The 223,693-nt window shown below is 73.4% G+C and carries 207 protein-coding genes and 11 pseudogenes (1 of these 218 cut by a window edge); 92 read left to right on the plus strand and 126 right to left on the minus strand.

What is annotated here, in order from left to right:
• Positions 1-252 precede the first annotated feature (252 nt).
• Positions 253-927: a hypothetical protein gene (locus BOQ63_RS07475; RefSeq protein ID WP_072653899.1), complete on the minus strand. Its 675-nt coding sequence runs from the start codon at positions 925-927 to the stop codon at positions 253-255.
• 103 nt (positions 928-1,030) lie between these two features.
• Positions 1,031-1,417: a DoxX family protein gene (locus BOQ63_RS07480; RefSeq protein WP_030291254.1), complete on the minus strand. Its 387-nt coding sequence runs from the start codon at positions 1,415-1,417 to the stop codon at positions 1,031-1,033.
• Between the two features lie 196 nt (positions 1,418-1,613).
• Between BOQ63_RS07480 and sigJ the strand changes: the two genes are divergently transcribed.
• Positions 1,614-2,576 carry an RNA polymerase sigma factor SigJ gene (gene sigJ, locus BOQ63_RS07485; RefSeq protein WP_072653900.1) on the plus strand — a complete coding sequence of 321 codons (963 nt, stop codon included), beginning with the start codon at positions 1,614-1,616 and terminating at the stop codon, positions 2,574-2,576.
• Between the two features lie 458 nt (positions 2,577-3,034).
• Positions 3,035-3,718 carry a hypothetical protein gene (locus BOQ63_RS07490; RefSeq protein WP_072653901.1) on the plus strand — a complete coding sequence of 228 codons (684 nt, stop codon included), beginning with the start codon at positions 3,035-3,037 and terminating at the stop codon, positions 3,716-3,718.
• 31 nt (positions 3,719-3,749) lie between these two features.
• On the opposite strand, the gene BOQ63_RS07495 is transcribed toward BOQ63_RS07490, so the two are convergent.
• From BOQ63_RS07495 to BOQ63_RS07505, 3 genes are all read right to left on the minus strand, one after another.
• Entirely contained in the window at positions 3,750-4,160 is a 411-nt protein-coding gene (locus BOQ63_RS07495; RefSeq protein WP_030290542.1) for a PPOX class F420-dependent oxidoreductase, read from the minus strand.
• A 96-nt stretch (positions 4,161-4,256) separates the two neighbouring features.
• Entirely contained in the window at positions 4,257-4,985 is a 729-nt protein-coding gene (locus BOQ63_RS07500; RefSeq protein WP_072653902.1) for a dienelactone hydrolase family protein, read from the minus strand.
• An 87-nt stretch (positions 4,986-5,072) separates the two neighbouring features.
• Complete coding sequence (locus tag BOQ63_RS07505) at positions 5,073-5,354, minus strand: hypothetical protein (protein WP_050366321.1); 282 nt, start codon at positions 5,352-5,354, stop codon at positions 5,073-5,075.
• 197 nt (positions 5,355-5,551) lie between these two features.
• Here BOQ63_RS07505 and BOQ63_RS07510 point away from each other — a divergent pair, with 197 nt between their 5' ends.
• The 4 genes from BOQ63_RS07510 (at position 5,552) to BOQ63_RS07525 (ending at position 9,040) form a co-directional block, all read left to right on the plus strand.
• Positions 5,552-6,292 (plus strand): terpene synthase family protein, encoded by a 741-nt coding sequence (locus tag BOQ63_RS07510; RefSeq protein ID WP_223885862.1) that lies wholly within the window; start codon positions 5,552-5,554, stop codon positions 6,290-6,292.
• Between the two features lie 155 nt (positions 6,293-6,447).
• A complete protein-coding gene (locus tag BOQ63_RS07515) occupies positions 6,448-7,047 on the plus strand; it encodes a hypothetical protein (RefSeq protein WP_072653904.1) in 600 nt (199 codons plus the stop codon).
• Positions 7,048-7,084: 37 nt separating this feature from the next.
• Complete coding sequence (locus BOQ63_RS07520) at positions 7,085-7,630, plus strand: EF-hand domain-containing protein (protein ID WP_223885863.1); 546 nt, start codon at positions 7,085-7,087, stop codon at positions 7,628-7,630.
• 624 nt (positions 7,631-8,254) lie between these two features.
• Positions 8,255-9,040 (plus strand): NAD-dependent epimerase/dehydratase family protein, encoded by a 786-nt coding sequence (locus BOQ63_RS07525; RefSeq protein WP_435820435.1) that lies wholly within the window; start codon positions 8,255-8,257, stop codon positions 9,038-9,040.
• Positions 9,041-9,582: 542 nt separating this feature from the next.
• Here the strand turns inward: BOQ63_RS07525 and BOQ63_RS07530 are convergent.
• On the minus strand, positions 9,583-10,155 hold the full coding sequence (locus tag BOQ63_RS07530; protein ID WP_030552856.1) for a TetR family transcriptional regulator: 573 nt from the start codon (positions 10,153-10,155) through the stop codon (positions 9,583-9,585).
• Positions 10,156-10,235: 80 nt separating this feature from the next.
• Here BOQ63_RS07530 and BOQ63_RS07535 point away from each other — a divergent pair, with 80 nt between their 5' ends.
• On the plus strand, positions 10,236-11,207 hold the full coding sequence (locus tag BOQ63_RS07535) for an SDR family NAD(P)-dependent oxidoreductase (RefSeq protein WP_072653905.1): 972 nt from the start codon (positions 10,236-10,238) through the stop codon (positions 11,205-11,207).
• 40 nt (positions 11,208-11,247) lie between these two features.
• Here BOQ63_RS07535 and BOQ63_RS07540 read toward each other — a convergent pair whose 3' ends face one another.
• Complete coding sequence (locus BOQ63_RS07540) at positions 11,248-11,814, minus strand: dihydrofolate reductase family protein (RefSeq protein ID WP_030290533.1); 567 nt, start codon at positions 11,812-11,814, stop codon at positions 11,248-11,250.
• A 739-nt stretch (positions 11,815-12,553) separates the two neighbouring features.
• On the opposite strand from BOQ63_RS07540, the gene BOQ63_RS07545 reads away from it, so the two are divergent.
• Positions 12,554-13,849 (plus strand): esterase/lipase family protein, encoded by a 1,296-nt coding sequence (locus tag BOQ63_RS07545; RefSeq protein WP_050366323.1) that lies wholly within the window; start codon positions 12,554-12,556, stop codon positions 13,847-13,849.
• A gap of 105 nt (positions 13,850-13,954) precedes the next feature.
• Here BOQ63_RS07545 and ypfJ read toward each other — a convergent pair whose 3' ends face one another.
• The 3 genes and pseudogenes from ypfJ to BOQ63_RS07560 all read right to left on the minus strand — a co-directional run bounded on the left by ypfJ (position 13,955) and on the right by BOQ63_RS07560 (position 15,699).
• On the minus strand, positions 13,955-14,851 hold the full coding sequence (ypfJ, locus tag BOQ63_RS07550; RefSeq protein WP_030290531.1) for a KPN_02809 family neutral zinc metallopeptidase: 897 nt from the start codon (positions 14,849-14,851) through the stop codon (positions 13,955-13,957).
• 183 nt (positions 14,852-15,034) lie between these two features.
• A pseudogene (locus tag BOQ63_RS07555) lies at positions 15,035-15,429 on the minus strand (MmyB family transcriptional regulator).
• Between the two features lie 60 nt (positions 15,430-15,489).
• Positions 15,490-15,699, minus strand: a complete 210-nt coding sequence (locus BOQ63_RS07560) for a helix-turn-helix domain-containing protein (protein ID WP_050366324.1) — start codon at positions 15,697-15,699, stop codon at positions 15,490-15,492.
• Between the two features lie 424 nt (positions 15,700-16,123).
• Here BOQ63_RS07560 and BOQ63_RS07565 point away from each other — a divergent pair, with 424 nt between their 5' ends.
• Entirely contained in the window at positions 16,124-16,714 is a 591-nt protein-coding gene (locus tag BOQ63_RS07565; protein WP_223885864.1) for a class I SAM-dependent methyltransferase, read from the plus strand.
• 114 nt (positions 16,715-16,828) lie between these two features.
• Here the strand turns inward: BOQ63_RS07565 and BOQ63_RS07570 are convergent.
• From BOQ63_RS07570 to BOQ63_RS07580, 3 genes and pseudogenes are all read right to left on the minus strand, one after another.
• Positions 16,829-17,006: pseudogene (locus BOQ63_RS07570) on the minus strand (IS701 family transposase); the annotation flags it as partial.
• A gap of 43 nt (positions 17,007-17,049) precedes the next feature.
• Positions 17,050-17,220, minus strand: a pseudogene (locus BOQ63_RS07575) (transposase); the annotation flags it as partial.
• A 150-nt stretch (positions 17,221-17,370) separates the two neighbouring features.
• Complete coding sequence (locus BOQ63_RS07580; protein WP_191093526.1) at positions 17,371-17,661, minus strand: fasciclin domain-containing protein; 291 nt, start codon at positions 17,659-17,661, stop codon at positions 17,371-17,373.
• Between BOQ63_RS07580 and BOQ63_RS07585 the strand changes: the two genes are divergently transcribed.
• The 4 genes from BOQ63_RS07585 (at position 17,660) to BOQ63_RS07600 (ending at position 20,805) form a co-directional block, all read left to right on the plus strand.
• On the plus strand, positions 17,660-18,286 hold the full coding sequence (locus BOQ63_RS07585; RefSeq protein WP_050366325.1) for a hypothetical protein: 627 nt from the start codon (positions 17,660-17,662) through the stop codon (positions 18,284-18,286). The genes BOQ63_RS07580 and BOQ63_RS07585 overlap by 2 nt on opposite strands.
• Positions 18,287-18,358: 72 nt before the next feature.
• On the plus strand, positions 18,359-19,369 hold the full coding sequence (locus BOQ63_RS07590) for a DUF1996 domain-containing protein (RefSeq protein WP_072656174.1): 1,011 nt from the start codon (positions 18,359-18,361) through the stop codon (positions 19,367-19,369).
• A 57-nt stretch (positions 19,370-19,426) separates the two neighbouring features.
• Entirely contained in the window at positions 19,427-19,987 is a 561-nt protein-coding gene (locus BOQ63_RS07595) for a sigma-70 family RNA polymerase sigma factor (RefSeq protein WP_030290526.1), read from the plus strand.
• On the plus strand, positions 19,984-20,805 hold the full coding sequence (locus tag BOQ63_RS07600; RefSeq protein ID WP_223885865.1) for an anti-sigma factor family protein: 822 nt from the start codon (positions 19,984-19,986) through the stop codon (positions 20,803-20,805). Before BOQ63_RS07595 ends, BOQ63_RS07600 begins: the two co-directional genes overlap by 4 nt.
• 96 nt (positions 20,806-20,901) lie before the next feature.
• Here BOQ63_RS07600 and BOQ63_RS07605 read toward each other — a convergent pair whose 3' ends face one another.
• The 5 genes from BOQ63_RS07605 to BOQ63_RS07625 all read right to left on the minus strand — a co-directional run bounded on the left by BOQ63_RS07605 (position 20,902) and on the right by BOQ63_RS07625 (position 26,306).
• Positions 20,902-21,666 (minus strand): D-Ala-D-Ala carboxypeptidase family metallohydrolase, encoded by a 765-nt coding sequence (locus BOQ63_RS07605; RefSeq protein ID WP_150475720.1) that lies wholly within the window; start codon positions 21,664-21,666, stop codon positions 20,902-20,904.
• Complete coding sequence (locus tag BOQ63_RS07610; RefSeq protein WP_072653908.1) at positions 21,663-22,004, minus strand: LysR family transcriptional regulator; 342 nt, start codon at positions 22,002-22,004, stop codon at positions 21,663-21,665. Before BOQ63_RS07610 ends, BOQ63_RS07605 begins: the two co-directional genes overlap by 4 nt.
• 239 nt (positions 22,005-22,243) lie before the next feature.
• Positions 22,244-24,382 (minus strand): elongation factor G, encoded by a 2,139-nt coding sequence (gene fusA / locus BOQ63_RS07615; RefSeq protein ID WP_072653909.1) that lies wholly within the window; start codon positions 24,380-24,382, stop codon positions 22,244-22,246.
• Between the two features lie 395 nt (positions 24,383-24,777).
• Entirely contained in the window at positions 24,778-25,299 is a 522-nt protein-coding gene (locus tag BOQ63_RS07620) for a hemerythrin domain-containing protein (RefSeq protein WP_063756691.1), read from the minus strand.
• An 80-nt stretch (positions 25,300-25,379) separates the two neighbouring features.
• Positions 25,380-26,306 carry a DMT family transporter gene (locus tag BOQ63_RS07625; protein ID WP_030552874.1) on the minus strand — a complete coding sequence of 309 codons (927 nt, stop codon included), beginning with the start codon at positions 26,304-26,306 and terminating at the stop codon, positions 25,380-25,382.
• A gap of 48 nt (positions 26,307-26,354) precedes the next feature.
• On the opposite strand from BOQ63_RS07625, the gene BOQ63_RS07630 reads away from it, so the two are divergent.
• Both BOQ63_RS07630 and BOQ63_RS07635 read left to right on the plus strand, forming a co-directional pair.
• Complete coding sequence (locus tag BOQ63_RS07630; protein WP_030552876.1) at positions 26,355-26,894, plus strand: MarR family winged helix-turn-helix transcriptional regulator; 540 nt, start codon at positions 26,355-26,357, stop codon at positions 26,892-26,894.
• A 358-nt stretch (positions 26,895-27,252) separates the two neighbouring features.
• Positions 27,253-27,858 carry an AAA family ATPase gene (locus BOQ63_RS07635; RefSeq protein ID WP_037831530.1) on the plus strand — a complete coding sequence of 202 codons (606 nt, stop codon included), beginning with the start codon at positions 27,253-27,255 and terminating at the stop codon, positions 27,856-27,858.
• Positions 27,859-27,915: 57 nt separating this feature from the next.
• On the opposite strand, the gene BOQ63_RS07640 is transcribed toward BOQ63_RS07635, so the two are convergent.
• On the minus strand, positions 27,916-28,311 hold the full coding sequence (locus BOQ63_RS07640; protein ID WP_072656175.1) for a hypothetical protein: 396 nt from the start codon (positions 28,309-28,311) through the stop codon (positions 27,916-27,918).
• A gap of 151 nt (positions 28,312-28,462) precedes the next feature.
• Here BOQ63_RS07640 and BOQ63_RS07645 point away from each other — a divergent pair, with 151 nt between their 5' ends.
• Positions 28,463-28,987 (plus strand): P-loop nucleotide/nucleoside kinase family protein, encoded by a 525-nt coding sequence (locus BOQ63_RS07645; RefSeq protein WP_030552879.1) that lies wholly within the window; start codon positions 28,463-28,465, stop codon positions 28,985-28,987.
• 219 nt (positions 28,988-29,206) lie between these two features.
• On the opposite strand, the gene BOQ63_RS07650 is transcribed toward BOQ63_RS07645, so the two are convergent.
• The 3 genes from BOQ63_RS07650 to BOQ63_RS07660 all read right to left on the minus strand — a co-directional run bounded on the left by BOQ63_RS07650 (position 29,207) and on the right by BOQ63_RS07660 (position 31,966).
• On the minus strand, positions 29,207-29,827 hold the full coding sequence (locus BOQ63_RS07650) for an AMP-binding protein (RefSeq protein ID WP_191093527.1): 621 nt from the start codon (positions 29,825-29,827) through the stop codon (positions 29,207-29,209).
• A gap of 254 nt (positions 29,828-30,081) precedes the next feature.
• Positions 30,082-30,810, minus strand: coding sequence for an HAD family hydrolase (locus BOQ63_RS07655; RefSeq protein WP_030552883.1), 729 nt, complete (start codon positions 30,808-30,810; stop codon positions 30,082-30,084).
• A gap of 91 nt (positions 30,811-30,901) precedes the next feature.
• Positions 30,902-31,966 carry a helix-turn-helix transcriptional regulator gene (locus BOQ63_RS07660; protein WP_030284820.1) on the minus strand — a complete coding sequence of 355 codons (1,065 nt, stop codon included), beginning with the start codon at positions 31,964-31,966 and terminating at the stop codon, positions 30,902-30,904.
• Between the two features lie 96 nt (positions 31,967-32,062).
• Between BOQ63_RS07660 and BOQ63_RS07665 the strand changes: the two genes are divergently transcribed.
• Positions 32,063-32,473, plus strand: a complete 411-nt coding sequence (locus BOQ63_RS07665) for a VOC family protein (RefSeq protein ID WP_030284817.1) — start codon at positions 32,063-32,065, stop codon at positions 32,471-32,473.
• Between the two features lie 255 nt (positions 32,474-32,728).
• On the opposite strand, the gene pgm is transcribed toward BOQ63_RS07665, so the two are convergent.
• The 3 genes from pgm to BOQ63_RS07680 form a co-directional block, all read right to left on the minus strand.
• Entirely contained in the window at positions 32,729-34,369 is a 1,641-nt protein-coding gene (gene pgm / locus BOQ63_RS07670; RefSeq protein WP_030284814.1) for a phosphoglucomutase (alpha-D-glucose-1,6-bisphosphate-dependent), read from the minus strand.
• A 312-nt stretch (positions 34,370-34,681) separates the two neighbouring features.
• Positions 34,682-34,981, minus strand: coding sequence for a YciI family protein (locus BOQ63_RS07675; RefSeq protein WP_030284811.1), 300 nt, complete (start codon positions 34,979-34,981; stop codon positions 34,682-34,684).
• Positions 34,982-34,985: 4 nt separating this feature from the next.
• Positions 34,986-35,813 carry a GNAT family N-acetyltransferase gene (locus BOQ63_RS07680; protein WP_223885866.1) on the minus strand — a complete coding sequence of 276 codons (828 nt, stop codon included), beginning with the start codon at positions 35,811-35,813 and terminating at the stop codon, positions 34,986-34,988.
• Positions 35,814-36,201: 388 nt separating this feature from the next.
• On the opposite strand from BOQ63_RS07680, the gene BOQ63_RS07685 reads away from it, so the two are divergent.
• Positions 36,202-36,543: a hypothetical protein gene (locus tag BOQ63_RS07685; RefSeq protein ID WP_050366329.1), complete on the plus strand. Its 342-nt coding sequence runs from the start codon at positions 36,202-36,204 to the stop codon at positions 36,541-36,543.
• A 128-nt stretch (positions 36,544-36,671) separates the two neighbouring features.
• Positions 36,672-38,162 carry an FAD-binding protein gene (locus BOQ63_RS07690; RefSeq protein ID WP_072653915.1) on the plus strand — a complete coding sequence of 497 codons (1,491 nt, stop codon included), beginning with the start codon at positions 36,672-36,674 and terminating at the stop codon, positions 38,160-38,162.
• A 68-nt stretch (positions 38,163-38,230) separates the two neighbouring features.
• On the opposite strand, the gene BOQ63_RS07695 is transcribed toward BOQ63_RS07690, so the two are convergent.
• The 5 genes from BOQ63_RS07695 to BOQ63_RS07715 all read right to left on the minus strand — a co-directional run bounded on the left by BOQ63_RS07695 (position 38,231) and on the right by BOQ63_RS07715 (position 42,213).
• Positions 38,231-39,187, minus strand: a complete 957-nt coding sequence (locus BOQ63_RS07695) for a helix-turn-helix transcriptional regulator (protein WP_072653916.1) — start codon at positions 39,185-39,187, stop codon at positions 38,231-38,233.
• Positions 39,188-39,363: 176 nt separating this feature from the next.
• Positions 39,364-39,894 carry a pyridoxamine 5'-phosphate oxidase family protein gene (locus BOQ63_RS07700; protein ID WP_030284800.1) on the minus strand — a complete coding sequence of 177 codons (531 nt, stop codon included), beginning with the start codon at positions 39,892-39,894 and terminating at the stop codon, positions 39,364-39,366.
• A 132-nt stretch (positions 39,895-40,026) separates the two neighbouring features.
• A complete protein-coding gene (locus BOQ63_RS07705; protein ID WP_072653917.1) occupies positions 40,027-40,890 on the minus strand; it encodes an ABC transporter permease in 864 nt (287 codons plus the stop codon).
• Complete coding sequence (locus BOQ63_RS07710; RefSeq protein ID WP_030284797.1) at positions 40,850-41,731, minus strand: ATP-binding cassette domain-containing protein; 882 nt, start codon at positions 41,729-41,731, stop codon at positions 40,850-40,852. Before BOQ63_RS07710 ends, BOQ63_RS07705 begins: the two co-directional genes overlap by 41 nt.
• Positions 41,731-42,213 carry a MarR family winged helix-turn-helix transcriptional regulator gene (locus tag BOQ63_RS07715; protein ID WP_072653918.1) on the minus strand — a complete coding sequence of 161 codons (483 nt, stop codon included), beginning with the start codon at positions 42,211-42,213 and terminating at the stop codon, positions 41,731-41,733. Before BOQ63_RS07715 ends, BOQ63_RS07710 begins: the two co-directional genes overlap by 1 nt.
• 139 nt (positions 42,214-42,352) lie before the next feature.
• Here BOQ63_RS07715 and BOQ63_RS07720 point away from each other — a divergent pair, with 139 nt between their 5' ends.
• On the plus strand, positions 42,353-42,745 hold the full coding sequence (locus BOQ63_RS07720; protein WP_072653919.1) for a hypothetical protein: 393 nt from the start codon (positions 42,353-42,355) through the stop codon (positions 42,743-42,745).
• Positions 42,746-42,941: 196 nt separating this feature from the next.
• Here the strand turns inward: BOQ63_RS07720 and BOQ63_RS07725 are convergent, their stop codons facing one another.
• The gene (locus BOQ63_RS07725) at positions 42,942-44,150 is read right to left on the minus strand and encodes an FAD-dependent oxidoreductase (protein WP_150475726.1); all 1,209 of its coding nucleotides are present in this window, start codon (positions 44,148-44,150) and stop codon (positions 42,942-42,944) included.
• A gap of 133 nt (positions 44,151-44,283) precedes the next feature.
• On the opposite strand from BOQ63_RS07725, the gene BOQ63_RS07730 reads away from it, so the two are divergent.
• Positions 44,284-44,877, plus strand: coding sequence for a TetR/AcrR family transcriptional regulator (locus BOQ63_RS07730; RefSeq protein ID WP_030284788.1), 594 nt, complete (start codon positions 44,284-44,286; stop codon positions 44,875-44,877).
• Positions 44,878-45,292: 415 nt separating this feature from the next.
• Positions 45,293-45,640 (plus strand): ArsR/SmtB family transcription factor, encoded by a 348-nt coding sequence (locus BOQ63_RS07735; protein ID WP_030552897.1) that lies wholly within the window; start codon positions 45,293-45,295, stop codon positions 45,638-45,640.
• Between the two features lie 45 nt (positions 45,641-45,685).
• Here the strand turns inward: BOQ63_RS07735 and BOQ63_RS07740 are convergent, their stop codons facing one another.
• A complete protein-coding gene (locus BOQ63_RS07740; protein ID WP_072653920.1) occupies positions 45,686-46,681 on the minus strand; it encodes a zinc-dependent alcohol dehydrogenase family protein in 996 nt (331 codons plus the stop codon).
• A 218-nt stretch (positions 46,682-46,899) separates the two neighbouring features.
• Here BOQ63_RS07740 and BOQ63_RS07745 point away from each other — a divergent pair, with 218 nt between their 5' ends.
• Positions 46,900-47,919: a phosphotransferase family protein gene (locus BOQ63_RS07745; RefSeq protein WP_072653921.1), complete on the plus strand. Its 1,020-nt coding sequence runs from the start codon at positions 46,900-46,902 to the stop codon at positions 47,917-47,919.
• A gap of 199 nt (positions 47,920-48,118) precedes the next feature.
• Entirely contained in the window at positions 48,119-48,565 is a 447-nt protein-coding gene (locus BOQ63_RS07750) for an ASCH domain-containing protein (protein ID WP_046385805.1), read from the plus strand.
• Between the two features lie 577 nt (positions 48,566-49,142).
• Here BOQ63_RS07750 and BOQ63_RS07755 read toward each other — a convergent pair.
• Together BOQ63_RS07755 and BOQ63_RS07760 are read right to left on the minus strand one after the other, a co-directional pair.
• A pseudogene (locus BOQ63_RS07755) lies at positions 49,143-49,286 on the minus strand (IS5/IS1182 family transposase); the annotation flags it as partial.
• Between the two features lie 45 nt (positions 49,287-49,331).
• Entirely contained in the window at positions 49,332-49,793 is a 462-nt protein-coding gene (locus BOQ63_RS07760) for a TetR family transcriptional regulator C-terminal domain-containing protein (RefSeq protein WP_072653922.1), read from the minus strand.
• Between BOQ63_RS07760 and BOQ63_RS07765 the strand changes: the two genes are divergently transcribed.
• The 3 genes and pseudogenes from BOQ63_RS07765 to BOQ63_RS07775 all read left to right on the plus strand — a co-directional run.
• On the plus strand, positions 49,763-50,611 hold the full coding sequence (locus BOQ63_RS07765; protein ID WP_030284777.1) for an MBL fold metallo-hydrolase: 849 nt from the start codon (positions 49,763-49,765) through the stop codon (positions 50,609-50,611). The two genes, BOQ63_RS07760 and BOQ63_RS07765, sit on opposite strands and share 31 nt — an antisense overlap.
• Positions 50,612-50,894: 283 nt before the next feature.
• Positions 50,895-51,131 carry a hypothetical protein gene (locus tag BOQ63_RS07770; protein WP_030284775.1) on the plus strand — a complete coding sequence of 79 codons (237 nt, stop codon included), beginning with the start codon at positions 50,895-50,897 and terminating at the stop codon, positions 51,129-51,131.
• A 76-nt stretch (positions 51,132-51,207) separates the two neighbouring features.
• A pseudogene (locus BOQ63_RS07775) lies at positions 51,208-51,346 on the plus strand (IS5/IS1182 family transposase); the annotation flags it as partial.
• A gap of 506 nt (positions 51,347-51,852) precedes the next feature.
• On the opposite strand, the gene BOQ63_RS07780 reads toward BOQ63_RS07775, so the two are convergent.
• The gene (locus tag BOQ63_RS07780; protein WP_072653923.1) at positions 51,853-52,482 is read right to left on the minus strand and encodes a hypothetical protein; all 630 of its coding nucleotides are present in this window, start codon (positions 52,480-52,482) and stop codon (positions 51,853-51,855) included.
• A gap of 441 nt (positions 52,483-52,923) precedes the next feature.
• On the opposite strand from BOQ63_RS07780, the gene BOQ63_RS07785 reads away from it, so the two are divergent.
• Positions 52,924-53,253 (plus strand): hypothetical protein, encoded by a 330-nt coding sequence (locus tag BOQ63_RS07785; protein ID WP_030552911.1) that lies wholly within the window; start codon positions 52,924-52,926, stop codon positions 53,251-53,253.
• Between the two features lie 364 nt (positions 53,254-53,617).
• On the opposite strand, the gene BOQ63_RS07790 is transcribed toward BOQ63_RS07785, so the two are convergent.
• Entirely contained in the window at positions 53,618-54,262 is a 645-nt protein-coding gene (locus tag BOQ63_RS07790; protein WP_030284771.1) for a hypothetical protein, read from the minus strand.
• A 256-nt stretch (positions 54,263-54,518) separates the two neighbouring features.
• Here BOQ63_RS07790 and tpx point away from each other — a divergent pair, with 256 nt between their 5' ends.
• Positions 54,519-55,019 (plus strand): thiol peroxidase, encoded by a 501-nt coding sequence (gene tpx, locus BOQ63_RS07795; RefSeq protein ID WP_030284770.1) that lies wholly within the window; start codon positions 54,519-54,521, stop codon positions 55,017-55,019.
• A 176-nt stretch (positions 55,020-55,195) separates the two neighbouring features.
• Here tpx and BOQ63_RS07800 read toward each other — a convergent pair whose 3' ends face one another.
• Positions 55,196-55,918, minus strand: a complete 723-nt coding sequence (locus BOQ63_RS07800) for a polysaccharide deacetylase family protein (protein ID WP_030284769.1) — start codon at positions 55,916-55,918, stop codon at positions 55,196-55,198.
• Positions 55,919-56,117: 199 nt separating this feature from the next.
• On the minus strand, positions 56,118-56,717 hold the full coding sequence (locus BOQ63_RS07805) for an anthrone oxygenase family protein (protein WP_079183511.1): 600 nt from the start codon (positions 56,715-56,717) through the stop codon (positions 56,118-56,120).
• Positions 56,718-57,111: 394 nt separating this feature from the next.
• Here BOQ63_RS07805 and BOQ63_RS07810 point away from each other — a divergent pair, with 394 nt between their 5' ends.
• The 3 genes from BOQ63_RS07810 to BOQ63_RS07820 all read left to right on the plus strand — a co-directional run bounded on the left by BOQ63_RS07810 (position 57,112) and on the right by BOQ63_RS07820 (position 61,263).
• Complete coding sequence (locus BOQ63_RS07810; RefSeq protein ID WP_072653925.1) at positions 57,112-58,530, plus strand: hypothetical protein; 1,419 nt, start codon at positions 57,112-57,114, stop codon at positions 58,528-58,530.
• An 88-nt stretch (positions 58,531-58,618) separates the two neighbouring features.
• On the plus strand, positions 58,619-59,866 hold the full coding sequence (locus BOQ63_RS07815; RefSeq protein WP_030284763.1) for an AAA family ATPase: 1,248 nt from the start codon (positions 58,619-58,621) through the stop codon (positions 59,864-59,866).
• 188 nt (positions 59,867-60,054) lie between these two features.
• Positions 60,055-61,263, plus strand: coding sequence for a vWA domain-containing protein (locus BOQ63_RS07820; RefSeq protein ID WP_030552921.1), 1,209 nt, complete (start codon positions 60,055-60,057; stop codon positions 61,261-61,263).
• A gap of 91 nt (positions 61,264-61,354) precedes the next feature.
• Here the strand turns inward: BOQ63_RS07820 and BOQ63_RS07825 are convergent, their stop codons facing one another.
• The 9 genes from BOQ63_RS07825 to BOQ63_RS07865 all read right to left on the minus strand — a co-directional run bounded on the left by BOQ63_RS07825 (position 61,355) and on the right by BOQ63_RS07865 (position 77,460).
• Positions 61,355-64,201 (minus strand): condensation domain-containing protein, encoded by a 2,847-nt coding sequence (locus BOQ63_RS07825; RefSeq protein WP_150475728.1) that lies wholly within the window; start codon positions 64,199-64,201, stop codon positions 61,355-61,357.
• Positions 64,198-65,994, minus strand: coding sequence for a non-ribosomal peptide synthetase (locus BOQ63_RS07830; RefSeq protein ID WP_150475730.1), 1,797 nt, complete (start codon positions 65,992-65,994; stop codon positions 64,198-64,200). The genes BOQ63_RS07825 and BOQ63_RS07830 overlap by 4 nt, the downstream gene beginning before the upstream one ends.
• A gap of 65 nt (positions 65,995-66,059) precedes the next feature.
• A complete protein-coding gene (locus BOQ63_RS07835; protein WP_223885867.1) occupies positions 66,060-67,835 on the minus strand; it encodes an amino acid adenylation domain-containing protein in 1,776 nt (591 codons plus the stop codon).
• 41 nt (positions 67,836-67,876) lie between these two features.
• The gene (locus BOQ63_RS07840) at positions 67,877-69,052 is read right to left on the minus strand and encodes an acyl-CoA dehydrogenase family protein (RefSeq protein ID WP_030284753.1); all 1,176 of its coding nucleotides are present in this window, start codon (positions 69,050-69,052) and stop codon (positions 67,877-67,879) included.
• 73 nt (positions 69,053-69,125) lie between these two features.
• Positions 69,126-72,212 (minus strand): non-ribosomal peptide synthetase, encoded by a 3,087-nt coding sequence (locus BOQ63_RS07845; protein WP_150475732.1) that lies wholly within the window; start codon positions 72,210-72,212, stop codon positions 69,126-69,128.
• A 207-nt stretch (positions 72,213-72,419) separates the two neighbouring features.
• Positions 72,420-73,679, minus strand: coding sequence for an amino acid adenylation domain-containing protein (locus BOQ63_RS07850; protein WP_150475734.1), 1,260 nt, complete (start codon positions 73,677-73,679; stop codon positions 72,420-72,422).
• A 41-nt stretch (positions 73,680-73,720) separates the two neighbouring features.
• Positions 73,721-75,142, minus strand: a complete 1,422-nt coding sequence (locus BOQ63_RS07855; protein WP_150475736.1) for an MFS transporter — start codon at positions 75,140-75,142, stop codon at positions 73,721-73,723.
• A gap of 372 nt (positions 75,143-75,514) precedes the next feature.
• On the minus strand, positions 75,515-76,666 hold the full coding sequence (locus BOQ63_RS07860; protein WP_072653931.1) for a PP2C family protein-serine/threonine phosphatase: 1,152 nt from the start codon (positions 76,664-76,666) through the stop codon (positions 75,515-75,517).
• Positions 76,667-76,812: 146 nt separating this feature from the next.
• Positions 76,813-77,460 (minus strand): maleylpyruvate isomerase family mycothiol-dependent enzyme, encoded by a 648-nt coding sequence (locus BOQ63_RS07865; RefSeq protein ID WP_051746907.1) that lies wholly within the window; start codon positions 77,458-77,460, stop codon positions 76,813-76,815.
• A gap of 71 nt (positions 77,461-77,531) precedes the next feature.
• Between BOQ63_RS07865 and BOQ63_RS07870 the strand changes: the two genes are divergently transcribed.
• Entirely contained in the window at positions 77,532-78,485 is a 954-nt protein-coding gene (locus tag BOQ63_RS07870) for a LysR family transcriptional regulator (RefSeq protein WP_030284741.1), read from the plus strand.
• Positions 78,486-78,551: 66 nt separating this feature from the next.
• On the opposite strand, the gene BOQ63_RS07875 is transcribed toward BOQ63_RS07870, so the two are convergent.
• A complete protein-coding gene (locus BOQ63_RS07875) occupies positions 78,552-79,730 on the minus strand; it encodes an erythromycin esterase family protein (protein ID WP_072653933.1) in 1,179 nt (392 codons plus the stop codon).
• 95 nt (positions 79,731-79,825) lie between these two features.
• Between BOQ63_RS07875 and BOQ63_RS07880 the strand changes: the two genes are divergently transcribed.
• Both BOQ63_RS07880 and BOQ63_RS07885 read left to right on the plus strand, forming a co-directional pair.
• Positions 79,826-80,587 carry a TioE family transcriptional regulator gene (locus BOQ63_RS07880; protein ID WP_030284737.1) on the plus strand — a complete coding sequence of 254 codons (762 nt, stop codon included), beginning with the start codon at positions 79,826-79,828 and terminating at the stop codon, positions 80,585-80,587.
• Positions 80,588-80,821: 234 nt separating this feature from the next.
• Positions 80,822-80,962: a hypothetical protein gene (locus tag BOQ63_RS07885; RefSeq protein ID WP_167395713.1), complete on the plus strand. Its 141-nt coding sequence runs from the start codon at positions 80,822-80,824 to the stop codon at positions 80,960-80,962.
• Positions 80,963-80,993: 31 nt separating this feature from the next.
• Here BOQ63_RS07885 and BOQ63_RS07890 read toward each other — a convergent pair whose 3' ends face one another.
• The 3 genes from BOQ63_RS07890 to BOQ63_RS07900 form a co-directional block, all read right to left on the minus strand.
• Positions 80,994-81,467, minus strand: coding sequence for a hypothetical protein (locus tag BOQ63_RS07890; RefSeq protein WP_072653934.1), 474 nt, complete (start codon positions 81,465-81,467; stop codon positions 80,994-80,996).
• A 93-nt stretch (positions 81,468-81,560) separates the two neighbouring features.
• Positions 81,561-83,000, minus strand: a complete 1,440-nt coding sequence (locus tag BOQ63_RS07895; RefSeq protein ID WP_030284731.1) for an MFS transporter — start codon at positions 82,998-83,000, stop codon at positions 81,561-81,563.
• A complete protein-coding gene (locus BOQ63_RS07900; protein WP_078656737.1) occupies positions 82,997-83,515 on the minus strand; it encodes a MarR family winged helix-turn-helix transcriptional regulator in 519 nt (172 codons plus the stop codon). The genes BOQ63_RS07895 and BOQ63_RS07900 overlap by 4 nt, the downstream gene beginning before the upstream one ends.
• Before the next feature lie 97 nt (positions 83,516-83,612).
• Here BOQ63_RS07900 and BOQ63_RS07905 point away from each other — a divergent pair, with 97 nt between their 5' ends.
• Positions 83,613-84,278, plus strand: a complete 666-nt coding sequence (locus tag BOQ63_RS07905; protein WP_030284727.1) for a response regulator transcription factor — start codon at positions 83,613-83,615, stop codon at positions 84,276-84,278.
• A gap of 100 nt (positions 84,279-84,378) precedes the next feature.
• Here BOQ63_RS07905 and BOQ63_RS07910 read toward each other — a convergent pair whose 3' ends face one another.
• From BOQ63_RS07910 to BOQ63_RS07920, 3 genes are all read right to left on the minus strand, one after another.
• Complete coding sequence (locus BOQ63_RS07910) at positions 84,379-85,767, minus strand: sensor histidine kinase (protein WP_223885868.1); 1,389 nt, start codon at positions 85,765-85,767, stop codon at positions 84,379-84,381.
• Between the two features lie 131 nt (positions 85,768-85,898).
• A complete protein-coding gene (locus BOQ63_RS07915; RefSeq protein ID WP_150475738.1) occupies positions 85,899-87,290 on the minus strand; it encodes an FtsX-like permease family protein in 1,392 nt (463 codons plus the stop codon).
• Positions 87,291-87,295: 5 nt separating this feature from the next.
• On the minus strand, positions 87,296-88,069 hold the full coding sequence (locus tag BOQ63_RS07920; RefSeq protein WP_454129648.1) for an ABC transporter ATP-binding protein: 774 nt from the start codon (positions 88,067-88,069) through the stop codon (positions 87,296-87,298).
• 761 nt (positions 88,070-88,830) lie between these two features.
• Here BOQ63_RS07920 and BOQ63_RS07925 point away from each other — a divergent pair.
• From BOQ63_RS07925 to BOQ63_RS07945, 5 genes are all read left to right on the plus strand, one after another.
• Entirely contained in the window at positions 88,831-90,147 is a 1,317-nt protein-coding gene (locus BOQ63_RS07925) for a hypothetical protein (protein ID WP_078938784.1), read from the plus strand.
• Between the two features lie 104 nt (positions 90,148-90,251).
• Positions 90,252-91,124 (plus strand): ketopantoate reductase family protein, encoded by an 873-nt coding sequence (locus BOQ63_RS07930; protein WP_072653936.1) that lies wholly within the window; start codon positions 90,252-90,254, stop codon positions 91,122-91,124.
• A 161-nt stretch (positions 91,125-91,285) separates the two neighbouring features.
• Complete coding sequence (locus tag BOQ63_RS07935) at positions 91,286-91,861, plus strand: DUF6817 domain-containing protein (RefSeq protein ID WP_072653937.1); 576 nt, start codon at positions 91,286-91,288, stop codon at positions 91,859-91,861.
• A gap of 109 nt (positions 91,862-91,970) precedes the next feature.
• Positions 91,971-92,369 (plus strand): hypothetical protein, encoded by a 399-nt coding sequence (locus BOQ63_RS07940; RefSeq protein WP_050366334.1) that lies wholly within the window; start codon positions 91,971-91,973, stop codon positions 92,367-92,369.
• Positions 92,370-92,450: 81 nt separating this feature from the next.
• Positions 92,451-93,137, plus strand: coding sequence for a thiaminase II/PqqC family protein (locus BOQ63_RS07945; RefSeq protein ID WP_191093528.1), 687 nt, complete (start codon positions 92,451-92,453; stop codon positions 93,135-93,137).
• Between the two features lies 1 nt (position 93,138).
• Here BOQ63_RS07945 and BOQ63_RS07950 read toward each other — a convergent pair whose 3' ends face one another.
• Positions 93,139-93,666 carry a hypothetical protein gene (locus BOQ63_RS07950; RefSeq protein ID WP_150475740.1) on the minus strand — a complete coding sequence of 176 codons (528 nt, stop codon included), beginning with the start codon at positions 93,664-93,666 and terminating at the stop codon, positions 93,139-93,141.
• Positions 93,667-93,989: 323 nt separating this feature from the next.
• On the opposite strand from BOQ63_RS07950, the gene BOQ63_RS07955 reads away from it, so the two are divergent.
• Entirely contained in the window at positions 93,990-95,177 is a 1,188-nt protein-coding gene (locus BOQ63_RS07955; protein WP_150475742.1) for a S1 family peptidase, read from the plus strand.
• Between the two features lie 7 nt (positions 95,178-95,184).
• On the opposite strand, the gene BOQ63_RS07960 is transcribed toward BOQ63_RS07955, so the two are convergent.
• From BOQ63_RS07960 to BOQ63_RS07970, 3 genes are all read right to left on the minus strand, one after another.
• Entirely contained in the window at positions 95,185-96,435 is a 1,251-nt protein-coding gene (locus BOQ63_RS07960; protein WP_072653940.1) for an ROK family transcriptional regulator, read from the minus strand.
• A 630-nt stretch (positions 96,436-97,065) separates the two neighbouring features.
• Positions 97,066-98,280 carry a trans-sulfuration enzyme family protein gene (locus BOQ63_RS07965; protein ID WP_072653941.1) on the minus strand — a complete coding sequence of 405 codons (1,215 nt, stop codon included), beginning with the start codon at positions 98,278-98,280 and terminating at the stop codon, positions 97,066-97,068.
• A 116-nt stretch (positions 98,281-98,396) separates the two neighbouring features.
• The gene (locus tag BOQ63_RS07970) at positions 98,397-98,768 is read right to left on the minus strand and encodes a hypothetical protein (RefSeq protein WP_050366336.1); all 372 of its coding nucleotides are present in this window, start codon (positions 98,766-98,768) and stop codon (positions 98,397-98,399) included.
• 243 nt (positions 98,769-99,011) lie between these two features.
• On the opposite strand from BOQ63_RS07970, the gene BOQ63_RS07975 reads away from it, so the two are divergent.
• The gene (locus BOQ63_RS07975) at positions 99,012-100,667 is read left to right on the plus strand and encodes an LCP family protein (RefSeq protein WP_078968640.1); all 1,656 of its coding nucleotides are present in this window, start codon (positions 99,012-99,014) and stop codon (positions 100,665-100,667) included.
• 109 nt (positions 100,668-100,776) lie between these two features.
• On the opposite strand, the gene BOQ63_RS07980 is transcribed toward BOQ63_RS07975, so the two are convergent.
• The 4 genes from BOQ63_RS07980 to BOQ63_RS07995 form a co-directional block, all read right to left on the minus strand.
• On the minus strand, positions 100,777-101,436 hold the full coding sequence (locus tag BOQ63_RS07980; protein ID WP_030284699.1) for a double zinc ribbon domain-containing protein: 660 nt from the start codon (positions 101,434-101,436) through the stop codon (positions 100,777-100,779).
• Between the two features lie 171 nt (positions 101,437-101,607).
• Complete coding sequence (gene lepB, locus BOQ63_RS07985; protein ID WP_078867338.1) at positions 101,608-102,564, minus strand: signal peptidase I; 957 nt, start codon at positions 102,562-102,564, stop codon at positions 101,608-101,610.
• Positions 102,565-102,629: 65 nt separating this feature from the next.
• The gene (locus BOQ63_RS07990) at positions 102,630-103,226 is read right to left on the minus strand and encodes a helix-turn-helix domain-containing protein (protein ID WP_030284695.1); all 597 of its coding nucleotides are present in this window, start codon (positions 103,224-103,226) and stop codon (positions 102,630-102,632) included.
• A 290-nt stretch (positions 103,227-103,516) separates the two neighbouring features.
• Positions 103,517-105,073 carry a GlnX family signal transduction membrane protein gene (locus tag BOQ63_RS07995; protein WP_030552965.1) on the minus strand — a complete coding sequence of 519 codons (1,557 nt, stop codon included), beginning with the start codon at positions 105,071-105,073 and terminating at the stop codon, positions 103,517-103,519.
• Positions 105,074-105,368: 295 nt separating this feature from the next.
• Here BOQ63_RS07995 and BOQ63_RS08000 point away from each other — a divergent pair, with 295 nt between their 5' ends.
• Both BOQ63_RS08000 and BOQ63_RS08005 read left to right on the plus strand, forming a co-directional pair.
• Entirely contained in the window at positions 105,369-106,790 is a 1,422-nt protein-coding gene (locus BOQ63_RS08000; protein WP_030284691.1) for an NAD(P)/FAD-dependent oxidoreductase, read from the plus strand.
• Between the two features lie 208 nt (positions 106,791-106,998).
• On the plus strand, positions 106,999-108,600 hold the full coding sequence (locus BOQ63_RS08005; RefSeq protein WP_191093529.1) for an ABC-F family ATP-binding cassette domain-containing protein: 1,602 nt from the start codon (positions 106,999-107,001) through the stop codon (positions 108,598-108,600).
• Between the two features lie 200 nt (positions 108,601-108,800).
• Here the strand turns inward: BOQ63_RS08005 and BOQ63_RS08010 are convergent, their stop codons facing one another.
• The 6 genes and pseudogenes from BOQ63_RS08010 to BOQ63_RS08035 all read right to left on the minus strand — a co-directional run.
• The gene (locus tag BOQ63_RS08010) at positions 108,801-109,250 is read right to left on the minus strand and encodes a hypothetical protein (RefSeq protein ID WP_030284687.1); all 450 of its coding nucleotides are present in this window, start codon (positions 109,248-109,250) and stop codon (positions 108,801-108,803) included.
• Between the two features lie 233 nt (positions 109,251-109,483).
• On the minus strand, positions 109,484-110,086 hold the full coding sequence (locus tag BOQ63_RS08015; protein WP_143174673.1) for a hypothetical protein: 603 nt from the start codon (positions 110,084-110,086) through the stop codon (positions 109,484-109,486).
• 332 nt (positions 110,087-110,418) lie between these two features.
• Positions 110,419-110,550, minus strand: a pseudogene (locus BOQ63_RS08020) (IS630 family transposase); the annotation flags it as partial.
• A 147-nt stretch (positions 110,551-110,697) separates the two neighbouring features.
• Positions 110,698-111,840: an ABC transporter substrate-binding protein gene (locus BOQ63_RS08025; RefSeq protein WP_030284683.1), complete on the minus strand. Its 1,143-nt coding sequence runs from the start codon at positions 111,838-111,840 to the stop codon at positions 110,698-110,700.
• Positions 111,837-114,497, minus strand: coding sequence for a SpoIIE family protein phosphatase (locus BOQ63_RS08030; RefSeq protein WP_454129661.1), 2,661 nt, complete (start codon positions 114,495-114,497; stop codon positions 111,837-111,839). Before BOQ63_RS08030 ends, BOQ63_RS08025 begins: the two co-directional genes overlap by 4 nt.
• Before the next feature lie 450 nt (positions 114,498-114,947).
• Positions 114,948-115,299: pseudogene (locus tag BOQ63_RS08035) on the minus strand (SDR family NAD(P)-dependent oxidoreductase); the annotation flags it as partial.
• A gap of 445 nt (positions 115,300-115,744) precedes the next feature.
• On the opposite strand from BOQ63_RS08035, the gene BOQ63_RS08040 reads away from it, so the two are divergent.
• Positions 115,745-115,957, plus strand: coding sequence for a hypothetical protein (locus tag BOQ63_RS08040; protein ID WP_191093690.1), 213 nt, complete (start codon positions 115,745-115,747; stop codon positions 115,955-115,957).
• A 109-nt stretch (positions 115,958-116,066) separates the two neighbouring features.
• Positions 116,067-117,917 (plus strand): ABC transporter ATP-binding protein, encoded by a 1,851-nt coding sequence (locus BOQ63_RS08045; protein ID WP_079183519.1) that lies wholly within the window; start codon positions 116,067-116,069, stop codon positions 117,915-117,917.
• A 738-nt stretch (positions 117,918-118,655) separates the two neighbouring features.
• Here BOQ63_RS08045 and BOQ63_RS08050 read toward each other — a convergent pair.
• Positions 118,656-118,955, minus strand: coding sequence for a hypothetical protein (locus tag BOQ63_RS08050; RefSeq protein WP_072653945.1), 300 nt, complete (start codon positions 118,953-118,955; stop codon positions 118,656-118,658).
• A 575-nt stretch (positions 118,956-119,530) separates the two neighbouring features.
• Between BOQ63_RS08050 and BOQ63_RS08055 the strand changes: the two genes are divergently transcribed.
• From BOQ63_RS08055 to BOQ63_RS08080, 6 genes are all read left to right on the plus strand, one after another.
• Positions 119,531-119,827 carry a cupredoxin domain-containing protein gene (locus tag BOQ63_RS08055; RefSeq protein ID WP_030284671.1) on the plus strand — a complete coding sequence of 99 codons (297 nt, stop codon included), beginning with the start codon at positions 119,531-119,533 and terminating at the stop codon, positions 119,825-119,827.
• Positions 119,824-120,777, plus strand: a complete 954-nt coding sequence (locus tag BOQ63_RS08060; protein ID WP_072653946.1) for a metallophosphoesterase family protein — start codon at positions 119,824-119,826, stop codon at positions 120,775-120,777. The genes BOQ63_RS08055 and BOQ63_RS08060 overlap by 4 nt, the downstream gene beginning before the upstream one ends.
• On the plus strand, positions 120,774-121,751 hold the full coding sequence (locus BOQ63_RS08065; RefSeq protein ID WP_223885869.1) for a DUF6529 family protein: 978 nt from the start codon (positions 120,774-120,776) through the stop codon (positions 121,749-121,751). Before BOQ63_RS08060 ends, BOQ63_RS08065 begins: the two co-directional genes overlap by 4 nt.
• The gene (locus BOQ63_RS08070; protein WP_167395714.1) at positions 121,748-121,888 is read left to right on the plus strand and encodes a hypothetical protein; all 141 of its coding nucleotides are present in this window, start codon (positions 121,748-121,750) and stop codon (positions 121,886-121,888) included. Before BOQ63_RS08065 ends, BOQ63_RS08070 begins: the two co-directional genes overlap by 4 nt.
• A 1,361-nt stretch (positions 121,889-123,249) precedes the next feature.
• Positions 123,250-123,927, plus strand: a complete 678-nt coding sequence (locus tag BOQ63_RS08075) for a DedA family protein (RefSeq protein WP_046386102.1) — start codon at positions 123,250-123,252, stop codon at positions 123,925-123,927.
• Positions 123,928-124,109: 182 nt separating this feature from the next.
• Positions 124,110-124,433, plus strand: coding sequence for a hypothetical protein (locus BOQ63_RS08080; protein WP_143174674.1), 324 nt, complete (start codon positions 124,110-124,112; stop codon positions 124,431-124,433).
• Between the two features lie 577 nt (positions 124,434-125,010).
• On the opposite strand, the pseudogene BOQ63_RS08085 reads toward BOQ63_RS08080, so the two are convergent.
• Positions 125,011-125,430, minus strand: a pseudogene (locus BOQ63_RS08085) (cation transporting ATPase C-terminal domain-containing protein); the annotation flags it as partial.
• Between the two features lie 251 nt (positions 125,431-125,681).
• Here BOQ63_RS08085 and BOQ63_RS08090 point away from each other — a divergent pair.
• Genes BOQ63_RS08090 through BOQ63_RS08100 form a run of 3 tightly spaced genes read left to right on the plus strand, consistent with a single transcriptional unit; the run spans position 125,682 to position 126,804 of the window.
• Positions 125,682-126,053, plus strand: a complete 372-nt coding sequence (locus BOQ63_RS08090) for a phage holin family protein (protein WP_072656184.1) — start codon at positions 125,682-125,684, stop codon at positions 126,051-126,053.
• Positions 126,050-126,532, plus strand: a complete 483-nt coding sequence (locus BOQ63_RS08095; RefSeq protein ID WP_046386103.1) for a DUF3618 domain-containing protein — start codon at positions 126,050-126,052, stop codon at positions 126,530-126,532. The genes BOQ63_RS08090 and BOQ63_RS08095 overlap by 4 nt, the downstream gene beginning before the upstream one ends.
• A 5-nt stretch (positions 126,533-126,537) precedes the next feature.
• Positions 126,538-126,804, plus strand: coding sequence for a DUF4235 domain-containing protein (locus BOQ63_RS08100; protein ID WP_030284659.1), 267 nt, complete (start codon positions 126,538-126,540; stop codon positions 126,802-126,804).
• A 245-nt stretch (positions 126,805-127,049) separates the two neighbouring features.
• Here BOQ63_RS08100 and BOQ63_RS08105 read toward each other — a convergent pair whose 3' ends face one another.
• The 3 genes from BOQ63_RS08105 to BOQ63_RS08115 form a co-directional block, all read right to left on the minus strand.
• Positions 127,050-127,721: a CBS domain-containing protein gene (locus BOQ63_RS08105; protein ID WP_072653948.1), complete on the minus strand. Its 672-nt coding sequence runs from the start codon at positions 127,719-127,721 to the stop codon at positions 127,050-127,052.
• 124 nt (positions 127,722-127,845) lie between these two features.
• A complete protein-coding gene (locus BOQ63_RS08110; protein ID WP_030284654.1) occupies positions 127,846-128,277 on the minus strand; it encodes a universal stress protein in 432 nt (143 codons plus the stop codon).
• Positions 128,278-128,551: 274 nt separating this feature from the next.
• On the minus strand, positions 128,552-128,689 hold the full coding sequence (locus BOQ63_RS08115) for a hypothetical protein (RefSeq protein ID WP_167395715.1): 138 nt from the start codon (positions 128,687-128,689) through the stop codon (positions 128,552-128,554).
• 227 nt (positions 128,690-128,916) lie between these two features.
• On the opposite strand from BOQ63_RS08115, the gene BOQ63_RS08120 reads away from it, so the two are divergent.
• On the plus strand, positions 128,917-130,485 hold the full coding sequence (locus BOQ63_RS08120; protein WP_072653949.1) for an oleate hydratase: 1,569 nt from the start codon (positions 128,917-128,919) through the stop codon (positions 130,483-130,485).
• 284 nt (positions 130,486-130,769) lie between these two features.
• On the opposite strand, the gene pflA is transcribed toward BOQ63_RS08120, so the two are convergent.
• From pflA to BOQ63_RS08150, 6 genes are all read right to left on the minus strand, one after another.
• Entirely contained in the window at positions 130,770-131,582 is an 813-nt protein-coding gene (gene pflA / locus BOQ63_RS08125) for a pyruvate formate-lyase-activating protein (protein WP_072653950.1), read from the minus strand.
• Between the two features lie 85 nt (positions 131,583-131,667).
• A complete protein-coding gene (gene pflB / locus BOQ63_RS08130) occupies positions 131,668-133,935 on the minus strand; it encodes a formate C-acetyltransferase (protein WP_072653951.1) in 2,268 nt (755 codons plus the stop codon).
• A gap of 98 nt (positions 133,936-134,033) precedes the next feature.
• A complete protein-coding gene (adhE, locus tag BOQ63_RS08135; protein WP_072653952.1) occupies positions 134,034-136,697 on the minus strand; it encodes a bifunctional acetaldehyde-CoA/alcohol dehydrogenase in 2,664 nt (887 codons plus the stop codon).
• 231 nt (positions 136,698-136,928) lie between these two features.
• On the minus strand, positions 136,929-137,789 hold the full coding sequence (locus BOQ63_RS08140) for a universal stress protein (RefSeq protein ID WP_030284643.1): 861 nt from the start codon (positions 137,787-137,789) through the stop codon (positions 136,929-136,931).
• A gap of 15 nt (positions 137,790-137,804) precedes the next feature.
• On the minus strand, positions 137,805-138,323 hold the full coding sequence (locus BOQ63_RS08145; RefSeq protein ID WP_051746900.1) for a universal stress protein: 519 nt from the start codon (positions 138,321-138,323) through the stop codon (positions 137,805-137,807).
• A gap of 39 nt (positions 138,324-138,362) precedes the next feature.
• Positions 138,363-140,747 carry a phosphoketolase family protein gene (locus BOQ63_RS08150; protein ID WP_072653953.1) on the minus strand — a complete coding sequence of 795 codons (2,385 nt, stop codon included), beginning with the start codon at positions 140,745-140,747 and terminating at the stop codon, positions 138,363-138,365.
• Between the two features lie 311 nt (positions 140,748-141,058).
• On the opposite strand from BOQ63_RS08150, the gene BOQ63_RS08155 reads away from it, so the two are divergent.
• Positions 141,059-141,229 (plus strand): oleate hydratase, encoded by a 171-nt coding sequence (locus BOQ63_RS08155; protein WP_223885871.1) that lies wholly within the window; start codon positions 141,059-141,061, stop codon positions 141,227-141,229.
• A gap of 115 nt (positions 141,230-141,344) precedes the next feature.
• Here the strand turns inward: BOQ63_RS08155 and BOQ63_RS08160 are convergent.
• The 7 genes and pseudogenes from BOQ63_RS08160 to BOQ63_RS08190 form a co-directional block, all read right to left on the minus strand.
• A pseudogene (locus BOQ63_RS08160) lies at positions 141,345-141,491 on the minus strand (SDR family oxidoreductase); the annotation flags it as partial.
• The gene (locus tag BOQ63_RS08165) at positions 141,473-141,805 is read right to left on the minus strand and encodes an SDR family oxidoreductase (RefSeq protein WP_072653954.1); all 333 of its coding nucleotides are present in this window, start codon (positions 141,803-141,805) and stop codon (positions 141,473-141,475) included. The gene BOQ63_RS08165 and the pseudogene BOQ63_RS08160, both read right to left, overlap by 19 nt.
• 153 nt (positions 141,806-141,958) lie before the next feature.
• Positions 141,959-142,732 (minus strand): ribosome hibernation promotion factor, encoded by a 774-nt coding sequence (locus tag BOQ63_RS08170; protein ID WP_030284637.1) that lies wholly within the window; start codon positions 142,730-142,732, stop codon positions 141,959-141,961.
• A gap of 24 nt (positions 142,733-142,756) precedes the next feature.
• Positions 142,757-143,752: a carbamate kinase gene (locus BOQ63_RS08175; protein ID WP_072653955.1), complete on the minus strand. Its 996-nt coding sequence runs from the start codon at positions 143,750-143,752 to the stop codon at positions 142,757-142,759.
• Positions 143,753-143,754: 2 nt separating this feature from the next.
• A complete protein-coding gene (gene argF / locus BOQ63_RS08180; protein ID WP_030284633.1) occupies positions 143,755-144,759 on the minus strand; it encodes an ornithine carbamoyltransferase in 1,005 nt (334 codons plus the stop codon).
• A gap of 19 nt (positions 144,760-144,778) precedes the next feature.
• Entirely contained in the window at positions 144,779-146,002 is a 1,224-nt protein-coding gene (locus BOQ63_RS08185) for an arginine deiminase (RefSeq protein ID WP_030553001.1), read from the minus strand.
• 20 nt (positions 146,003-146,022) lie between these two features.
• Entirely contained in the window at positions 146,023-147,543 is a 1,521-nt protein-coding gene (locus tag BOQ63_RS08190) for an amino acid permease (RefSeq protein WP_107488476.1), read from the minus strand.
• Between the two features lie 349 nt (positions 147,544-147,892).
• Between BOQ63_RS08190 and BOQ63_RS08195 the strand changes: the two are divergent.
• The 3 genes and pseudogenes from BOQ63_RS08195 to BOQ63_RS08205 form a co-directional block, all read left to right on the plus strand.
• A pseudogene (locus tag BOQ63_RS08195) lies at positions 147,893-148,027 on the plus strand (universal stress protein); the annotation flags it as partial.
• 132 nt (positions 148,028-148,159) lie between these two features.
• On the plus strand, positions 148,160-148,858 hold the full coding sequence (locus BOQ63_RS08200; RefSeq protein WP_072656185.1) for a response regulator: 699 nt from the start codon (positions 148,160-148,162) through the stop codon (positions 148,856-148,858).
• Between the two features lie 115 nt (positions 148,859-148,973).
• A complete protein-coding gene (locus tag BOQ63_RS08205; RefSeq protein ID WP_072653956.1) occupies positions 148,974-149,390 on the plus strand; it encodes a pyridoxamine 5'-phosphate oxidase family protein in 417 nt (138 codons plus the stop codon).
• Between the two features lie 26 nt (positions 149,391-149,416).
• On the opposite strand, the gene BOQ63_RS08210 is transcribed toward BOQ63_RS08205, so the two are convergent.
• The 5 genes and pseudogenes from BOQ63_RS08210 to BOQ63_RS08230 all read right to left on the minus strand — a co-directional run bounded on the left by BOQ63_RS08210 (position 149,417) and on the right by BOQ63_RS08230 (position 155,237).
• A complete protein-coding gene (locus BOQ63_RS08210) occupies positions 149,417-151,099 on the minus strand; it encodes a GAF domain-containing sensor histidine kinase (RefSeq protein WP_072653957.1) in 1,683 nt (560 codons plus the stop codon).
• A gap of 1,009 nt (positions 151,100-152,108) precedes the next feature.
• Positions 152,109-153,068 (minus strand): ketopantoate reductase family protein, encoded by a 960-nt coding sequence (locus BOQ63_RS08215; protein ID WP_046386613.1) that lies wholly within the window; start codon positions 153,066-153,068, stop codon positions 152,109-152,111.
• A gap of 14 nt (positions 153,069-153,082) precedes the next feature.
• On the minus strand, positions 153,083-153,442 hold the full coding sequence (locus tag BOQ63_RS08220; RefSeq protein ID WP_191093530.1) for a hypothetical protein: 360 nt from the start codon (positions 153,440-153,442) through the stop codon (positions 153,083-153,085).
• A pseudogene (locus BOQ63_RS08225) lies at positions 153,381-153,751 on the minus strand (RidA family protein). The gene BOQ63_RS08220 and the pseudogene BOQ63_RS08225 overlap by 62 nt, the downstream one beginning before the upstream one ends.
• A 253-nt stretch (positions 153,752-154,004) precedes the next feature.
• Positions 154,005-155,237, minus strand: coding sequence for an MFS transporter (locus tag BOQ63_RS08230; protein WP_072653958.1), 1,233 nt, complete (start codon positions 155,235-155,237; stop codon positions 154,005-154,007).
• A gap of 47 nt (positions 155,238-155,284) precedes the next feature.
• Here BOQ63_RS08230 and pdxR point away from each other — a divergent pair, with 47 nt between their 5' ends.
• On the plus strand, positions 155,285-156,694 hold the full coding sequence (gene pdxR, locus BOQ63_RS08235) for a MocR-like pyridoxine biosynthesis transcription factor PdxR (RefSeq protein WP_030553008.1): 1,410 nt from the start codon (positions 155,285-155,287) through the stop codon (positions 156,692-156,694).
• 124 nt (positions 156,695-156,818) lie between these two features.
• On the opposite strand, the gene BOQ63_RS08240 is transcribed toward pdxR, so the two are convergent.
• Positions 156,819-157,385, minus strand: coding sequence for a hypothetical protein (locus tag BOQ63_RS08240; RefSeq protein WP_030553009.1), 567 nt, complete (start codon positions 157,383-157,385; stop codon positions 156,819-156,821).
• Positions 157,386-157,598: 213 nt separating this feature from the next.
• Between BOQ63_RS08240 and BOQ63_RS08245 the strand changes: the two genes are divergently transcribed.
• The 3 genes from BOQ63_RS08245 to BOQ63_RS08255 all read left to right on the plus strand — a co-directional run bounded on the left by BOQ63_RS08245 (position 157,599) and on the right by BOQ63_RS08255 (position 159,750).
• Positions 157,599-158,372 carry a class I SAM-dependent methyltransferase gene (locus tag BOQ63_RS08245; protein WP_030284610.1) on the plus strand — a complete coding sequence of 258 codons (774 nt, stop codon included), beginning with the start codon at positions 157,599-157,601 and terminating at the stop codon, positions 158,370-158,372.
• A 101-nt stretch (positions 158,373-158,473) separates the two neighbouring features.
• A complete protein-coding gene (locus BOQ63_RS08250; protein ID WP_030284607.1) occupies positions 158,474-159,115 on the plus strand; it encodes a TetR/AcrR family transcriptional regulator in 642 nt (213 codons plus the stop codon).
• The gene (locus tag BOQ63_RS08255) at positions 159,112-159,750 is read left to right on the plus strand and encodes a VC0807 family protein (protein ID WP_072653959.1); all 639 of its coding nucleotides are present in this window, start codon (positions 159,112-159,114) and stop codon (positions 159,748-159,750) included. The genes BOQ63_RS08250 and BOQ63_RS08255 overlap by 4 nt, the downstream gene beginning before the upstream one ends.
• Positions 159,751-159,941: 191 nt before the next feature.
• Here the strand turns inward: BOQ63_RS08255 and BOQ63_RS08260 are convergent, their stop codons facing one another.
• Positions 159,942-162,635 (minus strand): hypothetical protein, encoded by a 2,694-nt coding sequence (locus BOQ63_RS08260; RefSeq protein ID WP_030284604.1) that lies wholly within the window; start codon positions 162,633-162,635, stop codon positions 159,942-159,944.
• 183 nt (positions 162,636-162,818) lie between these two features.
• Positions 162,819-163,571 (minus strand): rhomboid-like protein, encoded by a 753-nt coding sequence (locus BOQ63_RS08265; protein ID WP_046386610.1) that lies wholly within the window; start codon positions 163,569-163,571, stop codon positions 162,819-162,821.
• 264 nt (positions 163,572-163,835) lie between these two features.
• On the opposite strand from BOQ63_RS08265, the gene BOQ63_RS08270 reads away from it, so the two are divergent.
• The 3 genes from BOQ63_RS08270 to BOQ63_RS08280 all read left to right on the plus strand — a co-directional run bounded on the left by BOQ63_RS08270 (position 163,836) and on the right by BOQ63_RS08280 (position 167,213).
• Positions 163,836-164,639 carry a rhomboid-like protein gene (locus BOQ63_RS08270; protein WP_079183522.1) on the plus strand — a complete coding sequence of 268 codons (804 nt, stop codon included), beginning with the start codon at positions 163,836-163,838 and terminating at the stop codon, positions 164,637-164,639.
• 316 nt (positions 164,640-164,955) lie between these two features.
• Positions 164,956-166,368, plus strand: coding sequence for an argininosuccinate synthase (argG, locus tag BOQ63_RS08275; protein ID WP_030284597.1), 1,413 nt, complete (start codon positions 164,956-164,958; stop codon positions 166,366-166,368).
• Positions 166,369-166,544: 176 nt separating this feature from the next.
• On the plus strand, positions 166,545-167,213 hold the full coding sequence (locus tag BOQ63_RS08280; RefSeq protein WP_030284595.1) for a GAP family protein: 669 nt from the start codon (positions 166,545-166,547) through the stop codon (positions 167,211-167,213).
• A gap of 38 nt (positions 167,214-167,251) precedes the next feature.
• Here the strand turns inward: BOQ63_RS08280 and BOQ63_RS08285 are convergent, their stop codons facing one another.
• The 3 genes from BOQ63_RS08285 to BOQ63_RS08295 form a co-directional block, all read right to left on the minus strand.
• Positions 167,252-167,950 (minus strand): hypothetical protein, encoded by a 699-nt coding sequence (locus tag BOQ63_RS08285; RefSeq protein WP_150475746.1) that lies wholly within the window; start codon positions 167,948-167,950, stop codon positions 167,252-167,254.
• Positions 167,947-168,519, minus strand: coding sequence for an RNA polymerase sigma factor (locus BOQ63_RS08290; protein WP_050366341.1), 573 nt, complete (start codon positions 168,517-168,519; stop codon positions 167,947-167,949). The genes BOQ63_RS08285 and BOQ63_RS08290 overlap by 4 nt, the downstream gene beginning before the upstream one ends.
• A 285-nt stretch (positions 168,520-168,804) precedes the next feature.
• On the minus strand, positions 168,805-169,278 hold the full coding sequence (locus BOQ63_RS08295; protein ID WP_072653961.1) for a MarR family winged helix-turn-helix transcriptional regulator: 474 nt from the start codon (positions 169,276-169,278) through the stop codon (positions 168,805-168,807).
• 184 nt (positions 169,279-169,462) lie between these two features.
• On the opposite strand from BOQ63_RS08295, the gene BOQ63_RS08300 reads away from it, so the two are divergent.
• Positions 169,463-169,873, plus strand: a complete 411-nt coding sequence (locus BOQ63_RS08300; RefSeq protein WP_030284587.1) for an organic hydroperoxide resistance protein — start codon at positions 169,463-169,465, stop codon at positions 169,871-169,873.
• Between the two features lie 92 nt (positions 169,874-169,965).
• On the opposite strand, the gene BOQ63_RS08305 is transcribed toward BOQ63_RS08300, so the two are convergent.
• On the minus strand, positions 169,966-170,361 hold the full coding sequence (locus tag BOQ63_RS08305; RefSeq protein WP_072653962.1) for an SHOCT domain-containing protein: 396 nt from the start codon (positions 170,359-170,361) through the stop codon (positions 169,966-169,968).
• Positions 170,362-170,585: 224 nt separating this feature from the next.
• Between BOQ63_RS08305 and BOQ63_RS08310 the strand changes: the two genes are divergently transcribed.
• Positions 170,586-170,957 (plus strand): hypothetical protein, encoded by a 372-nt coding sequence (locus BOQ63_RS08310; RefSeq protein ID WP_072653963.1) that lies wholly within the window; start codon positions 170,586-170,588, stop codon positions 170,955-170,957.
• Between the two features lie 33 nt (positions 170,958-170,990).
• Here BOQ63_RS08310 and BOQ63_RS08315 read toward each other — a convergent pair whose 3' ends face one another.
• Positions 170,991-171,641 (minus strand): LamG domain-containing protein, encoded by a 651-nt coding sequence (locus tag BOQ63_RS08315; protein WP_030553024.1) that lies wholly within the window; start codon positions 171,639-171,641, stop codon positions 170,991-170,993.
• 203 nt (positions 171,642-171,844) lie between these two features.
• Positions 171,845-172,474, minus strand: a complete 630-nt coding sequence (locus BOQ63_RS08320; RefSeq protein ID WP_030284578.1) for a CBS domain-containing protein — start codon at positions 172,472-172,474, stop codon at positions 171,845-171,847.
• Positions 172,475-172,784: 310 nt separating this feature from the next.
• Between BOQ63_RS08320 and BOQ63_RS08325 the strand changes: the two genes are divergently transcribed.
• Positions 172,785-173,375, plus strand: a complete 591-nt coding sequence (locus BOQ63_RS08325; RefSeq protein WP_141763739.1) for a hypothetical protein — start codon at positions 172,785-172,787, stop codon at positions 173,373-173,375.
• Here BOQ63_RS08325 and BOQ63_RS08330 read toward each other — a convergent pair.
• Positions 173,359-174,570 (minus strand): FAD-dependent monooxygenase, encoded by a 1,212-nt coding sequence (locus tag BOQ63_RS08330; RefSeq protein WP_072653964.1) that lies wholly within the window; start codon positions 174,568-174,570, stop codon positions 173,359-173,361. The two genes, BOQ63_RS08325 and BOQ63_RS08330, sit on opposite strands and share 17 nt — an antisense overlap.
• 112 nt (positions 174,571-174,682) lie before the next feature.
• Here BOQ63_RS08330 and BOQ63_RS08335 point away from each other — a divergent pair, with 112 nt between their 5' ends.
• Positions 174,683-175,408: a TetR/AcrR family transcriptional regulator gene (locus tag BOQ63_RS08335; RefSeq protein ID WP_072653965.1), complete on the plus strand. Its 726-nt coding sequence runs from the start codon at positions 174,683-174,685 to the stop codon at positions 175,406-175,408.
• Between the two features lie 50 nt (positions 175,409-175,458).
• Positions 175,459-176,259, plus strand: a complete 801-nt coding sequence (locus BOQ63_RS08340; protein WP_191093531.1) for a HEAT repeat domain-containing protein — start codon at positions 175,459-175,461, stop codon at positions 176,257-176,259.
• A 56-nt stretch (positions 176,260-176,315) separates the two neighbouring features.
• Here the strand turns inward: BOQ63_RS08340 and BOQ63_RS08345 are convergent, their stop codons facing one another.
• A complete protein-coding gene (locus tag BOQ63_RS08345; protein WP_072653966.1) occupies positions 176,316-176,681 on the minus strand; it encodes a hypothetical protein in 366 nt (121 codons plus the stop codon).
• 265 nt (positions 176,682-176,946) lie between these two features.
• On the opposite strand from BOQ63_RS08345, the gene BOQ63_RS08350 reads away from it, so the two are divergent.
• Positions 176,947-177,216, plus strand: coding sequence for a GlsB/YeaQ/YmgE family stress response membrane protein (locus BOQ63_RS08350; protein ID WP_030284570.1), 270 nt, complete (start codon positions 176,947-176,949; stop codon positions 177,214-177,216).
• A 25-nt stretch (positions 177,217-177,241) separates the two neighbouring features.
• Here BOQ63_RS08350 and BOQ63_RS08355 read toward each other — a convergent pair whose 3' ends face one another.
• A complete protein-coding gene (locus BOQ63_RS08355; RefSeq protein ID WP_094742930.1) occupies positions 177,242-179,143 on the minus strand; it encodes an APC family permease in 1,902 nt (633 codons plus the stop codon).
• A 367-nt stretch (positions 179,144-179,510) separates the two neighbouring features.
• On the opposite strand from BOQ63_RS08355, the gene BOQ63_RS08360 reads away from it, so the two are divergent.
• The 3 genes from BOQ63_RS08360 (at position 179,511) to BOQ63_RS08370 (ending at position 183,286) form a co-directional block, all read left to right on the plus strand.
• Positions 179,511-181,088, plus strand: a complete 1,578-nt coding sequence (locus tag BOQ63_RS08360; protein WP_454132078.1) for a N,N-dimethylformamidase beta subunit family domain-containing protein — start codon at positions 179,511-179,513, stop codon at positions 181,086-181,088.
• Positions 181,089-181,240: 152 nt separating this feature from the next.
• Complete coding sequence (locus BOQ63_RS08365; protein ID WP_072653967.1) at positions 181,241-181,975, plus strand: polyprenol monophosphomannose synthase; 735 nt, start codon at positions 181,241-181,243, stop codon at positions 181,973-181,975.
• Positions 181,976-182,035: 60 nt separating this feature from the next.
• The gene (locus BOQ63_RS08370) at positions 182,036-183,286 is read left to right on the plus strand and encodes an FUSC family protein (protein WP_030284565.1); all 1,251 of its coding nucleotides are present in this window, start codon (positions 182,036-182,038) and stop codon (positions 183,284-183,286) included.
• A gap of 120 nt (positions 183,287-183,406) precedes the next feature.
• Here the strand turns inward: BOQ63_RS08370 and BOQ63_RS08375 are convergent, their stop codons facing one another.
• From BOQ63_RS08375 to BOQ63_RS08400, 6 genes are all read right to left on the minus strand, one after another.
• Complete coding sequence (locus BOQ63_RS08375) at positions 183,407-183,856, minus strand: SRPBCC family protein (RefSeq protein ID WP_037829697.1); 450 nt, start codon at positions 183,854-183,856, stop codon at positions 183,407-183,409.
• A gap of 4 nt (positions 183,857-183,860) precedes the next feature.
• A complete protein-coding gene (locus BOQ63_RS08380; RefSeq protein ID WP_072653968.1) occupies positions 183,861-184,334 on the minus strand; it encodes a VOC family protein in 474 nt (157 codons plus the stop codon).
• Positions 184,335-184,423: 89 nt separating this feature from the next.
• Positions 184,424-186,409 (minus strand): phosphocholine-specific phospholipase C, encoded by a 1,986-nt coding sequence (locus BOQ63_RS08385; protein ID WP_072653969.1) that lies wholly within the window; start codon positions 186,407-186,409, stop codon positions 184,424-184,426.
• A gap of 14 nt (positions 186,410-186,423) precedes the next feature.
• Positions 186,424-187,860: an endonuclease/exonuclease/phosphatase family protein gene (locus BOQ63_RS08390; RefSeq protein ID WP_030553042.1), complete on the minus strand. Its 1,437-nt coding sequence runs from the start codon at positions 187,858-187,860 to the stop codon at positions 186,424-186,426.
• 358 nt (positions 187,861-188,218) lie between these two features.
• A complete protein-coding gene (locus BOQ63_RS08395; RefSeq protein WP_030553044.1) occupies positions 188,219-188,485 on the minus strand; it encodes a metal-sensitive transcriptional regulator in 267 nt (88 codons plus the stop codon).
• A 96-nt stretch (positions 188,486-188,581) separates the two neighbouring features.
• Positions 188,582-188,926 (minus strand): PRC-barrel domain-containing protein, encoded by a 345-nt coding sequence (locus BOQ63_RS08400; RefSeq protein WP_030553046.1) that lies wholly within the window; start codon positions 188,924-188,926, stop codon positions 188,582-188,584.
• Positions 188,927-189,245: 319 nt separating this feature from the next.
• Between BOQ63_RS08400 and BOQ63_RS08405 the strand changes: the two genes are divergently transcribed.
• The gene (locus tag BOQ63_RS08405) at positions 189,246-189,998 is read left to right on the plus strand and encodes a DUF4097 family beta strand repeat-containing protein (RefSeq protein ID WP_046386807.1); all 753 of its coding nucleotides are present in this window, start codon (positions 189,246-189,248) and stop codon (positions 189,996-189,998) included.
• 128 nt (positions 189,999-190,126) lie between these two features.
• Here the strand turns inward: BOQ63_RS08405 and BOQ63_RS08410 are convergent, their stop codons facing one another.
• The 4 genes from BOQ63_RS08410 to BOQ63_RS08425 all read right to left on the minus strand — a co-directional run bounded on the left by BOQ63_RS08410 (position 190,127) and on the right by BOQ63_RS08425 (position 195,447).
• A complete protein-coding gene (locus tag BOQ63_RS08410; RefSeq protein ID WP_223885872.1) occupies positions 190,127-190,774 on the minus strand; it encodes a hypothetical protein in 648 nt (215 codons plus the stop codon).
• A 171-nt stretch (positions 190,775-190,945) separates the two neighbouring features.
• Complete coding sequence (locus tag BOQ63_RS08415; RefSeq protein WP_150475748.1) at positions 190,946-191,620, minus strand: response regulator transcription factor; 675 nt, start codon at positions 191,618-191,620, stop codon at positions 190,946-190,948.
• Positions 191,617-193,047 (minus strand): sensor histidine kinase, encoded by a 1,431-nt coding sequence (locus tag BOQ63_RS08420; protein ID WP_150475750.1) that lies wholly within the window; start codon positions 193,045-193,047, stop codon positions 191,617-191,619. The genes BOQ63_RS08415 and BOQ63_RS08420 overlap by 4 nt, the downstream gene beginning before the upstream one ends.
• A 183-nt stretch (positions 193,048-193,230) precedes the next feature.
• Positions 193,231-195,447, minus strand: a complete 2,217-nt coding sequence (locus tag BOQ63_RS08425) for an MMPL family transporter (protein WP_030553052.1) — start codon at positions 195,445-195,447, stop codon at positions 193,231-193,233.
• Positions 195,448-195,840: 393 nt separating this feature from the next.
• Between BOQ63_RS08425 and BOQ63_RS08430 the strand changes: the two genes are divergently transcribed.
• The 3 genes from BOQ63_RS08430 to BOQ63_RS08440 are packed head-to-tail and all read left to right on the plus strand — an operon-like array spanning position 195,841 to position 199,042.
• Positions 195,841-196,965: a DegT/DnrJ/EryC1/StrS family aminotransferase gene (locus BOQ63_RS08430; RefSeq protein WP_030553053.1), complete on the plus strand. Its 1,125-nt coding sequence runs from the start codon at positions 195,841-195,843 to the stop codon at positions 196,963-196,965.
• Positions 196,966-197,001: 36 nt separating this feature from the next.
• Positions 197,002-197,949, plus strand: coding sequence for an NAD-dependent epimerase/dehydratase family protein (locus BOQ63_RS08435; protein ID WP_072653971.1), 948 nt, complete (start codon positions 197,002-197,004; stop codon positions 197,947-197,949).
• Between the two features lie 13 nt (positions 197,950-197,962).
• The gene (locus tag BOQ63_RS08440; protein WP_030284537.1) at positions 197,963-199,042 is read left to right on the plus strand and encodes an MGDG synthase family glycosyltransferase; all 1,080 of its coding nucleotides are present in this window, start codon (positions 197,963-197,965) and stop codon (positions 199,040-199,042) included.
• 10 nt (positions 199,043-199,052) lie between these two features.
• Here BOQ63_RS08440 and BOQ63_RS08445 read toward each other — a convergent pair whose 3' ends face one another.
• The 5 genes from BOQ63_RS08445 to BOQ63_RS08465 all read right to left on the minus strand — a co-directional run bounded on the left by BOQ63_RS08445 (position 199,053) and on the right by BOQ63_RS08465 (position 203,253).
• A complete protein-coding gene (locus BOQ63_RS08445; RefSeq protein WP_079184020.1) occupies positions 199,053-199,538 on the minus strand; it encodes an SgcJ/EcaC family oxidoreductase in 486 nt (161 codons plus the stop codon).
• Positions 199,539-199,556: 18 nt separating this feature from the next.
• Entirely contained in the window at positions 199,557-200,339 is a 783-nt protein-coding gene (locus BOQ63_RS08450; RefSeq protein WP_051746895.1) for a polysaccharide deacetylase family protein, read from the minus strand.
• Positions 200,336-201,124: an SDR family NAD(P)-dependent oxidoreductase gene (locus BOQ63_RS08455; RefSeq protein ID WP_050367098.1), complete on the minus strand. Its 789-nt coding sequence runs from the start codon at positions 201,122-201,124 to the stop codon at positions 200,336-200,338. Before BOQ63_RS08455 ends, BOQ63_RS08450 begins: the two co-directional genes overlap by 4 nt.
• A 69-nt stretch (positions 201,125-201,193) precedes the next feature.
• The gene (locus BOQ63_RS08460) at positions 201,194-202,120 is read right to left on the minus strand and encodes a hypothetical protein (RefSeq protein WP_052405397.1); all 927 of its coding nucleotides are present in this window, start codon (positions 202,118-202,120) and stop codon (positions 201,194-201,196) included.
• A gap of 329 nt (positions 202,121-202,449) precedes the next feature.
• Positions 202,450-203,253: an SAM-dependent methyltransferase gene (locus BOQ63_RS08465; protein ID WP_072653973.1), complete on the minus strand. Its 804-nt coding sequence runs from the start codon at positions 203,251-203,253 to the stop codon at positions 202,450-202,452.
• 234 nt (positions 203,254-203,487) lie between these two features.
• Between BOQ63_RS08465 and BOQ63_RS08470 the strand changes: the two genes are divergently transcribed.
• Positions 203,488-204,123, plus strand: a complete 636-nt coding sequence (locus tag BOQ63_RS08470; protein ID WP_078867330.1) for an RNA polymerase sigma factor — start codon at positions 203,488-203,490, stop codon at positions 204,121-204,123.
• Positions 204,120-204,869, plus strand: a complete 750-nt coding sequence (locus BOQ63_RS08475) for a hypothetical protein (RefSeq protein WP_050366344.1) — start codon at positions 204,120-204,122, stop codon at positions 204,867-204,869. Before BOQ63_RS08470 ends, BOQ63_RS08475 begins: the two co-directional genes overlap by 4 nt.
• A 76-nt stretch (positions 204,870-204,945) precedes the next feature.
• Here BOQ63_RS08475 and BOQ63_RS08480 read toward each other — a convergent pair whose 3' ends face one another.
• Positions 204,946-205,602 carry a condensation domain-containing protein gene (locus tag BOQ63_RS08480; protein ID WP_072653974.1) on the minus strand — a complete coding sequence of 219 codons (657 nt, stop codon included), beginning with the start codon at positions 205,600-205,602 and terminating at the stop codon, positions 204,946-204,948.
• A gap of 648 nt (positions 205,603-206,250) precedes the next feature.
• Here BOQ63_RS08480 and BOQ63_RS08485 point away from each other — a divergent pair.
• The 4 genes from BOQ63_RS08485 (at position 206,251) to BOQ63_RS08500 (ending at position 210,877) form a co-directional block, all read left to right on the plus strand.
• The gene (locus tag BOQ63_RS08485) at positions 206,251-208,629 is read left to right on the plus strand and encodes an ABC transporter ATP-binding protein/permease (protein WP_030284520.1); all 2,379 of its coding nucleotides are present in this window, start codon (positions 206,251-206,253) and stop codon (positions 208,627-208,629) included.
• Between the two features lie 149 nt (positions 208,630-208,778).
• A complete protein-coding gene (locus tag BOQ63_RS08490; protein ID WP_051746892.1) occupies positions 208,779-209,477 on the plus strand; it encodes a hypothetical protein in 699 nt (232 codons plus the stop codon).
• Positions 209,474-210,487: a serine/threonine-protein kinase gene (locus tag BOQ63_RS08495; protein WP_037829691.1), complete on the plus strand. Its 1,014-nt coding sequence runs from the start codon at positions 209,474-209,476 to the stop codon at positions 210,485-210,487. Before BOQ63_RS08490 ends, BOQ63_RS08495 begins: the two co-directional genes overlap by 4 nt.
• Positions 210,488-210,502: 15 nt before the next feature.
• Positions 210,503-210,877: a DUF1304 domain-containing protein gene (locus BOQ63_RS08500; RefSeq protein WP_030284513.1), complete on the plus strand. Its 375-nt coding sequence runs from the start codon at positions 210,503-210,505 to the stop codon at positions 210,875-210,877.
• 66 nt (positions 210,878-210,943) lie between these two features.
• Here the strand turns inward: BOQ63_RS08500 and BOQ63_RS08505 are convergent, their stop codons facing one another.
• Positions 210,944-212,284, minus strand: a complete 1,341-nt coding sequence (locus BOQ63_RS08505) for a streptophobe family protein (RefSeq protein ID WP_072653977.1) — start codon at positions 212,282-212,284, stop codon at positions 210,944-210,946.
• Positions 212,285-212,707: 423 nt separating this feature from the next.
• On the opposite strand from BOQ63_RS08505, the gene BOQ63_RS08510 reads away from it, so the two are divergent.
• The 3 genes from BOQ63_RS08510 (at position 212,708) to BOQ63_RS08520 (ending at position 215,343) form a co-directional block, all read left to right on the plus strand.
• On the plus strand, positions 212,708-213,910 hold the full coding sequence (locus BOQ63_RS08510; RefSeq protein WP_143174677.1) for a DUF6777 domain-containing protein: 1,203 nt from the start codon (positions 212,708-212,710) through the stop codon (positions 213,908-213,910).
• Between the two features lie 258 nt (positions 213,911-214,168).
• Positions 214,169-214,975 (plus strand): nucleotidyltransferase family protein, encoded by an 807-nt coding sequence (locus tag BOQ63_RS08515; protein WP_030284505.1) that lies wholly within the window; start codon positions 214,169-214,171, stop codon positions 214,973-214,975.
• A complete protein-coding gene (locus tag BOQ63_RS08520) occupies positions 214,972-215,343 on the plus strand; it encodes a hypothetical protein (protein ID WP_072653979.1) in 372 nt (123 codons plus the stop codon). Before BOQ63_RS08515 ends, BOQ63_RS08520 begins: the two co-directional genes overlap by 4 nt.
• A 16-nt stretch (positions 215,344-215,359) precedes the next feature.
• Here the strand turns inward: BOQ63_RS08520 and BOQ63_RS08525 are convergent, their stop codons facing one another.
• On the minus strand, positions 215,360-216,973 hold the full coding sequence (locus tag BOQ63_RS08525) for an LCP family protein (protein ID WP_094742931.1): 1,614 nt from the start codon (positions 216,971-216,973) through the stop codon (positions 215,360-215,362).
• Complete coding sequence (locus BOQ63_RS08530) at positions 216,966-217,538, minus strand: DUF6542 domain-containing protein (protein ID WP_050366345.1); 573 nt, start codon at positions 217,536-217,538, stop codon at positions 216,966-216,968. The genes BOQ63_RS08525 and BOQ63_RS08530 overlap by 8 nt, the downstream gene beginning before the upstream one ends.
• A gap of 258 nt (positions 217,539-217,796) precedes the next feature.
• Here BOQ63_RS08530 and BOQ63_RS08535 point away from each other — a divergent pair, with 258 nt between their 5' ends.
• Positions 217,797-218,003 carry an antitoxin gene (locus BOQ63_RS08535; protein WP_030553075.1) on the plus strand — a complete coding sequence of 69 codons (207 nt, stop codon included), beginning with the start codon at positions 217,797-217,799 and terminating at the stop codon, positions 218,001-218,003.
• An 83-nt stretch (positions 218,004-218,086) separates the two neighbouring features.
• Positions 218,087-218,776: a lytic transglycosylase domain-containing protein gene (locus BOQ63_RS08540; protein ID WP_191093532.1), complete on the plus strand. Its 690-nt coding sequence runs from the start codon at positions 218,087-218,089 to the stop codon at positions 218,774-218,776.
• A 13-nt stretch (positions 218,777-218,789) separates the two neighbouring features.
• On the opposite strand, the gene galE is transcribed toward BOQ63_RS08540, so the two are convergent.
• The 4 genes from galE to BOQ63_RS08560 all read right to left on the minus strand — a co-directional run.
• Complete coding sequence (galE, locus tag BOQ63_RS08545; protein WP_046386987.1) at positions 218,790-219,806, minus strand: UDP-glucose 4-epimerase GalE; 1,017 nt, start codon at positions 219,804-219,806, stop codon at positions 218,790-218,792.
• Positions 219,807-219,979: 173 nt separating this feature from the next.
• Entirely contained in the window at positions 219,980-220,600 is a 621-nt protein-coding gene (locus BOQ63_RS08550; protein ID WP_150475752.1) for a hypothetical protein, read from the minus strand.
• A gap of 122 nt (positions 220,601-220,722) precedes the next feature.
• Complete coding sequence (locus tag BOQ63_RS08555) at positions 220,723-222,915, minus strand: RICIN domain-containing protein (RefSeq protein WP_223885873.1); 2,193 nt, start codon at positions 222,913-222,915, stop codon at positions 220,723-220,725.
• 458 nt (positions 222,916-223,373) lie between these two features.
• Positions 223,374-223,693, minus strand: the 3' portion of a protein-coding gene (locus BOQ63_RS08560) for a hypothetical protein (RefSeq protein WP_141763754.1). The gene runs 130 nt beyond the window's last position; only the last 320 of its 450 coding nucleotides appear in the window; the start codon falls outside the window, past its right edge; it ends in the stop codon at positions 223,374-223,376.

Genomic DNA, 223,693 nt, shown 5'->3' on the forward strand with positions numbered 1-223,693 from the left:
CCCAAACAACCCCCACCACCCACCCCCAGCGCCACCACCACCCACAGCGCCAGGGCCTGTCTTCAAACTCCCGTCGTCCGCCCGCAGGGCGGGCGGGGCGGCGTTGGGGTGCGCGCATCGCAAGGCGGAGGAGGGAGCCACTGCGGTGGGGGCACCTCCCGCCCGAAGGCTGGGGGCCATCGGGCGAGCGACGACAACGCGGCGAGGTGCGTGCCCCAACGCCGCCCCGCAGACGCGAGTTGAAAACAGGCCCTAGCGGCCCCCTTGGGCCGGGCGGCAGCCGCCGCCCGCGGAGGGGCACAGCCGGGCCCGGGGCGAACCGGACGGCGAGCCGGACGGCGCGAGCGGGCCGGGAAAGGCGTACTGGACGAAGGTGGCCCTGCGGCCGGCGCCGAAGTCCGCCACCCGCTGGTGCACCGGCCCGTAGAGGTGGTCGTCGTCGTCCTCCATCACCACCGTCCCCGCGTCGCCGGGGAAGACGGCGAAGAAGGACCGCCCCATCCAGGCCGACCAGTGCCCGCGGGTGAGGTCGCCGAGCGGTCCGGAGGAGACGGTCGACCCGCCGCCGTCCGCGCCGTGGCTGATCCCGGCCAGGCACACCTGCAGGCCGTCCCCCAGCCAGACCACGGCCGCGCGGGTGCGGTGGCGGTCGTCGCTGTCGAGCACGATCATGTCGGTGCGGGTGGGGACCGGACAACTGCTCTGGTACGCACCGGGTTCGGACAGCTCGTCCACGATCCACTGCGCCGAGGGCGGGGCGGGCTCGGACAGCACCGCCCCGTTCACCGTCGACACCGGCCGCGGCCGGCTCCCGGTGACCGTCGCGTCCGCACCGCCGCCCTGCCCCGTGCAGGCCGCCGCCCCCAGCGCCAGCACCACCACCACCGCCGCCGCCGTGCCGCCCGCGCGCCGTGCCGTCCGCCCCATCACGCCTCCCCGCCTCCACGTCCCCCCGCATGATGCCCACCGGGGCGGGCCGGGAGTGCAACAGCCTTGTACCGAAGAGGCGTCGGGGGCCGGGTGGCCGGTGTCAGTGCAGGTAGGACTGCGGGCCCAGGCGCCCCCACAGCACGAAGGCGGCCAGCAGCACGTAGAGCGCGTCGACCGCCACCAGTGCGTACTCCCGGCGCCGCACGCGCACCGCCGCGGCGCCGCCCATCAGCAGCACCAGGCCGAGCGCGGCCAGCGGCACGAGGACCCGCGCGATGCCGAGTACGGCGGGCAGGACGAGACCGGCGGCGGCCAGCACCTCGAGGGCGCCGATCGCCTTCACCCCGCCGGCACCGAAGTCCTCGACCCAGCGCCCGCTGCGGCCGGCGGCGGCGATCCGCTCCTTGGGCACCAGCACCTTGAAGGCGCCGCCGAGCAGGTAGGCGGCGGCCAGTAGGGCGGTGACGATCCACAGTGCGAGGTCCACGGCGTTTCTCCTTACGGGCAAGGGGGTTTGCGCGGGCGGGGTCCGAAGGACGAGGGCCGGGCACGCCCGCCCCGCGTCCTCCTCGGTACCTTGTCTGCTGCTGCCCTCTGAGACAGGGCAGCCCGCCTGCCTGTGACAGGCGGGCCGGTGTGACGCGCGCCACCCGCTGGGGCGGCGCCGGAAGGGACGGGGCTCCATGGCGGGATCGGCGGGATCGGCGGACGTGGCGCAGGCAGCCGGGTACCGGCCGCTGCTGTTCTCCATCGCCTACGGCATGACGGGTTCGGTCGGCGACGCCGAGGACCTCGTCCAGGACACCTTCCTCAACCTGGCCCGCGCCGAGCAGGCGGGCACCACCGTCACCAACCTGAAGGCCTACCTGACCACTTCGGTCACCCGCCTGGGCATCAACCACCTCGGCTCGGCGCGGGTGCGGCGCGAGACCTACGTCGGCGAGTGGCTACCCGAACCGGTCGTCGCCTTCGCCGAGCGCCCCGGCGACACCCCCGCCGAACACGCCGAGCTCGCCGACTCGCTGTCCATGGCGTTCCTGGTGATGCTGGAGGCCCTCTCCCCCGTGGAACGCGCGGTGTTCCTGCTACGCGAGGCCTTCGGCTACGGCTACCCCCAGCTCGCGCAGCTGACCGGCAAGTCCGAGGCGAACTGCCGTCAGATCCTCACCCGCGCCAGGAAACACCTCGCGGCGACCACCGGCGACACCCCGCCACCACCCCCGGCCCGACGCGCGCAGGGCGACGAACTGGCCCGCCGCTTCTTCGAAGTGGCCGCCGGCGGCGACCCGCAGGAACTGCTCGGCATGCTCGCCCCCGACGTCGTCCTGCACGGCGACGGCGGCGGCAAGGCCCGCGCGATCGGCCGCCGCGTCACCACCCCCCTGCCGGTCGCCAAGCTCATCGTCAGCGCCGTACGCCGCACCACCGAACTCGGCGCCCGCCTGGTGCCCGCCCGCGTCAACGGCCACCCGGGCATGGTCGCCTACGACGCCCAGGGCCGGGTACTCAACGTACTCGCGCTCGACATCACCCAGGACGGCACCGTGCGCGAGATCCACGCCGTAGCCAACCCGGACAAACTCGCCCACCTGGGCGAGGTCTCCGACCTCGGCCTACGCACACCCCGAAAGCGGCGGCAGCGATAGGCGCACGCATCCCGAACCGGTGAACCGGCCGGCCCCGCGGCCCGGGGACGGCCCCGGACAGGGACAGGCCGTCACCGACACCAGGCCAGGTGATGCCGCCCCCGCTCGAACCGGGGACGGCACCACCACGAGCCACGAAGACGCGGCGCCCGGCCCACCCACCCTTACCGCCGGTGACGCGTCCCCCGCCGTCACAAAAACCCCCTCATACGTCCGCCCCGCCCCCCGCGCCCTCCTCGCCACCACCGCCGACACCCTCGCCCCGCCCCTCGCCAACCTCCCGACAACCCCGCCAACCCCCCGCCAGACGGCACCGCCGAACCCGACCCGCACCACACACATCACCGGCTTCCCAGCCCCGGACCAGCCCCGCGGCCCGCAACCCCCAGAGCAGGCACAGGGCGTACTCCCCTAGACTCCCCGTCTTGATCAACCGCATGCCGAACGGAGAGTCCAGCATGAGCGTCCGTCATCTCCACGCCGCCGCAAGCGTCATAGGGCGCCGCAACGCCCTGCGCTACCTGGCGATCGGCGCCGGGTCCGCCCTGGTCGCCGCCTGCTCCAGCAGCACCGCCACGAAGAGCGCGGGCAGCGCGGGCGGCGCCGACGGCGGCCAGGCCGCTCCCCCGACCGCCACCGCCACCACCACGGCCACCAGCGCGGCCACCACGGCCGCCACGGGCGCCCCCACCGGGGCGGCGAAGCCCACCGTCGCCGACCGCGCCTTCGACGCCTTCGTGCGCGGCAGCTGGAACCTGCGCTCCACCAACTCGCGCGGCGAGCCCATGGCCGGCAAGGTCGACGTCCAGACCGACGGCGGCGGCAACGGCGGCTGGACGATCACCTGGGACGGTGCGAGCGGCAAGGCGGCCACCTGGCGCGGTTCCTTCCTGCTGCGCGGCGGCCACCTGTCGCTGACCCTGGCCGACGGCCCCGAGAAGCTGACCCACGAGCGCGCCCCCGAGGCCCTCGACGTCCCCGCGACGGTGGGCGCCGGCCTCCAACTCACCCTGCCCTGGCAGCCGCCCGGCTCCTCCGACAGCAGGAGCGAGAACCTCGCGGTCACCTACGACGGCACCACGCTGACCGTCGTCCACACCGCCGGCAGCAGCAGGACCACCCACACCTGCACCCGCGCCTGAGCCCCCCCCCCCCCCCGGCGCCGCCCCCACGTCACCCGACGGTACGGGAGGCGCTGCCCAGGGCCTCCAGGTTCCAGGTGATGACCCGCCGGGGGTGGACGCGGATGATGTCGTTGCTGAAGCGCCCGGGCGCCACCGGCGGCACATCGACGCTCAGCACCTCGGCCCGCCCCCTGATCTCCACGCCGCGCCCCCACCCGGGCGCGACCGGGTCGTCGGCGGGGGCCATGTCGTCCACCAGCACGCAGACGCCGGGACGGGCCTGGGCGTTGCGGTACTTCTGGCTGCGGGCCATCGCGGGCCCGCCGATGTCGATGGTGCCGTCGTCGTTGAGCCGGAAACCCACCGGGCGGACCTGCGGAGCGCCGTCGGGACCGGTGGTGGCCAGCCGGGCCAGCAGCTGCGCGGCGAGGTACCGGCGTTCTTTGTCGGTGAAGATCACGCACCCGACGCTACGAGCTCAAGTGGCCTTGAGGTCAAGCCCGCTGTCGCCATGGCGGCCCTCGCCCGCTCCGGGGCCGGCAACCGCAACCGGCCGTCACCCTGCGGCCACGGGCAGGCATTCGGCGAGCAGGGCGAGGACGTCGTGCCAGGCGCGCCGGGCGTGCCGCGGGTGGTGGGCGACACCGGGCACGACGCTCTGGTCGACGGGCGGGTGGTGGAAGGCGTGCCGGGCGCCCCCGTAGACGGTCAGGCGCCAGTCGACGCCGGCGTCCTGCAGTTCGGCGGTGAAGGCGTCCCGCTGGGCGGCGGACATGATCGGGTCCTCGGACCCGACGCCCGCCCACACCGGGCAGCGAATGTTCGCCGCCTCGCCGGGACGGCCGGTGGTCAGGGCGTTGACCGTGCCGATCGCCTTCAGGTCCGCCGCGGCGCGGCCGAGTTCGAGGACGACGGCGCCGCCGGTGCCGTAGCCGATGGCGGCGATACGCCCGGGATCGGTGCGCGGCTGGGCGCGCAGGACCTCGAGTGCGGCGTGGCCGATGCCGCGCAGCCGCTCGGGATCGGCGATCAGCGGCAGGCAGCGCTCCAGCATCTCCTGGGGGTCGGTGAACCAGCGCCCGCCGTGGAGGTCGAAGGCCAGTGCGACGTAGCCGAGTTCGGCGAGGGCGTCGGCCCGGCGGCGCTGGAAGTCGTTCAGGCCGGTGCCCTCGGGCCCGATCAGGACGGCGGGCCGGCGGCCGGTGCCGGCGGGCAGGGCGAGGTGCCCGACCATGGTGAGGCCGTCGACGGGGTACTCGACCGTACGGGTGGTGACGGTTTCCATGGCTTCGGACCGTAGTGGCGGGCGGGAGCGGCGGGGGGCGGTCTTCGCCGTCGGCAGAGCGGCGCGGGTTCGGGAACACCCGCCGGATCAGAAGACGAAGTAGCTGGCCCCGAAGGTCCTGGCGGACTGGCCGGGTTCCACCTCCGCGGTCACCGGGCCCTGGCAGTTCGCGGCGGCGTGCACCAGGACCATGGTGTTCGTGTGGTTGTGGATGGTGACCGGCGAGGAGGCCGGGTAGCAGCCGCGCGGGGGGTTGTGGCGGGGGACGCCGTTGACCACCAGCAGTCCGCTCGCCGCCCCGGCGGGTGCGGCGAGCGCGAACGTCCCGGCGGCGGCCAGCATGAAGGCACCGATGATCTGACGGCGCATGGCTTCCCTCCCTCTTCGGCGCGGCACCGCCACGGACGCGGCCGTGCCTGTGCGCAGGATCGTGTCGGCGCCGGGGCGGATACCGCAATCCCTCGAACTGGCGACGGCAGAAGATGAGTTGAGCGCCGCCGCCAGGACGGGGAACCCGGTGGCCGCCCGGCCGCTGGCACGGATACGTTCGATGGCACGGCCCACCAGTGCTTCACGCATCCGCGGCTCGCCGCGCTCTACAAGCCGCTCGGCCGCAGGACCCCCATGGAGTAGTCCTCCCGGGCGGGCCCGCGGCGGCGCGGGAAGTCGGCCGGGCCGACTTCCCGCGCTCTCGCGCGCCAGGGCAGACGGCGGCTCGTTTCCCGGCTCCCCGTCGATCGTTGAGCGTTGCACAAACGAATGCGCGGAGCCTCCACGGAAAGCCACCGTTCCTTCCCGGCGCGCGGCGACGGCCACAGCCGCCCCCGCGTCCCTGCTCCTGCCCCTCGCGCCGGCCACCGCGAGCCCTGCAGTTCACCACCGTCCTCATGGAGCACGCCGTGGGCGAGCTGCACCCGGACGTGCTGCGCAGCAGGGAGTTCCGCACCGCCGTCGACGCGTTCGTGGACGCCGTCAGCCTGCACAACGACATCGTGTCCTACGACCGGGAGGTCGAGGGGGGCACCACCGGCAACAACGGCGTGGAGGTCGCCCGCCGGGCCCTCGGCGTGAGCCGGCGCGAGGCCACCGCCCTGATCGACGGCCTGCTCACCGCCCGGGTCGACACCCTCGCCCACGCCCCGGCCGCCGTGCCGCCCGGGGCGGCCGGGTTCACCCGGTCGCTGCAGGAGGCGCTCGCGGGCTCCTACCTGTGGCACGAAGTGACCGGCCGCTTCGGCCCTTGCGGGGCCGCGGCCGTCGGGAAGCCCCGGGGCCTGGGCACGTCCGCGGGCTACGCCTTCTGCTGATGCCGGGGCGTTGCGGGAGCGGCCTCGACGCCGACGGCTCTTTCCCGCCGCTTCTGGCGGGTCGTCAGACCGCCGGGGGCGCCGCGCTCGATCATGGGCGCACCGGCGCGGCCGCGGGGCCCGCGCACAACCGGCCCTTCCTTGGAGCACACGATATGAAGATCTCCGTCCGTGGTGGCTCGCTGGCCGCCGCGACCTCGCTGCTGGCCGTCGTCCCGCTGCTGACCGGCGCCTGGGCTCCGGCCCGAGCGGGCCTGGCCGCGCCCGTCAGCTCCACCGCGCCCGTCAGCTCCGCCGCGCCGGTCACCGACGCCACGTGCGTGCTGAACGCCCACGGCGTGTTCGCCAACGCCGTCGGCGCCGGCGGTATCGACCTGCCCCTGCCCGACACCCTGGCCATGACCGGCACCCTCTCGTGCGTGGACGCCTTCGGCGCGCCCCTGGCCAGCGGCACGTTCGAGCGCACGGTCACCATGCCGGCCGCCGAGTGCACCGGCGACGAACACGGCGACACCTCCACGACCACCGTCCACTGGGCCGACCTGAGCACCTCCACCCTCCGGTTCACGAGGACGGACGTGGTGAAGGTCAACGGCACCGCCTCGCTGGTCGTCTCCGGCGCCGTCACCGCCGACAGCGCGCGCTTCGCGGGCGACGCCCTCAGCGCGGTGGGCACCAGCTCCGGCGCCGGCTGCGGCACCCCGGCCGGCGAGACGACGCTGGACTCCACCCTCGTGCTGCGCCTGACCCACTGACCGGCACGAACCCCTCCCCCGTTAAGGAAGACCCGAGATGCCACAGCCGCGCACCGCACCGCAGCCGGCCCCGGCCGACACCGCCACCACCGCCACCGCCCCGAAGGCCCGTATCTACGCGATGCTCGACACCGACGGCGACGGCGTCGCCTCCCGCCACGACTACTTCGTGCGCATCGAGCGGGCACGCCAGGCCACCGGGCGCAGCCACGACGACCCCCTGGTGGTCGCCGCCCTCACCGCGGGAGAGCGGGCCTGGGCGGCGATGGACGCCAACGGCGACGGCGTGATGACCTACGAGGAGTACGCGGCCTGGGTGGACGCCGACAAGTTCGACAACGTGTGCCGCTACGCCCTGGGGGCCCTGTTCGACCTCGCCGACGCCGATCAGGACGGCGCGCTGGACCGTTCGCAGTTCACGGCGCTGCGCCAGGCCCTGGGCAACCGGGCCGGCAACGCCGACGCGGCGTTCGACGCCCTGGACGGCGACGACGACGGGCGCGTCGGCCGCGTCGAGTACCTGGCCTCGATCCGCGCGTTCGTCACGGGCGACGGCTCGCCCATGGGCGAGGCCCTGTACTGATCTGTGCCGGTTCCCCTGCCGGACCAGCCGCGCGTGCGGGCCGTCACCCTGCTACCAGGTGGTGACGGCGCCGCCCGCAAGCGCCTGCCGTCCGTGCGTCACCGTGCCACCGCCCCCGGGCGGGGTGGCCGCCCGGAGGATCGGGCCGTTCGGGTGGGACCGCGCGCCGCTACCGCGGGCGGGCGCCGCCGCGAGGCGGGGGCCTTGTGCCTGCTGCTGATCGCCCCGTCCGCCGGCGCCGCGCCCTCCGCCCACCTCCCGCTCCCACAGATCGTGCGGGCCTGGCTGGTCCGCTTCCGGGCCGAGGATGCGGCGAAGTCCCTTCGCGTACACGTACACGGCCAACGGGCAGTACCGGAGCACCCAGTCGTGGAAGCCGCCCGTTGTACGTCAACGAGCCCGTCGTGCAGCGGGCGCACCCCCCTACTACTTTTCGCGTTCCCCGTGAGAACGAGACGGTGGCGGTGGAACCCTGCCCCGCGCCGTCACCACGCCGCTGGGCTGCCGGTGCCCCGGTGCGAGTCGGCCCCGGTCGGCGGGCCGTCGGGTACAGTCGCGGGTCATCGGATCCGGTCGCCGGTTCGTTTCGGGCCTGCGGGGAAGACCAGGGGGTCACAGCAGATGGTGAACCAGCCCGAACTCGTCCTGCTCACCGGCGCGGCCGGACGGATCGGCACCTGCCTGCGGGAGTTGCTGCCCGCGTACGGGTACCGGCTGCGCTGCTTCGACCGGCTGCCGGTGCCCGGCGAGCCGCAGGCGGTGACCGCCGGCCTTCAGGATGCCGGGGCGCTGGCGGCGGCGATGGGGGGCGTCGACGCCGTGGTGCACCTGGCGGGGATTGCGGGTGAGGCGCCGTTCGCCGACATCCTGGCCGCCAACATCGACGGCACCTACCGGCTCTTCGACGCGGCCCGGGCGGCGGGGGTGCGCCGGATCGTCTACGCCAGCAGCAACCACGCGGTGGGCTTCACCGAGCGTCCCGCCGGCGGTGCCGTCGTGCCGGTGGACACCCCGCAGCGGCCCGACACCTTCTACGGGCTGTCCAAGTGCTTCGGTGAGAACCTGGCCTCGCTGTACGCCGACCGGCACGGCATCGACACGGTGTCGCTGCGGATCGGCTCCTTCGCCGAGCGGCCGCGTGGCATCCGGGCGCTGGGCACCTGGCTGAGCCCGGGCGACTGCGCCCGCCTCGTGCACGCGGCGCTCGCCGGCCCGGTGGCGGGCCATGCCGTGGTGTACGGCATCTCCGCCAACTCCCGCGCCTGGTGGGACCTTTCGTCGGCCCGGGCACTGGGCTACCAGCCGCAGGACGACGCCGAGGTCTACGCGCAGGAGCTGCTCGCCGAGCTGGGCGAACTGCCCGCCGACGACCCGGAGTACCGCTACCTGGGCGGCCGCTTCACCCGCTGAGCCGACGGGGTCGGCGGGGCCGGCGGGGCCGGCACCTCGGGCTCGGCCCGTTCACGACCGCCACCGCCTTCCCGGCCGCGGCGCCGTCCGGCTCCCGCCTGCGGGTCGTGGCGCTCGACCCGGCTCCCGCGGCGGCCGGCGCGAGGAGCGCCGTGCGCGGCGTCGTCGTCAACGAGGGCCCCGACGCCACGGCCGATCCGATCACGATGACGATCGGGATGCCCCGTGGGAACTACACCGCCCAGCCGTTGTCCCCCGCGAACCGCGGGCCCGGCATGGGCGGGCACAGCGTCACCTGCACCGTCCCCGCGGGTCTGGAGCCCGGCGGGGGCGCCGCGGCGCTGGTCCCGGCGGCGGGCGGTAACGGGATCGCGCCCGGCACCCGGCTGAGCGGCGGCCGGGGCGCGGTGTGCGGCCCGCACGACGCGACGGGCTCCAGCGCGCCGTTCGTGATCACGGTGAGCCGACCAGTCCTGCGCTCGCGGCCGCCCGGGCGAGCGACGGTGTTCGGCCGCCGTGCCCGGTCCTGGGAGGTCCCTTCTTCAGGGCATCAGGAGGTGGACGGCGGCCTTCAGGCGTTCGAGGTAGAACTCGCGCGTCGCGGCCTGGTGCTTGAGGCCGATCGATGCGCTGATCATCGTCTGCGCCCGGGACGTGGCCGTCGCCTGTCCCGACTCCACCGCGATCGCATCGGTGATCAGTTCCTCGAAACGTCGTGGGGCGGTCAGGGCGAGCTCGCCGAGGAGGTCGGGGTTGTCCTCGATGAGCACGGCGACATCGCGCGCCAGCGGGCCGACGTAGCGGCCCGCCCATTGGTCGAAGGCTTCGACGAGGCGCTCGGCAAGCGGACGGCCGGCATCGGCCAGGACGTGTTCGACCGCTGCGATGTCGCGCTCCAGCGCCTGGGCCGCCGCAGCGCGGAACAGGGCCTGCTTCGAGGAGAAGAGGAAGTAGAGCCCCGGGCGGGAGATGTGCGCAGCCCGCGCCACTTCCTCCATCGAGGTCCTGCGGTAGCCGAATCGGGCGAAGGTGGCCAGAGCGGAGTCCAGGACCGCGGTGCGGCGGTCGGTCTCGGTGGTCGGCGACGCCGGGGGGCCGGCTTCGGGGCTGCTCATGGGGCGAGCATAGGAGCGGGGGATCCAGCCACACAAGTCCCACTGTACAAGTTCTGTCGAGTGTGTATAGCTTTGCCGGCATGACGGCTCGCGCACCCCTGTCCACGTCCTTCACCGCCTCCAGCACGGCGCAGGAGGTGGTGCGGGGTGTCGACCTCACAGGCGTGCGCGCGGTCTTGACGGGGGCCTCTTCCGGGATCGGCGTGGAGACGGCTCGCGCGTTGGCCGCGGCCGGGGCGCAGGTGACGCTCGCCGTGCGCAACACGGCCGCGGGCGACGCCGTCGCCGCGTCCATCGAGAACTCGACCGCGGGGGGCCGCCCCCGTGTCATGCGGCTGGACCTCGCCGACCGGGCCGCCGTCGCCGCGTTCGTCGACGCGTGGAGCGGCCCGCTCCACCTGCTGGTCAACAACGCGGGTGTGGTCACCGGCGGCCTCGAACGCACCCGTGAGGGCTGGGAGTTGCAGTTCGCGACGAACCACCTGGGCCACCTCGCACTGGCCGTCGGCCTGCACCGGGCCCTGGCCCTGGGAGCGCGCGAGCGCGACGGGGCACGGATCGTCTCGGTCAGCTCGACGGCGCACATGCGTTCCGGCGTCGACTTCGACGACCTCCACTTCGAGCGGCGCGGCTACGACCCGCAGATCGCCTACGCCCGGTCGAAGACGGCGAACTGCCTGTTCGCCGTCGAGGCGACCCGCCGGTGGGCGGGCGAGGGCATCGTCGCCAACGCGGTGAACCCCGGCGGCGTCGCGACGGGCCTGCAGCGCAACTTCACCGCCCGGCAGAGGCAGTCACTCGACGAGGCCGAGGCCGCCGGAGTGTTCACGTACAAGAGCGTCCAGCAGGGCGCCGCCACCACGATGGTCGCGGCCGTGGCCCCGCAGTTCGCCCACTCCGGAGGCCACTACCTCGACGACTCGCAGGAGGCCTACACCGTGCCGAACGACGCCGACCTCGCGCAGCACCCACACGGCGTCAAGGAATGGGCACTCGACCCCGCGATCGCCGAGCGCCTGTGGACGGTCTCGACCGCCCTGCTCGGAATCTGACCTCCGGCGCCACGCCACCCCAGCGCCCGGGGCGGGCCGCTCAGCGCCTCGTCCCGTACCTGCTCAGGACCACGCCGCCGGGGAATGTCCGCGTCTGCAGCAGGTCCAGGTCCACCCGGCTGTCCAGCGCGGTGAAGAACGGCGTGCCGGCGCCCACCAGGACCGGATGGACGGCGATCACGTACTCGTCGATCAGCCCGGCGCGCATGGCCGCCCCGGCGAGCGTGGCGCCGCCGATGTTCATCGGGGCGCCGTCCCCGGCCTTGAGCCGGGTGATCTCTGCGATCGCGTCACCGGTGACCAGGCGGGCGTTCCAGCCGACCTCGTCGATCGTCGAGGAGAACACCACCTTCGGCGTGTCCCGCCAGTTCCGCGCGAACTCGATCTCCGCCGCGGTGGCGCCGGGCTGCCGGTCGCCGGTCGGCCAGTAGGAGCTCATCGTCTCCCACAGCTTGCGCCCGTACAGCGACAGGCCGCTCGCCTTCTCCTGCTCCAGCCACCACTGGAACAGCTCGCGGCTCGGCGGACCGCTCCAGCCGATGTCGTCGCCGGGCGCGGCGATGTAGCCGTCCAGGGTCAGGTTCATGCCGTAGATCAGTTTCCGCATGGCCCAGCCTTCCGTGCACCGGTGCCCGGCTCCCGACCGCGCCCTGGTGAGGAAATACCACGGGCTCGGCACCGGCCACGGGTGACAGGGCCGCAAGGCGGCCGAGGACACCCAGGGCACGCAGGTGTCGGCAGGGTCCGCCCAGCCGGGGTTGCCGGCCGTGGAGAAGGACCGGCAGGGCGCGGCCGGTGAGGGTCCCGGTGACGCGGGTGCCCCCGGGACCGGCGCCATGGGGCGCGCGAGTTCGCCGACGGCAACGAAACGGGCGCCGAACAGGCCGCCGCGCTGTCGGGAGGACACGTCGAAGTCACCACCGCCACCGGGCTTCCACGGACCCGGCCCTCGTCCAGGCGGCAGGTGGCACCGGCCCGGGCGTCGACCAGGCGGATGCGGCAGACCGGTGTCCTCACGGGGCGCGACCGCCCGTCAGGGTTGTCCCCGGGCACATCGGCACGGCCGTCAACATCCGCCGACCGGCGCCCACGACACCACCACCACGACAGATCGCCGCCCCACCCGCATCCACGCACTCCGCACCCACCACGGCATCGCGACAGCGACAGTGACAGCGACCTGAGCCCGACCTGGACCACATCCCTCGCCGGCAGAGTCCACCCGCCGACTTCCCGCACCCGCCCCGACGACCACTTTCGGCCAGTACGTGTGTCGGCCCCGCACGGCGAGCGATCGTTCGACTACGGTCCATCACGAACCGACCCACCGACCGAGGCGGTAAGCCATGACTGCGGCACCCCGTATCGACGTCTCCACCACCCTCAGCGCCAAGGGCGCGGACCTCACCCCCGAGGAAGTCGCCGAGCTGGCGGCGGGCCTCTCCCGGAACGTCCTGTTCACCACCGAGATCGGCGCCCCCGGCGGCCGGGTGCCCGACACGACCTGGCCGCTGCCCGGCGGCGAGGCGGCCGTCTACTACGGCAACGGCCGCACCCGCCTGGAGAGGCCGTTCCTGTTCGCCGACGGCTTCAACTACGGCAAGAGCGACCTGCCCGCCCTCTTCGCCCACTTCAACACCCCCTACGAGGAAGACCGGCCGGGCTTCTTCGACCAGCTCCTCGCCCGCGGCCACGACATCGTCCTGATCGGCTTCGACGAGCGCCACGCCCGCATCCAGCACAACGCCCGGGCCGCGACCGCCGCGATCCAGCAGGCCTGTGCCGAACGCACCGGCACCGAGCCGCTGACCGTCGGCGGAGTGAGCATGGGCGGCATCGTCACCCGCTACGCGCTCGCCAAACTGGAGAACGAGGGCGTCGACCACGAGACCGGCACCTACCTGTCCTGGGACTCCCCCCACAACGGCGCCTGGATCCCGCTGATCCTCCAGCAGATGGCGTACTTCTTCGAAAAGCTCACCCCCGCCGAGCCCGGCCGGCCCGGCCAGGCCGACCTGATCCGCAGCCCCGCCGCCCAGCAGCTGCTGTGGGCATGGGTGCCGGACGCCAAGTACTCCGGCGAGGTCGCCACCGCCAGCCGGCTGCGCACCGAGTTCGTGCGCGAGCTCGCCGACCTCGGCAACTTCCCGCGTCGCCCGCGCCTGCTGGGCGTCGCCAACGGCCGCGGCGACGGCACCGGCCGCCCGCTACCGCCCGGCGAGGTCGCCTTCGACTGGCAGGCCCTGGTCGCCAGCGCCACCGCCCGCTTCCAGCCCGACCGGGGCACCGAGCAGCGCATCGGCGGCATGCACGCCGGCCTGGAGCTGCGCCGCTCCACCACCAGCGAGGTCCCCGCCCTGGACGGGGTGCCCGGCGGCACCCTGGACTCCTTCGGCAAGGTCGCGGACGCGATCAAGGCGAAGATCAGCGAGGAGTACCGCAGCGGCGCCTTCGTCCCCGCGGTCAGCGCCTCCGCCGTCACGTACGACCCCATCGCCTGGGACGTCGACCCCCACCTGAACCTCCGCTCCCAGTCCCCCGACCGCTTCCACCTGCACGAGGTCGCCTTCGACACCGACAACACCGAGCACAGCCACGTCTCCGGCGTCCTCGTCGAGTGGATCCTCCAGCGCCTGTCCTGAGCCTTCGGCGCCGGGAGTGGGACGTCGGCCGGTCCGACGTCCCACTCCCGGCACCACGTTCACAGCGGCCCGGGCGCGCAAGGGTTCGGTCCGGCGGACCGGGGTTCAGATCTTCCCGGAGAAGGTGTCGCACTGGGCGAGGTCGCCGCTGCGGTAGCCGGTGGTGAACCAGGCCTTGCGCTGGTCGGAGGAGCCGTGGGTCCAGGCCTCGGGGTTGATCCTGCCGGTGGCCTGCTTCTGGATCCGGTCGTCGCCGACGGCCGCGGCCGCGTCCAGGCCCTGGGCGATGTCCTGGTCGGTCAGGGCGGCGATCAGGGGACGACCGGTGGAGGCCTGCGCGGTGGTGGTGGCGTGGTGGGCCCACACCCCTGCGTAGCAGTCGGCCTGCAGCTCCAGGCGCACCGAGGCGCTGTTGGCGCCCTGCCGGTCGCTACCGACCTTCTGCATCGTGCCCAGCAGGGTCTGCAGGTGGTGGCCGTACTCGTGGGCGACGACGTAGGACTCGGCGAACGGGCCGCCCTTGGCGCCGAAGCGGGTGGACAACTCGTCGAAGAAGCCGAGGTCGAAGTAGGCCTTCTGGTCGCCGGGGCAGTAGAACGGGCCCACCGCCGAGGTCGCCGGGCCGCAGGCGGTGGAGACCCGGTCGGTGAACAGCACCGTCTGGGCGGGCTTGTAGGCCGTCTTGGTGCGGCGCGGCAGCTCGGTGCCCCAGAACTCCTGGAGGCTGTTGGTGACGGCCGTGATCCGGCAGTCCTGGCGCACGTTGGCATCCGCGCCCTTCTTGCAGGACTGTTGCACCTGGCCGTCGGTACGCGCCCCGGAGGACGTGCCCGCGCCGCCGGAGGACAGGCCCATCAACTGGGGGTCGACTCCCAGGACGACCGCCAGCAGCACCGCGAGCAGGCCCACCGCCCCGCCCCCGATGGCGACCTTCCCGCCCGGGATGCCACGCCGGTCGTCCACCTGCGAGGTGTCCAGGTCTCCCTGGTCGTCGAACTGCATGCCCCTGCCTGCCCGTTTCCTGTTGTTCCGTCGGAGTGCCGGTCTGTCGGTCTGTCGAATGTGTCGAAGTGTCGAAGTGTCGATTTTGCCTGTGTGTCGCTTCGTCGCTTTGGTGGCGTTTCGTGCCGCCTGCGGCCCTCCCAGCCTACGGGCAGTGGGCCCTGACACGCCGCAGCCGCAGCGTCACAGCGGGCAGCCCCGCGGGCCTGCCGGATGCGCCCTACGCGCCCGCGGCCAGCACCTCGCACTCCAACTGCAGCTCCCCCACCACCGGTCGCAGCACCCGCTTGCGGCCGCTGCGCGCACCGCCACCTCGTGGCGCTGCCAGCAGGCGGCGAACTCCTCTTCCGTGACGCGGAGTTCGGCCAGCAGCTCGGCGGCGCGCCGGCCCCCGGGGCGAGCCGCGTGGGCGGCGCGCAGGCTCGCCACATGGGCGCGGGCCAACACCTCGTGGTCCTCGGGTGGGAACAGCGCACGGCTCGCCGGATCGGTGAACCAGCGCAGCAGCAGGTTGCGCCCCCGGGCGGCTGCGCGGCGAGGTCCCCGAACACGGCGGCGGCCATCGCGTTCTGCGCCATCACATCCCACAGGTCGGAGACCACCTGGGCGGGCGCATCGTGCAGGCGGGCGGTACAGGATCAGCAGCAGCCCCGGGGCGCAGCGCGGGTGAGCGGGCCGTGCCGACGCGGCGGCTCGTGCCCGGCCAGGTGGTACAGATGGTCCAGCTCGTTCTCGCTCAGCCGCAGAGCCCGGGCCGGCGCAGCCAGCAGCTGCGGCGAGGGCTGCGGGCCGCGCCGCTGCTCCAGCCGCGCGTGGTAGTCCACCGACGGCCCGGCCAGCTGCGCCACCTCCTCCCGGCGCAGCCCGGGGGTGCGGCGCCGGTTCCGGGGAGTCCCAGGGCGAGGGAGGCGGCGGCCGGGGCCAGGTAGATCAGGGGGAAGGGGATGTGGGCGTACGCGCCGGCACGGGCGACGGTGATCACGGCGCCGAGGAAGTAGAGGCGGCGTCGGCGGGCGTCAGGCGGGCGCGGGAGCGGGAGCGGCTGAGGAAGTCGGCGATGACCTAACGGTCGATCATGTTTCCCGGCATGGCTCCACCCGGGGCGCGGTAGCCAGGGACCGCCGCTCCCCGGCCGGTGGCCGTGGTCTAGGGTCGTCCACCGTGTCCGATACCCCGTCACACCCGTCGTCCCCGTCCTCGTCGTCCCCTGCCTCGTCGGCCGCGTCGTCCGCGTCCGCGCATCTGAGCGCCACCGCGGAGGCCTACGACGCCGTGGCCGTTCGCTACGCCGACCACGTCAAGGACGGCCTGGCCCACCTGCCGCTGGACCGCTCCTTCGTCACCGCCTTCGCCGACCTCGTGCGCGCCGCAGGTCCCGCCCTGGTGGCCGACCTGGGCTGCGGCCCCGGCTACCTGACCGCCGCCCTGCGGAAGGAGGGCCTGGACGCCTTCGGCATCGACCTGTCGCCCGCCCTAATCGCCATCGCCCGCCGGACGTACCCGGGCGTTCGCTTCGAGGTCGGCTCGATGGCCGCCCTGGAGACGGCCGACGGCGCGCTGGGCGGCGTGGTGTCCTGGTACTCGCTCATCCACACCCCGCCCGAGCAACTTCCCTCCTACCTCGCCGAGTTCCGCCGCGTCCTGGCCCCGGGTGGCTACGCCCTGCTGGGCTTCTTCGAGTCCGAGGGCGCCCCGGTCACCCCCTTCGACCACAAGGTGACCACCGCCTACCGCTGGCCCCTCGGCACCCTCGCCGCGCTCGCCGCCGAGGCCGGCTTCACCGAGACCGCCCGCATGCTGCGCTGCCCCGGCGACGGCGAACGCTTTCGCCGCGGCCATCTCATCCTCCGCGCCGCCGAGTAGTGCTTTGTTGGGTCGGGGCTGCTCTTGGCCTGGGTGTTGGCTGGTGGCACGTTGGGCATGTGTCGTTCCAGGCGACCAGGAGGTGTTGGCGGGCTCCGACAGCCTGATAGAGGGTCATGCCCGAGCAGACACTTCGGGGCGGCTCCGGGCCAGGGCCATTGAAGAGACGGGCGGCGGTGACGAGGGCGACGTGGCCATGCCGGCCCGTGCAGGAGCGGCCTTCGAAGTGGTTCAGGCCCAGGGCGGTCTTCAGCTCGCGGTAGTCGTGCTCGATCCGCCACCGGATCTTCGCCGGTCAGACGGTCGCGTGAACCGTGCCGCCGGGTGGCCGTGCGGGGCGCCGCCATCCTCGGGAACGCGGTGTCGTCGATCACCCAGGCCTGCGACGTGAGCGCCTGCACAACCAGGTCCCCGATGCGGGCGCGGACCTCCTCCAGGGCCCAGGTCGAGATGGTGATGAACTGCTGCAGGCGCTGGTGGTCAATGCCGAGGAGATGCGTACCCACGGGTCGTGTCCCGTGAAGTGGTGTGGTCGTACGTCAACGGTCATAAATTCGGCGGAAGTGTTTCGGCCGGTGGAGGTGTGATCCGGCGCGGACACTCGGCGCCTGGAGGGGCCGCCGACGGCCCCGGGGGACGGGCCGTCGGCGGGGCCGTTACGGGTGCGGGTCAGGGGCGGGCGTCAGGACGGTGTCGACGATGTGGACGGTGGCGTTGGCGGTCTGCACGTTGCCGCACAGCACCTTCGCGTTGGTGTCGACGGTGAAGTCGGGCGTGGTGCGGGTCCGGTCCCCCAGGAAACGACAGGCCGCGATCCGGCCCGGACGGATGCGGGAAAAAACTTCGCGCCGACGTTGAACCGTTCCCCGGCGGGACTCGTGTGGAAGGTGCCCGGGCGAACACCGCCCGGATCGCCAAACACCCACGATCCAGGGGGAGTTCGCCATGCCGAAGTTCGCCACGCCCATGTTCGCCGCGCCCCGGTTCACCGCGCGCCGGATGCTCGCCGCCACCGGCGTCGCCGTGCTCGCGCTCGCCGCCGGCGCCTGCGGGCCGGACACGGCCGACGGTTCCGGCGGGAGCGCGGCCACGTCCGCCGCCGTCCCTCCGGCCGCGGCCGCCACGTCGTCAGCCCCGGCCACCGGCGGCACCGGCGGGGTCCGGCTCGTGGCCGTGAAGTCGGCCACGCTCGGGCCGGTCGTCACCGACGCCGCCGGCCGGACCCTGTACCGCTTCGACAAGGACACCGCCAAGCCGTCCGCGAGCACCTGCGTCGACGCCTGCGCCGCGAAGTGGCCGCCGCTCACCGCCCAGGACGCGGTCCAGGTCACCGGAGTGGACTCCGCCCTGGTCGGCAGTGTGGCCCGGCCGGACGGCACGAAGCAGGTGACCCTCAACGGCTGGCCGCTCTACCGCTTCGCCGGGGACACCGCGGCGGGGCAGACCAACGGGCAGGGTGTCGGCGGCACGTGGTTCGCGAGCACGCCCGAGGGGAAGAAGGCGCCGGGCACCGCCGGGCAGGCCGCGTCGCCGACCGTCGCGCAGAGCGGCGGCTACTCCGGAGGTTACTGACCTGCTGTGCACGGCGGCGAGGCGGCCGGCGCCGCCTTGCCCGTGCGGGGACCCGTCGCCCAGACTGTCGCGGTGCACCGGAACCGCGATCACCACTGGTCGGGGGGCGTCGCCCTCCCGGTCGGCGTCCTGCTCTGCCTCGTCCTGGGGCTGTCGCTGTTGGCGCTCCGGTTCCGGCCAGGCGGGCCGGAACAGGCGTCCGCGTTCGTCGACATCACCGCGGTGGCGGCCACCGCGCCCGCGCCGTCGGCCGTCGGCCCGGACGCCTCCGGCGGCTCGTACGCGCAGAACTGCGGACGCAACCAGGAGGGCCACCGCAACGCGGACAACGTGGTGGTCTCCCCCGGGACGGTGGGCGGCGCCCACCACGTGCACGACTACGTCGGCAACCTCTCCACGGACGCGGACTCCACCGACGACAGCCTCGCCGCGGCCCCGACCACCTGCACCGACGGCGACCGCTCGACGTTCTACTGGCCGGTGCTGCGCCGTACCGACCGCGTTGCCCCGGCGCCGAGCACCGCCGTGGCGGCCTCCGACGACCCGCACGACGCCCCCGGCGAGATCCTCGCTCCCGAGCGGGTCTCCATCGAGTATCTCGGCAATCCGTGGTCGAAGGTCGTGCCGATGCCGCGCTTCCTCCGGCTCCTGGAAGGCGACCCGACCGCCGCCACCGACAGCGGCGTCGAGGCCGGCGCCCGCTGGGGCTGTACGGGATTCGCCGACCGCACGACCACCGACCGCTACCCGCTCTGCCCCGCCGGCAGCCTGCTCACCCGCACCCTGGACTTCCCCAGCTGCTGGGACGGGCGCGGCACGGACAGCCCGGGCCACCGCTCCCACGTGCGGTTCCCGTCCGCCGGCGGCCTCTGCCCGCACGGCACCTTCGCGATCCCGCACCTGCGGGTGACCGTCGGCTACCGCCCTCCCCCGCCCCGGGCCTTCGCCCTGGACGCCTTCCCCGAGCAGCGGCACAGCCCGCTCACCGACCACGCCGTGTACATCGGCCTGATGACCGACCGGCAGATGGCCTCCGTGGTGGCCTGCCTGAACGAGAACCGCACCTGTCGGGAATCCGGTTGAACCGGACGGCCGCCGCGCACGTGCTGGACGTGGTACCCGACGACGGAGGAATGGCGGATGGCGAGGACACGACCGGGCGGGCCGCAGGACGCCGCCGACGAGGCACTGATCCGAACGCTCTACGAGCAGCACGGCGGGGCACTGCTCGCCTACGCCGTCCGGCTCACCGGTGACCGCGCGGCGGCCGAGGACGCCGTGCAGGAGACGCTGATCCGGGCCTGGCGCAATCCCGAGGCGCTGACCGAGGCCCGGGGATCGGTGCGCGGCTGGCTGCTGACCGTGGAGCGCAACCTGATCACCGACCGGTTCCGGGCCCGGGCCGCACGACCGGCCGAGGTGGCGGAGGTCTCCGAGGCGACGGCCACCGTGCCGGTCGAACGCGACCACGCCGAGGGCGTGGTGGAGACGCTGGTGATGTCGCAGGCGCTGGACCGCCTCTCGCCCGAACACCGTGACGTGCTGCGCTCGATCTACTTCCAGCGGCTGTCGGTCACCGAGGCCGCGGAGCAACTCGGCATACCCGCCGGGACGGTCAAGTCCCGCGCGCACTACGCGCTCCGGGCGCTCCGGCGCTCGTACACCGACAGGACGGGGACGTGGCAGGAGGTGTCGGTGTGACCAGGGACGACGCGGGTGCGGGCGGCATGGGCACGGAAGACGTGAACACGAACGGTACGGGCGCGGACGGCACGGGCGCCGAGGGTACGGGCCCGGTGCCGCCCGAGCGGATCGCCGAACTCGTCGGCGCCCACGTGCTGGGTGTGCTGGATCCGGACGAGTCGGCGGCGGTCGAACGGCACCTGGCCGACTGCCCCGCTTGCCGACAGGAGGTGGCCGAGTTGCGGGAGCTGGAGACCGTCCTGGGCGAGGTGCCGCCCGAGCTGCTGGTGGACGGCCCGCCCACGGGCGGTGACCTGCTGCTGCAGCGCACCCTGCGGCAGGCACGGGCGGAACGCGGAGCGTCGCTGGTCCGGCGCCGGACCCGGATCGGCATGGTCGCGGCCGTCGCGGCGGCGGCGGCGCTGGTCCTCGGGATCGCGGTGGGCCGCGGTACGGTCACCGCACCGCCGGTGGCCGCCGGCCCAGCCCCGACCGCAGCGCCGACCGCGACCGTCACCCCGCCGCCGGCCGGGACCAGGACCGGCTCCGTGACGGATCCGGCCACCGGTGCCCGCATGACGCTGACGATGACCCCGGCCATGGGCTGGGTGCGGGTGAACGCTGCGGTCACCGGAATCCCGGCCGGCCAGCGCTGCCACCTGGTGGTCAACGCCAGGGGCGGGGCGACGGCGGACGCGGGCAGCTGGCTGGTCTCCGCTGTCGGCGCCAAGTCCGGGACCACGCTGGACGGTTCGGCGATCGTCTCGCCGGACGACGTGGTCTCCGTGTCGGTCGTCAACGAGTCCGGGCAGACCTTCGTGACGGTCCCGGTGTAGGGCCCCGCCGCCCGCCGGACCCGAGGTCCGGCGGGCGGGGCAGGCCCCGGCGCCACCCCCGGCGCCCCGCCACCTCCCCGGCCGGGCCGGGCGCCGTTACGCGACGCCGTCCTGCCACCACCAGAAGCCCGAGCCGTAGTTGCCGTGCTCGACCCGGCTGTCCACGTGCTGCCACGAGACGGTGTAGGTCTCCAGGCCGGAGAAGCCGCAGGTCTCGGCGATCCGGTAGACGGAGAGCGTCGACAGGCCCGAGACGGCGATGTCGGCGGCGACCCCGTAGGTGTGCATGGAGTTCGACGCCCCGCCGACCTGGGCGTTGTACGAGGTGCTGCGGAAGCCGGAGTTGACGGTGATCGCGCGGTCACCCGCCTTCTTCCGCAGCGCCTCCAGCTTGTACATGGTGCGGCGCACGTCCTCCTGCACCTCGCCGGAGCCGACGTTGCCGCCGCCGAAGCCCGAGCCGTCGTGGCTGGTGAACTCCGACCAGTCGAAGTGGGCCGTGGAACCGTCCGACTTCTCCAGCGAGTTGAGCACGCCGAAGGTCTGCGGTCCGGCGACGCCGTCGGCGCTCAGCCCGTACGCGGCCTGGAACCGGCGCACGGCGGCGGCGGTGCCGGGCCCGAAGGAGCCGTCCACGGCCACGTAGGTCTGCGAGGCTGAGTCGGCGGCCCAGCCCGCGACGCGGATCTGCAGCTCGGCGACGGCGGCACCGGAGGAGCCCTGGCCGAGCGGGCCGGACCACCCGTAGGCCGCCGCGGGCCCGGCCAGGCCGACCTCGGCGACCGCGGCGAGCCCGGCCGCGGCCACGACTCCGGTGCCGTAGCGCAGGATTGAACGGCGGTCGAGGGAAGATCTGTTCATGTCCTGATCCTTCGAGGAGTTCGAACGGGTCGGGTACGGTGCATGATCAGCGGTGCCGGCTCCACGGTGCCCGTTCGGCCCGCCGGAGTGCGGCCCGCCGCCCCCGGGAGGAGTTCGGCGCGGCGCTCGGCGACTTCGCGGTGCAGGGTGTCACGGACGGCGCGCACGGCGGGGTGGGTGACGGCCTCGCGCCGGACGGCCAGGGTGATCGGCAGGCGGATGTCGACCTCGTCAGCCAGCAGGCGGCGCAGCCCGGCCCGCCCGGTCAGGAAGGCGGGGAGGACGCCGATGCCGGCACCCGGGCGGGTGGCTTCGGGCCCGTCACAGTGGTTCGCCACGTGCCCGGGCGTGACGTTTCTCGCGGTGGTCTGTTCCTTACACCGGATCCGCCGAGGCGCACGCCCGGTCCGGGTTCCGGCTAGGTGCGGAGCCTGACGGCATACTCGCTGGTCGTGGGGCCTGTGCGTGGCCCTGGCCCCGGCTCCCGCGGTGCAGGGAGGGGCCTGGCCAGCGAATGTGCCGAGCGGCCGGGCCCCCGGCTCTGCCCCGGTGAAAGGGGCAGGGCCGGGCCCGCGGGTCAGCCGACCGGTGTCGGCGCCGGAGCGTAGCCGGCTGGGCGGGTGGTGAAGGTGCCGCGGCCCTGGGTGCGGCTGCGCAGGCGACTCGCGTAGCCGAAGAGTTCGGCCAGCGGCACCAGTGCTTCGACCTGGGCCGTGCCGCCGTGGCCACCGTTTCCGCCGTGGCCGGTGTGGCCGGTGGTGGTGGTCTGGACGGTGGCGCGGCGGGCGGCGAGGTCCCCGAGGACGGCTCCGAAGGCGTCCTCGGGCACGGTGACGGTCACCTGCGCGAGCGGTTCCAGCAGGTGCAGCCGGGATACCCGCAGTGCTTCCCGCAGGCCCAGGCGGGCGGCGGTGCGGAAGGCGAGTTCGGAGGAGTCCTTGGGGTGGGTGGCGCCGTCGGTCAGGGTGACGGTGAGGCCGGTGACGGGGTGGCCGCCGAGCGGGCCCTCGGTGAGGGCGTCGCGGCAGCCGGCCTCGACGGCCTGCACGTATTCGCGCGGCACCTGTGCGCCGGTGACGGCGGAGGTGAAGGTGAAGCCGTCGACGGCGGGCACCAGGTCGAGGACGAGGTGGGCGAACTGGCCTGCGCCACCGTCCTGTTTGGCGTGCCGGTAGGTGAAGTTGCTCACGCCTTCGACGAGGGCTTCGCGCAGGGCGACCTGGGGTGCTCCCACGACGGCTTCGACGCCGGCTTCACGGCGTATCTTCTCCACGGCGACCTCCAGGTGCAGTTCGCCCAGTCCGGACAGGGTGCGCTGGCCGGTGTCGGGGTCGGTGGCCAGGCGCAGGGAGGGGTCCTCCTCGGTGAGGCGGGCGAGGGCGGCGGTGAGCTTGTCGGTGTCGGCGGCGCGGCGGGCTTCGACGGCGACGGTGACGACGGGTTCGGCGCTCACGGGTGCCTCCAGGAGGACGGGGTGGTCGGGGTCGCACAGGGTGGCGCCGACGCGGACGGTCTTGGGGCCGATGACGGCGACGATGTCGCCGGCCAGGGCGTGGTCGATCTCGGTGTGGCGCCCGGCCATCACGCGCAGGATGCGGGCGATGCGCTCCGGACGGCCGGTGGCCGCGTCCAGGACGGTGTCGCCCTTGCGCAGGGTGCCGGAGTACAGACGCAGGTAGGTGAGACGCCCGGTGGGTGCGGCGCTCACCTTGAACGCCAGGGCGGTCAGGGGCTGTTGAGGGTCGGCGCCGCACTGCCCGTCCCGGCCTGCGGGCGGCGCGGACGGTGCGGGCGGCGCGGACGGTGCGGGCGACGCGGACGGTGCGGGCGGGGTGTCCAGGGGTGAGGGCAGGTAGGCGACGGCGGCGTCCAGGAGGGGTTCGATGCCGCGGTTGCGGTAGGCGGAGCCGCCGAGAACGACCACGGCCTCGCCGCTGCGGGTGAGGTCGCGCAGGGCGGCGGCGAGGGTGGCAGGGCTGAGGGATCCGTGGGTGCAGTACTCCTCCAGGGCCCGGGGGTCGAGTTCGGCCACCGCCTCTTCCAGGGCCTGGCGGCGGGCGGCGGTGTGGTCGGCGAGGTCTGCGGGGACGGGGCCCTCGGCGAGGGTGCCCTCGTCGTCCCAGATCAGGGCGCGATGGTGGACGAGGTCGACGACGCCGGTGAAGGCGTCCTCGGCGCCGATGGGCAGGTGGACGGCGAGCGGGCGGGGGTGCAGGCGTTCGCGAATGGAGGCGACGGCGGCATCCAGGTCGGCTCCGGGGCGGTCGAGCTTGTTGACGAAGGCGATGCGGGGCACACCGTGGCGTTCGGCCTGGCGCCACACCGACTCGCTCTGCGGCTCGACGCCGGCGACGGCGTCGAACACGGCGACGGCGCCGTCCAGGACGCGCAGGCAGCGTTCGACCTCGTCGGCGAAGTCGACGTGGCCGGGGGTGTCGATGAGGTTGATCCGGTGCCCGGCCCAGGCGCAGCTGACGGCGGCGGCGAAGATGGTGATGCCGCGGTCGCGTTCCTGGGGGTCGAAGTCGGTGACGGTGGTACCGGTGTGGACTTCGCCGCGCTTGTGCGTGGCACCGGTGAGGTAGAGGATCCGTTCGGTGACGGTGGTCTTGCCGGCGTCGACGTGGGCGAGGATGCCGAGGTTGCGGACGGCGGCGATACCGGCAGTGGTGCCGGCGGCGGTGGTGGTGCGGGTGGTGGTGGTGTCGGTGCGCATGGCCCGGTTGCCTTTCGAAGGGCGGTACTTGCGGGGTGGGCGCGCGATTGACACAGTGCCGCCGGGCACATCTTGGACTGACTGATCGTCAGATATCCCGTCGAGAAGGGACCGTGCCGCACGAGGGAACGCGAAGGAACGCGGGGAGGCGGACGGTCAGGCGGTGGCGGCGCTGCTCCGGTGCCGGCCGCGCAGCGGGCACCGGAGGGGCGGGGACACCAGGATCACCTCGTACCGCGACGCGGGAGAGGGGGCGGCGGCGCTGTGCTTCGGCATGGCCGCTGCGCCCCCTCTCTGTGTGCTCTCGCGTGCCGGTACGGTCGTTGGGCGTCCGCACCTCGGGGTGCGGCCGCGTGGCGAGTGTAGGGGGGTCGGGCCCGGCGGGGCCACGGGATTTACGGCTCCTGCGGGCCTTGCGGCGTGCGCAGGCGAAGCACCGGCTGGATCCAGCCGTCCTCGTCGCGCCCCGAGACGTCCAGGGCGGTGTCCAGGGCGGCGCCGATGGCGCGTTCCTCGTAGCCGAAGTGGGATTCCATGATGGCGGCCAGTCCGTCGAGTTCGCGTCCGATCGCCTCCAGGGCCGCCCCGTCCTCCCCTACGGCCTGTTCGGCGAGGTCACGGACGCGGGTGAGGAGGGCCGCGATGAGGCCGTGGTCCTCGACGAGTTTGGCGACGGTGGGTGCGAGGTCGGGGCGCTCGCGCAGCAGGGCCGCGAACAAGCCGTCGTCCTCGCCTTGATGATGGGTCGTCAGAGCTGTGCAGAAGGCGAGACAGTGGGCGGTCAGGGAGTCGCCGCCTGCGCCCTGGTGGCGGCCCAGGGCGGAACGGACACCTGTCAGGCGGCGGCGCAGTTCGTTGTGCGCCTGGGAGAGCTGGAGGCTGAGGGCGGCCGTACGGCCGGTGCGGGGGGAGGCCACGTGCGGGCGTGTCCCTTCGGTCGTGCACCTCCATGCCTGGCGCAGTCCGCCACCGGCACGCGATGCCGGCGCCCATCCGATCACGGCACGCGCTTTCCGGGCAAGCCCGCGCCCGTGGCTGTGGCGGGTGTTCCGGTGCGGGTGTCGGTGCGGGTGTCGGTGCGGGGGCGGGGCCGTCCGAGGAGGATCCCGACCACCACCAGCGCCAGTCCCAGCCCCTGGCGCGGCCCCAGTTCGTCGCCGTCCAGCACGGTGCCCAGCAGCACCCCGGTCAGCGGGTTGAGCAGTCCGAGCAGGCCGACGGTGGCGGCCGGCAGGTGCCGCAGTCCGGTGAACCAGCAGGCGAAGGCGAGGGCGGTGGCGGCCAGGGTGACGTAGCCGAAGGCGAGCAGGGTGGGGCCGTGCAACGGCGGCGGCGCTCCCTCGGCGCCGGCGGCCAGTGGCAGCAGCAGCAGGCCGCCGGCGGTCAGCTGCCAGGCGGTGGCGGCCAGTGGGTCGGCGCCCTCGCGCCAGCGGGCGGCGAGCACGTAGCCGACGGAGGAGACCAGCATCGCGCCCGCCGAGGCCGCCAGCCCGGCCCGGTCGAGCGCACTGCCCGTCCCCAGGACGGTGAGCGCCACTCCGGCCAGGCCCACCACCGCCCCCGCCAGGTGGGAGCGGTGCGGGTGCTGCCCGGCCAGTGCCCAGGCGGTGAGCAGCATGGCCAGCGGCGAGGCGGCCATGACGGTGGCGGCGGTGCTGGTGGGCAGCAGCTGGGACGCGAGGTAGAGCAGGACGAAGAACACGGCGGTGTTGAGGAGTCCGAGCAGGGCGCTGCGCCACCACCAGGCGCCGCGGGGGCGGCGGCGGGCGAGGGCGAGCAGCAGCAGTCCGGCGGGCAGGGCGCGCAGGGCGGCGCCCCACAGTGGGCGGTCGGCGGGCAGGTAGGCGTGGGTGACCCAGTAGTTCGCGCCCCAGGCGATCGGGGCGAGGGCGGTCAGCAGCACCCACCGCACATTTGCTTCCATGGAAGACAATATAGCTTCCCTGGAAGCTACCAGGGATAGGATGGGCCCATGGAGCCCCAGCACCAGCAGCACCCGGACGACGGCGGCGACCACGTCGCGCTGATCCAGGCCGCGTGGCACCGCGAGCGACCCGACCTCGACGTCTCCCCCCAGGCCGTGATCGGGCGCCTTCACCGCCTCGCCGCCCGCCTCACCGCCGAACTCACTCTCGTCTACCGGCGCTACGGCCTGAGCGAAGGCGAGTTCGACGTGCTCGCCGCGCTGCGCCGCGCCGGCACCCCCTACGAGCGGGCCCCCGGGGAGCTCGCCGCGCACACCATGGTCACCACCGGCGCGATGACCAAGCGGATCGACCGCCTGGAGCACGCCGGCCTGGTCACCCGCCGCACCGCCGAGGACGACCGGCGCGCACGCGTGGTCGCCCTCACCGACGCGGGGCTGCGCCTGTTCGACGAGGCGTTCACCGCCCACATGCGCAACGAGCACCGCCTGCTCTCCCATCTGGACCCCGGCGAGGCCGCCGCTCTCGAGACGCTGCTCACCGCCTGGCACCGGCGCCTGGAAGGAGCCGGGCCGAGCAGAACCTGACGCACGCACACCCGCCCGGTTCCGGCCCCGGCGCCGCCCCGGCCGTCGCGACGAGCCCCTCGGGTTGGAGGGGCCGGGCGGTGCGGGCCGACCGGCGCCGCCGAGCTGCGGGCCCGGGGCACCCGCCGCCTCGCGCTCGCTCGTGCAGCGGACAGGTGGCGGGCCGTCTTTCCCATGCACCGCCGCCCTCCCGTATACACGGACTTGGGCGGGCGGCGGTGCCGGGGACCGGGCCTTGGGCCGGCTGCGGGGCGCCGGGGGCCGGGCCGGGAGGCCGCCGCGCGTACGGGCGCCCCCCACACTCTTGGGACCCCGCCCGGACCCGGAACGGATGACCGCCCCCGGTTAATGTGACCGTATGCACACCGACCGCCGCCCCTGGGACGTCCTGCTGATCGGCGGCGCCTCCGGCGTCGGGAAGAGCCGCGCCGCCGAGCACCTCGCCGCCGCGAGCGGCGCGTTCACGGTGGAGTTCGACGACGTCGTCGCCGCCCTGCAGGCCGCCACCACCCCCACCACCCACCCCGGCCTGCACCACTTCACCACCACCCCGGCCCAACGCCTGGGCACCGAAAGGGTGCTGGAACTGCAGATCGCCACCGCCCACGCCCTGGACGAGGCCCTGCTCGGCGTCGTTCGCAACCGCCTGAGCGTCGACGTGCCCGCCATCGTCGAGGGCGACTACCTCAGTCCCCGGGCCGCCGTCCGCGCCGCCGCCGAGGCCGCCGCACACGGCCGACGCCTCCGCGCGGTGTTCCTCCACGAGGGCGAGGCGGCCCGCATCAGCGCCAACTACGCCCGGCGTGAACCCGATAGCGGCGCGCAGAACGAGCGCGCCGCCGTCAGCGCCCGCTACTCCCACTGGCTCGCCGCCCAGGCCCGCGCCCACCGCCTGCCGGTGGTCGACTGCCGACCCTACGACACCCTGCCTCAGCGCCTGACCGCCGCCTGTTCCTACGCCTGAACCGCTGCCCGGGCCGCAGCGCAGGGCGGCGGCACACCGGGCGGCGGCGCAGGACGGCTACGCGGGGACGTCCTCGATGTCCGAGATCAGCTTGGTGCTGAGATCGCTCTGCACCGCCAGCCGGGTCGTCCCGGCGTCCGGGCCGGTGCCCCAGGTCAGGGTGACCGTGGTGAACAGGTGCCCGGCGCCCGCGTCCTGGTAGGCCACCTCCCAGGCGGTGGGCACGTCCTGAGCGCGCAGCACGCCGTCGGCGTGGTTGACCTCCTCCCAGGCCGCCAGGCGCTGGCGCAGGTCCTCGGTGAGGTAGTGGCCGCGCAGTTCGTCCGACAGGTCGTCGGTGCCGTCGGCGACGGCGTCGATGTAGGCGCCGTAGAAGTCGGCGACCCGGTCCACTGCGGAGTCCGGACTGCCGCTGCGGGCCGCGGTGCCCGCGTCGGTGTCGGTGTCGGTCATGAGCATCCCTGTGTCCGGGCCCGTACGGCGACTCGCCGCCTGCGGGCCGATCCGTCCGTCCGCAGGAACAACGGGTCCGGGGCGGGGCAGGTTTCGGGTACAAAGACCCCGACGGGCGGTGGACAGAGCCGGGTCTGACGGGAGACGAGCGGTGTTGATCGTGGTGAGCGGCGGCCCGGGCAGTGGGAAGACGACACTGGCGCACGCGCTCGCCCGCGCCGTCGGCTGCCCCGCGGTGTGCCGCGACGAGGTCAAGGAGGGCCTGCTGCACGCCGGCACCCGGGTGGACGCCCCCGACGAGGCGGTGCGCGACGCCTTCTTCGACGTGCTGGGCGTGCTGGTGCGCGCCGGGGTGAGCGTGGTCGCCGAGGCCGCCTACCAGGACCGCGTCTGGCGCCCCCGCCTGGAGCCGCTGGCCGCCCGCACCGAAGTGCGGGTGGTGTGCTGCCGGGTGGATCCGACCCTGGCCCGGCGCCGCATCGCCGAACGCCTGGCCGCCGGGGGCCACCGCGCCGCCCACGCCGACCGCGAGCTGCTCGCCGCCCCGCCCGGCGCGGGCAACCTGCTGGACGACTTCACCCCGCCGTCCCCGCCGGGCGCACCGCGCCTGTGCGTGGACACCACCGACGGCTACGACCCGCCGCTGGCGGACATCGCCGCCTTCGTCCGCCGCTGAAAGCCCGGGACCTGAACAGCAACCGCGCCTACGCCTGCCGGCGGACCACCGGCCCGGCTCCGGCCGGGCACACGAGCGGCTGGCGCGCGGCGGGTTGCGGGGGCGGCTGGTGCTGGTGCCCTGACCGAGCCGCCCCTGCCCGGCCGAGCCGTGTCCCTGCCCCGCGACCTGGCTGTCCCCTGCCCCGGCCGGGTCGCGCGGACTGGAGTGCCTTCGTGTTCAGCGGGCCGCTACCGCCTCGCGCAGGCGCTTCCTGTCGGGCTTGCCGACGGCCGTCAGCGGGATCGCGTCCACCAGGTGCAGCGCGGTGGTGCCACCGGTGTGGCGGATGCCGAGGTCGTCGCCGGGGCCGATGCGTACGGCGGGCTCCTCGGCGGGCCGGTGGGCGGAGGCGGCGATCACGTCCTCGCCGATGGCGCCCCCGCTCGGGCCGGGGCCGAGGGTGAGGACGGTCGGGACGTCGATCAGCGGGAGCAACTCGGCGGCGTCGGCGTGGCGTTCGGCGTCCACGAGAAGGACGGTGGTCTCCACGCTGGCGGTGATCTCGGCCAGCACCGGGGCGCTCATCCCGTCGTACAGGTTGACCACCCGCGCACCCGCGAGCCCCGCCGCGTAGCGGGCGCTGAGCGCCTCGGCGGTGTTGCCGGTGAGCAGGGTGACCGTCGCGCCGCGGCCCACGCCCCGGGCCAGCAGCTCGTGGGCGAGGCGGCAGGTGGCGGCGGCGAAGTCGCCGGCGGTGATCTCGACGCCGTCGGCGGTGGTGATCGCGCGCCGGTGCGGCTCGCGCAGCAGGGAGCGCAGGAGCAGGGCGGGTGCGCTGACGAACTCCCGGGCGGGCATGGCTACTTCTTCTGCGGAGGGGGCAACCATGCCCTCACCCTGGCCCCCACCGAGGCCCCGGCGCGGCCGGTTGGCCGGTTGGCCGGTTGGCGGGTTGGCCGGGGAAACCGCGGTGCGGGCGGCGGGTGGCTTCCCGCGCGTAGGCGGCGGTGCGGCGGCAGGGCGGGGGTCTCCGAGGGGCCGGTGCGGGAAGGCGGGCCGGGCGGCTTGCGGGCGGGGGAAAGAGCGCGGGTCTTCGGGGTCCTGGGCCTGCGTCAGGGGACGGGCGTGAGGGTGGCGAGGGCGTGGGGGAGGGTGGTGAGGAGGTGGAGTACGTGGATGCCGTCGGCGGCGGGGGCGCCGGTGGCGGCGCGGTCGAGCCAGAAGGCGTGGAGGCCGGCGTTGCGGGCGCCTTCGGCGTCGACGGTGTACTTGTCGCCGACGTAGGCGACCTCGTGCGGGGGCAGGCCCAGGGCGGCGCAGCCGGCGTGGAAGATCCCTGGGGCGGGCTTGGCTTCGCCGTGCTGGTCGGAGCAGACGAGGACGTCACCGAGGTGGTCGAGCAGGCCGATGGCGCCCAGTTTGCGGCGCTGGTGGTCGGTGTCGGAGTTGGAGACGATGCCGAGCCGGTAGTGGGGTGCGAGCTGGCGCAGGGCGGGCTCGGCGTCGGGGAAGGCGGCCCAGGCGGCGTCACGGTGGGCCGCGTAGCCGGCGAACCAGGCGGCGGCCTGTTCGTCGCTGAGGTGTTCGGCGCCGTGGCCGAGGTGGGCGAGGAACTGGCGGGTGCGTTCGATCTGCTGGCCGCGCAGGGTGAGTTCGCGGGCGAGATAGCGGGCGTACTGGTACTCCATGACGTCGCGCCACAGGGTGAGGGCGGCCCGCGGGGTGGGGAAGCGCTCCAGCAGGCCGACGTCGCGCAGGTGGGCGAGGATGCCCGCCTGCTCCGAGCCGGTGTAATCGAACAAGGTGTCGTCGACGTCGAAGAGCACGCCCCTGATCGGCATGAACCGTCCTTCCCTCTCCCGTTCCCGTTCCTGCTCTTTGGCGGCGGTGCGCCCGCGGTGTGCTGAGGTGCGGCGGCCTCCGGTAGGGACCCTACGCGCCGCTCGCCCGGGCGCCGCGGGCGAGGCGGTCGGCGAGGGCGTTGACGAGGTCGCGCAGTTCGTCGGGGCGCTCGATGACGAAGGGCCGGTCGAGTGCGGCCAGCACCGGGGGTAGCCAGTCCAGGCGCTGTGCCCGCAGTTCGACACGCAGCCAGTCCTGCTGCCCGGGTGCCCCGCCGTCCGCGACCGTGCTCGGCCCGTGTCCGGTCAGCTCGGCGACGCTGGCCGGCAGGTGGGCGCGGATGTGCTCGGGCGTGGCCTGGATGCGCAGGGTCACCCGGTGGCGGTAGTCGGCGGTGGCGAAGCCGGTGAGCAGGCGCTGGGCTGGGCCGGGGCCGACGGGGTCGGCGGGTTCCCGGAAGGTGCCGGGCAGGGTCCTGGCGCCGGTGACGCGGTCCAGCCGGAAGGTGCGTTCCTCGTCGAGGCGGGTGTCGGTGCCGGTGAGGTACCAGCGGCCCGCGTGGTTGACGATCCCGTGGGCGTGCAGGGTGCGCTCGCTGGAGCGGCCCTCGCGGTCGGTGTAGCCGAGGGCCAGGGGGCGGCGGTGGCGTACCGCGTCGGCGACGGTGAGCAGGATCTCGGCGTCGGGAGTGCCGCAGTCACCCGCACCGGGCAGGCCGGGCGGCCCGGGCGGGACGGGGCCTTCGGACGGGTCGGGCGCTTCGGTGTGCGCGACGGTGTCCTGGAGGGCGTCGAGGCGGCGGGCGGTGTGCCGGGGCAGGACCCGGCGGATCTTGGCGGCGGCCGTCTCGTTGGCGGTGCGCTGGGCTGCCGTGAGGGCGGTACGGCGTGCGGCGAGCAGGCCCAGCAGCACGGCCAGGGCCTCGTCGTCGCCGAGCATGAGCGGGGGCAGGCGGTAGCCGGGGGCCAGGCGGTAGCCGCCGTAGCGGCCGCGCACCGATTCCACGGGCACGTCCAGCTCGATCAGGTGGTCCACGTAGCGGCGCACGGTGCGCCCCTGGACGCCCAGGCGCTCGGCCAGTTCGGCCACCGTTCGGGTGCCCCCCGACTGCAGCAGCTCCAGCAGGGTCAGCACACGGGCGGTGGGTCGGGGCACCCGGAAAATCTACCGCAGATAGGGGACCGATCCTGTCCGGTATTGCTCCTAGCCTGCGGAACGCAACGTTTCAGCACCAACGGCCAGGGAGATCCCATGGACTTCGTCTCGATCCGCATCATCACCGGCGACGTCGCCCGCCTCGTCGACTTCTACGAGCGGGCGACGGGAGCCCGGGCGGTGTGGGCCACCGAGGACTTCGCCGAGCTCAGGACCGCCCGCGCGACCCTGGCGATCGCCTCCACCCGCACCGTGGCCCTGTTCGCCCCGGGCTGCGCCGTGGCGGCGGACAACCGCAGCGTCATCACCGAGTTCCTGGTCGACGACGTCGACCGGGTTCACCAGGACCTGACCGGTGCCGATGCCGGCGTCGTCGCCGATGTCGTGGCGGGGCCCGCCACGATGCCCTGGGGCAACCGGTCGCTGCTGGTGCGCGACCCCGACGGCAACCTCGTCAACTTCTTCGCGCCCGTGACGGCGGAGGCGGCGGCGCGGCTGGCGCGCTGACGCGGGCGCCGCGCCGGCCCGGGGCCTCGGGTTCTCGGGCTTCGCGTCTCAGGCGGGCGCGGGCGCTGATGCGAGGAGGGCGTCCAGCAAGCCGGGGAAGCGGGCGTCCAGGTCGGCGCGGCTGTCGCCGCAGCCACCATCCGCGACCGGCCCGAGGCCCGTCCCGCCCGGGGCCCGTACGGGCCTCGGCGCCCCCGAAACCGTCGGCGCCCCCGCACCGCCCAGACGGCGGCCGGGGGCGCCGGCAGGGGCGCGTCAGGCCCCGAGGACCTCGCCGACCAGGGCCCGGGCCTCCTGCTGCACCCGCGCCAGGTGCTCCTCGCCCAGGAACGACTCGGCGTAGATCTTGTACACGTCCTCGGTGCCCGAGGGCCGCGCGGCGAACCAGGCGTTGTCGGTGCACACCTTGAGACCGCCGATGGCCGCCCCGTTGCCCGGCGCGTGGGAGAGCACCGCGGTGATCTCCTCCCCCGCCAGTTCCCCGGCCGTGACCTGCTCGGGGGACAGCCGGGCCAGGCGGGCCTTCTGCTCCCGGTCGGCGGGCGCGTCCACCCGGGCATAGGCCGGAGCGCCGTGACGTCCGGTCAGCTCACGGTAGTAGGCGCTGGGTGTGGCACCGGTGACCGCGGTGATCTCGCAGGCCAGCAGCGCCAGCAGGATGCCGTCCTTGTCGGTGCTCCACACCCCCCCGTCACGGCGCAGGAACGAAGCGCCGGCGCTCTCCTCCCCGCCGAAGGCGATCGAGCCCTCCAGCAGTCCCTCGACGAACCACTTGAAACCGACCGGGACCTCCACCAGCGTGCGGCCCAGGTCCGCCGCGACCCGGTCCAGCATCGAGGAGGACACCAGCGTCTTGCCCACCGCCGCGTCCCCGGGCCAGTCGCCGCGGTGACGGAAGAGGTAGTCCACGGCTACCGCCAGGTAGTGGTTGGGATTCATCAGCCCGCCGTCGGGAGTGACGATCCCGTGCCGGTCGGCGTCCGCGTCGTTGCCCGTCGCGATGGCGTACTCGTCCTTGCGCCCGATCAGGGAAGCCATCGCGGCCGGGGAGGAGCAGTCCATACGGATCTTGCCGTCCCAGTCCAACGTCATGAACCGCCACGTCGGATCGGTCACCGGATTGACCACCGTCAGATCCAGCCCGTGGACCTCCGCGATACGCCCCCAGTAGGCCACCGACGCCCCGCCCAGCGGATCCGCACCGATACGCAGTCCCGCCCCCCGCACCGCCTCCAGGTCCACCACCGACGGCAGGTCGTCCACGTACGCGCCCAGGAAGTCGTAACGTTCCGTCGTCGCCGCGGCCAGCGCCCGCGCGTACGGGACCCTCCTCACCCCCCGCAGGCCCTCACGGATCAGCTCGTTCGCACGGTCCTGGATCCACCCGGTGGCCTCCGAACCGGCCGGCCCGCCACTGGGCGGGTTGTACTTGAACCCCCCGTCACGCGGCGGATTGTGCGACGGCGTCACCACGATCCCGTCCGCCAACGCCTGCCCACCGCGCCGGTTGAACCCCAGAATCGCGTGCGAGACCGCGGGAGTGGGGGTGTAGCCGTCCGCGGCATCGATCAACACCTGCACACCGTTGGCCGCCAACACCTCCAGCGCCGTCACCTTCGCCGGCTCCGACAACGCATGCGTATCCGCCCCCAGGAACAACGGGCCCCCCACCCCCTGCGCCGTACGGTACTCACAGATCGCCTGCGTCGTCGCCGCGATGTGGTCCTCGTTGAACGCCGCGTCCAACGACGACCCCCGATGCCCCGACGTCCCGAACGCCACCTGCTGCGAGACCTCCTGCGGATCCGGCCGCAACGCGTAGTACGCCGTCACCAACCGCGCCACATCCACCAGATCCCCCGGCTGCGCCGGCTGCCCGGCCCGTACGTGCGCCATTCATCCACTCCCGCCGAAACGCCGAACACCGAAAATCCCGAACCACGCGACGCAACCGCACGCCGCGCTCACCGATCGTAACCAGAACACAACCACACCCCGAACCGCACCCACCGGCCCGGAGGCACACGGGACCGTTTCGGGCCGGGCGGACGGCCGCAGTCCGGCCCGGCCGGGAGCGGCGACGTTGAGCCCAGGCGGGCAGCCGCTGTACAGGCGGGCGAGCCGCCGCCGTTCGGCAAGGGCACCTCAGACGGTCCCCGGCCCCGACGAACGGGGCCGTCCGCCCCGGGGCGGACGGCCGCTGTTGGCTCAGGCGGGCAGTTGCTGGCGGTGGGCCTCCAGGGCGGGGGCGGTGACGGTGGCCAGGAACTCCGTCACCCGGTACTCGGTCAGGCCCAGTCGGACGAACGGGTCGGTGGCCACCAGTTCCTCGATCCGGGCCCGGTCCTGCCCCACCGCCAGGATCACACCGCCGTCACGCGGCACCTTGCGCCCCGAGGCCAGGAACGTGCCCGCCGCGTAGTGGCCGTTGAGCCACTGCACGTGCTGCGGCAACGCTTCGTCGATCCGCTCCAGCGCGGCGGTGTAGGTCAGCTCAAGAATGAACATGGCGTCAAACTAGCGCGGCGGGCTGGGGGGAGGCCCACCAGGTCGCCGGAGCCGCGGCGGTGTAGCCCAGTGACTCGTACAGCGGCCGACCCAGCTTCGAGGCCGTAAGTGTGGCGGGCAGGGAGGCCAGGCCGGCCAGGGAGGCGAGCATGACAGCCCGGCCGGCACCACGGGAACGCAGCTGCGGCGAGGTGCCGACCCAGTAGTGACTGGCGACACCGTCGTGAACGAGCCTCACGCAGGCCCCCGCAGCCACACCTTCGTACCGGGCGACGAACACGTCCACCCCGGGCTGGTCGATCAGCGCCATGGGGAACAGCTCGCCGGGGCGGTAGGGCTCGAAGCCGGTCAGTCCGAAGCCCGCGATGACGACCCGCTCCGCCTCCTTGAGGTCCTCGGGCCGCCGTACCCGCACCACGTCCAGGGCCGGTTCGCCGACGGGCGCGGGCGGGCGCAGCATGACGGGCATCTGCCAGTTGCGCATACCGAGGTGGCTCAGGTCGGTGGTGCTGAACGGGTCCTCGGCGTTGACGGGGCCGACGGCCCGGCGGGCGAACTCGCTCAGCTCTGCCAGTTCGTCCGGGTCGAGCCCGGGTTCCTGGATCAGGATCCGCAGGCCGGCGCGCTCGTCGCCGTCCACCGCGACGAAGCTGCGGCGCCGGACCACCCGGTGTCCGCGGCTTCGGCCGATCGCGGCCCAGAAGGCGGCGGAGTTGCGGGCCTGGCGCACCGGCGCCTCGGCGAGGGCCTCGGCCGAGGGGACGGGGCCGGGAGCGGGGGTCTGGGCGGCGGTGGGGGCGGGTCGGTCGGTCGCGGTGGATCCCGTAGTCATGGTGCCTACGCTAGTGCCGAATTGACCGGACACACGGGCCAATTCCCCGCGGCCCCACTGGGCCACCTTCGGACCGGGACGCGGTACGGCGAGGCGCGACGGAATACGGCGGCGAAGTGCGGCGAGCCGCGCGGGTGCCCCTCCCCTGGAGGGTGTCGACCCCAATCCTGCCAGGTCAGGCCGCAGTTCCGGTAGGACGTAACCCACCCTGTTTCCGCCTTGCCGCACCCCGTGCGCACCCCGCACACTCGTGCAACACCCCACTCCCCCGACCTGGCCCCACGCGCCGCCGCCCGCTCCCCGGACGGCCGGCGTGCGGGCCGCCGCGCCCCGGCGCCATGGCCGGGGGTGGGGCACACCGGAGCAACAACCAAGGGGGAAAAGGCAGATGAACGCGCACACGGACCTGGTGCTGAAAGCACGGATACGACTGCTGAGCCACAACGAACGAATCCTGAACGGCGAGGAAGGACTATGGGTCTACCGGACCCTGTTCACGGTCAACCCCCACGCCCACGCCTACAAACTAGCCTACGTCCTGAGGGAACTGAGCGAGACCAGCCCCCGCCTCGCCCACCTGCCCGAAGCGCGACAGGCACTGTTGGAGGAGGCCGGAGCCGCCGGCTGCCACATTCCGGCCGACGCCCCCACCTACCAGCACCAGATGTGGAACCACACGGTCGCGCAGCTACGAGAGATCGAACGCCGCCAGGGACAGGCAGGCCAATAGCACGCCCGCACCACACCAGCAGCAACAACAAGGGACGGACGGGCACCGGAGGCGCGGCCCGGTAGGCGGCGGCGGGATGGTTGCGGTACAACAATCCCTATTTGACGATTGATCGGAGAAACGCTGATATGAGCAGGTCAGGACTGTCCCGCCGCGCCCTGATCGCCGGGGCCGGTGCCGCCGTCGTCGGGTGGAACACCGCCACCCGCGCCTGGGCGACCGCACCGCAGGCCGACGTCGCCGAACTGCCGTCCCTGGACGGGTCGATGACACTGCGGGCCGAGGGCCTGGAGCGGTTCACCTCCGACTTCGGGCACCTGGTCAGCGCCGCGCCGAGAGCGGTGCTGCGGCCCGCCTCGGTGCGGGACGTGCAGCGGGTCGTGGAGTTCGCGCGGCGCCACCGCATCCCGGTGGCCGTCAACGGGCAGAGCGGGGACGCGGCGGTGGTGGGGCAGGCAGGGCTGGAGTCGCACTCCAGCTACGGCCAGGCCAATCCGCGCGGCGGCATCGCCGTCGACGCCCGCGGCCTGGACCGGGTGGTGTCGATCCGGCCCGGCGAGGCCGTGGTGGAGGCCGGCGCGACCTGGGCGCAGCTGACCGACGCCGCGCTGGCGCAGGGCTGGATGCCGCCGGTGCTGACGGACTATCTGCACCTGTCGGTGGGCGGGACGCTGAGCGTGGGCGGGATCGGCGGGGCGGTGCAGCACCACGGCCTGCAGACGGACACGGTGCGCGAACTGGAGGTGGTGACCGGCACCGGCGAGCTGGTCACGGCCTCGCGCGAGCGCAACCGGGAGCTGTTCGAGGCGGTGCTGGCCGGCGGCGGGCAGGTGGGGATCATCGTCCGGGCGACGCTGGCGCTGGTGCCGGCGCGCGAGCGCTCCACCGTGTTCACCCTGGCCTACGACGACCTGGACGCCTACCTCGCCGACCAGCAGAAGGTGCTGGCCGACGGCCGGTTCGACCTGCAGGTCGGCAACGTGGTGCGCAGCGCGGACGGGCAGCGCTGGCGGTACACGGCGGAGCTGGTGGCCTACGGGGACGCCGGGCGCCCAGTGGACCGGCAGGCGTTGCTGGCGGGGCTGAGCCCGGTGGCGGACGGGACGTCGGTGGTGGAGCAGAGCTGGCGCGAGTACGCGTTCCGGGTGGACGCGTTCGCGGGCTACCTGCGGGCGGCGGGGTTCTGGGGGCTGCCCAAGCCGTGGCTGAGCCTGTTCCTGCCGGCCTCCTCGGTGGGGGTGTTCATGCGGGAGGCCGCCTCGTCGCTGACGGCCGCGGACCTGGGGGCGGGGCTGCTGCTGTTCTACCCGTACGCGCGCGACAGGGTGCGCACCCCGCTGGCGGTGCTGCCGCAGGGTGAGGTGGGCTGGCACTTCGACCTGCTGGCCTTCCCCGCGCCGGGCGCGGACGTCGCCGGGATGCTGGAGCGCAACCGGCGCCTGTACGAGCGGGCGGTGCAGCTGGGCGGCAAGCGGTACCTGATCGGGGCGGTGCCGGGGATGACGGCCGCGGACTGGCAGCGGCACTACGGGGCACTGTGGGAGCGGGTGGAGGAGGCCAAGCGGCGCTTCGACCCGGCGGGGATCCTCACCCCCGGCCAGGGCATCCACAGCGCCTGACCCGCACCCGGCGGCGGGGGCCGTCCCGGCACTGGGGGACGGCCTCCGCGCCGGGAGACTGGGGCCTGTCAGGCGTAGAGGGCGGCGGTGCGGCGGGCCGCGTCGGCGAGGCGGGCGCGGAGTTCGGGTGGGTGGAGGACCTCGGCTTCCGGGCCGAGGCGGAGGAGTTCGAAGTAGCCGATGTCCCAGGTTTCGAGCGGCAGGGTGACGGTGACCCAGCCGTCGGGGTCCGCGGGGCCTGCGGTGGCGAGGGCGTCGGTGGCGGCGGTCGGCTCCAGCAGGACGGGGAGGTTCCGTAGGGCGAGCGGGCTGAGGCGTACGACGGCGCGTTCGCGCAGCATGGCGCGGGCGAACTCGCGGGCCGCGGTGGTCCAGTAGTCGGCGAGGTCGAAGTCCGGGTCGCGGTCGAAGCGTTCGTCGCCGGCCTCGGCGGTCTCGAAGCGGTCGACACGGTAGGAGGCGATCCGGCCGGAGGGGCCGCGGGCCGCGACGTACCACTGGCCGGCCTTCAGGACCAGGCCGTACGGTTCCAGCCGTCGCCGGCGGGTGCCGCCGCGTGCCGCGTAGCGGGCGTCGAGGACGCGGTCCTCCCACACGGCGCGGGAGACCTCGGCGAGCAGCGGCGGGGTCTGTGGGTCGCGGAACCAGGCCGGTGCGTCGAGGTGGAAGCGCCGGGCGGCGGCCGCGGGGGCGTCGCCGAGGGCGGCGGCGACCTTCAGCCGGGCGGCGAGGGCGTGTGCGGCCAGGCCCATGTCGCGCAGCGGGCCGGGGAGTCCGGCCAGGTGCAGGACTTCGGCTTCGGCGCGTTCGAGGCCGGTCAGGCGGGTGCGGTAGCCGTCGACGAGCCGGTAGCCGCCGCCGCGCCCGCGTTCGGCGTACACCGGCACTCCGGCTTCGAGCAGGGCGGCGATGTCGCGCTGCACGGTGCGCTCGGAGACCTCCAGCTCGGCCGCGAGCTCCGCGGCGGTCATGGTGTGCCGGGACTGCAGGAGCAGCAGCAGCGCGATGGTCCGGCTCGCCCGCACCGTGCCCTCCCTGCTCGCTGTCCTGCTCGGCCCCCGCTTCGCACCATTGTCACCGCTCGCGCGGGTCCGCCGCCCGTCGGTGTTCCACCTCTCCCGGGTCCCCCGGGTCGCGGTCGACAGCCCGGCGCAGGTTGTCGGTACGGGCGCCGAGATGTGGTCGGTGGTGCCGTCCGTCACTACTGGTCCGGTGTTGGGCCGAGTTGGGCGGGGTCGGGGGCGAAGGCGGTCATCCAGTGCGGGTGGAGCCGGTAGTAGACGACGTCGTTGTCCCAGTCGAAGGCGTCGTGGCCGTAGAAGTCGCGGAAGTGGGCCAGCAGTTCGGGCCAGTCGGCGGCCGCCGGGCCGCCGGGCGGGTTGAGGGTCTCCACCGTGCCGTGGGTGAACACGCCCAGATCCTCCCCGCGCAGGTGGGCGGCGCTGACGGCGGGCCGGGCGGCGAGGTGGCGGGCCTTGGCGGAGGAGCGGGCGGTGCCGAAATGCCACGTGCCGTGCAGGAAGTGGCCGTCCACGCCGCTGATGCGCGGCTCGCCGTTGGCGGTGACGGTGGACAGGGCGAGGGTGCACATGCCGGTGAGCACGCGGGTGAGCTGCTCTGCGGTGAGGGTGCGCTCGCTGTTGATGATCGAGCGCAGGTGGGCGGTGGAGCGGGCGAGCGAGGCGTCCAGGAGGGCCTGGAGGCGGTGGAGCTCGTCGGGTGTTTCGCGCATGGCGGATAAGGTCCTTGCCTGGTCGGTCCGGCCGGCGCCACGACGGCGCCGGCCGGCGGTGCCAGCCTCGGCCCTCAACCCGACATCTTCTGTCGTGTTTCCTCCTTTCCTCCGGATGGGCTGCCGGCGGTCTCAGCGGGCCAGGCATCCCAGCAGGGCGGAGGCCGCGGCGATGCCGGCGAGGGTGGCGGCGGCCAGGACGGCGAAGTCCAGCGGCAGGTGGGACGGGGTGCCGATCAGCAGGCCGCGCAGCGCGTCGACCTGGTAGCTGAGCGGGTTGACCTTGCTGACGGCCTGCAGCCAGCCCGGCATCAGGTCCAGGGGGTAGAGGGCGTTGGAGCCGAAGAACAGCGGCATGGTGATCGCCTGGCCGATGCCCATCAACCGGTCGCGGGTCAGCACGATCCCGGCGATGGCCATCGACAGGCAGGAGAAGAACGCCGAGCCGAGCAGCACCACCGCCACCACCCCGAGCAGGCGCAGCGGGTTCCAGGTCATCGCGACGCCGAGGACGGCGGCGATCAGCACCACGACGACGGCCTGCAGGACGGCCTTGACGCCGGCGGCGAAGGCCTTGCCGGTGACCAGGGCGGCGCGGGGAGTGGGTGTGACCAGCAGTTTGGTGAGCACCCCGGAGTCCCGCTCCCAGATGATCATGATGCCGTAGAAGATCGCGATGAACATCGCGGACTGGGCGATGATGCCCGGTGCGAGGTAGTCCAGGTAGGGGATGCCGCCGGTGGGGATGGCCTTGAGACGGGTGAAGGTCTCGCCGAAGATCAGCAGCCACAGGGCGGGCTGGACGGCCCGGGTGTAGAGCTCGGTGCGGTCGTGGCGCAGCTTCTGCAGTTCCACCGCGCACATCGCGGCGATGCGCGCGGGTACGAGGCGCCAGCCGGTGCGGGCCCGCGGGGGCACCAGCAGCAGGTCCAACTCCGGGCCCCGGTCGGGGGGTTCAGCCGACGCGGTTGGCCGTGCGGCGGGTACGGCGGACATCGCCGAAGTCTCCTTCCGTGGCGTCGGCCAGGTCGCGGCCGGCGAAGTGGCGGAACACGTCGTCCAGGGTCGGCTCGTCCCGGCCGTCCCGGCCGTCCCGGCCTTCATGGCCTGCCTGGCCTTGTTGGCCGTCCTGACGGACCTGGTCCTTGAGTTCGGCGGGAGTTCCCAGAGCGCGGATACGGCCGCGGTCCATCAGGGCGATGCGGTCGCAGTGACGGTCGGCCTCGTCCATGTAGTGGGTGGTGACCAGGACGGTCATACCGGTGGCCCGGCGGACGGCGTCCACGCGTTCCCACACGCCGGTGCGCGCGATCGGGTCCAGGCCGATGGTGGGTTCGTCCAGGACCAGCAGGCGCGGGGCACTGACCAGGGCCTGGGCGAGTTCGAGGCGGCGCACCATGCCGCCGGAGTACGTGGCCGCCATCCGGTCGGCGGCGTCGGTGAGGTCGACGGCGGCCAGGGCCTGGGTGACACGCCGGGCGCGTTCGGCGCGGGGGACGTCGAAGACCCGGGCGAACAGGGCGACGTTCTCGCGGCCGGTGAGTCCGGCGTCGGCGGACAGCTGCTGGGGGACGTAACCGAGCAGCCGCCTTACCTCCATGGGACGGCGGGTGGCGTCGTGACCGAAGACGCGCACCATACCGGCTCCGACCGGCAGCAGAGTGGTGATGGCGCGGATCGTGGTGGTCTTGCCCGCACCGTTGGGGCCCAGCAGGCCGAACACCTCGCCCGTGCGCACGGTCAGGTCGATGCCGTCCACGGCCCGGGTCACCTTCCCGCGGCCGTGGGTGAAGCTGTACTCCAGGCCCCGGCACACCACCGCTTCCTCGTGGTCCATCACTCCTCCTCCGCGTCCGGCAGGCTGCGCAGTCCCTCGGCAAGGCGGTGCAGCGCGGGCAGTGCGGCGGCCAGGGCGGCCCGCTCGGGCTCGGGCAGGTCCGCCACCAGCTCGGCCATCAGCGCCCTGCGGCGCCGGCGCCAGGCCTCGATCCGCTCCTCGGCCGCGACCGTCGCGTAGAGCAGCGCCGCCCGCCGGTCGTTTGGGTCCACCTCCCGGCGCAGCAGGTCCTGCGCCGCGAGCTGGTTGACCAGCGTGGAGACCGAGTTCCCGGCCAGGCACAGCTCCTCGGCCGCCTCGGACACCCTCAGACCGGGGCTGTCCATCACCAGGCGCAGCAGTTCCACCTGCGCACCGCGCAGTCTGGGCTGTTCGACACGGCGGCGCAGGCGGCGGCGCAGCATCCGGTGGATGCCGACGAGCAGGGCGGAGAACTCGTCCGCGACCGTGCCGTCGGGCGTTGCGGGGGCCCGTGTCGTCATGCTTTGATTTTAGCTCTCAGTGAGAGGTAACTGTCGAGAGGTGGGGCGGGGATCGGGGGCGGGGATCGGGGGCCCGGGTCGCAATTTGGGTAGCGCCGGGCTCTTCCGTCGCGCGCGGGCGCGGAGACATCCTGGGGGCATGCGGTGGATCCGGCGCGCAGTGCGGGTCGCGGACGGCGACGCGTTCCAGGCGTCCCTGTTCGGCGCCCTGGTGCTGGCTCTCGACCTGTGGCTGCTGTCCCGCACCGAGTACGACCCAACGGCCGTGGCCGCGCTGGTGGGCCTGGACTCGGCCGGAGCGCTGGCGGGCCTCGGCATCGGCATGGTGGGCGCCAGGGTGGACGCCCACCACCGGCGCGACACAACTCCCGCAGTGAGTCAGGGAGTTCGCCTGGTACGGTGCGCGGCGACGGGGGCCCTGTACGTTCACCTCCTGCTACCAGTAGCCCTCGTGGCCGACTTCGTCCTGCACCCGGACCACCTCATCGGCGTCCTCGGCGGCACCCTGGACCGAGACGACGCCCCCCGTTAGAGCCAGCAGCGTCCGCGCCCGCGCCCACGCCACGCCCGCGCAAGGGAAGTCGGCCCCGCCGACTTCCCGCTCCGCCGCCCCTCCGGGAGCAACTTTTCTCCCGGAACGGGAGGCGCTCGTCGGCGTCGGGGCCGGGGCCGCTGGTCAGGGCGTGGCGAGGTCGGCGCCGGCGGATCCGACCGCGGCCCGCCGGGGCTCAGGGGGCCGTGGCGGGGACGAGGTGGTCGAGGGCATGGGCGCTGTCCGTCGCGGCGCGGGTCGAGCGCGGGAGCATGAGGTCTTCGTACGCGCGGACGGCGGTGTCGACGTCGGCCGCGCTGGCCAGGGCGTGGGCGAGGTCGGCGCCGTCGAGCATGGCGAGGTTGGCGCCGAGTCCGACCGGGGGCATCAGGTGGGCGGCGTCGCCGAGCAGGGTGAGGCCGGGGACGTGCCGCCAGGTGTGCGGGGCGGGCAGGACGAACAGGGGCCTGCTGGTGAAGGGGTGGTCGCCGCCGTGCAGGAGGCGGCGCAGGCTCACGTGCCAGCCCTCGAACAGGTCCAGCAGGTGCGCGCGTACGGCCTGCTGGTCGCCGGGGTCGACGCCGGCGGCCGTGTGCCAGTCCTGGGGGGTGCGCAACGCGATGTAGGCGCGGATGTGGTGGTTGCTGTTGCGCTGGGCGACCAGGGTGCGGCCGGCGCCCTTGGCGAGCATCGAGCCGTGGCCGACGAGGCGGGCGAGGTCGGGGTGGCGGGTGTCGCAGTGGTCGAAGCCGGTTTCGAGGAAGGTGACGCCGGTGTAGCCGGGTACGGCCGGGGACAGGGCGGGTCGCACGCGGGACCAGGCGCCGTCGGCGCCGACGACCAGGTCGAAGTCCTCGGTGGTGCCGTCGGCGAAGTGGAGCCGGCAGGTGCCGTCCGTGAGCGGGGTGGCCGCGCTGACGGCGCGGCCCCAGCGCACGGTGCCTGCGGTGAGCGAGTCCAGGAGCAGGCCGCGCAGTTGGCCTCGGTCAATCTCCGGCCGGGCGCCGGAATCGGAGTCGGCGTCGGGGCCGGGGCCGGGGCCGGGGTTGGGGCCGGGGCCGGGGTTGGGGTCGGGGTTGGGGTCGGGCTCGAGGCCGCGGTCGGGGCCGGCCGGCGGGCCCTGCTGGGCCAGGGGTTCGGCGGTCGCGGGGTCGAGAACGCGCCACTGGTCGCCTTCGGGGCGGGCGAGGGCCTGGAAGCGCTCCAGGAGCCCCGCCGCGCACAGGGCGGCCTGGCCGGTGTCGGCGTGCAGGTCGAGGGTGCCGCCCTGGGGGCGGGCGTCGGGGCCCGCCTCGCGTTCGAAGACGGTGACGCGGCGGCCGTGCCGCTGCAGGACTCGGGCGCAGGTGAGGCCGCCGAGGCCGGCGCCGACGATGGCGATGCGGGGGTCGCGGGCATGGTTCATGACAGGCGCGAGTGCCTCTCGGGAGGTGGGTGCGGGTCGCCGGGAGGTCCGGCACCACCAAGAAAGCACACTCACTGAATAAGTGCAATGACTACACTTTCGCAGTGGGTTCACCTCACGGTAGGGTGGGCGAGTGACCGAAGCGACCGGGCGCCGCGAGCGCAAGAAGGCCCAGACCCGCCAGGCCCTGGCTGACGCCGCACTCGAACTCTTCCTCGAACGCGGCTACGACCAGGTCGGCGTCAAGGACGTCGCCGACGCCGCCGACGTCTCGGTCACCACGCTGTTCAAGCACTTCCCCGGCAAGGAGGCCCTGGTCTTCGACCAGGACGACGACCTGGAGGCGGCCCTGGTCGCCGCCGTACGCGAACGCCCCCCGGGCCGGTCCGTCCCCGAAGCCCTGCGCGAGCACCTCCTGCTCGGGCAGACCCGCTTCGCCGTCCACTCCGCGGACCCCCGCTTCGCCGCCTTCCTGCGCATGGTGCAGGACACCCCCGCCCTGCGCGACTACGCCCACCGCATGTGGACCCGCCACGAAGCGGCCCTGGCCGCCGCCATCGCCGAAGCCGCCGGCGCGCCCCGGGACGACGTCCGCTGCGCCGCCCTGGCCCGCTTCGCCCTGGAGGCCCGCAGCCTCATCCAGCGCCACCCCGACCCAGCCCGCGCCGCCGACGAGGTCTTCGCCCTCCTCGAACACGGCTGGACCGCCTCCCACCAGGGCACCTGACCGGGGCGCGGCGGCCGCCGCCCTCGGTCGGCGCTGGGCGAGGAGCACCGCGCGCTGCGCTGGGCTAACGAGGGGGTGCGCCGGGCGCCGCTCCAGGCGCGCTGCTACCGGCAGCTGCGCCGGGTACCGGCGGAGGAGTCGGGGATGGACCCGGCCGCCGAGGACCGGGAGCCGTACCTGTCGTTGCTGCGCTCTCGTGCCGTCGCCGTCGCCGGTGGCGGTGGCGGTGGCGGTGCGGACGGTGGACCCGATGCTGATGGGCGGCCCGTGCGTGATTCGTGTTGCGGAGGTGTTGCGGCGCGCGTGGCGGGGGGCTGCCCGTAGTAGCGTCTGCGCGTGAAGTCGCGCGTGGTGCGCGGTTTTTGGCGATGAGTGCTGCGGGACGGGGGCCGGGCTCGGGAAAGGGGTGGTGGGTGTGGGACGGGCACGCGTGACGGCGCGGGTGATCGTGCACCCCGGTGTGGAGGACGTGAGCGTCCAGCAGGTGTTGGAGGCCCTGGCCGATCCGGCGAGGCGCTCGGTGGTGCGCACTCTGGCGCACGCGGGCGCCGACCTGAGCTGCGGCTCCTTCGACCTGCCGGTCGGGCGCTCGACTTCCAGTCACCACTTCTCGGTACTGCGCGCGGCCGGGGTGCTGCGCCAGTACTACGTGGGCACCACGAAGATGAACACGCTGCGCGCCGAGGAGTTGGAGCGGCGCTTCCCGGGCCTGCTGTCGGCGGTGGTGGCCGCCGCCGACGCCGAGGCCCGGGACGCTCCCTGACAGTGGCCGGTGCCAGTCGATGGACAGTCAGCGGTACGCCGATGGTCAGTCGGTGACAGTCACGACGATCTTGCCGACCTGGGTGCCGCCCTCCAGGTAGCGGTGGGCCTCGACGATGCTGTCCAGGCCCTCGAAGACGCGGTCGACAGCGGGGGTGAAGGTGCCGTCGGCCAGGCCGGCGGTGATGAACGCATGGCCGCGGCGCAGCCGTTGGGCGTCGCGGCTGACCTCGTGGATGGTGTAGAAGCGGCTGCTGACGGGGGCGAAGGTGTCCTGGCCGGGCATGGGGGTGTCGCGCATGTCCAGGCGCCCGTAGACGATCAGGTGCCCGCCGGGGGCGATGGTGCCGGCGAGGGTGTTGACACCCGGTCCGGCAACGGCGTCGAAGACGGTGCGCACGCCTTCGCCACCGGTGATGTCCCGCACGCGGGCGGGCAGGTCCTCCTCACCGGTGACGATCACGTGGGCGGCGCCGGCGTCCAGGAGTTGCTGCGTCTTGGCGCGGGTGCGGGTGGTGGCGATGGGCACGGCACCGATGCGCCGGGCGATGCGGATCGCGGCCAGGCCCACGCTGGAGGCAGCGGCGGTGAGCAGCACGTGGTCGCCGGGGCGTAGGTGGCCGTCCTCGGCGAGGGCGCCGTAGGCGGTCAGGTAGGGCATCCAGGTGGCGGCGCCCTGGACGGCGCTGAGTTGGGCGGGGCGGTGGACGGCGGCGCGGGCGGGGACGAGGGCGTGGGTGGCGTAGACGCCGTAGTCGTTCTGGTCGAAGGCGGGGACGGAGTCGACGGCGTCGCCGATGCGGAAGCCGGTGACCCCCTCCCCGACGGCGTCCACGGTGCCGGCGGCTTCGTAGCCGGGGGTGGCGGGCAGTTGCGGCTGCTCCAGGTAGGTGCCGGCGCGGTAGAGGGCCTCGGCGCGGTTGAGTCCCAGCGCCTGGACCCTGATCCGGAGTTCGCCCGGCCCGGGCTGGGGCAGGGGCGTCTCGCGGACGGTGAGGACCTCGGGTACGCCGGTGGCGGTGAAGACGACTTTCCTGGGCATCGCGAACTCTCCCCTTGTCGACTGTGGGCCGGTGTGCGGTCCGCTTTCCACCCAAGCGGGGGCACGGCTCGCTGTCAAATTTCTATGGATGTCGAACAAAGGGGTGGAGGCAGTGGCCGTGCGGTAGTTGATGTCCCGCCACCTGCTTTTCGCAGGACCGGGAGAGGGCGCGCCGGGGGGTATGGGTGGCGTACGGGGCGGGGGTAGGGTGGTCGTCCATGATCGAGGACGACGACCGGGGGTGGGCCGGCACGCGCCGGTGGGTTCAGGGCGTGCTCGCACCCGGTGAGCGGATCGTGGGGGTGCGGGAGCTCAAGGGCGGGTGGACCTCGCGGATGCGCCGGCTGGACGTCGCACCCGCCGACAACGGCGGGAGTGTCGGTCGAGGCGGTGGCGGTGACGGCGATGGTGTCGGTGTCGGTGTCGGTGGGCAGGGTTACGCGCTGGTGCTGCGTTCCTTCGTCAAGCCGTTCTACCGCCGCCACGCCCCGGGCCTGCTGGCCCGGGAGGCCGATGTGCTGCGCCTGCTGGAGGCCAGGAGCATCCCGGTGGCCCGGCTGCGGGCGGTGGACGCGACGGGCGAGCACTGCGAGGATCCGTCGCTGGTGATGACCCACCTGCCCGGCAGTGTGCGGGTGCACGAGGACGGCGACGTGGCGCGCCGCACCGTGCTGCTGGCCGGGCAGTTGGCGGCCGTGCACGCCGTGGCGGTGCCGGAACAGGAACGCCCGCGTGCCTGGCAGGCGTGGACCTCGCCCGAGCGCGTGCAGATCCCCGCCGCGACCGCGCGTCCGCGCCTGTGGGAGCGGGCGGTGGAGGCGATCGACCGCGAGGCACCCGCGCACCGGGGCTGCTTCCTGCACCGCGACTTCCACCCGGGCAACGTGCTGTTCACCGGCAGCGGTGAGCAGTTGGCGGTCAGCGGCGTCGTCGACTGGGTGGAGACCTCCTGGGGCCCCGCCGACCTGGACGTCGCCCACTGCTCCACGGCGCTGGCCCTGCTGCACGGCGTGCCGGCGGGCATGGCCTTCGCCGACGCCTACGAGCGGGCCGGCGGCGTCCTGGCCACCGGCGGGGACCACCTGTACTGGCGGCTGCTGGACGCCCTGGCGTTCGCCCCGGACGCGCAGAAGGTCGCCGTGCCCTGGCGCGAGCTGGGGCGCACCGACCTGAGCGCGCCGGTGCTGGCGGGGCGCCTGGAGGACTACCTCCAGGCAGTGTTCGAGCGCTACGCGTAGTTAGTCCGGGGGGCGAAATCGCGCCTGGTGCCGCAGTTGTCGGGCTTGGCCCCGTGGAACGAGCCGGGCACGTTCAGCCAGGAAAACGAAGTGCAGGTGCATCCCAGCAGGCCGGCTGCGCCCGAACGGCCCGCTACGGCCCGGGGCCGGGGAGTGCCGGGTGTTGATCGACGCGGGCCCGGCTCCGTACCATCGCCCAATGGAGCACGACGACCTTCCGACCCTCGAACTCGCCTTTCCCGGGCCGGAACGCGACCGGGGCGTGGCGGCGATCCTGAGCGGCGACAAGACCGCTCTCACCGGCCTGCTGGAGATCTACGAGCACGCCCGCGAGGCACTGCCGACGGCCGGACAGCGCTTCTCGGTGCTCGACTCCGCGGGCCGCCCGGCCGTCACGATCGAACTCCTCGACGTACAGGTCGTAGCCATGAAGGAGATCGACGACGACTTCGCGCGCGCCGAGGGACGCGGCTACGCCGACGCCGCCCAATGGCGTACCGCCCACGAGGAGTTCTTCCGCAGCGAGGGCGTCAGCGCCTTCCTCGGCCGCACCCCGGCCATCGGCGACGACACCCTCGTTGTCGCCCAACGCTTCCGCGTCGCCGACCCCACCACCCCGAACCCGGCGCGCCCCCAGCGCTCCTGACCACCCGGCCCGCGACCACAGCACACCGGCACACCTCTCGGGCAAGCGGGCCCGCCTACTTCCCCTGCCCCACCAGGCGCCACCACCAGGTCACCGCGTAGGGCCTCGCACGCCTCCCCGCCATTCCTGACAATCTGCCCCCACTGACGCGTCCGCGAACGCCGCACATCAGCAAGCCCTTGCGACAGCGAGCCCTGGACGTGAGAAGTCGGACCCGCCGACTTCTCACGCTCCCCCACCCCACCGGCGAGCTCGCCCGGCAGCGGCGAAGCGGCAGACACTTCCCAGAGATAAGAGCGCAGTGGCGCCCAGACGGCATCCCCGTCACCGAATGCACCCGCAGGGGTCGGGCCACCGGCCTTGAGACAGCAGGTCCAAGCGCAGGAATCCGGACCCACCGACGTGCCTTGTGTCCCCGGATCGGCACACCCGACTCCACAACCTCCTCCTCCTCACCAGCCAACACGGTCACCTCGCCAAGGTGCGGCCGTGGAAGAAGTCCCCTGGTTCGAGCACCACAAGGACGACCTGTCCTCCGCGGAGCAGGAGTTCGCGGCTGTGCTTTCTGCGCGCGCGAGGCCTCGACGACCAACCGGAACACGGTCCGATCAGGTATTCGCCGCTTGTGGCAGCCCAGCGGGTGATTCGGATCGAACTCCGGGCGCTTGGGAAACAACGCCGAGAGCTGGTCCCACAGCGGCTCGAACAGAGATGACGGCATGCTTCACGCCGGCGGCGCGACCCCCGACTCCGGGCTGGAAAGGCCTCAACGCCCGCCAGCGGCGCGGTGCATGGCGCGGCGGGCGCGTTGGGGCGCGGCGTCGTCGCGTTGGAGCTGGATGGCCTGGTTGGCGGACATGGCGATGCCGTTGAGCTCGAAGGCGATCTGGGCCGGGTCGGTGTCGGGCGGCAGGTCCCCCGTCTCGACCGCCGCCGCGGCGAGGTGTTCGAGGTAGGCCAGCCAGCGGCCGGCGGCCTGTGCGACCGCGTCGCGGACCGGGCCGGGACGGCCGTCGAACTCCGTGGCCGCCGCGGTGAGAAAGCAGCCGCCCTCGGCGATTCCGCCGTGCTCGAGGTAGTCGATCCAGGCGTCGCACAGGTGGCGCAGCCGTTCGATGCCCGTCGCGGTTCGGGGCACCCTGGCGGGAACCAGTTGCCGGAACTGCTCGACGGCGGCATCGAAGGTGGCCAGTTGAAGTGCCTCCTTGGAGCCGAAGTGCCCGTACACGACGACTCGGCTGGGCGGGAATCGAGATCGAGGCAGCCGGAGGACGCGCCGTCATCGACGCAGTCACCGCGATGCCCCAACTGGCCCACATCATCGGCCCGCCCCGCACCGAGCTCCTGCCGCCGGCAGGACCGGTCGACCTGGCACTCGTGACCCACCTGCACGAAGACCACACCGACGCGGCCGCCCTCGCCGCGGCACTCGCCCCGGACGGGATCCTGCTACGCCCCGCGCCCGCCGAGGGCACCGCGCGCGAGACCCCGGACACCGCCGCCGCCGAAGCCGGCCTGGCCGAGCACAAGCTGCCCGCGATGGTGGTGGAGCCCTGGCAGAGCGTCAGCGCAGGGCCGTTCACCGCGACCGCCGTTCCCGCGGTCGACGGGCTCGGCGCACCGCAGGTGTCCTGGGTCGTAGAGGTGGGCGGTCGCCGGATCCTCCACTGCGGAGACACCCTCTTCCACGGGCACTGGTGGCGGATCGCCCAGCGCCTGGGCCCGTTCGACGCGGCCTTCCTGCCGGTCAACGGAGCCGTGTGCACCTTCCCGCACCTGCACCCCGCGAGCTCGTTCCCCGTCGACCTCGACCCCGCCCAGGCGGCTGCGGCAGCCCACCTGCTGGGCGCCCGGATCGCGGTGCCGATCCACTACGACACTCTCCACACGGTCGGGGTGTACGAGCAGATCGACGACCCGTCAGGGGCGTTCACCACCGCCTGCGACGAACTCGGCGTGGTCAGTCGGGTGCTCGACCCCGGTGGCACCCTCGACCTGCCCGCCGGCAAGGGCGACGCCGGGAACGATAGGACAGCGGTTGATTAGCACGGCCGGACATTCTCTGCCCCATGACTGAACCGAACGCCGATCCGGAGCACATACTCGACGACCTCCTCGCGGGAAGGCCGGCATCCTCGAGCTGACGCGGGCGCTGACTTCCGCCGAGCCCCGCTCGTTCCGGCCGCTGCTCGCCGACGAGGACCGGTCCAGCCCCTACGATCTCGACGGGCTCGACGACTACGAGCGGGAGCAGGTTCGCCGCGGGGCGCTGCTCGTCCTGGCCGACGATTTCGTCGACGAGACGGAATGGGGCGGCGACGACATAGCGGTGGGATTCCGCCGGGCAGACGATTTCTCCGAGGATTTCGAGGAACTCGTCACACTCATCTCGGCGCACTACGGCGAGGCTGTCGAGAACGCAGATGAGCTGCGTTACTCGGATTCCGGCAAGGCGGCCTACTGGCGAGCGGGAGAGTCGACGTTGGTGCTCCAAGTCTTCGTCAACTACCCCGGCGGCAATATCGAGCTCCACCTCTGGCTCGCGGCGATCGCCGACCAAGCGTGAGCCCCGGCCCGCCGCCGAACTCCACCGCGTCGGGCTTTGCCGGCGCGGCCGGAGCGCGCCGCTGCTGGGCCGGTAGGTCCGCCGCTGCTCGGAACGCGACGGCCTGGCCGTCGACTTCTACCTCTACCTCGCCGCCGCGTTCGTCACCGTCCGCGCACTCGTCCGGGAGGCCAGCGCCCGCTACCGCTGGGACACGACCCACCACACGGCGCCTGAAATGTCGCCAATCCTCGGTCGCTCCGCCCCACGGGAGGGCCGTGCGGCACCGGCCGGGGCGGGCCCCGGGCCCGGGGCGGGAACTGCGGGTGCGGGGTGCGGGCGGCGGGTGGTACGAAGCCGGGTACGGACGACCTGGTCACCGAACTCCTCATCCTTCACCCGCCGACCACGCGCCAGGCCCGGCGCCTCCTGGGCGGTGACCCTGGCCCCGACGGGGCCGTGGGCGCCGGGCCACCCCGCCGACGGCGACCTCGCCGGGGCCCGCCGTACCTGCGGGTTTGCGCGGACGACAGCGACCCGCAGGACACCGTCACCGTCGGCTACGGGCTGGTGGCCGCGGCCCGGGGCTACGCCGCGGAGGCGCTGCGCGCACTGCTGGAGCTGGCCCGCGCACACGAAGCGGCACGCGTGGTCGGCGACACGACCTGGAGAAGACCGCCTCCCAGCGCGTCATTGCCGCCGCCGGCATGCGCCCCGCCGGGCGCGACGCGCACCTGGGGTACTACGAGAGCGCCTGGCCACCCGCCCCCTGCCTCCCGGGCCCCGGGGAAAGGGCGGAGCCCGAGCCTGTGGCAGTGGCAGTGGCAGGGGCGGGGGTGCCCAGCACCCAGGCCGGGTAGTGCCGCGCGGCCAGCAGCGGCGAGGGCGGGGCGCCCGGGTGCAGGGCACCGACCGGGAAGAACGCCGCCTGGCAGCGCCGGCACCACCAGCCGCTGCGCCACCGCGCGACCAGGTGCTGCCAGCGCGCCTGCCGGCCCCGCAGCAGTTCCTCCTCCCGCCTCCGCGCCCGGCGGCGGGAGAGCATGCGCACCACCAGGGCCGCACCCGTCAGCACCGCCGGACCAACGAGTCCGCCCAGCAGGTAGCCCGCCCGGTAGGCGTCCCCGTAGCGATCCAGGTCCGGACGCGGGCGCAGCAGGGAGAGCACCCCCAGCAGCAGCCACAACGCCGCCAGCACCACCAGCACGGCCACCGCCGCGCTGTCCCGCACGGGCCCGGGCTGCGGGGCCGGCGGCGGGGCCAGGTGGGCGGCCGCCGACGGGTCCACGGCAGCGGCCACCACGTCCCCCAGGGCCTCGGGCACGGGCAGGACGTGCTCCCCGCCGGCGCAACCCGGGCATATGACGCTCATCGAACTGTCCACTCCTCAGGAAGACTTGTGCGCGAACGATCCAGGAAGCAGTACACCACGAAGCGCTGACGGTACGTCACTCGATTTCACGAGCCATCGTGGGACAGAAGGATCCATGGGCTCGGGAGGCGGGGCAGGGCGAAGCAGGGCGGGGCAGGGCGAGTCGGGTCGAGTTGCGAACTGCGCTCTGTGCCCGGCACAGCCCGGAAGCCGAATGGCCGCGCGCCCCGGAGGAGGTCGGACGCCGCCCCGGTCCGACCACCACGCAACAGGCGGGGCACGACCCGCAGCGCGTACAAGCCCGGGCCGACGGGGCAAGACACCGCCCACCGCAGACGCCCCGGCGCCGCGCCGACAGCAGACGCCCACACCAAGAACGGCTCCCTCCGGAGTTCCGTCGAACCTGATGTCTCACGCGTCGCGATGTCGAATACTCGAACTGTGCAGGCCTTCCCCATGAACCCGGATCGGCTCGAAGGGCCCGTGCTGCTGCTGGACGACGCCGGCGCCGCGTGGCAGCTCCGGAAGAAGCGAGTCGATCTTCGCGCTGTGCGTCGACTGATGAAGGACCCCGCCTCGGTCGTCGTGCTCGGAGAGAGCGGCGGGACTCGCCCCCGGCTCGTCGTCGATGGTGAACGCCCGATGCTCTGGGGCATGGTCAAGGACGACTACAAGGGGTCTGGCGGAAGCCGAACGGCAGGACGCTACCTGGCGCACGAGTTCCGCACGCATGCCGACCGTCGCATGCTCTACCTGGAAGAGCACTGCTGACAGCGGCACCGGTCACGCCCGTTTGGGGATCCGGGTGCGGAGAGGCCGGAACGAGGCCCGGCGGCCAAGGCACGTGCGTGGCAGGGGATTCGGGTGGCGCCCGCCCAGTCGCAGGCGCCGGGGGCCCCGGGGGCCGGGACCGCCGCTCGCGCGGGCCGACGTCGGAAGCTGCGGCCGCGCCCTTGTGGAACGGTGCGGGCGGCACGCCGCGCCGACGCGGCACGGGCCGCGGACACCGGCAGGGACGGCACCCGCAACACGACGTCGTCGAAGGCGTCCGGCTCACGAGCTCGCGCCGGCCGTACCGCTCGTCTCCCTCCCCTCGGCGCCGAGGCACTCCGGCCGTCGGCGGCCCGGGCCGGTCTCAGGCGCGGGGCATCGGGCGGTGGGTGGTGGCGTGCAGGTAGGCGTCGACCTGCGTGCGGCGGTAGCCGCCGCGCACCACGGCGAACACCGGGGTGTCCGGGCGGTGGTGCGGCGCCAGGGCGAGGAAGGCGTCCACCGCGCCCGTGTCGTAGCCGCGCCAAGCGGTGGCGAAGACGGGCAGCGGCAGCGCCGCTGTCTGCGCCTCGAACGCCTCGGTCACCGCCCTGTCGACCTGCCCCGGCGCGTAGCCGCGTGCAACGACCCGGAATCGCGGCCGGGGCTGGCGCCGGTCCGGTGCCTGGGCGAGGTAGGCGTCGACCTGTGAGCGCTCGTAGCCGTGGCGCACCAGGTCGAACCCGCGCCGCCCAGCCCCGCCAGCGGACGCCTCGCCGGGCACGGGCGCCGCGACGGGGGCGGAGGCGGGGTCGAGCCCTACGACGGTGCGGGCGGCGGCCACCGCCCGGTCGACCTGTGCCCGGTCGTAGCCGCGCCGGGCGACCTCGAACCGCGGTGCGGTCGGGCGCAGCTCCGGGGGCAGGGCGAGGTAGGCGTCGACCGCTGCCGTGTCGTAGCCGCGCCGCACCACGTCGAAACTCCCCTGCCCGCCCGCCTGCGCCACCGTCTCGTCCCGCCCGCCGGCCATCCGCCCGCCCCCGCCCGTCCCGTCCAGCGACCGCCTCGGGGGCGCTCGCCGCTCACAGTGCGGCCAGCATCGCACAGACCTCCCCCGTCCCCCACCCGCCGCACAACCGTCGGCCGACAACCGTCGGCCGCGGCCACCGGCCGGGCCTGGGAGGCGGGTGCGGTGTCCGTTCCTCGGTCACCGGCGGTGGGCGCCGGTGGGCGGGCAGTAGGATCGGCGGCGTTGTCATCCGTACACCGCTGGTAGGAGGCTTTTCATGGCTCAGGTCACGCTGAAGGGGAACCCGGTCGAGGTCGGCGGCGCGCTGCCGGCCGTGGGCAGCCAGGCCCCGGCGTTCACGCTGGTCGGCGAGGGTCTCGTGGACACCTCGCTCAAGGACTTCGCCGGTCGGCGCAAGGTCCTGAACATCTTCCCGAGCATCGACACCCCGACCTGCGCGACCTCGGTTCGCACCTTCAACGCCAAGGCGGGCGCGCTGGAGAACACCGTGGTGCTGTGCATCTCCGCGGACCTGCCGTTCGCGCAGGCCCGCTTCTGCGGCGCGGAGGGCCTGGAGAACGTCAAGACCCTCTCCACCCTGCGCGGACGCGACTTCCACGACTCCTACGGCGTGTCGATCAACGACGGCCCGCTGGCCGGCCTGACCGCCCGCGCCGTGGTCGTCCTGGACGAGAACGACACCGTCCTGCACACCGAGCTCGTCGCCGAGATCGCCGAGGAGCCCAACTACGAGGCCGCCCTCGCCGTCCTGAACTGACGCACCGGCCCGGGCCCGTACCCGGACCGCACCCCGACGGGCCCGCCCCGCACTCCCTTCCCGGATGCGCGGCGGGCCCGCCGGTCGTTGGGCGGCCGGTCGTTGGGCGGCCGGTCCGGCGCGCTGCCCGGACCGGCGTTGCAACGTGGCGGGTGTCGTCCGGCGCCGGCGGCTGCTCAGCAGAGGGTCGCGAAGCTGTAGCCGCGGGCCTTGAGGGTGGACAGGATGGTGGGCAGGGCCGCGGCGGTCTGGCTGCGGTCCCCGCCGCCGTCGTGCATCAGGATGACCGAGCCCGGGCGGACGTTCCGCAGCACCCTCGACTCGATCGCCCCCGTCCCCGGCCGGGACCAGTCGGCCGGGTCCACGGACCAGAGCACGATCTGCTTGCCGAGCGCCGCAGCTCGGGAGCGCACCGTTCCGTTGACCGCGCCGTACGGCGGGCGCAGGCACTTCGGGGTTCGGCCGGTCTGCGCCCGGATGGCCTGATCGGTGTTGCCCACCTGGGAGTTGAAGGAGGGCCCGGAAAGCCGGCGCAGGTCCGGGTGCGACCAGGAGTGGTTCTGCACGCTGTGGCCCTGGCGGGCGACCTGCGCCGTGAGCGAGGGGTGGGCGGCGACGTTCTCCCCGATCTCGAAGAAGGTCGCGTGCACCCCGTAGCGGCTGAGGATCGAGAGGATCCTCGGGGTGTAGGTGGGGCTGGGGCCGTCGTCGAAGGTGAGGTAGACGACCTTGCCACTCCCTCCCCCGCTCCCGGTCATCCCGGCCCCGGCCGCCCCGGCGGCCTCCGCCGTCCCGGTGGGTACCGCGACCACCGCCCCCGCCACCAGCGCCACGGCCAGGGCGCCGATCGTGGTCCGGACCCTTCCGACTCCCCTGCGCCCAACGGGTCGTACCGCCATGCCTGCCCCCTGACGTCGGAAACTGCCGCGTACCGGCCAGTCTGCGCCGACGACCGCCGAGGTCGCGACCCCACCGAGGACGAAAGGGGGTGAAATCGGCCAGCCGGCTGGCGTATTGACGGAAGGCGGACAGCGGAGCGCCCCCGGCTGGCCGACCGGCTCTGCCGGTGGCCTCAACTCCCCCCGCGCGAAACCGGTTTCAGCGCGAGTCGCGTCCGTGCAGGACCAGGGAGCGGGTGAGCGCGAGCAGGCCCGCCGTGCACAGCGCGGTGCGGAGCATGTTCGTCGCGACCCACGTGCCCTCGAACTTCGCCCGCATGGCGGCGAGGTCGTGGATCCGGGCAGGGTCGCCGGCCGCCGCCAGCTCGTTGTTCAGCGGGATGTTGACCCCCATCGTCACCATCAGCGCCACCACGTACAGCAGGGTCGCCGCGCCCGCCCACAGCGCGGCCCGCCGACGGCCCGCCTTGTGCTGCAGCCAGGCCGCGACGCCGGTCGCGAGGAAGGCGCCGACGAAGACGAGACCGAACATGCCGTTCTCGATCGACTCGTTGATGTGCCGCATCGCCGTCACGTACGTCCGGTCGTCCCCGGCTGCCAGGCCCGGCATCACCGACACGTCGAAGGCGAAGAACAGCCCCGCCATCAGCCCCATCGCGATGGTGGCACCGACCACCACCGGACCGGCGGCCTTGCTGCGGGTGGTGGCCGTCACCGGCCGGACGCTCCCTCGGATCAGGCCGTCGACGGCCGCTCGGGCGGTGGAGGAAGCAGGAGTCGTGGTCTGGTTGGAGCGCATCGGCCATCCTTCGGTTCTGCCGGTCCCCGCCCCTCGCGGGAACCACCTCGCCCGGAGTCCCGGACTGAGAAGCGACCGGCGGACGGAGCGGGCCTCCCTGGGCCCTCGCTGTCGTCCGTCCCGGGTGTCCTCCAGTCAAGTCCACGCCGGGCCCGGCGAACCATGGCCTCCGCGCTCAGCCGCATACGCGAGCATCTACGACGCCGACGGGGCCCCGGAACCCGGGGCCGCCCGTCCTCCCGCGACCACCGGAACACACCGGGGCCGTAGCGGACCACGGCTCCCGGGAGGCGGAAAGGTGTGGCGGAGCGTCAACAGCCGGCGCTAGGCTCCCCGCGATGAACACTTTCGCTGATCTCGGATCGGAGGTCCCGCTCGCGCAAGGTGAGTGCTGATGCTCACTCACACCGCGAACGGGGACGACTCCCGACTTTCCTTCTGGCGGCGCGTACGCGAGTACGCCGTGCCGCCCTCCATGATCGAGGCTGCTACCGCACGTCGGCTGTCCGGCGACTGGGCCGGGGCCTGCGCCGCCGCCAACGTCGAGATCGACTTCCAGCTGCCACGCGTCGCCCGCGCCCACGGCCGGGAGTTCGCCGAGCGGCTACGGGGTGACCTGCGCTGCCTGGCACCGGACCTGCTGCGCTGGCACCTGCCCAGAACCGCACCCGACGGGCTGCTGCGCGCCGGGCTGACCGTGTCCCTGGTCCGCTACCCGGGCGAGCGCCCGGTCCACCTGGTGGTCCGGACACCGCCCGCCTGGGCGGAGTACGGGCAGCGGATCAGCCTGGCGCTCTGGGACGGATCCTCGGACGGTCCCGCCCCGCATCCGCACCCACGCCCCAGCCGCCGGTTCCGGCTCGACCTGCACCGGCACCTCTGGGACGCTGACCGCAGCGGGGAGTTGGCGCTGCGTGCCGGTCTCGGACGGCCCGCCGAAGGGCCCCAGGACCGGCCCCGGGACGGACCTGACCGCTACGGGCTGCGCCACGCCGTCGACCGCTGGGCCGCCGAGGCGGAGGTCCTGCTGCGCGCCGAGGGACGCCCGCCCGGGCCGGTCGTGGTCCGCCTGGAACACGGCCGACGGCTGCTTCTCACCCCGAACCGGCCGAACCGGCTGGACGACCCGAACGACCCGACCCAGCCGGACGGGCCGCCCGAGGAGGCCGCCGACGACCTCCGCTCCCTGCCGCTGCTGCCCGACGCGGCGACCTGGGTGCTGCCCGACGTCGACCTGCTGCGCAGCGACGCGATCGAGCCCGACCGGCTGCACCCACTGGTGGCGGCCGCGCTGGCGCCCGGCCACCGAGCCGACCGGCGCCGTCAACCGACCGCCGGACAAAGGCTGGTGGAGTGCCGCGGTGCTCAGCACCGGATCGCCGTCGTCGACGGAGTGCTGACAGCGCTCGACCACGACCCGGCCCAGCTGCGGCGCGAGGAGCTGCTGGCCTCGCTGTCCGGCACCCCGCTGCCGTGCCTGCGCGCGATCGACCAGGCGCACCGCGATCCGGCCGAACTGGCCGGTGTGCGCGAGCGGTTGGACCACGGCGACACCGCCGGGGCGCTGGCCGTGGTGGAGGGCCTGCTCGGCCCGCAGGCGGCGCTGCGCGACGGCCCACTGCGGGACGAACTCGCGGCGGCGGCGGAACGCCGGGTCGCCTACGGCCTCTACCGGGCCGGCCTGACCATCGACCAGCGAGTCAAGGCCGTGCAGAGCGAGGCCTCCTACGCCCACTACCGGACGCCGGTCCGGGACTGCTATCGGACCATCGGCTTCCCGTTCCCCCGGCGCCCTCGCACCGCCACCCGCTGAAGCCCTGAGCGCCTTGGCGCCTGGGCGCCTTGCTTCCGACCTCCCAAGGTGATCACCCATGCCCATGCCCATGCCCATGCCCATGCCCATGCCCATGCCCACGCCCGTATCCACGCCCACCCCCGCCCGGCTCGACGTCGCCCGCCAACTGCTCGACCTGCTCGCCGACACCCGCACCGAGCCCCGCCCCGACGACCAGCTGGAGGCCCTCACCCTCGCCGTGGCCGCCGATCTGCCCGTCCTGCTCTGGGGTGAGCCGGGCATCGGCAAGACCGCGGCCCTCAACCAGCTCGCCGAGGCGCTGGACCTGCCGCTGACCACCGTCATCGCCAGCGTCCACGAGCCGTCGGACTTCTCCGGGCTGCCCGTCGTCGGCGACGACCCGGCGCAGCAGGGCGTCCCGCTGGCCCCGCCGGACTGGGCGGTGCGCCTGGTCCGGGCCGGACGCGGGCTGCTGTTCCTGGACGAGCTGTCCACCGCGCCGCCCGCCGTCCAGGCCGCGCTGCTCCGACTGGTCCTGGAGCGGCGCATCGGTGCGCTCCAACTGCCGCCGGGCGTAAGGATCGTGGCGGCCGCCAATCCTCGTTCGTCGGCGGCCGACGGGTGGGAGCTGAGCCCGCCGCTGGCCAACCGGTTCGTCCACCTGCAGTGGGTGCACGACCACGAGGTGGTGGTGCGGGGCCTCGGTGGGGTGTGGCCGGTCGCCCCGCTTCCGCGGCTCGATCCGGGGGAGCTGTCCGCGGCGGTCGTCTTCGCCCGTCGAGCGGTGTGCGAACTGCTCACCGTGCGGCCGGAGTTGGTACACCGACTGCCCACCAACGAGACCAAGCGCGGCGGCGCCTGGCCGTCCCCGCGCAGCTGGGACATGACGCTGCGGCTGATCGCCTTCGCCACCGCGGCCGGCTCCTCCCGGGAGGTGCTGTCGCTGCTGGTCCGGGGGACGGTCGGGGACGGCCCGGGGCTGGAGCTGATGGCGAGCCTGGACCGGATGGACCTGCCGGATCCGGAGCAGCTGCTCGCCGATCCGGCGTGCGCGGTGCTGCCCGAGCGCGGGGACCTGCGCCAGGTGGTGCTGGACGGGGTGGTGGCCGCGGTGCGCAGCAGGCCGGAGCGCGCGCGGTGGGACGCCGCCTGGGCGGTGCTGGTGCGGGCGTTGGAGACCGGAGCGCCGGACCTCCTGGTCGTCCCGGCCACCACGCTGGCCTCGCTGCGCCGGGAGGGCTGGGAGGTCCCGGCGGCGATCGAGCACCTGGCCTCGACGGTCGCCCTGTCCCGACGGGCCGACCGCGCCGCCGTCCGGGTCGCCGCGCGGACCGACGTGACGGCCGGCCGGTGAGCGCGGGCTCGACGCCGCCGGGCGCCGACGCAACGACCGGACCCGAGCCGGCGCCCGGACCCGCCCCCACACCACGGGACCTCGCCCACAGGGCCAGGCCCACCGCCCGCACGGCCCTGGACGTCGGCAGGCGCAGCCGCCCGGGGACCGGGGAACCGGACGCCGCCGCCACCCCCCAGCCCGGGAAGCTGGACCGCGACAAGCTCTACGCCGCCCGGCTGCAGGCCGTCCGGGCCCGCCCCTACCTGGCGACGGCACTGTTCGCCCTGCACCTGGTGGAGTCCCGGCAGACGCCGACCATGAGCGTGGACCGCTACTGGCGCTGCTACGCCTCCCCGGCCTTCGTCGACCGCACGCCGGTGGAGGACCTGGCCTCGATCTGGGTGCACGAGGTGTCGCACCTGCTGCGCGACCACCACGGGCGCAGCGACCGCCTGGCGCGCGACCTCGGCTTGAAGGGCCCGGCGGACCGGCTGAGGATGAACATCGCCGCCGACTGCGAGATCAACGACGACGCGTTCGGCGACGGGCTGGTCAAACCGGCGGGCGCGCTGACGCCGGAGTTCCTCGACCTGCCCGACGGGGAGCTGATGGAGGACTACTTCCGCGGCTTCAGCTTCGACCTGCGCAAGCCCGGCCTGGCCTGGCTGGACTGCGGCAGCGGCGCCGACGGCGTGGACCGCGACTGGGAGCTCGGCCCGGACGGCGCCCACGGGCTGACCGCCCAGGAGCGCGACGCCGTCCGCTTCCGGGTCGCCGAGGCCATCCGCGGCCGCCCCGGCAACGCTCCGGCGGGCTGGCGGCGCTGGGCCGAGGAGGTGTTCCACCCGCCGCAGCCGTGGCGGCAGCTGCTGGGTGCGGCGATGCGCTCGGCGGTCTCCGGGCCGGGCGCGGGCGGGGACTACAGCTACGGCCGCCCGGCCAGGCGCTCGGTCGGGTTGCCCGGTGTGGTGCTGCCGAGCCTGCGGCGGCGCCCGCCACGGGTCTCGGTGGTGATCGACACCTCGGGGTCGGTCTCCGACCGGGAGCTGGGCAGTGCGCTGCTGGAGGTGGCCGCGATCGGCCAGGCGGCCGGCGGCCGCCACGACCAGGTCACCGTGCTGTCCTGCGACGCGGCCGCCCAGGCCGTCGGACCGCTCTGCCGGGCGGCGGGCATCCCGCTGGTCGGCGGCGGGGGGACGGACCTCCGGACGGGCTTCGCGGCGGCACTGCGGACCCGGCCGCGACCGGACGTCGTGGTGGTGCTGACGGACGGGCAGACGCCCTGGCCGGCGGTGGCGCCGTCGTGCCGTACGGTGGTCGGCCTGTTCCGGCGACCGAGCCGGTACAACGAGAACAGGGGCGAGTACCGGCCGGACGCTCCGCCGGACTGGGCGCGTGTGGTCACCATCGGCTGAACGGCCGCCGCGCACGACAGAAGCACCACAGAAGCGCCGGGGGGAGGGGTCAAAAGAACCCCATGCCCCCCTCCCCCGGGCGACACACGGCTCAGCGGACCATGACCGCCAGCACGCTGCGCCAGTCCTCCCCCGGCTCCGGCTGCAGCGCGGCCGCCAGGGTCTCCGAGCGGTAGTGCCAGGGCCGTCGCAGCTCCGGGTCGGCGTCGGCGCTCAGCTCCACCGCGCTGCCCGACCCGAGCAGCCGGATCAGCTCGGTGCTGAACTCCGCCCAGGACACGTGCCCGTTGACCGCGTTGACGATCCGGCCCGCGGCGGGGCCGTCGGGGAGGATGCAGGCGGCGAGGGCGCGGGCCAGGGCGGCGGAGTGCACCCAGGCGGCGCCGTTCCACTCGCTCTCCCCGTCGGCTCCCGAGGCGGGCAGGACGATGGGCCGGCCCGCCAGGGCCGCCTGGTAGAGCTCACCGGTCGAGCCCCAGCGGAGCTGGTCCCGCAGGCGCTGGTGTGGGCCCCAGACGATCGGGGCGCGCACCACGGTCGCCGGGCCGTGCCCGGTGGCCTCGGCGGTCTCGAACAGCATCCGCTCGCAGTCCAGCTTGGCCTGCCCGTACGCGGTGACCGGCGAGCCGCTGGGAGCGCCCTCGGCGACGTCGGTACCGGTCGGCCGGCCGTACGCGTCGATGCTGCTGACGAAGACGAACGGGCCGCCGGACCAGCCGTCCAGCAGGGTCCGCATGGCGGCGACGTCGGTCTCGTGCTCGGTGAAGGTGCAGGCGGCGTGGATGACGGCGTCCACGCCCTTGACGGCGCGCTGGAGGCTGTCGAGGTCGGCGAGGTCGCCCTCGGCGATCTCGGCGCCGTGCAGGGCCGGCAGGTGCGCCGACTCCGGACGGACCAGGACGCGTACCGGCCGCCCCTGGGCCATCAGCTCCTGCAGCACCGCGGCGCCGACCCCGCCGGTGGCGCCGGTGAGCAGGACGGTGCCGGTGCGGGGCTCGGCGCTCGTACGGTCGCCGGCCCGGGCGATGGCGGCGCGCCGCTCCTCCTCGCGGGCGGCGAGCAGGGCGGCGAGGGCGCGCGGGGTTCGGTGTTCCAGGATGTCGAGGCCGGTGAGCGGCAGCCCGGCGCGGGTGCGCAGGCGTTCGGCGAGCTGGACGGCGACCAGCGAGTGCCCGCCGAGCGCGAAGAAGTCCCCGTCGGCGGGCGGGAGGCTGCCGAGCAGTTCACCGAACGCGGTCCGGACCAGCTCGAGGGGGCCGGTCCGCTCGACGACGGGAGCAGCGACGGGAGCGACGGCGGGAACGGCCCCGGGCAGCCGGTCGCGCTCGACGCCGCCGTCCTCCCCGCGCGGGATCCGGTCCAACAGCGAGACGGCTAGCGGGAGTTCGGCGACCGCGACCGAGCCACGGAGCCGGGAGCGCAGGTCGGTGCCGGTGGGGGCGACCGCTCCGCGGACCACCGCGTAGGCGAGCGGGGGGCCGTCGACGGTCTCGACGACGGCCGCGTCGGCCACCCCGGGGGCGGCCAGCAGCGCCTCCAGCACCGGGTGTCGGTCCTCGGCGGACACCAGGAGTTCGCCGGGCAGTTCGGTGAGCGGAAGCTCCGCGTCCTCGGCCACCGCCCGGAGCACCGCGGCGAAGGCGTCGGCCAGCCGGGCGGCGGTGGCCTCGTCCAGTGCGTCCCGGTCGTGCTGGACCAGGCAGCGCGGCCGCGGGCCGTCCTCCAGCACCAGGGTGAGGTCGAACTTGGCCAGCTCCAGGTCGAGTTCGACGTCCTCGGCGTCGAGCCCGGGCAGGTTCAGCGGCGCCGGGGGCTGGAGGATGTCGCAGCTGGCCGACAGCAGCGGGGTACCGTCGGCGCCGCGCGCCGCCGCGCCGAGGCGCTCGACCACCAGGTCGAAGGGCACCTGGTGGTGCTGCTGGGCCTCCAGCAGGGCGCCGCGCACCAGGGCGAGCGCGTCGGCGAAGGACTCGCCGCCGCCGAGTTCGGCCCGCACCGCGAGGGTGTTGACGCCCAGGCCCACCGTGCGGCGCAGCTCGGGCCGGGCTCGCTGGCCGCTGGCGCAGCCGAGGGTGAGGTCGTCCTGGCCGGCGGCGGTGCGCAGGGTGGCGAAGGCGGCGGCGAGGACTACGGCGAACAGGGTGGCGCCGTGGCGGGCACCGAGCTGCCGCAGGCTCTCGACGGTGGCGGCGTCCAGCGGGGCGGTGTGCAGGGCGGCGCGGCGGGCGCGGGCGCCGGGCGGGAGGGGCCGCAGCAGCGGCAGCGGGCGGGCGCCGGCCAGCCGGGCGGCGCGGGCGTCGGCGGCGGCGGTGAGTTCGGCGTCGCGGGCGCGCTCCTGGCGGGCGTACTCGGCGTACGGCATGCCCGGCGGCGGGAGCTGCGGCTCGACGCCGTCACGGGCGGCGGCGTACAGCGTTCCGAGGTCGGCGGCGAGTACGGGCAGGGAGCCCCCGTCGACGGCTATGTGATGGATGGTCAGGAGCAGGGTGTGGTCCTCGGCCCCGTGCCGCAGCAGCAGGGCGCGCAGCACCGGCCCGGCGGTGAGGTCGAACGGCCGGGCTGCCTCCGCGGCGAGTTGCCCGCTGCCGTCACCGTCGGCGTCCACCACCGGCAGCGGCACCGGCCCGGCGGGCTCGATCTGCTGGTAGGGCTGCTCACCGCGGCGCAAGTAGCGGGTGCGCAGGACGGCGTGCCGCTCGGTGAGGCCGGTGAGCGCGGTGGCCAGGGCCGCCGGGTCGAGCGGCCCGCGCAACCGGGTGGCGACCGGCACGTTGTAGAGGGCGCCGCCCTGGCCGAGCTGCTCCATCAGCCACATCCGCTGCTGGGCGTGCGAGAGCGGGGCCGGGCCGGTGTCCTCGGCGGCCTGCGGGCGGGCGGGAGTCAGTGCGGTGCGACGGCTGCGGGCGCGGCGCAGCAGGTCGTTCTGGTCGCTGGTCATCGCTGTGCTGCTCCCGGGGTGTCGTCGGCGGCCCGTAGGGCGCGCTCCAGCAGTTCGGCCTGTCCGGCCACGGTGGGGTGGCCGAGGAAGTCGGCGAGGGACAGTTCGACGCCGAGGTCCTCGCGCAGGTCGTCGACGACCCACATGGCGAGCAGGGAGTGGCCGCCCTCGGCGAGGAAGTCGGCGGCCGGGTCGGTGATCGGGCGTTCCAGGGCCCGGCTCCAGGCCTCGGCGACGACCTGCTGGATCGGGGTGAGCTCGGCCTCGGCCGGGGCGTGTTCGGCGGCGGCCGGGTCGGGGGCGGCGGCGAGGGCCCGCCGGTCGACCTTGCCGCTGCCGTTGAGCGGCAGTCCGGCGAGGACGGTCCAGGCGGTGGGCACCAGGTGGGCGGGCAGTCGCTCGGCGAGCCGGGTGCGCAGGCTCTCGACGGCCGTTGCGGCGCCCTCGGCGGGGACCACGCAGGCGGTGAGCGCGGCGTCGGCCTGCCCGGCCCGGCGGACCACCACGGCGACCTCGGCGACCTCGGGGAACTGCAGCAGCGCCTGCTCGACCTCGCCGGGCTCGATCCGGAAGCCGCGAACCTTGACCTGGTCGTCGGTACGGCCGTGGAACTCCATTGTGCCGTCGGGCCGTTGGCGCACCAGGTCGCCGCTGCGGTAGGCACGGCCGAGGCCGGGGAGCTCGCGGAAGCGCTCGGCGGTCAGTTCGGGCCGGCCCAGGTAGCCGTGGGCGAGCCGCTCCCCGCCGATCCACAGCTCGCCGACCGTGCCGGCGTCCACCGGTGCGAGCCGCTCGTCCAGGACGGCGGTGGTGGAGCCGCCGAAGGCCCGTCCGATCGGGACGGGGCCGCTCTCGCAGTCGGCCGGGGTGATCCGGTGCGCGGTGGTGAAGGTGGTGGCCTCGGTGGGGCCGTAGACGTTGTACAGCTCCAGCCACGGGAAGGCGCGCAGCACGGCCCCGGCGTGGTCGGGGGCGAGCGCCTCACCGCCGACGGCCAGGGTGCGCAGCACGCCGAAGATCCGGGACTGCCTGGCCGCCAGGTGGTGGAAGAGCGCGGTGGTGATGAAGGCGGTGGTGACGCCGAACCGCTCGACGTCGCGGACGAGTTCCTCGGCGCTGGGCCGGTCGGCCGGGGAGATGGCGGTGGCGGCGCCGTGGGCGAGCGGGGCCCACAGTTCGAAGGTGGCGGCGTCGAAGGAGGGGGTGGAGTGGAACAGCACCCGGTCACGCGGGCCGAGGGCGATCGCGTCGGGGGCGGTGACCAGGTCGGCGACGGCGCGGTGCGGGACCAGCACGCCCTTGGGGCGGCCGGTGGAGCCGGAGGTGTAGTACAGCAGGGCGGGCGCGTCGGGCTCGGCGGCGTCGGGCACCGCCGCGCCGGTGGCCTCGGCGGCTTCGGTGCCGCGCTCGGTCAACACGAGGGTGTGCTCGGCGGGCAGTCCGGCCTCGGCGAGCAGGGCCTTGTCGCCGAGGACGAGCCGTACGTCGGCGTCGGCGGTCATCTCGGCGATTCGCGGGCGGGGGTAGGCCGGGTCGAGCGGGACGACGAGGGCGCCGGTCCGCCAGATCGCGAGTTGGGCGACGGCGAACCGGGCCGAGCGGGCGCAGAGCAGGCCGACCGAGCTGCCGGGGCCGACGCCGCGCGCGGCCAGGACGGCGGCCAACCGGCCGGAGGCGTCGAGGAGTTCGCGGTAGGTGAGGCAGCTGGCGCCGTCGGTCACGGCGAGCGCGGTCGGGTGCTGCTCGGCCTGCCGGGCGACCAGGGCGGGGAGGGTGGGGAGGGTGGGCTTCATGGCTGGTTCCCTTCCGGGCGCCCCGGCCGTGGGGCCGGGGCGCCGCTGTTCAGAACGGGGGTGGGTCAGGCGAGGGAAGCGCTGGGCATCCGCTCCTCGACCAGCCGCGCGATGGCCCGCAGGTCGGGCTGGCGCAGCACCAGGGGGGCGCGCAGCCGCACGCCGTACTCCCCCTCCAGGGCCTCCAGCAGTCGGGCGGCGGCGAGCGAATTGCCGCCCGAGTCCAGGAAGTTGGACTCCGGGCCGAGGTCGGCGCGGCCGATCAGCTCGCGGCAGAGCTTCAGCACGGTGCGCTCGACCGGGGTGTCCCCGTCCTCGACCGCCTCCACCGGGGCCGGCGGCACGGCGGCGAGCAGCGCCGCGCGGTCCACCTTGCCGTTGGCGTCCAGCGGGTACTGCTCGACCAGCCGCACGGTGGACGGCACGGCCTGCTCCGGCAGCCAGAGCCGGACGGCGTCCAGCAGGCCGGCCGGCTCGGCCTCCTCCTCGGTCTGGACGAAGGCGAGCAGCCGTACGCCGGTGGGGGCCGTCTCGGCGGCGACCACGGCCCGGCGTACCCGGGGGTCGCGTTCGAAGGCGGCCTCGACCTCGGCCGGTTCGATCCGCACCCCGCTGACCTTGACCTGGTCGTCCAGGCGCCCGTGGAACTCCAGCACGCCGTCGGCGCGCATCACCACCCGGTCACCGGTGCGGTAGACCCGGTCGGTGCCGTCCACGCCGGGCGGCGCCTCGACGAAGCGGCGGGCGGTCAGCTCGGGGTCGAGGTACCCGGCGGCCAGGCCGCGGCCGCCGATCCTCAGTTCGCCGGCCGTCCCTCTGGGCACCGGGCGGCCCTGCTCGTCGGTGACCAGCAGGACGGCTCCGGGGATCGGCAGTCCGATCGGCGGCGCGCCGGCGCCGTGGTCGCCGCCGGGGGCCATGGTGTGCACGGTGGTGACCACGGTCGCCTCGGCCGGGCCGTATACGTTGTGGACGGTCGCCGTGACCTCCGGTCCGGGGGCGCGGCGCAGCCGGTCGCCGCCGATGAACAGGTGGCGCAGCGCCAGCCCGGTGGGCCAGGGGCGGCCCAGGATCGGCTCGCCCAGCGGGGTCGGCAGCACGCAGGTGGTGATGCCGGCCTCGCGCCACCAGTCGGTGAGCGCGCCGGAGTCCCAGCGGACGGCCTCGGGGGCGACGACCAGCGCGGCGCCGGAGGTGAGGCCGGCCCACAGCTCCAGGACGTGCGGGTCGAAGGACACCCCGATCACCAGGCTGTGCCGCGCGCCGGGGCCGAGGCCGGTCAGCTCGCGGTACCAGTGCAGCAGCGCGCCGAGCGCCGGCTCGGTGACGGCGACGGCCTTCGGGGTTCCGGTGGAGCCGGAGGTGAGGACGGCGTAGTGGGTGCCGACGGGCACGCCGGCCTGCTCGCCGGGCGTCAGGGCGGCCAGCACCCCGCCGGCGGGCAGGTCCAGTTCCAGTCGCTCGCCGCCGGCCGGCAGCACGGCGGACTCGCCGATCAGGCAGGCCGGGCGCAGCTGCTCGGCGACTGCCTGCAGTCGCTTCTCGCCGGGGCGCGGGCCGAGCGGCAGGTGGACGGCGCCGAGCTTGGCTGTCGCCAGGGTGACGGCGACCAGTTCCACGGAGTGGCCGAGGCAGACGCCGACCAGGTCGCCCTCGCCGACCTTGCCGCGCAGGGCCTCGGCGACGGTGTCGGCGAGGCGGTCGAGCTCGGCGTAGCTGTAAGTGTGCTCGCCGTCGATCAGGGCGGGCGCCTGCGGGGTGCGGCGCGCCCAGCTGGTGAACAGGTCGAGGACCGCACCGTCCTGGTGCGGACGGCCGTACCCGATGCTCAGGGATTCCATCATCGTCTCCAGATGCGTGCGTAGTACGTGCGGAGGAACCGTCAGTTCAGGCCCATGGAACGGGCGATGATCACTTTCTGGACCTCGGAGGTCCCCTCGATGATCGTGGTCATCCGGACGTAGCGGTACAGGAATTCCAGTGGGTGGCCGCGCACCCAGCCGGTGGCGCCGTGCACCTGGAGCGAGCGGTCCACGGCGCGGACGGCGGTCTCGGAGGCGGTGAGCTTGGCGAGCGCCGCGTTCTCGGGCGACTCGGTGCCCTCGTCCACCAGCCGGGCGCAGGCGAGGGTGAGCAGCTTGGAGGACTCCACCTCGGCGCGGGTGGCCACCAGGTGCTCCTGGACGTGCTGGTACTCGCCGATCACCTTGCCGAAGGCGCGCCGCTCGCGGGCGTACTCGACGCCGGCCTTCAGCGCGTACTCGGCGATGCCGTTGCACATCGCGGCGACCACCAGGCGGCCGCGGGAGAGGCTGTCCATGGCGAGGGCGGTGGCCGCGCCGATGCCCTCCTCGCCGCCGATGACGGCCTCCGGGCCGACGGTGACCTGGTCGAGCAGAAGCTCGAACAGCGGCTCGCCGGACATCCCCTCGTACCGCTGGCCGATCCGCAGCCCGGGCTGGTCCATCGGCAGCACGAAGGCGGTGGCCCCCGCGTTCGGGCCCTTGCCGTCGCCGAGGTCGGTGGCGGCGACCACCAGGGCGATCCCGGCGTGTTCGGCATTGCTGACGAATGTCTTGCGCCCGTTCAGCACCCAGGTGTCGCCGGTGCGCACGGCGGTGGTGGTGAGGTGGAAGGCGTCCGAGCCGGCCTGCGGCTCGGTGAGCGCCAGGCAGCGGGTCTGCTCACCGCGCACCAGCGGGACGAGGTGGCGCTCGACCTGCTCGGGGGTGCCGTGCCGCAGCAGCGGGCTGGGGCCGTCGGAGCCGGCCAGCGCGTACGGGGCGAGCACGCAGCCGCTGCGTCCGGCGGCGTGGTGCAGCAGCACGACGGCGATGAACGGCATGTCGGCGCCGCCGAGTTCCTCCGGGTAGTCGCCGGCGTAGAAGCCGAGCGCGGCGGAGCGCTTGCGGACGTAGGCCCGCAGGTCGGTCGGGACCTGGTCGGCGGTCTCGGGCAGCTCGGCGGCGAGCGGGACGAGCTCGCGGCGGATGAAGCTCTCGAAGGCGTCGACGAGTTCGCGGTGGCCGTCTTCGAAGACGGCGGACGGGGCGCTCATACGCCCACCTCGCTTCGCTCGGCGAGCGCTTCGCACAACCCGCACCTCTTGATGGTTCGCTCGCTTCGCTCGTTCACTTGCTCTCCCCGGTGAGGACGCGGGCCTGGTCGGCCAGCACGGCGTGGCGGAACAGGGTGCGCAGCGGCGGACGGCTGCCCAGGTGCGGTTCCAGGTAAGCGGCGAGCTGGGCGGCGAGCAGCGAGTGGCCGCCGACCTCGAAGAAGTGCGAGTCCGCGGTGAAGCGGTCGTGGCCGAGCACCTCGCGCCAGGCGGCGGCGATCAGCTCCTGACCGGGGTCGGCGAAGGTGCTGGGCGCGCTCTCCGGCTCCTCCGGGGCCGCCTCGGCGAGCCGGACGAGGGCGGCGCGGTCGGGCTTGCCGCCGGGCAGGGTGGGCATCTCGGCGACGGCCGTCCAGCTGGCCGGGACGAGTCCGCCGGGCAGCCGGCGGGCGAGCGCGGTGTGCAGGGCGGCCTGGTCGGGGCTTTCGGCGCCCTCCAGGAAGCCGAGCAGGCGGGGGCCGGTCCGCGGGTCGGTGTGCAGCACCACCGCGCAGGAGCGGCCGCCGAGTTCGGCCGAGGCGGCGGCCTCGATCTCCTCCAGCTCGATCCGGTGGCCGCGCAGCTTGACCTGGTTGTCGGCGCGGCCGAGGAAGCGCAGTCGGCCCTCGGTGTCGCGGTAGCCGCGGTCGCCGGTGCGGTAGACCCGCAGGCCGCCGAGCGCGGGGACAGTGGTGAAGCGGGCCGCGGTGGGCTCCGGCAGGCCGACGTAGCCCTCGGCCAACAGGTCACCGCTGACCGCGAGTTCGCCGACACCGCCGTACGGGAGCGGACGCAGCGTCTCGTCCAGGACGTGCAGGCGCACGCCGTCGAGTTCGGTGCCGAGCGGGATCTCGCCGTCCTCGGCGACGTCGGCCGCGGTGACCTGGTGGACGGTGGAGGTGACGGTGGCCTCGGTGACGCCGTACGCGTTGAGCACGGTGGTGGCCTCGGTCAGTCCGGCCAGCGCCCGGGCGGGCAGCCGTTCGCCGCCGAGGACGAGCAGCCGGGGCGCCCAGCGGCCGTCGCCCAGCGCCTCGCGCAGGTCCTCGCGGACGGCGAGCAGGTAGCTGGTGGGCAGGTTGGCGACGGTGACGCCGCGGGCGGCGAGCACGGCCACCAGCTCCGGGCCGGTGGGCACCTCGCGCTGCGGCACGACCAGGGCGGCGCCGGCCGCGAGGGCGGGCAGCACCTCCTCCAGGGCCACGTCGAAGGACGGCCGGGCGAACAGCAGGACCCGGTCGGCGGAAGTCAGTTCGTACCGGGCGACGATCGCGGCGACGTACCCGGAGAGGGCCTCGCGGCCGACCAGGACGGGCTTGGGCACGCCGGTGGAGCCGGAGGTGTGGATGATGTACGCGGCGCCGTCCAGGACGGCGGCGGGCTCGGCCTTCGGGAAGGCGGGGCCGTCCAGCAGGGCCGGGGTGACGCCCTCGGCGGGCAGTGCGAGGGCGCTCTGCCGGGTGGCGAGGACGAGCGCGGGGGCGAGCCGCTCCAGCAGCAGGCCGAGCCGGGCGGCCGGGTCCTCGGTGGACAGCGGCGCGTAGACGGCGCCGAGGCGCAGGCAGGCCAGCAGGGTGACCACGCTGTCGGTGCCGCGCGGCAGCACGGCGGCCACCGGCTGACCGGCGGTGACCCCGGCGGCCCGCATCCGGTTGACCAGTTCGCCGACCCGGCGGTCGAGTTCGCCGTAGGTGATCCGCTCGGTGCCGGCCAGCAGGGCGAGCGCGGTCGGGTCGTGGGCGGCGGCCGGGTCGAGTCCGGCCGGGGCGACCGGGACGGCCGGCTCGGCCTGCGGCGCGGGGGCCAGCGCGGCGAGCACCTCCTCGGGCCGGTCGAGGTAGCAGCGCAGCAGCTCCAGCAGGCGCTCGGAGAGCAGCACGGCCCGGGCCTCGCCGAACAGGTCGGCGTCGTAGTCCCAGATCAGGGTCATGCCGGCGGCGCCGTGCTTCTCGCCGACCACCCGGCGGTCGTCGGGCAGCAGCACCAGGTCGAGGTCGAAGCGGGTGGTGCCGGTGTTGAAGCCCTCGTACAGCGAGACGTCGAGGCCGGGCGCCTGGACGTCGGGCAGCGCGGCGTCGTGGGCGCTGAACATCACGTTGAACAGCGGGTTGTCGGCGCCGCCGGTGTGCAGCCCGAGCCGGCGGGTCAGTTCCTGCACCGGCAGGTCCTGGTACGGCAGGGCTCGCATCAGGACGTCGGTGACCTCGTCCACGGCGTCGGTGCCGGAGGCGGTCGGGTCGAGCCGCAGGCGCAGCGGCACGGTGTTGACGAACATGCCGACGGTGCCCTCGTAGCCCTCCGGGCGGTTGCCGACGGCGGTGCCGACGGTCACCTCGCGGTGACCGCTGTGCCGGCGCAGCAGTTCGGCGAACAGGGCGAGCAGGGTGCTGAACGGTGTGTGGCCGTCGGCCTTGCTGCGCTCGCGCAGCCGCTCGGCGAGGTCGGCACCGATCGACTGGCGCAGCTGCCCGCCGCGGTGGCGGCGCTCGACGCCCGGCCGGGCCAGCCCGGGCAGGGTGACCTCGCGCGGGGCGCCGGCCAGCTCCTTGGTCCAGAAGGCGAGGGCGCGCTCGCGGGCCTGCGGGTCGGCCTCGGTACGGGCGTGCTGCTCGTACGAGGGGGCGGTGGCCAGCTCGTAGGGCTGGTCGAGGACGCGGGCGCGGTAGACGGTGAACAGGTCGCGCAGGAAGATCGCGAAGGAGTGGCCGTCGTGGACGAGGTGGTGCTCGACGTGGATCAGCCGGTGGTGGTCCTCGGCGAGGCGGACCAGGTGCCAGCGCAGCAGCGGCGCCCGCTCGGTGTCCAGCGGCTCCTCGGCCTCGGCGGCGAGCAGCCGGCGGAAGACGGCCTCCGGGTCCGCCTCGGCGGTGAAGTCGCTCTGCCGCAGCACGGGTTGGCAGTCCTCGGCGACCCGCTGGCCGGGGATGCCCTCCGGCCGGGGCACCAACTCCAGCCGCAGGCCCGGGTGCTGGGCCAGGACGGCGGCGAGCCCGGTGTGCAGGGCGTCCCGGTCGAGGGTGCCCCACAGGTCGAGGACGCCGGTGAAGTTGTAGGCGCGGCTGCCCGGCTGCATCTGCTCGTGCAGCCAGACGATCTCCTGCGAGGGAGAAAGTGCGAACATGGATGGTTCCCTTGTGTGGTGGGCGTGTTGGCACTGCGGTGGCCGGGTGCGGGGGTGGGGTGGTCCCGGTTGCGGCCGGTGGGATCCGGGCCGCACCGGGGTGGGTGCGCGACCCGGGGTTCCTCGGGGGACTGTGGTCTGAGGGGCCGGGGCCCGGTGACGTGGGAGCCCCGTCGGCCGGGGGTCCGGGGGCGTCCAGGACGTGCCCTAGGCGAGGTGGCGGCGCAGCACGGCGAGCAGGTCGCCGAAGGCGGCTTCGGCGTCGGCGGCCGGGAAGCGCTCGCTGTCCCAGGCGAGGTGCACCGTCAGGACCTCGCCGTGGGAGGCGGAGGCGGCCAGCGGAGCGGCGAGCGGGCGGCCGGAGAGGTGGACCTCCCGGCCGGGTACGCCGCCGAGCACCAGGGGCGGGCGGCGCTGGAGGTCCTCGAAGGTGAGCATCGCGTCCAGCGCTCCCGACCAGGGCGACCCGGCGGCCCGGGCGGCCCGCACCACCTCGTCGAAGGGGGTTCCGGCGTGGTCGAGGTCGTCCCACCAGTCGTCGCAGAGCGCCTCCAGGTCGGCGGCCGGTCGCGGCGGGACGGCGTGCACCAGGGTGTTGAGGAAGCAGCCGAGCACGGCGGGCGCGCCGGGCGGGCGGCCGCCCCACGGGTAGCCGAGGGCGAGCGGGCCGTCCGTGCGGTGCAGCCGCCGGGCGGCGGCGCCGACGGCGTCCAGCAGGGCGGGGAAGAGGGCGCTGCGGGCGCCCCCCTCGACGGCGGGCAGCCGCTCGGTGAGCAGGCCGGCGGCCTTCGCAGCGCCACCGCCCGCCCCGGTCAGGGCGCCGAGCCGGCGGCCCCAGTGGGCGCGCGCGGCGGGCCCGGCGGCGGCCTCCTCGGCGGCCAGCTGGAGTTCGACGGCCTCCCGGAAGGCGGCGACGGCCTGCGGGCCGGGGGCGGCCTCGGGTGCCCGGTCGTGCCGGTAGGCCTCGCCGAGCTCGCCGAGGAGCGCCCCGATCGACTGCTCGTCGCAGGCCGCGTGGTCCAGTGCGAGGGCGAGCAGCTCCTCGCCGCCGTCGGACTGCCGGGCCACCAGCAGGCGCAGCGCGGGCCCGTCCAGGGGCCAGTCCAGCAGCGCTTCGCGCAGCGCGCCCTCGGCGCTCCCGCCGGGGGCCACGGCGACCCGGGCGACCTCCGCCGAGGGGCCGCCGGTGCGCAGCACGGGTGTGCCGCGGACGGTCGCGAAGGCGCCGCACAGCGCCGGGTGGCCGGCCGCGACGGCGGCTGCGGCCCGGCCCAGCCGGTCGAGGTCGAGGGTGCCCCCGGGGAAGGCGAAGAACAGCGGGGCGAGGTCGGAGCGGCTCTGCGGCGCGAGCCTGCGGGTGATCAGGAACCGCCGTTGGGCGCCGGTCAGCGGGAGCAGCTCCACCGGCGATTCGGCGGCGGCGGAGCGGTACCGGGCGAGGTAGGCGGCGGTGATGCTGGCGTGCACGGAACGGTCTCCGGTTTCCGGTGTCGGCTCGGGTCAGGAGGTCAGGGGGCGGTGGGGCTCACGGCGGAGTGCTCGGTGCCCTGGGCGGCGTGGCCCTCACGGGCCGACGGGGCCTCCACGGCGTCCTGCGCCTCTCCGGCGCGCTGGGCCTCCGCCGTGTGCTGGGCCTCCGCCGCGAGCTGGGCCTCCCCCGCGTCCACGGCCCGGGGCTCGTACGGCGCGGCGGGCAGCTCGCGCATCCCCCGCAGCGGCGACAGCAGCAGCGGCACCGGCACCAGCAGGAAGCCCACCGCGCACAGCCACAGCGCGGCGCGCGGGCCGGCCCAGTCGGCGACGAGTCCGCCGCCGAGCGCGCCGATCGGCAGGGTGCCCCACACCAGGAAGCGCATGGTGGCGTTCATCCGGCCGAGCAGCTCGGGCGGGCAGACGCTCTGCCGGAAGCTCACCTGCGCAACGTTGTAGGCCACCGCGCCGAACAGCACCACGCCCGAGCCGAGGCCGAACAGCAGGGCGCCCGCCGCGCCACCGGACAGCGGCCACAGCACCGCGAAGGGCGCGGTCACCACGGTGGCCAGCCAGATCAGCCGGGCCTGCCCGACCCAGCGCGCCAACTGCCCGGCGCAGAGCGCGCCCGCCAGCCCGCCGACGGCGGAGGCCGACAGCAGGGCGCCGATGGCCCCGGGCGACAGGTCGAGCACCCGGACCCAGAAGACCGTCTGGACGGCCATCAGCACGGCGGCGAACAGGTTGGACGTGGCGGTGGCGGTGGCGATGGCCCGCAGCAGCGGGTGGCCGAGCACGAAGCGCACGCCCTCGGCCACCTCGGCGCGCAGCGAGCGCCCGGGCTCCGGTTCCGGCTGCGGCTCCTCGACCCGGATCCGGGCGAGCAGCAGGGCCGAGGCGAGGTAGCCGCAGGCGTCGGCCACGATGGCGACCGGCGCGCCGAGCAGCTGGACCAGCCCACCGCCCAGGCCCGGACCGGCGATCTGCGCCGAGGAGCGGACCGTCTCCAGCGCACCGTTGCCCGCCACCAGCTGTTCGCGCGGCAGGACGGCGGGCAGGAGGGACTGGTGGGCCACGTCGAAGAAGACCGTGGCCACCCCGGTGACCAGCGCGACCAGGTAGAGCTGGGGCATGGTCAGCACCCCGAGCGCCGCCGCCGGCGGGATCGACCCCACCGCGAGGCAGCGCACCACGTCGGCGCGGATCAGCACCGGGAGCTTGCGCATCCGGTCCAGCCAGGCGCCGGCCGGCAGGCCGACCAGCAGGAACGCGGCGGTCTCGGCGGCCGTGAGCAGACCGACCTCGAACGGGGTGGCGTCGAGCACCACCACCGCCACCAGCGGCAGGGCGACCAGGGTGACCTGACTGCCCGTCTGGGCCGCCGCGGCTCCGGTCAGCAGGAGCCGGAAGTCGCGGTGGCCGAACAGACGGGCCTGGCGAGGGTGAAGCTTCTCGTTCATCGATGCGACTCTCGGTCACACATTCGACACGGGGCAAGCACCAGGTCCTTTTCCGGACGAAGCACGGGTCGGCCGGATCCCGCCACTGCCGTGACCGGCCCTTGCGCCTCCCTTACGGGCCCTTGTGCCCCCGGTACCATGCGGCGGGCCGCCGTCGCCGCCCGTCGCCCAAGGCATCCCGGCCCGTCCGGACGTCCCGACGGGCCTGCGACCAGGGAGTCCATTTCATCGTCCGTTATCCGGACACCCGCTTTCCGGCCACCCGAGTTCGGCGTACAACTTGGCCGGAATCCATGGAGCAGGCACCTTCCGTAACCTCACCGTGATACCGGCGTGACCGTCCAGCGCCGTAACCGGCCGCCCCGGAGCGCGCTACCGGTCGGACTCGGCCCCTGCTCGGACCGGCTCCCCGACCCCTGCCGCGTCCCCGCGCCGGGACACCGCGAGCACCGCCATGTCGTCGTCGCGCGGACCGCCCGTCCACCGGGCCACGTCCGCCACCAACGCGTCCACCGCCTCCCGCGGACCGGCGAACGGCCCGAGCGGGGCCAGCCCCTGCACCGGGTCGTAGAACTCCCCCGCCGCGTCCCGCGCCTCGGTCACCCCGTCGGTCACCAGCAGCAGCGTGCACCCCGGCGGGAAGGCCCTGGTCTCCACCTCCGGGCGGGCCACCCCCAGCACGCCCACCCCCAGCACGCCCATCCCCAGCGGCAGCCCCGGATCGGCCGCGTCCCACCGGCTCACCGTCGGCCCGCCGTCGCCCAGCAGGTACGGCCCCGGGTGGCCGCAGTCCAGGGTGCGGGCGACCGCCTCCCCCGGCGGGAACTCCACCAGCAGCGCCGTGATGAACCCCTCCAGCCGCAGTTCCTCGCCCAGCGCGGCGCTCTCCCGGGCCAGCGTGCGCTCCAGCGCGTCCGCGAGCGCGGCCAGGTCCGGCTCCCGGTGCGCGTCCTCCCGGAAGGCCCCGAGCAGCACCGACACCGCCCCCACCGCGTGCAGCCCCTTGCCCCGCACGTCCGCGATCAGCACCCGCACGCCGTACGGAGTGTCCTGCAGCGCGTACGCGTCCCCGCCGATCAGCGCCTCGTCCTGGGCCGCCCGGTAGCAGGCCGCGACCTCCAGCCCCGCAACCCACCGCGGCGGCTCCGGCAGCACCGCCCGCTGCGCCGCCTCCGCCACCGACCGCACCCGCGCGAGTCTGCGCCCGTGCCGGGCCACCACCAGGTTCACACCGACGCCGAGCACGGCGGCGAAGGCGGTGTTCACCAGCTCCAGGTAGCCGTCCTGGGTCCCGAGCGACCCGTCCCGCAGGGACAGCACCAGGATCCCGGTCACGTTCGCCACCCCGACGGCGAGGGTGTCGCGCAGCGTCAGCAGCGCCCCGGACAGCACGGCGGCCGCCGCGAGCAGCGGGTCGCCCCAGTAGTCGGACGGATCCAGCGAGTTCCACACCAGCCCGCCGACGATCAGCAACCACGGCGCGACCCGCACGTACGGCGGCCACCGCACGGACTTCTGGGCCATCGGCTTCCTGGCCTCCGTCTCATGCGCCCATCAGGAGGGCTCTTCCGATCGTAGGCACGGGCGGGGGCGGGGCGCAGGGCGGTGGGGGCCGGGAGTGCGGCCTCCCCCGCCGTCATTCGGCCCGGCGGGGCCCTGACGCGCTCGCGTCAGCGTGTGAACCGCTCCGCCCCGGCACCGGACAGCAGCCCCGCCGGGACCCGCCGTCCGTACGCCACCAGCAGCAGGTGCTCGGCCCGCCCCTCCACCGGCAGCGGCCCCTGGCCGTACGACCAGTCCAGGTCCGTGGCCCGCAGCCGCACGCCTTCCAGCCGGGCCCCGAAGAAGCGCAGGCTGCGGGCGGAGACCGTGCCCAGCAGGGCGGCGGCCCGGGGAAGGGGGAGGCGCGCACGCAGGCCGAGGGCGACGGTGACGTCGAGGCCGTGGACGGCGTCGTGGGCGAGGGCGGCGATCCGGCCGCCGACCGGGGGCCGCCAGGGGTGCTCGGCGTGCTCGGCCAGGGCGGCGGCGAGTCGGTCCTCGGTGAGTGCGGCGGCGTCGCGGCGGGCGATCCGGTCGGCCATCCGGTGGACGTTGCCGCCGGAGCGGACGAGTTCCCCGAGCGTCCGGGCCGTGGAGTGCCGGAAGCCGGTGCCCATGTGCGCGACCACCTCGCGGACCCGCCAACCCTCGCACAGCGAGGGCGAGTTCCACTGCTCGGCGGTGAGGCCGGCGAACACCCCGGCGAGCTCCCGCCGTTCGGCCGCGATCTGCTCGCGGATCCACCCGGCGCCCTGCTCCTGCTGCACACTGTTCATGCTCCCCAGCCTGCGGCCGGGGGTGCCGCGCGTCCAAGACCGGCTGGTTCTGCCACCTATGATCAACAGTTATGGAACTCCGGCAGCTCCAGTACTTCGTCACCGTCGCCCAGCACGGCAGCTTCACCCGGGCGGCCGAGCTGCTGCACCTGAGCCAGCCCGGAGTGAGTTCCCAGATCCGCCAGCTGGAGCGGGAGTTGGGACACCGGCTGCTCGACCGTTCCGGCCGGTCGGTACAACTGACCAGGGTCGGCGAGGCGGTGCTGCCGCACGCTCGGGCCGCGCTCGCCGCGGCGGCGGCCGCCCGGCTGACGGCGCAGGAGTTCGACGGCCTGCGGCACGGGCATGTGCGGCTCGGCATGGTCGCAGGCGCGGCACTCACCCCGCCGCCGGGGCCCGTGCTGGCCCCGGAGACCTTCCCCGGGCTGGCCACCACCCTCGCCGCCTTCCGCAAGGAGCACCCCGGCATCGACTTCTCGCTGGCCGAGGACACCACCGCCCGGATGCTCGACTGCCTGCGCGAGGGGCGGCTGGACCTGGCGGTCATCGGCCTGCCGACCGCCGCGAGCGGGCAGGAGGGGGACGACGGCTGGACGGCGCTGTCCGGGCTCGCCCTGCACCCGGTGCTGGAGGTCCCCCTGGTCGCGCTCTGCCCCGCCGGCCATCCACTGGCCGCCGCGGACGGCCCGCTGCCGGTCGCCGCGCTCGCCGGGCACGCGCTGGTGAGCACGCCGCGCGGCACCGGTCTGCGGACGGCGCTGGAACGGGCCCTCGCCGAGGCGGGAGCGGCCCCGACCGTGGCCGTCGAGGCCGCCGCGCCGACGCAGTTGGCCGAACTCGCCGCGCACGGGCTGGGCGTGGCGGTGCTGCCGGATCCCGGTGCCGCCGCCGGACTGCCGGTCCGGCGGCTGACCGACCCCGTCCCCCGGGTGCGGATCGCGCTGGCCTGGCCCACCGGGAGGCCGTGCGCACCGCCGACCGCCGCCCTGCTGGCCCATCTGCGCGCCGCCTACCCGGGGCCGTGAGGATCCGGCCGGCCGGCCGACCGGCCAGGCCTGCGGCGGGCCGCTCCCCGGGCCGGTGACGGGCTGCTATCCGGCCGTGGCCGCCGCCGTCCCGTCGCCGATGTGCAGCACCGCGGACGCGCCGGCGAAGCTCGCCCGGTCGAAGGCGTAGCCCTGCTGCGGGGCCGTGTCCGAACGGGCCCGGCCCTCGCCGGGCGCCGGCGGCTCCACCAGGGCCCAGGCGGCGTCCACCCCCTGCCCCATCAGCGCCTCGTACGTCCCCGGCACCGGCTCGGCCAGCCCCAGCACCTCGCTGCGCCCGAGGCTGCCGGCGACGAACACGTACCGCTCCCCCAGCAGCGGACCGACGATACGGCCCGCGCCGTTCCAGCGGCACTCCAGTTCGCCACCGGCCCAGGCGCTCGGGGCCTGCTGGAGGTGCAGGTTGTGGGAGAACACCAAGGTCGGACCGCGCCCGGCCTCGATCGCCCGGATGTCCAGCAGGTTCTGCGCCATCAGCGCGTCCCGCAGCCCGAGCAGGCCGGACACCCGGTCGCTGAGCCCGAGGCCCCGGACCGCCACCTGCGCGTGGTAGCGCAGCAGCCCCAGCCCGGCCTGCAGCCGTGTCCGGGCCCGGAACCACTCGGCGCGCGAGCCGGCTTCGATCAACTCCGGTGCCCGGAGGTAGAGCTGGGTCAGCAGGTCGTCGGCGATGCGGCGCAGCCGGACGGCCTCCGGCGTCTCCCCGGGGGAGCTCGCCGCGTCCAGCACCGCCTGCTCCCGGCTCCAGCGCTCGTCCTCACCCGCCAACTCGGCGATGTCGACGTCGAGTCGGAGGTGGTCAGGGAGATGGTGACGGAGGTAGTCACGGGCGTGTTCGAGGTAGCCGCGCGGGCTGGGGGCCGTGGTGTTCTCGGTCGGGGTGTCGAAGCCGTGGAAGGCCAGCTGCTCGGCGGGCCCCCGGTCGCGGTTGAACTCGCGCATCCAGGCGACGAGTTCGCGGTTGCCCGGCTGGGCGCCGAAGCCGTGGGTGAAGCCTTCGTCCAGTACCGCGTCGAGGGTGCCCGCGCCGTGCCGGACGTAGTCGTCCACGGCGAGCGCGGCCACCCGGTCGGTCTCCAGCGCGATCGAGCGGAAGCCCCGCTCGACCAGTTGGGCGAACAGCCGGTTGCGGACCCGCCCGAAGGCCGGTTCCTGGTGCGTCGGTTCGCCGAGCGCCAGCAGTTCGCAGCAGGGGGTGAGGAAGCCTCGAATGTCCTGACTCATGGACCTCAAGCGTATCCTTGAAGGATCGGTTGAGACTTTTCCGCTCACATTCCGGTGATTGCCGACAGAAGCCTCAAACAGGAGGACACACCGCCGTGCGCCCCGCCGACCTCGCCCGCGAGCACGGCCTCTCCACCCAGGCCGTGCGCAACTACGAGCGCGACGGGTTCCTCCCACCCGCCGAGCGCACCTCCAGCGGCTACCGGATCTACACCGCGCTGCACGCCGCCGCGCTACGGGCCTTCCTCGCCCTCGTCCCCGCGTACGGGCACGCGCTCGCGGGCCTGGTCATGACCGCTCTGCACGCCGACCGCCAGGACGAGGCGCTGACCGCCATCGACCGGGGCCATGCCCAACTGCTGCGCGACCGGGAGACGCTCGCCGCCGTCCGCCGGGCCGTCGACCACCTCTCCACCGCACAGGAGTTCGTCGAGGTTCGTGAGACGTTCCCCGGGCCGCAGTCCGGACCGCAGTCCGGCCTGCCCCGAGGCCCGTTGAGCATCGGCGAACTCGCCCACCGCCTCGGCCTCAGCCCCGCCACCCTGCGCACCTGGGAGGCCGCCGGCATCCTCGCCCCGCCCCGCGACCGCGCCACCGGCCACCGCCTCTACCACCCCGGGGACACCCGCGACGCCGAACTCGCCCACCTGCTGCGCCGCGGCGGCTACCCGCTGGCCCACATCGCGAGCGTGGTCCAGCAGATCCGCACGGCGGGCGGAACGGCCCGCCTCACCGAGGCGCTCGACGGCTGGCAGCACCGCCTCACCGCCCGCGGCCGGGCGATGCTCACCGCCGCCGCCCGGCTCGACGCCTACCTCTCGCTGTCCGCCGAACCCCCGGGCGGGCCCGCGTGCTGACGCGCGAACCGGATGCCTGACCGCTCCACCTGCGTTACCCCTCGGCTGAGTTCGAACATCGGGGACTCGAAGAGGAACCACCCGCTGTGCACATCGCAGTGGCCCTACCTCGGGCCCACTCGGCCCACCGTCGGACCGGCGCTGGAGCAGTGGTTCGCCACCGCCGCCGGCCGGGGCCCGAAGACCCGGTGCCCGCGGTGGTGTCCGCACTTCGGGAAGACCTTCGGCACCTCCTTGGGCGACAGGTACGGGGAGTACCGGCAGGCCTCCGGGTACGGGGCGTCGAAGTCGCAGGGCGGGGCCGGGTCGGGCGGCTGTCTGCTGGTGGCCGTGCTGGGCCCGGTCAGCACCGTCTGCGCGGCGATCTGGCCGTGACTCTGACCGCTGCGTCGGCATTCGGGAAGCATCACCACCGCTCGGGACGCCTCGTGGCGGCCTCGAAGGCCATCGTCAGCCCGCCGTGACTCCCAGGTCGGCCAGCAGCTCCGAACCGTCCGCCCGCACGGCGAACACCCGTCCGCCGCGGCGCCAGGCGGTGACCGCACCCGGCATGCGAGCACACGTGCGCCGGTGGGGCGGTCACACCGGGCACCACGGCGGTGAAGGCCGCCCCGCACTCCGCCCCGGACTCCGCCCCGACGGTGGTCCGCAGACCGGTCCCGGACCACTCGGTGAACGCCCAGTGCACACCGTCGGCGCTGAACCTCACCGCAGGGGCGGTGACCGCCTGCTCCGCGTTGCCGCGTTCGGTCCAGCGCGGCAGGCTCGTCCCGGGGGCGTCCCCGGGCCCGGCCGGCAGCAGCCGCCCGTCCGGGAGCACCACCCGGTCGCCCGCGGCGCCCGCCTCGCCCACCTTGGCCCCCTCGCCCGCCCCGGGCACCCCGACGGCCGTACGAGCGCGCGCAGTTCCCAGCCCGGCTGGTCCCAGCGCCACAGTTCGGTCAGCGGGTGGCAGGCCGACCAGCTCCAGTAGTCAATTCCCTTCTGCCGCACCGGTCGTAGTGGCTCTACCCATCCGACCGAGCGAGCGGTCGGACAGGGTGAGGAGGAAGATCAGGGCCGCGCCGCCGAGCATGAACAGCGCGAGGTGGTGCAGCCCGCCGGTGGTGGCGCCGTGGGGAAAGAAGGCGGCGTTCGCGGCGGAGGCCGCCATCGCGCCGAGGTACATGAAGGTCCGCAACAGCCCGGCCGCGGAGGCGATGGCTGCCGGGTCGGCCTGGTGGTACAGCGCAGTCTGGTTGGCGAGCCCGATCAGCCCCTGCGGGACGCCCGCCAACACTCCGACCGCGACCAGCAGGGTCAGGGGGCTCGCCGACCCGGCCAGCAGCAGGGCGGCGCAGGCGGCCGTCTGGACCGCTGCGCCGATCACCAGCTTGCCGCGCACCGCCGGGTTGCGGCCGGTCAGGCTGGAGACCGCGAGGGCGCTGAGCGAGAGCGGAAGCAGCGCCAGCCCGGCGGTGGCGGCGCTCAGCCCGCGGCCCTCCTCCAGCCACTGGGTGTAGCCGTAGAGGAAGGCGTAGGTGGCGGTGTAGCCGAGCACCTGGCGCAGATAGGTGGCGAGCAGCGGACGGTTGCGGGCCAGCGCCCGCAGGTCGATGAACGGGCTGCGGGCCCTGGTCTCGCGCAGCGCGAAGCCGACGCCGGCCAGGACGGCGAGCACCGGCAGGTACCAGAGCGCGGAGCTCGGCTTCATCACGAACAGCATCGCCGCCAGCAGGAGGACGGCGAACAGCCCGATCCCGGCGTGGTCGAGCCGGTCCCCGCTCTTCCGGCGCGGCCGGGCTACCGGCAGACGGGCGGCACCGAGCACCAGGCAGGCCAGCGACAGCGGGACGTTGACCACGAAGATCGTCCGCCAGCCGCCGAGCCCGATCAGCAGCCCACCGAGCGTCGGCCCGACCACGGCGACGGTCTGGTTGGCGACGGCGAGCGCCGTCAGCACCCCGGTGGGGCTGCTCCGACCGGTGCGCTCCGCCTCACTGCGGGTCAGGTGCATCGCGGCGGGGTAGGCCGCGGAGGTGCCGATCCCCAACAGCACCCGGGCGACCACCAGCAGGCCGAAGGAGGGCGCGAGCGCGCCGACCAGCCCGGAAAGACCGACCAGTGCCGTCCCGGCCAGGTAGAGCCGGCGCGGCCCGTAGCCGTCCACCAACCGTCCGATCACCGGCTGGCCGATGGCGGTGGCCAGGTAGAGCGCGGTCACCAGCCAGGCGGTCTCGGCGGGCGGTGCGCCGAAGGCGGTGCCCACGGGCACCAGGGCCACCGCGATCATCGAGGAGTTGATCGGGTTGAGCACCGAGCCCAGCACCATCGGGGCGAGCAGCCGACGGTTGAACCCGCCGTCGTCACCGGGCTTCCGGGACTCCTGAAGGCGGGCGCGGAGTCGCGCCAGGCGTATCGACGGGCCGGTCATCGCCGGTTCAGCCGATCCAACAGGGACAACGCCGCGAGGACGGTGGCGCGTTCGACCTCGGTGAAGTCCTCCTGGAACGCCCGGGCCAGCCACTCCTCGCGCGCCCGACGGCTGTCCGCGATCCACGACAGCCCGGTTTCGCTCAGGCCGACCAGCTGACGGCGCCCGTCCTCGGGATCAGGACGGCGAACGACCAGCCCGTGCCCCTCCAGCACGGCCAGCGTGGCCGCCATCGACTGCGGGCGGACCCGCTCCGCAGCGGCCAGCGCGCTGGCGGAGGCCGGCCCGTCCGTGATCAGGCGGCTGAGCACGGCGGTCTGGGAAGGGGTGAGACCGCTTGCGGCCTGCCCCTTCTCCCGGAGGGTCCGGCGCAACCGGCTGAAGACGGCACGGAGTTCCCGGGCGGCCAGCGCGCCGGAGTCGGCGCTCTCGGAGTCGCCGGCACCGGCGGGGTGAACGGCGGCGCGATCGGCCGGGGCTTCGGGGGGCGCTGGGGCGGTTCGCTTCTCGGTCATGGTCCCACGGTAATTTCGCCAGTCCAAGCTGTCCAGTTTTGCTGTATATATTTCCAGCCGACCATCGCCGCTCCCGCGCACCCCGATAATTGGCCTCATGATCGACAAGCAGCTCCGCGTCGTCCTCGCCGAGGACTCGGTGATCCTCCGGGAAGGGATGGTCGAACTCCTGATCGCCCGCGGTTGCGCGGTGGTCGCCACCGCCGGGACCGCCCCCGAGTTGCTCGCCGCCGTCGCCGCACACCGGCCCGACGTGGCCGTGGTGGACGTCCGGATGCCGCCCACCCACACCGACGAGGGCATCCGGGCCGCGATCGAGATCCGGGCCACCGCGCCCGGCGTCGGAATCCTCGTCTTCTCCCAGCACGTGGAGACCGCCTGGGCGGCCCGGCTGCTGGCCGGCGGCGCGGCCGGGATCGGCTACCTGCTCAAGGAACGGGTCGCCCGCACCTCCGAACTCGTGGACGCGCTGCACCGGGTGGCGACGGGCGGCACGGCGCTCGACCCGGAGATCGTCAACGGGTTGATGCACGGCGGACGGCGCAGCCGGGTGGACTCGCTCACCACACGCGAGCGCGAGGTACTGGAACTGATGGCCCAGGGCCACTCCAACCGCTCGATCGCCGGGCTGCTGGTGGTGTCGGAGCGGGCGGTGGAGAAGCACGTGGCCTCCGTGTTCACCAAGTTCGACCTGCCCGCGACGGAGGCCGACAACCGGCGGGTCAAGGCCGTCCTGGCCTACCTCGCGGAGACCGGAGCCTGAGGGCCTGCGCCCGAGAACCGGAGCCTCGCGAAATCCCGGCGCGCCGCCGCCCCGATCCACCAGTCCACCCACGCCCCGACCACTCCTCCGGCAGGACGCGTCACAGCCTGCTCGGCAGCTCGGCGCTGACCACCGTCGGCCCGCCGGGCGGGCTGTCCACCCGCAGCACCCCGTCCACCGCCGCCAGCCTCTCGGCCAGCCCCGCCAGCCCGGTGCCCGCGCCGTGTCCGATCGCGGCGCCGCCGCGCCCGTCGTCGCGAACCGTCAACCGGACCCGCCCGCCGACCGCGCTCGCGCTCAACTCGGCCGTCCGCGCGCCGCTGTGCTTGGCGAGGTTGGTGAGCAGTTCGGCCGCGCAGAAGTAGACCGCCCGCTCGATCACCTCCTGCGGCCGCTCCCGCAGGTCCAGCCGGACCGTCACCGGCACCGGCGAGGTGGCGGTCAGCGTGGGCAGCGCCTCGGCCAACCCGGCGTCCAGCGCCACCGGGTGGATGCCCCGGGTCAGCCGGCGCAGCCCGGCGATGGTGGCGTCGGTCTGTCCGCGCGCCCGGTCGACCAGGGCGCGCAGCCGCCCGAGGTCGGGGCCGGACTCGTGCCCGGGGCCGCCCACCCGCCCGGGCCCGGAGGTGTGAGCACGTCCGGGCGCGTGACCGCCGTCTGTCCCGGACCCGTCGGTCCCGGACCCGTCTGCTGCGGACCCGTCTGTCCCGGGGCCGTGTGTCCCGGGCCCGTCCGGCTCGCCGAGGATGTCGTCGGCCAGCGAGAGGGTGATGGCGAGCGCGACCAGCTGCGCCTGGGTACCGTCGTGCAGGTCGCGTTCGAGCCGCCGCAGCCGGTCCGTGCTCTCGGCGAGCAGCGTGGCGCGGGCGTTCTCCAGTTCGCGCACCCGCTGCTGCGAGCGCACCGGTCCGAGCAGCCCCCGGGCCAGCGCACGGTTGGCCCGGCTCAGGCCCCGCAGTGCGGCGGGTACGGCGGTGAGCACCGCGAGGCCGGCGGGTAGCCCGGCCACGTCCAGCCAGTCGACCGGGCGTGGGCCCGGCTCCAGCAGCCGCACCCAGAGCGGGAATCCGGCCAGCCACACCGCGCTCAGCGGCAGCCCGACCGCGGCCAGGAAGCCGAGCAGCCCGAGCGGCAGCCGTGGCAGGAGGTAGAGGAGCGCCCGCCAGGCCACCGGGTCGGCCAGCACCACCCGCCCCCGGGCCAGCACCCCCGAGGGCCGCGGCAATGGCGGTGGCGCAGTGACCGGTTCGCCCAGCAGCCGGCCGACCAGCCGTCGGTGCAGCCCGCCGATCCCCCGCGCCCCGACCAGGGCGGCCGCGACGAACGGCAGCCCCAGGACGGTGAGCGAGAGCAGGGCCCCCGCGTAGAGCACGGCCACGGCGTAGACCGCGCCCAACACTCCGAGCGGCAACCCGAGTACGGCGAACGCCAGCTCACCGCCACGCACCGACAGTCCCCGCCACCACCGAGTCACCACACGCCTCACCATTCACCGATCAACCGGCCCCCAGCATCCCCCAGGCGCCACTGGAACCACCGCACGCCCGGACCATCCGTCACCTCACCACTCTCCCTTCGTTCCGTGCGCCGACACCTGCCTCACCTCGCATGCCCGACTCCTCACCCCCTCTCGCCTCCCACCTCCTCCACCGCACGCCCACCGATCGCCCAGAGCCCCGTGCCCACGATCCCCGGCACCGTCAGCACCGCCGCCCCCGCCACCACCCAGCCGCAGGCCGCGCCCGGCACCACCGGGAGCACCGAGCCGCTGACCGCCCGGCTGAACGCCCCGGTTGCCGCACCCGCCACGGCCGCCCCCAGCAGCACACCCACCACCGTGGTCAGCACGGCCTCGACGGAGAGCATCCGCAGCAGCTGCCGTCGCGTCGCCCCGACCAGCCGGAGCAGCGCGAACTCCCGGCGCCGGTCGGCGGTCAGCGCGATCAGGGTGTTCACCGTGGAGACCGCCGCGAAGCAGACCAGCAGGCCGAGTTCCGCCTGTCGCAGCCAGACGTCGCTTTCCTTGGTGACGCTGGTGGTGGCCCCCGTCGCCCGGGCCGCCTGTTCCGCGGTGCTGGTCATGATCAGCATGGTCGCCGCGAGCCCGACCAGCAGGGCCACGGGGACCACCGCCGAGGAGAGCCGCGCCGCGTACCCGCGCAGGTTGGCGTCGGCCAGCCAACCGGCCCGCGGCAGCAGCAGCCGGGCCGGGGCACCGAGCACCGTCGCCAGCAGCCGGGCCGCGACCGGCCCGAGCAGTGCCACCGCGACCAGCAGCACCAGCGAACCGAGCATGGCCGCCTGCCCCGCCTTGTCCAGCTCTGCGGCCGACCGGTCGGCGGCCAGCCGCAGCAGGAGGACGCCGCCAGCCAGCACCACCGCGCCGGCCAGCAGCCGCGCCACGCCCGTCCAGCGCTGCCCGACCGCGCTGTCGGTGAGCGCGGCGGCCGGGGTGGGCCGGGTGATCCGCCGGGCCGTGAGCGCGGTGGCCGCGAGGCCGACCAGCACCGCCACCGCGAGCGCGATGAGCATCGGCACCGGCGACGCGGGTATCCGCAGGCCGGGCGCGGCCATCCCGCGCCGCTGCAGGGCCGCGAGGAAGGCCCGGGCGGCCAGGAGACCGCCCGCACAGCCGGGCACGGCCGCCAGCAGCACGGTCACCGCGACCTGGGCGCGCACCAGGCGCCGGATCTGCCGGGGCGTGGCCGCGACCGTCCGCAGCATCGCCAGGTCGCGGTGCTGCTGACGGAGGGTGAATCCGAGGGCGTTGACCACCACGAACAGAGCGACCAGTACGGCGATCTCGCCGAATGCCCCCGCGATCACCACCAGTCCGGGCCCCTCCACGGGCTCCCGCGCCACGGCCCGCGGAGCAGTGACCTGCGCGGCGACCAGCGAGCCGAACAGCGTCACCGCCCCCGTCGCCAGGAACAGCGCCACCGCCAGCCCGGCGAACGCCGCCGGTCGGCGCCGGATCTGACCGACCGCCAGCTTCGGCACGGCACCGCTCATCACCCTCACCCTCCCAGCCTGCTCAGCCGCTCGCCCACCTGCGCGGCCGTCGGCCGGACCAGTTCGTCGACCAGGACGCCGTCGGCCAGCAGCAGCGCCCGGTCCGCGTACCCGGCGGCCACCGGATCGTGGGTGACCATCACGCACGTCTGCCCGTCCTCGTCGACCCCCGCGCGCAGCAGGTCGAGGATGTCGTGCCCCGTCGCCCGGTCCAGCGCGCCGGTGGGCTCGTCGGCGAACAACACCTCGGGCCGGGCGACCAGCGCACGGGCGATCGCCACCCTCTGCTGCTGGCCACCGGACAGCTGGCCCGGCCGGTGGCGCTCCCGACCGGCCAGTCCGACCCGGGCGAGCGCCTCCCGCACCCGGGCCCGCTCCGGCGGGTGCCCGGCCAGCCGCCCGGGCAGCTCGACGTTCTGCGCGACCGTCATGGCGGGCATCAGGTTGAAGGCCTGGAAGACGAACCCCACCCTGGTGCGCCGCAGGTCGGCCAGCCGCCGCTCGGGCAGGCCGGACACCTCCGTGTCGCCCCAGCGGACGGTGCCCCGGCTGGGGCGGTCCATCCCGGCCAGGCAGTGCAGCAGGGTGGTCTTGCCCGAGCCGGAGGGCCCCATCACCGCCGTGAAGGTGCCCGGCGCGAAGGCCACGGACACCCCGCGCAAGGCCCGGACGGCGGCCGCGCCCCGCCCGTACTCGCGGTGCAGCCCCTCACCGGTGAGCGCCGCACCCGTCGCCCCGCCGTGCGCCGCCCCGGCGGCGGCTGTCGTCATCCCGTTCATGCCCCCAATCCTGGGCACTCGGGGCCATCGGATCGATTGTGCTGGCACCCCGATCCGAGGTTCGGAAAACCGAACCCCGCAGGTGGTGCTACATCCCCTCACGCCGGTGCCGCGCCGGAAGCCGCCAGAGGGCGTCCGCCCGCTGGCCGTACCAGTACTCGGACCACGCCAGCGGTCCGACCCGCGCGACCTGTCCCCCGCGGTCCGAGGATCGTCCCGCTCAGCGACCCCGTACACGTCCGCCGGTGCCGCGCCCGACGACCCTCCTCGCTCAACGACGCAGCCAGGGCATCGGCTGTCTCAGCCGTCCAGTCGTTCGGCTCCGCCGGAGCGGCCCCGCCAACCGCGCCCCATGCACGACGACACAGGTCGGCGACCGCCCGGCCGGCCGGCAGGCGCGGCGCCTGCGTCGCGCTGCTCCCCCGGGCCACGGGCAGTTCGTCCTCCTCCCAGGAGGCGACGAAGCGGCGGTAAGCCCGGCCCGGGTGCCGCCGGTAACCGTCAGCGCCTCCCAGCTCTCCCGACCGGCCCGCTTTCCTGGAACGTCGAGGCACGCCGCCCGCCCGACGTGTCGGTCACCGACGTGCCGGACTGCCCGTGCCCCGTGCTTCGACTGGGGTGAGGACGCGGCTGGCGCCTCGGCCCTCCACGTCCCCGGCCCGCACCGCCGGCGGCCGGACCGACCCGCCCCAACGGGGCCCGCCGGTTCCCCGCGAAAAATCGGGCTCCCGTACGAGCGCCGGAGGAGGAATCATGATCAGGTGACCATCGACCTGCTCCCCGGCCACGGCGTCCGCCTGCCCGCCCCGCTGCCCGAGCTGCGCTTCGGCCTCTCGGAGGCGGCGGTGCGCGCGCTGCTGGACCCGTACGGCGCGCTGCTGCCGGGCGGGGTGCACCCGGCCTTCGTCTGCGGCTCCCGCTGGGCCCTGACCTTCCAGCTCCCCGGGGTGACCGTCACGCTCTCCTCCGGCGGCGGCAGGGACAGGGAGAACGACGGCGACAGCGACGTCCTCGAGAACATCGGGGTGAGCCGGAACCCGAACGACGACCGCCCCGCCTGCCCGGTCGGCTACCTCGGGATCGACGTGTTCGGCTGGCCGGCCCACGAGTTGGCCGAGGCACTGCGCGCCGAGGGCCTGCCGGTGCCCGATCCTGACCACGGCACGATGCGCCACACCCACCTCTACCTCCACCGGAGCAGCGGGCGCCCCGCCCAGCCGGCTGCGCCCGGCCGGAAGCCGCGTCACGAGGCCCCCTACTACTTCGACCACGTCTCCCTCCACCGCACCGCAGCGGAGGCCGCCATCGCCCCGCAGCCCACCGGCACCGCCACCGGTCCGCACGACGCCGCGTTCCTGCCCCGGCGGGAACTCTCCGCGCGCCCGGCCGAGCAACCGATCACCGAAGCGGTCCCCAAGCTCGGCGGCGAGCCCTGCTGGCTGGCCGAGCCCGCCTGGCCGCTCTCGCCCGACACCGGTGAACCCCTGGTGTTCATCGGGCAGTTCCCCGTACCGGGTGAGGACGAGCGGCTGGCGTACCTCTTCCTCGCGGAGGAGAACGGCGTGATGGGCGGCCTGGATCCGGAATCCGGCGACGGTGTCCTGCTGGTCCAACCCGGCGGCCGTGTCCCGCCGTTCGCCGTCATCGGTCCGCCCGGCACCCACGGCCGCACCCTCTGGCGCCGCGACGGCCGCCACTCAGCCGGCGGCAGCAAAACCGACGGCAACCATGCCGATGACGCCCCGACGACCCCGGTCGAGTTCCACCTCGACCTGCTGCCGCTCTCCCCCGGGGCCGACCGGGCGATGGACCAACGGGCCGCCTTCCAGCGGTACCTGCGCGGCGAGGGCCCCGAAGTGCCGTTCCCGGACGGCGCGCACGTGTACGACCACCTCGGGGGTGTCCCGTCCTTCCCCACCGGACGGGCCGGCGTCCCCGCGCCCTGGCGCTACCTCTTCTCCCTCTCCGACGCCCCCGACGACGGCGATCCGTACTTCCTGAACTTCGGCTACGGCGTCGGCTTCGGTTTCCTCAGCCCGGACGGCCTGGAGGGCCGCTTCTCCTGGGAAAACCCCTGACCCGGCGCATCCCGGTACCACGCCTCGCCTGCACGGGACCACCCGACCACTGACCACCCGACCACCCGCACATCCGCACATCCGCACACCCACCAGGAGTGACCATGACCACCACCCCCCTCACCGTCGCCGTCCTCGGCCCGGGCGGCGTCGGCGGACTGATCGGCGGCCTGCTCGCACGCGACGGCCACCGCGTCATCTGCCTGGCCGGCGAGCGGACCGCGGCCGTCCTCGCCCGGGACGGACTGCACGTGCGCAGCGGCCAGTTCGGTGAGTTCACCGCCCGGGTGGAGGCCGCCACCGAGCTGCGCGAGCCGGTCGACGCCGCCTTCGTGACCGTCAAGGAGACTGCCCTGGCGGCCGCGCTCGACCGGATGCCGCCGCAGGCCCTCGGCACCGGCATCGTGGTGCCCCTGCTCAACGGCCTGGACCACATGGCACTCCTGCGCGAGCACTACCCGGCCGGGCGGGTGGTGGCCGGGACGATCCGGGTCGAGGCCACCCGGACCGCCCCCGGCCGGATCGAGCACACCAGCCCGTTCGCGACCATCGAACTGGCGGCGCCCGTCGGGGAGTTCGCCGAGCAACTGCGGCGCACCGGCCTGGACGTCACGCTGCGCGAGGACGAGACGGCGATGCTCTGGAGCAAGCTGTCCTTCCTCGCCCCCTTCGCCTTGTTGACCACCCGGCACGCCGACGGCATCGGCGCCGTGCGCACCGAGCACCGGGGTGAACTCCTCGCCGTCCTGGACGAGATCGCCGCCGTCACCGAGGCGGTCGGCGCCCCGGCCGACGCCCGGACGCTGCTCGCCTCCTTCGACCGGATCCCCGGGGCGATGAAGTCCTCGATGCAGCGCGACGTCGAGGCGGGCCGGCCGACCGAGCTCGACGCCATCGGCGGCGCCGTGCTGCGGGCCGCCGCCGCGCACTCCGTCCCCACCCCGACCATCACCCGCCTGGTGCGCGAACTGTCGTAGCGGAACGGCCGATCGCAACAGAGGACCGGTCGAACTCGGTTGCGGAACGGCCGATCGCAGCAGCGGGGCCGGCCGATCGCGGTAACGGCACGACCGATCGCGGTAGCGGGCCGGCCGATCCCGGTTGCGGGTCGGTCGGCCGCAGGAGTAGAACTCCTCAGGTGACGCCAGCCGACCACCGCAGCCCCAGCACTCCCGCGTGGAGCCACGTCGAGGAGTTCCTCCGCGCCCACGACGCCGACCGGATCCCGCACCCGGGCGGCACCCTGTTGGAGCACCTGACCAGGGTGGCCGCCCTGTTGGCGGAGTGGGGCACCGACTCCGCCGTCCAGGCCGCCGGGCTCTGCCACGCCGCGTACGGCACCGACGGGTTCGACGGCGCCCTGCTCGCGCTGGACGAACGGGACACCCTGGTCGACGTCGTGGGCGAGCGCGCCGAGGCGCTCGTCTACCTGTACGCCAGTTGCGGCCGGACCGCCGTCTACCCGCGGCTGGGCCGGGACGAAGTGCCCCTGTTCCACGACCGGTTCACCGGACGGGACCACACCCCGCCGGAGGAGGACCTGCGGGCCTTCCTCGCCATCACGGCCGCCAATGAGCTCGACGTGTTCACCCACAACGCCGAGCTGGCCGACCGCTACGGCCCAGTCCTGTACGAACTGCTGTCCCGAAACAGGGAGTTGCTTCCGGCCGCCGCCTGGCAGGCCTGGCACGACAAGTACGGACAATCCATCTGACGGACATCAAAACTTGTACCACTAACGCGATATCTTCCGATCGTTCACTTGTCATGCCGGAACCACCGCACGAGGGCCGGGCGTTCTCGAAGGCGGGAGGGAAACAGACATGACGAAGAAGCCGTACCGGCTTGCCGCCGCCGCGACCGCACTGCTCGTGGCGGCCCCCTTGTTCACCGCCTGCAAGAACGCCGACCAGGCCCTCGACTGCGGAAAGCGGGCGATCAGCCTCACCGGCGACGTCCAGGACCTCACCGACTCGGCGATCAACGTCGGCCAGATCACCGACGAGGGTCGACGCAAACACACCGTGGACGCCCTGAAGAGGATCGTCGACGACGTCAAGAAGATCCGCAAGGACGGGGACGGCAAGCTCGACGTGGCCGCCGACAAGCTGTCCAAGGCCGTCGACAAGGCCCAGGACGCCGTCTCCCTCGGGAAGGAGCCCGACTTCGCACCGATCGGCGACGCAGCCGCCGAGCTGACCAAGGCCTGCGCCGGAGCCTGACCCCAGCAGCGGCCGGGAGCGCCGACCGACCCCAGCGCTCCCGGCCTGTCGCCACCATCCGGCCGCCGCCAGGCGGTAGGAATGGGCACCGGACCGAACCGCACCCCGGAGGCACCGGTGAACGACCCGATCCTCGACCAGATCCAGCAGCTGCGCGCCGAGTTGGCCCCCGGCGACTTCGCCCCCGCGCTGGTCACGGCACTCGCCGACGGCAGCGCCCCGCTCACCGCGGTGGCCGAACTCGCCGCCCAGCAGCACCGGATCATCACCTCCGACCGGCGCAGCCTGCTACTGCTCGCCACCCGCTGCGCGGACCGTCCGCTCGGCGCCTGGTTCGCCACCCTCGCCGAGGGCGAGAGCGCCGCGCTGCGCACCCTCCCGGCGCTGGCCGCCGCCTGCGGCCTGGACGGCCGGGCGGTGGCCGACCGACCGCCGCTGCCCGGCTGCCAGGCCTATCCGGCCTACCTCGCCTGGCTCGCGCTGAACAGCGTGCCGCCCGCCGCGGTCGCCGCCCTGGTGGCCAACTTCGCGGCCTGGGGAGGCTACTGCGCCACCATCGCCCGGGCCCTGCGCCGGCACCACGGATTCTCCGACGAGGCCTGCGCGTTCTTCGACTTCTTCGCCCAGCCGGCGACCGAACTGGAGCAGCGGGCCACCGCCGCCCTCGGGCCGGACCCGCTGGACGGCCTCACACTGGCCACCGCCCGGGAGTACGGCCTGCTGCTCCAGGCCTACGAGCACCTGTTCTGGTCCACCCTGGGCGGGTGACTCACGCCTGCCAGTGCGGCTTTCCGCTGACCACCCGGCAGTAGATGACCCGTCCGTTGGCGTCGTGGGTGCTCCGGCCGAGGTCGTCGTTGCGGCAGAACTGCCCGGCCGCGTAGCAGTTGCCCGCGTTGGAGCGGATCTCGCACCCCGAACCGCCGGCCGCCGCCTGGGTGCGCTGCGTCTCCGGGTCGGTCGGCGGCTGCGCGGTGGTCACCTTGGGCTGCGGCTTGGCGGCCGGCGTCTGCGGGTGGGCGGCGGACGGCGCCGAGGAGGCGGACGGCGGCGGGGTGGACGGCGAGGTCGGCGGCGTCGACGGCGTGATCGCCGGCGCGGCCTGGACCGGGGTCGTCGCCGGGGGCGCGCTCGGCGTGGGCGGGACGGTCGAACCGGCCGAGGCGGTCGGCGCCGAGGACGCCTTGCCGTCCGCTGCCGACGGGTCGCAACCGGTCAGCGTCAGACCGACGGTGAGGACGAGTCCGGCGAATCCGGCCAGGCCGGCCGCCCGGCGGCGTGCCATCCGTGAAGTCATGAGGGGAGAACGCTCCGTTCCGTATGGGCGAGGCGTGCGAGTCAAGCAGAACGCGCACACGCCGTGGCCACGCTTTCCCCACTCGTTTGCAGATCGAGACAATCCGGCCACCCGGGCACGACGGCCGCCCCGGCGCGGCAACCGCCGGGCGCGACGGCCACCGGAGCCCCCGCCCACCCCGGGCGCGACGGCCATCGGAGCCCCCCCGGCCCCCGGCCTACCCGCGGGGTATAGCGCCGCAGCTCAGGGAGCAATGACATGTTCCGGACAGCGTGCGCGGATCGCTACGGTTCCGGCAACCCCCACGCGAACAAGGAGACCCCATGCTCCGGATCCGTGCGCTCGCCGTCGCCGCCGCCTTCGCGACCGTCGCGCTCACCGCAGCCCCCGCCGTCAGCGCGCCCGCTGACGACCCGTCCATAGCCGCCGCCCTGGACGCCCCCGACCTGGCCGCCCCCGCCCGCACCGCCGCCGTGCCGCCCGCCCTGCTGCACGCCATGCAGCGCGACCTCGGGCTCGCCCCGCAGGCCGCCGCCGAGCGGATCGCCCGGGAGGGCCGGGCCGCCGCGGTCCGTGGCGCCCTCACCCGGGCGCTCGGTGACCACTGGGCCGGCGCCTGGATCGACGGGCCGCAGGCCGAACTGGTGGTCGCCACCACGGACGCCTCCGCCGCCCGCACCATCACCGCCCACGGTGGCCGGGCCACCATCGTCCGGCACCCGTTGAAGACCCTGGACCAGGCCAAGGCCGCGCTCGACCGGGCCTCCCGGGGCGCCGCACCCGAGGCCACCCCGCTCTGGTACGTCGACGTCCGCGCCAACACCGTCGTGGTGCAGTCCGCCGACGACGCCCGCACCGGAGCCTTCCTGGAGCAGGCCGGGGTGGACCGCGCGCTGGTACAGGTCGAGCGGGCCACCGCCGCACCCCGACCGCTCGCCGACCTGCACGGCGGGGACGCGTACTACATCGACAACGCCGCCCGCTGCTCGATCGGCTTCCCGGTCACCCAGAACGGCCAGCCCGGCTTCGTCAGCGCCGGCCACTGCGGCCAGCCCGGCTCCAACGCGACTGCCTCCGACGGCAGTTCGATCGGCACCTTCCAGGACTCGACCTTCCCGGGCAACGACTGGTCCTGGGTGGCGGCCGACCCGGGCTGGACCGCCCAGCCGCAGGTGAACGACTACGCGGGCGGCGCGGTGACGGTGGGCGGCTCGACCGAGCAGTCGGTCGGCGGCTCGGTGTGCCGCTCCGGCTCCACCACCGGCTGGCACTGCGGCACGGTCGAGGAGCAGAACGCCACCGTCAACTACCAGGAGGGCAGCGTCTACGGCGTCACCCGCACCGACGTGTGCGCCGAACCGGGCGACTCCGGCGGCTCGTTCATCTCCGGCAACCAGGCCCAGGGCGTGACCTCGGGTGGCTCCGGCGACTGCTCCTCGGGCGGTGAGACCTACTTCCAACCGGTCAACCCGATCCTCAGCACCTACGGCCTGACCCTCGCCACCGGCTGACACCGCATCACAGCTGGGCCGTCCGGCGCTCGAACACCTCGGGGCGGGCGGTCTCCAACGCCGTGGAGACCGCACCGAGGAGCACCGCCTCCTCCCCCAGCAGGCTCGGTGCGAGCGTCGGACGCATCAGACTGAAGCGACCCAGGGCCTGCTCCAGCGGTTCCAGGAGCAGGTCCGCGCTGCTGCCGATCCCGCCGCCGAGCACCAGCAGATCGGGGTCGAGCACGGCGGACAGCACGGCGACGGCGTAGGCCAGTCGCTCCGCCTCCCAGTGCACCGCCCGAAGAGCGGCGGCGTCGCCGGCCCGGGCCAGCTCGAAGACCCGCTTGGCGGTCAACTGCCGCCCGCCCGAACCCTCCAACCCGAACTCCCGGCCGGCCCGCACCACCGCGTCCGCCGCGGCCTCCTGCTCCAGCGTCGTCCCGCCCGGGCCGCCCACCGCGCCCTCCACACCGGGCTGGCCGCCCGCGAGGGCCGGCAGCGGCACCAGGCCGATCTCGCCCAACGCGCCGTGCGCGCCGAGCAGCAGCTCGCCGTCCTTGACCACGCCCAGCCCGAGCCCGGTGCCCACCAGCAGGTAGGCGAACATCCGGCTGCCCCGCCCGGCGCCGAGGGTGTACTCGCCGAGCGCGGCGAGGTTGGCGTCGTTGGCCACCGTGACGGCCGTGCCCAGACCCTCCCCGATCCGGTCGAAGAGCCCCGGCCGGCCCCAGCCGGGCAGGCTGGTGGCGTACCGGACGCCGCGCCGCTCCTCGTCCCACACCCCGGGCGTGCCGATCACCGCGTGCACGATGTCCGCGGCTCCCAGGCCCGCCTCGGCGGTCGCCTCCCGCGCGGCGGCGACCACCGCGTCCGCGACGGCGTCGGCCGTCCGGCCCCGGTTGGCCACGTCCAGCCGGGCGACGACCGTCCCGGCGAGGTCCGCCACCGCGACCCGCAGCCGGGCCCGGCCGATGTCCACGCCCAGCACGTGGCCGGCGGTCGGGTCGACCTCGTACAGCACCGCGGTGCGGCCGCGCTCGGGGGACACCCACCCAGCCTCGCGGACCAGCCCGGCCTGCTCCAGGTCGGCCAGTGCGGCGGAGACGGTGGGCTTCGACAGGCCGGTGTCCCGGGCCAGTTGGGCGCGCGAGGTACCGCCGCCGGTGCGCAGCAGCTCCAGCAACAGCCACTCGTTGTTGCTGCGCAGCCGCTGCCGGTTCCACGGCACACCGGGGGCCCCGGCCGCCGGACGACTGGTCGGCTGGTGGGGGCTCATCGCTTCCTCCGCTCTGGACTGCTGACGACCCGCCACGACACGGCGGTCCGCCACGGGATGGCCCGCCACGCAGCGGTCCGCCACAGGACGGTCCACGACGGGCAGGCCACCACGGGGACGGTCCACGGCCGGCGGTCCGGACGGACCTTCCCTGCCGACGGGGCGGTCGCCCCGGCACCGCCCGCAGCGTCCGGTGTCGGGCGCCGCTGCCCAAGTATGACCGGTGATCACCCGGCGCCGACCGCGTGGACCCTCCCCCGCGGCGACCCGCCGTCAGGCGTTGGCGCCCCCGATCCATCCGCTCGTCATCCCGAGCACCGCCGAACCGCCGGAGGAGGTGCCGGTGATCAGAACGATGCGATGGGTTGCCATGCGGTCCCTCCTCACGGCCTCCGCGTCTCCCGGACGCCGATGACTGTGTGCGTGCGCACGCACCATACAGGTATGTGCACGCGCACACAATGAGCCACGGCTCAGGCACGATGACGTCTGGGGCCGGCCAAGCTTTCACCCATTAGTGGGCGTGGCGCGGCTCGGCGCGTGAAAGCCTCGGACGTCCGTCCCCACGAGCCGCATCACGGCCGCCCCGGGAACGCACCCACCGCAGCCGGGATCGGTGCCCGTCGTCCGTCAGACCTTCGCGAGGGCCTGCTCCACGTCCGTCCACAGGTCCTCCGGGTGTTCGATGCCCACCGACACCCGGACCGTGCCCGCCCCGATGCCCGCCGCCGCCAACTCCTCGTCCGACAGCTGCCGGTGCGAGGTGCTGGCCGGGTGGAGCACCAGGGTGTGGACGCCGCCGAGCGAGGGCGCCAGGGAGGCCAGGCGCACGGACTCGGTGAAGGCCCGGGCTGCCTCGCGGCCACCGGCCAGGTCGAAGGCGAGGACGCCGCCGTGGCCGTCCGGCAGCAGGCGGCGGGCGAGGTCGTGGTCGGGGTGGGCGGGCAGCCCCGGGTAGTGGACGGCGGAGACCGCCGGGTGGGCGGAGAGCCGGGTGGCCAGGTCGAGGGCGGTGTCGCAGTGGCGGCGGACCCGAAGGGCCAGCGTCTGCAGGCCGCGTACGGTCAGCCAGGCGGCGAAGGGGTCGGCGCTGGCGCCGAGTTCGGTCGCGTAGTGCCAGACCTTCCGGTGCAGTTCGGCCTCGGCGAAGACGGCGATCCCGGCGAGGACGTCGGAGTGCCCGCCCAGGTACTTGGTGGCCGAGTGGACCACCACGTCCGCGCCGTGCTCGATCGGCCGGCACAGGAGCGGGGTGGCGAAGGTGTTGTCGACCACGCTCAGCACCCCGGCGCCCCGGGCGACCGCGATCAGCCCGGGGAGGTCGGTGACCCGGGTGGTCGGGTTGGAGATCGTCTCCAGGTGCAGCAGCCGGGTGTTGGGCCGCAGCGCCGCAGCGACCTCGTCCGGGTCGTCGCCCGAGACGTGCGTCACCTCGACGCCCCACCGCTGGCCGAGGTCGGCCAGCATTGCGAAGGTCCCGCCGTAAAGGCTCCGTTGGGCGATCACGTGGTCGCCGGAGCGCAGCAGGGCGAGCAGCACGGTGTTGATGGCGCCCATGCCGGAGGCGGTGGCGATGGCGCCCGCACCGCCTTCGAGGTCGGCTACGGCGCTCTCCAGCGAGCGGACGGTGGGGTTGCCGAACCGGTTGTAGAAGAACGCCCCGTCGGGCCCGCCGAAGGCGCTGGTGAGCGCCTCACTGGTCTCGAAGGCGAACAGGTGGCTCTGGTGCAGCGGGATGCCCAGCGGACGGCTGCCGGCGGCCTCGGCCAGGGGCGGGTGAACGATCCGGCTCTCGGGGCGCAGTGCGTCGGCGGGGCCGGTGCGGTCGGTACGGTGGTCGCTCATCCCGCCATCCTGCGGCGCCGCGGCGGGGGCGGACAGGGCCAATCCCACCCGAGTGGACCGCCCCGGGGGGCCTTTTCGGCACCCGGGGCGGACTCAGCGGTCAACTCGGCGGTGCTTCACCGACGGCGGAAGAGCCGTCGCACGAAGTGGACGACGGCCCAGATCAGCAGAATGACGACCAGGATGATCAGGATGACCACGACCAGCAGGAACTTGCCGAGCTTGGCGAAGAAGCCGGACTTCTTCTTCTCCTGCTTGGCCGCGACGTTCGTGACGTGCGAGACCTGCGTCACGCGCGTGACCGGCGTCACGTGCGAGACCTGCGAGACGTTCGGGCCCCGCGTGACATTCGCCACATCCGCGGACGCCGCCCCCGGCTCGACGGCCGTGCTCCCCACGGCGGTTCGGGTTGCGGCCACCGCCGTCGCGCTCGACGCCGCGGCGCTGAGACCGACGGCGGCCAGCAGTGCCACCAGGGCGCCGGCCATCGAACGTGCGATCCGGTGAGTCATCATGCTCCTCGTGCGGGTGCGGAGCGGCGGGGATGAGGCCGGTCGACCTTCTCTTATGGTCTGACCAGTGTTTTTCTCATCTACGCCTAGTATGCTCCTCTGAAAGTTCTACAGCGGTGTAAAAGTTTAGCGACGGGCCGGCCCGGATCCACTCCGACCCAGGACCCCGCAAGCCACCGCTCCCACGGGGGTTCCGTGGCAACTGTGGAGGATGACGCCGTGTCGGGTCGCAGGGGTTCCACCGAGACCGAGAATTCGCCGCACCGGGCCGGTGGACGCAGGACCGCCGGCCGGGCTGCCGACCCGGGCAAGGGCGGGGCGGACAAGGACATATCCGACACCCGTCCCACCAGCCGGGCCAAGCCGAAGCCCAAGCGCAGCACCAAGCAGAAGGTGCTCTGGGTGACCGCCGGCTGCACCGCCCTCCTGGTGCTCGCCGGCGGTGCCGTCTACTACCGGCTGAACAGCAACATCACCACCTTCGACGGCGACGCCCTGAGCAAGGACCGCCCGGAGGCGGCCGCGCCGGACGCCCAGGGCCGCACCCCGGTGAACGTCCTGATGATCGGCTCGGACAGCCGCGGCAACGGCAACAGCGACCTGGGTGGCGGCGGTGACGACGGTGCCCGCTCGGACACCGCGATCCTGTTGCACGTCTATGCCGACCACAAGCACGCCGTCGGCATCTCGATCCCCCGTGACTCCCTGGTCAACCTCCCGCCGTGCAAGCTCCCCAACGGCAAGTGGACCAAGGAACAGACCAATGTGATGTTCAACAGCGCGTTCTCGGTGGGCAACACCGACCAGGGCAACCCGGCCTGCACCCAGAACGCCGTGGAGAAGCTCACCAACCTGCGCGTCGACCACACCATCGTGGTGGACTTCAGCGGCTTCGCCGCGATGACCTCGGCGGTCGGCGGCGTCGAGGTCTGCCTGCCGAACGACATCCACGAGGGGGACCTCAACCCCAACCTCGGCCACAAGGGCAAGCTGGTCTTCGCCAAGGGCAGGCAGAAGGTCTCGGGCCAGGCCGCGCTGGACTACGTCCGGGTCCGGCACGGCATCGGCGACGGCTCCGACATCGGCCGCACCAAGCGCCAGCAGGCCTTCCTCTCCTCCCTCATCAAGGAGGTCAAGTCGAAGGGCATGGACCCGACCACCCTGCTGCCGCTCGCCGACGCGGCGACCAAGTCGCTGACCGTCGACCCCGACCTCGGCTCGGCCGCCAAGCTGATGTCCTTCGCCATGTCGATCAAGGACGTCGACCTTCACAACATCAAGTTCCTCACCGCGCCGTGGCGCTACGAGGGCCCCCGGGTCGCCCTGGTACACCCGGACGTGGACCAGCTCTGGGCCGCGCTCAAGGCCGACCGCACCATCGACGGCCAGGACGCCAGCGCCCAGAGCCCGGCCGCCACCGACTCCGCCGCCCCCAGCGCCGCGCCCACCGCCGAGGCCACGCCCACCCCCGCCGCGGACGCCAAGAACGCCGAGATCAAGGTCGCCGTGCTCAACAGCACCGGCGAGAGCGGCCTCGGCAGCAAGGGCGCCGAGGCAGTCAAGGGCGCCGGCTACACGGTCACCACCGTCGGCAACGCGGCCGGGAAGCCGCGCAGCACCACCGTGGTCGAGTACGGCACGGGCGAGCGCACCGCCGCCGAGTCGGTCGCGAAGCTCTTCCCGGGCGCGACCGTCCAGCCGGGCGGCCGCGGCCTGAGCGTGGTGCTCGGCCACGACTTCGCCGCCGCGAACCCGGCCTCCGCCGCCGCCTCGGCACCTGGCGCCCCCGGCGCCCCGGCCCCGCTGCCGACCAGCGTCAGCGGCACCGCCCGCTCGGCGGACGACGACCCGTGCGCCAACGTGTCGTACGGCTGAGCCGCCGCACCGGACCGCACGACGCGACACCGCACCGCACCGACGAACGGGCGGGGCGCCCACGGACCTCGGGTCCGCGGGCGCCCCGCCCGTTCCGGCTACCGGCCGCTCAGCGCCTCGTCCCGCAGGACGGGCAGAACGCGGCTCCCTCCGGCACGTCCTTGTGGCACTGACCGCACTGGACGGGCTGCGCCAGCCTGAACCCGCAGCCCGGGCAGAACGGCGTGCCGTGGGTCTCGGCCCGGCACTGCGGGCAGACCAGCTGGGTCGGCGTACGGACGTCGAACTCCGCACCGGACTGCTGGCCGACCTGGTACGCCCGGTCGGTCACCATGTCGTTGAGGCCGCGCCGCTGCGCCGCCGCCGCCTCGGCCGCGGTGTCCGGGGCGCAGGTGAGGCACAGTCCCTGCTCGGGAGTGAAGCAGCGGCCGCAGACGTAGTGGGTGCACCGGGCGCAACGGTTGAAGTGCGACTGGGCGTTGGCGATCGCGCGCTGGAAGGCGGCGTCCCGCGAGGTGCCCCAGGTCTGGCCGGCCAGTCCGTCCGCGGCGTTGCTGATGGTGTTGGCGTTGCCGCCGATGAGGTTCCAGGCCGCGTTGACGCCCTTGCCTATCCAGCCGGCGACCTGGCCGGTGGTGAACCGTTCAAAGGGCGAGCGCCAGGTGTCGGAGCAGCGGTAGCAGTAGAACTCGAACTGGAAGCCCGCACCCGTACCGTATTTCTCGCACAGATCGCGGTAGTTGTCGCTGAAGTAGATCTCGGAACTCACGTCGTCCCCGGTTGCTGAAGTGGCCTGTCGGCAGTCGCTCCCAGGGACGACGGGGGCCTGCCAACGGTTCCGCCGAGAACTCCTGACACGCCCTTCACGATCCCGCGGCGCTCGCCGGAACTCCACCCGCCGCAGGACACGGCGGGTGGAGTTCCGTTGGGGCCCGTCCGTTCAGCCCGTCCGGCGCCGCGACCGCCGCGACCGCCGGCGCCGCCACAGCGCGATCGGCACCACGCCCGCCAGGGCGAGCGCCGCCGGGGCCGGGGGCGCCTGCTCCGGCAGGGCACCGGCGGCCCGCGAGGGCACCTTGTCGAAGGTGTCCGGGACGGGCAGGGTGGACCAGTTGGAGATCGGCCACGCGACCACGAAGGCCCGACCGACCACGTCGTCCACCGGCACGAAGCCGTCCCCGGTGAGGTTTTGGTGCGGGCGGGAGTCCCGCGAGTTGTTGCGGTGGTCGCCCATCACCCACAGCTTGCCCTTGGGCACGGTGACCGTGCCGACCGGGTCGTTGTCGCAGGGCGTCGCCCCGGGGAACAGGTACGGCTCGTCCAGCGCGACGCCGTTCACCTTCACGGGGCTGCCCGCGTTGCACTCGACGGTGTCCCCGCCGACCGCGATCACCCGCTTGATCAGGTCCTTCTCGTCCGCCGAGGGCATCAGGCCGACGGTGCTCAGCACCTTCTGCACGCTGCCCATGAGGCCGTCGTCCTTCGGCGCCGTGTCCTCCAGCCAGCCGCCCGGATCGTGGAAGACCACCACCTCGCCGCGTTCCGGCTCGGCGCCGAACCACGGGGTGAGCTTGTCGACCAGCACCCGGTCGCCGATCTGCAGGGTGTTCTCCATCGAACCGGAGGGGATCGAGAAGGCCTGCACGAAGAAGGTCTTGATGCCGAGCGAGAGCAGCAGGGCGATCACCAGCAGGATCGGCAGTTCCTGCCAGAACGGGCGCTTCTTGCGCGCGGGCTTCGCACCGGCGGCGGGGGTCCCGTCCGGCTCGGCCGCCGCGTTCTCCTCCTGGACGGCCGCTGGCTGGTCACCTTCCGTCCCGGTCCCGTCCGGTCCGGTCGTCGGCCTCTCCTCGGTTCCGCCGCTCCCGCCGGACTCCGTACTCTGCTGCACACTCATGTGTTCGGCCCCTCCCGACGGCCTGGCGGGAGCTCGAAGCGGAGACTCCCTGACAGGGAACGAACCTACCGAACAGAGGTTCCCGGGCGCGCCCTGACGTGGATGCGCTCGCCCTGCGGGCCGAACAGGCTGAGGAACTCCACCGGCTGCGAACCGGCGTTGCCGAAGGCGTGCGGGGTCCGGGTGTCGAACTCGGCGGCCTCACCGGCCGTCAGCTCCAGGTCGTGCGGGCCGAGCACCAGCCGCAGCCTCCCGGACAGCACGTACAGCCACTCGTAGCCCTCGTGGACCTTCAGGTCCAGTTCGGGCCCGGTGTTCCGGCCGGGCGGCACGATGTGCTTGTACGCGTGCAGACCGCCGAGGTGGCGGGTGAGCGGGACGATGGTCTGGCCGTTCCTGGTCACCGGGCGCGGGTGGATGCGGGGGTCACCGGTCGCCGGGGCGCCCACCAGTTCGTCCAGCGGCACCCGGTACTCCCGGGCCAGCGGAAGCAGCAGTTCCAGGGTCGGCTTGCGCTGGCCGGACTCGAGCCGGGACAACGTGCTGAGCGAAATGCCGGTCGCCGCGGCCAGTTTGGCGAGCGTGGTGCCGCGCTCCCGGCGCAGGGCGCGCAGCCGGGGACCCACCGTGGTGAGGACGTTCTCGAACTCTTCGTCGGCCATGCCTGCTATTCGCCGGGATGGCAAGGGCCTTTGTCAATCCGGCACACCGGTGACGCCTGCCCGGGAGGGCTCAGCACGCGGCGGGGCCCGGTGACGATCCGCCGTTCGTCACCGGGCCCCGCCCTCCGGGTTCCCGCTTTCCGTGTTTCCAGTCACCGGTTTCCAGACACCGGTCGTCCGGACACCGGTCGCCGTCCGGACAGCGGCCGCCTTCCAACCACCGGTCGCCGTCCGGAAACCGGTCACCGATCGACCGACCCCTGGCCGGCCCCCGGGCGGGCGGCGCCGCGCTACCGGTACTCGCGCAGCCGGGGCCGCACCCCCACCGCGGTGAGCCCCAGCGCCGCCGCCAGCACCGCCCCGGCCAGGGCCACCGTGGTGCCGTCGAGGTCGCCGTCGGTCGCCGCGACCGCCGCGTCCATCGCCGTCCGGTTGACCGTGATGGTGTCCGCCATGGCCGCGCTCAGCTGCCCGAACTCGTAGTTGGACTGCCCCTTGGCGAGCCCGGTGTTGAGCGTGATGGCCTCCTTGAGCTTCCCCGCGTCGTGCAGGTCCCGCATCCGGCGGTCGATCACCTGGTACTCCTGGAAGGCGCCCAGGACCCGCTCGGCGGCGTCCTGTTCGCCGGGGAAGGTGACGTTGTGCAGCTCGCTGCCCAGGAAGCCGCCGAAGGGGACGGCCGAGCGGTCCGCCCGGTGCCGGTCGAAGGCGTCCTGCAGCTGGGAGCCGTAGCTGCCCATGGTCGCGCCGTCCAGGTGGACGACCGCCTGGCTCTGCTCCAGGTAGGCCTGCTCCCACACGGCCGCGCGGCCCTGGTCGATCAGGTAGCGGCTCTCGTCGGCGTTCATGTCGTACGCGACGGCGCGGGCCCGGCTGAGCGCGATCACCGAGTCGTAGGCGTTGCTCTTGGCCGTCACCAGGTGGTCCTCGGTGCGGCCCACCAGGTTCAGCCCGGTCACCAGCGCCACGCCGGTCAGCAGCGTGACGGCCGCCAGCGCGGGGTTGAGCACCCGGCGGTAGCGCACGGCCAGCACCCGCTGGAGCCCGGCCAGCGCCGCGAGGGCGAGCAGACCGACGACGAACAGCCACCACCAACCGCTGCCCAGGGCGTCGCGCTGCTGGGCGTAGACGTGGTCGACGGTGGCCTCGTTGGCAGCCGTGACCTGGTCGGCGGCGGGCAGCAGCTGATTGCGCAGCAGGTCGGAGGCCTGCCGGTAGGCGTCCAGGGCGGCGGGCGAGGGCCGGCCCGCCGGGGCCGCGGCCTGTTCCTCCAGCAGCTGGGCGCGGGCCACCAGGGCCTCGTAGCTGCCGAGCCGGCCGAGCACCAGCTGGACGGCGCGTTGCGCGGCCGGGTCGGTGGCGGCGGACTGGGCGGCCTGCTGGAGGTCGTCGTCGGCCTGGTTGCGGCGCTGCTCGTAGGTGTCCAGGGTCTGCTTGCGCAGCGCGGTGTAGTCCTGGTCGGCGCCGACCAGCAGCAGGTTGGCGGCCTGGGCGTCCATGTCGCTGAGCGCGAAGTAGAGGTCGGAGGCGCGGGTGGCCTGCGGGGCGGCCCGGTGTCCGATGGTGTCGGTGCCGTCGCGGGCGCCGCCGAGGACGGCGGTGGCGGTGGCGCCGAGGCCGATCAGGCCGGCCAGGCTCAGTGCGGTGAGGCCGCGGACCAGGCGCGGGGTGGTCCAGTGGGCACGGCTGCCGACCGCGCGGAGGCTCCGGCCGAGCCGGGCCGGGAGGCCGGAGGGGATCGGCGGCCCGGCTGCTGGTCCGGGGCCGTCGTCCTCCCCCGCGTCCCCCTCCTCCGAGGTGGCCGAGGTGGCCGAGGTGGCTGTTGCGCCCGCTGCCGAGGTGGTCATGACGACACGTCCCTTTCCCCCGTCGTACGGCTCGCCGGGGCCCCGGAATGGGGCCCGAGCGCAGAACCGTTTCTCTCCGGCGCGCGACGCTAGTGCCGCGCCACCCGCGAAGGGACGTCTCCTGACGCCTCCTTGACGGTGCGGCCCGGGCTTCTTGACGCTTCCTTAACGTCCACCGCGGGAGTGGGGGTACCTGCCCTCGAGCCCGTTGCGACGTCAACCACACTGCGCTGCCGGAACGTTCGTCCAGCTGGAGCGATTACGGTCCGACGCCGCCGCCACTACGCTACGTCGCATGACTTCTTCGGAGACGGCCCCCGGGCGGGGTACGGCGGTGGTGATCGGCGGCGGGCTGGCCGGTGTGGTGGCGGCGTGGGCGCTGCGGGGCTTCGCCGAGCGGATCGTCGTGGTGGAGCGGGACCGGTACCCGGAGGAGCCGGCGTTCCGGGCCGGGGTGCCGCAGGGCCGGCACGCGCACCTGGTGCTGGAGGCGGGCCACCGGGCGCTGGAGGAGCTGATGCCCGGCATCAACCAGGAGCTGACGGCCGCGGGCGCGCATCGGGTCTCCACCTCGGGTGACCTCAAGTGGCTCAGTTCGGCCGGGTGGATGATCGACTACCCCGCCCGGATGACCTTCCTCTCCTGCACCCGTCCGGTGCTGGACAAGCTGGTGCTGGACCGGGTCCGCACCGAGCCCTCGATCGAGTTCCTGGAAGGCACCGACGTGGTCGGCCTGCTCGGCTCCGCGCAGGCGGTGACCGGGGTGAAGCTCCGCGAGCGGGGAGCCGGGCGCGGCTCGGAGCAGGAGACGGAGCGCGACTCGGCGCACGACGCGGCGCACGACTCGGAAGGCGGCTCGGAACGCGGCTCGGAACGCGGTGAAGTCCGGGATTTTCCTGCCGAGTTGGTGATCGATGCCTCCGGCCGATCGACCTCCGTGCCGAAGTGGCTCAGCGAACTGGGCTGCCGCCCGGTGCCCGAGGAGCGGGTGGACGCGGGCGTCGCCTACGCCTCCCGGCTGTTCCACCGTCCGCCCGGCGTCGACTTCGGCCACCAGGCGATCTACCTGCAGACCAAGGCCCCGGACAAGCCGCGGATGGGCGTGCTGCTGCCGGTGGAGGGCGACCGCTGGATCGTCAGCCTGGCCGGGATGCGCGGTGCCGAACCCGAGCCCGGCGAGGCGGGCTTCACCAAGCACCTGTCCCAACTGCGCGACCCGGGCCTGAGCGAGATGCTGCGGGAGGCCGAACCCGCGAGCGAGGTGCGCGGCTTCCTCCCCGGCCCGGGCGTGCGGCGCCACTACGAGCGCAGCTCCCCGGCGGGCCTGGTGGCGGTCGGCGACGCCGCGAGCACCTTCAACCCGGTGTACGGCCAGGGCGTCACCATCTCGTTGTTCTGCGCCCAGGTGCTGCGCCGGACGGCCCTGCGGCACGGCGACATCGGGCCCGCCACGGCCCGGGACGCCCGGCGGGAGATCGCGGCGGTGTCCAAGAACGCCTGGATGATGTCCTGCGCCGAGGACGTGCGCTTCGCCGCCACCACCGGCGGACCCACCGGAGCCCTGATCAGGCTCCAGCACCGCTACCTGGACAGGGTCCTGCACGGCGCGACCCGCAACCCCGAGGTCACGGCGGCCTTCCACGAGGTGCTGTCGCTGGTCGAGCCGCCGACCCGGCTGTTCCACCCCTCGGTGGTGGCCGCCGTCCTGCGCGGCTGAGGGACGTCCGTACGGGGGCGCGCACCGGCACTCGACCGGTGCGCGCCCCCGTGCGGCGGCCGCCCGGTCCGAGCGCTCCCGTTAATTCGGATGCGTCCGTTCCGAGCCGCGGCTACCCTGGCCGACATGTCTACGCCCCGAATTTCCTAGCTGACGGACCGCCTCCACGCCACCCGTGTGTCCGCTAGCTGTTTCGGAGCGTTATCCCGTGATCACCACCCATGGTGTCGACGTGCGCGTCGGCGCCCGCCTGCTGCTGTCCGACGTCACCCTGCACATCGCCCCCGGCGACCGGATCGGCCTGGTCGGCCGCAACGGCGCCGGAAAGACCACCCTGCTCGCCACCCTCGCCGGGCAGCTGCCGCCCGCCGCCGGAACGGTCACCTGCACCGGCCCGGTCGGCTACCTCCCGCAGGACTCCCGCGCCGCCGACCCGGCCGTCACCGTCACCGACCGCATCCTGTCCGCCCGCGGTCTGGACGCCGCCGTGCGCGCGCTGCGCGCCGCCGAGGAGGCGATGGCACTGGCCGGCTCCCCCGCCGAGGAGCGTCGGGCGATGGACGCCTACACGCGCGCCGACGCCCGGTTCCAGTCCTGCGGCGGCTACGCGGCCGAGGCCGAGGCCGCCAGGGTCGCGGCCGGGCTCGGGCTGCCCGCCCGGGTGATGGACTCCCCCGTCGGCACGCTGTCCGGCGGCCAGCGCCGCCGGGTCGAGCTGGCCCGCATCCTGTTCGCGGACCACGGCACCCTGCTGCTGGACGAGCCCACCAACCACCTGGACGCCGACTCGATCACCTGGCTGCGCGGATTCCTCGCCACCCACCAGGGAGGGCTGGTCCTGATCAGCCACGACCTCGGCCTGCTGGAGGAGACCGTCAACCGGGTCTTCCACCTGGACCCGCAGCGCGCCGTGATCGACGTCCACAACACCGGCTGGCAGGCCTACCTGGCCCAGCGCGAGGCCGACGAGCGCCGCCGCACGCGGGAGCGGGCCAACGCCGAACGCAAGGCCGCCGCCCTGCACGCCCAGGCCGACCGGATGCGGTCCAACGTCGCCACCGCGACCACCGCCCGCAGCATGGCCCGCCGCGCCGACCGGATGCTCGCCGAGCTCGAACCCGTCCGGCAGGCCGAACGCACCGCCCGCATCCGGCTGCCCGAGCCCGCGCCCTGCGGGCGGATGCCGCTCGGTGCGATCAGCCTCACCAAGGCCTACGGCGGCCGGGCGGTGCTGAGCGGCCTGGACCTCGCCGTCGACCGCGGCGGCCGACTGGTCGTGCTCGGCCTCAACGGCGCCGGGAAGACCACCCTGCTGCGCATCCTGGCCGGCCACGAACAGCCGGACACCGGGCGGGTCGTCCCCGGAACCGGCCTGCGGCTCGGCTACTTCGCCCAGGAACACGACACCCTGGACCCGGCGCTCAGCGTCCGCGACAACCTCGCCCTGGCCGCACCCGACCTGACCGACGGCGAACTGCGGACCGTCCTCGGCGCTTTCCTCTTCCGCGGCGACGACACCGACAAGCCCGCAGGCGTCCTCTCCGGAGGTGAGAAGACCCGGCTGGCCCTGGCCGCCCTGGTCCACTCCGGGGCCAACGTGCTGCTCCTCGACGAGCCGACCAACAACCTGGACCCGGCCTCCCGGGCGGAGGTCCTGGCCGCGGTCGGCACCTACCCGGGCGCGATCGTGATGGTCACCCATGACCCGGGCGCCATCGAGGCCCTGCGGCCCGACCGTGTCCTGCTCCTGCCGGACGGCGACGAGGACCTCTGGCACGACGAGTACCTGGACCTGGTCGCCCAGGCCTGACGCCCCGCTCGGCCCGCCGGCCTCCCCGGCGGGCCGAGCTGCGGACTGCGGCGGGCTTCGGCGGGCCGAGCGACGGGCTGCGGCGGGCCGGACCGGGGCTTGGGCGCGCCCCGGCGGCCCGTCATGGCTTGCGTGCCTCGCTCAGGAAGCGCGCCGAGTGGACGACGAACGGCCCCTCAGCCCGGATCAGGGCGTCCAGTTCACGCAGCCGGTCCGGGTACGCCTCGACGCCGGCGTCGAACTGCCTGAGCAACGGCATACCGATCACGGACGTGGCGGAATGGATGGGCCACCGAAGCGTCGATGTTGAAGCCGCCGATGCACGGCGAGAACACGTAGCAGGCGGAGGCGTCGAGCGTGGGGGTGCCGCCGACCTCGACGTAGAGGGTCTGCCCGGCGGACAGCCCGGTGACCGTGCCCGAGACCTGCGCGCCGCGGCCGCCGGGCGTCTTGTTGACACCCTCCAGGCCGCCGGCCGCGCCGATCGCCGTGACGTCGACCTGGGTGACGCCGCTCGGGACGGTGAACGTCTGCTCGGCGCCCGTGAAGGCGAACGTACAGGTGGTGGTGGGGCCCGAGACCGTGCAGGTGCCCTGCGCGTGGGCGGTCCCGGACAGCGCCACCGGGGCGATGCCGGCGACACAGAGCATGCTGGCCGCAACGGCCAGCGCGGATCCGCGGCGACCGGCCGAACCGGCACGGCCCCCGCTCGTACCCGGGCCCGGCTGACCGGCGGCAACCGGCCCTTCGCACTCCAGGCTGGCGACCCTTATCGCCCGCCCGGTCGGCGGCACCGAGCGGGCGGACGGCAAGGGTCGCCAGCCGCCGATGGCCGTCACCCCCGCTGGGTGACGGCCACCGAACAGGGCTCACACCGTGGTCACTAGCACGACCACGGCGTGGTGACGTGGCCCGTCACGGTGTCAACCGCCACCGTCCTGCCCTCGCTGGGAATGCAGAAGTAGTAGGTGGGATGCGGGTTCTGCACGACGGGCTCATTGAGGTACAGGGGCTTGAACGCGCCGGTGTGCCCGGCCTTGACGGCCAGATCGTGGGCCTGGACCTCCGTCATGGTGAACGGGGAGATGGCCTGGATCCCGATCGGGACGCTCCACGGCTGCGTGCGCTGGTACTGACCGGTGGTCGAGTACTTGTACTCGAAGGACGGCTCCGAGTCCTTGGCCCGGAAGCGGATCCACCAGGCCTGGACGTCGTTGGGGTTGGTCGTGGGTGTCAGCAGGACGGCGTCCGCGTCGTAGAACTGCGAGCCGGGGTGCTCCTGCTGCGCCTTCACCTTGGCCTCCCGCACGATCTGTGTGAGCGGGAGGTGGGGTGCCGCGCTGGCGGTGGACGGGGCGATCGGCAGCAGCGACAGGGCCGTGGCGGTCGCGGCGAGCCCGATCCGTGCCCGAAGGCGGCGGCGTGATGTCCGGCACCCGTTCAGTGCGGGTGTCGCGGGCGTGCGGGCGGTGCGCGTGGTGTTCATGTCCTTCATCTCCTTCGACCCGGACCCTGCGTGGTCACGGTGGAAGTCGACTGCCGGGTTCGGCGTGGGCGGTGGCCGACGGGCGAGAGGTCCTCGGCCGGGCTCCGCGGGGATGCAGCCTCCCGGGGTCCAACGGTAGGAAGGTCTCCGGGCGCCGTCTCCTGGCCGTCATCCTCGCTGAGCCGAACAGGCGAACCTCTCACCCGGAGCGATGCCCGTCCGGGGTTTTGCCGCGCGGTCCCGGCCGGTGGGCCCGATCCTGTGCCGCTCCTTGATCATCGCTGACTGTTACAAGGTGGTGACACGATCTTCTCGAAGTAGGCGTCCCAGCCGTCGTACTCGGGGTTGGTGGACTCCTTCCACGTCTTGGTGCGCTGGAAGGTGACGCCTCGTCGGGCGAGCAGCCAGCGCAGGGCCTCGCGGCCGATGCGGATCACCCGGCCGTGGACCCGCCGAAGATACTCTTCCGCGAGCACCCGCAGACGGCGCGGACGGCCGGCTACTCCCCGGCCGACGAGGATCGGGCGACCTTCAGGTCGCGCCGGCTCGTGACACGCAGCCGATGGGCGGGGCTGCCGTGAGTGCGCCGTCGGCTGGACACGCCCCCGGCGTCAGCCGTCCGCGACGGCCTTCGCCCAGCCCAGGGCGACCGTCTCCTTCGCCTTCTCCGTCTGCGCATCCGTCGGGAACTCGGGCGTTCCCTCAACCGTCGGCAATCTTGCGAAGGCGGCCTCGTCGAGGGTGCCGTCCTTCTTCATGACGTCGAGGAGCACAGGGCGGGCGTAGCCGTTGAGCCGGAGGTTCTGACCCTCGGTGCTGAAGAGGTACTCCTGCCACAGGCGGGCGGCCGCCGGGTGCGGGGCGTCCTTGTTGATCGCCAGCGCGTAGTACTGGGCGAAGCTGCCGTCGAAGGGGATCGAGACCTGCCAGTTGACGCCTTTGCTGCGGAGCTGATCGGTGTAGTTGAGGTTGACGAAGTCCCAGTTGATGCTGATGGGCGTCTGGCCGCTCGCGACCGTGACCGAGGTGGCACCGACCGGGTTGAGGTTGCCCGCCTGCTTGAGCTTGGCGAAGAAGTCGAGGCCGGGCTGGATGTTGTCGAACGATCCGCCGTTCGCCAGGGCCGCCGCGTAAACGCTGGCGAATCCGGTCTCGGAACGGGTGGGGTCGCCCTCAAGCGCGACCTTGCCCTGGTAAGCGGGTTTCAGCAGATCCGCGAAGGTCTGGGGACAGATCTCGACGCGGTTCGCGTCGCAGCCGATGGAGATGTAGCCCCCGTAGTTGTTGGACCAACGGGCATGCGGGTCCTTCTGGTTGCTCGGGATCGAGCTGTACGCGGCGACCTTGTACGGCGCGAGCAGGTTCTGCGGGCCTGCTGCCCGGGCGAACGTGTCTCCCACGTCGATGACGTCGGGGGCACTCTGCTGTTTCCCGTTCTTCTTGATGGCGTCGATCTCGTCCTGGCTGTGACCCAGAGGATCGTCGACCGTGACCGTGATCCCGTACTTCTTCTCGAAGCCGTCGATCAGGCCGCCGTAGTCGGCCCAGTCGCGGGGGATCGCGATCGCTCTGAGCGTGCCCTCCTTCTTCGCCGCGGCGGTCAGTGCGTCCATGCCGCCCACGTCCCTCGCGGAGGTGGCCACCGACGGATCCTTGGGGGCGGCGGGCGGTGTGTGGCCGCACGCACCCAGGCCCACGGCCAGGAGGACCAAGCAGCCGGAGACGGTCGCCGCTCGGGCACGGGATGCGGTCACGATGACTCCAGACGTCTTTCGGTGGTCACGCGCGGGTTCTCGCCGGGACCTTTCACTGCCGGGGTGGCGCTCTCATGGAGGTGTTGTTCGGCCCAGATGACTTTGCCGTTGGGGGTGTAGCGGGTGCCCCAGCGCTCGGAGAGCTGGGCGACCAGGAACAGCCCCCGCCCGCCCTCGTCGGTGCTGACCGCGTACCGCAGGTGCGGGGAGGTGCTGCTGCCGTCGGAGACCTCGCAGATGAGTGCCCGGTCACGGAGCAGCCGGAGCTGGATCGGACCGACGGCGTACCGGATGGCGTTGGTGACCAGCTCGCTGACGATCAGCTCGGTGGCGAAGGCCATCTCGTCCAGCCCCCACTCGGTGAGCCGTTCCGCGACGCCGGCCCGGACCCGGGCGACGGCGGCCGGGTCGGCCGGGACGTGCCAGGTGGCGACCCGGTCGGCCGGCAGCGCCCTGGTCCGGGCGACCAACAGGGCGATGTCGTCGGTCGGGTTGGCCGGCAGCAGGGCGTTCAGCACCGCCTCGCAGGTGTCGTCGGGGCTGCGGTCGCCCTGGCCGAGGGTGGTGCGCAGCAGTTCGAGGCCGACGTCGATGTCCCGGGAGCGGTCCTCGACCAGCCCGTCGGTGTAGAGGACCAGCCGGGTGCCCTCCCGCAGCTGTAGTTCGGCGTTCTCGAACGGCAGGTCGACCAGACCGAGCGGCGGCCCGGCGGGCAACTCGGGGAACTCCACCGAGCCGTCGGGGTGGACCAGGGCCGGCAGCAGGTGCCCGGCCCGGGCTACGACGCAGCGCAGGGTGACCGGGTCGTAGATGGCGTACAGACAGGTCGCGCCGGTGATGGCGTCGCTGTCCTTGGCTGCCCGGTCCCGGTCGATCTGGTTGACCAGGTCGTCCAGGTGGCCGAGCAGTTCGTCCGGGGGCAGGTCGAGGGAGGAAAAGCTGTGCACGGCGGTGCGCAGCTGGCCCATGGTCGCGGCGGCGTGCAGGCCGTGGCCGACCACGTCGCCCACCATCAGGGCGACCCGGGCCCCGGGCAGCGGAATCACGTCGAACCAGTCGCCGCCCACGCCGGCCTCGGCGGGCAAGTAGCGGTAGGCGACGTCCAGGGCGCTCTGCTCGGGCAGTCGGCCGGGTAGCAGGCTGTGCTGGAGGGCGACGGACATCCGGTGCTCGCGGGTGTAGCGGCGGGCATTGTCGATGCCGACAGCGGCCCGGGCGACCAGCTCCTCGGCCAGCGAGAGGTCGTCCTGGTCGAACGGCTCCGGTGAGGCCGCGCGCCAGAAGGCGGCCACGCCGAGAACCCGGCCCCGGGCGAGCAGCGGCACGCTCAGCAGCGAGTGGATGCCGTGGTCGACCGTGCGCTGGGCCCGGTCCGGGGCGTCGTCCTGCCGGACGACGGCGCTGGTCAGATCCGCCTCGATCACGGACTCGCCGTGATGAAGGCTGCGGCCGAGCGGGGCGGTGGGATCGATCGGAATGGTCGCACCGACGGGATGGAACGGCGTGTCCGCGTGGACGCCGCTCAGCCCGGCGCGCCGCAGTCGGAGGATCCGAGTGCCGGTGGGCTCGTCGCCGTGCAGGACGGGCTCCGCGAGGTCGACGGTGGCATGGTCGGCGAAGCTCGGGACGGCCGCCTCGGCGAGTTCCTGGGCGGTGCGCACCACGTCGAGCGTGGTGCCGATCGTGCTGCCGGCTTCATACAGCATCTTGAGGCGCTCGTTGGCCGCCTCGGCCTTGTCGGACAGGGCTCGCAGGTCGGTGGAGTCACGCAGGGTCGCGACCCGCCCGGGCGGTCCCCCGTCGCGGTCGGTGGCCCGAATGTTCACCGAGAGAAGGCGGTCGCCGGAGCCGACCACGCCGTCGGTGACCACTCGCCCCGAGGCCAGCAACTCGGCGACCGGGTCGCCCAGGCCCAGCTCGGTGATCGGACGGCCTTCGCAGTCGACGGGCAGGCCGAGCATCCGGGAGGCCTCGTCGTTGGCCAGCAGCACGCGGCCGTCCTCGCCGAGGATCAGCACGCCCTCCCGGACCGCGTGCAACACGGCGTCGTGGTGCTCGTACATCCTGGTCATCTCGGCCGGGCCCAGGCCGTGGGTCTGCCGCTGCAGCCGACGGCTCACCAGACTCGTCCCGCCCGCACCGATGGCAAGAGCCAACGCGGCACCGCCGAACAGGACTGGCAGCTGCTGGTTGACCCTGTGCTGTACCTTCCCGACCGTGACCGGGGAGGAGACGATGGCGACGACGGAGCCGTCGGCGGCCTTGACGGGTACCGCCGAGATCACGGAGAGGCCCAGCGATCCGTGGAAGGTGCTGGTGAAGGGCTTGCCGGTCGCCGCCTGCGCGTAGGGACCGATGACGTGCTTCCCGATCTGGTTCGGGTCGCTGTGGGTGAGCGTGATCCCGTCCAACCGGTAGACGATGATGGCATCCACGCCGGCGGCCTTCCGGGCCGCCTCGGCGTACGGCTGCAGGGCTGCGGTCGGGTCGGGACTGCTCAGTGCCGTCAGGATCCCCGGAGAGTTCGCGAACGCCTGCGCCGCCGCGAGCGTCCGGCTCTGGGCATCCGCGGTGGCGTCGCGCCGAGCCCCGACCACGAGAGCTCCCAGCGCGGCGGCGACGATCAGCAGCATCACCGCCAGTTGCAGGAGGAACACCGGGCCGGCGAGGCTGCGCGGGCTCAGCAGGCCCTTGAACAGCCGCCCAGGCCTTCCCGCACCCGGCCGACCGGGTTCTTGGCGTCCTTGCCCGCTGCGCCGCGGGCGAGCAAGCCGCCCGGGCACATCAGGACTTCGCTGCAAGTCGACCAAGCCAGGCCCAGCCTTGTTCCAGGACAACGGGGACAAATACCATTGTCAACGCCAAACGGCCCGAGTTCGACCGTCGGCTTGCGTTCTGCGGGTCTGCCGCCGCATCCAGCCCGGCAGCGGGAAGAACTCTCCGGGCGGTTGCGGGTCTCGATCACACCGCCCGTGTAGAGAAGCAGCAGGTCGCCACGGGTGAAACGGACGGATTCGACGCTGTAGTCTCCACCGATCAGCTCCGCGAGGTCGAGAAGCGGCGAGGGAGCCGTGGGCTGCAGGATGCCCAGCGGCCCGGCGTGCAGGAGCAGCGGCGATCTTGGGGCGCAGAACGGCGTCGACCTGGTCGCCGGTCAGGCCGGCCAGCGGGCGTCGGCGGTGACCCCGGCCGCGTGCACCACGGCGGTCAGCGGGCGGTCGGCCGGGAGGCCGGCGAGCAGCGCGGCCACGGCGGCACGGTCGGCGGTGTCGCAGGCGACGGCGGTGGCCCGGGCGCCCGGCGCGGTGAGCTCGGCGAGGAGTTCCCGGGCCCCGGCGCCTCCGAACCCCGGCGGCTGACCAGCAGGAGGTTCCGAGCACCGTGCCGGGTGACCAGATGGCGGGCGACCAGCCCGCCCAGGGTGCCGGTGCCGCCGGTGACCCGGACGGTGCCGGGGCCGTCCAGCCGGGCGGGCATGGTCAGCACCGCCTTGCCGATGTGCCGGGCCTGTTGCACGTGCCGGAACGCCTCGGGGGCGCGGTGCACCGGCACCGGTTCGCCGGTGACGGTCGAGTGGAACGGCACCCGGGCCGGGAGCGGGCGACGTCCCAAGTGCGGACCACACACCGTCCGGCGCGGTTCCGTGGACGGCATGGAACGCGTGGGTCGGCCCGCCGGACGGCCAGGGTCTCCTGCGCGGCGGGCGACAAGCCGGCCCGCTAGCAGCCGGCGCAGTTCCTCCGGCTCCAGGGCCTCGACCTAGTGTCGAGCGACGACACCAGCGGACACCGATCCGTCAATTTGGACATTGCGGCCAAATCATCGCTTCCCCGATTATGCTCTTGTGGATCCCCGAGTCGAGGATGACGCTGGATGTAGAAGCACATCGAAAGAAGGTGTGACCATGTCATTCCTCGCAAGTATCCGTTCCTTCGTGCGCGACGGTGGAGACCACGGCGGTCGCGGCGGTTACGGCTTCGACGACTTCACGCGCCACGGTGGAGACCACGGCGGTCGCGGCGGTTACGGCTTTGACGACTTCATGCGCCACGGTGGTGACCACGGCGGCGACTACGGCGGCGACTACGGCGGCGACTACGGCGACTGGGGCGACTAGTTGCCGTTAGTATCTGTACGAATCCACTCTGAGAGCGGGCCGGGCATCTGTGCCCGGCCTTGCCGCTGGGTCGGGGGACCGGGTTCGAGGCGAGCGGGAAGACCGTGAGATGACCAGGAAACGCTACCTGCGGTCCGTGCTGCGACGGTTTCTCACGGTCGCCGAGACCGCCGACCCAGCCGTGGTCCCCACCGCACCGCCGATTCCACTCCGGGAGGTCTTCCAGCGTTTCTGGCCGTACACCAGGGGCGGCCGCCGCTGGCTGGTGGTGCTGCTGGCGCTGGTCGCGGTGGCCCCGGCGATCGAGGTGGCGGAGATCTGGCTTTTCAAGATCGTGATCGACGACATGCTCATTCCGCACCGGCTGAGCCTGTTCTTCCCGATCGCCCTCGCGTACGCCTTGCTCGCCCTGCTCTCCGGAGTACTGGGATTCGCCGACCGGGTGACCTCCACCTGGGTCAGCGAGCGGTTCCTGCTCATCCTGCGGTCGGACGTCTTCCGGCACCTCCAGGGCCTGTCACTGGGGTTCTTCGAACGGCGGCGGCTCGGCGACGTGCTGTCCCGGGTGACCGGCGACGTCGACGCGGTCGAGACCTTCCTGCTCTCCGGGCTCGTCAGCGCGGTCAGCCAGGCGATGCGGCTGGGCATCTACGTCGGCGTACTGCTGGTGCTGCGCTGGGAGCTGACGCTGACCGCACTGGTCGCCGCACCGCTGTTCTTCCTCACCGCCCGCCGCTTCGCGAAGCTGATCCGGGCGGCCTCGCGCGAGCGCCGCAGGCGCGCCGGTTCGATCAGCGCCGTCACCGAGGAGTCACTCGGCAACATCGCGCTCGTCCAGGCGTACAACCGCCAGGACTGGGAGCACGCCAGGTTCCAGCGCGAAAGCGTCGGTCGCTACCACGCGGCGATGGCCTCCGCCCGGATCGGAGCGCTCTACGGGCCGACGGTCGACTTCATCGAACTGCTCGGTGGCATGGTGGTGATGGGGCTCGGGGCCTGGGAGCTGGTGCACGGACGGCTCACGCTCGGCGGGCTGATGGTCTTCCTCGCCCTGCTGAGCAGGCTCTACGGCCCGATCCAGGGCATGTCCGGACTCGGCACCACCTTCTACGCGGCCTCCGCCGCCGCCGAGCGGATCATCGAACTGCTCGACCAGCGCCCGCAGGTGAGCGAGGCGGCCGCCCCCCGGGCGATCGGCCGCACCCAGGGCGAGATCGAGTTCGACGACGTCACCTTCCGCTATCCGGAGACGGAAGTCCCCGCGCTGTCGGGCGTGTCGTTCAAGGTGGCGCCCGGGGAGATGCTGGCCCTGGTCGGCGCCAGCGGCGCGGGCAAGTCCACCGTCGCCAAACTGCTGCTGCGCTTCTACGACCCGCACGGCGGCACGGTCCGGCTGGACGGCCTCGACCTGCGCGAACTGGCCCTCACCCAGCTGCGCGAGAACGTCGCAGTGGTACTCCAGGAGACCCTGGTCTTCCACGGCACCGTCCGGGAGAACATCGCCTACGGACGCCCGGAGGCGAGCGAGGCCGAGATCCGGGCGGCCGCCCGGGCCGCAGACGCCCACGGGTTCATCAGCCTGCTCCCGGACGGCTACGACACCGTGGTGGGCCAACGCGGCCGGCTGCTCTCCGGCGGCCAGCGCCAGCGTCTGGCCATCGCCCGCGCGATGATCCGGGACGCGCCCGTCCTCGTCCTGGACGAGCCGACCACGGGCCTGGACGCCGAGTCGGCCCGGCGGATCATGGGCCCGCTGCGCCTGCTGATGGCCGGCCGCACGACGGTCATCATCTCGCACAACCTGCTCACCGTCCGAGACGCCAACCAGATCGTCCTGCTCGAACAGGGCCGGCTCGCCGCCCACGGCACCCACGACGAACTCATCGCCCGCAGCCCCGCCTACGCCGCCCTCCACCGGCTGCACCACCCGCCGGACGCCCCCGCCACGTCCGTCTCCTGAGCCCTCCGAGCCGCGGCTTGAAGGCGGCACGCCCCGGTGGCCGGCGCAGAGTCGGTCTCGGCCGCACGCCACCGGGCTGACCGCCACGCCGGACAGTCGCCGAGCCACCCCTCGGCGACCTCGGCGAGCCGTGCCGGGACCGGCGGCGTGCGGCCGAGGCCGTGGACGGCCTCGGTCAGCCCGAGCACAATCACCGGAGCGGACCTCCGTCCACGGTCTCCCATGTCATCGGTCCCCGCAGCGTCCCCGGGCCCGTAGCTCCGCTCCGGACGCGTCCCCTCAGCCTTGCGGGCGATCTACCCGCTCTCGTCGAGAGCGAGTCGCGGAGTTCGGACACTCTAACCGAAAAAGTCACTGATTAGTTCGCTGCTCTCTAATCGTGGCAACACCGATCCCTCGAGCGATGGGGGTGCTCTTGCGATGAGCAACAACCGCCCTCAATCTCCGCCTGAGTTTCGGCGGATTTCTGGCACGGCCTGCCGGGCAGCTTTTCTCGCGCCGATTTCGCGCCTGTATTTCACGGGGCAGAGGGCAGGCCGTTCGGGCCGGGGCTGGCGCTTCGGCGGGGGCGGTCTCGCCAGTTGGCGCGTCCGGCGACGCGCCACGCAGCGGGCGGTGCGGAGTTGAGGCCTGCGGCGGGCCGGGGATTGCCGGTCACGACCGGACGGGCCGCGGCGGCACCTCGTGTTCGGGCGGCCCTGCGGGCCCTGCCGGAGTAGGGGTCGGTGCGGCGGGGACTCAGACCGTGACGGCGGCGGCCCGGGCCTCCATGTCGCCCAGGGCCACGAGGTAGCGCTCGGCGTCCAGGGCGGCGGTGTAGCCGGCCGGGCCGGAACCGATGACGACGACCTCGCGCACCTGGCGCCGGTTTCGGAGTTCGTCGACATGTTGGTGTCTGTTCTCCTGCTCAGCAGCGTCCTTGGTGTCGGTCCCGGCGATCAGGCCCTCGATGAGGCCCTTGGTCTCGTCGCAGATCGGGCGGACGGCCTCGAACGCCTTGGCCTGCCGGGTCCTCGCCGGACGCCAGATCCACCCCACCGGCCAACAACGGGCTGCGGACTTCGCCGGGCAGCGGGTCGTCGTGGTGGGCGGCGGCAACTCGACTGACGGCCTCCACCGCCGAGTGTGCCGTGACCTACTTGACAGCTGCGCTCGGTCGCGTGCGGTTCCTCCCAGCGAGCGGCCTCCTCGGAACGGGACTCCTCCAGGAAATCCGTTTCGCTACACGAAGTGCGCTGTTCGCTCACATACAGTAACCAACGGGTTGCATCCCTTCCGCCATCCCCCGGCAGGTGCAACGCGGTTGTCTGTCTTGTCTGAAAATGCCACCCGGCCTGGTCCTGGATCGCACCCGTTCGTGGGGCCGGGGACGTGCAGAAGGAATGATGGTCATGAATGCGAGTTCCTCTCCCCCGGTCCGGCGGTCGCGGACGGTGTGCCTGGCCGCTGTCGCCGTTGCCGCAGCGCTCGCACTGCTCGGCGCCTGCGGTGGGTCGTCACACCCCAGGTCTTCCGGCGCGCTGAGTCCGGCACCCGGCCAGACCCTGCCGGGATTTCCCGGCGCCTCCGGAACGAACGGTACGGTTACGGCCAGCCCGCCATCAGGCACATCCTTGACTTCGCCCAGCGGCCAGCCGTCCGCTCCAGTGGGCGCCAACGCGGTGACGATCAAGAACTTCGCGTTCGCCCCGGCCACGCTGACGGTCAAGGCTGGCACGAAGGTGACCTGGAGCAACACCGACCCCGACGCTCACACCGTCACCAGCAAGCAAGGATCGGGCGGGCCGCTGCAGTCGACAGCGCTGGCCACCAATGACGCCTACAGCTACACGTTCACCCAACCCGGCAGCTACGCCTACTACTGCACCATCCACCCGTTCATGACCGCCACCGTGGTGGTGACCGCATGACCGAGGACACCCGCGACTCCAACGGCGACGGCGAGCACGGCATGACCCGCCGCCAGCTCATGCGGCACTCTGCCTGGTTCGGTGGCGCCGTGGTCCTGACAGTCGTCGCAGGGGAGGTGATCAGTCACATCCCTGGTTCGGCGAGTGCGGCCCCGGCAAGCAGCGCGGACCTGCGGTTCGTGCAGGTCTCCGACAGCCACATCGGCTTCCAGGGCCCGGCCAACATGGACGTCACCGGGACGTTCGCCGACGCGATCAACCAGGTCAATTCGCTGGGTTTCAGGCCGGACTTCGTGATGCACAGCGGTGACCTGACGCATCTTTCCACCCCCGACGAGTTCGACCAGGTCAAGCAGATGATGTCGCAGCTGGACACGGACCGGGTGTTCACCGTGCCGGGCGAGCACGACTCGATCGGGGACAACGGACCACGCGCGTACCGGCAAGCCTTCGGCAGTAACACCGTCGGCGACGGCTGGTACAGCTTCGACACCCACGGCGTGCACTTCATCGCGCTGGTCAACACACTTCACCTGGAGCAACTCGGCCACCTGGGCAACGATCAGATCGACTTCGTGCGCAGGGACATCGCCGGCCTGTCGTCGGACACCCCCATCGTCATCTTCAGTCACATCCCGTTGTTCGCCATGTACCCGGCGTGGGGGTGGGGCACCGACGACGCGGTGCAGTTGCTCTCGATGTTCCGGCGCTTCTCCTCGGTCACCTGCCTCAACGGGCACGTCCACCAGCTGTTCAGCAAGACCGAGGGCAACATCACCTTCCACTCGGCCCGCCCCACCTGCTATCCGTTCCCCAAACCCGGCCAAGGCCCCGCCCCACTGCCACAGGTGCTGCCCGCCGGACGCCTCAAGGACGCACTCGGCATCCGCACCGTCAACTACTGGCAGGGCAACCACGCACTGGCCGTCAAGGACACGAAACTCTCATGAACACCCGGATCCTGCCCGCCCTCGCCCCGCGCCTGGTACTCGCCGCCACACTCGCGGCAAGCGGATACATCCACGCCCAGCTCTACATCAACGGATACCGCTTCGTCCACATCATCGGCTCGCTGTTCCTGCTGCAGGCCAGCACCGCCTTCGCGGTGGCCGCACTCCTTCTGCTGGCGGCACCCCCACCCCTGCGAATCGCCGCCACGACGATCGCCATCTGCACGCTCGCCGCTTTCGTCGCATCCCGCACCACCGGACTGTTCGGATTCTCCGAGAACGGCCTGCAACCCGCCCCACAGGCCCTGCTCAGCCTCATCGCCGAGACGCTCACCCTGCTGATCCTCGTGGCCTGGAAGGCAACCGAGGTCGCGGCGGCAAAATCGGGAGTCGGGGTGGCCGAGTACGTGACCGGCCTCGCTCACCCCGCAGAACACCGACGGCTCTACGACGTCCTGTGGCTCCTCCTGCCCGTGGCGGTGGTGGTCGGCCTCTTCTGGTTCGGCCGGGCACACACACCCAACTACGAGACCAGCCTCTTCGGGAACCGCGGCAGCGACGCACAACTGCTGAAAGCCCAAATGGGCTCCGCACTCATGGGCCTGGCGCTGATCCAGCTCTTCCTCGCCCTATGGATCTACGGCCGTCTGCCCGCACTGCGAGCCGCACCGCACCGGGTCCACACGACGCACCGCCTCATCGGCCTGACCGCCTTCCTCCTCTCCCTGCCCATCGCCCGGCACTGCATCACCGCCTACGGCGTCCAATTCACCCCCACCCGCGTGGCGCTGCACTCGCTCACCGGCTGCTTCCTCTACGGGGCCTTCGTCGCCAAGGTCATCGTGGTCCGCCACCGCCGATGGCCCGGCTGGGCACTCCCCCTGGCCGGCGGCACCCTCGTCACCGCGATCGCCCTGATCTGGTACGCCGCCCCACTCTGGTACCTGAACGGACTCCAGGCACCCGGCCTGTGAGCAGCACGCGGGCGCCTCTCCCGACGGCCAACATCGCGTTCCCGCGCGGCGTGGCCCTGCTCATCCCCGGCCTGCTGACCCGTGCGGGGTACTCCGGCAAGAAGGTGGAGCGGGCGGCTGAGCATGCCGAGCGCTGATCGGACAATGCTCCCGTCACCGTGGCACACAGCCAAAGGCCCGACTTCGGAGCGCCACACCGTCGGGAGATGCGGAATCCGCCGCACCGACGGACGTCCAGGCGCCCCGAAGGCCCGGACGGCTCGGCGCTCTCCGGGTCCGTCAAGCGCTGACGGCCAGTCGGCGGCCCTGCTCCAGGAAGGCCGTGACGCGGATGGCACAGCCGCGTCCCCGGCCCGTGGGGGCGGCACCGAACGGGGCGTTCCAGCAGTCACCCGTCGCCGAGAAGCTCCGCTACGGCCGGACGGCAGGAGACGGCCCCAGGGCCCGGCTGGGCCACAGCACCGCCCGGCCGGGCCCTGGGGCCGACAGCGAGGTGCTCGGCGCACGTCCGCGACGAGGAGGAGGACCCATTCCCTCCGAGGCCTGCTCATCCGATCAGCCCGTCGGGCCAAAGCTCGCGCCCACCCGCCCCACCCGAACGCACGCAGACAACAAGCTGCTCGCCGCCGGTACCGGCTCCGTGCCCCGCCGGTAGGACGATGGTCAAGTAACTGAATGAGCCCGGTGATGCGGGGCAGGCGTTGCGGACCGAGGCCAAATGCCGATGATCCCTGGAGGCGTGAATGATGCCCGTATCCATGGTCCTGCTGGTGGTCCCCATCGCGCTCGCGATGGTCCTGATGGCGACCGCTCCCTCGTCCGCCCGTCGCGGTCGCCGATTGCGAGCCGCCATAGTCCGGCCCGACCAGGTCCGCGGGCCGCGCCACGCCCGGACCTCGCGCTGAGACGGAATCGGGGTGCCGGTGCGCGGGCGGATGGGCGGAGCCGAGCGCCGTGTCTGCCGGGCGGCGCTCGGTAGGCGCCGCGTGCAACCAGCCGGGAATCGGGTTCTTCGGTGGGCGCCACCGTCGCCGCCGGTGCCCGTCGCGTGCTGGATCGCACAGATGCGCCGCGGTCTGCGCGCCGGCCCCGGAGTTGTCGGTTGCGGCCCCCGGAGCGCGGCCCGGTCACACTCGGGCTTCGCCGACCACGGGGCTGGGCGGTCGCTTCGACGCGGTGTGGGTCTTCACCTGGGCATCGGGCGGCGGCACGACCTCTGGCCAGAACCCACAGATGCTGTTGGCCGGCGGCCTTCTGACCGCGCTCGCCTGGTCGACGGCGGCGTGTGTCCGACTGATCGGGTAAGCGCTGAGGCAGGATGTCGGGCAACGATTCTCTGGGGGCCTTGCGCAGTGACCATGACCATGAGTGTGCTGCTGGTGTCGGTGGGGCTGGCGGTGCTCCTGGCCCTGCACCCGCCTGGGCGGACGTGCGTGTGGCGTCTGTCTGGCGGCCGGACTGCGACTGGGAGCCCGCGGGTGGAAGCGGCGGGCCGGCGGTGAGCGCCGGTCCCGGTCTGCCGGGGGCCCTGGCGCATCTCGAGCCGTTGCTGGACCGGGGAGGATACGCCGCCCTGACGCTGCTGGTGGGCCTGGACAACGTACTCGTGCCGGTCCCCGGGCAGACGGTGCTGATTGTGGCCGCGGTGTATGCGGGCAGCGGCCGGATGAACGTGGTCCTCGTCGCGCTGGTCGCCTGGGCAGCCGCCACCGCGGGCGCTGAGGGAGCCTACGTGCTGGGCCGCCACCAGGGCAGTGCGCTGATCGAGCGCTACGGGCGCTACGTGGGCCTCACCACGCGGCGATACGAGCGGGCGGAGGACTTCTACCGTCGTCGGGGCCTGCCGATCGTCTTCGCCGCCCGGTTCGTCGACGTGCTGCGCCAGACCAACGGTCTGCTCGCCGGCGCCAATCGCCTGCCCCACACCCGGTTCTGCGTCGCCAACGCGGTGGGCGCTGCCGTGTGGACCGCAGTGTGGGCCGGGCTCGGCTACGGCGCCGGGACCGATATCGGCCCGCTCTATCACCAGGCCGTGCGTTACCAGCTCCTGCTCCTGCCCGTCGCCGCGCTGCTCGTCCTAGGACTTGGTGTCCACGCACTGTGGCGACGACGTCGGCGGCGGGCGGACGACGACCCCGCGACCTCACGGCGCCCTGAACACCGGGTGGGCAGCTGACGCCGGCAGTCGCCCCCGCGGTGGGCACCACCGTGACCTGAGTACCGGCTGCGGGACTGGCCGGTGCAGCCGACCGCGGCCACCTTGCCTCCCCGGGGTGCTTTGTGTGCCGGTCGGGCATGGGCGGGCGGTCGAGCGGTTATACGCCCCCCATGACTGAGAGCCAACCCGTGGATTCCGCGGTGACAGTGGGAGTGCGGAAGGCCGCCGAGGTGGAGCGGGCCTGTGCCGAACTGGAGGCGGGCGCGGGGGCGCCCAACCATCAGACGCAGTGGTCCAGGGGGGCCCTGGCCGGTTACCTGTGGGCGTTGGGCCGCGGCGACGGCGCTCCGGTCACCGGGGTGCGGACCGAGGGCCTGCCCGGGAACGACGTGTTGACCGCGGAGGTGGACGCGGCGAACGTGGCCCTGGAGAACCAGGTGGAACGTACCGTGCCCCGTGATTACAGCCAGGGCGTCCACGACGCGCTGGCCTGGGTGTGCGGCCACACTGACAGCCGGCCCTGACTCAGGACTTCCCCTCCCGGAAGGCAACCTTGGGCCGGCGGCACGGGAAGGGACGCCGGCTGCCGCACCAGGAGCGTTGTTGCTCAGCCGTTCGCGCTGCTCGCTTGCTGTCCAGGCGTGTTCAGTGGGAGTGCCTGCGCCTGAGCGCGCGCCGCACCCTGAGAACCGGCCCCACCCAGGGCACGAAGCGCAGCAGGCTTCCAGCAACCCAGCCGACAGAGCGATGGCGCTCGGGCGCGTGGGCAGGATGGCGAACATGACCCCACGGCATCGCAGAATCCTCTCCTCTTCACACAGTTTGGGTACTGGACGGCTAGCGTCTGCCCTGTGAGCGGTGATCCGGGCGCCGAGCCGGTACTCGCCGAGGGCTTCGCTTCGCCTGGTGGATGGCCGCCCGTTTGCGGCGCGGTCGCAGAGCCGTCTCGGCGACGGGTGCGGCCGCTTCGCCGCGGCCGCCGCACTGACCGACCCGCGCGCGACGATTCGGACCCCACCGCCCGCGAAGTCGCCCGCCCCGCGACCGAGCTCAGTGAGCGCGTACCCGTCGGCGCGGCCGGTTCTCCTGCCCGGCGGGCGGTCAAGTGGCAGTCCGGGGGTCGGAGCGCAGCCTCGCCAGAGCATCGGGCAGGAGGCGTTCGGCGGTATCCAGGGCCCAGGGGCTCACCGCGGCAACGGTGATGGCTGCGCCGACGCCGGTCCAGGCGACCGGTCCCAGTGGGGTGCAGCCGAAGAAGTGACTGAGCAGCGGAGTCTGGACGATACCCACGAGGACGGCCGCAGAGCCTAGGGTCGTGGCCAAGACCAACGGGCTGTGTTCTCTGCCCGCGAGGGTTTGGGGGAGTGGGGCGCCGACCACTCCGCACAGGGCCATGGTGCCGGTGCGTCGTGCGCTGCCGGGGGTGAGGGAGCCGATGAGCCATGCGGTGGTCGCGCCGAGGCCGGTGATCACGCCCCGTTGGCGGATCTGGCGGGTCAGGGGGATCCGCCGTCGGGCCGGGCGCCCGCCAGCGTCACTGGCTCTAGCAGGTTCGGAGAGGGCCAGGAGGACAGGCGAAAGAAGCAGAGCCGCCGTACGCCCTGCCTGAACTCGCCTGCGCGGGGTACTCGCCCCCACATCGGGTGGTCGGGCACAGGCGTGGAAGTCCCGCCGCCAGGAATTCACAGGGACAGGAGGGGAGTGCCGTGTCGCGCACGCAGCCGCACCATGCCAGCTCCGCCCCGAGCGCGGACCACCTGGGCCAGGAGCCGGTGGCCGAGCTGGTACAGCAAGCCTCGCAGCAGCTCACCGAGCTGGTGCGAGGCGAACTGCGCCTGGCGCAGGCGGAGATGAAGGAAAAGGGCAAACTCTACGGCAAGGGCGGCGGCCTGTTCGGCGGCGCCGGCGTGGTCGGCTTCCTGATGGCCCAGGCGCTGGTCGCCACCGTGATCGCCGCACTGGCGGTGGCGCTGCCGGTATGGGCGGCTGGGCTGGTCGTCACAGCGGCGCTGGCTGTGATAGCCGCGCTGATGGCCGTGAGTGGAAAGAAGCAGGTCGACCAGGCCGGGCCGCCCACGCCCAAGCAGACCGTCGAGAACGTGAAGGCCGACGTGGCCGAGATCAAGGAGAGTGCACACCGATGACCCAGCCGCCTCACGACGAACCCATCGCCTCCAGCGTCGAGGAACTGCGCGAACAGGCCGAGCGGACCCGGGCAGAGCTCGGAGAGACGGTCCAGGCGCTCGCGGCGAAGACCGATGTCAAAGCGCGCGCCCAGGAGAAGGCCGCCGAGGTCAAGGAGCAGGCTGCGGCGAAAGCCGGCGAGCTGAGGGAGCAGGCCGCACTCAAGGCGGGGGAACTGAAGGCAACGGTCGCCGACCTGGCGCACCAGGCGCAGGACCGGCTGCCCGATCCGGTCAGGGACAAGGCCGCCCAGGCCGCCGGGCAGGCCCGGGCCAAGGCCGCCGAGGTCGGTCATCTGTGGGAGGAGAAGGCGCCCGAGCCGGTGCGGGAGAAGACCGCGCGGGGGGCGCAGCTGGCGCGGGACAACCGCACGGTGTTGGTGGCGGCAGCAGGAGTGGCCGTCCTGGTGTGGCTGGCCTGCCGCCGCCGGAAGGGGTGAGCCGGGTGAAGGCATCGAAGATCGCCTACAGGCCGGTCGGTCTCGCGCTCGGCGCCGTCAGTGGCCTGGCTGCGGGAGCGCTGTTCAAGCAGGCGTGGAAGGTGCTCGGTCACGACGAGGACGCTCCGGACGCCACCGACGAAGATCGTTCCTGGCCCGAGGTGCTGCTCGCAGCCACGCTCCAGGGCGCGATCTTCGCCGTGGTCAAGGCGGCCGTCGACCGCGCCGGAGCCACCGCTGTGCGTCGCTTGACCGGAACCTGGCCCGGCTGACGCGGATTAGGAGTCGGGAGCCGAGCACGGTTTACCGCACCGCCTCCATGTCCGCCTGCCGGGGTAGCCGACTAACGGCGGCCACGAGCTGCTGAAGAACCACACTGTCCTCGACCGACCGATGCTGTCCGGAGGGCGGCTCAGGAAGGAGATCCACCTCCGGGTGCGAACGGTACCGGTCGGCCGCCGTCGAAGTCGTCGACGGCGGCCCAGGCCGGACTCCGGCGGGTGGGTGCGGCGGTGGGTCAGCCGACCTGGTGCAGGGCGGCGGCCTCCGTGCGGTGGCTGAGGTGGCTGGTGAGGTCGACGACGCCGTCCACGCTTCGGCACAGGCGCTCGACCACCGGTGCCTGGCCATGGTGGTCGAGCGTGCCGGTGAGGGTGACACGGCCGTTGTGGACCTGTACGTCGAGCGCATCCGGGTCGATGCCGAGGACGCGGCGCAGGACCTCGGCCCGGATCTCCTCGCGGATCGCCGTGTCGTGCCGGAGGAACACGCGGAGCAGGTCGCTGCGGCTGACGATGCCCACCAGGCGGCCGGCCTCGTCGACGACGGGCAGGCGCTTGACGCGCTCGCTCTGCATCAGGCGGGCCGCTTCGACGACCGTCCACTCCGGGCGCGCGCACACGGCCGGGGCGGTCATCAGGCCCACGGCGGTGGTGGCCCGGCTGCGGGCGCGCTCGCGGGGCGGTAGGTCCGGGGTGAGGAGCAGTCCGGCGGGGTCTTCCCGGGCGGCCTCGTTGAGCAGCAGGTCGGCCTCGGAGACCAGGCCGAGCGGCCGGTCTTCCTGGTCGAGGACAGGCACGGCGGTGATGTCGTGCTCGGCGAACAGCCGGGCGATCTCTTTGAACCCGGTGTCAGGCCGTACGTGCACGACGGCCGACGTCATCAGTTCTCCCACGATCCGGTGTCGCATGGTCGGTTCGCTCCTGTTCGATCGGCGGCACGGCCGCGCGTCTGGGTGCTGGGTGTGCGGGTCGCTGCGTGTGCGGCGGGCTGGGTGTGCGGGTGTGGGCCGGCGGGCCGGTGCGCCGGCCGGGTCAGTCGTTCCGGTGGCGAACCACTACGACCGGGCAGGGCGCGTGCTGGACGCAGTGCTGGCCGACCGAGCCGAGCAGGGCTCCGGCGAAGCCTCCGTGTCCCCTGCTGCCGACGACCAGGAGTTCTGCGCCGTGGGCCGCCTCCAGCAGGCACGCCGCGGCGCCGCCCTCCTGCACCCGGGCCTTGATCTCGACGGCAGCGTCGCGGTCGGTCGCCTCCGTGACGCTGTCGTCGAGGATCTTCCGTGCGATGCCCGGAAGGTCCTCGTAGGCCTCGATCGGCACCGTCCACCCGGTGGCCACCGGGTGTTGCCACGCGATCAGGGCCTCCACCACGGCGCCCTGCATGCCGGCCTGGCCGATGGCCCAGCGGAGTGCGTCGACCGATGCCGGCGATCCGTCGACACCGACCACGATCCGCTGCTGCCGCATTCCATCCTGCTCACTCACTGGCCTTCTCCTTCTGTGTTCTCTGTTGGTCTCAACCATCGGCGTCGCAGCGGATGTTGCGAAGGACCGAACGGGTCCCGAAGGGCGGGACCTTCAGCCCGACCGTTGCCCGGTACAGGGATGCGGATTCCCTTGCCGAAGGCAATGCCATGCGGTGCGCTCTCGGGGCTGCTGGTCCCGCCTGGACCGCACGAGCGGCCGGGGCCTGCGCCGGGATCCGCGTCCTGCCCTCAGCGCCCCTTCCTCGGCACGACGATCAGCAGGCACTCCGTGTGCTCGACACCAGCCGCAGCGCCAGGGCCCGGCCGGTGCGGGCGGCCTCGTCCGCCGCCCAGGTGACGGCTCCGAGGCCGGCCGCGGAGCAACCGACGCCGATGACCACGGGCCCGGGCACGGGCACGACGGCCCGAAAGTCCCGGTCCGCCGGTCCCGCGCACCCGGGATGCCACCGGGACCGTCGTTCCGCCACCGGTGACCAACGGCCCAACGACCCACCAGCCGGCCCGGCAGCAGGCTGTCGCCACACCCCCGATCGATGGACTCGATCGCCCTGCACCAACCGCCGGGATCGCCGGTCATCCAGCCGATGACGATTCGCCGCAGTAGTTGAGGAGACATCCGATGCCCAAGGCTCACCTGGTCGGCGGCGGCATAGCCGCCCTGTCCGCAGCAGCGTTCCTCATCCGGGACGCGGGTTTCGCCGGCGGCGACATCCACCTCTATGAGGGCCAGGACGAGGTCGGCGGCAGCCTCGACGCGGGCGGCACGCCCGAGACGGGGTACACGATGCGCGGCGGCCGGATGTTCGAGGCGCAGTTCCGTTGCACGTACGACCTGTTGTCCGGGATCCCGTCGCTGGACGACCCGTCGAAGTCGGCCACCCAGGACATCTTCGACTCACACGAGGAGTCCCCCTGGGACGACCCCGCGCGGCTGGTGCGGGCGGGTGGCGAGATCTGCGACGGACACGCCATGGGCTTCTCCGAACGCCACCGGCTCGAACTGGTCAAGTGCCTGGCCACGCCCGAGCGGCTGTTGGACGGCAAGCGCATCACGGACTGCTTCGACGAGGACTTCTTCACCACCGACTTCTGGTACATGTGGTGCACCACCTTCGCGTTCGAACCCTGGCACAGTGCCATCGAGTTCCGGCGCTACCTCAAGCGGTTCGTCCACCTCTTCCCGGAGTTCGAGACGATGTCCGGGATCTACCGGACCCGCTACAACCAGTACGACTCGATCGTCCGACCGCTCACCGCCTGGCTCCTGGAGCAGGGCGTCCACCTCCACACCGGCCGCCGGGTCGCGGACCTGGCCTTCCGGCACGGGCCCGGCACGAACGTCGAGCGCATCCACTTCACCGGCAAGCACACCGACCTCCCAGTCGCCGAGGACGACCTCGTGTTCGTCACCAACGGATCGATGACCGCCGACTCCGTCCTCGGCTCCCACACCGCCCCGCCGGCGAACCCGAACACCTCCCTCAGCCCCGACTCCTTCCTGCTGTGGCACCGGATCGCGCGCGGCCGCGACGACTTCGGCAACCCCGCCGTCTTCGACCGCCACCCGGACGAATCCACCTGGGAGTCCTTCACCGTCACCGCCAAGGACCCCGCTTTCCTCGACTGGATGGAGAAGTTCACCGGCCGCCCGACCGGCCGCGGCGGCCTGCTCACCCTCACCGACTCCCCGTGGCTGCTCACCGTCGTCGTCAACCGCCAGCCGGTCTACCAGCAGCAGCCCGAAGGCGTCTCCGTGTGGTGGGGCTACGGCCTCTTCCCCGACAAGCCCGGCACCTTCGTCAAGAAGCCGATGCGGGAGTGCAGCGGCGCGGAGATCCTCCACGAGGTCCTCCAGCACCTGGCCGTGGACCCCGACATCGCCGACCGGATCGCCGGGACCTCGACCGTCGTCCCCTGCCTGATGCCGTACATCACCAGCCAGTTCCTGACGCGCAGCCACGGCGACCGGCCGCAGGTGGTCCCGAGGGGCTCCACCAACCTCGCCTTCATCGGCCAGTACGCCGAGGTCCCCGACGACGTCGTCTTCACCGTCGAGTACTCCGTGCGGACCGCCTGGACCGCCGTCACGAAACTGCTCGACCTCGACCGGCAGCCCCCGGCCGTCTACAAGGGCCACCACGACCCGCACGTCCTGGCCCAGGCGCTGCACACCATGCACCGGAAGTAGCCCGACCGGCTCGCCCCGGGGAGGCGGGCACCGCCCGCCTCCCCGCTGCATGAGCCGGCGCGTCCTTCCCTCAGGCGGGAAGGACGCGCCGGCTCATGCAGCTTCCGGTGCAGCACCCCTGCTTTCCGACACCGAGCCTGCCACGGCCTGGAGGCCCCGTCGGCCCGCGGCACGTGCCCGTCACGGCACCTCGGCCCCGGAGCACACCAGAACGAGGCTTCCCGTCGGGGAGCCTCGTTCTCTCGCGATGCGTCGGTGTCCGCATCCGCGTCCGATCAGGGCCGTCAGACGGTGCGCAGGCCGTGGGCCTCGAACACGGCACGCGCCTGCGCCGTCTGGTCGCCGGTGGGCACCGGGGCGTCCGCCAGCGTGCAGTCCAGGCCCAGCGCGCGCCACTTCGCCACGCCGAGCTTGTGGAACGGAAGGACGTCGACCCGGGTGACGTTGCCCAGCGAGGCGGCGAATGCGGCGACCCCCTCGACGTTCTCGACGGCGTCCGTCAGTCCGGGGACGAGGACGAAGCGGACCCAGACCTCCTTGCCGAGGTCGGCCAGGCGGCGGGCGAAGTCCGGGGTGGGGGCGAGCCGCTGCCCGGTCAGGTGCCGGTAGAGGGCGCGGTCCCAGGACTTGATGTCGATCAGGACCAGGTCGGTGTCGGCGAGCAGCGCGTCGGTGGCGCGGGTGCCCAGGAAGCCGGAGGTGTCCAGCGCGGTGTGTAGCCCGAGGTCGTGCTTGAAGCGGTGCAGCAACTCGCCGGTGAAGACCGGCTGGAGCAACGGCTCACCACCGCTGACGGTGGCGCCGCCGCCCGAAGCGCGGATGAACTCGACGCACTTGGCCGCCTCGCTGACGATCTCGTCCGCGCGGATGCGTCGCCCGTCCCGCAGGTGCCAGGTGTCGGGGTTGTGGCAGTACAGGCAGCGCAGCGGGCAGCCGGCCAGGAAGGCGACGAAGCGGGTGCCGGGGCCGTCGACGCCGGTGGACAGGTCCCAGGAGTGGAACATTCCGGCGGCCGGGCGCCTGGTGACGACGGCGGCCGGTGTCGCGGCCGACGCGGATCGACTCGGCAGGTGGACGGACAGGATGGGGTCGGGCATGGGAATCTCCCGGTCATGCGCGGTGCCGGCGCCCTGGTCGGGGATGCGCCGGCACCGCGTGCGGGGGGTGGGCCTGCAGCGAGGGCTACAGGGCGTCGTGGAAGGTGCGGCCGATCACGTCGAGTTGCTGTTCGTGGGTGAGCCGGACGAAGTTGACCGCGTAGCCGCTGACCCGGATGGTGAGCTGCGGGTACTTCTCCGGGTGGTCCATGGCGTCCAGCAGGGTGTTGCGGTCCAGGACGTTGACGTTCATGTGGAAGCCGCGGCAGGTGGTGTACCCGTCCAGCACGCCGACCAGATTGCGCACCCGTTCCTCGGGGGTGCGGCCGAGCGCGTCCGGGGTGACGGTGTTGGTGAGCGAGATGCCGTCTTCGGCGTGCTCGTACGGCAGCTTCGCGACGGACAGCGCGCTGGCCAGGTAGCCGTGGGCGTCGCGCCCGTTCATCGGGTTGGCGCCGGGGGAGAACGGCTCGCCGGCCCGCCGTCCGTCCGGGGTGTTGCCGGTCTTCTTGCCGTAGACGACGTTGGAGGTGATGGTCAGGACGGACTGGGTGTGCTCGGCGCCCCGGTAGGTGGGGTGCTTGCGCACCTTCGCCATGAAGTCCTCGACCAGTCGGACGGCGATCGAGTCCGCCCGGTCGTCGTTGTTGCCGTACGCCGGGTACTCCCCGTCGACCAGGTAGTCGGTGACCAGCCCGGTCTCGTCCCGCATGGGCCGGACCCTCGCGTACTTGATGGCCGACAGCGAGTCGGCGGCCACAGCGAGCCCGGCGATGCCGCAGGCCATGGTGCGCCGCACGGCTCGGTCGTGGAGGGCCATTTCGAGGCGCTCGTAGGCGTACTTGTCGTGCATGTAGTGGATCACGTCGAGGGCGTGGACGTACGTCTCGGCGAGCCACTCCATCTGCTCGTCGAAGCGGGCCAGCACCTCGTCGTAGTCGAGGACGGCCCCGCCGACCGGTGTGGTGGCCGGGCCGACCTGGGCGCCGGACTTCTCGTCGCGGCCTCCGTTGATCGCGTAGAGCAGGGTCTTGGCGAGGTTGACCCGGGCGCCGAAGAACTGCATCTGCTTGCCGACCTCCATCGCGGAGACGCAGCAGGCGATCGCGGTGTCGTCGCCGAAGCGCGGGCGCATCAGCTCGTCGGACTCGTACTGGACGGAGGAGGTGTCGATGGACACCTTCGCGCAGAACTCCTTGAATCCCCAGGGGAGTCGTGGCGACCAGAAGACGGTCATGTTCGGCTCGGGGGCCGGTCCCAGGTTGTAGAGGGTCTGCAGGTAGCGGAAGGAGGTCCGGGTGACGAGGGTGCGGCCGTCGGTGCCCATGCCGCCGATCGACTCTGTCACCCAGGTCGGGTCCCCGGAGAACAGCTCGTCGTACTCGGGGGTGCGCAGGAAGCGGACGATCCGCAGCTTGATGATGAAGTCGTCGATCAGTTCCTGCGTCTGGCGTTCGGTCAGCAGGCCTGCTTCCAGGTCGCGCTGGAGGTAGACGTCGAGGAAGGTGGAGGTGCGGCCGAGCGACATGGCCGCGCCGTTCTGCTCCTTCACCGCGGCCAGGTAGGCGAAGTAGAGCCATTGGATCGCCTCCCGGCCGGTGCGCGCCGGGCCGGAGATGTCGTGACCGTACCCGGCGGCCATCTCCTTGAGTTCGCCCAGTGCCCGGACCTGCTCGGCGAGTTCCTCGCGTTCGCGGATCGTCTCCTCCAGTCGGGCGGGGTCGGTGGGCGGCGCGTCCAGTTCTGCCTTCTCGGCGCGCTTGGCCTCGACCAGCCGGTCCACGCCGTAGAGGGCGACGCGGCGGTAGTCGCCGATGATCCGGCCACGGCCGTAGGCGTCCGGCAGGCCGGTGATGACGCCGGCTTTGCGGGCGGCGAGGATCTCGGGGGTGTAGGCGTCGAAGACCCCGTCGTTGTGGGTCTTGCGGTAACGGGTGAAGACCTGCTCCAGCTGCGGGTCGACCGGGTAGCCGTAGGTGCGCAGTGCGCCCGCGACCATCCGCCAGCCGCCGTAGGGCATGATCGCGCGCTTGAGCGGGGCGTCGGTCTGCAGGCCGACGATCAGCTCCTTCTCCCGGTCGATCCAGCCGGGGGCGTGCGCGGTGATGCCGGCCGGGACGTCGTAGGCGACGTCGTACACGCCCTTGGCACGTTCCTCGGGGAAGCGGTCGGTGATCTGCCGCCACACCTCGGCGGTGCGCTCGGTCGGGCCGGCCAGGAAGGCGGCGTCGCCCTCGTACGGGGTGTAGTTGTGCTGGATGAAATCACGGACGTCGATCGTGTTGCACCACAGGCCGCCCTTGAAGCCGTCCCAGGCCGTCCGGGTGGTCGCGTCCGTCTGCTGGACAGTCATTTCTGCTCCCGCTTCGATTCCCTCGTCACGATGGTGGTTGGTCGACGGCCCCGGCCCTTGTCCGGAAAGTCCCCGCTGGCCTGGGCCATTGGTCCCTTTCAGACGTGGTCGCCGTAGTAGGCCTGGCGCATCAGGCGCTGCAGGTCGGCGAGCATCGGCATCCGGGGGTTGGCGGGAGCGCACTGGTCCTCGTAGGCGTTCATCGCCTGCTGGGGCACGGCGGCGAGGAAGGCCGCCTCGTCCACGCCCGCCGCCTTGAAGGAGCGCGGGATACCGACCTTGTCGCGCAGTTCCTCGACCGCCGCCGCGAGGGACTCGACGCCCTGCTCCGGGGTCGCGGCCGGCAGGCCGAGCATCCGGGCGGTGGCCTGGTAGCGCTCCGGAGCCACGTAGCTCTGGTACTTGGGCCAGCCGGTGACCTTCGCCGGGGCGGAGCCGTTCCAGCGGATCACGTGCGGCAGCAGCAGGGCGTTGGTGCGGCCGTGGGCGATGTGGAAGGTGGCGCCGAGGGTGTGCGCCATGGCGTGGACCGCACCCAGGAAGGCGGAGCCGAAGGCCATTCCGGCGATCGTCCCGGCGTTGTGCATCTTCTCCCTGGCCACCGGGTCGTCCGGGCCGTTCACCACCGCCCGCTCCAGGTTCTCGAAGATGAGCCGGATGCCCTGGAGCGCCAGGCCGTCGGTGAAGTCGTTGGCGTAGACGGACACGTAGGTCTCGATGCAGTGGGTGAGCGCGTCGAAGCCGGTGTCCGCGGTGACGTGCTTCGGCAGGCCGGTGGTGAGCGCCGGGTCCACGATGGCGACGCTCGGGGTGAGCGCGTAGTCGGCGAGCGGGTACTTCTGGCCGGTGGCGGTGTCGGTGATCACCGCGAAGGGGGTGACCTCGCTGCCGGTGCCCGAGGTGGTCGGGATGCAGACGAGCTTCGCCTTCGCGCCGAGGTCGGGGAAGGTGAAGGCGCGCTTGCGGATGTCGAAGAACTTCTCCTTCAGGTCCGCGAACTCCACCTCCGGGTGCTCGTACATCAGCCACATCACCTTGGCCGCGTCCATCGGCGAGCCGCCGCCGAGCGCGACGATGGTGTCCGGCTCGAACTCCCGCATCAGCGCGGCGCCCTTGCGCACGGTGTCGATGCTCGGATTGGGCTCGACGTCGTCCACCACCCGCACCTCGACCGGCTCGCGGCGGCGGTCGAGCACGCCCCGGATCCGCCCCAGGTGGCCGATCTCCACCATGGTCCGGTCGGTGACGACGACGATCCGGTGGGCGTTCGGCATGCTCGCCAGGTACTTGACCGAGTTGCGCTCGAAGTAGATCTTCGGCGGGACCTTGAACCACTGCATGTTGGTGTTGCGCCGCCCGATCCGCTTGATGTTGACGAGGTTCAGCGCCGAGACGTTCCCGGACACCGAGTTGTGCCCGTAGCTGCCGCAGCCGAGGGTCAGCGAGGGGGTGAAGGCGTTGTAGACGTCGCCGATGCCGCCCTGCGAGCTGGGCGCGTTCCAGATGATCCGGCAGGCCTTGACCGCGTGCCCGAACTCCTCCACGAACGCGGCGTCCTCGGTGTGCACCGCCGCCGAGTGCCCGAGGCCGTCGAACTCCACCATCGCGGTGGCCAGTCCGACGCCCTCCCGGCGCGAACGGGCGGTGAGGACGGCGAGCACCGGGCAGAGCTTCTCCCGGGTCAGCGGCTCGGCCGGCCCGACCCGCTCGCAGTCGGCCAGGATCACCGAGGTGTCGGCCGGCACCTTGAAGCCCGCCGCCTCGGCCACCTGCGCGGCCGAACGGCCCACCGCCGCCGAGTTCAGCCGGCCGCCGGCGCAGCCGGTGCCGTCGCCGGTCCCGAACAGGTAGCGCTCCAGCAGCGCCTTCTCCTCGGCGCTCGCGTGGTGCGCCTTGAGCTTGCGGAACTCGGCGAGCGCGGCGTCGCGGATCTCCGCGTCCAGGACGACGGCCTGTTCGGAGGCGCAGATCATGCCGTTGTCGAAGGACTTCGACAGCACGATGTCGTTCACCGCCTGCTTCAGGTCCGCGCTCTGCTCCACGTACGCAGGGACGTTGCCCGCACCGACTCCTAGGGCCGGCTTGCCGCAGGAGTACGCGGCGCGCACCATCGCGTTGCCGCCGGTGGCCAGGATCGTCGCCACGTCCGGGTGGTTCATCAACGCGCCAGTGGCCGCCATCGACGGCTCCTCGATCCACTGGATGCAGTGCTCCGGGGCCCCCGCCACAACCGCCGCGTCCCGCACGATCCGGGCGGCCTCGGCGGAGCAGCGCTGGGCCGAGGGGTGGAAGGCGAAGACGATCGGGTTGCGGGTCTTGAGGGCCAGCAGGCACTTGAAGATGGTCGTCGAGGTCGGGTTGGTCACCGGGGTGATGCCCGCGACTACGCCGACCGGCTCGGCGATCTCCACGATTCCGTCGATGTCGTCGCGGTGCACCACCCCGACCGTCTTGGTCCCGGCCATCACGTGGGTGACGTTCTCGCAGGCGAAGACGTTCTTGACCGCCTTGTCCTCGAACACCCCGCGCCCGGTCTCCTCCACCGCCCGCACCGCGAGCGCGGTGTGCCGTTCCAGCGCGGCCAGCGACGCCTTCTTGACGATGTGGTCGACCTGTTCCTGGGTGAAGGGGGCGTACTCCTGAAGGGAGGTCAGCGCGTTGGCGACCAGTGTGCCGACGGCGTCGTCGGGGCCTGCCGCCCTGTCCGGGAGTGGTGCCGGGGCGGGAGAGGTCTGTTCCTCGGTCTGCGGGCGACGCGGCATGGCTGGAACACCTTTCGGTTCGTCATCGGAGTTGCGCGCTCGCGGGTCCCGCTCGCGCCTCCACCGTCAGCCTGCCTCGGCACCCTCCGCCTGGGGCCCGGCCAATGGGGCACACCCGAAGGCCGAAGGTCCCTCACCCGCGGACCACCGGTCCCGGTCCGCGCGCCGGAACGCCGGTGGCCGTGGTGCCGACCCGTTCGTCGGTACCACGGCCACCTCGGTGCGGACGGATCAGTCGTGCGGGACGACCGCGACCGGGCTGTGTGCGTGGTGCAGGACGGTATGCGCTACACCGCCCAACCAGGGTGCGGCCGAGTGCAGCCCGGACGTCCGGCGGCCCACCACCGTCAACGAGGCTCCCCGCGACGCCTCCACCAGCGCCCGACCGGCCGGCCAGGCCGTCACCTCGGCCTCGACGCGTACCTGGGGGAACTTCTCACGCCAGGGCGCGAGTGTGTCCTGGAGACGCACCAGCTCCGCCGCCGCCAGGGAGTCCCTGATCTCAGGCTGCCCCACCGACGCCTCCGTCAGGTAGGGCCCGGCGGGAAGCGTGCGGCTCTCCAGCGCCCGAAGCGTCGCGGCCCGCGCGGCGGCCTGTTCGAAGGCGAAGGCGAGTACCTCGCCGCTGGGCAGGGCGCTGTCCAGCCCGACCACCACATCACCGGAGTCGGCCGCCGGTCCGTCCGCCCTGGCTCGCACCAGAACCACGGGGCAGTGGGCACGCGCCGCCGTGCGCAGCGCGATCGAGCCGACCAGCAGGCCGGTGAGCCCGCCCGATCCGCGTGAGCCGACGACCAGCAGGCCGTCCCGCCCGCTGGCGGCGACCAGCGCGTAGGCCGGATTGCCGGGGACGTGCCGACAGGTGACCTCCAGGCCCGGCAGCACGCGCGTGATGTGGTCCCGCACAGCGAGCACCGGCTGCGGAAGGAACTCACCGCCGCCGTCGGCCTCCGTGGGTGTGAACTCCTCTGCCGCCCCGGCGTGGATCATCCACAGCGGCCGGCCACTGCGGTGGGCCTGCCGAGCGGCCCACTCGGCCGCGGCCTTGCTCGGTTCCGATCCGTCGACTCCGACCACTATGGCGTGCGACATGATGACGCTCCTCCCTCATTCGACGGTCGCGGCGCAACTGCACGCGACCTGACGTTCTGACTCCAGGGCCGCCTCGGCGGGTCGGCGGGCGTCCAGCCCGACCACGACCTGCTCACGCGGTTCCGGGCCCGGCGGGTCCGCGGGGAGCACCACGGTCGGGCAGCCGGCCCGGGCGGCCAGGTGCGGGGCAGTGGACCCGATACGCAAGCCGGGGAAGCCGCCGGCTCCGCGGGCGGCGACGACGAGCAGTTCGGCGTCCTCCCCGGCGGCCAGCAGCGCCGCGGTGGCGATGTCGTGGACCTCGTCGGTGCGAGTCTCCAGCTGCGGGTAGCGCACCGCCAGGATGTGGCGGACCTCGTGCAACAGGGCGCCCGGGTCGGGTCGCCGCCCTGCGAACCTCCCGGGGAGCAGATGAGGCATCAGCGGCAGCGCGTGCAGGACGCGCAGCGGGCAGCCGCGCCTCGCGGCGGCCCAGTCGGCGGCGGCCAGGCCGGCTTCGGAACCGTCGATTCCGACGGTGACGGGTAGCTCCATGGTGCTGTTCTCCTGACGGTCGGCCCCCCTGGTTTCGGGTCAGCCCTGCCAGGTCCAGTCGGTGACCTCGGGCAGGTCGGTGCCGTGCTCGCGGATCCAGTCGTGGTGGCGGGTGCGCCGGTCGGCCATCTCCTGGCGCACGGCGGCGGCGCGCACCGCGAGGCCGGGGACGCGGTCGATGACGTCCATGACGAGGCGGTAGCGGTCCACGTCGTTGCGGACCACCATGTCGAACGGCGTGGTGGTGGTGCCGGACTCCTTGTAGCCGCGCACGTGCAGCTGCGGGTGGACGGCACGGCGGTAGGCCAGGCGGTGGATCAGCCACGGGTAGCCGTGGTACGCGAAGATCACCGGCCGGTCGTGGGTGAACAGGGCGTCGAACTCGGCGTCGGGCATCCCGTGCGGGTGTTCCTCCGCGGGCATCAGCCGGGCCAGGTCGACCACGTTGACCACCCGGACGCGGAGGTCGGGCAGGTGCCGGCGGAGCAGATCGGCGGCCGCGAGGACCTCCTGGGTGGGCACGTCCCCGGCGCAGGCCAGGACGACGTCGGGCTCCCGGCTGCTGTCGTCGGTGCCGGCCCATTCCCAGATCCCGGCGCCCCGGGCGCAGTGGGCGCGGGCCTGGTCGAGGGTGAGCCAGTCGAAGCAGGGCTGCTTGCCGGCGACCACGACGTTCACGTAGTCGCGGCTGCGCAGTACGTGGTCGGCGGTGGCGAGCAGGGTGTTGGCGTCCGGTGGGAAGTAGACCCGCACGGCTTCGGGGCTCTTGTTGAGGACGTGGTCGACGAAGCCGGGGTCCTGGTGGGAGAAGCCGTTGTGGTCCTGGCGCCAGACGTGCGAGGTGAGTAGGTAGTTGAGCGAGGCGATGGGTGCGCGCCAGGGCAGCGCGCGGGTGGTGCGCAGCCACTTGATGTGCTGGTTGACCATGGAGTCGACGATGTGGACGAAGGCCTCGTAGCAGGAGAAGAGGCCGTGTCGGCCGGTGAGGAGGTAGCCCTCCAGCCAGCCCTGGCAGGTGTGTTCGGAGAGGATCTCCATCACCCGGCCGTCGTGGGCGAGGTGTTCGTCGACGGGCAGGGTGTCGGCCTGCCAGGCCTTGCCGGTGGCGGTGTAGACGGCCTGGAGGCGGTTGGAGGCGGTCTCGTCCGGGCCGACCAGGCGGAAGTCACGGCGCTCGGCGGTGTCCGCCATCACCCGGGCCAACAGGTCGCCCAGGACCCGGGTGGGCTCGTGCAGCGTCGCACCGGGCTTGTCGACGGGTACGGCGTAGCGCTCCAGCGGCGGCATGGGCAGGTCGCGCAGCAACAGGCCGCCGTTGGCGTGCGGGTTCGCGCCGAGACGGCGGGTGCCTTCGGGGACGCGGTCGAGGACCCGCGCCGCCGGGCGGCCGTGGTCGTCGAACAGTTCCTCCGGCCGGTAGGAGCGCAACCAGTCCTCCAGCTGCCGGAGGTGCGAAGGGTTGGCGCGGACCTGGTCGAGGGGTACCTGGTGGGCGCGCCAGGTGCCTTCCACCGGCAGGCCGTCCACCTCGGCCGGGCCGGTCCAGCCCTTGGGCGTGCGCAGGACGATGAGCGGCCAGTGCGGTCGGCGGGTGCCGCCGTCGGCGCGGGCTTCCTGCTGGATGGCGGTGATCCGGTCCAGGGCGGTGTCCATGGCCCCGGCCATGGCATGGTGAACCGCCAGTGGGTCATTGCCGCCGACGTACAGCGGGTCGTGGCCGTAGCCGCGCAGCAAGGCGTCGAGCTCCCCTTCGGGCAGGCGGGCGAGCACGGTCGGGTTGGCGATCTTGTAGCCGTTGAGGTGCAGGATCGGCAGGACGGCGCCGTCGTGGACGGGGTCGAGGAACTTGTTGCCGTGCCAGGAGGCCGCCAGTGGGCCGGTCTCGGCCTCTCCGTCGCCGATCACGCAGGCGACCAGCAACCCGGGGTTGTCGAAGGCGGCGCCGTAGGCGTGCGAGAGCGCGTAGCCGAGTTCGCCGCCCTCGTGGATCGAACCCGGTGTCTCAGGGGCGACGTGGCTGGGCACACCGCCGGGGAAGGAGAACCGGCGGAACAGCCGGGCCATGCCGGCCTCGTCGCGGGTGACGTCCGGGTAGGTGTCTGTGTAGCTGCCGTCCAGCCAGGAGTTCGCGAGGACGGCGGGCCCGCCGTGACCGGGGCCCCAGACGCAGACGGCGTCGAGGTCCCGTGCGCTGATCACACGGTTGAGGTGGGTGTGGACAAGGTTGAGGCCGGGCGAGGTGCCCCAGTGGCCCAGCAACCGGGGTTTGATGTGCTCTGGGCGCAGCGGCTCGCGCAGCAGCGGGTTCGCCATCAGGTAGATCTGGCCCGCCGCGAGGTAGTTGGCGGCCCGCCAGTGGGTGTCGAGCGCCCGGATCTCCTCGTCGGACGGTCCACCGGGAGCCGAACTGGGGGTGACGGACATGGCTGTGGTCTCCTCGGAGTCTGCCGGCTTCACCGACCGCCACGGGCGGTCGGCACTCATCGTCGCCCCGCGGCCGGAGCTTCCGCAGGGCCGAACGGGCCACATTCCGCGAGGGAGAACGGGCCGGTGGTCCCTGCTCGTCCGGGCCTCACTCGAACGGCCCCGGCCCGCCACCCGCCGCCGGGACGTACGGCCCGGGAAAGGGGACTGCCGGCCCTGCGTGGAGGTGCCGCTTCTGCCGCAGGCTGGCGGCACCTGCCGAACGGTGCAAGTACTCCGGACGGGCGGGCGCGACGACGAATGGACGGATCATGATCGACTGTGGGCGCGAGACGAAGGCCTACCTGGTCGGCGGCGGAATAGCGGCACTGGCCGCCGCGGCCTTCCTGATCCGCGACGGCGACTTCCCCGGCAGGAAAGTCCAGCAGGCCGACCACTGCGGCTGGACGGAACCCACCGTGATAGAGGTGTCCGGGTCGTAGGGCAGGCCCAGCGTCCGGTGGAGCCTGACCTGCACCGGCATCTCGACCTCACCCGGGTGTAGACCGCGGTGACCCGTAAGCCGTTGCGGTACTCCTCCGCCCGCAGCGACTCGGCCAGCGCCTTCAGCGCGAACTTCGAGGCGGCGTCACCGCCCAGGCCGGGAGGCGCGTGCGGCCCGGCCCCCAAGTCCAGGAACACCACGTGCCCCCGGGCTCCGCGCAGCGCGGGCAGCACCAGACGGGTCAGCCGTCCTGGCGCCACCCCGTTGACCGCCAGTATCTCCTGCCACGCCGCCGCGTCGAATCCGGCCGCCGTCCCGGTTCCAGGACCCCGGCGACGTGCCGCAAAAAGTCCAGCCGGTCCGGAAGCCCCTGCTTCTCCAGTGCGGTGACCAGGACCGACGGCTCGGCGAGATCCGCCACCACGGTTCGGCTCCTCAAGAACCGTGTACCCAGCGCCTCCGCCCGTTCCTCGTTCCTGGCCAGCAGCCACGGTTCCTCGCCGTGCTCCGCGAGCAGCCCCGCCACGGTGGCTCCGATGCCCGAACCGGCACGGGTGATGAGGTGGACGCCCATGGTGCGCTCCTGCCCGGGGGAGCCGCGGCGGAACGCCCGTTTCACGCCGAACCGGGCCGAACAGCCAGCAGCGCCGGGAGCGGCCCCACCCGCTCCCGGCGCTTCGTCCTGGTCCGGGTCAAGCTCCCACAACCGACCTGGATTTCACCCGCGCTACTGGTCCGCGGGAGTGATCAGTCCGTAGTGGCCGTCGTACCGGTGGTACAGGATGTTGCCGCGACCGGTCGAGGCGTCCGTGAAGAAGACGAACGGCAGGCCGCCCAGGTCGAGACGCGCGACCGCCTCGGCGACGGTGATCTCGGGGACGCCGGCGGTGCTCACCGAGATACCCGCTTCGGCCTCGGGCGCCGGACCGGCCGAGGAGATCCGGTACTCCCCCGCCGTCCCGTCCCGGTAGACGACGCTGTCGCAGTTCGTCACCGTGTCGGTGTACAGGTGGAAGTCGTAGTCCATCGCCTCCAGTTCGAATACCGCCGCCCACGCACTCTGCCGCGCGAGGCTGTAGGTCTTGTGTCGCTCGATGCGGCGCTCCTCCGTGCCCAGCGCGCGGCGCTGCGGCCGGTGTTCGTGCCCGGCGGCCGCGTGTGCCTCGTTGTGGTGGCGGGCGTGGCGGTGGGTCCGGAGGCGGGCGATCCTGGCGTTCAGGCGGTCCTGGAGCAGGTCGACGGCCTCCTGCATGGTGGTGGCGGCGACGTGGGCGCGCACGGGCCGTCCGTTGAGGTCGACCGTGGCCTGGGCGATCGACGGCTTGGCGACCGCGTGGTTGGCCTCCTGGGTGAGCTTCACCCGGGCCGCGAGGACCGGCTCGTCGAGGCGTTCGAGCACCGCGAGCAGCTTGGTCCGGGCGTATTCGGGCGCGGCCAGAGAGACTTCGCCACGGGCCGTCACCAGGACCTCGGTGGCGGGTCGGGTCTGCAGACGGGTCATCGCAGTTTCCTTTCCGGGTGGTTTTCAGACTGCCGCGCGCTGATCGGCCGGGCCGAGGTCCGAAGGTCCCGCCGGCAACGCCTTGGGTCCCTCCCCCGCGGCCCCCGGCAGTGCGCGGACCGTGGTGCCTGTGGTGCCGAGGATCGTGCCGAGGGCGTTGTCGAGGGGGCCGATGGCCGCGAGATGGCCGGTCCGCTCCGCGAAGGCGGCGGCGGCCTCGGCCTTGGGCCGCATCGACCCTTCCGGCAGGTCCAGTTCGCGCAGCCGGTCGGGTGTGACGCTGACCAGGGGGCCGGGGCGGGTGGAACCGAAGCGGGTGAATACGTGGGTGACGTCGGTGAGTATCAGCAGCGCGTCGGCGTCGAGCTGTTCGGCGAGAAGCGCCGAGGCCAGGTCCTTGTCGACGACGGCCTCGACTCCGCGCACGCGGCCGGTGTCCGGGTCCCGCGTGACCGGGACACCACCGCCCCCGGCGGCGATCACCACTGCGCCCGTGGCCAGGAGGGCCCGGATGGACGGGAGTTCGACGATCGCGGTGGGGCGGGGCGAGGGGACGACCCGGCGGAGGTGTTCACCGTCGCGCGCCGTGGTCCAGCCGCGCTCGGTCTCCATCGTCCTGGCCTGCTGCTCGGTGAGCTGCCCGCCGATGAACTTCCCGGGCCACCCGAACGCGGGGTCGTGCGGGTCCACCTCGGTGTGGGTGGTCAGCGCAGTGACGGGGTGCCCGGGCAGTCGGCCCAGGAGCTCGCGGACGAGCAGGGTGGCGATCATGCCCTGGGTCTGGGCGCCGAGGACGTCCAGCGGGTAGGGCGCGGCGAGCGCCGGGTCGGCCTCGCTCTCCTCGGCGAGCAGGCCGATCTGCGGGCCGTTGCCGTGGGTGATCACCAACTCGTGTCCGGCGGTGACGAGTTCGGCCAACGAGCGGGCGGCATCGTGGACGTGGTGCTGCTGGATGTCGGCGTCGGGGTGTTCGCCCCGCTGGAGCAGGGCGTTCCCTCCGAGTGCGGCGACGATGCGCATGATCAGTCCCTTCGGAGGGTGGCGACCAGGATCGCCTTGATGGTGTGCATGCGGTTCTCGGCCTGGTCGAAGACCAGCGAGGCCGGCGACTCGAAGACCTCGTCGGTGACTTCGAGGCCGTCGAGCCCGTGCTCGGCGGCGAGTTCCGCGCCCAGGTCGGTGCGGCGGTCGTGCAGGGCGGGCAGGCAGTGCAGGAAGGCCGTGTCCGGATTCCCGGTGGCCGCCAGCGTCTTGGCATTGACCTGGTACGGCAGCAACCGGGCGATGCGCTCAGGCCACCGGGCGTGGTCCTCGCCCATGGACACCCATACGTCGGTGTAGAGGTAGTCCGCTCCGCGCACCGCCTCCTCGACCTCGTCGGTGAGCGTGAACCGGGCGCCGCTGTCCCGGCCGAGCCGGAGGCACTCCGAGACGAGCTCCGAATCGGGCCACAGGTCGCGCGGGGCCGCGATGCGCACGTCCATACCGAGCAGACTGCCCATGACCATCAGGGAGTTGGCGGTGTTGTTGCGGGCGTCGCCGAGGTAGCAGAAGGAGATCTCCCCCAGCGGCTTTGCGCTGTGCTCACGCATCGTGAACACGTCGCACAGGCTCTGGGTGGGGTGGCACTGGTCGGTGAGGCCGTTGTACACGGGGACACCGGCACGGGCCGCGAGTTCGGTGACGGCGTCCTGGTCGAAGCCGCGGTACTCGATGGCGTCGTACATCCGGCCGAGGACGCGGGCGGTGTCGGCGATGCTCTCCTTGTGGCCGATGTGCGAGCCGTCCGGGCCGAGGTAGGTGGTCATGGCGCCCTGGTCGGCCGCGGCGACCTCGAAGGCGCAGCGGGTCCGGGTGGAGCTCTTCTCGAAGATCAGGGCGATCCGGCGGCCGGTCAGCCGGGGGATCTCAGTGCCCGCCCGCCGGGCCGCCTTCAGCTCGGCGGCGAGGTCGAGAAGGTGGTGGATCTCGGCGGCGGTGAAGTCGAGTTCGCGCAGGTAGTGGCGGCCGGTGAGGTCGGCGGTCATGACGGTTGCTCCTCGGTGGTCAGTTGACGGGGTCGCGCTGGATCGGGCAGCTCATGCAGCGCGGGCCGCCCCGGCCGCGGCCGAGCTCGGAGCCGGCGATGGTGACGATCTCGACGCCCTGCTTGCGCAGGTAGGTGTTGGTGGCGGTGTTGCGCTCGTAGCCGACGACGACGCCGGGGGCGAGGGCGAGGAAGTTGCTGCCGTCGTCCCACTGCTCGCGCTCGGCGGCCCGCTCGTCCTGCTCGGCGGACAGGAAGCGGACCTTGTCCAGGTCTAGGGCCTCCGCAAGAGAGGCGGCGAGGTCGGTGTCGGTCCGCACGTCGAAGCCGGTCAGGAGCTCGGGGGCGGGGGTGAGGGTCCAGGAGCGCAGGCCGTCGGCCAGGCCCGGGTAGACGGTGAAGGTGTCCCGGTCGATCATCGTCAGGACGGTGTCCAGGTGCATGAACGCCCGGCTCTCCGGCAGGCCGACGGCGATCAGCCGGTGCGCGGTGCCGGTCAGGAACAGCTGCTGGGCGAGGGTTTCGACAGCCTGCGCGGTGGTGCGCTCGCCCATCCCGACCATGACGACGCCCGGTGCGACGACGTGGACGTCCCCGCCCTCCAGGCTCAGCCCGGGCGGCGTGGTGGTGCCGTCGAGCAGCGGAGGCGCGGTCTCGGCGAACAGCGGGTGGAAACGGTAGATCGCGGCGGTGTGCAGGGTCTCCCGCCGACGGGCCGGCTTCGCCATCGGGTTCAGGCTGTAACGGCCGCCGATCCAGCAGGAGTTGTCCCGCGGGAAGAGGTGGTTGGGCAGCGGCGGGAGGGCGAAGTCCTGCTCCCCGAGGGTGTTCCAGTGCAGGCTGCGGGGGCTGCGCAGCGGCAGGTCGTCCTTGAGTACGCCGCCGATCAGGTATTCGGCGAGGGTGGTGCCGTCGAGCTGCTCGCACAGCTCCCGGACCGGCTCGACGAGCGCGGGCCCGACGGTGGCCTCGGTGACCACCTGGCCGAGCAGCCAGGCCCGGGCGGGCGGCAGGTCGAGCGTCTCGGCAAGGAGATCGGCGTAGTGGTGGACGCGCACGCCGTGGTCGCGCAGGACCTGGGCGAAGGCGCCGTGCTCCTCGCGGGCGCGCTTGGCCCACAGGATGTCGTCGAAGAGCAGCTCGTCGACGTTGCGCGGGGTCAGCCGGGCGAGCTCCAGGCCCGGGCGGTGCAGGATCACCTGCCGCAGGCGGCCGGCTTCCGAGTCGACACGCAGGGTGGACATCTCGGTGTACTCCCTTGTTCTCAGTGCTGCTGGCGCGGCGTCAGCGCGCGCAGGACGATGGTGGCGAAGCCGACCGGGCGGGCGGTTCGGGCCGCCTTGGCGGGCGGTGCGTCGCGGCGGGCTGGACGGATGTCGGTCGGTCGGGTGTCGGTGCCGGTATCCGTAAGCGCGTCGGTCGCGGGTCGGGCGTGCGGTCGCTTCAGCCAGATGTAGACCGGGATGCCGAGCAGGATGGTGAAGAGGCCGTAGTAGACGGTCTGGTAGCCGCTGCCCTGGATCGACCAGTACGAGAAGGCCAGTGCGAGGACGGTGACGGCCGTGTCGCGGGTGAGGCGGCGCCGGTCCAGCTGCTCCCTGCCGTGCAGCGCCAGCCAGTACAGCTGCGCGGCCGCCGAGACCAGGTAGGGGATGACGGCGGTCAGCACGCTCAGCAGCACGATCTCGGTGAAGACCTTGGTGAACCGGGTGTAGCTGATCACGGTGAGCACCGACGCGAGGACGGTCGCCGAGACGATGCCGAAGGCCGGTACCTCGCCTCGGCCGCGGGTGCCGGCGAACGCGGACGGGAACAGTCCGTCGCGGGCGGCGGCCATCGGCATCTCCGCACAGATCAGCGTCCAGCCGTTCAGTGCCCCGAGCCCGGAGACGATCGCGGCGACGGCGACCAGGTTCCCGGCCCAGTGTCCGCCCGCGATGCCGTTCATCGCATCGGTGAACGGCGCCGTGGAGGAAGCGAGTTGCGCGTGCGGCACGGTACCGAACACGGCGAGGGTGCCGAGCAGGTAGATCGCCGCGCAGGCCAGGGTGCCGTAGATGGTCGCCCGCGGCACGTTGCGCTTGGGTTCGCGCACCCGCCCGGCCGCCACCGAGGCGGTCTCCAGGCCGATGTAGCTGAACAGCGCGATCGCCCCGGCCGCCGAGACGGCGCCCATCGCCGAGCCGCCGCTCGCGTTGAAGGCCCCGAGGTTTCCGGACTTCACGAACAGCAGGCCGGCCGTCGCCATGAACGCCAGCGGCAGGAACTTGAGCACCGTGGTGACCACCTGGAAAGCGCCGATGCTGCGCACGCCGGTCAGGTTGACGATCGCGGGCAGCCACAGACCCACCAGGGCTATCGCGATCGAGGCCCAGGTGTGGTGGTCCTTGTTGACGAACACCTCGACGTAGCCGACCCAGGCCACGGCGATGGCCGCGTTCCCGGCCCAGGCCGTGATCCAGTACGACCAGGCGGTCAGGAACCCGGCGAACTCGCCGAATGCCTCTCGGGCGTAGACGTAGGGCCCGCCGCTGCCCGGCACCCGCTCCGACAGCCGCCCGAAGGTCACGGCGAGCGTCAGCGCCCCGACGGTCACCAGGACGAACGCCACCAGCGCGATCGGCCCGTACGGCGCGAGCGCCGACGGCAGCGCGAACACGCCGGTACCGATGATGCTGCCGACCACCAGCGCGGTGGCACCCGGCAACCCGAACGTGCCGCTGCGCCGTCGCGGTCCGTCCTCCGCCGTGCTCACCGGTGGTCTCCCGCGGTCGTGTACGGACATCAGAGGCTCCTTTGCCAGGTGCTGAACCATGCGGATGGGCCTGGCCTTCGCCGCCACCCGCCGAGAAAGATCTTCGGATCGGCGGGCAGCGCATCCCATGGGCCGACAGTCCCGTTCCCCCGCCCCAGCGGTCCCTGCCTCCCCCGCCCGATGGTCCCGAGGAGTCACGTCGCGCACCGGCGCGCGACGCACTGCCCGCCGCGCCCCGCAGGGACCACCGGCCCACCACCGGGTCCCGTCAGTCCCTTGGCTCCCGCTCGGCCCGACGGGAGATTCGTGCACAGCCGGTCGGCACCTGGCCCCGGCCCAAAGCGACAGGTGAGGAGCGGTCGTGACGACACGACAGGTCATGGTGGGTCTCGACGGGTCACCGCAGAGCGAGGCCGCCGCCGCGTGGGCGGCGCAGGAGGCTCAGAGGCTCGGATCGGCACTGTGCCTTCTCCACGTCTGGCCCTGGCTGAGCGACGAGAACGTGGACCGGTCGAACCCCGGTGACCTCAGGCCCGCCCTCACGATTAGGGCCCTCCGGCCCTATCGACTCCGCCCGGCATCCGGCAGACTGCGACGAGAACTGCATGACCTGCCACTGGGGACAGGCATCGAGCACGGAGCGGTGATGGCGGACAACACGGCGGCGGCCGCAGGCGACCCGGTGAAGGTGTTCCTCCTGGACGACCACGAGGTCGTCCGACGAGGCGTGCACGACCTGCTGGACTCGGAGCCCGGTTTCACGGTCGTCGGCGAGGCCTCCACCGTGGCGCAGGCGCTCACCCGCGTTCCGGCGCTCAGGCCGGACGTCGCGGTCCTGGACATGCGGCTGCCCGACGGCGACGGCGTGACGGTCTGCCGTGAACTGCGTTCCCGGATGCCGGAGCTGGCCTGCCTGATCCTCACGTCCTTCGACGACGAGGAGGCGCTGCTCGACTCGATCATGGCCGGCGCCGCCGGCTACGTCCTCAAGCAGATCAGCGGCACCGACCTCGTCTCGGCGGTCCGCACGGTGGCCTCCGGCCAGTCCATGCTCGACCCCGGCGCCGCCACCCGGCTGATGGCCAGACTGCGCGGCGAGGCCGCTCAGCAGCCGTCCGACGGTCCGCACCTCACCGACCGCGAGCGGGAAATCCTCGCCTTGGTGGGCGAGGGCCTGACCAACCGGCAGATCGGCCAGCGTCTCTACCTCGCCGAGAAGACCGTCAAGAACCATATCTCCCGCCTGCTCGCCAAACTCGGCGTGGAACGCCGAGTCCAGGCGGCCATCATCGCCACCCAGGTACTGTCGGGCCGCAACCAGACGGGAGCCCGCACGGCCGTCTGAGCCCGGGGGGATGCCCCTGGGCCGACAGGCCCCCGGCACGGCAGGACCGCCAGAAGTCCTACGAGGGACCATCGGACCCTCGCAGGCCGACCGGCCTCCGCCGAGCATGGACGCCATGACAGCCGAATTCACTCCACTCGACGAGTCGCAGTGCCTGAAACTGCTGGGCGGGACAGCCGTCGGCCGCTTGGTCTACACCGTCGGCGCCCTACCCGCCGTGATGCCGGTCCGATACCGGATCGCGACCGACGGCAGCGTCCTGCTCCAGGCGAACGCCGGCTCCGAGATCGCCCGCGCCGTCACCGACGCGGTCGTCGCCTTCGAGGCGAGCGAGCTGAGCGAGACCGACGGCAGCGGGTGGAGCGTCACCGTGCTCGGCCGGGCCGACGTCACATCCGTCAGCGCGGCGAGCCATCCCGTTCCCGCCGCCGTGCCCGCCCCCGCGAAGTCGGCCGACCAGGTGACCGTCCGGATCCGTCCGGAACTGGTGTCCGGGCGTTCCCTGCCCGCTTCACCCGCGTGCGAGGTGTGACCCGCCCGCGGCCCCGTCAGCCCGCCTCACCGCAACGGGGCGGACCAGGTCAGTCGAGTACCGCCCTCCGCAGGGCTGATCAGCTCGAACCCGCCCCCGAGCCCTTCCGCCCGCTCGGCGAGATTGCGCAGGCCGCTGCGCCGCCCCTGCTCGGGAACGCCGACACCGTTGTCCTGCACCGTCAGCATGACCTGCTGCCCGGTGGCGCCCAGCACGACCTCCACCCGGTCCGCCTTCGCGTGCCGGGCCGCGTTGCTCAGCGCCTCCCCCAGGACGGCCACGACGTGTTCCGCGATCTCCGCCGGCACGTCGGTGTCCAGCAGACCCTCCATGCTCAGCCGGGGCGGGAAGCCCAGGACCGCCTGCGCCTGCTCGACGGCCCGCACGGCCCTGGCCCGCAGGCCCTGGCCGGAGCGCTCCTCGCGAGCGCGGAGCCCGAAGATCGTCGACCTGATGATCTTGATCGTCTCGTCCAGGTCGCCGACCGCACGGAGCACCCGGTCCGACGCGCCGGGGTGCGCGATGAAGCGGGCGGCACTTTGCAGCGTCATCCCGGTCGCGAAGAGCCGCTGGATGGCCAGGTCGTGCAGGTCGCGGGCGATCCGGTCGCGGTCTTCCAGCATCGCCAGCTGCTCGGCGTCCCGGCGGCGTTCCGCCAGCTCCAGGGCCAGCGCGGCCTGGTCGGCGAAGCCCAGCAGCGGGCCGATCTCGCGGTCGGTGAACTCGGGCGCGCCGGCCTCCCTGGCGAGCAGCAGCACACCGTCGATCTGCCCCTCGGCCCGGCCCAGAGGGACCGCGACCGCCGCACCGAGCCCCTCGAACCGGCGCGCCCCCGCCGACAGCCGCGGCTCACCGGCCAGATCCGCCGTGGTCACCGGCACGCCCGAAGCACAGGCTTCACCCGACAATGACCCCGCCAACGGCACGACCAGGCCCGTCCGGCCGACCGCGTCCCCACCAAGAGCCAGCTCCACCCGCACGGTGTCCGTCCCGGCCAGCGGCACGGAGACGTCGGCGAGGTCGGCGCCGGTGATCTCCCGGGCCCGCTGCGCGATCAGCTCCAGCACCTCCGAGCGCGAGCCCCCGGACAGCAGCGCGCGGGTGATCTCCGCGCTCGCGCTCAGCCAGCGCTGCTGGCGCTGAGCCTCCTCGTACAGCCGGGCGTTGTCGATCGCCACGCCGGCCGCGACCGCCAGGGTGGCGATCACGGACTCGTCGTCGGCGTCGAACTCCTCGCCGCCCCGCTTGTCCGTCAGGTAGAGGTTGCCGAAGACCTCGTCGCGCACCCGTACCGGTACGCCGAGGAAGGTTCGCATCACCGGGTGGTGCATCGGGCAGCCGTACGACGCGGGGTGCTCGGAGAGGTTCTCCAGTCGCAGTGACTCGGGGTTGCGGATCAGCTCTCCGAGGATGCCCCGGCCCGTTGGGTAGGGGCCGATCTTCGCGATCTCCTCCTCCGACAGGCCCACGGTCAGGAAGGCGGAGAGCGTCTCGCCGTCCGGCCCGATCACGCCGAGCGCCGCGTACTTCGCGTCCACCAGCACCGCCGCGGCTTCCACGATCCGCCGCAGCACCTGTGTCAGGTCCAGCTCGCGGCCGACCGACAGCACAGCCTCCAGGAGGCTGTGCACCCGGTCCCGAGTGCCGCGGGCCGCGTCGATCCGCGCCTGGAGCTCCTCCAGCAGTTCGTCCAGCCGCAGCTGCGGCATCCGAGACCGCACCCCGTCCCCACCCACGCGAGCCTCCTTCCGTCCTGGCTACCGGCCGGTCGATTGTCGCAGAAGCCCTCCCCGACAGTCCGGCTCTGCCCCGTCTCCGGTCCCGTAAGGCCCCCGGCCAGGGGAGGAACCGGCGCGGCCGATCGATGGGCCGTACCGACGAGATGCACCCGGCCTGCCGAACACCTCGATACAGGGACCACTGGCCCGCCCACTCGGGCCCGAACGGATCTGCCGCGTACCGCCCGGCACTTGATTGGCTCGGTGCGGCACGAGACCCCCGCCCCGAGGGCGAGCGCATGGCCGGGCAGGCCGCCATGGACGACAAGACTTCCAGGAGGTGGGTCTCGCAGTACAGGCGGTGCACCGATAAGTCGATCACGACCGCCCGACCGCCAACCGCCTCGCCCGCGACATGCCGTTCCTATCGAGAGTGCACCCAGTCCGACGACTGCCCGCACAACGGACGCGCCGCCGGCAAGTCATCCCTGGTCCGGGCAGTGATCCTCAGTAGATCCCCGCTGGCCTCCACGCGCTCGACCTGCACCACGGCCAGCCGCGGCAGCAGGTCCCCCGCCATGACACCACACCCGGACAGCGTCCCACCGCCAACCAAGCCACACCATAGGCGAGTTGAAGAGATCACCGGGATCACCGGTTACGAAAATCTTGTAAGAGCCGAAGACCGTACAGACCCTCAACGGCGCCCACCTCGTCCCACTCGTGCGCGATGGTGCCCGCTTCAAGCGCGGCCGGCTCGTCGAGCGGCCCGACTGCCGCCTGACGGCACGCGCTCCAAGCCGGACGGGTGCCTCGAAGCGGGGGCCGGCCGGAGCAGCGGCGTCAGCTGGTGCCCGCTGTGGCGGCGAAGGGCCCGTCCATGGCGGCCCATTGCAGCAGCAGGATGGTCTTGCCGTCGGTGATGACACCCAGCCCCGCCGCGTGCTGCGCCCGGGAGCGCCAGTGCGCGTCCGCGACGCCTTCGCGGACCGTCGGGCGTTCACGCCGGGCTGTCGCGGCCGTGGCGGGGAAGGCCGATGCCAGCCGCGAGTTCGGTTACGAGTCGCGTCGTGAGCGGCACGCGGATGCCGTGCCGTTCGGCAGCGCGCAGCACGGCTCCACCGATGGCGTCGAGTTCCAGCGCGTGGCCCGCCTCGGCGTCGCGCTGCATGGACGACTTGCTGTCGGCGGGGAACGCGTCATAGCGCTGAAGGACTTCGGAGACCACTGTCTGCCCGCCGCAGGCCCGGCTGACCGCAACGGTCTCCTCGACCAGAGCCGTCAGCTCGTCCCGCCGCTCGGACCGGATGCCGCCGATGGGCAGCCGATGGCGGGTGGTGAGCAGGGCGAAGGGGGCCAGGAAGGCCAGCTTCGCCCAGAGGACTTGGCGCTCGTCCGGAAGGACGCGGGTGGCCACACCGGCGCCGGTGAGCAGTTCGGCGAGCGGGGCGAGCTGCTCTTGGCGACCGACCAGGTCGATCTCGACGAACGGGCTGCCGTGCCTGATGACGCCCGGCGCGGTGCGGGCGGACTCCACGCGGACCACGGCCGGTACGACTCGCTCGTCCCCGTAGCCTGCCCGCAGGGCGTCGGTGTGCTCGACGCCGTTGAGCAGCGGCAGCAGCACACCGTTGGTGAGCCACTGTGGTGGGATGCGGTCGAGCGCAGCGCCGAGTGCGGTGTTCTTGACTGTCACCAGGCACAGGTCGACGGGCTCGCGCAGCACGGTGTTTACCTCGACCGCCCCGGTGAAGTCGCCGAACTGCCTGCTGCGGACACGGATACCGTCCTGGCGCAGCGGACAGACGGTCTCCTCGCGGGCGAGGCAGATCACACGGTGTCCGGCGCGGGAGAGCAGCGCGGCGAGCAGACCGCCGACTCCTCCGGGACCGAGCACGGCGATGGTCGCGCGGGACGGGATCAGGAGGGATTCGGCAGCGAACTGTCCGGAGTCGGGCATGGGTGGGGTTCCTCTCAGTTTGAGGCGCGGGACTGGTCGGGATCGGAGGAGTACTGGCCGAGCTGCCGTGAGCAGGCGTCCCACGCCGCGGCGGACAACAGGTCACGCGAGCTGAGGAACAAACGTTGCAGTGCCCGGCCGTAGCGTTCGGCCAGGTCGGCATTGTGTGCCAGCGCGTCGAGTTCGTTGGCAGCAGTGATTTCGAGGAAGGCGCGCATGTCCGGGTCCGGTGGCGTGTGGTCCCGGCCGGTGAAACGGTCGCGGAAGACGACCGGCCGGGCGCCGCCGAAACGTGGATACACGACGGCACGGTCACAGCTCGCGTACAGGTGAACCAGCGCCTCCGCCTGCTCGCTGATCAGGTCGAAGAGCACGGCGCGCTCGGTGATATCCAGCTGGGTGGACGAGTCCGGCAACCTTCACCAGGGAACAGGCCGGCAGGCGGGCGGGGTCCAGATGCTCGTCACGGATCCGGCGGAAGGCGTCCAGGTCGGCCAGATCGGTCAGGTAGACGGTCAGCTTGACCACGTCCTGCATCCGGGCGCCGGCTGCCCGCAGCGCGGTGGCCAGGTTGGTGAAGACCTGCCGAGTCTGGGCGGCGGCGTCGGACTCGCCCACGATTCGGCCTTCGGCGTCCGGGGGAATCTGGCCGGAGACGCGACCATGGGGCCGGCGAACGCCACCGCGTGGCTGAAGCCGTTGACGGGCGGACTGTCAAGGGGACGGACAAAGTGCTGCAAGGGATCTCCTACATCGTGATCGCGGTCGGAGTGGTCAGTGATGGAAGAGTCAGAGCCCGGTGCGTACGAGGGTGACGCCCAGTTCGCGGCAGGCGGCCCCCGGCCACAGCCGAGTTAGCGGGCAAGATGCGACCAGCGAGGGTGTGTCACGGGCACGGCATGGACGGCTTGCCGTGGGTTGGCGTCACGGCAGTCGTCACTGGAGCGGTGCGCGCGCCAACGCGGGTGCCTTCGTTCCGCGCGCCTCGGCTCGGGTGGCGGCGCGGTGGTCGCGCCAGGCCGGTACGACGGCAGTGAGCATCGCGGTGCCGGTCAGGGTGAAGGCCCAGGGGTAGCCGGTTCCTGCCGCGAGCCAGCCGAAGGCGACGGCGCCGGCGCCCATGCCCGCGTCGTAGGCGAAGTTCCACAGCGCGCTGATGGTGCCGTAGCCAGCGGTGGGCACGCGCGCGTACATCAGCGTCAGGGTGGCGTTCTGGATGATGCCGAAGCCGATCCCGAACACACCGACCGCGACGACGACGGCCAGCGGGCTGCGGGTCAGTGCCATCAGCAGCGTGCCAGCGGCCGACAGCAGCAGGCCAGGCAGCACCAGACCGGCGGAGCCATGCCGGTCCCCGTGCCGGCCGGCGAGCCAGCGGGCCAGCGTGGCCGCCGCGGGCTGGACGAACAGCGCCACGGCGACGAGGCCCGTGGCCGAAGCGGGGACGGCGAGCGGCAGGAATGTGACGACGATCCCGGCGGCGACGGCCGCGACGGCGAAGACCACGGCAGGGCGCCGTAGTCCGGCCGTGCGCAGGCCTTCAGAGATCCCGACCGGGCGTCCCGACGTGCGGATCCGGTCGGGCAGGCCGGGCACCGCGAGGATCGCGGCGAGCGCGACCACCGCCCCGGAAGTGAAGACCACGCCGTAGCCCATGTGCGCGGACAGCCACACACCCAGCGGCAACGCCACCAACGAGGGCACCCCGCTCACGATCCCGACCAGCGCCAGTCCCTCACCGCGCCGTTCGGCCGGGATGAGAGACGCGGTCAGCGCGCCGCCCGCCACCACGGTGAACGCGAAACCGAGTCCGCGCAGCAGGCAGACCGTGACGATCCACCACAGGTTCGGGGTGAACACCAGCGCCAGCGCCGGTGCGCCCAGCAGGCCCAGGCCGACGGCCAGGACGGCCCGGTAGCCGTAGCGGTTGACCAGGGCGGGCGTCGCGAGTTCGCCCACCACCGTCGCCAGCATCAGCGCGCCGGTGGCCAGCCCAGCCGTCCAGCCGCCCCCGCCGCCGGCCGTCGCGTAGCCGGGGACGACCGACAGCAGCAGGTAGAAGCTGGTCGAAGCGCCCAGGATGGACACGAAGCGCAGCAGCAGCGGCCGCGTCACCAGCGGCGGGCGTGGCGCGGGCGATGAAGGAGTCGAGTCGATCGTTTCGGTCACGGCAGGACGCTAAGCGGCCGACCGGATCGCCGGTAAGCTCCAGTTCCATGCCCCTGGAGTGGTCCAGTTCCCCGCCCGAGCTGTTGCTGGCCGTCGACCGGACCAGCGGCCAGCCGCTGCGCGCGCAGCTGGAGCACGGGCTGCGGGACGCGATCCGCGCCGGCCGCCTGCATGTCGGCGAACGGCTGCCGTCTTCCCGGGAACTCGCCCGCACGCTCGGCCTCTCACGCGGGCTGGTGCAGGAGTGCTACGCCCAACTCCTGGCCGAGGGCTACCTGGTGACCCGCCCCGGCTCCGCCACCCGGGTGGCGGCCGGCGCCGCAGCACCGCCCGGCGCAGCACGGCCGCGAAGCACCGCTTCGCACCTAGTGGCCGACTTCCGGTGGGGCGTACCGGACTTGGGCTCCTTCCCGGTCCAGGACTGGCTCTGGGCCATGCGCGAGGCGGCCCATGCCATGCCGACGGCAGAGTTCGACTACGGCGACCCGCGCGGCAGCGCGGGCCTCCGCGAGGTCCTCGCCGGATACCTGCGCCGGGTCCGCGCGGCTGCGGCCGACCCCGAGCACATCGTCGTCTGCAACGGCTACGCCCAGGGGCTTGGCCTCGCCCTGCGCGTCCTCGCGGACGGCGGCGCGCGGACGGTGGCCTTCGAGGACCCCGGCTCACCCGCCACCGTCCGCGACGCCGCCGCGGTGGCAGGGCTTCGGGCGATTCCCGTACCGGTCGACGAACACGGCATCGATGTAAGCGCGCTGGCGGCGACGGACGCGCGCGCCGTCGTGGTCACCCCCGCTCACCAGTGGCCCACCGGCGTCGCCCTCACCCCGGAGCGCCGACTGGCCCTGACCGAGTGGGCCAGGGACCGCGACGCGATCGTCATCGAGGACGACTACGACGCCGAATTCCGCTACGACCGGGAACCGGTCGGCGCGCTCCAGGGCCTGGCGCCAGACCGGGTCATCTCCCTCGGCACCGTCAGCAAGTCCCTCGCCCCGGCCCTGCGGATAGGCTGGATGGTCTGCCCGGCCGATCTGGTCGAACCGCTCACCGAGCGCAAGCACCGCAGCGACCGCGGCACGCCCACGCTCGACCAGCTCGCCCTGGCCAGGCTGATCGAGTCCGGGCGCTTCGACCGCCACCTGCGCCGCATGCGCGCCACCTACGCGGCCCGCCGCGCCGCCCTGCTCGCCGCGCTCGCCGAGCACGCCCCCGAGCTGCCGGTCACCGGTCTCGCGGCCGGCTTCCACGCCGTCGCCCACCTGCCCGCCGGCGCAGACGAGCACCACATCGTCACCGCCGCCCGCGCCAGGTCCGTCGGCCTCTACGGCATCAGCACCTGCCGTGCCTCACGCACCATTACGCCCGCACAACTCGTCCTCGGCTTCGGCAACGTCGGCGAGCGAGCCATCACCGAGGGCATCGCGGCGGTCGGCCACCTGCTCACCGGTCGGCCGTAGCGTGCCGGCCCCGTGGCCCACACCGCCGACTTCGACCGCGTGCTAGCGTTTCGGCCCGGGACGGCACATCGAGGGCACGTTGCTGACTGGACGAGCACCAGGTCCGGCACTTCACCTTCGCAGGTCAGAGTACTTTTCGAACCGTCGCGGGGGCGCTGAGGTCCCAGTTGGTGAGGACGAACCAGGAGCCGTCCGAGGGCCACCAGTGCGCGGGGAACTGTCTGCCCTCCGGCCAGGCGTCGTAGTGGGCCACGGCCTCGTCCAGTCGGCCGCGATGGGCCGTCACCGGCCGCAGGAGGTCCTCGATCGCGGCCGAGGCGAAGCGGCAGTCCGTCGCCTGCCCGTCGGCACTGTGCCGGGCCAGCACCTCCACCAGCCGTACGAGGCAGTCACGGTCCGGCTCCCCGATCCGCGGGAGCTCGACCTCGCCGACGAGGGCAACCGGATCCCGGAACACCAGATACGACAGGGTGAACGGCCAATCGGCGAGGCGCCGCCCGGATCCGGCCAGCGCCTCGGCCCAGCGCACCGGCCGCCCGTCCACTCGCAGGGTGTGCAGCACCCAGCAGCGGTCGGCGAAGCCCTGCCCGGGCCCGGCCGGCCCGTCCGGCTCGTAACCGAGGACGGCCTCGCCCGACTCCAGCAGCGGGCGCAGCCCGTCCAACTGGTCCTCGTCCGGTATCCGTTCCACGGGCCGCACCTTTCCTCCGGTCCGGAACCGCGGCCGCGAAAAACCGGTACTCCGTGTCAATGCGTCCGGGTGAGGATAGCCGTCATGACGGACGAAGAAGCCGGCGAGCCGCTCGGCCACGGGTCGTTGCCGATGTCGCCCGGCAGACGGCGCACGGCCTTCAACGCCTATGTCGCCCGCTACCCCTGCCCCGCCCGTGGAGGTTCCGACGCCATGACCAGCTCCGAACTCGGCCGCTTCTACGACGACTTCGCCCGCGACTACCACCTGCTCTACGCCGACTGGGACGCCTCGCTCGCCCGTCAGGGCGGCGCGCTGGACGCCCTGATCCGCGCACGCCTGGGCGAGGCCCCCGCCGAGGTGCTGGACTGCGCGTGCGGCATCGGCACCCAGGCGATCGGCCTGGCCGCGCTCGGCCACGCGGTCACCGGCACCGATCTCAGCCCGGTCGCTGTCGCCCGGGCCGCCGCCGAGGCCGCCGGGCGCGGGCTGCGGCTGCCCGCGGCTGCCGCCGACATGCGCCGGCTTCCCTTCCCGGACGGGCGCTTCGACGTCGTGGTGTGCGCCGACAACGCGCTGCCCCACCTGCTCACAGCCGAGGACGTCCGCGCCGCGCTGGGCGAGATGCGCCGGGTCCTGCGACCGGGCGGGCTGCTGCTGGTCTCCACCCGGCCGTACGACCGGCTGCGCCGCGACCGCCCGGCCTCCACCCCGCCGCAGACCGCCGAGCGGGACGGCCGGCGGTCGGTCGTCTTCCAGCTCTGGCACTGGCGGGAGGACGGTGAGCACTACGACCTGGAGCTGTTCCAGCTGCTGCCGGACGACGCCGCGCAGTGGCGGGTCACGGTCCGTCGCTCCAGCTACTGGGCGCTCGGCCAGGCGCAGTTGAGCTCCTTCGCCGCAGAGGCGGGCCTCGTCGGGGCCGACTGGGAGCAGCCCGACGCCACCGGTTTCTTCCAGCCCCTCCTGATCGCCCGGGCGCCCTGACCTGCCGATCCTTCCCCGCGCAGCCCCGCCGGCCTGCCCCTCACGGGACGGCGGGGTGTTTTTGCGCCCTTCATTTTGCCGGTCCGTGTTACTTTTTACTCATGCGAGTAAATCCTCAGGACGCCGCGGCTCCGGAGAGCGGCCGGACCTTCGTCACCGACGCCCGGCGTGCCCAGATCGTCACCGCGGCGATCGAGACCGTCGCGGAACTCGGTTACGCGCGGGCCTCGTTCGCGCAGATCGCCAAGCGGGCCGGGCTGTCCAGCGTGCGGCTGATCTCCTACCACTTCGACGACAAGGGGGACCTCTTCCAGGCCCTGGTCGACACCGTCCAGGAGCAGGCGCGGGTCGCCATGCAGCCGCGCATCCGCGCCCAGCACGAACCCGCCGCGATGCTGGCCGCCTACATCGAGGCCAACCTCGACTTCCTGGCGGAACACCCCGTCGAGGTGCGGGCGCTGGTGGACGTCCTCGCCAACGCCCGCCGGGAGGACGGCACTCCGCTGGTCAGCGCGGCCGGCTTCGACACCCCCGTCGCCCTGCTCGTGCAGCACCTGCGGGACGGCCAGCGCAGCGGCGCCTTCCGGCCCTTCGACGCGGAGGCCATGGCCATGGCGATCCGCGCCTCGATCGACGCGGCCGCCAACCGGCTCGCCGTGGGCGACGACTTCGACCCGCGTGCCTACGGGCGCGAACTGGTCACCCTGTTCGGCCTCGCCACCGCGAACGGCGGCGCGTCATGACCGTCCGCACCGCTCCGCGCCGGACCGCCGGCCTCTTACCCCTGCTGCTCGACCTCGTCCTGCCGCTCGGGGTCTACTACGGGCTGCGCCTCGCCGGCGTCGACCAGTGGTGGTCCCTGCTCTGGTCGGCCGCGGTGTCGGCGGCCACCGTCGTCGTCCGCCTGATCCGCACCCGCCGCGTGGACTTCCTCGCCCTGCTGATCCTCAGCATGATCGGGCTCGGGCTCCTCCTCTCCACGCTCACCGGCGACCCTCGCACCCTGCTGGTCCGCGAGGCCTGGACCGGCATGCTCGGCGGACTGATCGGCGTCTGGCTGCTCGCCTCCGTCGGCTACGGACGACCGGCCCTGATGGTCCTCTTCCGCTCGTTCGTGCAGGTCAAAGCGGGCGAGGACGGGCTGCGCGCCTGGGAGGGGCGCTGGCACCAGGACGCCGCCTTCCGCCGCGGACTCCGGGTGCTCACCACGGTCTGGGGCGCGGCCAGCCTGCTCAACGCCCTCGCCCAGCTCGTCTTCGCCCATCTGCTGCCGGTCGACGCCGCGCCAGCCGCCATGCAGGCCTGCTGGCCGGTCATCGCCGTGCCGCTGTTCCTCTTCCACCTCGCCTACACCAAGCGCCACGGCCTGCGCGCCTGAGCGGGACGGACCCTCCCTCGACCGACGCCCCGCCCCGGGGGTCGACCGGCGGCGGACGGAACTCGAGGCCGCTGCCGCTCGCCAGTCCACGCGCCCACCGGGCACCGGGCCACCGGGCTCACCCGTGCGGAAACGCCGGGTGCCCGGCCCGCTCCTCGGGAGCGGGCCGGGCACCGGAACGGAGCGGACGGTCAGCCCTGGCTGTCGTCGTCCTCGGACAGCTCGTTCGGGTTGATCGACCAGATGCCTCGGCCGAAGGTGGCGGCGTAGAGGCGCCCGTCGGGGCCGGTCTTCAGCTGCGCCACCGCGGTGGTGGGCAGGTTGCGGCCGAGGACGGAGAAGTTCCTCTCTCCCGGCGCGCGGTAGAAGGCGGCGAGGTCGGTGCCGAGGGCGAGGCCGCCGTTCGGCAGGAGCTTGACCGAAGTCGCGGGGACGTCGGGCAGGTTGGCCGAGACGTCGGTCCAGGTGGCGCCGCCGTCACGGGTCTCGAAGAGGTGGCCGTTGCCCGCGCCGGGGCCCTCGGTCCAGGTCCGCGAGAAGCCGTTGATCGCGACGAAGACGTGCTGGGCGTCGTTCTGGTCCACCGCGAAGGAGGAGATGTAGCGGTTGGGCACGGTGCCGTCGACGGGCAGGTTGAGCTGGTGCCAGCCGGTGCCGTCGGTGTTGCCGACCGCGATGCCCCGGCTGAAGCCCTGGTTGTTGCACGGGCCGCACCAGCCCGCGTACACCGTACCGTTGACGGTGGCCACGGCGGTGGCGACGTGCCCGGCGCCCAGGTCGTAGGCGGAGGTCCACTCGTTGCCGCTGCGGATCGCGTACCCCTTGTGCTGCACCCAGACGTGCCGGCCGCCGGCCACCCAGGTGTTGGTGTCCTTGGGGTCACTGGTCATCGGGGCGATGAACCTGGCGGCGCTGGAGTCCTTGTCCGGCGGGGCGACCTCGTAGGAGGTGGCCTTGCTCGGGTCCTTCGTCCAACTGCCGTCGTTCACGGCGCAGTTCTGGGTGACCCACATGTCGAGGTAGACGTACTCCTCGGCGATGTTGCAGCCGTTGGCCGGGTCGACCATGGTGTCGCCGCCGTCGCCGCCGAAGTTGGAGCCCATCACCTTGTCGTGGGCGCGCAGGATCGACTCACCGTTGTCCTGCAACCCACCGCTGACGATGACGCCCTTGCCGGACTTGTCGGCCGGGTCCTTGCCGACGCCGACCGAGTAGTACTGCAGGGTGTCCATGGTGCCGTCGTTCAGCGACGTCCAGTCCTTGCCGTGACCCCAGGCGTCCAACTGCCCGTTGCCCGGCCGGCGGTAGATGCCGCCGTCGTTGCCGACGTAGACGTTCACCTTGCCCTGGTAGCTGCCGAAGGCGACGGCGTGCTGGTCGGAGTGCACGGTCGGCGAGCAGTCACCGGTCTGCTTCGTCGGGTCGATGCTCCAGCACGGGAAGCCGTTGTTCCAGTACGGCCCGACGGTCGCCCACTTGGCACCGCCGTCGGTGGTCTCGAAGACCTCCTCCAGACCGGCGTAGACGTGGTCCGGGTTTGCCGGGTCGACCTGGAGCGACTGGTTGTACCAGGACTGGATGCCGGGCTGGTAACCCGGGTCCTGAAGCGCGGAGCCGGAGCCCTTCAGCTTGTCCTTGTCCGCGATCAGCACCCAAGGCCCGTACGGGGATCCGGACTTGGAGACGTAGATGCCCTTGAGGCCGGTGTCCGGGTTGTGCGCGGCGACGTCCGGCGACTGGTCGATCGCGTAGTAGCGCGAGCCGTCCGCCGAGCGCGCGAAGGTGACGTTGCCGACGTTCGCGGCGTCCGTCGGCAGATCGCCGAGCGAGGAGACCCGCTGCCAACTGCCGTCCGCGGCCTTGCCGTAGAAACCGTTGTAGGTGTCACCGCCACGCCAGCCGACCGCCAGGATCACCTTGGACGGGTCCCTGGGGTCGATCGCGATGTCGTTGGCGATGTTCTTGTACGGCGCGCTCGCGTCCTTGGCCTTCGAACCGCCCGGCAGGTAGTCCGGGTTGGGTGCGAACTCCAGCTTCCACGGGCCGGACAGATCCGACGTCGAGTGGCTCCAGACCCCGCGGCTGGTGGCCGCCCATACCTTGCCACCGCCGAAGCGCAGCGCGTGGATGATGGTCGACTCCAGCTCCGACCCGCCCACCCGGTTGCCCGGCTGGAACTTGCCGTGCTGGGGATCGGCCAGCACGTACACGCCGGTGCCGACGTACGAGGTGGCGCCGGTGTTGGACTCGCCGGTGGCGTACCAGAGCCGCCCGCCCTCGTCCAGATTCAGCGTGCCCGTCGACAGGGTCGGCAGCTTGTCGGCGATCGGCTCCCAGTGCCCGCCGCCCGTGCGGGAGCGGAACACGCCGCCGTTGGCGCCGCCCGCGTAGACGTAGCCGTTGCTGTCCGCCGCGATACCGGTGATCCGGCCGGTCACCAGCCCGGCGCCGCCGCTGGAGTTGGAGTTGACGTCCCGGTAGCGCGGGTCGTCCGAGTTGTACGGCTCGTCGGTGACGTGCTTCCAGTCGCCGTCCGTGTGCGGCATCGACTGGAGCTGCGACCAGGCCGCACCGTACGCACCCGGCGCGACGACGCCCGGCGCGGTGCGCGCCTCGGTGTACTGGGCCACGCCCTCGGCGGAGTTCTCCGCCTCGTCGCCACCGTCCCCGGCCCCCGAGTCGGCCTTGGGGCTGAAGGTCGACCGGGTGGTGGTGGCCCCGGTCTTCTTCGCGTGCTGCTTGCCGATGTCCGCCTGGTGCCGCACCTGCCAGGGCTGCGGTGCGGACGGCGCCGACGGCGCGGCGAGCGCCTGGCTGGTGGTCAGTCCGAGGGCGGTGAGCGTGACGGCGCTCAGCAGCAGCCGTCGGTGTTGCCTGATGGGCACGAGTGCGGTCCTCCCCTGTGGCCGGCCGCGCGGTCACGCGGCCCCGGCGAAACAGGGGGCCAAGCCTGCTCGGTGCGCTCCGTCGGGGGAAGGTCCCTACGGTAAGAAACGGTTAAGACCCTTACCGTCTACAACAGTTGGCATTCACGGAATGCCCGACACCCGCCACAATCCGATGTCCGGTCATCCCCGCCCCGGCCACGGACGCGAGCGCTGCCGCAGCCACCGTCGCAGCCGCAACCACCGCCGGAGCGCACGCGCCGAGGCGACCGGGTCGAACTCTCCCGGCCGCTCCCGGGTCAACGGGTAGCAGGCGAGGCCGATCAGGACTGCGCTGAGGTGGCCGATGCCCGTGTAGTCCCGGCCCTGGTGGAGGCCGAGGACGTACACGGCCAGCACCCCCGCCAGGTACAGGTACCGCCAGGGCCGCACGACCAGGTAGGTGAGCACCCCGACCACCCCGGCGAGCGCGTAACTGACGCCGTAGTCGAGCGTGTAGACCGCCTTCGGCGCCGCCAGGCCCCGGTGGATCGCCCAGCCGAGGACGCCTTCGCTGAGGTAGGTCGCGCCGACGTGTGCCAGCACCGCCACCGAGAGCCAGCGCAGCGTGCCCAGCCAGCGCTCGGCGGGTACGTGGAAGAGGTTGTAGAGCGCGAAGTAGCCCAGCCAGCCGCCGCCCGCGATCCACAGCGCACTGGTCGCCAGCACCCGGACCGGTGAGACCTGGAGGTGGTGCAGATTGGTCGAGCGGCGCTCCAGGATGCGGTCCGCGGTCGCCGCGTCGACGTGCCGGATCACCTCCGTGGTGGCCAGCAGGATCGCCAGCCAGATGTAGGTGCCGGGAGCCCGCCGGACGTAGCGCCACACCGCCCGGGCCGCCCGCGCCCACCAGGCCCCCCGGCACGCCCGCGGCACCCTGGTGGCGCTGCCGCTCATCGGCGCCTCCTCGACGGTCCCGACGGTCCCCCTCACCCTCGCCCGCACCGGCCTCCGCCCGCCGCCGCGACGACCCGTACGGGTGATCCCGCCCCGCCTCCGCTTCGACCTCCGGCCCCTGCTCCGCCCGCCTCCGGGCACCGCCGAGGGTACCGGCCGAGGACCGTCGCCACGGCGGCCCTCGGGAACTGGCATAGGCTGGTTCTCCGGCCGCCCGTGGAGCCGCCGGGCACCGGACACCGCACAGCGAGGGCGCCAGCCACGATGAGGGACCGCCTCGGAACGACCAGGCCGACCGACACCGACCCCACCGACGCCGGCCCGGCGGCTGCCGCCCGGCGTCCGGTCTCCGGAGCCTCCGCCGGGGCTCCCTCCAGAACGGCCGCCCTGAGAGCGAACGCCACCGCGACGGCCGTCCGTCTGCGGCTCACCACGGTCTACGTCCTTCTGCTGACCGCCGTCGCCTCCTGGCTCGCCACCCAGGGCCACGCGGAGCGGGCCCGGTTCGTCCGGCACAACAGCAGCAACGTCCACCACATGGAAGTCGGCAAGTGGTGGTCGCTGTTCACCAGTGGTCTGGTGGTCGACGGCGTCCCGGCCTGGGCGGGCATCGCCGCCGTCGCCGCGGTCCTGGGCCTGGCCGAGTGGCGCTGGGGCCCGACCCGTGCGGGCGCGGTCTTCGCCTTCGGGCACGTGGGCGCGACCCTGCTCACCGAGGGTGCCATGTGGGTGATGCTGGTCGCCCGGATCCCGGGCGCGCTCTCCCGCGCGCGGGACGTGGGGATCAGTTACGGACTGGTCGCCACCGCCGGCTGCCTGCTGGCCCTGGGCCCGCCCGCGCTGCGCCGGTACGGCCTGCCGGCCCTCGCCCTGGCACTGGCCGGAGCCTGGGCGGCGGACCAGCAACTGGCGGACGCCGGGCACCTGGTGGCCCTCGGGCTGGGCGTTCTCGCCTCCCACTCGCCCTGGCTGCTGGCCCGCGCCGCCCGCCCGCACCCCGGGAGAACGCCACCGCCGCGGCCGCACCGCCAGGGACCGCACCGCCGAGAACCGAGCCGAACCCCCTGACCACGCCGCCACCGCACCCCACCGCACCGCCGCAGCGCCGCAGCGCCGCAGCACGGACGGGCCGGACCCCATCCCCGGGAGTCCGGCCCGTCCCACATTCGGCCCCCAACCCCCCTGCCGATCCTCCGACTTGGCCCGTCCACCGGGCGGCCCAGAACGCCTTCCCAAGCGACCGCCCCGACCGACGCGTTCGTATGCTCTTGCGGTACTCTGCAAATCTATGCCAGAGTGCGGGCATCGGATCAATCAGGCCGAATCCCCTCACACGTCGCTAAATCAGGAGCCCGCGCCGCGCGGGTGGGTCAAGGGTGCATGCATGTCGAAGGTCTTGAGCAAGCTGCCGGTCGGTGAACGGATCGGCATCGCATTCTCCGGTGGGTTGGACACCTCCGTCGCGGTCGCGTGGATGCGCGAGCACGGCGCCGTCCCCTACGCCTACACGGCCGACATCGGCCAGTACGACGAGCCGAACCTCGCCGACGTCCCGGCCCGCGGCCGCGCGTACGGCGCCGAGCAGGCCCGCCTGATCGACTGCCGGGCCCCGCTGGTCGAGGAGGGCCTGGCCGCCCTCGCCTGCGGCGCCTTCCACATCCGCTCCGCCGGGCAGACCTACTTCAACACCACCCCGCTCGGCCGCGCCGTGACCGGCACCCTGCTGGTGCGGGCCATGCAGGAGGACGGCGTATCCATCTGGGGCGACGGTTCCACCTACAAGGGCAACGACATCGAGCGGTTCTACCGCTACGGCCTGCTGGCCAACCCCAACCTGCGGATCTACAAGCCGTGGCTGGACCAGGCGTTCGTCGACCAGCTCGGCGGCCGCAAGGAGATGTCCGAGTGGCTCGCCGAGCGCGACCTGCCGTACCGGGACTCCGCCGAGAAGGCCTACTCCACCGACGCCAACATCTGGGGCGCCACCCACGAGGCCAAGCGGCTGGAGTTCCTGGACGCCTCACTGGAGATCGTCGCCCCGATCATGGGTGTCGCCTTCTGGGACCCGGCCGTCGAGATCCAGACCGAGGACGTCACGGTCGAGTTCGAGTTCGGCCGCCCGGTCCGGATCAACGGCCGTGAGTTCGGCGACGCCGTCGAGCTGGTGCACGAGGCCAACCGGATCGGCGGGCGGCACGGCCTGGGCATGTCGGACCAGATCGAGAACCGGATCATCGAGGCCAAGAGCCGCGGCATCTACGAGGCCCCCGGCATGGCGCTGCTGCACATCGCCTACGAGCGCCTGCTGAACGCGATCCACAACGAGGACACCATCGCCACCTACCACACCCAGGGCCGGCGCCTCGGCCGCCTGATGTACGAGGGCCGCTGGTTCGACCCGCAGGCGCTGATGCTGCGCGACAGCCTGCAGAAGTGGGTCGGCCAGGCCGTCACCGGCAGCGTCACGCTGCGGCTGCGGCGCGGCCAGGACTACTCGGTGATCGACACCCAGGGCCCGCACTTCAGCTACCACCCGGAGAAGCTGTCGATGGAGCGCAGCGTCGACGCCGCGTTCGTCCCGGACGACCGGATCGGCCAGCTGACCATGCGCAACCTGGACATCGCGGACTCCCGCAGCAAGCTGGAGCTGTACGCGGGCCACGGCCAGCTGGCGCAGTGGAGCGGCCTGATCGGCGAGCTCGCCCCGGGCGGCGCGGCGCCGATCGCCGCGGGCAACGGCCACGAGGCGGAGTCCACCGCGCTGGACCACGCGGCGATCGAGTCCGGGACCGACTGATCGGGCGCCGCCCGTTCCAGCCGGTCCCGGGGGCCGCCGCACCGGTGCGGTGCGGCGGCCCCCGGCCGTTCCTCCGCAGCCGACCCTCACCCGAACGGCCGACCCGGTCGTGCGCCCCGCCCCCGGACGTAGCTGAATGGCGGACGGCGCCCGCCGACGGGAAGGCAGGTCCGGGGATGGGTGAGGCGGTCGGTCCGGTGCTGGCCTCGGCGGTGGCGGTCGCGCTCAGTCCGCTGCCGTTGATCGCCGTGCTCCTGATCCTCGCCTCGCCACGCGGCCGACCCAACGGGCTCGCGTTCACCGCGGGCTGGGTGCTCGGCCTGGCAGTGGTCGTGGCGCCGGTGCTGGTGGCGGGCAGCGCGCTGAACCCGGCGGACGGCGCTCCGACCTGGTGCTCCTGGCTGAAGCTCGTCCTCGGCGCCGCACTGCTCCTGCTGGCGGCCGAGCAGTGGCGCGACCGTCCCCGCCCCGGGCACGTCACCGCGCCCCCGGCCTGGCTGCTGGGGATCGATCGCCTGACCCCCATCAGGTCCGCCGGGCTCGCCGCGGCGCTGGTCGTGTCCCCTCCCAGGACCCTGCTCCCGGCCGTCGGCGGGGCCGCCTCGATCGCCGCCGCCCGGCCCGCCCCCGGGGCGATGGCCGTGGCCGCCGCCGTCCTGGTGCTGATCGGCTCGCTGGGCACCCTCCTGCCACTCGCCGTCCAGCTCCGGGGTGCCGACCGCTCGGTCCGCGCCCTCGGCGAGTGGCGCGCCTGGACGGCCGCGCACAATGCGGCGATCATGACTGCCGTCCCGATCGTGCTCGGCGCCGACTACCTCGGCAGCGCCCTCTCCGGACTCACATAGGGCCGGTACGGACTCGCACGGGGCCTGCCCGCTCCCCCTCAGCGGATCCGCGTCACCCCCCGCCCCCGCACCGCCCGGACGCCCAGAGGCCCGGCGTCGGCGGCCCCCGTCCGGGCCGCCACCGCCTCCCGAAGGGTCAGCAGGATCTCCCCGTCGTACCGTTCCGCCAGCAGCCGGGCCAGCTCGGCGGCGCAGCCCGGACGGGCCTGCGGGGCCAACTCCGGCAGCCGGCCCGGGGCGCTGAGGTCCTCGGCCTCGGCTGCCCAGCGGGCCGCGTCGCGCAGCTCGCCCTCGGCGGCGTAGTGCACGGCCAGGCAGTGGACGGCCAGTTGGTCGCCGTACTGGGCGGCGATCCGCCACCAGAAGACCGCGTCCGCCGTACGGCCCATGCCGTAGAGCAGGCAGCCGAGGGTCCGGAAGGCGGCCTTCTCGGCGAGTTCGAGGTCCAGCGCCAGCTCTCCCGGCTCCGCCGCTCCGGCCACTCCCGCGCACAGGTGCCGCAGGTCGCGCCGCAGTTCGGAGCGCCCGGCGGTCCGGGGGTGGTCCCCGGCCGCGAGGGCGTGCGGCGGCCGGGCGACGGTGGGCGGCCGGGCGGGGCGCTCACGCCCGGCCGGGACGGCCCGCCGGGCGTCGGCCAGCCGCTCGGCCAGCCGACGGGTGAAGGCCGCCGGATCGTGGTCGCGGAACTCCTGGTGCAGTTCGGCGGCGTGCGCGTGCAGCAGCGCGGCGACCTTCATGTGGCCTGCCCGCCGTCGTCCGGGTGCTCCAGCAGGTACTCCAGGTGGCGCCGCCCGAGGCTGTAGTAGGTGCGGGCGGTGGTGTGCGCGATGCCGAGCGACCGGCCGATGTCGGGGTACGACAGGCCCGACTGGCGCAGCCGGACCACGTCGGCCTGGATCGGCGCGGCCCGCGCGAGCTCGTCCATCGCCCAGTCCAGGGCGTCCAGCTCGGCGAGTTCCTCCAGCTCGTCCTGGCTGGTGTCGGGGCGGCGCTGGGCGATCACCCGGAGCCGCTTGCGCTCGGCTCGGCGGCGTTCGCGCAGGACGTCGATCACCGCGTCCTTGACGATCTTGAAGGCGAAGGCCTGCGGGTCCTCGCTGGCCAGGGCGCGGCGCCAGTTCTTGTAGAGCGTGGTGCCGGCGTTCTGCACGGCGTCCTGGGCGTCCTCGCGGTGGCGCAGACGCTGCTGGGCGTAGCGGAGGTAGCCGGTGTTCTCGCGGGTGAAGAACGCCTCGAAGTCGTTCGGCAGGTCGTCGAGCGGGTCGGCCCGCAGGCTCCGCTCCTCGCCCGGCCCGGGAGTGTTCACACGCGCCCCCTTCATGGGTCAGCTGGCCGGCCCACCGGGTGGCACGCCGACGGCCCTCTGGGGGCTCGTGGTGTAACCGTCCGGGAGGCGCGGGTTGTTGACCGGATCGGGCGGACAATTGGCGAAGATTTCCGTTCACTTTCGAACAGCGCCGCTGACCTGCCCGTTCGCACTCGCGGACCGACACCCGACCGGCCGCACGTGACCCAGATCACACCTCGCTGGCGACCGGCTTGACAAGCCCTGCGGCGCCCCCGCCACGATCGGCGCCCGCCACGGCCACGGCTACGGCGCCAGCTCCACGTCCGCCGAGTCCAGCGCGACGGTCACCCGGTCCAGCAGCTCCCGCAGCGCCGCCAGGTCCTCGACCGGCAGCCCGGTCGCGGCGAGCAGCCGGCGCGGCACCTGTCCGGCACGCCCGCGCAGCGCCGACCCCTCGGCGGTGAGGGTGACGGTGACCGACCGCTCGTCCTCCTGACTGCGCTCCCGGCGCACCAGTCCGGCCGTCTCCAGTCGCTTGAGCAGCGGGGAGAGGGTGCCGGAGTCGAGCCGCAGGCGCTCGCCGATCCGCTTGACGGGCAGCTCGCCGTCCTCCCAGAGCACCAGCATGACCAGGTACTGCGGATAGGTCAGTCCGAGATCCCGGAGCAGGACCCGGTAGACGCCGCCGAAGGCGCGCGAGGCCGCGTTGAGCGAGAAGCAGATCTGCTGGTCGAGGCGGAGCAGTTCCTCGTCCGCCATGCCGGGGAGCGTGGTCATGACCCCATGGTACCGATCACAGTTACGCAATTGAGTTGTGCGCAATTGAATGGCGTGCTCTACTTATGGAGCGGTCGGCAGCCGGACCTCGACCGAGGGCCCGACCGCCGCCGAAGCACGACCACTCCGCACGCCCCCGCGCACCTCCACGCACCACGGACCGCGCACCACGAAGGGACCTACCATGGACGCGCTCTACACCGCAGTCGCCACCGCCAACGGCCGCGAGGGCCGCGCCGTCAGCTCGGACGGTCAGCTCGACCTCGCCCTCGCGATGCCGCCCGCGCTCGGCGGCAGCGGCCAGGGCACCAACCCCGAGCAGCTGTTCGCGGCCGGCTACGCCGCCTGCTTCGCCAGCGCCCTCGGCCTGGTCGGCCGGCAGGCCCGGGTGGACACCAGCGAGGTCTCGGTGACCGCCGAGGTGTCCATCGGCAAGGACGACGCCGGCTTCGGCCTGTCCGTCGTGCTCCGCGTCGAGCTGCCCGACGCGCTCGCGGGCGAGAGCGGCCTGCAGCTGGTCAAGCAGGCGCACGAGGTCTGCCCGTACTCCCGCGCCACCCGGGGCAACATCCCGGTCGAGCTGGTCGTCGAGTAACGGGCAGGACAGGGGCGATCGCGCACCGAGGCCCGCCGCACTCCGCGTGCGGCGGGCCTCGCCCGCCCCTCCGAAGCCCCGGCCGACCCCGGTCAGCCCGCGCTCGGCCCACCTACCCCGCTGGGGCCATCCGGCCCACCAGCCTCTCCAGGCCCACTCGTCCCGCTCGGCCCGTCCGGCGAGCGCAGCGTCTCCCGGCGGTGCCGGTACTCCTCCGCGTCGATCTCGCCCCGCGCGAACCGCTCCGCGAGCAGTTGCTCCGGAGTCGGGCCGTGCGCCCAGCCGTGCGGCGCGCCGGGCCCGACACCCACGGCGCCGGGGCCGTGCGCGATCGGTTGCCGCGAGCGGAAGACGTACCGGAACAGTGCGACGGCCAGGAGCACCAGCACCACCAGGACGATCAGCGTGACGATCGCCATGACGGCGATGCCCCAGCCGCCCGGCCCTCCGTATCCGGGCCCGAAGCCGTGCCCGTGCCAGTGCCTCATCAGGACCTCCTCCTCCGACCTGCCGGGCCCGCCGAGGTGCTCGGCACCGGGACCACCCTGGGTGCCGTGAGGGCCGACCGCCGTACAGCAGGGCTGCCGCGCCGCCCGGGGTGATCAGCGCCTTATCACCATCGTGCGCCCGCGACCGGTCAAAGCGCCGTGAAGAAAGCCTGAGAAAACGTTCCTGCAATGCCACCCCGTTCACCGGGGTAGCGTTGCCGCCCATGAGCCACCACCCACCCGACGACCACCGCTCCCCCGAGCAGCTCGTCGCGGCCGGAGTGCTCCGCCGCCACGCCGACGGCCGCCCCCACCCGGCGCTCAACCACTCCCCGATCGCCTACGTGTCCACCGCGCTCTGGGCCGAACTCGCCGCCCTGACCATCGCCCCCAGCGCCGCCGAGGCGACCGCCGCCGCCCTGCTGCGCGCACTCGCCGACCGCGCCGTGGACGCCGCGCTGGCCCCCGGCAACGAAAGCGCTCCGCGCGACGACCTGTACGTCACCGACCCCGCGCACATCGGCCCGCACCGCCGGGCGGTCTGGTTCCAGCGCTCCGGCCCGGGCGGCCCGGTCACCGCAGCCTTCGCCCCCTGAGGCGCACCCTGCGGAGCCCCTGCCGAGCCCCCGTCAGCGCTCGACCGTCAGGCTGTGGCAGACCCAGCTCAACCGCTCCGGCCCGCCGAACGGCGGCCGCTCGTGGTAGGTACCGTCCGACACCGACAGGTTGACGATCAGGTAAGCGTGCCAACCGGCCCCGACGCCGTGCAGGTCCGCGTAGACCAGCTCGTCCTGGACGTACCAGTCCACCGAGTTCGCGCCGAGCACCACCCGCATACCGAAGCTCGCACCGGGGCCGATCCCGACGCCACCCCCGTGCCAGTAACGGAAGCCTCCCCGCACGTGGTTGGAGATCTCCAGCAGGTCCGGGTTGTCCGGGTGGTACTCGAAGAAGTCCACTTCGTTGCCGCCGTCCCGCCAGGTCCAGATCGCCGGCCAGGCGCCCACCTCGCGGGGCAGCGTGACCCGCGTCGCGAGCACGTCCCCGGTGCGGACCTGGAAGCCCTCCGGACTGCCCTCGGTGGTCAGCAGGTTGCACGTCCAGAGCCCGCCGGTGCGGCGCCGTACGGCGGTGAACACCCCGCCGGGGCAGTACTCGTTGCTCAGGTAGTCGAGTTTGTGGTCGCTCCGGTTGGTCGGCCCCATCCGGGGGTACGCACTGCTGCGCCCGGCGATCCACTGCCTGGTCGAAGTGAAGTCAGCGTCGAACACGACCGCCACGGCCGCCTCCCCATTGCTCCGGCGCCCCGGCAGCCTCGAACCGCCGGGCACACAGGGTGAGTTCCCCGATACGCTCCGCAGTATGCGAACCGGTCCTCCGCAGTCCGGGGCGAGTTGGGACGAGCGGGACGAGCGGGGTGAACGGAGCAGCCGGGGAGGCCGGGGCTGCCTGGGCTCGCGTGGCCGCCGGGGCGACCGGACGATCAGCCGATCGACGCGGTGGCACCCCCGGCCTGGAGCCGGTCGGTCACCGAGACCACCCCGTCCACCGCGCGGCACAGGTTCAACACGATCGGTACCAGGTGCGCCTCGGGCACGCTGCCGCTGAGCACCACCCGGCCCTGGTCGACCTCCACCCCGATCTCGGCCGGGCTCACCCCGTCGATCCGGCCGAGCACCTCCTCGACGATCTCCCGCCGGATCACCCGGTCCTCGCGCAGGAACACCCGCAGCAGGTCCCCGCGGCTCACCATCCCGATGACCCGCCCCTCCTCGTCCAGCACGGGCAGCCGCTTCAGCCCGTGCCGGCTCATCAGCCGGGCCGCCGCCACCACACTGGTGTCGGGCGTGGTGCACACAGGCTGGGCCGTCATCAGGTCCGCTGCGGTGACCTCGCCGCCGTGACCCACCTGCGCCGACTCGGGCGCGGGCAGCAGGCTGGCCGGGTCCTCCTGCGCGGCCAGCGTGCGCAGCAGGTCCGCCTCCGACACCAGCCCGAGCGGCCGTCCGTCCGGGTCCACTACCGGCACCCCGGTGATGTCGTACTCGGTCATCAGCGTGACGATCTCCCGGAACCCGGTCTCGGGGGCGACCCGGACCACGGGGCTGGTCATCACAGATTCGACGGTGGCATGCGGCACGCCGGTTCACCTCGTCCAACGATGCTGGTCCGACCGGGCGCGGATCGTCCGGGCCGGTACCGGAAGCATGGCCTCCGGCCGCGCGGATCGCCAGAGGCCAAGGGGCCGAACGGGTGGGACCAAGGGCCCCGGCCATCGAACAGTTCCCCGACGAACCATCCGCCCGCGCCGTCGCTCCTCCGCGCTCCCGGCGACACCTCACCCCCCCGTACGGCGCAACCATCACATGATCGACTCGTTGAACCGTCCACCATGACAGCACTGGCGGCACCGGGAGGGCCCGTTGGCAGTACGGACGCTGGGCGCGGCACCGGTGGCCCGGAGCGGCTGGGCCCGCCCGGTGGCGGAGGCGGAGGCCGTGCTGGTGCGCCACTACCGCCGGCTGGGCGAGGCCACCGCCCAGGACGCCCTGCAGGCCTGGGCGCGGGCCGGCTGCGCGGTGCCGGACGGCACCCCGGGCGTCAAGCAGCTCAACCTCTGGGCCTTCGCCGTGCAGCCGCTGCCCCAGAACGCGGGTTCGGCGGCCTGGTTCTGCCTGCGCGCCGACCGCTGGACGGGCGAGGGCAGTGCGGCCACCGCCGTGCTGCTGCCCTCGGCCCGGGGCCCGCAGCGCACCGGCGGCGGCCCGGGCCGCTCGTGCAGCCGGTTCGAGCAGGACACCGTGGCCTGGACGTGGTGGCGCTCCCCGCAGGGCGCCGAGTACCTGCTCGCGGCGGGCAGCCGACGGGTCACCCGGCTCATCGTCAGGGGCCCGGACTGGTCCGTCGACCGCCCGGCCCCGGACCGCACCCTCGCCGTCGAGCGGCCCGCCCGGGCCGCCGTCCGGGTCGAGGCGCTGCTCGACAACGGCAGCCGGCTCAACCCACCGCATTGACCCGGCCGGCCAACAGGGCTTCGTAGTCCGGGAGTTCGAGGCTGGACACCTGCTTGCCCAGCTCCAGCATCCGGTTCAGCACCCACCGCCGGTTGAGCAGCCCGTTGCGCAGCCGCAGCCCGGCCGCCGTGCGCGGAGCCAGGAACGGGCCGGTCCGGTCCCCGCCCTTCTGGCAGCCCTCGGCGTAGCCGCGCAGCCGTTTCTCGTACCGGGCGAAGGCGGCCCGGTGGTCGCCGCGGGCCAGCGCCAGCTCGCCCGCCAGCACGTACGCGGCCACCACCGCGGTCCCGGTGCCCATTCCGCCGATGGTGGCGCCGCAGGCGGCGTCGCCGAGCAGGGCGATCCGGCCGGTGGACCAGGAGGGGACGTCCGCGCGGCTGATCGAGTCGAAGTACAGCTCGGGCGCGGCGTCCAGGCTCCGGAGCAGTTGCGGCACCCGCCAGCCGAGGCCGTCGAAGGCGGCGCGGACCAGTGCCTTCTGCTGCCGGACGTCGTGGCGGTCGTAGCGCAGTTCGGGCGAGGCGAAGAGGCAGAAGGCGCCCGCGCCGGCCGGGTCGCGGTGGTCGGCGCCGACGGACATCAGCCGGCCGGGGACGTTCAGGGCGACTCCGCCGACCGGCAGGCCGTCGTCGTTGGGCAGTTCCCAGGTGGCCGCGTAGTAGCCGAGGTGGCGGACGAACTGCCGCTCGGGGCCGAAGGCGAGCCGCCGCACGGTGGAGTGCAGCCCGTCGGCGCCGATCACCAGGTCGAACTCGCGCGGCGCGCCGTGCCGGAAGGCCACCCGCACGCCGCTCGCCGTCTCCTCCAGGGCTTCGACGGAGTCGCCGAAGACGTACTCGGCGCGGGAGTTGCCGTGGCGGTACAGCACCTGGGCCAGTTCCCCGCGCGGGACCTCCAGCTCGCCGCCCGCGAAGTCGGCCGGCAGGTGCAGCAACCGGCGCCCCCGCTCGTCCACGAAGGTGATCGGGCTGCCGCCGGTGCCGAGGGTGCGCAGTTCCTCCAGCACGCCCATCCGCTCCAGCACGGTGAGGTGGGTGCGCCCCCGGAAGTCGACGTTCTGCCCGCCGCCGCGCAGGGCCGGGGCGAGTTCGACGACCGTGACCTCGAAGCCGTACCGGCCCAGCCAGTGGGCCAGGGCGGGGCCGGCGATGCTCGCGCCCGAGATCAGCACCCTGGTGTGCGGGGAAGCGCTCATGGAAACCACTCCGTCCGTGGATCTGATAACTGTGTCCAATGGACACAGTTCATTGCTGTGTACGGTAGACGCAGTTCGCGCGGGCGGACAACCCCCGGGACGGGAGCGGAAGATGGGCGAGGCGGCGAACGACACGGTGCGGCTGCTCTGGGACCGGCCCACCCGGCCGACCCGCGGGCCGAAGCCCGCCCTCAGCCTGGAGCGCATCGCCGCCGCGGGCGTCGAGGTGGCGGACGCCGAGGGGCTGGGCGCGGTCTCCATGCAGAAGGTGGCCGGGCTGCTCGACTTCACCAAGATGTCGCTCTACCGCTATGTCCCCGGCAAGGCCGAACTGGTGGCGCTGATGGTCGAGTCGGCGGTCGGCGAGCCGCCCGCGGCCCCGGACGCCCCCGACTGGCGGGAACAACTCACCGCCTGGGCCCACCACTTGGCGGACGCCTTCGCCCGGCACCCCTGGCTGCTGGACGCCACCCTCGGCCCCCGGGTGCCCGGCCCCAACGAACTCGCCTGGCTGGAGCGGGTGGTGGCCGCCCTCGACGGCCACGGGCTGACCGGCGCCGAGCGGATGGACGCCGCCGTACTGCTCTCCGGGCACGTGCGCAGCATCGCGGTGCAGGCTCGCGCGACCGGCCCGGACGGCTCCCCCGAGGCCCAGCTCCTCGCCGCCTTCGGCACGGTGGTGCACCGCCACGCGGACCGCTTCCCCGCGGTGGCCGCGGCGATGGCCGATCCGGATCCGGAGGGGCGCGACCAGGCCCTGGACTTCGGCCTGGCCCGCATCCTGGACGGCCTGGCCGCCCTGATCGGCCGCCGCACGAACCGGGGAACGGAGGCGTAACCCGAAAACGCGTCGAACCGGCGCCGCACGGGCGGCTACCATCCGCTGCCATGGCGATGTTCGTGCACCTGACCGCCGCGGCGAACACGCCGCGCATCCGCCGCACCGGGATCCGGGCCGACAGCCGGGGCCAGGGCGGTGTGCGGGGGGTGTACTGCTTCCCCGTGCTGCCTTCCTACACCCTCACCCACCAGTGGCTGCGCGAGCTGGCCCGGTTCGGCCCGAAGGGCTCACTGGCCGCGGTGCACGTCCGCCTGGACGACGCCCAGCAGGTGCTCGTCGGGCACTACCGGGACCGCGCCGAGGAGGCCCAGCGGTGGCTGACCGCCGCCGAGGCGGTGGCGCGGATCGCTGCCCTGCCGGACCCGCGGGGCTGGGAGGTGGTCGTGCCGCGCGCGGTGGATGCCCGCGAGGTGCACCGGGTCCGCGCGGTGCCGCAGGTCGCGGGCTGGCGCTACCTCCCGGGCGCGCACGGCACCCGCCCCTGCACCTGCTTCGGCTGCCGCATCCGCGGCGAGTACGGCGGCCGGCGGCTGCGCGAGCGCCATCCGCACCCGCTGGACGGGCCGCCACCGGCCGTCCCCGTCCTGCTGGCCCGGATCGAGGCGGCGGGCGAGCCCGGCGATCCGGACACGCTACGGGCCGCCCTGCACTGGTTCGGCCTGCGCCGTCGCGGCCCGCTGGAACGCCTCACCCCGCTGGCCGCCCACCCCGACCCGACCGTCCGCCGGGAGCTGGTCTGGGCGGTGCAGGGCTGGTCCACGCCGGGCGTCGCCGATCTGCTGGACGGCCTCGCCGCCGATCCGCACCCGGACGTCCGCGAGGCCGTCGAGGACGTCCGGGCGCTCTGAGATCCGCCGAGCGCTCCGAATCCGCCGAGCGCTCCGGACTCGCCGGCGATTCCGGCTCAGGAGACGCGCTTCAGCTGCCAGGAGTTCTTGTCGAAGCTCGGCACGGCGGAGTACTGGCAGCCGGAGCTGTAGTAGCTGCTGACGATCGTCCAGCCGGCCGGCGGCCAGGTCGAGGCGCAGGCGTTGACCACGGTGCCGACCGGGTAACCGGTGAGGTCCATGATCTTCTTGGTGTTCGGGTTGAACCCGGAACCGCACCCCGCGCTGTTCCACCACTGGACGTCCACGAAGCCGGCCGGGGTCAGCGAGGAGGAGCACATGGTGCTGGTGCTGCCTGGAGCCGCCTGGGCGGTGCCCATGGTGAGGGTGAGTGCGGCGGCGCTACAGCCGAGGGCGAGGGCGGCGGCTCGAAGTCGGGTCACGGGGCGGCTCCTTCTCGGGCGACGCGGCCTGTCCGCGCCAGGAGCCATTCCTATCGACACGAAGCACCCTTCGGACAGTACGTTTCCGGCCCCACCGGCGGCGCGTTCTCGCCCCTTCCCGCCGCGGACCGGTCGCCGCCGGGGCCTCACCTGCAACGACTCCCGCCGAGGTGCCCGTTCGGCCGGACCAGGTGATCATGGGAGAACCGCGTCTTCGGCGATTCGGCGCGCTGGTACGGGCCGGCGACGCCGGGAAGGGACCGCGATGTTCCAGCTCCTGTGGATTCTGCTCATCGGCTTCGTGCTCGGCGTCCTCGCCAAGCTGATCCTGCGCGGGCCGCAGTCGATCCCCTGGTGGCTGACCATGCTGCTCGGCGCCGCCGGGGCCTTGCTGGGCAACGCCGTCTCCGGCTGGATCGGCGTCCGCCACACCTCGGGCATCGACTGGATCCGCCACATCCTCCAACTCGCCTTCGCCGTCGCCCTGGTGGCCCTCGTGGCGCCGGCCTGGAGCAGGAACCGCCCACCCCGCTGAGCGACGCGCAACCGCGGTGGGCGGCTCAGCCCACGTGCACCGCGGGCCGCCGGCTGCGGTTGGGCTCCGCCTCGCGGAGCACCTCCCGGGTGACCGGGGCGATCTCACCCTGCCCGAACAGGAAGAACCGCAGGAACTGGGCGAAGGGGTTGCCCTCGGTCCACTCGAAGTAGATGTGCGGCTGCTGCCCGGTGAGGTCGCGCACCTGCAGCAGCAGGGCGGCCAGCGCGTTGGGCACGCTCGAACTCTGCAGCGACAGCACCCGGTAGCGCTCGTGCAGCACCTCACCGTGCACGGTCAGTTCGGCCTCGAAGTCGGACGGGTCACGCACGGTGACCTCGACGAAGACCAGGTCGTCCTCGGCCGGGATGTCGTTGTCCTGGCGGATCTGGCGGAGCTTGTCGCGGTACTCGGCGAGGTCCCGGCTGTTCGGCTCGTTGGCGATCAGCCGCAGCGGGCGGTGCATGTAGTCCCGGACGAAGCGCTCCGCGACCTCGTCCAGCACCACGTCGGTGACGCGCAGTTCGAAGGCGCGCTTGAGCCGGGAGAGGAAGGACACCAGCATGATGCCCGCGATGAAGCAGGCGCCGATCTTGACGCCGTCCGGGCGCTCGGCGATGTTCACGGCCGTGGTGTAGAGGAACACCGCGGCGATCACCGCGAAGGTGACGGTCCAGCGCCGTTCCCCGGCCTTGTGCGCGGCGATGGTGACCGCGACCGCGGCGGAGCTGATCAGCACCAGCACGCCGGTCGCGTAGGCGCCGCCCTGGGCGTCGACGCTGGCGTCGAACAGCCAGGTGAGCAGGAAGGCGATCAGGGTCAGCACGATCACCGTCGGCCGCACGGCCCGCGCCCAGTGCGGCGCCATGCCGTAGCGGGGCAGGTAACGCGGCATAAGGTTGAGCAGTCCCGCCATGGCCGAGGCGCCGGCGAACCAGAGGATGGCGATGGTCGACAGGTCGTAGACGCTGCCGAAGGCGCTGCCCAGGTTCTCGTGGGCGAGGTAGGCGAGTGCCCGCCCGTTGGCCTGTCCGCCGCTCTTGAAGGCCGCCGTCGGGATGAGCAGGGTCGTGATGAGGCTGGTGGCGATCAGGAAGACGCTCATGATCACGGCGGCGGTGGTGAGCAGGTGCCGGGCGCCGCGGATACGGCCGGTGGGCTTCTCCTCGGTGTCGTCCGGGTCGCCCTCGATGTGCGGCATCACGGCGACGCCGGTCTCGAAGCCGGACAGGCCGAGTGCGAGCTTGGGGAAGACGATCAGCGCCACCCCGATCATCGCGAGGGCGTTGCCGTGCTCGGCGGTGAGCCCGTCCGTCCAGTCGCCGAACACGTGCGGCTCCTCGAGGACGTGCCAGAAGCCGTTGACCACCACGACGACGTTCAGCGCGAGGTAGACCGCGACGAGGACCACGGCCAGGCCGATGGCCTCGCTGAAGCCCTTGAGGAAGACCGCGCCGAGCAGGGCCACCAGGACGAAGGTGAGCATCACCTGCTTGCCGGACAGGGCGCTGTGCAGGTGCGGGTTCTCGATCAGGTGCGCGGTCGCGTCGGCGGCCGACAGGGTGATGGTGATCATGAAGTCGGTGGCGGCGAAGCCGAGCAGGGTCAGCACGAAGAGCTTGCCCTGCCAGAACGACAGCAGGCGCTCCAGCATCGCGATCGAACCCTGACCGTGCGGGCTCTCGACGGCCACCCGCCGGTAGACCGGCAGGGCGCCGAACAGGGTGACGACCACCAGCACGATGGTGGCGATCGGTGACAGCAGGCCGGCCGCGAGCGCCGCGATGCCGGGCTGGTAGCCGAGGGTGGAGAAGTAGTCGAGGCCGGTCAGGCACATGACCCGGAACCAGTGCGCGCCCTCTTCCCGGGGCGCCTCCGCGTGCGGGCCGGGGTGCTGCTTGGCCATGTCCGAGAGGCCTTCGAGCATCCACGCCCGGAACCTCGCACCCCGCGTCGGGGGAGCCGCTCCCGGTTGGGCCGAACCCGACGAGACCACGTGCACCCCTGTCCACGACTTCGGCCGGCCGCCACACGGTTCCGGCCCCCCGGGCCGCCGGACGGCGGGCCTGGTCAGGCTAGGTGACCGGCCCTCGGCCGCCCGGCAACCGCACGGGCCGACACGCCGGGGTGCGCCCGTACGGCCCTCCCGGGTGGCGGCTCCGACCGGCCGTGATCAGGGCTTCCGGCGCGGCGGTGCCAGGCACCTTCTCGAAAGGGGTAAACATGTCCGCGCGCATTGACTCGGCAGGTTGACGCGCCCACGGGTGCGGCAACGGAGCGACAGGGAGGCAGCGGTGACGGAACCGACTCGGCGGAGGATCCTCGGCCTGGGCCTGATGGCGGCCGCCGTCACCTCCTGCGGCAGCCGACACCCGGACTCCGCGCCGCTGCCCACACCCGGCACCCGGGCCACACCCGGCACCGCCGGGCCCACCGACGCCCAGCACGCCGGCCTCAAGGGCGACGCCCAGGACGAGCAGTCCCGCCCCGGCAACCCCGACTGGCAGATCGCCGACCCCGGCCGGGCCGGCGCCGTCGAGGGCTTCGCCGACCGGGTCAGCGTGCTGCCCGGCGAGTCCTTCGGCCTGCACGTCTCCACCTCCGCCGCCGCCTTCACCGTCTCCGCCTACCGGATGGGCTGGTACGGCGGCGCCCGGGCCCGACTGGTCTGGCGCCGCGAGCACGTCCCCGGTACGAGGCAGGCCGCCCCGCACGTGGACCAGACCACCCGCACCGTGCTGACCGGCTGGCAGCGCACCCTCGCCGTGGACACCGCGGGCTGGCCCGAGGGCGCCTACCTGCTGCGCCTGGACTCAGAGGACGGCTCCGGCCGCAGCTACGTCCCCCTCACCGTCCGCTCGGCGAGCACCGCCGGCCGGACCGTGGTCATGAGCGCCCCCGCGACCTGGCAGGCCTACAACGAGTGGGGCGGCTACAGCCTCTACAACGGCCCGACCGGCACGCTGGCCACCCGCTCGCTGCGGGTCGTCTTCGACCGGCCGTACGGCTACGACCACGGCGCCGGACTGTTCCTGGTCTACGAGGCGCAGCTTGTCGCCCTGGCCGAGAAGCTCGGGCTGCCGCTCGCCTACACCACCGGGATCGACGTGGCCCGCGACCCGGGACTGCTGCACGGGGCGAGCGCCGTGCTGTCGCTCGGCCACGACGAGTACTGGTCCCCCGAACAGCGCGCCAACGTGGTCGCGGCCCGCGACGCCGGGACGAACCTGGCGATCCTCGGCGCCAACTGCTGCTTCCGCCGGATCCGCTTCGAGCCCACCGACCTCGGGCCGGACCGTACGGTGGTCTGCTACAAGGACGCCTGGGCGCAGGACCCGGGCCACCAGGCAGGTGCCCCGGCGACCACCGACTTCCGGGTCGGCCCGGGCGCCGACCCGGAGAGCTCGATGCTCGGGGTGATCTACGACGGCTACCCGGTGGACGCCCCGTACGTGGTCACCTCGCCGGACCACTGGGCCTTCGAGGGCACCGGAGTGACGGCCGGGGCGTCCTTCCCGCACCTGGTCGGCGTCGAGTACGACCGGGTCGACACCGCCTTCCCCACCCCGCGCCCGATCGAGGTGATCGCCCACTCCCCCGTCGTCTGCGAGGGCCGGCACTCCCACTCCGACACCGCGTACTACACCGTCCCCAGCGGCGCCGGGGTCTTCGCCAGCGGCACCATGCGCTGGGTCGAGACCCTGGACGCGAACGGCCCCGGCGGCGGCAACGCCGACCACGGCATCGACTCCCACGCGGGGGACGTGGTCCGCAAGGTCACCGAGAACGTCCTGCGCGCCTTCGCCGCCGGCCCGGCCGGCCGCACCCACCCCGCCCGGGACAACCTGACCGCCGTCTACGGCGCGGCGTGACGGGGCTCCGGAACCCGGCGCGCCCGGCCCCGGGCGGGAGCGGGCCCGCAGCCGGGCTACACTCGCACGTCTGACAGCAGCGCAGGTCGTCCAGGACAACCGACCGGTGCGGCACGGGGTGCCGGCCGGCGACGGCAGGAGGAATACAGGACATGGTCGAGGCCTCCCCCAAGGTCGTTGTCGTCGTCCCCACGTACAACGAGCGGGAGAACCTTCCGGTCCTCGCCGGGCTCCTCGCGGACCTCGCCGTACCGAACCTGCACCTGCTGGTGGTCGACGACAACTCCCCCGACGGCACCGGCGAGCTCGCCGACAAGCTGGCCGCCGACTCCGGGGGCACCGTCGGCGTGCTGCACCGCACCGAGAAGGACGGCCTCGGCCGCGCCTATCTGGCCGGCATGGCCCGGGCCCTGGACGAGGGCGCCGACGTCGTGGTCCAGATGGACGCCGACCTCTCGCACCCGGCCTCGGTGATACCCGAGATGGTTCGCGTCCTGCTCGCCGACGACACCGCCGTGGTGCTCGGCTCCCGCTACGTGCCCGGCGGCTCGACCGCCGAGGAGTGGCCCTGGCACCGCAAGGCGCTCTCCGCCTGGGCGAACTTCTACGTCAACGCGATCCTCGGCCTGGGCGTCCGGGACGCCACCGCGGGCTTCAAGGCCTGGCGGGCGAGCACCCTGCGGGCCATCGACCTGCCGACCGTGCAGAGCAACGGCTACTCGTTCCAGGTCGAGATGAACTACCGGGTGATCCAGCGCGGGCTGACCATCCTGGAGGTGCCGATCCGGTTCGAGGAGCGGATCGAGGGCGCCTCGAAGATGAGCATCGGGGTGCAGGTGGAGTCGGCGCTCGCGCCCTGGAAGCTGCGCTTCAACCGCGAGGGCTAGACGAGTATTCCCTGCGGCGACCGGCAGTGTGAGCGGCTGTCGCGGGGAAAGAAGGCCGACATGGATCTTCTCCCGGAGTCCCTCACGGCCAAGCTCCGCCGCGGCGCCCGAGACCCGTTCGCCGTCCAGACCCTGCGGGCCACCGTGGCCGCCACCCTGTCCTACGGGGTGGCGACCCAGCTCAGCAGTGAGCCCGCCCCGCTGACAGCACCGCTCACCGCGCTGCTGGTGGTCCAGGTCACCGTCTACTCCACGCTCAAGACCAGCGTCCGCCGGGTCGTCTCGGTGGTGGTCGGAGTCCTGATCGCGATCGGCTTCAGCGCCGTGGTCGGGCTCTCCTGGTGGAGCCTCGGGCTGGTCATCCTGGCCTCCCTGGTGATCGGGCGGTACGTCCGGGTCGAGGAGTTCGTCCAGGAGGTCGCGATCAGCGCGATGCTGATCCTGGGCGTCACCAAGCTGGCCTCCCAGGCCTGGGACCGGGTGCTGGAGACCCTGATCGGCGCGGCCGTCGGCCTGCTGTTCAACCTGCTCTTCGCCCCGCCGGTCTGGGTGGACACCGCCGGGGAGTCGATCGAGGACCTCGCCCGGCGGGCCCGCCAGCTGCTGCTCGACATCTCCGAGCAGCTGGGCCGCCCCACTCCGGTGGCCCGGGCCGTCGAGCGGCTGCACGAGGCCCGCCGGCTCGACCAGGCGATCGCGGACGTGGACGCGGCGCTGCGCCAGGCCGAGGACAGCCTGCGCTTCAACCCCCGGATCAGCGAGGGGCTGCTCTCCCGGCTGGTGCTGCGCACCGGGCTGGACACCCTGGAGATCTGCGTGGTGGTGATCCGGGTGCTGGCCCGCTCGGTGACCGACCTGGCCAAGCGGCGCGGGCCGCAGGAGCAGCTGTTCCCGCCCGAGGTCGCGGTCGGGCTGGAGGAGCTGCTGGCGCACGTCGGCGGGGCGATGGTCAGCTTCGCGGTGCTGGTCACCACCCAGGTCAGCCGCAACGCCGAGGAGGCCGAGGAGCGGCTGACCGCCGAGCTGGCGGCGGCCCTGGCCACCCGGGAGAACGTCGCCCAGGTACTGCTGCGCAAGGTCCAGGAACACCCGGAGGCCTGGCAGCTGCACGGCTCGATGCTCGCCGAGATCGACCGGATCCTGGACGAACTGGACCTGGAGCACCGCAGCCGGCGGCTGATGGAGGAGCTGGACCGGGCCTCGCTGGTGAGCCGCGAGCGGTTCTCCGGCCTCGCCCGGCTGCGTTCTGTCCTGCGGGGCGGGCGGCGGCGGGGCGAACGGGAGCGCCCGGCGGTGGGGGCCGGGCGCTGATCCGGGGCCTGCTCTGATCCGGGGCCTGCTCTGATCCGGGCCCGCTGAGCCGGGGCCCGATGAACGGGCCCGTTGTCTTGGGCCCGTCGTCATGCGCCCGTCGCCACGGGCCCGCGGAGGTCAGGGCATCAGCCAGGGCTGCTGGGGCAGCGGGTGGCCGGTCTCCAGGTACGTCTTGAGGTTGGACAGCACCGCCGACCAGCCCCGTTCGGCGTCCGCCCGCTCGTCCTCGTCGGCGAGGTTCTCGTGGGTGACGGTCAGCCGGGTCAGGTCCTGCCAGTGCCGGAGGTCGAACGTGACCCGGCTGGGCCCCTCCGCGCGCTGCCCCTCCGGCCCGGCCCAGGTGGTGACCAGGCGGTACGGGCGGTCGGACACCTCGACGATGCCGATCACGTCGGCGATCCCGGAGCCGTCGGTGCGCTGGTGCTCCCAGGGCGAGCCGGGCAGCCAGGTGGAGACGTTGCGGTGGCCCCAGTAGAGGCCGGACTCGTCGGCGTTGGTGAGCGCGTGCCATACCCGCTCCGGGGTGGCACGCAGGTAGACGGTGCTCCGGTGGCTGACGGCGGTCACGGCCTCAGCCCCTGGCCGCGTCGAGCAGCTGCTGGATATCGATCTTCTGCATCCGCAGCATGGCCGCCATCACCCGGTCGGACTTGGCCCGGTCCCGGTCGCCGATCAGGTCGAGGAGGACGCGCGGAGTGATCTGCCAGGAGAGGCCGAAGCGGTCCTTGAGCCAGCCGCACGGGCCCTCCTGGCCGCCGTCGGCGGTGAGCTTCGCCCAGAGTTCGTCGACCTCCCGCTGGTCGTCGCACTCGACCTGGAGCGAGAGCGCCTCGGTGAAGGTGAATTCGGGGCCGCCGTTGAGCGCCGCGTAGGGCCGGCCGTCGAGTTCGAACTCGACGGTCATCACCGAACCGGGCTCCCCGGGCCCGGCCTGGCCGTAGCGGGTGACCCCGGTGACGCGGGAGTTGGGAAACAGCGAGGTGTAGAGGGCGGCGGCCGCTTCGGCCTGGTCGTCGTACCAGAGGAAGGTGGTGATCTTCTGCATGGGCCCGACGGTAGCGGCGGGGCCCGGCACCGCAGCCGAGCCACGGCCGGGGGTCACCGGATCGGCGCCCCGGCCGGACGGGCATCGGATCAGTGCACCCAGCCCGCGTAGCGCTGCGCGAAGCGTTGCCCGGTGTGGGCGGTCACCACGACGTCGTAGCGGCCCTGCCCGTCCAGCGGCCAGGCGAGCTCGACCTGCTTGCCGGGCTTGACCCACACGGTCTGCGCGCTGCCCGCGAAGTCGTTGGGCGCGGCGGTGAAGGCCACGTCCGTCAGGCCGTCGTTGGCCACCTGGAGGATGAGCTTCAGGCTGCCGCGCAGGTCGGCGGTGACGATCGGCACGCCGATGTCGTTCTGGCCGTCCTGCCCGTCCCGGACCACCGTGCCGGCGAAGCGGCGCACGAAGCCGTCCGGGCCGTGGACGGTGAAGTCGTAGCGGCCGTCGGTGGCGGCGGCGTCCCAGACGTACGTCGCGCTCGCGCCGGGGGCGACGGTGTACGGGGTGCCCGCGAAGGGGAGCAGGATGTTCGGGTAGACGGTGTACGGGAAGGCCACCGAGCCGTCGTTGCTCATGGTGCAGGTGACCTTGCCGGTCCGGCGGTCCACCGCGACGTCGGCCCACGGCTGATATGGCAGCGGGCGGTGCGGGCGCTCGCCGCGCTCTTGGACCGGCATCGACTGGGTGCCGACCGCCGGGAGGGCCACGCCGGGCAGTTTGGTACCCGCGTCGGCCCTGGCCATCAGGGCGTTGGTGTCGGGCAGCTTCGGCAGCGAGTGGTCCGGGGCGGCGAAGTCGAAGCAGCTGGTGAGGTCTCCGCAGACGGCCCGGCGCCAGGCGGAGATGTTGGGCTCGGCCACGCCGGTGACCAGCTCCATGAAGCGCAGCACCGAAGTGTGGTCGAACACCTGGGAGTTGACCCAGCCGCCGCGCGACCAGGGGGACGCCACCCAGAGCGGGACGCGGTTGCCGAGGCCGATGGCCCGGCCCTGGGTGAACTCCTCGGGGGTGCCGGCCTCCGGGGTGGGCGGGACCATGTGGTCGAAGTAGCCGTCGTTCTCGTCGTACATGACCAGGAAGACGGTGTGCCGCCACACCTCCGGGTTGGACATCAGCGACTGCAGGGCCTGGTTGACCCAGTGCGCGCCGTAGGCGGGGCCGGCCTCCGGGTGTTCGGAGAAGAGGTAGGGGGCGACCAGCCAGGAGATGGTCGGCAGGGTGCCGTCCTTGCAGTGGCGGTCGAAGTCGGTGGGGTCGAACTTGGTCATCGCGTTGACGAACCGCGGGTCATCGTGCGGGAAGGCGTGGAACTGCTTGAAGTAGGAGAGGGCGTTGTCGTCGTAGTCGCCGGTGCGGTCGTCCTTGCTGGGGTTGTGGTAGACCCGCCAGCTGATGCCGGCCGCCTCCAGGCGTTCGGCGTAGGTGGTCCAGTCGGCGACGGGGTTGTCGGTGACCGGGGTGTTGTCGATCCAGGGGCCGGTGGTGCCGTCACGGCCGGGGCCGGCGGTTCCGGTCCAGAGGTAGAGCCGGTTGGGGTCGGTGGGGCCGGCCAGCGAGGTGAAGTAGGCGTCGCAGAGGGTGAACGCGTCGGCCAGGGCGTACTGGTAGGGAATGTCGTCCCGGGTGAAGTAGCCCATGGTGCGCTCGCCCTTGGCGGCGATCCACTTGTTCATCGCGCCGTTGTTGATGGCCTGGTGGCCGGTCGCCCAGTCGTGGGCCAGGCCGCCGGCGTTCTGCGCGTTGTACTTCGAGGTGTCCATCCGGTACGGCAGCATCACCCCGCCGTCGCCGCGCCGGGCGTCGGGCTGACGGAACACGTCGGTGCCGTCCGGGAACTGCAGCGCCTGCTTGTCGCCGAAGCCGCGCACGCCGTTCAGGGTGCCGAAGTAGTGGTCGAAGCTGCGGTTCTCCTGCATCAGGACGACGACGTGCTTGACGTCCTTGATGGTGCCGGTAAGGGCGGTGTCGGCCGCGGTGGCGGGAGCGGCCTCGGCCTGGGTGCTGGACAGGCCGGTCAGGGCGGTGGCGCCGACGGCCGCGGAGGCGCCGACGAAGGTGCGGCGGGAGAGCTCGGGCATCGTGAAGTGGCCTCTCAGAGCTGGAAGGTGGCGACGGCGGCGGCGGTGTCGGAGGGCCACTCGTTGGCGGCGGTGTTCGGCTCCGGCTGGGGCCAGCCCGCGACCAGGGTGTGCGCCTCGACCAGCTTCAGCGCTCCGGCGTACTGGACGAAGTCGATGCGGTCCTGCGGCTCGGGGCGGTCGCCGCGCCGCTTGCGGGTGGGCGACCAGGTGAAGCCGGGGGCCTTGACCGGGTCGGGGTTCTCCTCGCGGAAGGTGTCGGTGAGCCCGGCCTCCTGGAGAGTCGCGGTGACCGGCCACCTGAGCGCGCCGACCCCGTTGTGGGCGGCGGCGGTGGCGGCCGTCCAGTCCAGGTGAGAGGGCGAGGAGAGGGAGCCGGCCAGTACCACCGGGATGCGCCGGGCGAGGTCCGCGCGCACGGCGGCGGCCAGCGCCCTGGCCTGCTTGAGCCGCACCGAGGCGTTCTCGGCGGCCAGCACCTGGGCGGCGCTGCTGCCGTCCTGCACCGCGTACGGGCCGTAGCCCGCCTCGTCGAGGTGGGCGGCCCAGAACCGGACACTGCGACCGCCCGGCAGCTGGACGGTGGCCGCGACGGCGGGCAACTCGGCGGTGGCCGGGGTCAGTTCGGTCAGCGGGTAGCGACTGAGGATGCCGACGCTGCCCGGGCTCTGGTGGGCGTACCAGCCCAGTGCGTCGGCCAGGGTCCTGGCCCGTTCTCCGGCCGTCTCCTGCAGCGCGAGCACGTCCAGGCCCTGGGCGAGGACGATGCGCAGCTGCTTCTCCAGCGCGTCGGTGCAGCCGGAGCCGGCGTCGTGCAGGTTCCAGCCGGCGGCCTTGAGCCGGGGCGGGGCCGCCGGATCCACGACGGGGACGAGCACGGTGACGGTGTCGGTGGCGCCGGTGCTGTCCTTGACGCCGACCACCACCAGCTCGGGGTTGCGGCCGGGGGCGGCGGGCGCCGTGCCGGTGACGGTGCCGTCGGCGCCGACCGAGGCCCAGGCCGCACCGCCGAGCTTGCGGTAGGCCGCCGACCCGGGAGCATTGCCGGCGGGACGGGACCAGAGGCCGCCGAGCCCGATCTTCACGGCGGCGCCGGGGGCGACCGGGGTGGCGGTGAAGGAGTCGACGGCGGCATGCGGGCGGACCACCGGGGGCTTGGCGCGGAAGCCGAACGGGGCGGTCTGTGCCAGGACGCCGTAGCCGTCCTTGGCCAGCAGGTAGGCGGTGTACGGGCCGCCGGTCAGCGCGGAGGTGTCGAGCTGGACGTCGCCGGAGGTGCCGGGGGTGTACTTCCAGAGCAGCGAGGCGCCGCTGCCGGGTTGGCGGCTGCCGTCGTAGATGCCGACCCAGTTCTTGGCGTCGGGGGCGTCGGTGGTCCAGTGGAACGTGAGCCGGTCGCCTTCGGCGGGGCTGCTGGAGGAGGTCAGGGTCAGGGCGCTGCCTGCGGCCACGGTTGTCCTGTCCGCCGGCGCGGGACCGGTCCGCCGGGGGACGGTGCCGGACCGCGCGCGGCTGGTCACGGAGGCTGGGAGGGAGGAGCGCCCGCAGTTGGCTGTACAACTGCGGGCGGGCTCATTCATCCGAAGGCCAGCGACCAGGGCGTGAACGGCACGTGACGGAGCATCGGGCGGTTCGCGAACTCCGGGGCGGTAGCGCACTGATGGGCGTCGGCAGGGGCGGGCACACGCAGGGCCGCGACGGGTGATCCGTCGCGGCCCTCCGGGGATGAGCGGTGGGGACGCCGGGTTGGCGGGCCCGTGCTCCGGCTCGCGCTCCGGCTCGCGCTCCGGCTCGCGCCCGGGCCCGTGCTCAGGCCAGGGCGAGGAACAGCTTCTCCAGCTCGGCCTCGCTCATCGGCGCGCCGTCCTCGTCGGCGGCGGCCATGCACTGGCGCATCCCGCTGGCGACGATCTTGAACCCGGCCCGGTCCAGGGCGCGCGAGACCGCGGCGAGCTGGGTGACCACGTCCTTGCAGTCCCGCCCCGCCTCGATCATCGCGATCACCCCGGCCAACTGGCCCTGAGCCCGACGCAGTCGGTTCAGGACCGCGCCGACCGCCTCCTCGTCCACCTGCATGTCCGGGCCGCCTTTCACATCGACTGTCGGCTGCCAAGTGTACCCGGCGGGGTATTCATTCCCGGCTGGACCAAGCCCTCCCGAAAGGGCCCCTGATCAGCGGCGGGCCAGTCGGCGCTCGCCCCCGGTGCCGGTCGCGTACGGCAGCTCGTAGTAGGCGAACACCTCGGGTTCGTCGGTGGCGGGCAGGACGTCGTCGGTGCCGATCGCGGGTGCCTGCTTGACCTTGGCCTTCGGGTACGGCACCCGCAGGTAGGCCGGCCCTGCCACCGAGCCCTCCAGCGGGACGAAGACCAGGCGGCGCTTGGTCACACCGGTCAGGACGGTGGCGAAGAACGGCTCGTCGGTGGCCGTCTCGACGTACACCGACTCCAGCGTGCCGATACGGCGGTCCTTCTCGTCGACCACCGGCTGGCCGCGCCACTCGCGGATGTCTGCCATAGCGATCCCCACGACCTCGGCCTCCCGTGTCGTGCCCTGCCGACGGCTCCGTCCGGCCCGCCGGCTCCGCCGGGCCCACCGCCCGGGGTTTCCATCCTGCGCCGGGACGGCCGCCGGGGCACGACGAAAGGGACGCACGGGGGTGAGTGGTTCGAGGGTGGTGCGGGGCGGGGTGCGCGGCCGGGGGTGGGGGTGGGGACTTCTGGACCCCGGACAGGGGGGCTGGCACCAGGGACCCGGGCTCCGTCCCCCGCTACGGTCGTCGCGACGGCTCCGGACCGGGGCGGTCACGGAGTCCGTCCGCACGCGACGACCGTCCATGACGTGGGGGAACACCATGGTCCAGTACCGCAGCTATCAGCGTCTTGCCGGGGCCGCCGTGGTCGCCGGGCTCGCCGTGGGCGCGCTCACCGCCTGCGACCCGGTCGGGACCGAGGTCAGCGACGACGCGACCGTCTCCGGAAGGATCACCGCCGTCAAGCTGGACGACCTCTCCGGGGAGGTCACCGTCCACGGCAAGTCCGGCACCGGGAGTGCCTCCGTCCACCGGAAGATCACCTACCAGGACAGCAAGCCCGGGACGACCACCCGGATCGAGGACGGGGTCCTGGTGCTCGGCGGCTGCGGGCACAACTGCTCGGTGAGCTACACCGTCGAGCTGCCCGCCGGACTGCCGGTCAGCGGCGGCACCTCCTCAGGCGGGATCCACCTCACCGAGGTCGGCTCGGTGTCGGTGCACACCGACTCCGGCAACATCTCGGTCGACCAGGCAACCGGAGCGGTCGACCTGCGCACCGACAGCGGTGACATCGACGGCACTTCGCTCAAGGGCGACCGGATCCAGGCCAAGACGGACAGCGGCGCGATCAAGCTCACCGCCGCCAAGGCCCAGGACGTCAAGGCCAGCACCGACAACGGCGAGATCCGCCTCACCGTCCCGCCGGGTTCCTACCGCGTCAGCGCCGGGACGGACATCGGCTCGAAGCACATCGGCGTCCAGAACGACCCCAACGGCAAGTTCAAACTGGACCTGGGTACGGACATCGGCGACATCACCGTCAACACGGGCTGACCGCCCCGCCCCGTGAAAAATTCGGCGGGCCCGGGTGGGGGCGGGGCGGTCCGCAGGGATCCCCACTCCGGGTACGCACCTCGGCGGGCGCACCCGAAAGGCTGTGTCCGGAGCGGTGATCCCTAAGGTCAGAGGCCGGTCTGGATCTCGGCCCGGTGGCGGATGTACTCGTCGGGATGCGAGCGGGCGATCGTGACCGCCGCCTCGACCAGGGCGTGCAGTTCGGCCGGGTAGGCGCGCGCGACCAGCGGCAGGCCGGGCAGGATGCAGCGGCGGACGTCGAGGTCCTCGTTGGCGACGAACTCCCGCAGCGCGGCCTCGTTCCAGCTGTCGCGGACGGTCGCGCCCTCGTCGGCGGTCGCGTTCCGGCCGCCGCCGACCGTCAGTGCCGTCCAGTACCAGGCCCGGGCGGCACCGGCGCGCTCCGGGTTGGTGCCGGTCTGCAGGTAGCCCAGCAGGGTCAGGCGGACCCGGCGCTGGCCGAAGGCGACGAGGGCGGGCTCGACGAGGCGGCGGTTGAAGCTCGGGTTGGGGTCGTGGACCGCCGCCTCCAGCAGCGGCTCGAAGTACTCCTCGGGCAGCTCGGACCGCCCGGCGAGCGCCTTGTGGACCTCCCATCGGGCCGCGCTCGGGTAGTCCGCCCCCGGTGCGACCTCGGCCCCGAGCACGCGGAGCAGACGCGCGAGCCGCAGCTCGAACGCCTCCGATCCGCCCTCCGTGCGCCCGGGCAACGGCTGGAGAATCCGCACCTCGCCGGCCGTGTCCTTGGTTTCCACGAACATCCTCCTCATTCTGAGTCATCGGCAGACTACTCGCTGATACACCAGTTCGGCGGCGGTTTTCGGCCAGGACCGGATCTTGGAGCGTTCAGGAGGGAGTTCTGACGTTGCCTCAGTCCGCAATCGCGGTAGATGGCGCGAGTTGCGGATCGCAGTGGTGATGGTGCGTCAGGACTGTCTGCCGGGCGGGACGAGTCCGGACTGGTAGGCGATCGCGACGAGCTGCGCCCGGTCCCGGGCGTCCAGCTTGGCCATCGCCCGGTGCACATGGGTGCGGACGGTGAACGGGCTGACGAACATCCGCTCGGCGATCTCCTCGTTGGTGAGCCCGGTGGCGGCCATCGACATCACCTCGCGCTCACGGGCGGTGAGGACGGAGAGCCGCTCGGAGGGCGCGACGGCGGCCGGGTCGGGCTGGGCGAGGAACTGCTCGATCACGGCCCGGGTCGCGGCGGGCGAGAGCAGGGCGTCGCCGGCCGCGACGGTGCGGACGGCGGCCAGCAGTTCCTTCGGGTCGGCGCCCTTGCCGAGGAATCCCCCGGCGCCCGCGCGCAGCGCCTGGGCCACGTACTCGTCGATCTCGAAGGTGGTGAGGATGAGCACCCGGGTGCCGGACAGCTCCTCGTCCGCGCAGATCTCGGCGGTGGCGCCGAGGCCGTCGGCGCCGGGCATCCGGATGTCCATCAGCACGATGTCGGGCTTGGTGGCCCGGGCGAGTTCCACCGCCTCCCGGCCGTCGGCGGCCTCACCGACCACCTCCATGTCCTCCTCGGCGTCGATCAGCATCCGGAAGGCGCCGCGCAGCAGGGCCTGGTCGTCGGCGAGCAGCACGCGGATGGTCATGCGTGGTCCTTGTCCTTCCGGATGACGCGATCTTGTCGGATGGTGTCGGGAGAGCCGGCCGCGGACGCGGAGTCGGCGGAGCGGTCGGGGCGCGCGGGCCGGACGGTGCAGTCGCGCCAGAAGGCGTGGGCGGGCCGTTCCCTGGCGGCGGGCTCGGCCGGGCCGCCCGGTTCGGTGGTGGCGGCCGCGGGGCGGGCCGCACCGTCCGTCCAGGGCCCGGCGTCGTCCCGGGCGCCGGTGCGCAGCGGGAGTTCGGCGGTGACCAGGAAACCGCCGCCGGGCCGGCGGTCGGCGGTCAGGCGCCCGCCGACCGCGCCGGCCCGCTCGCGCATGCCGATCAGGCCGAAGCCGCTCTCGCCCGGGGCAGGCGGCGGCAGCAGGGCGGTGCGGGGGCGACCGGTGGCTGTCGGGCGGCCGTTGGCGACGGTGACCGCGACCCGGCTGCCGCTGTAGGAGAGGGTGACCTCGGCGTCGGCGCCGTGGGCGTGCTTGGCGACGTTGGTCAGCGACTCCTGGACGATCCGGAAGGCGGTGAGGTCGACGCCGGGCGACAGTGGCCGGGACTCACCCTCGACGGTGAGCCGGACCGGCACTCCGGCCCGTTCGAAGGTGTTGATCAGTTCGGGGAGCCGGTCCAGGCCGGGGGCGGGTTCGAGCGGGGCCGGATCCTCGGCACGGCGCAGCAGGCCGACGGTGGCGCGCAGCTCGTGGAGGGCGGAGCCGGTGGCGTCGGTGATGTGGCTGAGCACCTCGCGGGCCTGCACCGGGTGGCTGTCCATGAGGTGGAGGGCGATGCCGGCCTGGGCGTTGGCGAGGGCGATGTGGTGGGCGACGACGTCGTGCAGGTCGCGGGCGATCCGGATCCGCTCGTCGGCGACCCGTCGGCGGGCCTCCTCCTCGCGGGTGCGTTCGGCGCGTTCGGCGCGTTCCTCGATCGCGGCGAGGTGGGCGCGGCGGTTGCGGATGGAGTCGCCGAGGGCGCCGGGCAGCAGGGCCCAGGCGAGCACGCTGATCCGCTCGCCGATCGGGCCGGTGGGCCCGAACAGCAGGGATATCCCGGTGAGCAGGACGGCGGTGGCGATCGAGGCGCGCAGTGCGGTGGAGCGGTCGGTGCGCACGGCGAGGAAGTAGAGCGCGAGCAGCAGGGGGGTGGCCAGCATCGGGGTGAGCCGGGGGCTGGTCCAGGTCAGCATCATGGTGCAGACCAGGGTGACTGCGGCCACCGCGCGCGGGTGGCGGCGGTGGAAGAACACGGCCGCGGCGGCGATCAGGGCGAGGACGCCGGTGGCCGGGTCAACCGGGGCGAAGTGCCCGGTGACCTGGTCGACCGTGGCGCCGAGGCCGGTGACCGCGAGCAGGGCCAGGCCTCCGGCGGCGTCGAGCAGCCGGGGGTGCTCGCGGCGCAGGCGCTGCCAGGTGTCGCTCATGGTCGTGCTCTCCGGGTCGGGGTGCCCTGGCCGCCCCTCGCCGGGTACTGCCAGTCGGTGCGGCGCCGCGCCCCGAGTGGGGTGCGGCGCGGCCGGGTCGGGGGCGTCCGTACGGACGGCGGCCCCGACAGCAACGGTAGCGGTTGGCGCTCGAACCGGTGTCCGAGCCGACCGGTGCCGGGTCTAGACGGTGACCGATTCCCGGGCCGGGGCCGCCGGTTCGGGGGCGGCGGTGTGCAGCTTGCTGCCCTCGACGTCGACGTCCGGTATCAGGCGGTCGAGCCAGCGCGGCAGCCACCAGGCACGGTGGTCGAGCAGGGCCAGGACGGCCGGGACGATCGTCATCCGGACCACGAAGGCGTCGAAGGCGACGGCGGCGGCCAGCCCCAGACCCATCATCTTGATCATCGGCTCGCTCATCCCGATGAAGCCCGCGAAGACGGCGATCATGATGAAGGCGGCTGCGGTGACCACCCGGGCGTTGTGCCGGAAGCCGGTGACGATGGCCTCGCGGGGCTGCTCACCGTGGACGAAGCCCTCGCGGATCCGGGTGACCAGGAACACCTCGTAGTCCATGGCGAGGCCGAAGACCACGCCGATCATGAAGATCGGCATCATGCTCATCACCGGACCGGTCTGCTCCACGCCGATCAGGTCGGCCAGCCAGCCCCACTGGAAGACCGCGACGACCGCGCCGAGCGCGGCGGCCACCGAGAGCAGGAAGCCGAGCGCCGCCTTGAGCGGGACGAGGACCGAGCGGAAGACCACCAGCAGCAGCAGGACGGCCAGGCCGACGACCACCGCGAGGTAGGGCAGCAGCGCGTCGGTGAGCTTCTGCGAGACGTCGATGTTCATCGCCGTCGTACCGCTGACCAGGACCGTCGCCCCGGTGGAGGCCTTGAGTCCGGCGGCCTGGCCGCGGATGGTGTGGACCAGGTCCTTGGTCGCGGCCTCCGCCGGGCCGGTGGCCGGGACGGCGTTGAGCAGGGCGGTGTCCCCCGCCTTGTTGAACATCGGCGGCGCCACGGCGACCACGCCGGGAACGCCGGAGACGGCCTTGGCGACCTCACCCGCGGCGGCCTTCGGGTCCGGCGTGCCCTTGACGTCCACCAGGACAGTCAGCGGGCCGTTGAAGCCGGGGCCGAAGCCCTCGGAGAGCAGGTCGTAGGCGCGGCGCTGGGTGGTGGAGGTGGGCTTGGCCTCGTCGCCGGGAAGGCCGAGCCGCAGGTCGAGCGCGGGGGCGGCGAGCACGCCGAGGCCGACCACGCCGAGCAGCAGCACCGCGAGCGGGCGGCGGGTCACGAACCGGGCCCAGCGGGCGCCGCCGTTCTCCCTGGCCCCGGCCGGCTGGACCGCGCCGCCGGCCTTCTCGGCCTTGCGGACCTTGCGGGGCAGCACCTTGCGGCCGATGAAGCCGAGCAGGGCGGGCACCAGGGTCAGCGCGACCAGTACGGCGATGACGACCGTCCCGGCGGCGGCCATGCCCATCTTGGCGAGCATCGGGATGCCGACCACCGAGAGCCCGGCGAGCGCGATCACCACGGTGAGCCCCGCGAAGACCACCGCGGAGCCCGCGGTGCCGACGGCCCGGCCGGCCGCCTCCTGCGGGGTGCGGCCCTCGGAGAGCTCGGCCCGGTAGCGGGAGACGATGAACACGGCGTAGTCGATGCCGACGGCCAGGCCGAGCATCATGGCCAGCGTGCCGGTGGTCGAGGAGAGGCCGAGCGTGCTGCCGAGGGCGGTGATCAGCGACATGCCGAGGCCGACCCCGATCACGGCGGTGAGCAGCGGCAGGCCGGCGGCGACCAGCGAGCCGAAGGTGATCACCAGCACGACCGCGGACAGCGCCATGCCGATCGCCTCGCTGCTGCCGCCCGCCTCGGGCTTGGCCATCAGCGCGTTGCCACCGATCTCGACCTTGAGCCCGGCGTCCCGCCCGTGCTGGGCGGCCTGCTGGAGCGCGTCGGTGGCGCTCCTGGACACCTCGCCCGCCTTGGCGGAGTAGCTGACGGTGGCGTAGGCCGTCGTCTCGTCCTTGGAGACGGCGCCCTTCATCTTGAACGGGTCCACCGCGCTGGTGACCTGCTCGCCGTGGACGAGCTCGCCGACGGTCTTCTCCACGACCTGCTGGTTCGGCCCGGCGGTGATCTTCTGCCCGGAGGGCGCGACGAACACCAGGCGGGCCGAGGCGCCGTCGGCGTGGCCGCCGGGGAAGCGCTCGTTCATCAGGTCGAAGGCCTTCTGGGCCTCCGTCCCCGGCATCGAGAAGCCGTCGTCGGGTGCGGCGGGCGCCTTGGCCGCCAGGACTCCGCCGACTGCCAGGACGGCGACCCACAGGAGGGCCACCAGCCGGCGTCGCGCGAAGGCCCATCGGCCCAGGCGGTAGAGGAACGTTGCCACGGGAGAGCGGACTCCTTCGTTCGGATTCGGAAGCAGATGCGGACGGGGACGGGTGCGGGTGCGGGTGCACGAAGGCGGTCCGCTCGCAGCATGACCAATCCTTGATCGCCGACCCCTGCTCCGTCGTCGTCCCTGTGCAGGCCGTTCGCGTACTGCGGACGCAGTACGGCCCTCCCCCGTACGGCGGAGCGCACGCCCCGCGCCGGGAGCAGCCGGGAGCGGCGGGTGGCCTGCGGCGGGAGCAGCGGCGGGTCACCCGTGCGGAGGTGACGAACGGGCCGCGACGGGCCCGGCGAAGTAGCGTGATGGGCCTCTGGGCCCGACCGTTTCCACCCGGTCCGGGCCGACCCGTCCCGATCGGTGCTGAACCCAGCCCGCCGCCGGAGGTGCCCCATGGGCGTGCCAGCCGCCCGCATCGTGTTCGACGAGAACGACCGCGCGGCCGTCGCCGACGCCGTGGCCGAGATGCTCACCACCGGCGCCCTGACCCTCGGGCCGTGGACCGAGCGCTTCGAGCAGGCCTTCGCCGCCGAGCACGGCGCCTCGCACGCCGTCGCGGTGAGCAGCGGCACGGCGGCGCTGGAGATGATCCTGCGCACCGTCGACGTCCGCGGCCGCGACGTGGTCGTCCCCGCCGTCACCTTCTACGCGACGGCCGGCGCGGTGGTCCACGCCGGCGGCCGTCCGGTGTTCGCCGACGTCGACCCGGCCACCCTGGCGCTCTCCCCGGAGACCCTCGCGGCGGCCCTCACCCCGGAGACCGCGGCCGTGGTGCTCGTCCACATCGGCGGGCTGGTCACCCCGGAGGTGGACGCCCTGCGCGCGCTCTGCGACCAGCACGGCGTCCCGCTGGTCGAGGACGCCGCGCACGCCCACGGCAGCAGCCACGACGGCCGCGCCGCCGGGACCTTCGGCCTGGCCGGGGCCTTCTCCTTCTACCCGACCAAGGTCACCACCAGCGGCGAGGGCGGCATGGTGCTCACGGAGTCGCCGGAGCTGCGCGACGAGGCCCGGATCTACCGCGACCAGGGCAAGGGCTCCTTCAGCACCAACCACCACGTGCGGCTCGGCTACTCCTGGCGGATGAGCGAGCTGCACGCGGCCGTCGGCGCGGTGCACCTGCGCCGGCTCAAGGAGTTCATCGAGGCCCGCCGGGCCGTCGCCCGCCGCTACGACTCGGCGCTGGCCGGGCTGGACGGGATGGAGCCGGTGCTCGAACCGCCCGGCAGCCGCGGCAACTACTACAAGTACGTGGCGCTGCTGGCGCCCGGGGTGGACCGCGCCGCCTTCAAGCGGGCCGTCGCCGAGGAGTACGGGGTGCGGCTGTCCGGCGAGGTCTACGACCTGCCGCTGCACCTGCAGCCGGTCCTCGCCCCCTACCGGCGCGGGCCGCTGCCGGTGGCCGAGGACGTCTGCGCCCGGCAGGTCTGCCTGCCGGTGCACTCCGACATGACCGAGGACGAGACCGAGCAGGTGATCGAGGCCGTCTCGGCCGTGCACCGGCGGCTGGCCGGGTAGCGGCGGGCCGGGCAGCCGAGCGAAGGGAGCAAGACCGTGCGGATAGCCGTCACCGGGGGCTGCGGATTCATCGGCTCACACGTCGTGGACCACCTGATCGCGGCCGGCCACGAGGTCCTCTCCGTGGACACCACCGACAAGTACCTCAACCCCGACGCCGAACACGCCCGGATCGACATCCTCGACGTGCCGGCGCTGACCTCCGCGCTGGCCGGCAGCGAGGTGGTCTACCACCTCGCCGCGATGGCCGACGTCGAACAGGTCTCCGCCGACCCGGTCGGGGCCGTACGGGCCAACATCGACGGCACCGAGGCCGTCCTGGAGGCCGCCCGGCGCGGCGGGCTGAGCCGCACCGTGCTGGCGAGCACCGTGTGGGTCTACGGCGCCGCCCTCGCCGACGGTCAACTCGGTTGTGAGGAAGAGGAGTTGGACGAACACGTGCCGATCGAGCTGGAGCACAGCGGGCACCTGTACGTGGCCACCAAACTGGCTGCCGAGATGCTGGTGCACAGCTACCGCGAGCTGTACGAGCAGCACTTCACCATCCTGCGCTTCGGCATCCCCTACGGTCCGCGGATGCGCGACGAGCTGGTCGTCGCCCGGTTCGTCCAGGCGGCGCTCGCCGGACGGCCGATCACCATCGCGGGGGACGGCCGGCAGAGCCGCAACTTCGTCTACGTCGAGGACCTCGCCGACGCCCACGTCCGGGCCCTGTCCCCCGCCGCCGAGGACCGGACCTTCGCCCTGGAGGGCTCCACCGCGGTCTCGGTGCGCGACATCGCCGAAACCGTCGACCGGCTGTTCGGCCCGGTCAGCATCGAGCACATCGACGGTCGCAAGGCCGACTACACCGGGCGGCGGATCTCCTCCGCCCAGGCCAAGCGGCTGCTCGGCTGGTCGCCGCGGACCAACTTCGCCGACGGCGTGCGCCGCTACGCCGACTGGTACCGGGCCACCGCAGCCGCACCGACCACCGCCGGCTGACCGGGGCCGCCCGATGCCGCACGCCCTGCTGGTCTCCGGCTCGCTCGGCCAGGGGCACGACGTGATGGCCCAGGCCTGCGCCGAAACCCTGCACGAACGCGGCTGGACCACCGGCACCGTGGACGCGATGGCCCTGCTCGGGCACCGCTCGGGCGCCGTCGGCGAGGCGGTCTTCCGTCGGCTGCTCGACCTGCCCGGAGTCTACGACGCCTTCCACTTCTCGGCGCTGCGCCCAGGTGCCCGGATCGCGCTGCTCGCCGACGCGGCGGCCCGCAGCCGGCTCGTCCCGGCGCTGCGCGAGCTGGTCGCCGACCAGCGGCCGCAGCTGGTGGTCTCGGTGTTCGCCACCGCCACCTCGGCGGTCAACCGGCTGCCGCGGCGGGACTTCCGGCACCTCGTGTTCTGCACCGACGTGACGCCGCACCGGCTCTGGGTGCAGGAGGGCACCGACCTGTTCCTGGTCACCTCCGAGGTCGCCGCCTGCGCCGTGCGCCGCTACCTGCCGGACGCCGACGTCGCCGTGGTGCCCGCGCCGCTGCGGCAGCCGTTCTACCGCCCGCCGGACCGGGCCGGGGCCCGGGCCGAGCTCCGCGTGGCACCGGACGCCGAGTGCGTGTTGCTGATGTCCGGCGCCTGGGGGCTCGGGCCGATCGCCCGCACCGCCGCCTCGCTGGCCGCCGCCGGTCCGCACGTGCTCGCGGTGGCCGGGCGCAACCGGGAGCTGGAGCGGCGACTGCGGGCGGCCGCCCGCCGGGAGCCGCGGCTGCACCCCTTCGGCTACACCGACCGGATCCCGGCCCTGATGGCCGCCGCCGACCTGGTCGTCACCAGCTCCGGCGACACCTGCAGCGAGGCCCGGGCACTGGGGCGCCGGCTGCTGCTGCTCGACGTCGTCCAGGGCCACGGCCGGGACAACCTCCAGCACGAGCTGGAGCTCGGCCACGCCGACGTCGCCACCGCGCGCCCAGCCGAGGTGGTCCGCAACGCGCTCGCCGCCCTCGGCCGCCCGGCCCCCGAACCGTCCACCGGCGCCGACCCGAAGGCCTGGCAGAAGGGTTTCGGGGCGGCGCTGGAGCGGGTCGGACTGGGGTAGCCGGGCGCCCCTACCCCGCCTGCACCGCGGTGTTCTGACCGACGTGCAGCAGCCAGCGCCCGTCCTCGTCACGCGACATCAGGTACAGCGGAGTGCCCTCGGAGTCACCCCCGGGCCCGTGGTAGACCTGCCGGACCTTGACGGCCGCCACGTCCGGCCGCAGGAACTGCACGTGCGCGACCTCGTACGTCACCTCGCCGTCCCAGTCCGCCCGGGGCAGCGCCTCCCGGGTGAAGGCGGCGATCGCGTCGAAACCCACCAGCACCCTGCCGTGGGCGGTCGTCCACAGCGAGTCGGGGCGGAAGAGGGCGAGGAAACCGTCGGGGTCCTTGGCCCGTTGCGTGCGCTCGACGACGGCGACGACCTCCCTGATCGCCCGGACCTCCCGGGCCCCGGTCGGTTCGTCGGTGGTCCCGTCGGTGATCCTGCCGGTGGTCCCGTCGGCGGTCCCGTCGGCGGTCCCGTCGGTGATCTCGTTGAAGGTCTTCTCGGTCATGCCGATCACGCTCGCACCTCAAGTCGACTTGAGGTCAAGCCGAGGCCTCGACGAGCGTGCGCCGCAGGAGACGGGCGGCACGGCGTGGTCGCGCAGCGGGCCGAGGGCGAGGGCGTGGGCGCGGCAGTGGGCGGCGATCAGCGGGAGGGCGGCGAGGGTGGCGCGCCAGGAGCCGGGGGCGGAGGTGCAGTCGGAGTCGTGCAGCAGGAGGGTGGCCCCGGCGGTGAGGCCGGGGCGGGCGGTCGCGTAGACGGAGTCGCCGGTGGCCGCGGCCGTCCAGTCGCGGCCCCAGGCGGTCCACAGCACGCTGCGCAGGCCCAGGCGGCGGGCGGCCAGCGCCGGTCCGGCGGTGAGCACGCCGTACGGCGGGCGGTACCAGCGCGGTCGGGCGCCGCACAGGTCGGTCACCGCCTCGGTGGCGCGGCGCAGTTCGCCCAGGTCGCGGCCCGGGGCCGGGTACCACTGCCGCCGGTGGTACCAGCCGTGCACGGCGACCTCGTGGCCGCGCAGCACCAGTTCGCGGCCGAGGGCGGGGGCGCGCTCCAGCATCGCGCCGAGCAGGAAGAAGGTGGCGCGGGCGCCGAGCTCGTCGAGGGCGTCCAGGACGTACGGGGTGCTGCGCGGGTCGGGGCCGTCGTCGAAGGTGAGGGCGAGGTGGCCCGGGGTGGTGCCGTGGCCGGCGGTGCGGCGGGCCAGGGTGCGGCGCAGCGGCGGGAGGCGGACCGCCGCCGGGGCGAGGTGCAGGAACTCCGCGCCCGCCGCGAGGGCGAGCGCGATGGCCGGGGCGGCCCGGGGGCTCACCCGAAGCGGGAGGCCATCCGGCGGAACACACCGGGCGCGACCCCGTGGATCCTGGCCGGGAAGCCGAGCCAGTGCGGGACGAAGAGGCGGTCCCGCTCGGTGGTCATGGTGGCGACGACGGTGTCGGCGACCCGCTCGGCCGAGACCGGGCGCGGGAGTTCGCGCTGGTACGGGGTGCCGCGCCGGTCGAAGAACGGGGTGTCCACCGCGCCGGGCAGGACGAGCCGCACGCCGACCCCGGTACCGCGCAGCTCGTACCAGAGGCTCTCGGCGAACATCGCCAGTCCGCCCTTGGTGGCCGAGTAGCCGGACTCGTCACGCACGCCGACCTGGCCGGCCATCGAGCCGAGCAGCACGATCCGGCCGCGGCGGCGCTCCAGCATGCCGGGCAGCAGGAGGCGGATCAGGCGCAGCGGAGCGGCGAGGTTGACCTCGATCATCCGGTCGAGGGTGTCGGAGGGGGTTTCGGCGAAGGGGCCGCGCCAGCCGAGGCCGGCGCTGGCGACCAGGGCGTCCACCCGGCCGGCGGCGCCGAGCGCGGCTTCGGCGAGGCGGGCGGGGCCGTCCGGTTTGCTCAGGTCCTCGGGCAGGGCGCGTCCGCCGGTGCGTCCGGCGAGGGCGTCGAGGCGGTTGCGGTCGGTGCCCGACAGCAGGGTCTGCCAGCCGGCGTCGGCCAGCCGGGTGGCGGTGGCGAGGCCGATGCCCGAGGAGGCGCCGGTGATCAGCACGACGGGGCGGTCGGTCGACCCTGACCGCCGGGACCGGGACCGGGCTTCCTCAGCCATCGCGGGGTCCTCCGCCATCGCTCACCTGCCGCTCCGTGGGGCGTCCTGCCGTCTGATTTGTCCGGCAAGTCACCTTCGCACGGCAGAGCCGTCCGGGCTACCGGGACGGGCCCGACCACGGCGTCCGCCCCGGGCCTCGGCTCCCTGGTGCGGGGCCGACAGTTCGGCGGACTCGCCCTCCAGCTCGCCGAAGCGGGAGAGCAGGAACGTTCCACCCACCGCCATCGCGAAGCCCGCCAGGGCGCACCAGACGAAGCCGGGGCGCGCGGAATCCCCCAGCGCGACCACCCCCACCAGGGCCGGGCCGAAGGTCTCGGCCACCGTCCCGGCGGCGGTCGCCGCCGTCACGGTGCCGCGCTGCAGGGCGAGGGCGTACGCCAGGTAGCCCCCCAGACCACCCAGTGCCAGGGCGTATGCGGCCGGATCGGTGAACACGGCGGTGAGGCCGGACGCGTCCAGCACCCGCACCGCGAGGCTGGTGATGCCGAAGCCCATCCCTGCCAGCAGGCCCAGCCCGGCCGCGGCGGCGGTGCCGTCCCGGCGGACCAGCACCAGCGTGGCCAGCAGGATCGCGACGGCGGTGGCGAACAGCCCCCAGTGGAAGACCGCCGGGGCGTGCTCCCGGCCCTCCTCGCCGGAGCCGAGCGCCAGCAGGCTGAGACCGACGACGACCGCGACGATTCCCGCGACGTCGCCCCGCCGCAGCCGCGCGCCCAGCAGCCAGACGGCGGCGAGCGCGGTGACGGCGAGGCTGGAGCTGGTGACGGCCTGCACCAGGAACAGCGGCAGGCTGCGCAGGGCGACGATGCTCAGCACGAAGCCGAGGATGTCGAGGACCGTCCCGAGGACGAACTGCCAGGACCGCAGCAGAGCAGCCACCAGGCCTGCCCGCACCCGGTCCGCCCGCGGTGCCGCCCGCGCCCCGCGCGCCTGGGACACCGCGCCGAACCCGAAGCAGACGGTGGCGACCAGCGCGGTGGTGAGTCCCAGCAGCATGCGTCTCCCTCGCGGGGTGCGGCGGTCCGCCATCCAGTCTGGGCCCGGGGTGGCGGGGGCGCACGGGTGGGAGACCGCGGGCCCGCCGGTCCGGGCCCGCCCCTTCGCCGCGCCGGCCCCCATACCGGTCGGTTCCGCCGGAACAGCCGCACTGAGGTGCATCCCGACCAGGGCTCCGTACCCGCCGCCGGTGTCCGCGCCTCGGCGCAACGGCAGGTCGGGGTGCAGCGGGACCGGAACGGGCACAAGAAAGCTGCGCAGTGACCCCCGAGTGGGTGACAAGGGTACGGCGGTGCGCCGCGACGGCGTCGCCGGTCACACCTCGGCGGTCAGGACCGGACGGCCACTGCCGCGTAGCCGGCGGCGTCGGCGGCGGGCACCGGGGGCTCGTCCGGGTCCGGCCGCCAATGCGGGAGGGGAACGACGCCGGGGTCCAGGAGGCTCCAGCCGGCGAAGAAGCGGGCGACCTGCGCCCGGGTGCGGGCCTGGAGGGCGGTGCCGGCGGCCTCGTAGACGCCGACGATGCGGCCGACCTCCTCGGGCGCGAAGTCGGGCGTGACGTGGGTCATCACCAGGGCGCTGCCGGGGGCGAGCGCGGACTTCAGGCGGTCGACCAGCTCGTACGCGCCGGCCGCGTCGGGGACGAAGTGGAGCAGGGCGTTGAGGGAGAGCGCGACCGGGCGGTCGAAGTCGATGGTCTCGCGCAGGGCGGGTTCGGCGAGCAGGCCGTCGGGATCGGTGACGTCGGCCTCGACGTACGCGGTGCGGCCCTCGGGGGTGCTGGCGAGCAGTGCCTGGGCGTGGGTCAGCACGATCGGGTCGTTGTCGACGTAGACGACCCGGGCGCGGGGCCGGACGCCCTGGGCGACCTCGTGGAGGTTGGGCGAGGTGGGAATGCCGGTGCCGATGTCGAGGAACTGCTCGATGCCCGTCCGCGCGAGGATGCGGGTCGAGCGGCGCATGAAGGCCCGGTTGGCCCGGGCGGCGTCGCGCACCCAGGAGGCGGAGGCGAGGACGTGGCCGGCGGCCTCGCGGTCAGCGGCGAAGTTGGTGAAGCCGCCGAGGAAGTAGTCGTACATCCGGGCCGAGTGCGGCACGTTCAGCTGCAGGTCGACCCCGTCGTAGCGGCTCATCCGGCTTCCCCCTCTTCCCGCGCGGCCTCGCGGACACCGTCCGATTGGTGCCCACCGCATCCGGGGAGCAATCGTCCCTCCTGGGGGCTCAACCCATGGACCAATCACATGTGATGACAATCTGTATTCGGTGTGCAGCCTGGAGTGACGGGCCTGATGGAATGAGGATGGGCGCGGACAGCCCGACCCGCGGGTGACCCGGCGAGCAGCCGACGGCCACGGAAAGCAGGCTCGATGACGATCGACAGGGGTGCCCCCGTGCGTGGGCACCGCGGAGGGACGGCGGTGGAGGGCACCGGCACGCCCGGACCGGAGCGGACGGCGGTGCAGGTGGAGGCGGTCCCGCGCCTGGACATCACCTACGCCGCGTTCTGCGAGACCCATGAACCCGCTTGGCACGCCCTCGCGTTGACCCGGATAGGCAGCCGGGCCGACGCCCTGCTGGTGGTCGAGGCGGTCAAGGCCGACCTGGCCCGCTGCTGGTCGCAGGTGCTGCGGTTCGAGGAACCGGCCGCGTATGCCTGGCGGTTGGCGAACCGGCACGTCGGAGACTGGGTGGCCGCGGACGAGCCGGTCGAGGTCGAGGCGGTCACCTTCGCCGCCGTGATCGGGGCGTTCAAGCAGGTCGCAGCCGGACTCCTTCAGAGCGAGGCGGACGAGGTGCGGCTGTACGCGGCGATCCTCGAACTGCCGGACCGGCAGCGGGACGTGGTGATCCTGCGCTATCTGCTGGGGCTGCACGCCAAGGTGATCGCGGCCTACCTGGGACGGCCGGTGGCCACGGTGCACTCCAATCTGCGGCACGCCCGGGAGCGGCTGGCACGCCGGCTCGGGGTGCGCGAACTGCCGGACCACGAGGGCGAGTCGTGACGACCGGCCGGGAGGTCGAGCCGGACAGCGGGACGCGCACCGCCGGTGGGGAGCGCACGGTGTTCCGCGTGCCCCGGCGCGAACGCGCCCACGCTGAGCGGATCGCGGTCCTGCGGCAGGCCAGGCTCACCGCCGCCCCGGCCCACCTGCCCTCGGAGCACGAGCAGGCCTCCTTCGAACTGGGCCTGGTGATCGCCCTGGTGCTGGGCGCGCCGTGCGCCTCCCGGGGCCTGGACCTGCTGGTCAACGCGCGCCGGATCCAGCCGGAGGGGGCCGAGGTGTTCGGCGCCCTGTTGTACGCGACCGGCAAGGAGGAGGGCGCCGAGTTCTGGTGGCGCTTCGCCGCCGGCTCGGGCAGCGGGACGGCCGCCTACTGCCTCCACCTGCACCATCTGAAGCTCGGCGAGACCGACGACGCGGACTACTGGCGGGCGTGGTCCGAGCAGCTGTCATCGGCCGAACGCCCGCCCGGACCACGGCCGTTGCGGATGAGCCGGCCACTGCTGCCGGAGAACGTCCGACGCGACATCCTCTCCCGCGTGCACCGCGGGCTGGCACCGCAGCTGCCGCCCGCGCTGGTCTCGGTCATCGACCGGCTGCCGCTCCAGGGCGGGGACACGGAGGTGGCCCAGGAGGTCCCGAGCCCGTGGGGGCTCACCTCCGGGACGACCGCGGCCTGTTCCTGGGACCTGCCGTGGGAGTTCGGCGAGACGGGCCGGGGGAGGGAGGAGGACCCGTTGGGGTGAGTGCGCCCCGACGCCCCGGCCGTCCCACGTTCAGGTGAGGGCGTCGAGCCGGGCGACGATCTCGGGGTCGCGCCGGTCACCTTGCGGCGGCCCCGGGGCTGCGCTCGGCCGCGGCGATCTGGATCGGGGTCGGAGCGGTGACGGGCGGCAGCTCCTTGCCGGCGGCCAGGGCGTACCAGTCCTGGATCAGCAGGCCGGTGGCGGCGCCGTCGGCGCCCGCGCGGCACACCACGGCGACCAGCCGGAGCAGGTCCAAACCGTCGGCGAGCAGGGTGAACCGGACCCGCGGCACGGCCGTCAGCTCCACCGGAACGGCGACGTCGGCCTCACCCAACCGGGCTGCCAGTGCGTCCAGTTCGCGATCGTCCAGGCCGCCCGCCTCGATCACGGTGACGGCGAACCGGCCGTCCCCGTGCACCACCTGACTGTCCGGGAAGCCGTCGGGGCCGAAGCCGGGTGGGAAGGAGGTCCGCAGCGACTCGTGCCGCTCGACCAGCGCGCCCAGCGCGCGCAGACCGGCGGCGAGCGTGGCGCCGGGCGGCACGGGCCAGACCGACCCCTTGTTGATCTGCTCGGGGGCGTCGCGCCTGATGCACCGGACCATGTCGTCCTGGCTGCGGGTGAGCGGGCCGGAGCCGCCGGTCGTCGCGGCGAAGCGGACGGTGACCTGCCGACCGGTCCGGGTGGGGTCGTTCGGTGCCGCGTCGTGCGGTGCAGCGTTGTGCGCAGTCACGTCGTACGCGCCTTTCGGCTCGCCGGGAAGGACTCAGCGGAGGAACGGAGGAGCTGAGGTACGGCCGGACGCTACCAGCGGCCGACGGTGATCGTCCATTTATCCGATGTCAAATCAACTTACTTGCCAGTAAAGGCGATTGGTCCCATCGGCGGTCACCGAGCGGGGCGACGGCGGCCCGGGTGCGGCCCGGGGACGGGTATGTCGCACAGCCCCACCGGACCGGCCGAGCGGTCGCGGGTCGATCAGCAGCAGCGGGGAGGGGCCCGCCGACACCCCCAGCGCCTGGATCAGCCGCCCGCCGTACGCCTTCACACGGGCCTCGCCGCGACACCAGAGCGCGGTGAAGCGCGCCGACCGCTCAGCGGGTTCGGCGGCCTCCGCGACGAAGGCCGACGCCCAGCCGCGCGGCGACCAGCTGCCGGACGGCGCCGCGCGCCCGCGGCGCGGCACCCGGCCGTCTGCACGGCCGGCTCGAACGGTCCGGGCACGGCGCAACTGCGGCCGGACCGTTCATGGCATCCCTCGCCCGGGGGCGGGCACGCGGGACGACAGTGGCGCGCCGCGGCAGTGGTCCAGTCCAACGCCAGCATCCGGGAAGGGCGTTCGCGAAGCACGACGGCCCCACCCGACGATAGAATTCGCTGCATGGGAGAGCGCCCCGGCGCACCCACCGCGCCGCCCCTCGTCCTGGTCACCGACCGCGACTCCAGGCTGATCGACCCGACCCGGGCCTACCACCTGGGTCGCGACCCGACCAGTGAGATCGTGCTGGACGACCCCCGGGTCTCCTGGCACCACGCGGTGCTGCGCACGGCCGAGGGCCACTGGCTGTTGGAGGACGTCGGCAGCACCAACGGCACCTACGACGAGGGCCGCCGGGTCGACCGCGAGGACATCGGCCCGGGCACCAGGCTGCGCTTCGGCGATCCGGCCACCGGCCCGTCCGCGACCTTCGCCGGCCTGCCCGCCCCCGCCGCCGAACCGGCAGCCGCCGAGCACCCGACGCTGCTCGCCCCGCAGAGTTCCAGCGTCTTCCGCAGCCCGAGCGCCGTCCTGGAGCTGCCCGGCCCGACCGTACGGATCGGCCGGGCGCCCGACAACGACCTGGTGCTGGACGACCTGCTGGTCTCCCGGCACCACGCCGAACTGCGCGAGCTGCCGGACGGCCGCCACGAGATCGTCGACCTGGGCAGCCACAACGGCACCTACCTCAACGGCCTCCCGGTGCGGCACTCCCCGATCGGCCCGGCCGACATCGTCGGCATCGGCCACAGCGAGTTCTGCCTGGTCGACGGCCGGTTGGTCGAGTACGACGACACCGGCGAGGTCTCCCTGGACGTCCAGCACCTGGTCGTACGGGTCGGCCCGGACCAGCGGGTGCTGCTGGACGACGTCGGCTTCCCGCTCACCGAGCGGACGCTGCTCGCGGTGGCCGGCCCCAGCGGCGCCGGCAAGTCCACCCTGCTCAACGCGCTCACCGGGCTGCGCCCCGCCGACGAGGGAACCGTGCTGTACGACGGCCGCGACCTGTACCACGACTACGCCGAGCTGCGCCGGCGGATCGGCCTCGTCCCCCAGGACGACATCCTGCACACCCAGCTGACCGTCCACCGCGCCCTGTCCTACGCCGCCGAACTGCGCTTCCCGGGCGACACCGCGGCTGACGAGCGCGAGGGCCGGGTCTCCGAGGTGATCCGTGAACTGGGGCTGGAGGAGCGGGCCGACCAGGTGATCGCCAGCCTCTCCGGCGGCCAGCGCAAGCGGGTCAGCATCGCGCTGGAACTGCTCACCAAGCCCTCGCTGCTCTTCCTCGACGAGCCGACCTCCGGCCTGGACCCGGGCATGGAACGCTCGGTGATGCGGATGCTGCGCGGACTGGCCGACGACGGCCGCACGGTGGTCGTGGTGACGCACAGCGTCCTGAGCCTCAACGTGTGCGACCGCCTGCTGGTGCTCGCCCCCGGCGGCCGGACGGCCTACTACGGGCCGCCGACCGAGGCGCTGGAGTACTTCGGCGAGGAGGAGTGGCCGGAGGCCTTCGAGTCCTTCGAGAGCGACTCCGAGGGGGTCTGCCAGGAGCGGTTCCGCGCCTCGCCGCAGTACCGGCAGTACGTGGCGGCCGAAGCCGCGCACCCGGCGCAGCCACCGGCGGCCTCCGCCCCCGTGATCGGCCGGGAGAAGCCGCAGAGCTGGTTCGCCCAGCTGGGCACCCTGGTGCGCCGGTACGCCGCGGTGCTCGCCGCCGACCGGCTGTTCCTCACCGTGATGGTCGTCCTGCCGTTCCTCATCGGCGCGATGTGCCGGGTGATGGCCGGCTCACGGCTCACCGACGAGAACGCCATCAACTGCCTGCTGACGCTCTGCCTCGGCGGTGTGCTCATCGGCTCGGCCAACGCGGTGCGCGAGGTGGTCAAGGAGCGCGCGATCTACCGGCGGGAACGCGTGGTCGGGCTGTCCAGATCGGCGTACCTGGTCTCGAAGGTGGTGGTGCTCGGCATCGTCACGATCGCCCAGTCCGCGCTGCTGACCGTGGTCGGCCTGGCCGGGGTCACGCTCACCGCACAGCCGCGGCCGAACGCCCCACCGCCGGTGACCAGCGGCGTGCTGATGCCCCAGCTGCCCGAGCTGATCCTCTCGATCGCGCTGCTCGCCTTCACCTCGATGGTGCTCGGCCTGGTGGTCTCCGCGTTCGTCGGCAAGGAGGAGACCACGATGCCGCTGCTGGTGCTCCTCGCGATCGTCCAGGTCGTGTTCAGCGGCCTGATGCTCAAACTGCACGGCGTCCCCGGACTGGAGCAGTTCGCCTGGCTGATCCCGTCCCGGTGGGGCCTGGCCGCCATGGCCCGCACCGTCGACCTGGGCCGGCTCATCGCTCCCAGCCCGATCACCGACGACCCGATGTTCCGCCACGAGCGCACCGGCTGGCTGATCGACATGGCCGCCCTGCTCGCCCTCGCGGTGGCGTACGGGCTGGCGGTGCTCGCCCTGCTGCGACGGCGCGAGCCGACCATCATGCGCAAGTAGACGATCATGCGCGAGTAGCCGCCCCGGCCACCGCCGGTAGAGTGGAAACCGATCCGCGGTGACAGTGCCGTACGCAGCCCCGGCCACCGGCTCAGCCGTCCGCTCAGCCATCGGCTCCGGCCCGCGCGGCGGAGGGAATCCACCCGCCCATGGACGAGTTCGCGTTCCGACCCACCCACGTCGCCCCGCCGGGCGGCATGGCGAGCTGGACGGCCCCGGACCCGGCACGGCCGTCGGCCCGGATCGACCCGCTGCTCCCGGTCCGACTCATCGCCGGGCACGGCGACTGGGCGCAGATCCTCTGCTCCAACGGCTGGACCGCCTGGGTGGACGGCCGGCTGCTGGTCGCGCTGCCCCAGCCGCCGCCCGCCGCGGGCGGCCCGCCCGCCCGCACCGCCGACCCGCGCCCCGCGCTCGCCGAGGCCGAGGCCGCGCTCGCCCGCCACCGCGCCCTGCTGGAGGACCTCGCGGCGGGCACGCTGGACCTGGAGACCTTCCGCGAGCGGACCCGGGGCCAGCGGATCGGCCTCGTCGCGGACGGCGAGACGCTCTGGGTGTTCGACCAGGTGCACGACCGCTGGTGCTACTGCGACGGGCTGCAGTTCCAGACCTACGCGGCCACCGATCGACCGACGCCCGCGCCGGTGTCCACGCCGGTCTCCCCGGTCTCCCCGGTCTCCCCTGCCCCTACGGCGCCTCCGGGGGCCCCGGGGGCCGCGACGGCCGCCCCCACGACGCCCGCGCAGGCCCCGGCGGCGACCTCCCCGAACGCGGCTCCGGCGGATGCCCCCACGGCGGCGCCGCCCGTGCCCGGCCCGTACGCGCCCACCCGGACCGGCGAGCCGTGATCCCCGCGGAGCCGCCCTCGGCGCCGGGCCTGCCGGCCGGCCTGGTCGGGCGGCAGGTGGCCGGCTACCGCCTGGAGAGGGAGATCGGGCGCGGCGGGATGGCCGTGGTCTACCGGGCCAAGGACCTGCGGCTCGGCCGGACCGTCGCGATCAAGCTGCTGGCCCCCGAGCTGGCCCGCAACGAGGTGTTCCGGCAACGCTTCATGCACGAGTCCGAGGCCGCCGCGGGGATCGACCATCCACACATCGTCCCGGTGTTCGAGGCCGGGGAGCACGACGGCATCCTCTACCTGGCGATGCGCTTCGTCGACGGCGGCGACCTGCGGGCCCTGATCAACCGGGACGGCCCGCTGCCGATCGAGCGCGCCACCCGGCTGGCGCTGCAGATCGCCTCCGCCCTCGACGCCGCCCACGACCACCAGCTGGTGCACCGGGACGTCAAGCCGGGCAACGTCCTGGTCGCCGCCGGCACGGACAGCGAGCACCCCGAGCACCTGTACCTGGCGGACTTCGGGCTGACCAAGAAGTCCCTGTCGCTCAGCGGGCTGACCAGCGCCGGCCAGATCGTCGGGACGCTGGACTACGCCGCCCCCGAGCAGATCTCCGGCAGCCCGCTGGACGGGCGCTGCGACCAGTACAGCCTCGGCTGCGTGGTCTTCGAGCTGCTCGCGGGCGCCCCGCCGTTCCGCCGGGAGAGTGACCTCGCCCTGCTCTGGGCGCACCTCAACGACCCGCCGCCCGAACTGCGCGGTCCACGTCCCGACCTCCCGGAGGCGGTCGGAACGGTGGTCGCCCGTGCCCTCGCCAAGGCGCCCGGGGAGCGGTACCCGAGCTGTCTGCAGTTCGTCGCCGAGCTGCGGGCGGCCACCGGGCCCGCTCCGTGGAGCGGCGGCGGGCCGCCCACCCGGGCCGTCCCGGCCGTCGCCCGGGCCCCCGCCGGGCCGACCCGGCTGCCGGATCCGCCCATCTGGGCCGGCCCGGCCTTCCACCCGCCGTCCCTGGACCGTTAGGGAGAGCTGTCGACCATGAACGCCGTCAGTCAGGTCTTCGCCATGCTCGCCGCTGCGATCCACCTCGTGGTGTGGCCGCTGGAGAGCTACCTGTACGGGCACCCACGGGTGCGCTACATGCTCACCGGCAGCACGGCGGACGCCCCGGAGGTCCGACTGTGGCGCTTCAACGTCGGCTTCTACAACCTGTTCCTGGCCCTGGGCCTGGTCGCCGGGCTGGTCCTGCTGCACACCGGGCACGCCCGCTCGGGGCGGCCGGTGATCCTCTACGTCGCGGCCTTCATGGTGGCCGGCGGGATCACCCTGTTCGTCTCGGAGCCGAAGGTGTGGCGCGGCGCCCTGACCCAGGCCGTCCCGGCGGCGGTCATCCTGATCGCCGAGGCGGTCTAGGATCTTCGACTTCCGCCTGCGGGGCGGCGTCGGAGCACGCGCCGTGCGTGCCGGCCCGCCAGGCTCTCAGCCGCCCGCGTCCTCGGTGACCTCGCCGCGCCGCCGCACCCGTGACGCGAGCAGTGCGCCGCTCAGCCCGGTCAGCAGCCCCCAGCCCGCCGCCAGCGGCACCGACGGCCACAGCGCCGGGCGCAGCGTCAGGCTGCCGCTGCCCAGCGACGCCAGCGGGTTGCTGCCGAGGACCGCGCCGAGCAGGTCCCCCAGTCCGCCCTGGCCGAGGCCCACGCCCAGCACGGACAGTCCGTAGTCGGCGTCCATCCGGGTCCACAGGCCGACCAGCAGCACGGTGACAGTGGTGGCCACGGCGAAGCGGACGGCGTGCTGCCGGAGGCGGACGGTACGCGGGGTGCGGCGGGCGGCGAGGAAGGCGGCGGCGAGCAGCAGCACGGCGGCCACCGGCAGCAGCCACCAGCTGCGGGCGTCGTGGTCGGCCAGGGTGCCGAGGTCGACGGTCGCCTCCTTCCCGCCGGGGGCGCGCAGCACCGCGCTGAGCGGCTCGGGCACGGGAAGGCCGAGCGCACCGACCAACCGCCCGTGCCACACGGCGCCGAGGCCGAGGCCGAAGGCCATCCAGACCAGGTCGGGCAGGGCGAGCAGCAGCACGGCCACGGTCTGCCGGGCGTTGCCGTGGGTGATCGCGGTGACGATCCCGGCGACCGCGCCGATGGCCACGTACGCCAGCAGCACCATCCACAGTGCGAACGCGGCCGGGCGGACGGCGAGTTGGTAGCGCAGCAGCCCGCGCGGCAGCGGTGCCCGCCGGGACACCGCGAAGGTGGCCGCGAGCACCAGCAGCAGCCAGGCCAGCCCGATGCCGATCGTGGTGACGCCCTCCGCATGGAAGCCGAGCTCGGGGGTGAGCCCGAGCGCGCCGCCGATGGTCTGCGCCAGGCTGCCGCCGAGCTGGATCACGAAGGTGTGCTTCGCGCTGACGGTGATCACCACCAGGGCGATCAGCCAGAGCACCACCGTCCGGATGATCCGGCCGAGCAGTTCACCGCCCCCGGCGACCGCGCGGAAGCGCAGTTGGCGCAGGAACACCTCGGCTATCACAACCGCGCCGACCAGCGAGACGGTCAGCGGCATCGCGTCGACCCCGGCGTCCACGGCGGCGAAGCTGCCGGCACCGCCGTCCAGCTGGACGGATCCGCCGACGGCCAGCGCCAGTGTCGCGGCGAGCACGGGCGGGAAGCCGCCCTCCGGGAGGTCGTCGGCGCCGGCCAGCCAGAGGCCGAGCGCGGCGACCGCCGCCATCGCGACGAGCCCGGCCAGCACGACCGCGAGCGCGTCCAGCCAGCCGCGGAGGGCTCCGGGCGGGCCGGCGGCCCCGGTGGTGGGCTGCTGCATGCCGCCTCCCTCTGTTCACTCGGGCCTTATCCGTTCCCAGGGTGACCGACCACGGCCGGGCACGCTCGGCGACGGCGACGGCACCTGCTGTTGCGGCGAACGGGGCACCGGGGGAGAAATGGAACCCAGTGGCAGGAGCTTCCCGTGCCGGCCGTTGGCGCCGACCGCCTGCGAAACGGAGCCTCGATGAGTTCCCAACTGCCCCCCACCGGCCCGCCCTACGGCCCGCCGTCCGGTCCCCCGTCCGGCCCACTGGCCGGTCCGCCGTCGGGTGGCGGCGCGGCCGGACCGCCACCGCCCTCGGGCCCTTCCGGGTCCTCCTCCGCCGGTGCGGGCGGTCGGGGCCCACGCCGGCCGTGGTGGCGCTCCGGAAAGGGCCTGTCGGTAGCCGCGGCGGTGGTGGCGGCGGCTGTGGTGGCCACCGTGCTGATCGTCAGCAACCAGGGCGGCAAGAACGAGGCCGTTCCGACCGCCAACGAGGTCGCCCTGCAGGCCCCGGCCGACCCGGGGCCTGCCCCGTTCACCCCGTCGGTGGAAACCCAGGGCATGAGTGCTCCGGCGCCCGCCCCCTCGACCAGCGCGCCGGCCCAGCCGGGCAGCCCGGCGAACGGCAGCCCCACGGCCGTCCTGCACAGCGTGCAGGGCAGCTCGGCGGGGCTGTACGGCGGGACGATGAGCAGGCCCAGCTGTGACACCGAGCGGCTGATCGGCATGGTGAGCAGCGGTGACACCGGTCGGGCCTGGGCCTCGGCAGCGGGGATCGAGCAGTCCGCCATCCCGTCCTACCTGCGCTCGCTGACCTCGGCGTACCTGCGGGTGGACACCCGGGTGACCAACCACAGCTACAAGAGCGGCGCCGTGGTGGAGTTCCAGTCGGTGCTGCAGGCGGGCACCGCCGTCCTGGTGGACGCCCGGGGCGTGCCCCGGGTGCGGTGCGCCTGCGGCAACCCGCTGAAGCCGCCGACGCTGGTGAGCAACGCCAAGTACAGCGGGAAGGCCTGGACGGGTTTCGAACCGAGCACGCTGATCGTGGTGGTCCCGGCGCCGCAACCGGTGCCCGAGATCGTCCTGGTGAACGTGGAGACGGGGGGCTGGTTCGCCCGGCTGACCGGGCGGGCCGACGTGGTGGACAAGCGCGTCGACCAGCCGAGGGGCCCGCTGGTGCCGGGCATCCCGCCGCCCGCCCCGTGGAAGCCGACCGGCCCCGCGGCGACGGCTTCGGCCTCCGGCAGGACCTCCTCCCGGTCCGGATCGCCGACCACCTCGGGTACCACGTCCTCGGGTGCGACCTCCTCCAGGGCTACGTCTTCGGGTGCCGGCTCATCCGCCGCGACCTCCTCCGGTGCGACCTCGTCGGGCGCCACCTCCTCCGGCGCCACCTCCTCCCGGCCCCCCACCGGGACGGGCTCGGCCTCGGCCACCTCCTCGACCAGTACGAACAGGCCCTCCGAGAGCACCGCGACGACGAGCACCTCGTCCGGCTCGACGTCCACGTCCTCGTCCACGTCCACCACCGGCTCGACGCTCACCCAGCCGCCTTCCGGCAGGACCACGACGAGCACCGGCCCCACCAGCACGACGACGGCCGGCACCTCCGCCCCGACCACAACCGAGGGCACGCCCTGACCCGGGTCCCGCCGCCACCGTCCGCCCAGCGACCGGTGGTGACGGCGTGGCTCCGGGCAGCAGCACCTTCGCGTCCTCCGGTCCCAGCAGCCGCCCGTCCGCGGCGTGCACCTCCACCGGGGCGTCCGGCGCGCCGGACGCGCGGTCGAGGCGTTCGTGTGCGATGAATGCCGGCACGCACCACTGACGATTCGACCGGGCGGCGAATCCGCGCATTAATCGGTGGCTGACGACGCCGCGAACCGGCAGAGTGCCGCCATGATCGGCGAAGGACTGGACGAGGACGGGTACATCGCGCGGGAGGGCTCGCCGGAGCGCGTCGCGGCGGAGTTCGCCCCGGTGGTCGACGCCGCCCGGGAGCGGATCGCCGCTGCCTTCGGCCCCGCGCGGCTGCACAGCGCCTACCTGTACGGCAGCATCCCCCGGGGCACCGCGATCCCCGGCGTCTCCGACCTCGATCTGCTGCTCGCCCTGCGCCACGAGCCCACTCCGGCCGACCGCGCCGGGGCCGACGCCCTGGAGGCCGCCCTCGATTCGGCCTTCCCGCAGGTCAACGGCGTCGGCGTGCTGCTGTTCGGCACGGACACCCTGCTCAGTGAGCTGGAGCGGCACGACCTGGGCTGGTTCATCGCCTGCCTGTGCACCCCCCTGCTCGGCGAGGACCTCGCGGAGCAGCTCCCCCGCTACCGCCCCACCTCCCTGCTCGCCCGCGAGACCAACGGCGACCTCGCGCTCGCCCTCCCCCGCTGGCGCGAACGACTGGCGGCCACCGCCCCGGACGGCGGTCTCACGGCGCTCAGCCGTGCGGTCTCGCGCCGCCTCGTCCGCACCGGATTCACCCTGGTGATGCCCCGCTGGAACGGCTGGACCAGCGACCTCACCGCCTCCGCCGAGGCCTTCGCCGCCCACTACCCCGACCGCGCCGAGCAGATGCGCCTCGCCGCAGCCGTCGCCCGCACCCCCACCACGGACCGGGCCGTCCTGGCCGTCCTCATCGACGACCTGGCTCCCTGGCTGGCCGCCGAGTACACCGCCGTCCACGGCGAGAAGGCGCCGCGCCCGTGACCGGCGACCCCCTCGTCCGCGAGGTCTTCCCCGACCTCCTCCACGAGCTGACGGCGCTCCTGGAGGCGGAGGGCGAGGCAGAACTCGCCGCCGGCGCCCGGGATCTGCGCCTGGTCGCGGACTGCGGCTGCGGCGACGACTTCTGCCAGAGCTTCCGCACCGAGCCCCACCGGGGCGGTCAGCCGTACGGCCCGGGCCATCGCTGCGTGCCGCTGCTGCCCACGGAGGGCACTCTGATCCTGGACGTCGTCGACAGCCGGATCGTCTACGTCGAGGTTCTCGGCCGCGAACCCCTGCGGGATCTGCGCCGGCCCCCGGACCAGCCCGGTCACCAACCCGATCACCGGCCCAGCCGGCCGAGCCGGTGACCGTTCGTGATACGGCTCAGTCCACGCAGGGAATCCCGCCGGCCTTGACCGCCGGCCCCTGCATCGGCAGTCCGGCGGCCGGGTCGGCGGAGCCGTCGGCCGGTGCCGAGGCGCCCGCGGAGGGCGTGGCCGGGGTGGGGGTCGGGGTGTGGGTGGCGGCTAGGGTGACGCGGACGTGGCCCGCGGCGACCGCCGCGGAAGGAGCGGCGGTGACGCCGTAGTGCGCGGCGACCGCCTGGGCGTCGGCCTTGGCGCCGCTGCCGTACGTCACCGTGGTGGCGCGGGTCCGCGCGGGGGCGTCGCCGATCCTGCCCGCCTGGTAGCCGAGGGCGACCAGGGCCTTGGACTCGGTGGCCGCCGCGCCCGCGCCCGCCGCCGCGTTGACGTCGACCACGGACTTGGGCGCGCCGCTCGGCGAGGGCGTGGGCGAGGCCGTCTCGCTCGCGGCGGAGACGGGCGCCGTCTCCGGGGCGGTGAGTGCCGCGTCCCGGTTGAACAGCTGCCGGACGATCTTCTTGATGAGGTCCGGGTTGACGGTGTTGACCTCCTGCCCGCCGACGGTCTTGAACCCGGTGATCGGCAGGGTGTTGAACTCGACGTTGCCGCCGGTCAGGTTGGGCGCCTGCTGGGCAAAGTCGAGGATGTTCCACTCGTTGTCGATCACGACGTCCTTCTTCACCACCCCGAACAGCTTCTGCATCTGCCCGAAGTCGTTGAGGACGCCCTGCTCCTTGAGCCGGTACTCGACGGAGGAGATGAACGCCTGCTGCCGGTGGGTCCGGTCGAGGTCGCCGTTGGTGAGGTGGTGGCGCTGGCGGACGAAGGACAGCGCCTGGGCGGCGTCGAGCGAGCTGATCCCGGCGGGCAGCTTGAGGCCGGTGCCGCCGCCCTCGTGGGTGGCGGTCCGGGCGATGATCGGATCGTCGACCGGGTGGTTGAGGCAGACCTGGATCGGCTCGACCGCCTTGGCGATGTCGTAGAAGCCGATCAGGTTGACCTCGGCGAAGTGGTCGACGGGGACGTCCAGGAAGCTCTGCACGGTCTGGATGGTGGCCGAGCGGCCCGCCTCCCGGCTCTGCCGTTCCAGTTCGGCCTTGGAGAGCCCCTTGCCGGCGAGCTTCGCCTCGGCGGCCTCCTTGGCGATGCCGTAGGCCTCCTTGATCTTGTGCATCTTGCCGTCGGCGCCGACGGTCTGCACGTAGTCGTCGCGCGGGACGGACAGCGCGGTGACCTTGCCCCCGTTGGCCGGGATGTGCAGCACGATCAGGGCGTTGGTGTTGTAGCCGCCGATCTCGCTGGAGCCGGCGTGCAGTTCGTCCTCCACGAACTGCTTGGGCAGGTCGTTGCCGTCCATGTCCTTGCGGCTGTCCAGCCCGATCAGCAGCAGGTTGACGGACTTGTCGAGGTGCGGCGGGGCGTTCCGCTTGGCGTCGGCCAGCGCGGTGGACTTGATCATGCCGTCGTCCAGGCTGCGGTACTCGAACCAGGTGAAGCCACTCGCGCCGAGCACCACGACCGAGACGGTACAGGCCAGGGTGCGGCCGGCCACGGTCAGCGGGTCGGAGCCGCGGCGCGGGTCGGAGCCCCGGCCGGGCACCCGGCCGCGCGGGCGGTTGCTGCGCTCAGCCACGGCGCCCCCTTCCGCTCGGGGCAGTGGACCTGACGGGCCGGCGGCCTTCGAGCACCGTCCGGACCACGATCACCAGCAGTGCGACGGCCACCGCCTCGGCCATCACCGGGAACGCCTCGACCACCCAGCGCACCGCACCGGCGCCCAGGCCCTTGCCCTGGTACCGGACGGGATCGGACAGGTATTCGACGCCCGAGGCCGTGAGCAGCACCACCAGCGGGGCACCGGTCACCACCCACCAGCGGCCGCTCCGGCTGCACAGCAGGGCCGCGATGCCGGTGCCGAGCACCGCGCCGACCGCGAACAGGATGCCGACCCCGGGGCCGCCCAGCTCGTCCGCGGTCCCGCCGAGCAGCGGGAGCCCGACCGCCGCGAGCGCGGCGACCAGGCTTCCGCGTCGGCGGGCCTGCTGCCTGCGGCGCGAGGCCCCGCTCCGCTGGGCACGGCCCTGTCGCGACGGGTCGGTGGCGCCACCGGCGCCGCGGGAGCGCTGGGCGGGCACGGCGGGGTCCTCGGTGCGGGTTCCCGCGTCCTGGTACGACGTTCTCGCCCGCTGGCCGGCCATGCGCACTTCCCTCGATCGTTTCGGCTGCGGCGGCGCGACCACGCCACCGCTCGTGCCGGGACGCCACCGGTCCCGTGGCAGTTCCCACCGTCTTCAGGCCCGTAGAAGCTGGTGTGGAGCATACAAATCCATTTCAGCAGAGTCATCCACCGCCGTTCCGCGACGGCGGACCGCCTTTCCCGGCCCTCGTTAGGATGACCATGATCCCCGCCACGTCGGCACACCAACAGGAACGCGCCAGAGGAGCAGAGCGTCACCATGTTTGAGAGTCTGAAGAACCTCGCCGACAAGGCCACCGACCTCGCCCGCGAGCACGGCGACGTGCTCGGGCAGGGTCTGGAGAAGGTCGGCGACGTGATCGACGACCACACGGACGGCAAGTACAGCGGGCAGATCGACACCGGCGTGGAGAAGGCGAAGGACTTCCTGCGCAATCTCGACGGGGACCGGAAGCCGGCCGAATAGGGCCGGAAGGGCCTCCCGAGGGGCACGGTCGACCGTACGGCGATCGAACTGGATGACGAGTGAACGGGGAGGGACCGGCAGCGGTGGCTGAGGAGCAGAAGGGACCGCGCTGGGGGCGCTGGATCGTGATCGGCGTCCTGGCCGCGGCCGGGTGGGGCATCGTCCGCGGGGGCGGCCACGAGCCCGCCGCCTCCTCGGCGGTGCCCTCCTCGCCCCCGTCCGCCACCGCCTCGGCACCCTCCTCCGCCGCCCCGCACGCGTCCTCCACGGCGCCGTCGAAGGCATCCGGCGTCTACGAGCTGGCCGACTACGCGGCGCCCGTGCGCAAGTACGCCGCCGAGGCCGGGGTCAACCCCCAGCTGTTGATGGCGATCCTCTACAACGAGGCGTACAAGCCGCACGACCCGGACTTCGAACGGGCCTGGCAGCGCAACAAGCCGGACGCCGCCTTCGGCATCGCCAACATGCACCGGGCCGCCTTCGACGACACCAAGCCGGGCCGCCCGTTCGCCGACCGCCGCTGGGAGGAGCTACCGGACGACCGCGACCTGGCGATCGAGGCCGCCGCCTGGCACCTCCACGACCTGGCCGGCCGGCTGCCCGCCCGGGTGAGCGCCCCGCTGGACAAGGACGAGCTGCTCGCCCTCGGCTACAACGCCGGGGCGGGCAACATGCTCGCGTTCGCCCGGGGCGTCAAGATCGGCTCGCAGGCGCAGTCCTACCTGGACCGGCTGCACGACAACTGGGCGCGGTCCGGCGAGGCCGTGAAGTAGGCGCCGGAGGGGGTCAGCTGACGCCGAGCCGGGTGGCCCACCTGGCGCGCCAGGCCAGCGCGTCGGCGACGCCCTCGGCGAGGCTGTGCTTCGCCGTCCAGCCGAGCAGCTCGCGGGCGGCGTCCACGGAGGCGTAGCAGCCGATCACGTCGCCCGGGCGCGGCCCCGCCTCACGGACGTCCAGCTCGGTGCCGACGGCCCGTTCGAAGGCGGCGACCAGCTCCCGGACGGTGGTGCCCTCGCCCGTCCCGACGTTGATCGCCCGGTAGCGGTCGGCCGCGCCGGGGGCGATCACCTCGTCGAACCGGAGCAGCGCGGCGACGTGGGCCTCCGCGAGGTCCTGCACGTGGACGTAGTCGCGGATGCCGGAGCCGTCCCGGGTCGGCCAGTCCACGCCGGTGACGGTGAACGGGGTGCCGTGGGTGTGCGCCTCGATCAGCTTGCCGAGGGCGTGGCTGGGGTTGAGGTTCTGCAGGCCGGTGCGCAGCCGGGGGTCGGCTCCGATCGGATTGAAGTACCGCAGGGCGATGACCCGTTGCTGCTCGGCCCCCTCGCCGCGGGTCCAGTCCTGGAGCACCTGCTCCATCATCAGCTTGGTGCGTGCGTACGGGCTGTTCGCCTCGACCGGGGAGTTCTCGTCGACCCGGCCGTCCGGGGTGGGCGCGTAGATCGAGGCGGAGCTGCTGAAGACCACCCGGGTGCAGCCGTGGCGCTGCAGGGCGTCGAGGAGTTCGACGGTCTTGGCGACGTTCTCCCGGTAGTAGAACAGCGGCTTGGCCACCGACTCCGGGACGACGATCCTGGCCGCGCAGTGCACGGTGGCATCGATGTCCGGGTGCTCGGTGAAGATCCGTTCCAGCAGGGCCGCGTCGGCGATGTCGCCGTCGTAGAAGACGCGGTCCTCCACGAACTCGGCGCGGCCCCGGGACAGGTCGTCCAGGACGACCGGGGTGATGCCCCGGTCGAGCAGGGCCGAGGCCACGGTGCTGCCGATGAAGCCGGCGCCGCCGGTGATCAGGACCTTCCTCATGCGCGGTTGCTCCCTTGCGATCGGCCGGGCGCCCGGTGACGCCCGGTGATCATTGGGACGTGATCGGTGCGCGCCCGGTTCCCGCCGGCGGTGCGTCGTCTACCGACGGGCGGCGGGCAGCAGGCGGCGGCCCGGCAGGCTGCGAGCAGCAGGCGGCGCCGTCCTCCGGACCGTCAGCGACGCCGTGCGCGGGCGCGCAGCCGGAAGCCGGTGGCGACCAGGGCTACGGCCGCGGTGGCGGTGGCGATGGCGGCCCAGGTGGTGGCGTCGTCGGTGGTCTCGCGGACGGGCGCGTCGTGGGCGGGAGCGGCGGGAGCGGCGGCTGCGGCCGTGGTGGTGCGGGCGGCGGAAGCCGCGCCGGGGGTGGCGGGTGGCGCGGAGGTGACCGTCGCCCCCATCGGAGCAGGGTCGCTGATCGCCACGGCCTCGACGTCGAGTTCGCGCTCACCGTGGCCCAGCGAGGGGAAGGCGCAGTCGACGGCGACCTTCCAGTGCCCGGCGGGCAGCAACTCACGGGTGGTGTACGTCCCCGGCTGCCCCGGCACCGGCACCAGCCGCCAGGGGCCGATGGTCCGGCCGTCGGCGGCGGTCGCGGAGAGCGTGCCGGCGAAGTCCTCGGTGACCGGGTCGTGGTCGTTCTCCCAGGTGGCGACGGCCCTGACCCGTCCGTTCTGCTGCCCGTCCACGTCCAGGTGGACGGTGTCCCCGTGGGCGGCGGCGGGTGCGGCGGCGGGCAGGACGGCCGCGGCGGCGAGGACGAGGGGGGCGAGCAGCGGGCGGGTGCGGATGCGCATGGCGGGCGGTCCTCGGGCGGTGGGCGTGCGGGGAGCGGGGAGCGGTGGCGCCGGGTGCGGCCGCCCTCGGATTGGGGGGCGGCCGCACCCGTGGTGCGCCGGGGTGGAGCGGGCTTCCGGGCCTACGAGGTCTTCAGCAGCGACCAGCTCTGGTAGGGCCGGCCGTTCGGCTGCTGAAGCTCCAGCAGCCAACCACCGTAGTACCAACGGTCGCTGAGCCCGAGCACCAGGGTGGAACCGTCCGCCGTGAGGGTGAACCCGCCGTCGCCGGGCGTGAGTTGCCACTTCTGCGCGGCGGCGTCGGCGCACGGCTGCTGCGCCACGTACTGCCCGGCGACGGGCGTGCCGCCGAGCTGCAGGCACTTCCCGGAGCGCGCCGACTTGATCCGCACGGCGCCGTTCCCCGCGTCCTCGAACAGCCACTTCTGGTTGGCGTAGCCGGTGCGCTGGTAGCCGATCGCCACGGTGCCGTCGTTCATCGAGCTGCCCCACAGGTCGGCGGCCTGGCCGGTGAGGCCGTTGACCATCGTGTAGTGGGTGCCGGGCTGCGGGCGGCCGCCGTCGGCGAGGGTGTGGAAGCCCGCCTGGCGGCCGGGCTTGCCGACCTTTCCGGCCGCGTCGCGGACGGCGACGGCCACGGTGTAGCCGGTTCCGGGGGCCAGTCGGACCACGCCGACCACGGTCGAGCGGACGGTGCCGATGGTCTGGCCGTTCAGCTGCACGTCGTAGCCCGCGGCGGCGGGGACGGCGGTCCAGCTCAGTACGACCGAGTTCTGGGTGATCTGACTGACCGTCACTTCGGGTCCGGTGCCGCCCGTGGTCGGGGTCGCGGTCGGGGACGGCGACCCGGTCGGTGTGGCGGTGGGGCTGCCGGTGGGCGTCGGGGACGGCGAGGGCGTGCGGGTGGGCGTGCCCGTAGCCGTCGGACTGCCGGTCGGAGTCGGGGTCGCGGTCGGGGTGGGCGTGGGGTTCGGGCCGGTGCCGTTGCCCGCGATGAGGAAGCGGTTGTTCGCCACGTTCCAGTGCGTGGCCAGGTAGCTTCCGGGCGCGGGGTTCGTGTTGTAGTAGTCGTCGTGGTTGCAGTCGAGCCGGTCGTCATGGGCGCGGTCCGGGCAGACGGTCCGCATCTGCGGATAGTAGGGGGCGTCCGAGTAGCACATGATGTCCCACTCGTCCGTGCAGTGGCCCGCCTTGCTGGAGTTCGGTGCACTGTTGCTCACCGCGCCCAGGTTGTGGCCGAGTTCATGGGCGGCGGTGGTGCCGCTCCAGCAGCCGGAGTCGGTCCGGCCGTACGAGGGGCCGAAGTTGCTCAGGTTGTCCTGGCCGGAGCGCTCGTCGCCGGCGAAGGTGCCGATCCCGCAGTACACCTTGGCGTCGGTGAACATCATGTACTTGCGGTCCTTGCGGTTGAACCCCTGCGCGGCCAGGGCGCGGTTGCTCGCGTTGAAGTCCTGGATCTCGGCGTCCGAGATCTGCACGTTCAACACCGAGGCGGTGCAGTCGGGTTCGGTGACGAAGCGGACGTGCCGCACACCGCCGGTCTCGGCGGCGCTGGCGTTGTAGATGACGTCGACGTCAGCGGCCCACTTCTTGAACGAGGGCAGGTACTGGGCGAACCGGTCGTTGCCCGGGGTGTGCACGTACACCACCTGGACGCGGTTGCCACTGCTGCCGTCGCCCTCGCAGACCAGGCCCGACCCAGCCGCCGGGGCCCCGGCCTCCTGGGGTGCGGCGGCGGTGCCGGAGTCACCGAGCAACGCCTTCTGGGTGGCGTCGAGGACGGGCGCGCCGCCCTTCAGCAGGTCGGCGGCCGCGGGCGGTTGGGCGCCCGCCGCCGGGGTGAGCGCGGGCGCCTGGGCGGCCGGGGTCGCGACCGGCGGGGCGTCCTTGTGGATGTCCACGTCCTTGGGCGGGGCGTCCGGGCCGTGGCTGCACTGGGTGCTGCCGGTGACCTCCAGCATGTTGCCGCAGCGGTCGCTGGTCGGCAGGCTCAGCCCGGCATAGACCAGGCCGCGGTCGGGCTGGTCCTTGGGTATCGCCTTGGGCGGGGCGGCCTTCTCGTCCCGCTTCGGGGCGGGCGCCCTGGTGGCGCCCTCGGCGGTGCCGGTCTCCCCCGACCCGCCGTCGTCCGCGACCGCGTCGACCGGCGCGTCCGCCACCGCGACGGCGTTGTGCACCGCTCCCGGCTCCAGAGCCGTGTTCAGGCCCAGGGCGCCCGCGACCAGTCCGGCCGCCACCGCCACGGCGACCAGTGCACTCCTGCGGGTGAGCCTGCGGCGCCTGCGCCGACGGAGCTCACTGCTCCGGTGTCCCATCGCGTTCCTTTCCTCGTGCGACGGTCCGCGCCCGGTGGTGCGGGGCTCGGACCTTCCGACACAAGGGAGAGCGAGGGGGACGGCCGGGGATAACAGAAACCTCTTGCGAAATTCCTGGACGCGTTCGAGTCAGCAGGCAGGGCGCGCCGCCCGCGGGTGGCGAAACGAGGACGCGGTCGGGGGCGGAGGCAGGGCAGCGGAGGCAAGGGCGGCCGCGGTCTGCGCGAGGGGCGGGCACGTAGGTGCCGGGGGGCGCACTGGGGGGTGCGCGCTCCCCGGCAGGGGGTGGTGGCGGCCACCCGGCCGGAGCCCAGGGGCCTGCGGCTCCGTCGGCCGCGAGGAACGCCAGACCTCTCGACCGGTCGCGACCAGCGCCCTGACCAGGGAGGCTTCCGCCCCGGTCATGCCATCGCCGACCGGTACATGGCGGCCCGCCACCCACAGCGAGGGCCGGGGACTCAGGCCGCGACCGGCATCCGGGCCACCCGGCAGCCGCCGTGCAGCCGGGCCAGCCCGGCGGCGAGCACCGCGCGGTCGCCGGCGAGCCACAGCCGCAGCGCGGCGGAGAGCGCGGCGCTGGCCGGACCGAGCGCCGACCCGCCGGTGTGCACCAGCCGCTCGCCCAGCAGCGGCAGCAGGTCCGCGACCTCGGAGGGCAGCCAGAGGGTCACCGCGCAGGGCGCGGGCCGGGCGAGGACCCGCAGCAGCGGCAGCACCGAACCGTCGTCGTGCAGCGCCGGGATGACCTCCAGGAGCCCGTCGACCGCGACCCCGGAGA

This window comes from Streptomyces viridifaciens (genome assembly GCF_001888885.2).
Lineage (GTDB): Bacteria > Actinomycetota > Actinomycetes > Streptomycetales > Streptomycetaceae > Kitasatospora > Kitasatospora aureofaciens.

Excerpts from the sequence above, each read along its gene's own strand:
- BOQ63_RS08165 (WP_072653954.1), bottom strand. The coding sequence starts at position 141,805 with ATGGGCGTCCACCTCATCACCCGTGCCGGTTCGGGCATCGGAGCCACC.
- BOQ63_RS07790 (WP_030284771.1), bottom strand. The coding sequence starts at position 54,262 with ATGGCCGGCGGGCGGGACGAGACGGTGGCGCAGGCGGGCGGGCAGGGG.
- BOQ63_RS07965 (WP_072653941.1), bottom strand. The coding sequence starts at position 98,280 with ATGAGCGACCACCGTACCGACCGCACCGGCCCCGCCGACGCACTGCGC.
- BOQ63_RS07960 (WP_072653940.1), bottom strand. The coding sequence starts at position 96,435 with ATGAGCCCCCACCAGCCGACCAGTCGTCCGGCGGCCGGGGCCCCCGGT.
- BOQ63_RS08255 (WP_072653959.1), top strand. The coding sequence starts at position 159,112 with ATGACCGTCCGCACCGCTCCGCGCCGGACCGCCGGCCTCTTACCCCTG.
- BOQ63_RS08350 (WP_030284570.1), top strand. The coding sequence starts at position 176,947 with ATGTTCCAGCTCCTGTGGATTCTGCTCATCGGCTTCGTGCTCGGCGTC.
- BOQ63_RS07970 (WP_050366336.1), bottom strand. The coding sequence starts at position 98,768 with ATGGCCGGCGCCCTGGTGGCACTGCTGGCCGCCGTCGGTCTCAGCGCC.
- BOQ63_RS08305 (WP_072653962.1), bottom strand. The coding sequence starts at position 170,361 with ATGAGGCACTGGCACGGGCACGGCTTCGGGCCCGGATACGGAGGGCCG.
- BOQ63_RS08400 (WP_030553046.1), bottom strand. The coding sequence starts at position 188,926 with ATGGCAGACATCCGCGAGTGGCGCGGCCAGCCGGTGGTCGACGAGAAG.
- BOQ63_RS07830 (WP_150475730.1), bottom strand. The coding sequence starts at position 65,994 with ATGAAGCCCACCCTCCCCACCCTCCCCGCCCTGGTCGCCCGGCAGGCC.
- BOQ63_RS07955 (WP_150475742.1), top strand. The coding sequence starts at position 93,990 with ATGCTCCGGATCCGTGCGCTCGCCGTCGCCGCCGCCTTCGCGACCGTC.
- BOQ63_RS08550 (WP_150475752.1), bottom strand. The coding sequence starts at position 220,600 with ATGCGCATCCGCACCCGCCCGCTGCTCGCCCCCCTCGTCCTCGCCGCC.
- BOQ63_RS08330 (WP_072653964.1), bottom strand. The coding sequence starts at position 174,570 with ATGAGCGCTTCCCCGCACACCAGGGTGCTGATCTCGGGCGCGAGCATC.
- BOQ63_RS07945 (WP_191093528.1), top strand. The coding sequence starts at position 92,451 with ATGGGCACCGGACCGAACCGCACCCCGGAGGCACCGGTGAACGACCCG.
- BOQ63_RS07805 (WP_079183511.1), bottom strand. The coding sequence starts at position 56,717 with ATGCGCTCCAACCAGACCACGACTCCTGCTTCCTCCACCGCCCGAGCG.
- BOQ63_RS08455 (WP_050367098.1), bottom strand. The coding sequence starts at position 201,124 with ATGGCTGAGGAAGCCCGGTCCCGGTCCCGGCGGTCAGGGTCGACCGAC.
- BOQ63_RS07650 (WP_191093527.1), bottom strand. The coding sequence starts at position 29,827 with ATGCCCGCCCGGGAGTTCGTCAGCGCACCCGCCCTGCTCCTGCGCTCC.
- BOQ63_RS08000 (WP_030284691.1), top strand. The coding sequence starts at position 105,369 with ATGACTTCTTCGGAGACGGCCCCCGGGCGGGGTACGGCGGTGGTGATC.
- BOQ63_RS07710 (WP_030284797.1), bottom strand. The coding sequence starts at position 41,731 with ATGGACCACGAGGAAGCGGTGGTGTGCCGGGGCCTGGAGTACAGCTTC.
- BOQ63_RS07720 (WP_072653919.1), top strand. The coding sequence starts at position 42,353 with ATGCGGTGGATCCGGCGCGCAGTGCGGGTCGCGGACGGCGACGCGTTC.
- BOQ63_RS07930 (WP_072653936.1), top strand. The coding sequence starts at position 90,252 with ATGACCACCACCCCCCTCACCGTCGCCGTCCTCGGCCCGGGCGGCGTC.
- BOQ63_RS08010 (WP_030284687.1), bottom strand. The coding sequence starts at position 109,250 with ATGCTCTGTGTCGCCGGCATCGCCCCGGTGGCGCTGTCCGGGACCGCC.
- BOQ63_RS08420 (WP_150475750.1), bottom strand. The coding sequence starts at position 193,047 with ATGAGCGACACCTGGCAGCGCCTGCGCCGCGAGCACCCCCGGCTGCTC.
- galE (WP_046386987.1), bottom strand. The coding sequence starts at position 219,806 with ATGAGGAAGGTCCTGATCACCGGCGGCGCCGGCTTCATCGGCAGCACC.
- BOQ63_RS08295 (WP_072653961.1), bottom strand. The coding sequence starts at position 169,278 with ATGACCACGCTCCCCGGCATGGCGGACGAGGAACTGCTCCGCCTCGAC.
- BOQ63_RS08300 (WP_030284587.1), top strand. The coding sequence starts at position 169,463 with ATGGACGCGCTCTACACCGCAGTCGCCACCGCCAACGGCCGCGAGGGC.
- BOQ63_RS07845 (WP_150475732.1), bottom strand. The coding sequence starts at position 72,212 with ATGTTCGCACTTTCTCCCTCGCAGGAGATCGTCTGGCTGCACGAGCAG.
- BOQ63_RS08285 (WP_150475746.1), bottom strand. The coding sequence starts at position 167,950 with ATGAAGGTCGCCGCGCTGCTGCACGCGCACGCCGCCGAACTGCACCAG.
- BOQ63_RS07665 (WP_030284817.1), top strand. The coding sequence starts at position 32,063 with ATGGACTTCGTCTCGATCCGCATCATCACCGGCGACGTCGCCCGCCTC.
- BOQ63_RS07875 (WP_072653933.1), bottom strand. The coding sequence starts at position 79,730 with ATGAGTCAGGACATTCGAGGCTTCCTCACCCCCTGCTGCGAACTGCTG.
- BOQ63_RS07825 (WP_150475728.1), bottom strand. The coding sequence starts at position 64,201 with ATGACCAGCGACCAGAACGACCTGCTGCGCCGCGCCCGCAGCCGTCGC.
- BOQ63_RS08535 (WP_030553075.1), top strand. The coding sequence starts at position 217,797 with ATGTTTGAGAGTCTGAAGAACCTCGCCGACAAGGCCACCGACCTCGCC.
- BOQ63_RS08405 (WP_046386807.1), top strand. The coding sequence starts at position 189,246 with ATGACGTGGGGGAACACCATGGTCCAGTACCGCAGCTATCAGCGTCTT.
- BOQ63_RS08385 (WP_072653969.1), bottom strand. The coding sequence starts at position 186,409 with ATGCCCGAGCTCTCCCGCCGCACCTTCGTCGGCGCCTCCGCGGCCGTC.
- BOQ63_RS08060 (WP_072653946.1), top strand. The coding sequence starts at position 119,824 with ATGACCGAGGACACCCGCGACTCCAACGGCGACGGCGAGCACGGCATG.
- fusA (WP_072653909.1), bottom strand. The coding sequence starts at position 24,382 with ATGCGCACCGACACCACCACCACCCGCACCACCACCGCCGCCGGCACC.
- BOQ63_RS08245 (WP_030284610.1), top strand. The coding sequence starts at position 157,599 with ATGACCAGCTCCGAACTCGGCCGCTTCTACGACGACTTCGCCCGCGAC.
- BOQ63_RS07940 (WP_050366334.1), top strand. The coding sequence starts at position 91,971 with ATGACGAAGAAGCCGTACCGGCTTGCCGCCGCCGCGACCGCACTGCTC.
- BOQ63_RS08120 (WP_072653949.1), top strand. The coding sequence starts at position 128,917 with ATGCCCAAGGCTCACCTGGTCGGCGGCGGCATAGCCGCCCTGTCCGCA.
- BOQ63_RS07585 (WP_050366325.1), top strand. The coding sequence starts at position 17,660 with ATGCCGAAGTTCGCCACGCCCATGTTCGCCGCGCCCCGGTTCACCGCG.
- BOQ63_RS08250 (WP_030284607.1), top strand. The coding sequence starts at position 158,474 with ATGCGAGTAAATCCTCAGGACGCCGCGGCTCCGGAGAGCGGCCGGACC.
- BOQ63_RS07535 (WP_072653905.1), top strand. The coding sequence starts at position 10,236 with ATGACGGCTCGCGCACCCCTGTCCACGTCCTTCACCGCCTCCAGCACG.
- pflA (WP_072653950.1), bottom strand. The coding sequence starts at position 131,582 with ATGCCCGACCCCATCCTGTCCGTCCACCTGCCGAGTCGATCCGCGTCG.
- BOQ63_RS08490 (WP_051746892.1), top strand. The coding sequence starts at position 208,779 with ATGGACGAGTTCGCGTTCCGACCCACCCACGTCGCCCCGCCGGGCGGC.
- pdxR (WP_030553008.1), top strand. The coding sequence starts at position 155,285 with ATGCCCCTGGAGTGGTCCAGTTCCCCGCCCGAGCTGTTGCTGGCCGTC.
- BOQ63_RS08065 (WP_223885869.1), top strand. The coding sequence starts at position 120,774 with ATGAACACCCGGATCCTGCCCGCCCTCGCCCCGCGCCTGGTACTCGCC.
- BOQ63_RS07505 (WP_050366321.1), bottom strand. The coding sequence starts at position 5,354 with ATGCGCCGTCAGATCATCGGTGCCTTCATGCTGGCCGCCGCCGGGACG.
- BOQ63_RS08015 (WP_143174673.1), bottom strand. The coding sequence starts at position 110,086 with ATGAACACCACGCGCACCGCCCGCACGCCCGCGACACCCGCACTGAAC.
- BOQ63_RS07920 (WP_454129648.1), bottom strand. The coding sequence starts at position 88,069 with ATGAACGGGATGACGACAGCCGCCGCCGGGGCGGCGCACGGCGGGGCG.
- BOQ63_RS08210 (WP_072653957.1), bottom strand. The coding sequence starts at position 151,099 with ATGCCGCAGCTGCGGCTGGACGAACTGCTGGAGGAGCTCCAGGCGCGG.
- BOQ63_RS07630 (WP_030552876.1), top strand. The coding sequence starts at position 26,355 with ATGGAGCCCCAGCACCAGCAGCACCCGGACGACGGCGGCGACCACGTC.
- BOQ63_RS08145 (WP_051746900.1), bottom strand. The coding sequence starts at position 138,323 with ATGGAGCTACCCGTCACCGTCGGAATCGACGGTTCCGAAGCCGGCCTG.
- argF (WP_030284633.1), bottom strand. The coding sequence starts at position 144,759 with ATGACCGCCGACCTCACCGGCCGCCACTACCTGCGCGAACTCGACTTC.
- BOQ63_RS08320 (WP_030284578.1), bottom strand. The coding sequence starts at position 172,474 with ATGACCAGCCCCGTGGTCCGGGTCGCCCCCGAGACCGGGTTCCGGGAG.
- BOQ63_RS07870 (WP_030284741.1), top strand. The coding sequence starts at position 77,532 with ATGGAACTCCGGCAGCTCCAGTACTTCGTCACCGTCGCCCAGCACGGC.
- BOQ63_RS08105 (WP_072653948.1), bottom strand. The coding sequence starts at position 127,721 with ATGCGACACCGGATCGTGGGAGAACTGATGACGTCGGCCGTCGTGCAC.
- BOQ63_RS07635 (WP_037831530.1), top strand. The coding sequence starts at position 27,253 with ATGCACACCGACCGCCGCCCCTGGGACGTCCTGCTGATCGGCGGCGCC.
- BOQ63_RS07995 (WP_030552965.1), bottom strand. The coding sequence starts at position 105,073 with ATGACCACCTCGGCAGCGGGCGCAACAGCCACCTCGGCCACCTCGGCC.
- BOQ63_RS07990 (WP_030284695.1), bottom strand. The coding sequence starts at position 103,226 with ATGGCCGACGAAGAGTTCGAGAACGTCCTCACCACGGTGGGTCCCCGG.
- BOQ63_RS07745 (WP_072653921.1), top strand. The coding sequence starts at position 46,900 with ATGATCGAGGACGACGACCGGGGGTGGGCCGGCACGCGCCGGTGGGTT.
- pgm (WP_030284814.1), bottom strand. The coding sequence starts at position 34,369 with ATGGCGCACGTACGGGCCGGGCAGCCGGCGCAGCCGGGGGATCTGGTG.
- BOQ63_RS08190 (WP_107488476.1), bottom strand. The coding sequence starts at position 147,543 with ATGTCCGTACACGACCGCGGGAGACCACCGGTGAGCACGGCGGAGGAC.
- BOQ63_RS08555 (WP_223885873.1), bottom strand. The coding sequence starts at position 222,915 with ATGGGACACCGGAGCAGTGAGCTCCGTCGGCGCAGGCGCCGCAGGCTC.
- BOQ63_RS07910 (WP_223885868.1), bottom strand. The coding sequence starts at position 85,767 with ATGGTGAGGCGTGTGGTGACTCGGTGGTGGCGGGGACTGTCGGTGCGT.
- BOQ63_RS07685 (WP_050366329.1), top strand. The coding sequence starts at position 36,202 with ATGAACGCGCACACGGACCTGGTGCTGAAAGCACGGATACGACTGCTG.
- BOQ63_RS07475 (WP_072653899.1), bottom strand. The coding sequence starts at position 927 with ATGGGGCGGACGGCACGGCGCGCGGGCGGCACGGCGGCGGCGGTGGTG.
- BOQ63_RS08340 (WP_191093531.1), top strand. The coding sequence starts at position 175,459 with ATGGCGATGTTCGTGCACCTGACCGCCGCGGCGAACACGCCGCGCATC.
- BOQ63_RS07595 (WP_030290526.1), top strand. The coding sequence starts at position 19,427 with ATGGCGAGGACACGACCGGGCGGGCCGCAGGACGCCGCCGACGAGGCA.
- BOQ63_RS08380 (WP_072653968.1), bottom strand. The coding sequence starts at position 184,334 with ATGCAGAAGATCACCACCTTCCTCTGGTACGACGACCAGGCCGAAGCG.
- BOQ63_RS07625 (WP_030552874.1), bottom strand. The coding sequence starts at position 26,306 with ATGGAAGCAAATGTGCGGTGGGTGCTGCTGACCGCCCTCGCCCCGATC.
- ypfJ (WP_030290531.1), bottom strand. The coding sequence starts at position 14,851 with ATGCAGTTCGACGACCAGGGAGACCTGGACACCTCGCAGGTGGACGAC.
- BOQ63_RS08430 (WP_030553053.1), top strand. The coding sequence starts at position 195,841 with ATGGGCGTGCCAGCCGCCCGCATCGTGTTCGACGAGAACGACCGCGCG.
- BOQ63_RS08395 (WP_030553044.1), bottom strand. The coding sequence starts at position 188,485 with ATGCAGGTGGACGAGGAGGCGGTCGGCGCGGTCCTGAACCGACTGCGT.
- BOQ63_RS08445 (WP_079184020.1), bottom strand. The coding sequence starts at position 199,538 with ATGACCGAGAAGACCTTCAACGAGATCACCGACGGGACCGCCGACGGG.
- BOQ63_RS08110 (WP_030284654.1), bottom strand. The coding sequence starts at position 128,277 with ATGCGGCAGCAGCGGATCGTGGTCGGTGTCGACGGATCGCCGGCATCG.
- BOQ63_RS08530 (WP_050366345.1), bottom strand. The coding sequence starts at position 217,538 with ATGGCCGGCCAGCGGGCGAGAACGTCGTACCAGGACGCGGGAACCCGC.
- BOQ63_RS08200 (WP_072656185.1), top strand. The coding sequence starts at position 148,160 with ATGGCGGACAACACGGCGGCGGCCGCAGGCGACCCGGTGAAGGTGTTC.
- BOQ63_RS07835 (WP_223885867.1), bottom strand. The coding sequence starts at position 67,835 with ATGGAATCCCTGAGCATCGGGTACGGCCGTCCGCACCAGGACGGTGCG.
- BOQ63_RS07905 (WP_030284727.1), top strand. The coding sequence starts at position 83,613 with ATGATCGACAAGCAGCTCCGCGTCGTCCTCGCCGAGGACTCGGTGATC.
- BOQ63_RS07725 (WP_150475726.1), bottom strand. The coding sequence starts at position 44,150 with ATGAACCATGCCCGCGACCCCCGCATCGCCATCGTCGGCGCCGGCCTC.
- pflB (WP_072653951.1), bottom strand. The coding sequence starts at position 133,935 with ATGACTGTCCAGCAGACGGACGCGACCACCCGGACGGCCTGGGACGGC.
- BOQ63_RS08155 (WP_223885871.1), top strand. The coding sequence starts at position 141,059 with ATGATCGACTGTGGGCGCGAGACGAAGGCCTACCTGGTCGGCGGCGGA.
- BOQ63_RS07675 (WP_030284811.1), bottom strand. The coding sequence starts at position 34,981 with ATGTTCATTCTTGAGCTGACCTACACCGCCGCGCTGGAGCGGATCGAC.
- BOQ63_RS08170 (WP_030284637.1), bottom strand. The coding sequence starts at position 142,732 with ATGACCCGTCTGCAGACCCGACCCGCCACCGAGGTCCTGGTGACGGCC.
- BOQ63_RS07700 (WP_030284800.1), bottom strand. The coding sequence starts at position 39,894 with ATGCGCGAAACACCCGACGAGCTCCACCGCCTCCAGGCCCTCCTGGAC.
- BOQ63_RS08370 (WP_030284565.1), top strand. The coding sequence starts at position 182,036 with ATGGATCTTCTCCCGGAGTCCCTCACGGCCAAGCTCCGCCGCGGCGCC.
- BOQ63_RS07780 (WP_072653923.1), bottom strand. The coding sequence starts at position 52,482 with ATGAGCGTCATATGCCCGGGTTGCGCCGGCGGGGAGCACGTCCTGCCC.
- BOQ63_RS07680 (WP_223885866.1), bottom strand. The coding sequence starts at position 35,813 with ATGACTACGGGATCCACCGCGACCGACCGACCCGCCCCCACCGCCGCC.
- BOQ63_RS08460 (WP_052405397.1), bottom strand. The coding sequence starts at position 202,120 with ATGCTGCTGGGACTCACCACCGCGCTGGTCGCCACCGTCTGCTTCGGG.
- BOQ63_RS07840 (WP_030284753.1), bottom strand. The coding sequence starts at position 69,052 with ATGAGCGCCCCGTCCGCCGTCTTCGAAGACGGCCACCGCGAACTCGTC.
- BOQ63_RS07500 (WP_072653902.1), bottom strand. The coding sequence starts at position 4,985 with ATGGAAACCGTCACCACCCGTACGGTCGAGTACCCCGTCGACGGCCTC.
- BOQ63_RS07715 (WP_072653918.1), bottom strand. The coding sequence starts at position 42,213 with ATGACGACACGGGCCCCCGCAACGCCCGACGGCACGGTCGCGGACGAG.
- BOQ63_RS08440 (WP_030284537.1), top strand. The coding sequence starts at position 197,963 with ATGCCGCACGCCCTGCTGGTCTCCGGCTCGCTCGGCCAGGGGCACGAC.
- BOQ63_RS08185 (WP_030553001.1), bottom strand. The coding sequence starts at position 146,002 with ATGTCCACCCTGCGTGTCGACTCGGAAGCCGGCCGCCTGCGGCAGGTG.
- BOQ63_RS08140 (WP_030284643.1), bottom strand. The coding sequence starts at position 137,789 with ATGTCGCACGCCATAGTGGTCGGAGTCGACGGATCGGAACCGAGCAAG.
- BOQ63_RS07810 (WP_072653925.1), top strand. The coding sequence starts at position 57,112 with ATGCTCACTCACACCGCGAACGGGGACGACTCCCGACTTTCCTTCTGG.
- BOQ63_RS08310 (WP_072653963.1), top strand. The coding sequence starts at position 170,586 with ATGAGCCACCACCCACCCGACGACCACCGCTCCCCCGAGCAGCTCGTC.
- BOQ63_RS08270 (WP_079183522.1), top strand. The coding sequence starts at position 163,836 with ATGAGGGACCGCCTCGGAACGACCAGGCCGACCGACACCGACCCCACC.
- BOQ63_RS08465 (WP_072653973.1), bottom strand. The coding sequence starts at position 203,253 with ATGAGCCGCTACGACGGGGTCGACCTGCAGCTGAACGTGCCGCACTCG.
- BOQ63_RS07530 (WP_030552856.1), bottom strand. The coding sequence starts at position 10,155 with ATGAGCAGCCCCGAAGCCGGCCCCCCGGCGTCGCCGACCACCGAGACC.
- BOQ63_RS08415 (WP_150475748.1), bottom strand. The coding sequence starts at position 191,620 with ATGACCATCCGCGTGCTGCTCGCCGACGACCAGGCCCTGCTGCGCGGC.
- BOQ63_RS08280 (WP_030284595.1), top strand. The coding sequence starts at position 166,545 with ATGGGTGAGGCGGTCGGTCCGGTGCTGGCCTCGGCGGTGGCGGTCGCG.
- BOQ63_RS07545 (WP_050366323.1), top strand. The coding sequence starts at position 12,554 with ATGACTGCGGCACCCCGTATCGACGTCTCCACCACCCTCAGCGCCAAG.
- BOQ63_RS08215 (WP_046386613.1), bottom strand. The coding sequence starts at position 153,068 with ATGCCCGACTCCGGACAGTTCGCTGCCGAATCCCTCCTGATCCCGTCC.
- BOQ63_RS08205 (WP_072653956.1), top strand. The coding sequence starts at position 148,974 with ATGACAGCCGAATTCACTCCACTCGACGAGTCGCAGTGCCTGAAACTG.
- BOQ63_RS08470 (WP_078867330.1), top strand. The coding sequence starts at position 203,488 with ATGACGATCGACAGGGGTGCCCCCGTGCGTGGGCACCGCGGAGGGACG.
- BOQ63_RS07705 (WP_072653917.1), bottom strand. The coding sequence starts at position 40,890 with ATGTCCGCCGTACCCGCCGCACGGCCAACCGCGTCGGCTGAACCCCCC.
- BOQ63_RS08355 (WP_094742930.1), bottom strand. The coding sequence starts at position 179,143 with ATGCTCGAAGGCCTCTCGGACATGGCCAAGCAGCACCCCGGCCCGCAC.
- tpx (WP_030284770.1), top strand. The coding sequence starts at position 54,519 with ATGGCTCAGGTCACGCTGAAGGGGAACCCGGTCGAGGTCGGCGGCGCG.
- BOQ63_RS07800 (WP_030284769.1), bottom strand. The coding sequence starts at position 55,918 with ATGGCGGTACGACCCGTTGGGCGCAGGGGAGTCGGAAGGGTCCGGACC.
- BOQ63_RS07900 (WP_078656737.1), bottom strand. The coding sequence starts at position 83,515 with ATGACCGAGAAGCGAACCGCCCCAGCGCCCCCCGAAGCCCCGGCCGAT.
- BOQ63_RS07815 (WP_030284763.1), top strand. The coding sequence starts at position 58,619 with ATGCCCATGCCCACGCCCGTATCCACGCCCACCCCCGCCCGGCTCGAC.
- BOQ63_RS08515 (WP_030284505.1), top strand. The coding sequence starts at position 214,169 with ATGATCGGCGAAGGACTGGACGAGGACGGGTACATCGCGCGGGAGGGC.
- BOQ63_RS07690 (WP_072653915.1), top strand. The coding sequence starts at position 36,672 with ATGAGCAGGTCAGGACTGTCCCGCCGCGCCCTGATCGCCGGGGCCGGT.
- argG (WP_030284597.1), top strand. The coding sequence starts at position 164,956 with ATGTCGAAGGTCTTGAGCAAGCTGCCGGTCGGTGAACGGATCGGCATC.
- BOQ63_RS07515 (WP_072653904.1), top strand. The coding sequence starts at position 6,448 with ATGAAGATCTCCGTCCGTGGTGGCTCGCTGGCCGCCGCGACCTCGCTG.
- BOQ63_RS07895 (WP_030284731.1), bottom strand. The coding sequence starts at position 83,000 with ATGACCGGCCCGTCGATACGCCTGGCGCGACTCCGCGCCCGCCTTCAG.
- BOQ63_RS08505 (WP_072653977.1), bottom strand. The coding sequence starts at position 212,284 with ATGCAGCAGCCCACCACCGGGGCCGCCGGCCCGCCCGGAGCCCTCCGC.
- BOQ63_RS07520 (WP_223885863.1), top strand. The coding sequence starts at position 7,085 with ATGCCACAGCCGCGCACCGCACCGCAGCCGGCCCCGGCCGACACCGCC.
- BOQ63_RS08265 (WP_046386610.1), bottom strand. The coding sequence starts at position 163,571 with ATGAGCGGCAGCGCCACCAGGGTGCCGCGGGCGTGCCGGGGGGCCTGG.
- BOQ63_RS08040 (WP_191093690.1), top strand. The coding sequence starts at position 115,745 with ATGTCATTCCTCGCAAGTATCCGTTCCTTCGTGCGCGACGGTGGAGAC.
- lepB (WP_078867338.1), bottom strand. The coding sequence starts at position 102,564 with ATGAGTGTGCAGCAGAGTACGGAGTCCGGCGGGAGCGGCGGAACCGAG.
- BOQ63_RS07740 (WP_072653920.1), bottom strand. The coding sequence starts at position 46,681 with ATGCCCAGGAAAGTCGTCTTCACCGCCACCGGCGTACCCGAGGTCCTC.
- BOQ63_RS07490 (WP_072653901.1), top strand. The coding sequence starts at position 3,035 with ATGAGCGTCCGTCATCTCCACGCCGCCGCAAGCGTCATAGGGCGCCGC.
- BOQ63_RS07860 (WP_072653931.1), bottom strand. The coding sequence starts at position 76,666 with ATGGCCCAGAAGTCCGTGCGGTGGCCGCCGTACGTGCGGGTCGCGCCG.
- BOQ63_RS08365 (WP_072653967.1), top strand. The coding sequence starts at position 181,241 with ATGGTCGAGGCCTCCCCCAAGGTCGTTGTCGTCGTCCCCACGTACAAC.
- BOQ63_RS08335 (WP_072653965.1), top strand. The coding sequence starts at position 174,683 with ATGGGCGAGGCGGCGAACGACACGGTGCGGCTGCTCTGGGACCGGCCC.
- BOQ63_RS08485 (WP_030284520.1), top strand. The coding sequence starts at position 206,251 with ATGGGAGAGCGCCCCGGCGCACCCACCGCGCCGCCCCTCGTCCTGGTC.
- BOQ63_RS07540 (WP_030290533.1), bottom strand. The coding sequence starts at position 11,814 with ATGCGGAAACTGATCTACGGCATGAACCTGACCCTGGACGGCTACATC.
- BOQ63_RS07915 (WP_150475738.1), bottom strand. The coding sequence starts at position 87,290 with ATGAGCGGTGCCGTGCCGAAGCTGGCGGTCGGTCAGATCCGGCGCCGA.
- BOQ63_RS07750 (WP_046385805.1), top strand. The coding sequence starts at position 48,119 with ATGGAGCACGACGACCTTCCGACCCTCGAACTCGCCTTTCCCGGGCCG.
- BOQ63_RS08500 (WP_030284513.1), top strand. The coding sequence starts at position 210,503 with ATGAACGCCGTCAGTCAGGTCTTCGCCATGCTCGCCGCTGCGATCCAC.
- BOQ63_RS07605 (WP_150475720.1), bottom strand. The coding sequence starts at position 21,666 with ATGAACAGATCTTCCCTCGACCGCCGTTCAATCCTGCGCTACGGCACC.
- BOQ63_RS08150 (WP_072653953.1), bottom strand. The coding sequence starts at position 140,747 with ATGTCCGTCACCCCCAGTTCGGCTCCCGGTGGACCGTCCGACGAGGAG.
- BOQ63_RS08095 (WP_046386103.1), top strand. The coding sequence starts at position 126,050 with ATGACCCAGCCGCCTCACGACGAACCCATCGCCTCCAGCGTCGAGGAA.
- sigJ (WP_072653900.1), top strand. The coding sequence starts at position 1,614 with ATGGCGGGATCGGCGGGATCGGCGGACGTGGCGCAGGCAGCCGGGTAC.
- adhE (WP_072653952.1), bottom strand. The coding sequence starts at position 136,697 with ATGCCGCGTCGCCCGCAGACCGAGGAACAGACCTCTCCCGCCCCGGCA.
- BOQ63_RS07640 (WP_072656175.1), bottom strand. The coding sequence starts at position 28,311 with ATGACCGACACCGACACCGACGCGGGCACCGCGGCCCGCAGCGGCAGT.
- BOQ63_RS07580 (WP_191093526.1), bottom strand. The coding sequence starts at position 17,661 with ATGGCGAACTCCCCCTGGATCGTGGGTGTTTGGCGATCCGGGCGGTGT.
- BOQ63_RS07950 (WP_150475740.1), bottom strand. The coding sequence starts at position 93,666 with ATGACTTCACGGATGGCACGCCGCCGGGCGGCCGGCCTGGCCGGATTC.
- BOQ63_RS08175 (WP_072653955.1), bottom strand. The coding sequence starts at position 143,752 with ATGCGCATCGTCGCCGCACTCGGAGGGAACGCCCTGCTCCAGCGGGGC.
- BOQ63_RS07865 (WP_051746907.1), bottom strand. The coding sequence starts at position 77,460 with ATGAACAGTGTGCAGCAGGAGCAGGGCGCCGGGTGGATCCGCGAGCAG.
- BOQ63_RS07855 (WP_150475736.1), bottom strand. The coding sequence starts at position 75,142 with ATGAACGAGAAGCTTCACCCTCGCCAGGCCCGTCTGTTCGGCCACCGC.
- BOQ63_RS07655 (WP_030552883.1), bottom strand. The coding sequence starts at position 30,810 with ATGCCGATCAGGGGCGTGCTCTTCGACGTCGACGACACCTTGTTCGAT.
- BOQ63_RS08045 (WP_079183519.1), top strand. The coding sequence starts at position 116,067 with ATGACCAGGAAACGCTACCTGCGGTCCGTGCTGCGACGGTTTCTCACG.